This is a genomic window from Isobaculum melis, assembly GCF_900111355.1.
In the GTDB taxonomy this organism is placed as follows: domain Bacteria; phylum Bacillota; class Bacilli; order Lactobacillales; family Carnobacteriaceae; genus Isobaculum; species Isobaculum melis.
Window position 1 is genome coordinate 1 of sequence record NZ_FOHA01000002.1, and the last position, 230,686, is coordinate 230,686.

Consider the following 230,686-nt stretch of genomic DNA (forward strand, 5'->3'; position numbering starts at 1 on the left):
GCAATCCCTAGCATTGGCTCAAGCTCCGACTTCTCTTGCCAAGCCACCTTATAATCTACCGTATCCAACTCAGGTAAATACACACGCTCTGCAAGTGGTGGCAACCATGGTCTTGGTAATGGTGCAATCCCTGCTTCTTCAGTAATCGCATGAATGCCATCAATCACCGCATCCAATTCAGTTGGCACCGTTTTGACTTCTTTGCCATCGGATAAGCCACTTAAATCTTCACTTAAAATTTCATATTGACCTAAGTCATTAATCGCATAAATTGTATTATCCACTTCTTCTTGATCAGACTGATCTGGAAGGTAATCTGCCCCACTCCAAGCACTTTGGAACAGCTCATAAATTTCATTGTTCCCAACTTGTAAATAAGCACGTCCTGGTTGGGTAATTTCCGCCGCATCTGGGGTTTTGAGCATTTCCATTGAATCTGATTTATCCGCTACTTTTAAGGCCAATTTGAACTTTGAGTTACTCCAAATTTGGTCATCTACGACACCACTTGGTTTTTGAGTTGCTAAAATCAAGTGAATACCTAGTGAACGTCCAATACGAGCCGTTGAAACGAGCTCTTTCATAAATTCTGGTTGCTCAGATTTTAACTCCGCAAACTCATCACTAATCAAGAATAAATGTGGCATTGGTTCACTCACATCGCCATCTTTATAAAGCTTTTGATATTGGTTAATGTGATTCACATTGTTTTCTGAGAATAAGCGCTGGCGACGCTTTAATTCGGCATTAATCGAAATTAAGGCACGCATACTTTGAGCACCATCTAAGTTGGTAATACTACCTAATAAATGAGGCAGGTTTCTAAAGAGATTCGCCATTCCTCCACCTTTGTAGTCAATCAAGAGGAACGCGACTTCATATGGATGGAAATTGACTGCTAGGCTTAAGATATAGCTTTGGACAATCTCTGATTTCCCTGAACCTGTTGTTCCCGCTACTAAGCCATGTGGACCATGGGCTTTTTCATGGAGGTTTAAGTAAACAATATCCTCTTTTCCTCGTACTCCTAATGGAACAGCTAAGCTTTTATGTGGTGAATGGGCGGCCCATCTTTGTTGGACATTTAAGTCTTCAAACTTATCTACCTCATACATTTCTAAGAAGGTAATCGCTTCTGGTATGCTGTTTTTCAGGTTTTGTAAATGATTCAGTGGTGCTAAGATTCTTGGCAGCTTTTCTTTGTCGAAATCGGCTGGGAAATGGTCCAATTCAAAGCGAATGTTTTTTAATTCATTTTTTTCTAAGACCATCATGCCTGTTTTGCTATCTCTAACATCAATAATGGTTTGGATATTTTCTGGTAAGCTACTCATCACATCTTGTACAAAGATGATGCTACAGCCTAGGTTACTTGGATCTTCATTGAAAAATTCCATAATGGCATGGTCTAATATCAGTTTTTCATCTGTAATCATCACCACATAGTGTGGGGTAAAAATGGTATTTTCGCCACCTCGGCCTTTTTCATCTAAGGCGTTTTTACGATTTTTCAAGATTTGCGTTAAGCTGTTTAAGACTTGATCGCGGCTACGTTGATGGTAGACAAAGCCTCGCACATTCATTTCTTGTAATTTGGCATGTGGTAAAAAGCGCATCCAGTTCCATTGTGGTAATTCATCCTCTGGGAAAATGGAAATCATTTGTAAATCATGGTAGCTATGGAAAAATGAAAGCTGATTCACAAGTAAATGCAGCTGTTCAATCACTAATTTACGTGGGCCAATATAGCCAAGTGGTCCTGAAATTAAATCTGTGGTTACTGGGACATTGCTGACCTTTTGGGTATCACGCCATAAATTCATTCCTTCTTGTTCGATTTCATCTAATTTCTTTTGGCCTTCACTTCCTGAATAAGATACTTCAGAGGATAGTTTGACATCCCCTAAACCTAATCGATAGGTTAAAAAGTCATGATGTAAGGCTGTTTTTTCATAGATACGATGATTAAATTTTGCCCCTAATTCGGCTAGCTCTTCCATGCTTGGATAATGATAGAGTCTTCCTTGGCGCTGTTCTAAGGCTAGGCTATAGATTTCTTTTGATTTCTCTGTTAGATATTCTTCATAAATGCGTTTACGATCAATCACATCTTGTTTAAACTTTTTATTTTGCTTGAAATAATTGGTCACTGAAAAAACCAAGGTCATCACAGTTGTTGCGGCCGTTATTAAGACATATGGTCCTCTTGGTTGGATAAAGTTCATCGCAATGGTCATTCCCAACATTAATAATGGCGGTAAAATGGTTTTCAGTAATTGCTGATTGTTTTTACTTGGTGCGCTATCTGGTGGCGCTAATGTGATTTTTTCTTCTGGATCACGGTAAATTAAGCGTGGTGAACGATGGTAATCAGGATAGTCTTCATAAAAGGTATAGGCTGAAAGTGCCAACGCTGGTAATTGAACCGTCATCTTATCACTTATTGCCACATGAATCTCATCTTCATAGATGGTATAGGTCTGATGGGCAATGGTCAGCTGATCACCACTGGTTAAGTGAACGCTCCCTGTTGCTAATTGAAAGTTTACATAAATTGGGGCATTGGCAATCATTAATTGCCAGCCCATTTTTTGCTTTTCAAATAATAGTGCAGTATCCGCTTCATCTGCTAAAGTAATCATCGCTCCTGCATCTTGACCAATGCGCCATGTGGTTAAGCCAAGCAAACTATAAGCCTGCTTGGGTAAGTCTTCGCTTAAAAAGAATTCAAGCGCGCCTTCATTAAAAGGAATGGTCATTGCTTGTGTCATCAGTAAAGTTTGCTCATCTGCGCACCAAAGCTGCTTGTCCTCATCAAAATGAATGGTTATGACTTGTTCGCCACTTTCTGGTAAGACAATACTATTTTTCTCTGATTGACCAATGGTATAGCTTTTGTTTGAATCTAGCATCAATTGATGTTGTTGTGCTTCATGCGTAATCAATAAAATCAGTTGCTTCATTTATGTTTTCGCTCCTCTATTTGCTGTCACTTTCAGTTTTCTCTTGTGGTGCTTCTTCCTCTAAAAGCGAGCCTTCTTTTTCTTCTTCTTTGCTGTATTTTTCTTCAATGGCATCATATTTTTGTTGGTATTTTTCTTGCTCTTCTTGTTTTGTTTGACCAGAAAGGGCTGGGTCATTTTTAATTTGTTCCATTTTTTGCATATAGGCATAAAGAAGTAAATGTGGCTCCTCTAGTTTTTGGGCAATATCAATGGCTTCATCTAGGTTTCCACGGCCATTTTCAATCCAATAGGTTAAATAATCGTCTGCTGATTTTAAGCTAAGATTTTTCATAATGGTCGCTTTTTGGGCATCGGTTAAGTCTTTTCCTTGTAAGTAAGAATAGGCTAAAATATATTTTTGGGTTTTATCAATATTCTTAGTTTCAATTGGTTTTAATTGTGTAATAACCCCTTCATAATCCGCTTTTAGGAAGTCACTATCTGCTGCTAATAAACGGTTTTGATGTGGCATTGAGAAAATCGTTAAGTAGCCTAACGGAATCGCTAATAATAAGACCACAACGGTGAGCCAAATGGTCAGCTGTTTATAGAGCATAAATTTTCGTTTAGGAACAACCTTCATTTTTTGCTGCGCTTCTTTTTTGGCTTTCTCATACTGTGTTTCAATATAGCTGACAATCTCTGCAACACTTTTTTTGGCAATGACTTCTTTGACAAAGGCATTTTCTTTTGTGCGTTCTAGGTTGCCATTATATAAATCTGCAAAGGTTAATTTTTTAGAGAAAAGTGTCACTACGATTGATTGGTATTGACGTAGAAATTTCTCTTCGGTCACTTCTGCTGGTGGTAAGCCAGCTGTTAAGCCACGATACGCTAATTGTGGTAATAAGTTTTGATCAAATTGTAAGTTAGCTGGATCTAAGAAGAAGGTATAGCATTGGCCAACCAAGCTTTCATATTTAGCTAAATTCATTGCAACTCTTAAGCGTTCTAGTGAAGACAGCTGCTTCACTTCGTCAAAGCTTTGACCTTGGCGAATGGGGGTATAGACAAATTGCACGTCATCTTCCTGCCAAGTCATTGAAACGGGCATAAATAAATCCTTTTGATCCAGTAATAAATTTAATTCTGCTTCTTTTTTTAAACGGATATCAGATTTTTTAATTTGCACCGTCCAGCTTTCTGGTGTTTTTTCAATCGTATAGGTTTGTTGTTCAAATTGAATATTCTCTTTGGTTGACATGTTGTCCTCTCCCTTTATCTTCATTAATAGATTTCGATTTGATCCCCAGTTGTGATGGGGTAATCATTCATTTTTTGGTTATCGGTTAAAACCAAGCCTTTATTTAAAACTTTTAATTGGTAAATGCCCTTTGCTTGGCTTTTTCTGGTTACATGTAAGGTGTTATCCATTTCATCAATAAAGTATTTGACTGTTTGATGAATGGGCACACGTAGGTCATATTGCTGTGCTGGATTTTCTCGATAATATAAGGTGATATTGATATGATTTTCTGCGCTCACTGGGATTAATCTCCTTTTTTGTAATTTAAAACGGAAGCAATTGCACCACCAACGACTGTCACAAAGCTACCACCTGTTAATAACAAGGTATTGGTATGATTCACTGGTGCTTCAGTTGTTGTTTTAGTTGTTTGACTGATTGGCTGAGCATTTTCTGGTTCATTGAATAGTCCTGAGGGATCATAAAGTGTCGCATCCTTCATTTCTTGAATGAAAATTTTTTCTGCTTTAGCGGCTTTTTCTGCTGCTTCTTTTTCCATTTTTTCTGATAGTTCATTCATGATTGTTTCATCAAATAGGGTTTCGTTATTTCCCCCTTGAATTTCTTTTTCTCCGGTTTTTGCTTCAATTCGGTTGGTCTTCATATCTAGCTGGTTATCTTTTAGTTCGGTTGTAGCGAAAGCGGTTGTTTTAGGGTAGAGCAAAATGGCTAGTAGAACAATCATCGGAGTGATTCTCTTCATTAATTTCATTCCACTGCCTCCTCACGTTTTTTCGTTGTTATTTTTTTAGTGGGTGTCCACACAACGAGATTTAAAATCAATAAAGCCACTGACATAAATAGGAAGATAAAGATCAAATCCCATTGTTCATTGCCAATTGTGAGATAGTTATTGAGCAGCTGTTCTCCTTGATAAAGCGGTAAGGCTGTACGGAGTTTATCCAATGAAGAGGTGCTGTCTAAGACTTTGCCTACTGCATCTGTTAAGAAAATATACATCGTAAAGATGCTTAAATTAATAAATAATCCCACTACTTGAAGCTGTCTCATGAGATAGGTTGCAAGTAAGACAAATAGAATTTGTAAGAGGAGGATTCTGAGCATCCAGCCTAATTCCATTTGTGGGGTAATGCCTGGTAAATTGGTACTAAAGAAGCTGATAATCACGCCTTCGACTAAGCCAAATGAAAAGGCCATTGAAGTAGTGAATAGGTTTCTAATGACTAAGGGTTCTGCTCCTTTAAAGACGTTTTGTGCTTTTTCTTGGAAGGTTGCAGTGTTTAAGACAATTCCTGTAAAAATCGCAGTGATTGCTAAGACAATCACAATCAGATAAGGGTAATAGGTATCGCCACTCGCTATTCTTCCTTGATCATCGCCTTTAACTGGTGAGGAAAGGAATTTCACTAAATCATCATTAATGACACCATCTTTTTGGCTGTTGGCTAAGACTTGGTTAAAGACAGCGCTGAAATCCTCATTGTTTGTAACTTCATCTGCAAAGTGTGTCATCAGCTTATCTGTATTCTTGGTTAGTGTTTGACCACTCACTAAAATATCATCTGCCTTTTGGTTAAACTCTGAAAAGATTTTTAGGATACGATCCGCAGCTTCAATATTCATTTCAGCATTTTTTTTCAAGCTTTCTGATTGTAATAGTAAGCCTTTCATTGAGTCACTCATTGATAGCATCGTTTGATGCTCGCCTTCTGTTAGTGAGACGGTCTTTTGTTCATCTCTTTCAATTGTTGCAAGCTCTTTGCGCCAAGCGGCTAGGTTGTCAAATTGATTTTGGACTTCTTCATCTAGTAAAAGGGTGTTGTTTACCACTTCTTCCATGCGATTGGTCAAATCAATTGAGGCGATTTCCATTGCTAAGGCAGCTTCTGTATAGTTGTTATATTTCATTTGATAGTCTTCAAATGAGGCTTTTAACGGGGTCAGCATTAAATCTGACATGGATTCATAAATTTTTTGATCCTTTAGTGATTGATAAAACTGGCTACTCATCTTTGGTTTTAAGGAAACAAAATAGGTGCTGCCTGTTGTCTCATCTTCTTTTTCAATATAATAAGGTTCAGGTTCGTCAGCTGGATAGTCGCCAAATAATTCTTTCACTAGTTTGAGATTGTTCTGATAAGCTTCAATTAAACGAAGCTCTCGTTCTTGATAGGTTGTTTTGGCTTCTGCATATTGTTTTAAATGGTCAGGTATCGCTAATTTAATTGGATCTAAAGTCTCCACTTCAACTGGAACTCCTGTCTTCACAAGATGCCATTGGATGGTAATTTCAGAATTTTCATTTAAAGCCAGTTGATTTGCTATTTGATAACGAATAACGATTTTTGTTGAGGCTTGGAATGGACCAATTAATGCCGTCAATTCCTCAAGTGTTACCCCATTCATCTCAGACATTTTCTGAAGCCATACTGGATCGCTTATTTCCTGAGCATCATTAAAAATAATGTTGGTTATTTGAACTGGCTGATTAGCTGGCAGGATGATGCGTAGCCTTGATTCTGGCTCATAAAGGGTTAAGTTTTTCGGTAATATCCGAAATGGCAGTTCAAAAGTTAAGGCTTGGCCTGATGCCACAATTGCCTGATAGGTTTCATTAATGGCTGGATCAGGAATTTGAGAAACAATGGTCCCGCCACTTGTATTTTCTGGATAGCTTGGATAATAGTGTTGCAGGGTTTCCAGCATTTCCATTAGTTCTTGCTTAGTTGCTACACTCAGTGATTGTTCATTTTCTAATACTTCTAGTGATTGAAAAGGTAAATTCATAAGTGCTTGATAGCTTAAATCAAGATGGTTTGCTTCAATATTTTGTAAGGCTTGCAAGCGTTCACTTAAATTAATTTGCGCTCCTTGATTTCTTAAGAAGTCCTCAATCGTTAATTCACCGATTGGTTTCCCCGCATGATTGGTATATTTTTCTTCTAATAAGGTTTTAATTTGTTCCTTTAATGTTTCTGAATCATTTTCTAGTAAGGCTTCAATATTGATGCGTTCATTTTCAATGGTTGTTTGAACATTTTCAGTATAGGCTTGCATTTGTTCTATTTGATTTTTAAACATGAAATCTTCATCTGTAAATTCTTTGGAAAGCTGTTGATTAACAGCCAGTAATGAAGCATATAAAGCTTCAGTATCTTCTCCCTGAAATTGTGCATTAACTTCTTTAATATTTTCCATTACTAAATCATATTGCAGCTTATTTTCTTGTTGCTTTTCAGTAAATTTAGTCTGTCCATCTTGAAACTTCTGTTGGCTTTCTTGATAATTGCTATAAGAATCTAAGTAGCTATGTAAGGTGTCTTTCATGCTATTCATGCCATCTGTAGACGTATCTGCCGATTTTTTTGCAACATCAAATTGATTGGTATAACCTGAAACGGGTTGGTGAACTTTGTCTTTATAAGTGCTAATGCTTTCTTTATTATTACCAACTAAGATTTCAACATTTTTTTGTGCGGTATATAAGTTATCAACAATCGTTGCAAAGTAAACATCAATTAAATCTTTATCTAGCTCTGAAATAATTTGCTTCGCTAATTTGCTACTTTCTATCTCGACATCCTTATTTCCATTGGCATTAATTTTATAGCGAATCGTTGCTTTTTCAGGTGCTACTTCATTAATCGCAAAAACACGTTGTGAAAAATCACTAGGAATCACAATCATCAAGTTATAGCTATTATTATTTAAACCACTTTCTGCTACCCCTCGACTGACAACATACCAGTTTTGTGTTTTATCTTGCTCAATTTTTTTGATATAGCCAGCTCCGATATTATAGTCTTTCTCTCCAAAGGTAACACCCGCATCTTCATTCACAATCGCAATGGTCATTTTATCTACTTCTTGAGATTGCTGCTCACTTTGGTTGTTTTGTCCAAGCCCTAAATAGGTCAAACCTGAACCCAATGTCACAGCCAATACCAACAACATCGCAGCTACGATTAATTTCTTTTTCATTTTGTTACTCCTTTTCTATGATGTTCATCTATCTGAAAGCCAATGAATTGGCGGAATTCGTTTTAGAAAAAAAGCGAGAGGAAAGACCCTCTCGACTTCGTTTGTTCTATAAGCCACCGATTTTGCTTGCAATCTCAGCATCCGTATTTCTAACAATATCTGCAACAGAATCCATTTGTTGTTTGATTTGATCTAATAAATCAGCAAATTGCTCTACTTTTTTAGATAAATCATCAAATTGCTCTTCAAACTTAGTGAAGGCATTACCTTCCCAGTTATCATGAATAATCCCTTGTTCTGCTTTCAAATTTTGCAAGACGTTTCGGACTTCACCAGCTCCTTCAGCATATTTTTTTGCTGAATTTTCTAACTCATCTGGCGTTAATTTAATTCTTCCCATTCTCTTACACCTCCTCTTAGTTGTAATTGTTGACCTGTATTCGATGTAACAAGCCTGTATTCATTTTATAATAGTTCCAATTAAATGAGTATTCTGTACAGAATATATTTGTGACATTTTTGTGAATTATTCAATAGATATTGCTTTTTTTCATTTATTTTAGTTGCCTTTTAGTGAATAAAAAAATCTAGCAGAATATTTTTCTAAAACAGAAAAAACGTATGAAATCAATTTTCGATTCCATACGTTTTTTTACAGTTACTTTACCCAACTTTTATTTCGTTGATTTTAAGTAAAAAATCAATGAGATACTGTTTCAGCTTACTTGAAAGTCACACAACATGACCTATTTTTATTGTGGTAATGTAATGAGAATTTCTTGGTATTTTGTCAATGAAGCCATATCTTCACTCTTAGGTTTCATATCGATAATAAAGTCTTTCTCTTTCCAAATTTTTTCATATTGTTCTTTATCTAAAATGTAGACTTGTAACCAGTGTTCTTCTTTTTCTCCTGGTGCAAGTATGTCTTTTGTTAAGCGATTTAATAGTGTTCCTTGACTCATTAATTTTTGTGATTCATCGTTGACTAATAATAATGAACTTGATGAACTCAACTCGATACCGCTCGCTGAATTATTAGTTAAGCTTAAATCTACAGTTAATAGAACGATACCATTTTTAAAATCTTCAAAGGTTCTTGCTTCATCTGCACTTGGTGTAAATTCAGCGAATTGATAACCATTTAAAGTATAATCAACCTCTTTAAAAGTGACGGTTTCATTAATGTCTTTTTTCTCTTTAAGCAGTGTTTTTTCGCCCCAATTTTCAGTTGTGGGTTTGTCTTGGTAAAAGCTACCTTTTTTCTCTAATACCTCTACACCATTCTTAGTCACTGCTAGTTTTACTTTTTCATCTTCACCAATGCGTTCCTTCATATTTAAGCTATCATTAGGATACGCAGCTGGGATAGATAAATCAATAAAACCTTCCTCTTTCATTTTATCTAAAGCTTCTTTATTAATAGAGTAGACTGTGAATCCAGTGATTTTTTCTTTCCCTTTCACTAAATTTTTATTTTGTACAAAAATACTATTAATTGCATCTACATCATTAGGCATCATATTTTTTTTCCAACCATATGGTTTTTTATCGCTTCCAATTGTAAAGTCTAATGTTGGGGAATAATAAAGATCCTCTTCGCCTTCATTCTCAACACTAAATTTGGCAATCATGACACCACCTTCATCAGTATTATCTTTATACTGAATCGCATAGTCATTGCTAAAATCTTTTACTTCTAATAGTTCATAGCCTTCAAGAGTGACTTTTATATTTCCTTTTTGAAAGTCTTTTGATTCAAAATCGTTATAAATCGAAGTCATTTCTTTCGCTTTCATTTTCTTCTGTACATCATCTGCAAATTCTTTGAATTCCTTAGAATCCTCATTTTTGGACTCTTTTTTTGTTTCTTTTTTCTCTACTGAACTACTGGTTGCTTCCGAAGATGCCTCTTCTTTCTTTTTGTCATTCCCACCACAGGCAACTAATGCCACACTAAGTAAGGTTGTAGATGCTAGTAGTGCAATTTTCTTATAATTCATTTTTGTCCTCCAAGTATGTATGATTTTGTTAAAGCAATTAAACTATAGCATAAAATAGAATACAAATGATTTATTGAGTAAATTATTTTATTCTAAAACAGAAAATTATGAACGTTTTTTGAACATCAGATTAGAATGATTCTTTCTTTTCTCATAAAACTAAGTATTTAAGCAATAAAAGGGATTGGGACAAAACTAAAAAGTTTTATCCCAACCCCTTAATTACTTCTAAAAAAGCATAAATTGCCTCCGTAAACGGTGGCCAAAAGGCAGGTTCGGTCTGCAATTGTCAAGAACCACTGTAAACGCAGTGAACAGATGCTGATTGATACCTACTACGCTACGCTTCGATCACAACAACTTCTACGCATGAAACATGCTAGAGTTGCTAAGAATCACGGAGAACAAAGTGATTCGATGATGAATAGTACCTACTTGGTGAAGGACTTGGTTCACAAAACATTTGATAAGGAACAAAGTCGAACGCTGTTCGATTTGTATCATGTCTCTAAGGAAAGAAAATAAGGATCAGAGTCGAACAAGTTCGATCTGTATCATGTCTCTAAGGATTAAAAATCCTAAGAGGCATGACAAGAGGCATGACAATTGTTCATCTTTTGCTCCAATTGCTTTGATTCACAACGAAGTATGAGTTGATGTAGAAAAGTACCTACCCGGTGCTCGAACCTAAGCGCCTTTTGGCTCAGCCTCTTTACCTTAAATTAAATTCAGCTTCTTCAAAGCAAGAAAGATGCCATCCTCATCTACTGAAGTAGTAACATGTTTTGCATGTTTTTTCACTTCATCTGTTGCATTTCCCATTGCAACACTATGATGAACTTGTGACAACATTTCGACATCATTTAAGCCATCTCCAAAAGCATAGATATTTTCTGGCTGAATCCCTAATTTCTCAGTTAATTCCATAATTGTTTTGGCTTTTGAGCCACCATGTGGTAGCACATCTACTGAGCCTGGATGCCAACGAACAAATTTCAATAAAGGAAATTGTCCGTCATCTTCATAATGATGTTGATCAGCTTCTGGATAAAAATGTAAACATTGTACAACTTCATGATTTAAATGAAAGGCTTTATCGACTGGTGGTGGCGTTGCGCCGACTGTTGCTAAAGCTTCCTCAACAATTGGTGCATACTCTTCATCACGTCTTCTAAGGAGCGCATCAGATTCAACAATCATTTGATGTCCTAATTCATCTGCTGTTGCTAGTAGCTTCAATAAAGAAGCTTTATCTATTGGGTGATGGCAAACTCTTTCATGATGATAGTAACCAGCTGCCCCATTACAAATTACATAATTTTTAAAACCTAATAAATCAATTACAGGCTGTGCTAAACTTAAATTTCGACCTGTTGCAATCGCAATTTCATGACCATTCTTTTCTAGCTCAATCAATGCTTGCTTTGTACTTTCAGGTACTTCATTTTGCCCATTAACCAATGTCCCATCAATATCAAAAAAAATCATTTTCTTCTGCATATGTTCCATCCTTACTATGGTTTATTTCTTATCTCCATTCTACCTGTTCAAGGATGAAAGCGCAATGTCATGGCTCTTAGGATTTTCAATTCTTAGAGACATGATACAGATTGAACACAGTTCAACTCTGAACCTTAGCTCTTACCTTTAGCCGTCATTTATTAGCAGATATTTTATGAATGGATTTCCGTAAAATGTCTAATAGATCTTAACATATCTGATTTCATTTAGTTATTAAAGGATGAGATAAAAAATCAGACTAAACTTTAATTCATTCCTGTTAATTGATAATTCCAAGTATAAGGTCTAAAAGAAGTTGAGTTCGGTTGAATGTATAGTGTCAGCCAATATTCAGATTTTTCTAAGCTATTCATAACAGGTATTCCCAGCTGTTTCTGACTAACATCATGGATAGCCTCAACATCTGTCAACACATACCCCATATTTTGATAATATTCTGGCAGCATCAGTATTACTTGATAAAAGTTATTCGTCTTATTTTTAACAACTTGATAGTTCCCTGCTTCTTCTTGGTCAGCTAATCTAGATGGAAGAGATAAATTGATTTCTTCATAAATTGAGTGAACTTCCGTAGGATTTTCATTGTCTACATTTTTAAGTGTAGCATAACCTTTTGTTGGTATCACTAAATCAGGAGAAGTATTTAACACTACTTGCTTGATATGTAATGTTAAATATTTCCGCTTATAAGTATAAATTAAGGTTATCGGCTCATTTTTATAGTTCCCGTTTTCTGTTGGTATCCCAACAAGTTCATAATCAGTAATTTCTTTTCTAAAACTTGTAGTATCATATGCATCGCCAATACAAAAGTTTTTACTGATAATGACCTCCTCAGCTAACTTTTCTTTATCTTGTTGATCTTGATAAACAACTTTGACTAGCTGTGGTACATCTGCTGAGTAAGAATTTTCTTCTATTTCTTTTTGTCCTCCGTATTCACTAAATTCAACATAATATCCCCTATTATTTGGCGTATCTCCTAAATTTTCTAAATCATTCCAATCTTTCACGCCACCTTGCGCAAATTGTAAAAACGCTTCTGATCCGCCATGATTATTTGGTTCAGTTGGTGTCCAACCATTATATTTATCCTCAGGTTTCATACCGGGTTTCTTCTTTCCTATAAAGAATACCTCACCTGCTTCTGGTCCAGATGCCCAGTACCAGTCATCTTTACTAAGATTATAATTGCTGAGAACAGGGCTAATAGATGCTACATCGGAAATTTTTGTCCCATTCTTATTCACTGCCCTAGTTCCGCCAAGCATTCCTGTATCTTTTGCAACTGACTCATAAATATAAGTATGCTCCTCAGGACTTGTAATTGTAGCCAAATATCCAGTTAAGCCTTTATATCTTTCTTTTTTAGCCGCACTATAAGCCTCTAACCATGGTAAGCTATTCTTGACATATTTATAGTAGTGCGTCTTTCCATTAGGATCTGTCCATGCAGAGATGTCTTCTTCACTAATAGAAATTGAAATTTTCCCTTTGGTTAATTCTTCCTTCTCAATATTAAAAGCTAATTGCTGTAGCGTATTTTGCACAATTTGAGGAGAATTATTTTGTGTCAATAAATAGTTTATCACATCAGAACCAGGTTCGTTATATGTAGTCCAACCAGTTGGTAAAGAGAAAGAAGTAGCATCTAAATTAAGTCCTTTAGGCATTTTAATCGTAACAGAAGCAATCGTTCCAAAATTTTCTTGAATCAATAAATCTTCCAACTGATACTGTTCAGCTACTCTTTTCACTTTAAAATTTACAGCACTGCTTTTTTCAGCGCGACTTGCTGGATCTTCTTGTTCTTCAGCTTGATCCTCAAATTCAATTGTTTCAGCTTGTGTTTTTATTGCAGCAGCGGATAGCAACCAAATGGCACTAATCGTAATAAATGACAATAAACCTCTTTTGATCATACTCTTTTTCTCACTCATTTTAATTCTCCCTCTCAATTGATTCTAAAATCACGAAAAATGCTAAAAAATTTTGTAAATAACATCTGTTTTATGCATTTTTAAGCCTAAAATGCAAAAAGACTTCAAAATGCTGTTTATCCAACATTCTGAAGCCTTTAAATACACATTTTCAGTATAGAGATTTGTTGCTGCAATTAACAGATGTTACTTGCAATGCAATCATATCGAAGCATTGATTTATTGTCAATACGCATTTTTACTCACTTTTCTATCCATCTGCAAACATAATATTAACATATAACAAGAAATCTAATTGATATCATTTTAAATCAAAATTTAAAATAAACTAATAATAATATACAGGTAATTTATGTAAAAAAAAATCATCCAACAGTTAACTGTTGCATGCTTTTGGAACGGCCTATTTTTCTAATATTTTTGTGACAATTCCATAAATGCTATTCCTAGTCACCCAACCATTTACATGTCGATGATTATTAGAAATTTGATATTGTTTACCTCTCACTTTACTAATTTTATGTGTATAAAAGTTTCCTCTTACCTTACAAAAAACAATATCACCAACTTTTAACTCAACATCCTGAATTGGTTCAAGTGTCACTGGTTGCATTGAACGAATCAGTGGTAACATAGAGTTGCCCGCTTCACGATAGCGAAAAATAGTTTCCCCTGCTCGTAAACGATTCATTGCTTCAATACTGCGCATTCTTCCTTCACCTCCTTTTCAAAAGGTTCCTCTTTACTTTAACATCTATTCAGTCAAATTGGCAAGTAAAAAAAACAACCTATGCTAATACACACATAGGTTATTCCTTGTTATTCTACTTCTTCACTAAATTGACTCTTATAAAGTTTTTCATAAAAACCGCCATCAGCTAATAAGCTATCATGGGTTCCTTGCTCAATAATTTCTCCTTGGTTCATCACCAAAATCAAATCAGCATCACGAATGGTTGAGAGACGATGTGCAATCACAAAGCTAGTTCGTCCTTCCATCACACGTTTCATAGCTTTTTGAATCAATGCTTCTAGCCTTGTATCAACTGAACTGGTTGCTTCATCTAAAATCAAAATTTTAGGATCCGATATCACAGCTCTAGCAATGGTTAATAATTGTTTTTGACCAAGTGAAATATTGGAAGCTTCTTGATTGAGTTTCATTTCATAACCATCAGGTAACGTACGAATGAAATGATGCACATTTGCTGTTTTGGCAGCATCAACTACTTCATATTCTGTTGCATCTAGTTTACCAAAACGAATGTTTTCTGAAACCGTATCATGATAAAGCCAAGCATCCTGGAGCACCATTCCAAACAGTGAACGCACATCAGAGCGTTTCATATCTTTGGTACTAATCCCATCAATTTTAATGGCACCACCATCAATATCATAAAAGCGCATCAATAAATTGATTAAGGTTGTTTTACCCGCACCAGTTGGTCCAACAATCGCAACTGTTTGACCACTTTTCACTTCAAAGCTTAAATCTTTGATTAATGGTTTCTCTTCATTATAACCAAAGCGTACATGCTCAAAGCTCACATGTCCTTCAATGTTTTCTGGTAAAGGTAGCTCTACTAAATCAGGCACTTCTTCTGCTTCATCTAAGATTTCAAAAACACGAGTAGCTGAAGCCATTGCACTTTGTAGCATTCCTGAAATTTGTGTCATTTGAGAAACGGGTTGGTTAATTTGCCAAATATATTGACTAAAAGCTTGTAATTGACCAATTGTTAAAATTCCTTGAATGGCCAAATAACAGCCTAGTACTGCCACACCACCATAGGCTACATAGGTAACCAATCCAACTAATGGCATCATCAAGCCTGAAATGAAGGCCGCTCTGAAACCAAAACGAGATAAACGATGGTTAATTTTTTTGAAATCTCTTACTGTATCTGCTTCTTTTCCATAAAGTTTAATCACAGAAAAGCCAGAATAGCTTTCTTGAACATTCCCATTTAAATCACCTAAGGCATTTTGCATCCCTGCAAAGGAATCCTGAGATTTTTTAACAAGAAATTTTGACATTAAAATAGAGCCAGGAATAATAAAAATGGCAATCGCTGTTAACATCGGTGAAATGACCAACATCATCACAACCGCAAAGGTAATCCCTAAAACAGCAGTAACAATTTGAATCAGCCCTTGTTGCATCGCAACAGAAATCGCATCCACATCATTAGTTACACGTCCTAAAATATTTCCTTGTTGATTACGATCAAAATAAGAAACAGGTAAACGATTGATTTTTTCTTCTAAAGTTTTACGTAAATCAAACATGGTGTTTTGCACAACTTCTGTCATCACATACATAGATAAATATTGTGTCAATTGATAAACTGCGGCAACGATCAAGGTAATGACAATAATCTTACCAATATAAGGAAAGTCCATTTTTGCTCCTGGAACTTTCTTCATAATATCAATTGAATTTTCTGTAATTCTTGTAATGGCAAAGCCCATAATAAAAGGAGACAAGGCATTTGCTAAAACTGAGATAAACGTCAGTACCATCGATAGAATAAAGCCTGCTTGATAAGGCTTCACAAATCTAGCTAAACGTTTTATTTGTCCGAATCCTTTCATGCTAACTCCTCCTTCGATAACTGAGAAGCCGCAATATCATAGTAGACATCACTTGTTTTCAACAGTTCTTTATGTGTGCCCTCTGCAACAACGACACCTTCATTTAAAACCAAAATCTTATCTGCATCCATAATTGTTCCAACACGTTGTGCAACAATTAAAACAGTTGAATTGCCTGTTTCTCTCTTTAAGCGTGCACGTAATTTTGCATCAGTTTGATAATCTAGTGCAGAAAATGAGTCATCAAAGATATAAACATCTGGACGTTTCACTACTGCTCTGGCAATGGATAAGCGTTGCTTTTGGCCACCAGACATATTACTTCCGCCTTCAGATAAATGCTCCTCAAACTTTTCTGGCTTCAGCTGAATAAACTCACTTGCTTGTGCAATTTCTGAAGCAGTATCTAGTTCGTCTTTAGTTGCATCATGTTTTCCATAACGGATATTTTCTGCAATGGTACCCGTGAAAAGTAAAGCTTTTTGTGGAATAAAGCCAATTTTTTTACGTAAGGCACTTAAACGGTAATCTCGTACATCTACCCCATCGACTAAGACACGACCACGACTAACATCATAGAAACGTGGAATCAATTGAATCAGGGTTGATTTACCACTTCCTGTACTGCCGATAAAAGCCACTGTTTCTCCAGGTGCTGCTTTAAAACTCACATCACGAATAATTGGCTCTTCAGTATTTCCAGGATAAGCAAAGGTCACATTTTCAAATTCAACATAACCATGAGTTTCTGTTTCTGTTACCCCATCTTCTTCATGAATACTAGGCTCTTGTTCTAAGACCTCTTGGATACGACCAGCAGAAATAGCTGCTCTTGGGTACATCATAAATAGACCTGCAAACATCATAAATGAAAACAATGCATGGAACATATATTCAACAAATGCTACCAAATTCCCAACCTGTAAATCTCCTGCATTAATTTGAACGGCACCAAACCAAATAACCGCAACAAAAATCAAATTAAAGATAATTGAAAATCCTGGTTGTGCTAAAGCCATTAATTTAAATAATTTCTTAGAGATGTTAGTATAGGCTGTATTGACTTTATTAAAACGACTTTCTTGAAATTTTTCATTTACAAATGCACGAATCACACGTAAGCCTGTTAAATTTTCTCGTAAATTTAAATTGATACTATCTAAATTCTTTTGTTGTTCATCTGATAAAGGTTCAGATTTGCCCCCAACAACCACAACACCTAATAATAGGATAGGAACTGCAATTAAAACACTCCAAGCTAAAGATGGACTTGTTCTGACAATCATCACTAAACTTGAAATAAACATCAATGGGGTCATCATACCCATTCTTAAAAACATTTGTAGAAATTGCATCACTTGAAACGCATCATTCGTTGTTCTCGTTACTAATGAAGGAACGCCAAGTTTATCAAATTCTGCATGGGAATATTCTTGTACTTTCTCAACCATATCGTCACGCATATCGCGCACAATTCCAGTTGTAATTTTACTTCCAAAGTAAGAAAGTAGAATTAATCCTAGTAAGCCAATGGCAACGATTCCAATCATCCACAGGCCATATTTTTGGACAACACCAAAATCATTTTGTGCCACACCATCGTCTATCATCATTGCTAGTAAAGTCGGCAACCCTAGTTCAATAATAATAAAACCAAAGACACACAAAAAATTTAGGAAGACATATCCCTTATACCTTTTCAGGTAGGTCAACATTAATTTCACCCTTATTCCACTCCTTTTCTACTCATCATTTTGCTACTATAACCAAACTTTAATCATTCTATTTTGTCATTAAATGGTTTAAGGCTAATGCTTTCACTTTAACACAAATAAAAATGGATGTAAACAAGTCAAATCAATGTTTTCCGCTCTTTTTTCCCACTTCATTTTATTAGAAAAAAAGATTTTTTAAAGCTTCCTTTCTATACTTCATCGCCAAAATATGTTAAACTATGATTACATGTTGTGCTCTCACACAACCACAAGTTCGGGAAAGTGAATATTTACTTGTCTTACATTTATTTAAGATGCAAATGTAACAAGTTGCGTGTGGTTTCATTTAATAAAGGAGAAGTCTGTCCTTTATTTGTTAAATCGTGTGAAGAAATGTTGGTCAAGCTTAGGTACAAGATTTTGTTTTCAACGCCTTTTAAGAACGAATCATTCTAAAAGTCGAGATAAAATAAGCATAAAAATTAAGATTTGAATGGTATCAATTTGAGGCCTGTCCTTAGGGAAAATCAGCTTCAACGTTGAAAAATTCAATCTATCCCCTGTCTCATTAAGAAACAGGACACTATTAAAGGAGAGATAAAGATGATTTATAAAGTACAATATCAAGAAACAAAAGTAAGAAATCCAAAACGTGAGGATACAAGAGCTTTATTTATTGAAGCTGAAAATGATGTAGAAGCACGTTCAATATTAGAAAAAAATACCCCTTACAATATTGAATATGTTCAAGTTATCGAAGGTAAACACCTTGCCTATGAACAACAAAACCCAGAATTTACTTTGGTGGAGTTTTAATTCATGAAACTTTCGATTAAAAATAATGAAGCGGCTGTCTTCGGTATTGGTGGTTTAGGGGAAATCGGAAAAAACACTTATGGTGTACAATTCCAAGATGAAATTATCATTGTGGATGCTGGTGTTAAATTTCCAGAAGATGAGTTATTAGGAATCGACTATGTGATTCCTGATTACAGCTATATTATTCAAAACATTCATAAAGTCAAAGGGTTAATTATCACCCATGGTCATGAAGATCATATTGGTGGAATTCCTTTCTTATTAAAACAAGCAAATATTCCAATTTATGCTGGACCTCTTGCACTAGCATTGATTCGCAATAAATTAGATGAGCATGGTTTATTACGTGATGCAGTCTTACATCAAATTGGTGAAGAGGATGTCATTAAGTTCAGAAAAACAAGTATTAGCTTTTTTAGAACAACCCATAGTATTCCAGATGCTTTAGGTGTAGTTGTTAAAACACCACCTGGTAATATTGTCTTAACTGGTGACTTTAAATTTGATTTTACACCTGTTGGCGAACCAGCTAATTTACACAAAATGGCACGAATTGGTGAGGAAGGCGTTCTTGCTCTCTTATCTGATAGTACCAATGCACAGGTTCCTAACTTTACAAAATCAGAGCGTTTGGTTGGCGAAACGATTACAAGTATTCTCCAAAAAGTTGAAGGTCGTATTATTTTTGCTACCTTTGCTTCTAACATGTTCCGTTTAGAACAAGTGGCAAATGCTGCAGTGAAAACAGGTAGAAAAATTGCAGTCTTTGGTCGTAGTATGGAAACAGCTATGGTGACTGGTCGTGAATTAGGCTATATCACAGCACCTAAGGAAACCTTTGTAGAACCGCAGGAAATCAATCAATTTCCTGCAAATGAAGTGATTATTTTATGTACTGGCTCACAAGGCGAACCAATGGCTGCCCTTTCACGGATTGCCAATGGTACACATCGACAAATTTCAATTCAGCCAGATGATACTGTGATTTTCTCAAGTTCACCGATTCCTGGAAACACAACGAGTGTCAATAAAGTGATTAACCTCCTTTCTGAAGCTGGTGCTGAAGTGATTCATGGGAAGGTCAACAATATCCATACTTCTGGTCATGGTGGCCAACAAGAACAAAAATTGATGTTACGTTTAATGAAGCCTAAATATTTTATTCCCGTTCATGGGGAGTTTCGTATGCAAAAAGTTCATGCTGGTTTAGCAGAACAAGTTGGTGTACCAAAAGAAAATTGCTTTATTTTAGGCAATGGTGATGTAGTCGCTTTAACTGCTGATTCTGCTAGATTTGCTGGTCATTTTAATGCTGGTGATGTTTATGTAGATGGTAAAGGAATTGGGGATATCGGCAATGTGGTCTTAAGAGATCGTCGTACCCTTTCTGAAGAAGGTTTAGTTGTTGTGGTTGTAACAGTTGATATGAAACGCAAAGAAATATTAGCTGGTCCAGACCTCCTTTCTCGTGGCTTTATCTATATGCGTGAATCAGGTGATTTAATCAAAGAAGGACAACATGTACTATTCCATCACTTGAAAAAAGCTTTAGCAGCGGATGAAGTTTCTGAACAAACATTAAAAACTGCGATTATTGATGCTTTACAGCCTTTCCTATATGAGAAAACAGAACGTAAACCAATGATTTTACCAATTATTATGCCCGTTTAAAACAAAATAGGTTAAGATAAACTCTAATGGAGTGTTATCTTAACCTATTTTTTATTGTGTTTCAGCTAAAGCTGATAGCTTATTTAAAGATTGGAATCATTTAATATTTCTCGACCTTTACTGGTCAAGCCTTTAATAATTTGAAAATCAGTTTGCGAATGACTTGGAACTGTAATCACATAACCCGCTTCAACTAATGCCACAATCAGAGGCTGCGCATCCTCCCCAGTACTTAGCTTAAGCCCCGTTGTACTTTCATGTAATAATCTACCATGTTTAATATCATTAAGTATTTCAATATGCCCGTTATCCATCATCATTTTCTTCACCTCTTTCATACCCTACCTACTTAGTATAACAGATATTAGAAAAAAAGTTTTGAGGAAGAGAGAATACCTCTAGTTTCCCACTTTTATTTATGATAGAATAAGAACAATTTATCATACGAGGAGTGATAGGAGATGAAATTACTAGAAACAGAAAGATTATTTTTACGACCTTGGCAAAAAACGGATGTCGCTGATTTATACGATTATGCAAAATTGCCTAATGTTGGCCCTCAAGCTGGTTGGGCACCACATCAAAATCTAGCGGAAAGCCAAAAGATATTGGAGATGTTTATTGCTGAAGATGATACTTGGGCTGTCGTGTTAAAAGAAGAGAACAAGGTCATTGGTGCAGTTGGCCTACATGATAGAAAACCAAAAGAAGAGCTAGCTCATTTACCACAAAGAGAAATTGGTTATGTGCTTCATCCCGATTATTGGGGCAATGGTTATATGCCAGAAGCTGTCAAAAAAGTGATTGATTTTAGTTTTAATGAATTAAAGCTAGCCTTATTATGGTGTGGACATTATGACTTCAATGAAAAGTCTAGACGGGTTGTTCAAAAAGTTGGCTTTCAATTTGAATTTGAAAAAGAAACCATATTGACTAGATTAGACCATTCTAAAGTGATAGAGCTTTTCTATAGCCTATCTGCTTCTGATAACGAGATTAACGAGTAGATACTCAAAGCTAAAAAGAAGCCCTATAATTTATCATTCAAAAAAATGAGGCTGAGACAAAAGGCGTTTAGGTTCGAGCAATTGGAGCAAAAGACGAACAATTGTCATGCCTCTTGTCATGCCTCTTAGGATTTTTAATCCTTAGAGACATGATACAGATCGAACTTGTTCGACTCTGATCCTTATTTTCTTTCCTTAGAGACATGATACAAATCGAACAGCGTTCGACTTTGTTCCTTATTCAATGTTTTGTGAACCAAGTAGGTATCAATCAGCATCTGTTCACTGCGTTTACAGTGGTTCTTGACAATTGCCGAAGAACCTGCCTTTTGGCCACCGTTTATGGAGGCAACTTATGTCTTTTTAGAAGCAATTAAGGGGACGAGATAAAACTTTTGAGTTTTGTCTCGTCCCCAAATTCTATGCTGCGCTTATTTAGTATGTATCTCATCTAGGTTGTCTGAAAGTAAATAAGCATTCTTAGGTGTAACTCAACTATACCATAAAATGATTCTAACAAAGAAAAATGTATCATATATTCACACAATTAGTTTCTTGTGTTAAAAATACTATTTAACAGTTTTCTTGATTAATAAACGTGTGGTCAACCAAGCCGTAATTGGAATAATCAAAATCGCACCTAAGCCCACACATAAAACAGAAATTACCTCTGAGCTAAAAACTTTTGTATTCACAAGCGTACCTAATGAATAATTTAAATCCTTTACCCAAATAATCAAAGCTAAATAACCACCAACAAAAGCAAAAAATAAGGTATTGGTTGTTGTCCCTAAAATATCCCCACCAATTGACATTCCTGAACAAAATAACGCTTTACGACTGATTGCTGGATGATGGAAGAAGACTTCATTCATAGATGAAGCAATGGCAATGGAAGTATCTGTTACTGCACCAATCATCCCCATAATCATCATTGACATCGCAATTTTTTCAAAATTCACACCAATTTGTAACGAAAACATCCCCAGCTCTTCCACCTCTTCTTCACCAAATCCTTGAGTCATTGAAAAATGAACCACAACAAAAATAACGGCTAATAAGATGCCAAGAGTTAAGAGTGTTGCATAAAAAGCTGCTTTCGTTTTCTGGGTAATCTCATTGATATAAAACAGATTGATTAAACTAATTAATATGCAAGCTACTAATGTAATGCTAATAGCTGCATCACGATAAGTTAGTAAAATAATGGTCACAAACGTAATAGCAAAATTTAAAAACAAAGCAATAAAAGAACGGATGCCTTTCCCTCGACCAATCCAATACATTAAACCAAATAGGATGATTGCAAGCACAACTAAAACATTCATTTTTTCTCACTTCCTTTTTGAATAAACAAAATAGAAATCCATAAGCCGAGTGGAATCGTTAATACAATGCCAATACTTCCAGCTAAAGCCCTAGCCAATTCCAAAGAAAGATTCATTGCAGTTGTATAGCCGATAGCTGCACCATTTCTTAAATAAAGAATCATCATTGGAATAGCGCCACTCACATAAGCAAAAAATAAAACATTCGCCATCGTTCCCATGACATCTTTTCCTATTTCCATACCGGATTTCAATAACGCTTTAGATTCAATCGCTGGATTTTTAGCATATAACTCATAGACTGCTGCTGACATGGTGATTGCAATATCCATTACCGCTCCTAAAGAACCTACTAAAATACTAGCTAAAAAGACTTCTCTAGGCGAACGCGTTAGAAACTGCATTTCTTCAAATCTCAGCCCTCTTTCTCCTGTTAGCTTCATCACAGCATAAGCAATCCCAACCGCTATAAAAGTACCTGCCAATGTGGTTAAAATAGCTGCATACGCTTTACCATTACAACCACTCACAAGTAAAAGCGAGGTCACAGTGAAGAAAACAACTGTTAAGCTCATCACTAAAAATAAATTAGCACCTTGAGAATCTGTATATTGACTTAGAGCCACAGATAAAATCACAACATTCAGCCCCAAGCTAATCGCAGATAAAAGACCTTTCTTTTTGCCAATAATGACTAAAACAAAAAGAAATAACCAGCCTAGACAAACGAGGGTAGTGTCTCTTTTAACACCTTTAATTGAGGCAACAGATGTGCCATTACTTTGCTGATTAACCGTTACAAAAAGTTTATTGCCTATCCGATAATTTTGATCATATGCTTTAGAAACAGCATATTCATTTTTTAATACCACGGTCTCTCCTTGCTGGTCGCCATTTGTGAGCCTTGCTGTGATTTTTTGAGAGATTATTTGATCTTTATTCTGATTTAAATCAATGACCTCTTGTGGTGTACTCTCTTCCACCGCAGTAACTTGAGCGATTGTTGCTTGATAATATCGATCATTATTGAACACCAGTAAGATTGACACGACACAAGGAATAATGAATAGAAACCAAAGCCAATTTTTCTGGATTATTTTTTTCAATTTAAACACCTCATGATCCGATTTCTAACGATTTTCTTTATCCTACATTTTAACATTTTTTTATCAAAATAGGCAGGTCATGATGATAGAATAAAAAATTCTTAATGATTTTCAGTTATGCTGAATCTCACTAAGAATTTTATTCATTGACTATTAGACAAGATGTTTTTTCTTATTATATAAGTTAAACAAAGTTGGGCGAATCGGTAAATAAAAATCTCCAACCAATTCTTCTGCAACAGCATTGAATCCACGCTTAAAGGTGAATACACCATAATCTGAAGCATCCTGATTAAAGTTACCACTTGTACCATAAAAATTATAACGCGCATATTGATGCTCAATCCCATAATTCATCATATACCATTGAATCGCATATGGTCCATTGAATTTATTATATTCTGCATAGGAACCACCAGCTAAATAAAGCACTTCATCACCATATTGAATAAAGAAGGCAGTTGATAATGTCAATTGATCTCCATAACTAGCTTGCAGTGTCTTAGCTTCTTCAATTCTTTCTTGATTTAATGCAACTAATTCCTCTGCAGCTTTTATGTTTTTTTCAATTTTTTCATTTGGTTTCTTCTCAAGTTGAGTCGTTAATTTAGCTATTTTTTGTGCTTCTTTTTCTTTTATTTCTTCTAAAGATTTCAAGTACATTGGTAAATCAAGGTAAGCCAATGGTACTTTTACTCGATCACTACCAAAGCCTTCATATAAAGAAGTATAATAGGCTAATTCGCGATTATAAAACCCTTTGCGTTCGCTAGTTTGATTGACAATATTGGCAAATAATTCCAGCTCTTCAAGCGGTAGCTCGCGAACTTTTACATACCCTTTATCTATTTTTTTAATCATTCTTTTACGTAGCTGATCCATTCCTTGCATTAAATCATCAGGCGTTTTCTCTTTTAAATCCAGTACCATCATCCAACGAACCTGAGATAAATCATTGAAGCCAGTTGTAAAACCACCATGGAGACAGCCTGCTTGTGTTAGGTTTGTTACAACCTGTTTGTTTTCAAAGCCATCCACCACAATGTCACCATTTTTATCATGCTCTTGGTATCGCACATAAGGATCAAATTTTAAATAAAGCGCCTTTTTAGCCTTTAAAAATTGCTTTAACTCTTTCATAAAAAAAGTAACAAGCTCCTGATTTTCATAATCCATTAAAATGCCTCGTTGTGCATAAAAATAACGGAAAATTTTCAACACACTGGTGCCAACTAAAAAGCTAGCAGCAATCACTTCATTATTTTCTTTTGCTCCAACAATATAGCATTCATAGCCAGCCTTCTTTTTCATTTCATACTGCGGTAAGCTTTGCAGAAAATTTGCTTGTGGGTGATTCTTTGCAAAAAGATCATACTCTTCTGGCGTTAATTCTAAAAATTCCATAGTTCCTCCATCTTATCCTTTAATTAAACGATTTTATTGGTTAGCAGATCATTTTTCCTACACATCATCAATAAACAATATTTAAAAAATGTGTCTTATTTTTATCTGTCCATTCATTTAAACCTTGTTAACTCATTCGTATACGACTATTTTCCAATTACTATGATAGCATAACCACTCAAGAAATCAACTAAGTTTCTAGTAGCCATTCATAAGATACATAAAAAAATACACTATTTCTAAGCATTCCGGTTTAAAATAAAAAAGACAGTCAATTTCAAATTAAACTGCTTTGAAATTGACTGTCTATTCACTTAATCAATAGGATGATAATTTAATTTCCACTGCACACCAAATCGATCTGTTAATTGTGCATAAGTTGCACCCCATGGAGCTTTTCCAAGCGGTATATGGATTGTGCTATTTTCTGTCATTCGTTGATAAGCTACTTGAATTGTCTCTTCATCTTGAAATTGAAAAGATAAATTCACTAATGTTCCAGTGGTTGTTTGTTCTCCTAATGTATCTTCAAAATAGAGCAAATCCTCTCCATTTAAAGCTAATCGACCATGAGAAACCTTTCCTATAACTGCTGGATCATTTTGATATTGTGGCATCTCGCTATAAACCTCAAACCATGATTGCTCCATATTAAACACATACCCATAATAATCCATTGCTTCTTTTGCTTCGCCATTAAAAATCAAATATGGAATTGTAATTGCCACTTTGTTGTCCCCCTTTATTTCTTCTATCATAACAAGTGAGCACCATAGATTCAATCTTAATATTGCAGAGTAGGGAGCTGTTCATAAGGAACCGTCACTTCTATAATCCCACTACTATAAGGTCCCAGGGCATAAGGATAATGGAAGAATGTAATTCCTTCAGGGGTTAAATAAAAATTTTGACTCTCTTTTGTTTCCCTGCGAACCCACTCCTTTGCATCAGGAAAAAATCTTGTTTGATCTTCTTCAATCAATTGATCAAAAGCTTGGTAACAGCTTGTAATGACCGTATCCACTTCATCACCAAATAAATCACTTAATCGCAGTTCAACGCCGTTTTTCCGGTCAAAGACATGACTATTCCAGATAGGCATGCCATGGGCTCCCCCTTTATAGATATAACCATTATAGACAATATTTGTTAATTGATAATCAGAATAGGTAACATCATATCCCCGAACAAAACTACTTTTTAACGCAATTTGTTCTAGTGAACCTTTTTCTGAGAAGTAGGCATCCTGATAGAACTTCTCCTCAGATGTAAGATCACTTGATACCATTTGGTTAATGAGTCGATTCAGTCTGATTGCTGCAGGAGATGAGTCATTAAACTGTGGAATTTTAAAATCAATGCGCTGTACCTTCTCGCCAAGTTGATTGGTATTTTCTCTTTTATATTCATAGTAGCTTAAAAATGCATAGTCCTGATCTTGTTCTAAAAGCAAAGGAGCGATATTGGTAATCGCTAAGCCTGTACGACGCCAAGTCTGTAACCAAACATCTTCTATTTCTTTTTGTGCGGTTTTAGAAGTCCCTTCTGAGGCCAGGACTTGATGCGTTTTTTCTAATGAACAACCGATTAATATTGTGAATAGTATCATTATCATTACTAGTCTATGTAATGACTCTTTATGCTTCATTTCATCCTTCTCCACTCTGTTGACTATTTTTTTATTTGCTTATAATAGACAAGCTATTTTCTGGCATTATTTTTGTAATATTATAAAGTATAAACTGATTATTCCACTTATAAAATCATTTTACCCTAAAAGAATAATGAATACAAATGACCTATCTAATTGATTATTTAGCGCTCAAATAACGAGTAGTCTTTTGGTAATAAAATAGCAAGAAAGAAGCTAATGGATTCCTGTTTAATAGTAGGTCATTTTTTAAAAACAACAATAAAGATCTCAATTTTTCAATCATAGGGGCTTCATTTACAACATTAAATACCTGATTATTTTAACGTTAACAACTTAACTTCCATTAATTAAAGTCAGCATAACTTTGTCACAAATTTATCGCTGTCCTATAACAAATCAAAAAAAAGTGATAGCTGTTACGCAATCACTTTTCCTATAAAGTTGAACTACTAAGCGTCAAAGAGGCTAGTTGGTAGCCAATGATTGATACTTTTTGCTCGTCAGTTCCTACTCATTTTTCATAGAGCTATTTATGCAAAAAAGCTTAAAGGATTGGCTTCAATTGCTTTTAAATCTAGATAGGGATTTTCTTTTATACTTTCTTGACTAATATAGTCCTTTATCTGTTGTTCATTCTCTAATCTATCCCAAACATAATCTTGATCAAAATAAAATTGTGGTGAGACTAGTTGATCCATTTTTTCGTCATATATCACACTTTCACTATAAATAGTTGCTTGCGTTTGATAACAATAGGGTTTTGCTCGCTCTAATACATCTAATACCCATTTTTCAAAGATTATTTGATATTTCTTAGGCAGGCCTGCTCTTATAATCGCATAAACTTCTGTTGTACTTTGACCAATAAATCTTGCACTACTACGACTGATGTGAAAACGATACATATTATAGAGTTGGAAATCAATTTTTGATAAATAGTCTAATTTACTCGCTTCTTTTGCATCTTGACAAATTGTTGCGATTTTTTCTGAAAAACCTCCATACCAATCAAAATTATCACTTACATAATCAAATCTAAAACTGCCTACATAAAGAGATTGAATTCTTTGCTGAAAAGAATGGGTATTTAGATACGTTTCAGTCACATCTTTAATCCGATAAAATGCCCATTTAGTCATAGATGCAATCAGTCCTAATAGAAATCTATTTTCATAGTGTGACATCCTGTCCAGCATTTCTTTTTGATAGGTTTCTACATAATAGGTGTTTGTTGTATAGTTGTACATACTTGGAATTTTTCCAATCTTATTTTTCAATGAGAGCATACCACTTTCTTCAATAATTGATGGTATGGATTCTTCTATTGGATGAAGCGTTTGTTTTTTTGATAAAAGCGGATTGATGATTTCCGTAAGCTGTCCATCAATCGCTAGGTAGCCTAAATCCGTTTTAAAACTAAGTTTGTCTCTTTTTATCTCTAGCGCGTGAATATTTGAATAAGTACTTTCATGTAAGAATGTTCGATAGTCATTTGCGGAAATAGGGACATATCGTTCAGATAATACTGCATAAGTCCAAAATATACCTACCTCATTTTTACTGCCAATATAATCAAATATATTTTCTGAGATAGCTCCCTGTTTTGATAGAAGTGTGCATTTTGAATCTTTTCTACCAACACAATATCCTGGTGCTAAAAAACCAATATTATCATAGATAAAATCAGTAGCTTCTGTTCCATCCTCCGTTATAATACCCCAATACTTGCCTTTTCTTGCAAAGCCAATCCCACCCAATAAGGTAGATGAAATCTGATCATATACTGGGTTAACAATTGTCTTACCAACCTTATCTATCAATCCTTTCTTCTTATTAAAGGATACTTCTAAGCCCTCACCAAGAAATGGAAAAGCTTCATCTACCGTATGAAGAGGGGCTTTATTACCATTTTTATCATAGTAAAAAAATGTTTCCCCATCATCTTGGGTTATTAGCTGATAACGATTATTTTTGATATCTACCCAACCATCCTCATTTCCAAGTAGATAAATAAAACCACCATGATGATGATTGGACAATGCATCATATATGATTGGTAAAATTTCATGCCCTTGTGTATCAAAAGCACCCCATTTATTATTTTTCTTCACAATTCCATATCCTTCATGAAAATCATGAATGGCGTCATATGCTAAAGGAATAATGAGATTTCCTTTTGTATCAATTACACCATATTTATCATCTTGATACACAACCGCTAAGCCATCCTTTGAAAAGCTTTCTCCTCCATCATAGTATGCTTTGGTGATGATTTTACCTTCTGCATCTATATAGCCTAGATGTCTATTATCTTCCTCATCATATACATTAACCTGCAGATAGCCATTTGAATAGCGTGAACCAAAATTTACTGTAACCTCATTATTTATCATCTCAAATTTTTTATTAAATAATTGACTGAGATACTGGCCATCCTGTTTGATTAGCTTACAAAAATAGCCATCATTTAACTCATTAATAGTCTCTTTCATTTGCTTACCAGTATAGTAGTAATAATCCTGTGTATAACGATCAATAGATGCCTCATAAAAAAACTTACCAGTTGTTTCAATTTCTGAATATTTAGGCTTAACGATGACTTGACCACTAGTGGATATTCTACCAAATCCTTTTTCACTTTGAATATAATAGCCATCCTCTAATACATAGTCAATGTAATGACTCACAATAATATGTAAATATTTTGCTTCTGCAATGATATGACCTTGTGCATCAATAATGCCATAACGTGCATTCTTTTTTATGATAAATTGATGATATATTTTCACGTATAAGATATCTTCATAGATGCATGATACAATTTCTTTCCCCGCCTCATCTTTTATTCCCTGTAAGCCAGTTGAAGAATCATAAACAATCCTTAATGCTTCATTTACTTTTTTACTTTTCTCACTCATCTTGTATGAGGCCTCCTTTATGAATAGTTTCTACATTTTTATCATACAGTATAAGCCTACACCTTGTCTATATAAAGAATATATTTCTTACAGTTATTGTCATTTTCACGCACAAAAATAAGCATTCCATGATAGAATACTTATTTTTGTGCTATTTAAGTTTTCATATTTAACGTTTTTCCAACAATGTCACAGACTCCACATGATGTGTTTGTGGGAACATGTCGACTGGTTGAATTTCTTTCACATCATACCCGCCTTCAGCTAATAAAGCTAAATCTCTTGCTAAGGTTGCTGGGTTACAGCTGACATAAACCACTTTTTTAGGCGCAATGTCAATAATCGCTTCCACTAATTCTTTTTCTAAGCCTTTTCTTGGTGGATCTACTACTAAAACATCAGCTTTAATCCCATTTTCAGCTAATTGTGGCAACCATTCTTCAGCAGTTCCTAATTCAAATGTCACATTATCGATATTGTTTAATGTAGCATTTGCTTTTGCATTTTTCACAGCATCCTCAATGATTTCAACTGCATACACATGTTTGGCATGCTTCGCCATGGTTAATGAAATCGTACCAATACCAGCATAAAGGTCAATCACTGTTTCATTACCAGTTAAAGCTGCATAGTCTAATACTTTTTGATATAAGACTTCTGTTTGTTGTGGATTCACTTGGTAGAATGATTTTGATGAAATTTCAAATTGGTTATCAAAAATTGTATCAACAATTTTATCTTCGCCATGAAGCACAATATTCTCTTCACCTAAAATCACATTGGTGTGTTTTGGATTCACATTTTGCACAATACTTTTAACTTCTGGTAAAGCTTCTAAAATATCAGGAATAATCTTGCTCGTTGGAAATAATTTAGCTGTACGTGTGACTAAGACAATCATGATTTCCCCAGTATGATAGCCACGACGAACCATGATATGGCGCAAATTACCAGTATGTTGTTGCTCATTATAGGGTTTTACACTATAAGTGCGCATAATATTTCTAACGGTTAAAATCGCTTCATCAATTTTAGGATCTTGAATATAAAAGTTTTCCATTGGAATCACATCATGACTATTTTTACGGAAAAATCCTGTCACTAATTTTTCATTTTGTTTTCTAACAGGAACTTGGGCTTTATTGCGATAGCCCCAAGGATTTTTCATCCCTAAAGTTTGTTTTACAGGAACTTCTGGCATTTTGGCAATACGCTGCATGACATTTTTTACTTGATCTTGTTTAAAACTTAATTGTTTACTATAAGATAGATGTTGAAGCGGGCTAATCCCAACTTTTCCAAGATGTTCATCTTTGATTTCTACGCGATCTTTGCTTGAAGTTAAAAATTTCATCGCTTTACCATAACCAAAGCTCTTACCTGTTTTATGAATCTTTACTTCAATTTTTTCCCCTGGTAAAGCATTATCAATAAAGATTGGGTAGCCTTTTATTTTAGCTACACCCATTCCTTCATGTGTTAAATCTTCAATTGTAACAATATGTTTCTCATTTTTAGAAACAGGTACTGTGTGCTGTGTTTTCATTTTTTTCTCTCCCACTTCTTGTTTCCAAGATTGACTTCATAAAAATTTGCTGCTCTTTCAAGAAAAAACTTCTTTTAGAACAGCAAAATTCTATTGTTTATTATTTTTTGGATGAATAGACTTTGCCATCTCCATCAATATCTTCATCTGTTAATTCTTCTACTTCACGAATGAAGGCATTTTCAACCTCTAGCAATTCACCCGTTACTGCACTATCTGGAATCGAATCTACATCTGCATACATTTCAATATGTTGCTTCAAATTCCTGAATTCCATTGGTGCATCACCACCGTATTCGCCATCTAAGTTAATCATCATTTGTTTATCATCTAAGGGCTCTGCTTTTAGATATTTTGTTTTGGTATAAATTAATTTTGGATGGGTAATATGTCGCCCACCATTAAGCATTAATGCAACCATATGCAGCATTTCTGTTAAGCTAGCTTTTTTAACAATAATTAAAGAGAATTCTCCATCATCTAAATGCGCATCAGGTGCGATCTGCTCAAAGCCACCAATTGAATTGGTTAACCCAACTAAGAACATATTCGCTTCCCCTTCATAAACATCATCATCATAAGTTAAACGCATATTCATTGGTTTAATTCCTGGCAGCTTCTCTGCACCTTTCACAAGATAGGCAAGATAACCAAAAATGGTTTTTAGTTGTGATGGCACTTCATAAGTGAGCTCTGTTAAAGAACCACCACCTGCGATATTAATGAAATAGGTATCATTTGCTTGACCGACATCCATTTTAATCATTTGTTTTTTTAGCACAACTTTAGCAGCTGCAACCACATCATTTCGCGGAATATGAAGTGCTCGTGCATAGTCATTCGTTGTACCAGCAGGAATCACAGCCATTTTAGGGCGTTTTTCTAAGTCTGCAATCCCATTAACCACTTCATTAATGGTCCCATCTCCACCTGCTGCGACAATTAAATCAAAGTCTGCTAAAGCAACTCTTCTTGCTTCATTTTTAGCTGAATCAGGTTCTGGAGTCGTCGCATAGGCACTGGTTTCATAACCAGCTTCTTCAAATACTTGTAAAATATCTACAAGATTTTTTTTGATAATTTCTCTTCCAGAGGTAGGGTTATATATTATTCTAGCTTTCAACTTAAATCCTCCTACTACTTTGAATTCTAAAAAATGGATAGCTTAACGCTTGCTTAATTCTTGATTTAACAATTTATTCACAACACCTGGATTTGCTTGTCCTTTGGTTGCTTTCATTAATTGTCCAACTAGGAAGCCGACTGCGCGATCTTTTCCATTCTTAAAGTCTTCAATCGATTGAGGATTGTTATCCAATACTTCATTAATAATTGGTAAGAGTTGTGCTGGATCAGATAGTTGTACTAAGCCTTTAGCTTCTACTACTTTTCTTGCATCGCCGCCATTTTCAGCTAATTCACGGAAGACTTTTTTAGCCATCTTAGAACTAATAGTACCATCTTCAATCAGACCAATCATTCCTGCTAGATTTTCTGGTGTTAAGCCAATTTCATGCAAGTCTTTTTGTTCACTATTCAGGTAAGCTGAAACTTCGCCCATTAACCAGTTAGAAGCTTGTTTTGGTGTAGCTCCTGCAGCAAGGGTTGCTTCAAAGAAATCTGACATTTCTGGTGTTAAGGTTAAGACCATTGCATCATATTCTGGTAAGTCTAATGAAGAAACATAACGCAGGCGTCTTTCTTTAGGCATCTCAGGAATAGATTCTCTAACACGTTCAACCCAGCTATCATCAATGACTAGGTTTGGAATATCAGGCTCGGGGAAGTAACGATAGTCACTTGAACCTTCTTTGACACGCATTAAAATGGTTTCGCCAGTTGTTTCATCAAAACGGCGAGTTTCTTGTTGAATAATGCCACCAGAAAGTAAAACTTTTTCTTGACGAATTTCTTCATGAGCAAGTCCACGTTTAACAAAGTTAAATGAGTTTAAGTTTTTCAATTCTGCTTTTGTACCAAAAGCAACTTGCCCAATTGGACGTAAAGAAATGTTGGCATCACAGCGCATTGAACCTTCTTCCATTTTTACATCACTAACGCCTGTATATTGAATAATTTGTTTCAAGGCTTCAAGATAAGCATAGGCTTCTTCTGGTGAGCGCATATCCGCTTCAGAAACAATCTCAATTAATGGGGTACCTTGACGGTTTAAATCTACATAAGAATAGCCATCTGTCCCATGATTATTTTTCCCTGCATCTTCTTCTAAATGGACACGTTCAATTCGGATTTTTTTCTTTTCACCCTCTACTTCAATCTCAATCCAGCCATCATAACCAATCGGTTGATCAAATTGTGAAATTTGATAAGCTTTTGGATTATCTGGATAAAAGTAGTTTTTACGGTCAAATTTTGTATGCTGTGCAATCTTACAATTTAAAGCCATGGCAGCTCTCATACCAAATGAAACGGCTTCTTTATTGACAACGGGTAAAACACCTGGATAACCCCAGTCAATGACATTCGTATTTGTATTTGGTTCTGCACCAAAATGGGCTGGAGCTGGTGAGAACATTTTTGATGCTGTTTTTAATTCTACATGGACCTCAAGTCCTATTACTGTTTCAAAATTCATTCTGTTCGTCTCCTCCCCTTACAAATTTGGTCTTTCTTGATGGAATGTTGTTGCTTGTTCAAATGCATCTGCTGCTTGATAAATTGTTGCTTCATCAAAATGCTTCCCAATTAATTGTAACCCAATTGGTAATCCTTCTTGATCAAAGCCACAAGGAATCGAAATCCCTGGGTTACCAGCTAAGTTTACTGGAATTGTTAAAATATCATTTAAATACATGGTTAATGGATTGTCTAATTTTTCACCAATACCATAGGCTGTTGTTGGTGCTGCAGGTCCTAAGATTAAATCATAGCTTTCAAAAACTTTTTCAAAATCTTGTTTAATCAATGTGCGAACTTGACCAGCTTTTTTGAAATAAGCATCATAATAACCTGAGCTTAAGGCAAATGTCCCCAGCATAATGCGACGTTTTACTTCCATCCCAAAGCCTTCAGAACGAGAGTTAATATAAACATCTTCTAAGTTTGTAACATTTTCAGAACGATAACCATAACGAATCCCATCAAAGCGGGATAAGTTTGAGCTGGCTTCACTTGAAGCAATGATATAATAAACCGCTACACCATATTGTGAATGTGGTAAGCTGACTTCTTCCACAGTTGCGCCTAGTTCTTTATACGTTTCAATAGCTTTTAAAACGGCCTCTTTTACTTCTGGTTGAAGACCATCAGCCAAGTATTCTTTAGGAACACCAATTTTCAGGCCTTTAATATCGCCAGTTAATTTTGCTGTAAAGTCCGGTACAGAGACACCTGCACTGGTACCATCTTTGGCATCATAACCACTAATCGCATTTAATACATAAGCATTATCGCGAACGGTTCTTGTTAATGGACCAATTTGATCTAAGCTAGAGGCAAAGGCAATCAAACCATAGCGAGAAACACGACCATAAGTAGGCTTCAATCCAACAATCCCTGTAAATGAAGCAGGCTGACGAATACTCCCACCTGTATCACTACCTAAAGACATCAGTACTTGACCAGATGCCACTGCAGCTGCTGAACCACCTGATGAACCACCTGGTACTTTTTCTAAATTCCAAGGATTTTTTGTTTTCTTAAAATAAGAAGTTTCAGTACTACCACCCATAGCAAACTCATCCATATTTAGCTTACCAACAGGAATCATATCAGCTTGATAAATTTTTTCCATCACGGTTGCATCATAAATTGGTACAAAGTTTTCTAGCATTCGGCTTGCTGCTGTTGTTTTTAAACCATTTGTGACAATATTATCTTTGATCCCAATTGGTAAACCAGCTAAGACATTATCCGTTGTAATCCCTTTAGCATCAATATTTTTAGCTAATTCCATTGCATGCTCTTCATCTAATGTAATGAATGAACCAACCTGCTCTTCTGTTTCACGAATACGGTCAAAAGTAGCTTTTGTCACATCAACAGAAGTAATTTCTTTTGAGACAAGAAGGTTGTGTAATTCGCTTAAATCTTTCTCTAATAAACTCATGCTCCAGCCTCCCCATTGTCCATAATTGCAGGTACTTTGATAAATCCATCCTGAGAAGTGGGTACATTTTTCATCAGTTGGTCACGATCAGTTCCTTCTTCTGCTTGATCTTCTCTAAATGCATTGACTGTATCTAATACGTGAGTTGTGATTGGAACACCTGTTGTATCAACTTGTTCCAAGGTTTCAACCATCTGAATAATTTGATCCAATTTCTCTGTAAATTGTGAAATTTCTTCTTCTTTAAAAGAAAGTTTTGCAAGTTTTGCAACATGCTTGACTTGTTCTTCATTAATTGCCATTTGATTCCCTTCTTTCTGCTGCTATTTTAGCCTAAGCTTCTTCTCTATTTTAGCATAAAGAGCGTATGTCTACTAGCTTGTGTCTAAAAACGATGGCGACAGCTTTAAAATAGTTGCCACTGGCATTTTCAGACACCTGCTCAGCCTTTAGCTAATTAAATACATGATTGACCATTGTTTCCCCACCAGCATCTCGGCTCACAAACGATTCCATGCCATTGACTGAAATCATGCGAACTTCAATGGCAGCTGAATTAGGTAAAAATTTTCCAACTGAATCTGCCACATGTTGTGTAAAACTAATGATTTCTGCCTCTCCATAAAATTGAATGTTAACAGTAATGGTCAATTTTGATAACACATTATCAACATATTTTGCATTACCAACAACACCATTTAAATTAGGAAAATAATCTTGAATCGCTGTTTGAAAGTTTGCAAAAGAGGTTAAATCATCATTATGCTCTTCTTTCGCTTCATCAGAAGGCATAACCATATTTTTTTCATTCACATTTTTCCAATCAGTGACATTTGTTGCGCCATTTTGACTGACTGCATAAGCAAGATAATTTCCTGGTGATAAGCTATCTTGGCTAGATTGTTCATAAATGGCAATGGTAATTGGAATTTGGCTTAAGCCTTCCATTTCTCTTAAACGACTAATCACTTGATCGGCCATTTCTTTTCCTTTTGCCAATGTATCTTCAGAAGAAATCTCCGTTTTAAAGATATCGCCATAAGCAACTTTACGATAATAATCAATTGAATTCATCGCTAGTCCAATAGTGATGCCACCTAAGGAAATATCATCACCATTTTGAACCATATAATCTTGTTCAAGTACTTGTGCTAAATACATTGGATTACGTCCAGTTGGCTCAACATTCCCATTATCTTCTGGATTCAATCCATTTGGGTTTTCCTCTGATTTTCTTCCCAACCATTCAGTAACCATTTCACGATCTAAGTGTTGCCCTTCCTCAAAAATAAACTGATCTGTTGGGAATACTTTTTGTGAAATCCCTAATAAGCCAGTTTCAAATTCCTTCACATTATAGCTTGAGTTTAAATTTTCAACAGTCACACCTCTTGCTGTACTCACTTTATAGGGGACTAAGGTGCGATAATATTCATTTGAAAGCTGATGATTCGTGACTGTTTTTTTATCTCCATCACTTTCTTTTTTGTCACCTGTCATATTTTCTCCACCAATTCCAGCTGAACAGCCAGATAGCACAAGGATGATGGCACTTAAGGTCACTAATAGCTTCTGTTTCATTTCTCTTCCTCCTCTAGCGCTTCTAATAATTGGGTCTCATTCCAAACAGTTATACCTAAATTCTCCGCTTTGGTTAATTTGCTACCAGCTTCACTACCTGCCACCACAACATCTGTTTTTTTGGAAACACTCCCCGTGACTTTTCCACCAAGATTTTCAATTCTTTCCTTAGCTTCATCACGAGTAAAATGGGTTAATTTTCCTGTTAATACCCAAGTTTTCCCATTAAAGGCAGTTTCTTGCGTAGACTGCTCACTTTTTTTCTTCCCCAGATAAGTCATATTGACACCGACTTCTCTTAATTCTCTTAATAATTCATGCACTTCTTCATTATCAAAATAAGTGCGGACACTTTCACCAATAATTTCCCCAATTGAAGGAATGGCTGCAATCTCCTCTGGTGTTGCTTTAGCTAATGCTTCCATTGTTTCAAAATGCTCCGCTAGTAACTTACCTGCTTTGGCACCTACATGACGAATTCCTAAGCCAAATAATAAGCGCTCCAAAGAATTTCCTTTGCTACTCGCAATGGCTGTTAATAAATTATTTGCTGATTTGTCTTTGATTTTATCTAAGGTTAGCATCTCATAATAAGTTAATTGATATAGATCAGCTACATCATGAACCAAGTCTTTTTCAAACATTTGTGTTAACACTCGGATACCTAAACCATCTATATTCATGGCATTTCTAGAAACAAAGTGAGATAAGCCCTCAACAATTTGGGCTGGACACTTTGGATTAATACAGCGCAAAGCCACCTCTTCTTCTAAGTGTACCAATTCAGATTGACAAGCTGGACATTGCTCAGGAATTTGATAAGGCTCACTATCTGTCTCACGTTCACTTAATTTCACTCTTGTTACCTCTGGGATAATATCTCCTGCTTTATGCACAAAAACATGATCACCAATGCGAATATCTCGTTCTTGAATTAAATCTTGATTATGCAAACTAGCTCTTGCTACAGTTGTCCCAGCTAAATGAACAGGATCCATCATAGCGGTTGGTGTCACAACACCTGTTCTACCAACTGTCCATTCAATATCTCGCACAATGGTGACAGCTTCTTCTGCTGGAAATTTATAAGCAATCGCCCAACGAGGTGCTTTTACCGTATAGCCAATCTCTTCTTGTTGCTTAAATTGATTGACTTTAATCACAATCCCATCAATTTCATAAGGAAGCTCACTACGTCTTTCACCAAAATCACGAATATATTGGATGACTTCTTCAATATCTTGACAAACGGCACGCTCATGATTGGTTTTTAAGCCTAGACGATCTAATGCTTCTAAAGCTTCTTCTTGTCCTGAGGCTGTGATGCTCCCAAAATCTGCAACGGTATAAAGAAAAGAATCTAAATTTCTTTCTGCTGCAATTTTAGGATCTAATTGACGTAAGCTGCCTGCTGCTGCATTTCTTGGATTCGCAAAGAAATCTTCGCCTGCTGCTTCTCTTTTTTCATTTAGTGCCACAAAGGATTTTTTAGGCATAAAGCATTCGCCACGGACTTCAATTGAAACGGGCTGTTTTAATTTTAATGGTACCGATTTTACCGTTCTTAGATTTTGTGTAATATCTTCGCCAACCGTTCCATCTCCACGAGTTGCCCCTTGCACAAACTGTCCATCTACATATTTTAAGGAAATCGCCAAGCCATCAATTTTTAATTCACAAATATAGGCCACATCTGCTTCAATGATTTTTTTGATGCGTTGGTCAAAATCTCGTAAATCCTCTTCATTAAAGGCATTTCCTAAGCTTAACATTGGAATCTCATGTACAATTTTGGTAAAGCCTGGTAAAATCGTGCCACCCACTCTTTGTGTTGGAGAATCTGCTGTAATTAAGTCTGGATAAGCTTCTTCTATTCCAACTAATTCATGATAGATTTGGTCATATTCAGCATCTGTGACAGCTGGTGCATCCTTCACATAATAGGCATAACTCATTTCGTTTAATTGCTCTCTCAACACTTCAACATGTTTTTTTGCTTCTTCAAACGACATGTAAAAGCCTCCTTTTTAAACTTTAGTAATTGGTGCAAATGCTGCGAGTAAACGCTTGATGCCTTGCTCTGGAAATGCAATATCTAATTCTAAACTATTTTCGTCGCCACTGACTTTAACCACTGTTCCAACGCCCCATTTTTTATGCATGGCCTTATCTCCAACACTCCATGATAATTGGTCTGCACCACTTTCAGTCAGTGATTTTGTTGCTGGTTTTTGATAGGTTGTACTGGTTGCACGAGTGACTTGATTGTTTTGATAACGCTGCATACTCATGCTTGGGTTACTCATACTTGGTTTATTCCCAAATGGTGTACTCATTTGACTCGTACTATTCCCCATTTCTAATACCTCATCGCTTAATTCATTCATAAAGCGAGAGGCTGGGTTGGCTTGTGTTCGCCCATAAAGCATTCTTGAAAAGGCATTGGTTAAATAAAGCTTACGTTCTGCGCGCGTGATACCTACATAAGCTAAACGACGCTCCTCTTCTAGATCAGCTTCATCAATTGCTGCCCTAGAAAGTGGAAAGACGCCTTCCTCCATCCCAATTAAAAAGACAATGGGGAATTCTAGCCCTTTAGCAGCATGTAAGGTCATTAATGTAACCGTCGATTGCTGTTCTTCCATATCTAGGTTATCAATTTCAGCAACTAAAGCTAAATCATCTAAAAAGCTGCCTAGACTTTGCTCTTCCTCTTCCGCGGTTTCTTCAAATTGTTGTGTCACCGTTAGAAACTCCTGAATATTTTCAATTCTTGTTTGAGATTCTAAGGTATTCTCTGCTTTTAAGTTTTTTAAATAGCCTGTTTTTTCTAGCATTTCTTCCACAATTTCTGTGACAGATAAGGTTTCTAATTTACCTCTTAAATCTCTCATCATCATTGCAAATTTTTCAAGCTCAGTTGCTGCTTTACCAGAAATAGTAGAAATTTGAATATTTAATGCCGCTTCAAGTAATGACCAATCATATAAATCAGCAAAATCACGCAATTTATCAATTGTTCCTGGTCCAATTCCTCTTTTAGGTACATTGACCACACGCTGGAAGCTAATTGAGTCCACTGGATTGACTAATAAACGGAGATAAGCTAGTAGGTCTTTAATTTCTTTACGATCATAGAATTTATGTCCACCAATCATGGTATAAGGAATATTTGATTTTAATAAATTTTCCTCCATCACACGGGACTGGGCATTGGTACGATAAAGAACAGCAAAATCTCCATACTTCAAATCTTTTTCGCGCATCTCTTCTTGCATTTTCGCTACAACATAACGCGCTTCATCATGTTCACTTTGACCACGATAATAAGTAATCATATCTCCTGCTTGATTCTCAGTCCATAACGCTTTCGGTCTACGGTTTGTATTATTTTCAATGACCTCATTTGCAGCTTGTAAAATGGTTTTAGTTGAACGATAATTTTGTTCTAATAGCACCACTTTTGCATTAGGATAATCCTTTTCAAAATCTAAAATATTTTGCATATCTGCCCCACGCCAGCCATAAATACTTTGGTCACCATCCCCAACAACACAAAGATTCTTAAAGCGTTCAGCTAATAAGTTAACCAAAGTATATTGCGCATGGTTGGTATCTTGGTACTCATCTACATGAATATATTGGAACTTTCTTTGATAATATTGTAAGGTATCTGGGCTTTCTGTAAATAAGCGAATGGTTAACATAATCAAATCATCAAAGTCAACGGCTTCACTTCTTCTTAAAGTTCGTTCATATTGCTCATAAACCTCAGCCGTTTTTTGCTCTATATAATCACCAGCCTGTAAGCTATAAGCTTTTGCTGTTAATAAATCATTTTTGGCATTACTAATTCTAGAAAGAATTGCTCTTGGTTCATGCTTTTTAGGGTCCATATTTTTATCTTTTAAAATTTGCTTGATGACTGTTTGCTGATCACCTGGATCTAAAATCACAAAATTCTTATTGTATCCAATTTGGTCAATATCACGTCTTAGGATACGAACACACATTGAGTGAAAGGTAGATACCCAAACACCATCACCAGTTGGACCTAATAATTTTTCCACACGTTCCTTCATTTCTTTTGCGGCTTTATTTGTAAACGTAATGGCTAAAATATTCCATGGATTTACCTGTTTTTCTTCAATTAAATAAGCAATTCTATGAGTTAACACACGTGTTTTCCCACTACCTGCACCTGCCATAATTAAAAGCGGGCCATCAGTATGAATAACTGCTTCTTTTTGTCTAGGGTTCATCCCTTTTATAATATCTTCTTTTGAAACCATTTACGCCATCCTCTCTTTCAATCAATCGCTCTTTATTATACCAAAAAAAAGATAGAACTTCTTTAAAAATCCACTAAGAGTCTAAACAAAAAAGAAATTTCTCATTTTTGGTCGTTTTCTGACACAACCTAGAGAAATTTCCTTCTTTTTTAGCGAATAGCTGATAATAATAAATGATTAATGGTTGTTCGCACCTGTTTTCTAGCTTGCATAAAGTGCTGGTTATCCATTGAACGCATCACTTCCATTAATCTTGGAATCATTTGTGCAGTATTGCGTTCCATGACACCTTTAATATCCTCATTACATCGTGACACTAAATCAATATGTGTCTGACTCACAAGCTCTGTCATATAATCATTTTGTGCCAGTGCAACAAACTCAACAATAAACGTACGCTCAATGGCAAAAAAGTAATGATAATCTTTTTTTTCTAAATAGTCATTCATTAAGACTAGTTTATTAGAAAAATGCTGGATATCTAATGGAATTGATTTGGCTTCCACATGATTAATCACATGAATAAAAATAAGTTCGATGAATTCTACTCGTTGGATGTATTTTTCTCTATCAATAAAAGGTGGATTCACAACTGCTCCTTTGTTTGATTCAATTGTGACAAAATTGTTTTGCTCTAATTTTTGAATGGCTCTTCTAACTGGTGTACGGCTCATGTTTAATTCTTCCGCAATGGTTAATTCAATAATTCGCTCAAATGGTAAAATTTCTTTTAATTTGATTTTATTTTGTAAATACATATAAGCATGCTCTTCGAGGTTCTTATATTTTTTTTCACCTATATTCGCCAACATCCTTATTTCTCGCTCCTTTTTCAATCAACATCATTTATCATTTTACAATAGTTTTATAGGGTATGTCTAGTGGTTGAAATAAATCCGATTATTTTATTAAATCAAAAGATTTCTGCACTTAAAATAATGCCTCAAAGAATCTAAAGCTATCACAAACAACCTTATAGTGATTCTTTTAACGACGATTCTCTTTGCATTTTTTGACAGTCTTGATTTTCGTTTGAGAAAGTTTCAACTTGCTTGCATAAGGTTTCAAGTAAGTCCACTTGAATACTTTGAACTTCAAGTAATCGTTGCCATTGTGTTGTCATCATATGGTCCATTTTTTCATGTAATAACCGAATTTCTATTTCTGATTTTAAATTGACCTTATAATCATTTGTAGATTGCTCTCGATCTCTTGCTTCTTGTCTATTTTGACTCATCATAATCACAGGTGCTTGAATAGCTGCCAAACAGGATAAGACAAGATTTAGTAAAATAAAGGGATAAGGGTCAAAAGGTTTCACAAAAATAGCAATTGAATTAATGATAATCCAAGTTAATAACACAGCTATAAATGCAAAAATAAAAATCCAGCTACCACCAAATTTAGCTAATCTATCTGCTACTCTTTGCCCAAGTGTGCGTTGATTATCTACTGCTTTATTTGGTTCTTGCACAATCATTTCATCCTTAGCAATACTTTCAAGTACTTGTTGATGCAAAAGGCTCATTTCACTTTGATCAAGTCCAATTGTAGCTCGTACGTATGCAATACGCTCTTGAATCAAATCAGCTTCACAAATAAAATAATCCTCTGCTACGTCCCCATACTTAGCTTTCAGATAAAGCTTGAATGTTTCTGGTAGCTCTTTTACATAGGTGCCTTCATTTGTAGAATAGACTTGCTGACACATCAAACAGGTTGTTTTTTCAGTAGTCATCGCTTTTCCCCCTCAAACTCATGATATTTCAGTCATTATAGCATAACCAGAGAAAAAAGAGGGATTTAACCTACTGCAATAACCTTTCATTATCCTCCCCATTGAATAGGTTTCTGATTAGCTTCTGTTAAATAATGATTGATTTGACTAAAAGGCTTACTCCCAAAAAAGCCGCGATGTGCTGATAAAGGACTAGGATGAACACATTCAATTATTTTATGCTGTGAATTGGTTAATAGAGGGACTTTTTTTCGTGCATCTGCTCCCCAAAGGACAAAAATAATGGGTTCAGCACGAAGATTTAAGGCTTGAATGATACAATCTGTTAAAATTTCCCATCCTTGATTTCGATGAGAGGCGGCTTTTCCTGCTTCAACTGTTAACACAGTATTTAATAACAGTACTCCTTGTTCTGCCCAATCTGTCAAATTTTTATTGGTACGTTCAATGCCGACATCAGTCGCTAATTCTTTAAAAATATTTCTTAATGAAGGTGGAAATTTTGCTTCTTCAGAAGCAATTGAAAAGCTTAACCCATGTGCTTGATGTGGTCCATGATAAGGATCCTGTCCTAATATCACAACCTTAACTTGTTGATAAGGCGTTAGCTTTAATGCCTGATAAATGTTTTCTTCCGCTGGATAAACTATTGTTTCAGCATAAGCGGTGTCCACAAAGGTTTGTAAGCTTTCAAAATAAGGCTTTTTTTGTTCCTTAGCTAATAAATTTTCCCAGTAAATATCCATGTTTTACCTGCTTTCTCTTTCTTTTGATGCTTCACTTTTTAAAAAGCCCTCAACTTTTATTATAGTTGGGGGCTTTTGGGTTTCCTATAAGCCAACACGCTCAAAGATTGTATCGACATTTTTTAAGTGGTATTGATAATCAAAAGCATCATCAATTTCAGCTTGTGTTAAAACGGTTGTAATTCTTGCATCATTTTCTAATAAAGGTTTAAATTGGACTTGATTGTCCCAAGCTTCAGCTGTTTTAGGCTGTACCAAATCATAAGCTTCTTCACGGCTCATCCCTTTATCAATTAGCTTTAGAAGCACTCTTTGTGAATAAATCAAACCAAAAGTAGCATCCATATTACGTTTCATATTTTCAGGAAAGACGGTTAGATTTTTAACAATATTTCCAAAACGATTGAGCATATAATTTAATAGAATGGTGCTATCAGGTAAAATAATGCGTTCTGCTGATGAATGAGAAATATCTCTTTCATGCCATAAGGTCACATTTTCAAAGGCTGTCACAACATGTCCACGAATCACACGAGCTAGACCTGACATATTTTCTGAACCAATTGGATTACGTTTATGCGGCATTGCAGAGGAACCTTTTTGACCTTTTGCAAAGAATTCTTCCACTTCTCTTGTTTCTGATTTTTGTAAGCTACGAATTTCAGTTGCAAATTTTTCAATACTCGTTGCAATCAGCGCAATCGTACTCACATATTCCGCATGAAGGTCACGAGGTAAAACTTGGGTTGAAATTTCTTGCGCACGAATGCCTAATTTTTCACAGACAAAAGCTTCTACAAATGGTGAGATATTTGCGAAAGTCCCAACTGCACCACTAATTTTACCAGCTTCAACACCTTTGGCTGCATGTTCAAAGCGTTCAATATTACGTTTCATCTCAGAATACCATAGTGCTAATTTCAAACCAAATGTGGTTGGTTCTGCATGGACACCATGTGTTCGCCCCATCATCACAGTATATTTATATTCTTTGGCTTTCTCACTAATAATGGTTAAAAAGTTTTGTAAATCTTGACGTAAAATATCATTCACTTGCTTTAATTGATAACCATATGCCGTGTCGACTACATCTGTACTTGTTAAACCATAATGAACCCATTTACGCTCTTCCCCTAAAGTTTCTGAAACAGCTCTTGTAAAAGCGACTACATCGTGACGTGTTTCTTGCTCAATTTCCAAAATACGGGCAACATCAAAGCCTGCATTTTCGCGAATTTTGATCACATCTTCTTTTGGAATATCACCTAGCTCAGCCCAAGCTTCATCTGCTAAAATTTCTACTTCTAGCCAACATTTATAACGATTTTCATCTGTCCAAATGGCAGCCATTTCTGGTCTTGTATAGCGTTCTATCATGTTCTCATGCTCCTCATTGATTCTAAATTTAATCCCAAATTTCTGAATATTTGATAGCTTGCAAGGCCTGCTCTGTTTGATTTGCTAAAACAGTGACATGTCCCATTTGCTTAATGGCACCTATGCTATCTTCACCATAAAAATGAAAATGCCAATCTGGCTGTAGCGCGATTTGTGCATAAACATCCTCTAAATAACTACCTAAGATATTAACCGTTACAGCAGGCTGTAATAATTGAACTTCTGGTAATGGCCAGCCACAAATCCCACGAATATGCAGTTCAAATTGAGAAAAATCACACGCCTCAATTGAATAGTAGCCAGCATGATGGGGATGAGGAATCAGCTCATTCACATAAATTGTACCTGAGGATGTCATCAGCATCTCAATCCCTAATACACCAACTAATTGCATTCCCTCAGCAATTTGTTTTCCTAAGCGTTGCGCCTCTTCATAAACATCCCCATCAATTCTTGCTGGAACAATTGATTGATGTAAGATATTTAAGCGATGATTGTTTTCCGAAACTGGTAAAATACTAACTTGTCCCTGTTGATTTCTTGCAATTGTCACAGCTAGTTCACGCTCAAAAGGAATCCATGCTTCTAGTACGCCAACCCCTCTTTTCAGGATTTCTTGACATAAATGAATATCTTCCTCTTCATACATTACCACTTGATCTCTACCCTCATGGCTATTTCTAGCTGTTTTTAAGACACAAGGAAAACCAATGCTTTCAACCGCTTTTTCGATATCTAAGGTATCAATCACTACTGCATAGGGCGCAATATTGATTTTATTGGCCTCTAAAAAAGCTTTTTCCAAAGAACGATCCTGTGTGATGGTTAACACTTCTAGCCCTTGAGGAATACGTACTTTATTTTCAACAGAAGCTAATAAATCGATATCTACTTCTTTAAATTCATAGGTTAATACATCACATTTTTCCGCCATATGTCTGATTGCTTCTGGATTGTTACATGAAGCTTGAATTTGCCAATCTGCAACCTGCGCTGCTGATCCATTCAATTTTGCATCTAAGACACCTACTGAAAAGCCTAATTTTTTAGCAGCTAAAGCCAACATTCTACCATGCTGTCCGCCACCTATAATGCCAATTGTTTGTCCAGGTAAAACCATTTTAGTTGAGTTCATCGCTACTCCCCGTTACTTTATTTAGCTTCATCTTTTTCTTTAAATGAGCCATTTGAAATGACACGTTCTTATTCATTCTATCAAGCAACAGAATGCCTGTCAAACCTATCATTCTAGGAAATAACAGCTTTTTTATTCCACAAGTATCTTATAAAAAATAATAGACAAGTACAACAAGCACAAGTCCGACAATCCCATAAAGAATATCAATCCATTGAAAGGCTACTTGATGACTATATAAATAATAGCTTTCAGACAAAATTTGGCAAAAGCTTGTAAAAATCGCACAACTGCCAATCCATTTTAAGCTCGCTGCTTTTTTTTGGAGATAGGTAGACAAGAAAACGAGTGCCGGCGCCATCATCATGCTTGTTCCTAAATTAGGTGCACTGCCAAAATAGATTGGAAAGACAACTAATAGGTCTGGATAGGCCATTCGCACCCATAAGGTACTTCCCCAAATTGCAGATCCCAAAATCAGGAGGAAAATAGATGCATATCTTTGTTGCTTAATCATAGGCGATACCTGGTTTTTGATAACCTGTTTCCTCATAGAAAGCTTCTAAAAAGGATAACATCCTCTCATGTCTTTGCTGTGCCTCTGCTTGTGCTGCCTTTGTTTGCATCAGCTCTTTAATTTTTAATAATTTTTCATAAAAATGATTGATACAAGTTGAGGGCATGTTCCGATAAGCTTCATTTGTCATTGCCTCACGAATCAAGATTGTTTCATCATATAATGCTTGCCCAGTAGCACCAGAATAAAGCAATGTTCTAGCAATCCCAATTGCGCCAATTGCATCTAAGCGATCTGCATCTTGCACAATTTTTGCCTCAAGTGTTTTTGGTTTTCGACCATTGCCACCTTTAAAACCAACACTATCAATGATTTGTTGAATTTCCTTAATAGCGGTTTGTGAGACATTGATGCTTTGTAGCCATTCGTGTAAATCAAGGGTTACTTGAGCTGGATCTGCTACTAATTTTTCATCAGCCACATCATGTAAGAGTGCGGCCATCTCAATCAAAAAGGCATCTCCACCTTCTATTTTTTGCAACTTTTGTGCATTTAGCCACACTCTTTGTGTATGATCAAAGCCATGACCAGTCCCTTCATCTTTAAAAAAATGACGGACATATTGTTCTGTTTGTTGAATGATTTCCTCTTGATGAGACATTATTTCACACTCCTTATCAATTAGAACACTTAATGAAAGAAGCAAGCGTCATCCTAAGATACGTTTGCTTCATTGCTATTATTCTTCCACAAATACGACTTGGTTGTCCTTAAAGCTTGCAATACGTGCTAAAGATTCAATCTTAATCTGTTGTTCTTCAACCAGTGCTCTTCCTTTTTGGAAGGATTTTTCAATGACAATCCCAACACCAGAAATATGGGCACCTGCTTGTTTACAAATATCAATTAAACCAACTGCAGCTTGTCCATTTGCTAAAAAGTCATCAATCAGTAAAACATGATCGTCTTGTGATAAAAATTGTTTGGAGACAGCAATTTCATTGCTCACTTTTTTGGTAAATGAATAAACGGTTGAGCTATATAAATTATCTGTTAAAGTTAAGCTTTTATGTTTTCTGGCAAAAATAACTGGAATCCCCATTTCTAAGCCTGCAAAGACTGCAGGCGCAATCCCAGAAGATTCTATTGTAATGATTTTATTAATGCCTAACCCCTCAAATAGTCGGGCAAATTCTTTCCCTATTGCTTGCATTAAAACAGGATCAATTTGGTGATTTAAAAAATGATCGACTTTCAATACTTCATTTCCAATGACTGTACCTTCTTTTAAAATACGTTCTTCCAATAACTTCATGCCTTATTTCCCCCTATCAATGTTTCCAAAGCTCTATAATGTTACATATCATACCATATTTTCCTTTATTCAGATAGTTCTTTTTGTCTCTTCCTCTGTTTGATATTTCATGGCCTCTTCTTCACGATATTGTTCCATTTTCTTTTTAAATAGCATCCCATTTGTTGGCGGTGTATACGTAATCGCATTGGCACCTGCTGCAATGGTTTCTTGAATCGCAGCTTCTGTAGGTCCACCTGTTGCAATAATGGGTAGCTGAGGATATTGTGCTCTGATTTGTCTCACAATCTGAGCTGTTTTAGCACCACCACTTACATTAAAAATACTCACACCTGCTTTAATTTTCTCATCAATATCAGTAAATTCCGAAACAATCGTCCCAACAATTGGAATATCAACTGTTTCTGCAACTGCTTGAATGGTTTCTAATGGGGTTGGCGCATTTAAAACAACTGCTATTGCACCTTCCGCCTCAGCAAATAAACTAATATTTACAGAACGTTTGCCTTGGGTTAAGCCGCCTCCTACACCTGCAAAAACAGGGATATCTGCGACTGAGGTAATCCCTTGAATAATCGCTGGATGAGGGGTGAAAGGATACACAGCAATGACCGCATCTGCATTGGTATTTTTGATAATCGCAATATCTGTACTAAATAAAATAGACTGAATGGTTTTCCCAAAAATTCGAATCCCACTTGCTTGTTTAATGATTTCAGGCACTGTGACAATGTCCTTTTTTAAATAGGTGGTAATTTCTGGAATAAATTGTTTTTCGTCTGTCAAATGAAGCCCTCCTTGAAAATTACTTTTCTATAGTTTAGTTGATTTTCTAAAAAAATACTACTGATCTTATTTTAAAAAGGAAAACAATGATGGTCAAAGCCAGTCATTGTTTCCCTTTCCTTACGATTATCGATCATACTCATCTAGCTGATACTGCTGAATCAGCTCAATTAATTTTTGGGCATAAGCAGGATCTGTTGCATATCCTGCTTCTTGTAGTGCATTTGCGGCCTGCTGATAAGAAGTCGCATTTCTGACTGCCAAATATTGATCTGGATTCCAAGTTGTTCCTACTAAAAATAAGTTTGCATGATCATCTATGGATTCTTTCCATGAATCATATTTTCTAAAACGCGCCTCTACTTCAATCCATTCATCATTGACAAATTCTGCGGTTTTCATCAGTACGGTTTGCTGCTGTTCAGTCCCTTTAATTCCAAAAAAATTATTATTCTCTTTTGAGAGTTCACTTTCTCCCCAATCAGATTCCAAGATTGCTTGTGCAATGGTAATACTTGGCAAGATTTGATAGGCCACTTGCTGCTGCTTTGCATAAGGTCCAATTTTTTGAATAAATTTTTCTTCTTTTGATAATTCTTGAGGTCGTTCAACAGCAACTTCTTCCTGTGATAATAAAAATGAACAAAATAAAATCAAGATAAAAGCCACAACAAAGAATAAGCTAGCACGAATCGTACGGCCTTGCTTGGTTGGACTTTTTAATTTTCTGATCCATTGATTGATTTTTTTCTTCACTTATTCATCACCACACCTGTCTCTTTACTTCTTGTTGTTTTGAACCGTATCGTCAACTAATTTTAGATATTCTTCTAGGGTTAAACCTTCTTCATAAATTTGTGTCGCATGATCAATCCCTACATAACGATAATGCCAGCCTTCATGAGCATAGCCTGTAATGTCTTCTTTTCCTGTTGGATAACGCATCACAAAACCATATTTATGGGCATTTTCTTTTAACCAAACTGCGCCATCATAGGCATCAAAGCGATCATCCAGCTCCCCAACATCATGATTATATTGTGGTGTCACAATATCTAATGCTAGACCTGTTTGATGCTCACTGGTACCTGGGTAAGCAATATAATCTAAGGTTAGCTTTTTGGCTTCTTCTTCTGAATAACCTTGATTCAAGTAAGTTGCTATACTTTGATCATAAATCCCTTGTTGTGCTTCTACTGAGCGATATCCAGAAATAAGTAAAAACTCAATGCCATCAGCTTGTGCTGCCTGCTTCATACTTTCATAAGCCGGAAAAATACGTTGATCCATGCTTTGATTGTTATCTGCATTCTGAATTTCTAAACCTGCCACTTCATTTACTGGAAATTCTTTATTGGCTAAAATCAACTGCCAGTCAGTTTTATCAATCATGACACCTTTATAGTCAATACTATGTTCTGTGATTGGTTTCAGCACTTCATTTTCAGGTGCTACTGTTGATTCATCAGATACTTGGCTTTCACTTGTTGATTCTTTTGCTGATTGTGCTTCTTTTTTCTCTTGGCAACCACTTAATAAGAATAAGACGCCCATTGCCACTGCCATTGCTTTTACTTTTTTTTGTTTACTCACTTTAAAGCCCCCATTTTAACATATCATTACTTTATTTGGTTTATTTTGGATGATCAAAAATAAAAGCATATGTGACAGATAAGACTTCTCTCACTGTACTTTTAATGCGATATCCCTCATTGGTTTGCGCGGATAGTCCACTTGCATCAATTCCTACCCGTTTGGCTAACAGCAAGGAACGAAAGAGATGATAATCACTTGTCACAATGACTGCTTTTTGAACACCAAATTTTTCTTTTGCATACATCAAATTTTCAATTGTTCGTGTCGATTGATTTTCTACTTGAATTCGCTCACTTGCAATCCCCAATTCGATTAAATACTCTTTCATTGTATCCGCCTCAGTTGCCGTTTCATCTGCTCCCTGTCCCCCAGTGACAATCACCGAAACGATTGGATGTTCCTTTAAATAAGCAGCTGCAGTTGTGAGTCGACTTTTTAAAACCGTCCCCGGCTCAGCAGGATTTCCAACAACTTTTGCGCCTAAAATAATCATTGTATCAGCAGAAGTATCTGGCTGTGTTTGAGAACCATGATACATCAATGCCACAATGAAACAAAAATAGCCTACGATCAAAATAACGAGCATTTTCACAATCCTTCTGATTTTCCTCATGGCTTCCACCCCTCTAGCAACCACTTATTCTACTAGAAAAAATGTAAGCTTTCATTAAAAAAAATCCTATTAATAATAAAGATGATTGACTTTTTCAACTGTAAATTGCTGATTTTCATAATTTAAAATGGTTGCTGATGCATTTTCAACGATATCAATATTCATCTCAAATAAATGATTTAACAGCATGCGAATCACATTCCCATGAAGAACAATCAAAATATTTCCTTCTTCTCCTTGATGTGCTTCTACAACAGCCTTTAGACCCGCTTCCAATCTTGTAATCACCTCTAAATAGCTTTCAGCATGCCCAGCTGGATCTAATAATTTCACTGTATCTTGGATTTCTGCTGAGTTAGAGCCTGCAATTAAATCTTCAAAATTCTCATAGCCTAATTTTTCAATAATTAAATCCCAGACAACTTGATTGAATTCTCCTTCAAACGAGCCAAAAAAAGTTTCTCTAAACTCAGGCATTGGCTGAACCGTTGTCTCCTGTAATGAGTGATTGTGTTCAATAATCAGATTGGCGGTTACAACTGTTCTTCTTAAATCACTTGAATAGGCTTGCAGAAATGGAATCTCTTTTGTATTTTTGGCAAAAACCAAAAGATCCTGTTCCCCTTTTTCTGTTAAGGGTGTATCAGACCAGCCTTGCACACGGTCATAATGATTCATAAAAGTTTCTCCATGTCTCACTAGAAATAATGACAATTTTTTGCTCATATTCATTAACCTCATTTACCATTGTATTTAGAATGCTTCTATTATACCATTAATCTACTAAAAAAATATTTTATTTTTGACTACTTTTACTTTTTCTTGCTAAAAAAGCTTGCTTATTTGGACAAAAAAAGCGAGAATAGATACAATATTCTTAGAAAATAAAGGAAGTGACAGCAATGATGAAAGTAACCAAATTTGGTGGTAGCTCATTAGCTTCTGCCTCTCAACTAGAAAAAGTACTACATATTATGAGAGAAGATGCGACACGTAAGTTTATGATTGTTTCAGCACCTGGTAAACGGTTTGCCGAAGATGAAAAAGTAACGGATTTACTGATAGAACTGGGGGAAGCAGTATTAGCCGGAACAGATACAACTGGCTTTCAAACAAAAATTATGCAACGTTATCAACAAATTGCGGATGATTTAAAACTAACGGACGCTATCATGGAAGAGATTAAAGCACAGCTTGAAAAATTGCTCACACTTGATGTAACTTCTCCAGAAGCCTATCTTGATGCGGTAAAATCAAGCGGTGAAGATAACCACGCTCGACTGATTGCAGCTTATTTCAATCAAGCTGGTTTAAAAGCCCACTATGTCAATCCCTTACAAGCAGGGATGATTGTTACAAATGAACCAGGTAATGCTCAAATCTTACCTCAATCTTACACAAAAATTGCAACTTTAAGACAATTAAATGACATTATTGTCATTCCCGGCTTCTTTGGTTATACTGAAACAGGTAGGATTTGTACTTTTTCAAGAGGTGGATCTGATATTACAGGTTCGATTATTGCAAATGGTGTACAGGCGTCACTTTATGAGAATTTTACAGATGTTGATGCGATTTATGCCGCAAATCCTCATATTGTTTCACAGCCAAAAGAAATTGCTGCACTCACTTATCGAGAAATGCGAGAACTATCTTATGCTGGCTTTTCCGTTTTTCATGATGAAGCACTGATTCCAGCCTTTAAAGCAGGAATTCCTGTTCAAGTTAAAAATACAAATAATCCAACTGCACCAGGAACAACTATTACAACAAAGAGACAAGCTATTGATACCCCTGTCGTTGGCATCGCTAGTGATAGTGGCTTCTGTGGAATCTATATTCGTAAATATTTGATGAATAGAGAAATTGGATTTGGACGTCATGTTTTAGAAATCTTAGAAGATTGCCAGTTAAATTTTGAGCATATGCCCTCTGGGATTGATGAATTAACCATCATTCTCCGAGAAGACCAACTAACTGAAGCAGTAAAAGCAACTGTTTTAAATCGTTTAAAACAAGAATTAGCTGTCGATGAGGTTAAAATTCAGCATCATCTTGCCTTAATCATGGTGGTTGGAGAAGGGATGAATCACAATGTTGGGATCACAGCTAAAGCTGCTACTAGTTTAGCGAATGCGGCTATTAACATTGAAATGATTAATCAAGGCTCTTCTGAGGTTAGTATTATGTTTGGTGTTAAAGAAGCGGATGAAAAAAAAGCTTTACAAGTAATCTACCAAGCCTTTTTTGATTAGAAAGATATATGTTTAGGGGGATTTAAATGAAAAGAAGAGCACTATGGGTAACGTTGTTTATCGTTTTACTGATTGCAGGATTTGGGATCAGCTATTTATTAGGTGCACATAATCAATATCGCGATATTGCAGGGACTTGGGAAGTTCAGCTGAATAATCCACAGCAGCAATATATTGAAGCAGTAAACCTTCAAACAGAATTAGGGGAACCAACCACTTTAACCATTAAAGGAGATGGCTCTGCTGTTTTCAAAACAAACACTTTTGGTTTAACAACCTTCAAAGTGAGTTATGAGCTTCCTAGAGAACGTTTAAGAAGCTCAGATAGTTATGAAATGTCTGTCAAAAAAGCTGAAATCACACAATCTATTTATGCGAATGAAATGACTCAAAAATTAAGTACATTATACTCAGAAAATGCATCTCCCGCAGAAGCTAGTGAAGAATTGATTAGATTGCTTGATGAACTAAAAGCTGATACCAGCCATCAAGCAGATATCAGAGATGAAGCACAGGAACATATCTATGCTCAAAATTATTTTGATATCATCTCAGAAAATGAAACTTCATTTAAATTAACCTATCAATTTCCTAAAAAAGAAACGCTTTATATCAGAGTGGTTTCTAAGGATAAACTGGAAAGTGTGGATACCAAGACCAATCAAGTACTTGCCACATTTACTAGAAAAAAATAACCAGTAAAAGGCTAGAAAAATCAGTTTCTCTAGCCTTTTCTATTCCATTCTAAATAGTCAACAAAAAAGAACGTAAAGAATAGTCCCCACTATCCATTACGTTCTTTTTCATTGCTTATTTTTTAGGTCTTATATTCAATCACTCATAAGTATTTGTTACAATATTCAGCAATCCCCATTGCCTATCCCCAAAATATATTTACTGATTTCATGATGTTTTTTCGCTTCTCCCCAGAAGCCTATTTTTATTAAAATTATTATATCACTAAAAAAAATCCCCAGTGGTTACTCAGTAACATTCACGTTGACATGCTCATTATTATGTTAGATAATTATACTGAACAATCAAAATAAAAAGGAGTTTTAACCTTGGCCTTTAAAAATTTGGATGAATTCAAAAAAATGAACCAACAAAAAAATAAAGTTTTTTTTGAAACCATTCTTGCTAAAAAACTAAACCTAACAAAAACTTTTTATAAAAAAGGAACACTTCTACCCATGCAAGATGGCTTAGAGCCTTTTGTCATGATTTTAGATGGCTTTGTTATCCAAACAGCCCCCGATACTGTTAGTGGAAGTAAAGCCCTGACTTTTTTAACAAAATATGAGTTTACAGGTCTTGCTTCTTTGTATAATGATTTTTATTTTCCAAATGAATATGTTGCACTAACAGATATTACAGTTGTTCATTTGACACCGCAAATGATTACTCAAAATATTGCGGATTATCCTTTATTTTTATACACTAATTTACAATGTGAAATTCTCGTCTATTCTTTAAATTTAGTAGGCACTTCGTTATCAGGAAGTGAACGGATTATCTTCACTCTAGTTGAGCTTGCTAAACAAATCCCACAGGAAAATGATAGTAGTCAGATGCTGATTCCTTCCTTTATTACCCAAAAAACAATTGCTAGCTTCTCTTCCGTCTCAAGAGTGTATGTTACCCGTGTTTTAACGGATCTTGAGAAAAAGGGAATTATTCATCGGGTTGAAAAAAAAGGGATAGCCATTCCAAATTTAGAACAGTTGATTCTTTTATCACCTCCTCATCATGAGGCCATCTTCTAAAAAAGTCAAAAAAGATGCTTCCAATTTTTTAACTGGAAGCATCTTTTTTATTTTTGTGTTAAATCCCAAACACTATGTCTTTCAATCATGCTTGGCTGTAGCACTTTACTTTCTGGCTTTTCTTTAGGGTCAGTAATCATTGATTCTAATAAATAAACAGCTTCTTGTCCCATTTGATAAGTCGGCTGAGCAATGGTGGTTAATTGCGGGTCAATATAATTGGTTAAGGGAATATTATCATAGCCAACAATTGACATATCCTGAGGTACTTGCAGCCCTTTATCCAAGACACCACGAGCGATTCCAATTCCCATTAAATCATTACAGGTAAAAACAGCAGTAATCTCGCCTTTTGCGAGTAAATCATTTGTTAACTGATAGCCACCTTCAATTGTTAAATCGGCTTGAAATAACTCATAATTATGATCCAAACCCGCTTCTGCTAAGGCTTTTAAATACCCTTTAACCCGTTCATCCATAATATATAAATGCTCTTTTGAGGTTACACAAGCAATCCGCTGATGTCCTTTTTCAATTAAATATTTTGTTGCAAGATAGCCACCTGTTAAGCCATCAACATGCACATATGGATAATGATGATCTGGTGTATAGCGGTCCATTGCAACAATTGGAAAATGTGCTTGTTGAATGACCTCTTGATATTGTGCACTTTCAAGACTATTAACAGAAGTTAATAAGATTCCAGAAACTAAATGCTGATTAAGCGTCCGAATATGCTCGATTTCTCTAGACATATCATTATAGGAATTACATAAAAATAAATGATAGCCTAATTGATTGAGTGTATCTCCAACGCCTTGTGCAATTTCAGCAAAAAAAGGATTGGTAATATCTGGAATAATTAAGCCAACTGAATTGGTTTTGGATGTCACTAAACTTCTGGCTGCTTGATTAGGATGATACCCTAACTCATCAACAGCTTCTTGCACTTTACGTTTGGTTCGCTCACTAAACCTGGTGCCTTTATGATTCAGTATCTGGGAAACAGTTGTAATAGATACACCAGATTTTTTTGCAATATCTTTAATTGTTACAGCCATTCATCTTCCCTCATCTCTTTTTCTCTCTTTATCATACAAAATAAAACCTTTTTTTGCTACTGATAAATCAATTTTCATGAGTGGCACCCATAGAAAAAAAGCACTGACTCAGTCAGTGCTTTCTCCGGTAGTATTTATTTTCATAAACAGACTCCATGAATTCCACAATACAGAGGGAATCAAACAACTACATCTCGTAGTGTACACTCACCAAGGTGGCGTACCATGCCCTACCTAATTGTCCCAATCACTATGTTGCCGCAGCAAGATAACCGAAGTTACCTGATTGGTGTCAACTCATCGCATAGGAATACTCTATCATGAACTTGTCTTAAGCACAAGTAAAAGATTCATTTCATGCTTGATTATCATAATATTTTGCTTTTAGTTAGCAAGATGATAAAATGAATAGGAGATTTATTAAATTATATTGTAAGGGTGTCTACTCATATGTCATTAAAACAAATCAATCAGCTACATTTCTTTATTACTGGATTTGGGCTCATCTTTTTTGGTGTTTTTATTTTAGTTGCACAGCTTAAAGTACTTTCTATGATGGCGATTTTAATTATTTTAGCTTTTCTATTAGATGGCCTTTCTCAATGGTTTCAATTTTTCATTCAAAAGAAACAAGAAAAACGCTTATTATTAGATGGGCTCATTAAAATCATACTTGGTACCATTTCCTATTATAACTCGGATTTGCCAATTGATATTTTATTTATGGCCTTTGGTGGTTATACTTTTGTTAAAGGCTTTGCTAAGTTAATGAATTATACATCTTATCGTGATAATCAGATTCCCATGCGTTTGCCAATACTGATTACTAGTTTATTTTTGATGTTGGCTGGGATTAGTTTACTGTTTTCACCAATGTTGTCTAATCAACAAATGATGTTGATTTTCAGTTTATATTTTATTTTTTATGGGCTTGGAAATCTTGGTAGTGGCATTGCAAGCTTATTTACAAGTCCAACTGCAGATCGCTTCAAGCGGAAAATTAGGATTACACTCCCTGTTTTTATTGAAGCTTTTATTCCTAGAATGGTCTTACATGAGACCAATGAGCTCTTAAAACCTCAAGATAAACAAGAGGAAGAATTTCCTTTAATGCAACAAAAAATAGAAGAACAGCCTGATCTTGAGATTTTTATTCATGTCACAGAAAAAGGTTTTGGCTCTGTTGGGCATATGGACCTTTATTTTGAGGGTGAATTAATTTCTTATGGAAATTATGATGAATCCTCTTATCACTTTTTTGATAGCATGGGTGATGGTGTATTAGTAGCCGCTGATAAAGAACAATATATCCCATTTTGTATTGCCCATAATAAAAAAACATTATTTGGCTTTGGCCTTAAGCTAACAGAAGAACAAATTTTAGGGATTAGAGAGAAGGTTCAAGCACTAAAGCAAACCTGTTACCCTTGGAAATCTGCACTTCAACTTGCGGAGGAACAGCATTTACCTATTGATTTAGCCGAATATCCTGATTATGCCAGTTGCCTTTATCATGCCACAGGCTGTGACTTATTTAAATTTAAGCAAGGTCGCTTTAAATCTTACTTTGTTTTAACAACCAATTGTGTTTTGCTAGCAGATCATTTGATTGGTCCATCAGGGATTGATTTACTAACGATTAACGGAATTTTAACACCTGGCACCTATTTGAACTTCTTAAGACGTGAGTTTAAGCGTGAAGATAGCAATGTCATTAGTTATCATATTTACAATTAATAAAGACTGCCCCAGCGGGCAGTCTTTATTGGTTGGTTATTAATTTTTCAATTGGAGCAACAAGTGCTTCTGGTTTTACTTTTGACTCAAAGCGTTCTATGAGATTGCCTTGCTGATCAATTAAGAACTTGGTAAAATTCCAACCGATTTTTTTACCGCCCGTTTCAGCAACTAAATACTGATATAAAGGATGTTGTTGCTTACCTTTGACATCAATTTTAGCAAACATTGGAAAAGATACCCCATAGTTTAATTGGCAAAAGGACAGGATTTCTTCATTACTTCCTGGATCTTGTCTTAAAAATTGATTACATGGAAAGCCTAAAATAACCAAACCTTGCTTTTGATAGGTTTGATATAAAGCTTCTAAGCCTTCAAATTGAGGGGTAAAGCCACATTTGCTAGCAGTATTTACAATCAATACTACTTTTCCTTGATAATCTTTTAAGGATACTTCTTTACCTGCTATCGTCTCGACAGCAAAATCATAAATGGTTGTCATTGTAAATCCTCTCCTTTTTTCTCTTAAGCTTAGTTTATCAGAAAAGCAGGGAAATAAAGAATGATTGCACTCAAAAGGGACGAGACAAAACTCAAAAGTTTTATCTCGTCCCCTTAATTGCTTCTAAAAAGACATAAGTTGCCTCCATAATCGGTGGCCAAAAGGCAGATTCTTCGGCAATTGCCAAGAATCACTGTGAACGTAAGTGAATAGATGATAATTGGTACCTACTACGCTACGCTTCGATCACAACAAATTCTACGCATGAAACATGCTAGCTTTGAAGGATTTGGTTCACAAGACTTTTAATAAGGAGAGTAAAAAGGTTCAGAGTCGAACAAGTTCGATCTGTATCATGCCTCTAAGGATTAAAAATCCTAAGAGGCATGACAATTGTTCGTCTTTTGCTCCAATTGCTTTGATTCACAACGAAGTATGAGTTGATGTAGAAAAGTACCTACCCGGTGCTCGAACCTAAGCGCCTTTTGCCTCAGCCTCCTTCTTAACGTTCTCTTAAATCTCGATCCATTTGACGCTTCATATCTTTACGCTTCAAATCTTCTCGTTTATCATAATTTTTCTTCCCTTTAGCTAAACCAATTAAAACTTTAGCAAAACCATCTTTAATATAAACCTTTAAAGGAATCAATGTGTAACCAGATGTTTTCGTTTCAGCTAGTAATTTATTAATTTGTTTTTTACGCATTAATAATTTTCTGACTCTTAGTGGGTCATGATTAAATTGGTTCCCTTGTTCATAGGGACTAATATGCACATTATGCAAGAAAATCTCACCATTTTGAATTTTAGCATAGCCATCCTTTAAGTTAATTCTAGCATTTCTAATGGATTTAATTTCTGTTCCTTGGAGCACAATACCAGCTTCAATCGCCTCAACAATACTATAATCATGTCTTGCTTTTCTGTTTTGTGCAACTAATTTTCCTTCACCTTTTGGCACGGGTCACTTCGCCTCCCATTGCTTGGTCTATTGACCACTTCATTCATTTATTTTACTTCTTCTTTTTCTTTTTGGCTACCCCTTTATAAAAAGGTTTCTTGCCTTTTTTCTTTTTACCTTTTGCAAATTTATCATCATTTTTAAAGGAACGCTCTTGCTTACGTCCTGTTGATGGACTATTTTTTCCTCGTCCTTGCTCACGATTACCTGTATTCTTTTTCTGCTTGCTTGTTTTCTTTTTCAAAGCAACTTCATTTTTACTAGCAAATCTTTGTTTACTTTCATCTGGAACAATTGCAAAGTCAATTTCTTTGGTTTCAATATCCGCTTTAACAACTTCAATTTTGACAGGTTGACCAATTCGGTAAGAAATACCTGTTCGTTCACCAATTAACATCATATGATTTTCAATATAATCAAAATAATCTTCTTTCATATTTGAAATATGAATCAAGCCTTCAACTGTATTGGGTAATTCAACAAAAATCCCAAATTTTGTTACAGAGCTTACCACACCCTCATAGATTTCACCCACTTTATCTTGCATATAAGCGGCTTTTTTAAGGGCATCTGTTTCACGCTCTGCTTCAACTGCTCGACGTTCCATTTTTGAGCTTTGCTCACTAATATCTGGTAAGAGCCCTTCCCATTTGGCTTGCTCTTTTACGCCAGTTCCGTTGGTTGCATAAGCTCTAATCAAGCGATGCACAATCAAATCAGGATAACGACGAATTGGAGAAGTAAAATGCGTATAATATTCAGCAGCCAATCCAAAGTGTCCTAATGGCTCTACATCATATTTGGCTTGTTTCATACTACGTAATAGCATGGTCGCAATAATTGGCTCTTCTGGTTCACCTTGAATACTGGCTAATACATTTTGTAGCGCTTTAGGTTCAATCTTGTCATTTGTTCCTTTTAATAGCACCCCAAAATTGGTAATAAATTCAGCAAATCGTTGCATTTTTTCACTATCAGGCTGCTCATGAATCCGGTAAATAAAAGGCACATTTAATGTTGCAAAATGCTCTGCTACGGTTTCATTAGCGGCTAGCATAAAGGACTCAATTAAGCGTTCTCCTAAACCACGTTCACGCAATTCAATATCAATTGGTTGTCCTGTTTCATCTACAATAATTTGGGCTTCTGGTGCTTCAAAATCAATCGCACCTCTTTGTTTCCGTTTATTTTCAAGAATTTGGTGTAATTCTCCCATCAGCTCAAACATGGGTACCAGTTCCTGATAAGTTTCACGAACGGTTTCATCTTTTTCCATTAATATTTGGTTCACAGCAGTATAGGTCATTCGCGCAGTTGTTTGAATCACACTTGGGAAAATACGATGGCTTACCACATTACCAGCTTGATCAATTTCCATTTCACAGCTCATTGTTAATCTTGGAACAGCAGGATTTAAGGAACAAATCCCATTAGATAAACGATGCGGAATCATTGGAATCACACGGTCTGTTAAATAAACACTGGTGCCACGTTCAAAAGCTTCCTGATCAAGCGGGCTATCCTCTGTTACATAATAAGAAACATCGGCAATATGCACCCCTAAATGATAACGACCATTTTCGAGTTTTCTAACGGTTACCGCATCATCTAAATCTTTTGCGTCTTCCCCATCGATTGTCACAATTGTTTCTTGACGCAAGTCAATGCGGTCCTTTAAATCTGACTCTGCAATTGTATCTGAAACTGCTTCTGCTTGTTTTAATGTACTTTCTTCAAATTCTGTTGGAATCCCAAATTTGTAGACAATTGAAAGAATATCAATTCCAGGATCATTGATATGACCAATTGTTTTCTTCACAATCCCTTGCATACTTGTTGGAAATTCTGCATCAGGGTAGTAAGTAAGCTCAACGAGCACAATACTGCCTTCTACTGGTTGAATCCCTGTGGCTTCAATATAAACACGATAAGTCGCCATTTTTTTGTCTTTTGGCACCACATATCCATAAAGCTCTGTTTCTGCCACTTCAGCTTCTGGATAAGGAATAAATTCACCCACTAATTGTGTAAAGCGACGCTCTTCAATGCCTACAACACGTCCTTCAGCCCCCTTATCTTGCCAAGGTGCAGCTTCTCTTGTAATTTCCACAGCAACCTGATCGCCATCTAAAGCATAGCCTGTTGCGCCTTGTGGAATATAAATATCATCCTGATCATCTTCTGTAATGACAAAGCCAAAGCCTCGATCATTACCACGGAAAAGACCTTTAACCAAGGTTTGTTCCATTGAAAGCATAAACCGATTCTTTTTATTTAAATTTAGCTGCCCTTCTCGCTCTAATTGTGCTAAAGTTCCCACTAATTTTTTAAAATCATTCGCTGAAGTATAGCCTAAGCCTTCACTTAATTCATCTACTGAAAATGATTTTTTCTGACTTTGTTTCATAAAGAGGAGGATTTCCTCAATTAATTTCATATTTTTCATTTTGTTTCCTCATTCCATTGTAGTCCGTTTAAAAAGGCTAAGATATCCTCTTGTAAGACATGTCTATCTTCACCAATTGTTATCACATGACCACTATTTTTATACCAATGAAACGATGTTTGACTGTTTTCAAGTGCCTCTTCAAGTAAATAAGCATTATTTGCATCAATTAATTCATCTTTACCTGATTGGCAAATCAGTGTAGGAATGCGAATTTCCTTTAACTGCTCTTGGATAACCGGTAAAAAGTGGCTGATTGCTAGCAACTGTTGGGTTAATAATTGCTCAATCTGTGGCATTTCTGCTTCAATCACTTCTGGTGCAATACCTGCGTATGTTTTTACCTCTTTCACATACTGTAAAAAGCCTTTCTGAATCGCTGAGTTATCTGATAAAAACAACGGTGAGCACAATGTTCCTACCCCGACTAAAGGAAAGTGTTCTGCTGCTTTCATGGTAAACATACCACCTAGTGAAAAACCAATAATTGCAATCTTTTCATACCCTTTTTCTTTCAAAAAGTGAAGCGCTTCTTGTGTATCACGCCACCAATCTTCTGGTGTATGGGCTAAAATATCTTCTGGATGAGCTGTTGCATGTCCACTAAAATGTGGTGCATAAACCGTATAATCATGCCTTTCCAAAAAACGTCCTAGCATCCGAAAATCATTCGAGGTTCCAGTATAACTATGGAGCAATAAGATTGCGCGCTTTCCTTTTTCAAAGAAAAAAGGTTTTGGTAGTTGAAGTGTTTTCATTTGATTTCCCCCTAAGTCATCAAGCTTGATAGATTCATTTTAACCTAAATCATGTTTGATAAAAAGCTTATTCTCTTATGACCTGTCTAAAAACTACAGTAGTATCTGATTTTTTTGAGACAGGTCCTATATTTTAAAAGATTTAAGCCTTTCATTGCTTTAAATTTTTTGATTCAAACTAGCTTACAAAAGCTTTAAGAGCTTAAAAACACAAAATACTTTTCAGTTCAAAGTCAAGCTTGTGCTTGATTTGTTTCATGTTTCTAAGAGGCAAAGCCTAACAACTTTAAAAGCCTTTTCGGTTCAAAGTCAAGCTCGCGCTTGATTTGTTTCATGTTTCTAAGAGGCAAAGCCTCTAAGAACCATGAAAAAAAAAAAACCACCCGAATAAACAGGTGGCAAGTTATTTTTTGTTAGTTTGCTGACAAATATGCAAGCGCTAATGCTAAACCAAAGAAAATAATTCCTAAAACTGTTGTCACACGAATTAATACTGCTTCAAAACCGCGTGCTTTTTGTTTTCCAAATAGTTGCTCCGCTCCGCCAGTAAGGGCGCTGGTAGCGCTATTGGTTTTTGTTGGTTGCATTGTGATTACTATAATTAAAATAACAGATATTACTAACATAGCAATGAAAAGTGGTTTATACAAATCTATTGCCCTCCCGTCAAAAATCGTTTCATAACACTACCACTTTATCATATTTAGCAGGAGAATGCTAGAAATAATTTATTCCGCTATGTCCATGATTGTTTGTAGTCTTGGTTTTAGTTACTGCATTTTTAAGTATCGCAACTATTTTGTATCTAAAAGCTTTTAATTATCTGCTATTTCTTGGCTCGTTAAAAATGAAGCTGCTAGGCCTCTTCTCCCAGTACTTTGAAATAAGTAAAGGCTGTAATCAAATGAATGATGACAGCCTAACTTTGATTAATCTAATTCTATTTGACCTGTATATAATTTATAATACATGCCTTTTTTCTGAATCAACTCTTCATGATTGCCACGCTCTACAATTTCGCCATGGTCTAAGACCATTATCACATCTGCATTTCGAATCGTTGATAAGCGATGGGCAATGACAAAGGAAGTTCTCCCTGTCATCAGCTGATCCATTCCTGTTGTAATGAGTTGTTCTGTATGTGAGTCAATCGAACTTGTGGCTTCATCTAAGATTAAAACATTTGGATTGGCAACAGCTGCACGAGCTATCGCTAATAATTGTCGTTGTCCTTGACTTAAGTTTCCACCATCACCAGATAAAATCGTATCATAGCCTCTTGGCAAACGTTTAATAAAGTCATGGGCATTGGCAAGTTTTGCTGCTTCAATGACCTCTACATTGGATGCATCTAAACGGCCATAACGAATATTTTCCATCACACTTCCTGTAAATAAATGGGTATCTTGTAGCACAATTGACATAGTACTTCTTAAATCTGCTTTTTTAATCGTTGTAATCGGCAAGCCATCATAGAGAATCTCACCTGTATCGATTTCATAAAAACGATTAATTAAGTTGGTAATGGTTGTTTTACCTGCACCTGTTGCACCAACAAAAGCCACTTTTAAACCTGGCTTTGCCCAGACATTAATGTGTTTTAAGACGGGCTCTTCTGGCGTATAGCCAAATGAAACATCTTTTAGCTCAATATTTCCTACAACTGGAATGCGTTGATTTTCTGTAAGCCAAAAATTACCTGTCTCTGTTCTTTCCAAAGTCACAGTTCCATCATCTACTTCTGATGAAATCTCCATAATTGCAAAAATCCGTTCTGCTCCTGCTAAAGCTGCTAATAACGTATTGGTTTGTTGTGAAACTTGCGAAAGTGGCTGTGAAAAGGTTCTGGAATACTGTAAAAATGATCCCAGTGAACCAATATCAAGCATTCCTCTAACAACCATTAAACCACCTAAGCTAGCTGTTAAAGCATAGCTGACAAAACTGGTATTTCCAAGAATCGGCATCATCGCATTAGATAAGGTTTGTGCTTTTTGTGATGCACCTTGTAAGGCTTCATTACGCACATCAAAACCAGCCATTACCTCATCTTCATGATTAAATACCTTTACAACTTTTTGGCCTTCTACATATTCTTCAATATAACTATTTGTATTCCCTAAAAATTGTTGCTGTTGACCAAAATAATATGAACTTTTTCCACCAATCACTTTAATAATCAAAATCATCACTAAGACCATGACCACAATCACAATGGTTAAAATAGGACTGATAATCAGCATCATCACAAAGGTTCCTGTAATTGTTAGGAAAGCCGCTAAAATTTGCGTAACACTATTGTTTAAAGCTTCCTGAATATTATCAACATCATTGGTAAAACGACTCATAATATCTCCATTATTGGTACGATCAAAGAAACCAATCGGTAAATCTTGTAAATGATCAAATAAATCTTGTCTTAACTTCTGAATCGTATTTTGCGAAATTTGAATCATGATTCGGTTATAGCCATAGGTTGCAAGGACACCAAACAAATAAATAACCCCAACAACCATTAAAATACGAGCTAATCCACCTAAATCCCCAGGTAAAATATAATCATTAATAATCGGACGAATAAAGTAAGTCCCTGCAATCCCCGCACCTGTGCTTAAAATAATACAAATCACAACACTGAATAAAGCTAATTTATTCATCATCAGATAAGAGAGTAGCTGCTGCAAAGTTTTAGCCAAATGCTGCGGTTTACGCTTCATTGATTTCTGTTTTGCCATTAAACTTCAGCTCCTCTCTCTTGTGTTTCATAAATATCTGTATAAATCGCATTCGTACCCAGTAATTCCTCATGTGTACCTAGCCCATTTATTTCGCCTTCATTCAGTACCATAATTTGATCAGCACCTGCAATTGAAGAAATACGTTGCGCAATAATAATGACAGTAGTATCTGGTAAATGATGGAAGAACGCCTCTCTAATTTTCCCATCTGTCTCCGTATCCACAGCAGAGGTTGAATCATCTAGTATTAAAATCTTAGGTTGTTTTAAAATAGCCCTGGCAATACATAACCGTTGTTTTTGCCCCCCAGATAAATTGCCTCCACCTTGTTCTAATACGGTTTGATAACCATCTGGAAAGTCCATAATAAAATCATGTGCTTGTGCATATTGAGCGGCCTGCATGATTTCCTCATCCGTTGCATGCTCATTTCCCCACATTAAATTCTCACGAATTGTACCAGAAAATAAGGTGTTTTTTTGTAGCACCATCGCTACACTATCACGTAATGTTTTGATTTTATATTGACGAATGTTTTTTCCTCCAACATAAATTTCACCATCATCAATATCATATAATCTTGGAATCAGCTGAACTAAGGAAGATTTTCCTGAACCAGTTGGTCCAATAATCCCCAAAATATGCCCACTTTCAATGGAGAAATTAAGCTGCTTTAAGATCTCATCATCAGAGTTTCCACCATAAGAAAAGTCCACATCTTTAAAGGTAATTGCGCCATTTGCAACAGGAATATCAATAACTACATCATCGTCATTGATTTCAGATTTAGTCTCTAAGACCTCGACAACACGCTGAACACTTGCTTTCGTTCTAGTGATCATAATAAAAACAAAGGAAAGCATCATTAAGGACATTAAAATTTGCGAAATATACGCAATAAAGCTTAATAATTCACCAGCGCCAATCACATTGGTATTGACCAAATTCCCACCAAACCAAAGGACAGCAATCATACAGCTATAAACGGTCAACTGCATCGTTGGCATATTAAACATAATCACTTTCATTGCATGTAAGGCTGATTTTTTATAATTGGCGTTTTCAGCAGCAAATTTGGCTTTCTCTTCTTTGCCTCGAACAAAAGATTTAACCACACGAATTCCGATAAAGTTTTCTTGTAATACACGATTTAAACGGTCAATCGCTCGTTGTAATGAGAAAAATCTTGGAAATGCTGTGCGAACGATGAAGAATAAGGTGATGCCTAAAAAAGGCGTCGCAACAAGGAAGATTAGGGATAATTCCTGATTGATTTGAAAAGCTAAAATAATAGCAAATACGAGCATAAGTGGTGCTCTCACAAGTAAACGTAGCATCGCAATGAGGGTCATTTGAATATTATTGGTATCATTTGTCATTCTTGTAATCAAAGAAGAGGTAGAAAAACGATCCACATTACTAAATGAAAAATTTTGAATGGCTTTCATTTCTGCCTGTCTAATTTCAGCACCTACACCTGTTCCAGCAGTTGCCGCAAAATAAGCACCTAGTGCACCTGCAATCATGGCAATAATCGCTAAAACAACCATAATCATGCCATGGAAAAAAATATAATCTAGGTCTTTATTGGCAATCCCATTATCAATAATGAGGGCCATCATAATGGGTTGAACAACATCACAAATGACTTCAATTGCAATGAAAAACAAACAATATAATGGATATTTTTTAAATTTACTTGCATATGGGGTTAAACTTTTTATCATTCAAACAACTCCTATTTTGATTTTTTGATATTTTTAGAAATTTGATTTACAAATTGAAATAATAAATCTTTATCAGCTTGACTGAAGCCAACAAACAAACCATCTTCCATGGCATGCAACATATCAAAGGTATCTTCACGAAGCTGTTTACCAGTAGCTGTTAAATGAATCCGATTATAACGCATATCATTTTCTTGTGGCACTTTCTCTAATTGACCTGCTGTTACCATTTTTTTAATGGCCATGGCAATATGTGGGGGTGATACATTCAATCGATTGGAAATTTCTACTTGGCTTAAATAGGAATCCTCTCCAAAGCTATGCAAAATTCTTAGCTGTGAAAGATGAATGCCCTTCTTTTCTAGTTTTTCATCTGTAAAAGAACGATGACAACGCTCCATTTTCCGTAAAGCAAAAGCCAATTCTTTATTTGTCACTGCCATTTTTAAGTCTCCTTTCCACTTAGTTAACGACTTAATAGTTAAGTACTTAACTATTAGTCTAGCATGATACCAAATAAAAAACAATTGATTCTCATCATCAGAACCAATTGTTTTACTATTCATTATTCACTGAGTTGATGGTAGCATTAAATGAGTTATTTTATACCTTATTTAAAACCATTCTTCGCGCTCAATTAAAGGGGTTTGATATTCATGTCTAATCCCTAACACATGCTCTGCTATATGGGCGGCATGGTCACTGACACGCTCTAAATTTGAAGCAATATCTACAAATAGAATTCCATCAGATGGACGTCCTGTACCATCATTTAGCATTCTTGTATATTTTTTACGCAATAAACGTTCCATTGCATTAATTTGTTCTTCTCGTTTCATGATTTTCTGAGCTAACTCTGTATCCCCCGATTCATAAGCTTGAATCGCATCATGAATATTTTTGCCTACCTTATTAAACATATTCACCATATCATCATCAAATAAGACTTTGCCTTCACGTGATGATTTCTTGCCTTCTTTTTTGTCTTTAGCCAATTGTTTTTTCTCAACCCGAACAGCTTCTTGGATATTCTCCATAATGTTTTCACAATGGTCGCCCATTCGTTCAAAATCTTTGGTCATTTCCATCATTGAAGTTTGCTCTTCATTTTCATTATTGGTTAAATTCACAGTAGAGAGCTTCATTAAATATTCTGTTAACCTGCGATCAAAATTATCCACTGCCTCTTCTAATTGTAACGCATTGGTTTGATCCCCATCTTTTTGCTTTTCATAGTAATTAAAGGTTGCTTTAAATTCCTCTTCAACAAAATGGCCCATTTGAATCAGCTCTTGTTTCGCTTGATTTAATGCCATACTAGGGGCTGTTTGCATAATTCGCGTATCTAAATGTGAATTATATTGAATAATTGATTCTTTTCCTGGTACCAATTTTGTGACCAAGTAAGCAATTTGATTAATAAACCAAAATTGAATCAATAAATTAGAGAGATTAAAAATACCATGAGCAAAAGCAATCTGCATTTCTGGGTTTAAGCCTAAGTAGCCACTCAGGTTCGTAATTACATAAGTAAAGGGTTGTAATAGAACCGTGAAAATAACGGCGCCAACCAAATTAAAAATCACATGAGAGCCAGCTGTTCTTCTTGCTGCAACACTAGCACCTAAAGCTGCTAAAACGGCAGTAATGGTTGTCCCAATATTGTCTCCAAATAAAATAGGTAAGGCTGCTTGTAGTGTCACACTGCCCTGTGCATAGAGCTGTTGTAAAATCCCAACAGTTGCACTAGAGCTTTGTAGTACCATTGTTAAAAGCGTTCCAATTCCAACTCCTAAAATTGGCTGATCCGCTACCTTTAGCATTAAATCTGCAAAGACAGGTGACTCTTGTAAAGGTGCCATTCCCTTGCCCATTAATTCAAGTCCATAGAATAATGCACCAAAACCAAAAGCAATTTGCCCAAAATTATTAATGAACTGACGTTTTGAGAAAAATAAACAAAAAGCACCAACTGCAATAATTGGTAAAGCATATGCCCCTAAGTTAATCCCTATAATAAAGGCTGTGACAGTGGTTCCAACATTTGCACCCATAATGACACCAATGGCTTGCTTAAGCGTCATAAAGCCTGCGCTAACAAGTCCTACAGCGAGCACAGTCGTACCAGAACTACTTTGAATTAAAGCTGTGACTACAATTCCAGCAAGCACTGAACGCAGTGGTGTTGAAGTAAAACGATTCAGTATTTCCCTAAGATTATCTCCGGCTGATTGTTGCAAGCCATCTCCCATATACTTAATACCAAACAGGAAAATACCTAAGCCTCCAGCAAATTGAAATAGCATTTCTTGAATCTCCACAATGGTTCCTCCTAATGTTTTTATTACCAAAATGATTAATCTATTGTTGCAGAAAAAAATAAAAACAAACTCAATTCCATAGTACTAGACAAAACCCATCATTGTAAACCATAATTTGAAAAACCTTGCATCTTTTTTTAAATAAAAAAGAAGAGAATTGCTAGATTGCCAATCTCTTCCTTACTAAATCATTTTAATCTTCTAAACTAATATCAGCAAAATCTTCCACACCTAATAATGTCGCAATAAAAATCACACTAATTTCCTTCATTGCAGCGTCATCAACTGTCCATTTATTCTGTTCCTTTTCCAAGGTTAATGAAACAATTACAGGTTCATCTGTTGCTTCTGCATTTTCAATTGCAGTAGTGAAAGACTTTAACATCATTTCCAATGCTTCAGCTTGATCAAGATCTGGATGCTTCATTGCTTGTTTTTGGAGATCAGCGCCATATGCCTTTAAGACAGCCGTAAAATCAAGTCCTGTTACTGCAACTTCTAGTTCAACCGAATCTTTATCTTTGCTCACTTCTTTAATTTTATAACTGGCTTTTTCTTTGACACTTCCCATAAAGCTCTCAAAAAGTTGATCTGTATCCTCATCTGTTAGTCCCATGTTACCAGCTGCTGAAGTTAAAAAACCTTCTGTAAAGGCATCTTTAATATCATTTGCTTGTTTTTCAAGTTCTTTTGCATTTGAAAAAGTCGTTTTGAATGCTTTACTCTCTTTATCATAAACAAAGCGATCAATTAATAAACTTCCTGCTTTCTCTGCTGAAACACTTTTATTTCCACAGCCAGCAATCACTAATATGACTAATAATAAACTGGTCATTAAAGCCATCATTTTTTTCTTGGTCATTATGTAATCCTCCAATATTTTAATTCGCAACATGCTCATCGTAACATAGATAATTTGGAAAAAATAGGCATATTTTTTAGAAATATCTTTTTAAAAAGTAAGCTTTTGAATCGCTACTTTAAGTCTTTATCTGACAAAATTAATGCAGGATAACGTATAATAAAAGCAAAATTCATTTTGGAGGTTTATTGATGACAATCATTGAAGCGTATATTAGGAATGCTCCCCAAGAAAAACAGCAACTATTAACTGAACTCTATCAACTCATTAAAGCAACCGTTCCTGAAGCCAGTGAAAAGATTTCTTATGGCATGCCTACTTTTTATTTAAATGGAAATCTTGTTCATTTTGCAGCAGCTAAGCAGCATCTTGGTTTTTATCCTGCCCCCTCTGCTATTAGACAATTTAGTACTGAATTAACAGCATATAGAACCTCTAAAGGGGCTGTTCAATTTCCTTATGACCAAAAGCTACCAACTGATTTAATTCAACAAATGGTTTTGTTTAGGGTTCAGGAGAATTTAGCAAAATAAATTAATTCAGCTAAAAGCCAGTTCCATTATTTTATCTAATGGAACTGGCTTTTATTTGTCTCCCTTTCTCTTCTATCTCATTGATTTGTTCTTAACAAAACTTGCGTTGTGCAATAGAAAGAACAATCAAAAAATCTAGATATTTGATAATCCAAAGTTTCAACTTTTATATGATGACCTTCTAATTACTCAATAAGCTGCGTAAAAGAAGCATCTATTTACGTAAGATAAAATACATAATTGATTACAACCACATAGCAAAAAATTAAAAATTTATTTAAAAATAATAAACTTACTCAAATATTCTTCTCTGTAACGTAATTCTACTCTTAAATATTTCAAATTTTTCAGCATTTAATATTTTTCCAAGCACTTTATTTATTATTTTATCGTTGATAAATTTTACTGTCGTTATAATTTATTACGATAATATTTTTCTCTATTTCATCAATTATTAGAGCGCCTTTTTATTTGTTTTGTTGTAGAAATGCTTCTAAAATTATCCTTACAGGTAAACTTGCATTTTTTAGTAAGTTTTCTGCTTTATCCATTATTCTCTTATCAGATATAATCAATTTTTTATAAGGTTCTTTATTGAATGAACGCAATGAATCTATAGCATATTCGGCTACTTCGTCATTTTCATCAAGTAATTCTAATAATAAATTAAATCCATTCATACCTGTGTCTTCCTCAACAGAATAAGCTAATCTAATTTTGTATTTATCGTCTTTCATTTTTATAGTATTCATTATTTTTTTCCAATCACTATCAGTGAAGTTTTCTAATAATTCCTCAGCATAAATGCACCCATCATCATACCAAGAATCTTCTGAGCTATCTTCTGATAGCATTTGATCTAATTTATCAAACATAATTCAACACTCCTTATTTACTAAATCCTACTGGTGGAGGACCATTAACGGTTCCCGTAGGATAAGCACTAATTATTTCGTTTCCTCGCTTAATGACATCAATTTCTACACCATCGATAATACTTCTATGCCAAGTAGCTCCATCAATGCTTCTTACATTTATAGGGGTACTGTTGCCAATACTTTTTGAACTTTCAAGTATCTTACTCTCACTCCATCCCTCTGGAAATACTGTACTGGTTTTAATTTTAGATAACTTCCCATCAGGAAATTGAGTTGTATATTTCAATTTTTTTGTTCCATCAGTATTTAATATTATATCTTCTACAGCGTAATTTGGATGGTTATTACTAATCCCTGGAGAATGCCCACCAATAATTTTATTTTTGTTTGGATTTGTTCTCTGCCCCCAAAGAATTTTCTCTTCTATTTCTGGCGTTATTACCGAATCAGCCCACTGATTTTCTTAGTTTTAGAAGACTTATTCAATTTATTCATTGACCAAGCCAAATATGCTTGAATGCCCAACACACCTATTAAATATTCAGGACCTTTATGTTCATAAATATCTGATGTATCTTGTGCAATCCCTTCAATAATAATAAATGGATTATGATAAATCATTTTTAAGCCATTTACTGTACCATCCACTGTCTGAGTAGAAAAAGGATGTGGATGATAACCAAATCTTTTAGCAAGTATCACATCTGTTACAGAACCTGTTAGATTAACGGCCGATTCTGCTGTACTCGTTACAGTTTTGGTAACCCATTCCGAGGCACCGTCTAACGCTTTGATTGGTGCGCTTTTGACTTTTTTAGATACGTAAGCTTTTTTCTCATCGCGTGAACCATATTTATCTTGTAGCTTTCTTGCCTGACTTGCAAAATCATCATCTGTATCTTCATAAGGTATTACATGATTTTCATGAATGGCTTTCATACCGTCAACAATTTCATTTAATTTCTTCTGATAACTTGGCATACAACTCGTTTTAATCTCATCCATTTGCCTGGCATTATAACGTTCTTTTTCTGCCTCGTCTTTGTCTAGTGTAATCAATCCACCCCAGTCTATTTCAAATTTATCAATGGTCAATGATTTTATATTCAGATTATGCTTATCTTCCAGTGTGAACAAATTCCAATACATATCGTTTCGACTGACTCTCGTCATACCGTGTAGTTGAAGCGGCTGGATGTGACGATTCATTTCTTCTTTATATTGAGAAAACAAGTTGAATAAATCCGTGACTTCTTCTTGTTGCTTATTTATTTGTCTTACAAGAAGTGCTTTCTCTGCTTCAAGTGCAATAATCCCTTTTCCTGAATTATGCGTTGAAATATTATGTTGAATACTTTCTATACTATATTTGTCTAATTCTAAGCTATCTTTATATTGATACAACTTCGTACAGATATCATCAATGATACCATAGTTGATTTGTATATCTCGTTTCATAGTTGCTACCTCTCTGCCGACTTATTTAAAATAATAGGATCTTAAATCTTCTTGAAAATTACGACAAATGACTAAATAATCGTTCAAATAGATTTCCATTTGCTCACGTTGTACCACATTATCAAAATCCATATCTGATACTTCTTTCGAGACAGAAATCATTGCATCATCAATCATACCGCACCATTTACCTACCATGCTTGTACAGAAATCATAAGTATGTCCCATTTATGTCATCTCCTCTGCCATTGTCTCATCAGCGCTTATAAAAGTTTCTTTTAAATCGCTGATATGTTGTTCATATTGTTTCATCTTTTTAATCAGGTCTTCTGCTGTTGTATCTTCCATAAATGCTAGTAAAGTATCTGCTTGAGATGCAAAATCACTATTAAAAGAAGACATATCCGACCGAACTTCTTGAATAAATTTTTTTCCATATGTAGAAAAGTTATTGATCGTTCGTTCTAGTTGCTTTAAATCAGCATTCATTTCATCGATATTTACTTTGATTGGTTCCATGCTGTTCTTCCTCTAGGTTGTTTTTCGTTAAATAAATGACTCTATTCCTATATTTCTTATTTAGAAAACACTAAAATCAGTATTTACTTTTAAAGTATATAGGATAAATCACAGGTAATAAAGCACAATTTTAATAATAGGTTAACAAAAAAAGGCTCCATTCTGTTTGAATTAAACAGAATGGAGCCTTTCACCTATTACTTAAAATGATTTATTTTTTTAAGTTGTAGAAAGATTTCAAACCTTTGTAGACAGCTGTATCGCCTAGTTGGTCTTCAATTCTTAATAATTGGTTGTATTTAGCAATACGGTCTGTACGGCTTAATGAACCAGTTTTGATTTGGCCAGCGTTTGTTGCAACAGAGATATCAGAAATAGTTGAATCTTCTGTTTCACCTGAACGGTGAGAAACAACAGCAGTGTAGCCAGCTTCTTTAGCCATTTCGATAGCTTCAAATGTTTCAGTTAAAGTACCAATTTGGTTCACTTTGATTAGGATTGAGTTACTTACACCCATATCAATTCCTTTAGACAAAATCTCAGTGTTTGTTACGAATAAATCGTCACCAACTAATTGAACTTTAGAACCTAAACGGTCAGTTAATTCTTTCCAACCATCCCAGTCATTTTCATCCATACCATCTTCAATTGAGAGGATTGGGTATTTGTTTACTAATTCTTCTAAATAGTCAACTTGTTGAGATGAAGTACGTTTAGCGCCGCCTTCGCCTTCAAATTTAGCATAGTCGTAGATTCCGTCTTCAAAGAATTCAGAAGCAGCACAGTCAAAACCTAAGAATACATCTTTACCTGGCTCTAAACCAGCAGCTTTGATTGCTTCTAAAATTGTTTCAACGCCATCTTCAGTTCCTTCAAAACGAGGAGCGAAGCCACCTTCATCACCTACTGAAGTTTCAAGACCACGAGATTTTAAGATTTTAGCTAAGTTATGGAATACTTCAGTACCCCAACGTAAAGCTTCTTTGAAAGTTGGCGCGCCAACTGGTAAAATCATGAATTCTTGGAAAGCAATCGGTGCATCAGAGTGAGAGCCACCATTAACAATATTCATCATTGGTGTTGGTAATACTTTTGTATTAAATCCACCTAAATAGTGATATAAAGGAACTTCTAAGAAATCTGCTGCTGCACGAGCAACTGCGATAGAAACACCAAGAATAGCGTTTGCACCTAATTTACCTTTGTTAGGTGTTCCGTCTAATTCGATCATTGCTTTATCAATTGCCATTTGTTCAGTTACATCATAACCAATGATTTCTTGAGCAATAATGTTGTTTACATTGTCAACTGCTTTAAGAACGCCTTTACCCATGTAACGAGATTTGTCGCCGTCACGTAATTCTACTGCTTCGTGTTCACCAGTAGATGCTCCTGATGGAACCATTCCGCGACCAAAAGCACCGCTTTCTGTGTAAACTTCAACTTCAATTGTTGGGTTACCTCTTGAATCCAGTACTTCGCGTGCATAAATATCTGTAATAATTGACATTTGTTTTTCTCTCCTTTGAGTTCTTTTTATGATGAAGGATGTAATCCCTATCTACTATTTTAGTGAACTTTCACTGAAGTTGCAATGAAAGTCTGTTTTTTTTTGCTTATTTTTTTATTAAGCTTTCCCCAGTCATTTCTGCTGGTTTCGCAACGCCTAATAAATCAAGCATTGTTGGTGCTACATCAGCTAAGCGTCCGCCTTCGCGCAATGTGACACCTTGTTTTGTGACAATCACTGGGACTGGCACAGTTGTATGCGCAGTATGCGGATTGCCTTCTGGTGTTGTCATGGTTTCAGAGTTTCCGTGATCCGCAAAGATAATCGCTGAACCACCTTTTGCTAAAATGGCATCCACTACACGTCCTAAGTTTTCATCTACCGCTTCAATCGCCTTGATTGTTGGCTCAACCATACCTGAGTGTCCAACCATATCAGGGTTTGCAAAGTTTAAGATAATCGCATCATGTTTGTCTGCTTCAATATCTGCTACTAAAGCATCCGTCACTTCATAAGCGCTCATTTCAGGTTGTAAATCGTAGGTTTCAACTTTTGGTGAGTTGATTAAAATACGGCTTTCTCCTGGGAACTCTTCGTTACGACCACCATTCATAAAGAAGGTAACATGTGGATATTTCTCTGTTTCTGCAATACGTAATTGTGCAAGCCCTTCATTTGAAAGCACTTCTCCAATTACATTTTTCATTTCGATTGGTGCAAAAGCAACTTCTGCTTCAATGCTTGGATTGTAAAGTGTCATTGTGACAAATTTTACATTTTCAGCACGAGCACCGCGGTCAAAGAATGTCCATTCTTTATCTGTGAAAGCATTTGATAATTGAATGGCACGGTCCGGACGGAAGTTGAAGAAGATGACTGCATCATTGTCTTCAATTTTCCCAACAGGTTTGCCATCGTTACCAATGACTGCAGGTACAACGAATTCATCCATTTTGCTTGCTGCATATGAATCTTCAATCACTGCTTCTGCTGAATCGAACATTTTACCAGTTCCGTGTGCAATTGCGTTATAGGCTTGTTCTACACGTTCCCAACGTTTGTCGCGATCCATTGCATAGAAACGACCTGAAACAGTTGCAATTTCGCCATAGCTTAAGTCATTCATTGCTTTTTGTAATGTCTCGATATAACCTTTAGCTGAATCAGGTGCAACGTCACGGCCATCTAAGAAAGCATGAACATAAACATTCTTTACACCTTTTGCTTTTGCTGTTTCGATTAATGAAATCAAATGCTTGATATGACTATGCACACCACCATCAGATAATAAACCAAACAAATGCAAGCTTGAGTTATTTTCTTTTGTATGATGAAACGCATTGTTGATGGCTTCATTCTCTTGGAATTCACCGTCAGTAATGGCTTTATCAATACGCGTTAAACTTTGGTAAACGATACGGCCAGCACCAATGTTGGTATGACCTACTTCAGAATTACCCATTTGACCTTCTGGAAGACCTACATCTAAGCCAGCAGCTTTTAGCTGACCATGTGGGAATTCTGCCCAATAACGGTCAAAATTTGGTTTATTTGCTAATGCAACAGCATTCCCTACAGTTTCGTCACGTAAACCGAAACCATCAAGAATGATGATTGCTACTGGAGATTTACTCATTATTTCACACCTTCTAATAAGGCTAAGAATGAAGCAGGCTCTAAGCTTGCGCCTCCAACTAATGCACCATCAACATTTTCTTTAGCCATGTATTCTGCAATGTTTTCTGGTTTAACAGAACCACCATATTGAATACGTACACGATCAGAAACTTCTTTACCGTATAATTTTGCAACCGTATTACGAACAACACCACAGATTTCATCTGCAATTGTAGCATCTGCAGATTTACCAGTACCAATTGCCCAAATTGGTTCATATGCAATGACCATTGAAGCAACTTGTTCATTTGATAAACCAACAAGTCCTGCAGTAATTTGATTTTCAATCCATTCAGCAGTTTGTCCTGCTTCATAAGTTTCTAATGTTTCACCACAACAGAAAATTGGTGTCATACCATTTGCAAAAATAGCATGTGCTTTTTTATTAATGTCAGCATCTGATTCATGGAAATATTCACGACGCTCTGAGTGACCAATAATCACATATTGTACGCCTAAATCAGCTAAAGCTGCTGGTGAAGTTTCACCTGTGAAGGCACCTGCATTTTCTGAGTAGCAGTTTTGAGCTGCAATTTTTAATTCTGTTCCTTTTGAACTTGCCATTAATTCTTGTAAGAATAATGCTGGTGACCCAATAACTGAATCTACTTGAGTATTTGAAGGAATGTTATTTTTAACTGCTTCTGCAAAAGCTTTTGCTTCACTCGCAGTTTTATTCATTTTCCAGTTTCCTGCAATAATTGGTTTACGCATAATTAATTTGCTCCTCTAAATTCATATTTTAACTACATTGGCATTATGCTTGATCTGAAATCGAAGCCACACCAGGTAATACTTTGCCTTCTAGATATTCTAGTGAAGCACCGCCACCTGTTGAGATATGAGTGAATTTGTCAGCAAACCCTAATTGCATTGCTGCTGCTGCTGAATCGCCTCCACCAATAATTGTTGTTGCATCTTTTAAGTTCGCAATCGCTTCACATACACCAATTGTACCTTTAGCAAAGTTGCTCATTTCAAAGACACCCATTGGGCCATTCCAAATCACTGTTTTGGCACCTTGTAATTCTTTTGTAAATAATTCAACAGTTGCTGGACCTACATCAAGGCTCATCATATCTGCTGGAATTGTTGTATGGATTTCAGTTGGTAAGTCATTGCTGAATTCTTTCACACAAACTGAATCAACAGGTAAAATTAATTTGCCGTTTGCTTTTTCTAATAAAGATTTAGCTAAATCAATTTTGTCTGTTTCAACTAATGAACTACCAATTTCTCTTCCTTGTGCTGCGAAGAATGTATAAGTCATTCCACCACCAACAAGAACTTTATCTGCAACTTTTAATAAGTTTTCAATGACACCAATTTTATCAGATACTTTAGCGCCACCTAAGATAGCAACTAATGGGCGTTCTGGATTTTCTACAACGCCACCGATAAATTTGATTTCTTTTTCCATTAGGAAGCCTGCTGCTGATTCAATATTTGTTGCCACCCCAACGTTTGAAGCATGGGCACGGTGAGCTGTTCCAAATGCATCATTAACAAATACATCGCCAAGTGAAGCCCAGTATTTGCCTAATTCAGAATCATTACCACTTTCTTTTTTGCCATCAATATCTTCAAAACGAGTGTTTTCAAATACAACTACATCGCCATCTTTCATTGCTGCAATGGCATCTTCTAATTCTTTACCACGAGTTACTGGTACAAAAGTTACTGGTTTGCCAAGTAATTCACTTAAACGTTCAGCAACTGGACGTAAAGATTTGCCCGCTTTGTCTTCTTCTGTTTTCACTTTACCTAAGTGAGAGAAAAGAATCACTTTACCATTTTGTGAGGTAATATATTCAATAGTAGGTAATGCTGCAACAATACGATTGTCGTTTGTAATCACGCCGTCTTTCATTGGCACGTTAAAGTCAGCACGTACTAATACTTTTTTATGATTTAATACTAAATCTGTTACGCTTTTTTTAGCCATGTTATTTGTCTCCTCTTCGTTTGTGATTCCTAAATGGTTTGCTTTTAAAAACAAAGATAGGCAAGGAGGCGCGATGCCTCCCCGCCTATACTAAACTATCTAGACTCTTTTAGAAATTAAGAATTAACCTAATTTTGCAAAGTATTCTAAAGTACGGATTAATTGTGCAGTGTATGACATTTCGTTATCATACCAAGCAACAGTTTTCACTAATTGTTTGTCGCCAACTGTCATTACTTTAGTTTGAGTTTCGTCAAATAATGAACCGAAAGTCATACCAACGATATCTGAAGAAACGATTGCATCAGTATTGTAACCGAATGATTCGTTTGCAGCAGCTTTCATTGCAGCATTTACTTCTTCAACAGTAACTGTTTTATCTAAAATAGTTACTAATTCAGTTAATGAACCAGTTGCAACAGGAACACGTTGAGCAGCTCCGTCTAATTTACCTTGTAATGAAGGTAATACTAAACCGATTGCTTTAGCAGCACCAGTTGTGTTAGGAACGATGTTTTCTGCAGCAGCACGTGCACGACGGAAATCTCCACCTGGGTGAGGACCATCAAGAGTCATTTGGTCACCTGTGTAAGCATGGATTGTAGTCATAAGACCTTCAATAACACCAAATTTTTCTTCTAATACTTGTGCCATTGGAGCTAGACAGTTAGTTGTACATGAAGCACCTGAGATAACTGTTTCAGAACCATCTAAAATATCATGGTTTACATTGTAAACGACTGTTTTCATGTCACCTGATGCAGGAGCAGAGATAACAACACGTTTAGCGCCAGCTTTTAAGTGTAATTCAGCTTTTTCTTGAGTTGTAAAGAAACCAGTACATTCAAGAACGATATCTACACCTAGTTCGCCCCATGGTAATTCTTCTGGGTTACGGTTAGCTAAAACTTTAACTTCTTTACCGTTTACGTTGAAAGAACCTTCATGAACTTCAACAGTACCATCAAAACGTCCTTGTGTTGTATCATATTTTAACAAGTGTGCTAACATTTTAGCATCTGTTAAATCATTGATTGCTACTACTTCAATACCCTCTACTGCTTGAATACGACGGAAAGCTAAACGTCCAATACGTCCAAAACCGTTAATACCTACTTTAACTGTCATTACAAATTTCCTCCTTTAGGAATCTTGAAAAGTATATTTATTTCAAAAGGTTTCCCCTTTTAAAATCTCGTTTGCTGCTCCTTCATCCGTGATTAGCCACGTTTGTTTGGGAGCATTTTTCATATAGGACTCAATGGCTTTAGCTTTAGAATGTCCACCAGCAACTGCTAGCACACATGGAGTCTTTGCTAAATCCTTTAATTGCAAGCCAATGCGTGGTATTTTATAAACCACTTCGCCTTGTTCATTAAAGAAGTAACCAAATGCTTCGCCAACTGCTTCTTTCTCTTTTAGTAAAGAAAGAACCTCTGCAGACATATTTCTACGCTCTGCCATATGGGTTGCGACGCCTATACTGTGTAAAACTGCGTTTGACTGCTCTACCATTTCTAAAATATCTCGAACGGCAGGCTCCTGTAGTAAGCTTGCATAGGTTTCCATGCTCACATGCTCTGGCACATATAACACACGATGCTCGCCATGAGTATGCTGCGCCATTTTTGCACAAATGGCATTGGCTTGAATCTCAATGGATTCTCCTATTCCACCTCTTGCAGGGACAAATATGAGTTTTCTTTCTTCTGATAAAGTGGGTGTTAACATTTCTGCTAAATGAGCCATTGTAGTCCCACCCATTACAGCGATGATATTTTCCCCTTTAGGAAGTAAGAAACTTAATGTTTCTGTTGCACTTCGCCCAAAATCTTCTGAAACCTTTGCAGTGATATCACTATCACCTGATGCAATGGTACAATGCTCAATTTGAAAATGCGCAGCGAGTTGTTTTTCTTTTTCTCGCATACCAAGCAACTGTCCCATCACTTCATCTAGTTCACGATACAATGCTAAACCAGATTTCGTTAGTTCCATGCCAATTTTTGAGGTAGTAAGCAACCCTTGTGCTTTTAGAAAGTCCGCCTCTGTTCGCAAAGTTCGCTCGGTTAAACCAAGTTTCTCTGCCAGTAAGCGTCTTCCAACTGGTCCCATTAAATAGATATTGCGCATGATTCGATATCTACCATGTAATGTTTCAATGAAATCTGGCGCCACTTTTTCAATGATAGACAACATATCTTGCATCGCGCATCCTCATTTCTTTAGTGGGTCTATTTATGACCACGTTAGTCGTTTAACGACCCTTATTGCTTAAAAAAACACGAGACAACTGGCAACAAGCAGTATAAAATATACATTAATGTTGTGATGTCTCTGTGACTTCAACCAGCCACATTTATCTTACACAATCATTTTAACAGTTTCAAACTTATCTTTCAACCATAAAGAGTTATATTTTTTAAAGTCATTCATTCCATCTAATAAATAGCTTCATTATTTCATTCTTTGTGTATTTACGAACAAACGAATGCTTCTTTCATTAAAGAAAAAGATGCAAAACCAACGAATGATTTAGCATCTTTTTTCACAAACTTTTATTTTTATTAAAATCGTTTACGCTTGGTCGAAGAAGGAATATTTAGCGCATCACGGTATTTAGCAATCGTTCTTCTCGAAACTTCAATCCCTTCCTCTGCGAGCATCTCCACTATTTTTTGATCTGATAAAGGTTTCGCTTTATCTTCATTTTTAACAAAATCAGTCAACTTACGTTTCACATCTGCTCCTGAAGCATCTTCTCCAGACTCATTATTAGAGGACACCAAAGCACTAGTAAAGAAAGTTTTTAATTCAAAAATACCAAAGCTCGTTTCTAAATATTTGCCATTCACTGACCTACTGACGGTTGATTCATGAATCAATAATTCTTCAGCAATTTCTTTTAAGGTAAGTGGTTTGATTGGATGATTTGGTTTCAAAAAGAAATCTTTTTGGGCAGAGACAATTGCTGTTCCAACCTTAACAATGGTTTCTCCACGCTGTGCCACGCTGCGTTTTAACCACTCATATTCGCTAAATTTTTCTTTCATAAATTTCTGAACATCTTTTTCTTTGAATTGTTGCATCTCTTGATAGTAGTCATTTTGAAAATGGAGCACTGGCAAGCCTGTTTTAGCAGACAATACCTTTAACTTGTTCTCTTCAACTCTCACGACAATATCTGGTTTAATATATTGTTCTGGCATTCCTTCATAGATGGCTCCTGGGGCTGGTGTTAGGGTTTGAACGAAATCCCAGACCTCTTGTATTTCTGATAAGGTGATATCAAAGTCTTTTGCAATCTTTTTCCATTTTTTCTCAGCAAACTCTTCAAAACGCTCTTCTAGAATTAAATAGGCCATATTGGGTGCAAGGTCATCTCGTTCAACCTGTAGCATCAAACATTCTCTTAAATCTCGTGCACCCACCCCTGCTGGATCTAATTGTTGTAATAAAGTTAAGGCATCTAGCAACTGAATTTCTGTTGCATTCGTAATTGCTCCTGCTTCCTCTAAGGTAATATTTAAATAACCATTCTTATCAATATATTCTAATAAAAAAAGCATCAGTTCTCTTAAGTAAGTTTCACGCATCATATGAACTTGCTCTAATAAATATTCAAATAGTGAAATTTTATTATCTGGCACTTGATTCATATAATTATTTTCTTGATCATCATCCCTTGAAATCGAAGAGGGTTTACTTCTATACAAATCCAAATCAGCAGTATCATCTCGATCAACACTTACTTCAATTAAAGGATTTTCTAAGGCGCGCTGCTCTAGAAAGCTCGTCAATTCTTCAACATTGAATTGTAGCATTTGAATAGATTGCTGCAATTGTTGTGTCATCGCTAATTTTTGAACTTGCTTTTGTTGTTGTGTAAATCGTTGTTCAAAATTCATCTGATTTCCCCTTTTCAACCATGTTTTCCAACTATCTATCTTGTGAAATTTTTGTGCATTCTTCTTCTCTATCATATCATAATTTAGCTAGAATCATAACCATTATCTAGTAGATGAACAAACGATTTAAGGAATTTACTCTTGTCATCTGCTATGATTTCATATAAAATAGTGCGTGGTGCAACAACTGTCCCCCTAGTGTAATGGATATCACGTAAGATTCCGGTTCTTAAAATGGGGGTTCGATTCCCTCGGGGGGCATTAGAAATGAAATATGCCAATTATTTTCTCAATAAAACAGACCTTAGAATAAATTTTTCTAAGGTCTGTTTTTATTTACTAACACTAGTCCCAATACCCCTCATGTACTTTAGCAGCTTGGACTTCCAAATGAGGAAAAGGTCCAATGATTTCAATATTTTTTTGACCACGTGCAATAATTTCTTTACTTGGTAAATCAAATGTTGGGTTTTGATCATTGGAACCTGTTAACGCCAACAAACGTTTTTCAGTCATAGCAAAGACTATTTTTCCAATATTGCTCCAATAAATTGTTCCTGTGCACATCGCACATGGTTCTGCAGTTGTATAAAGTGTACATTTCGCTAAAAAATCTTTTTCATATAAATGTGAAGCTTTCGCTGCCAAAGAAGTCTCAGCATGACCGGTACAAATTTTCTCTGTTATTTCAATATTCTCTTGTTCTAAAAGAATGGTCCCTTTTTCATCAATTAAAAGTGCACCAAAAGGCGTATTCCCATGTTCCCTTGCCTCTTTAGAAATTTCAATACAACGCATTAAATAATCTTCATGTGTTTTCATTTTTTCCATCCCTTCACCTGCTATTATTTGGATTTTCCCGACCTTGAAGTAGCGCCTCTTGATTCATGATAAGCCAATTTTTCGCTTCATTTAACACCTTTACATAGCCTTGACCTAAGCTAGTTACTTCATAGCTCACTGGAAAACCTGTCGATGCTTCTCCATACTTAATAATCAATCCAGATGCTTGTAAATGGTTTAAGTTTTCTGTTAATACCTTCCTGGAAATCCCTTCAATTGCCCGCTCTAATTGGGCAAAGCTACTGGCATCTTTTGCTAAATGAAGCAAAATAAAAGGGACCCATTTTCCTAGTAAGGGTGTGGCTATTGCTCTTAAATGCTGATTTTGACTACAATCATTATTTGTCATACCTCAAGGTAACTCCTTTTTTCAAATGAATTCTTTCTTTATACTGATTATACCACGAAAGAAAGTAGGGAAAATATATGACATCACACTTTTTTAAAACTTTTGAATTTGAATTCGAAGCCACTCGTTTAATGTGGATTGCGCCAAGTGGCGGTTCTGATTTTGCAGAAGTCGCTGCTGTTACGGAAAAAATTAAGGATGGCCATTATCAGTCTTGGCATCTGGAATGGAAAAACTTTGCACAAAAGCTTGAAAATCGCGCACAGGGTTTTCTTTCAACAACCAATAAAGCCAATGCTTTGATGCGTGCTAGTCGCTATTATCAAGCAGCAGAATTCTTTCTTGACCCCTCTGATACTGCAAAATTAGAGATGTATCAAAAATCAGTTTCGTTATTTTATCAAGCTTTGGCACTCACTAATGTCCAATATTCAGCACATACTATTCAATACCAAGAAACACCACTGCGCACACTCTATTTTAAAACGCACAAACAAAGCAAAGGAACATTCTTTGTGTGTGGCGGCTTTGATGCCTTACTAGAAGAGCTTTATTTCACAAGTGCGATTCCTGCCTTAAACAATGGCTATGATGTCGTTCTTTATGAAGGTCCCGGTCAATCTGATATGATTCGTTATCATCAATTATCCTTTGAAAAAAATTGGCAGCTTGTAGTCAAAGAAGTGATTGATTTTTATCAGCATCATTACCAACTACGAATGCCCAAAATTGGTATTGGCATTTCTTTAGGTGGACTATTAACCGCTAGAGCGGCCAGCTTAGATGCTTCATTATTTGATCGCATTGTTTTATATAATTATTTCCCCTCAATGATTGCTTCCTTTAAAAAATCATTGCCGTTTTTTTTACATCGCTACTTAGACACACAATTTCCGACTTGGTTAGAAAAAATAGCTTCTACTTATATCGCTCATAAAAAGTTTTTAAATTGGCAAGTCGAACATGCTAAATGGACTTTTGCAGCTACCTCGTTAAATGATTTAATTCAGAAGTGTCGTGATTTTAATGAAGAAATTGCCTTATCACAGCTTCACACAGACTGTTTAACCTTCGTTGCAAAAAATGATAACTACTATGATTATCATTTAGGTCTTTATTTTCATCAAGCCATTCCAGCTAAAAATAAGAAGCTGATTCTTTTTGATAAAGAAAATTATTCAACAGACCTTCATTGTCAAAATGGCTCCTTCTATGATTGCAATGACCAATTGTATGAATGGTTACTAGCAAAATAAAAAAGAAAGACAAATGCAGATCATTGTGCTTTGTCTTTCTTCTATTCTATATTAAAGCTATTTTACTGAAACGCGTTTTCCCCTCATAAAGACAACACTAACAATAATCAGTAAACTTCCTAAAAAAAAGAAAGAGGGACTATCTTGACTTGATGTTTTAGGTAATACTTTTCCACGACTTTCTTGATTGGTTGTTTCAGCCAATCCTTTGTTATCATTTATTTGCGCCTCTGTTTTAGCTAATATTTCCTTATCATCTTTTTGTCCTACAAGATTGTTTGAGGCTGTATCTTGATTTGGTTGATTAGGTGTACTTGGTTTATCTAAATCAGGTAAAATTGGTTCTAGCTCCACATTTTCAGGACCAACAGTCACAGTTAATTGAAGCTTTTGCGATGCAACACCATCTTCATCTGTTGCATAAACTGTCACTATATAATCCCCCTCTTGATCTAGCTTTACTACCTGCTCAAAATCAGTTGTTATCGTTGCTTCTCTATCTGATACAATTTTAGCATCTTCTAAATAGTCTGCTTCTGTTTTTTGGACATTTCGCTCATAATAAACAGCTTTACCTTGAACAACTGGTGGTGGATTATTACTCTTAACGGTTACTTCAAATGATAGTTGGTTATTTGAAGGTAATTTATAAGTAATAACTGCTGTCCCTACACGATTATGACTGAGTAAAGATAATTGTTTAGCTGTACTTGTTGGATTAACAGAAACAACCTCTGGATTTGAACTAGTTATTTCAGCTTGAAATAACTCTGAATTTGTTAATAAATCCATCCCCATGTATGTCATAAACCCAATAAATAATGAGTTATCAGAAATCGTTAAAGGAACAGTCACTTCTAATGTTTCATTCTTTAGTATCTCTTTCGTTTCAATAGCGCCTAATTTATTTTGATCCTCTCCTTCATACCAATTGTTTCCACTTGGTACGCCACCAGACCCCCATTGCATCAAAGGTGTTAATTCTTCTGGATAAGAGCTAACAAATGTATCAAATAAAAATAGCTCGTTGAGTTGAGGCAGTCGAACAAAAGAATCAATATCAGTAAGTGGTAAAGAAGCTAATACTAATTGTTGGACGTTATTCATATGTGTTGAGAAAACTGAAGCATCTGACAAGTTTGTATGGATAATGCTAACTGTTTGAATATTTGGAAGAGTAAAAGAAATAGTTGGTGGTGTTAATCCAATCCTTTGATTTGAACCAGATATTTTCAATTCATTTAAATGAGACATATTAGCCAACATATTTAACTCTAAATTAGATTCCGTTTCAATTTCTAACATTTCTAATTGATTCAATTGACTAATAGCAGCTAATTCATTTCCTGATAAATTTGGCTTTGTTAAGCTCAATACAGTTAAATTTCCAACTTGTTCAAGCAGGCTAATATCTTCTATCTCGGTTCCACGAATGATGAGGTATACCCCTGTTTTTGGTTGTAAATATTGAAGACCTTCTAGAGTTTTTGTTGGCGTATCATCCAAGTTAATGAAAATACTAGCTGGTCCCTCATATTGATTGAGTAAATCAAATTTTTCTTGTGTGATGTCTATGTATGTTGGCCAAAAACTAACCTTTGATTTTCCCCATTGATTCAACTGCTTTGTTAATTCAACATCTGGAACTAAATTGACTCGACTACGGCTACTTACTTCTGGTATATCTCCTATATAATCTGCCAATACTTCTTGACTGTTAAATAAGCCACCTATTCCAATGAAAGCAATTAGTAAATATATCATCTTTTTGATTTTATCACCCATAAATTCCCTCCCCTTTTCTTTTACCTATTTTAATATAACAAAAAAGCAAAAAGAAATCTATACTTTTCAGCAATTGTCCTTCTATTAATCTAAATAATTGAAAGATAGAGTGAGTGGATTAAACTGATAAAATATTCATTAAAAAGAAATAGTCTAAATGAAACGGTTATATGATTTTCTCCCATCAGCTGAACGAAATAACTATTTCAAAATATTTAAATCACGCTAAAATCATAATAAATGGTTTATTTAAATCACAAAAAAACTTTTCCACTAGTCATAAAAGAGAGTGAAACATCTTTCCATCTAACAATTTTGTAAGCTGATTGTAAGCTACTTCCCTTTAAGATTTAACTCATTTGTTCTAAGCTTTCTTTATGGAGGTGATTTAACATGGATGCACATTTATTATTTACAAGCACCATTATTTTATTTATTATCGGAATTGCCTTTCTTGCGCTAGCTACCTTAAGCTTTCGCTTTAGAGCCATTTCAGGAAAAAATGCTTGGGGCGGAAAAACCAAAACATTCATTTGTATTGGACTACCAATTACCATCATTGCACTAGGCCTTATTTACTTATTTTATCCTTATAAATAATGTTTAAAAACCTTTTATTAGATGCTATAATCTAAGAAAAAGGAGGGATTTTTTTTGAAACAAGCAACTGAAGAAAAAGCGTATCAAGTACTAAGTGAATTGACTATTCCCTATCATCGTGTAGATCACGAACCCATCTTTTCAGTGAAAGAATATGAGGTAGAATTGCCTGGACCACAAGTAAAAAACTTATTACTCAAAGCAAAAAAAGGCAAGCAGTATTATCTTGTATTGATTCATGAAGAAAAACAAGTTGATTTAAAAAAATTAGCAGAAGAATTAGGGGTTAATCGACTTTCATTTGCCTCTTCCGATGAACTTCGAATGTTATTAGGTTTACAATCAGGGATGCTTAATCCGCTGGCACTGACTTATGATGAAGAGCACCTCATTAAAGTTGTGATTGACCGTGCAATTGATCATTCAGATACAATTGGTGTTCATCCTAATATCAATACAACCACTTTAATGATTCAGTTTTCTGACTTTAAACGGTTCTTACAAGCTTATGAGTATGAACCCATTTATCTTACATTATCTTAAAACCATGTCTGAAGGATATGGTTTTTTCTAATCTCAAAGCACAAATATTTCAGTCTAGCCTAAGCAACATCAGCTTTACCATTACTTACCACTTCTTTTCACTAAATAATGATTGACAAAAAAGAACAAACGTTCTATAGTGTAATCAAATGATATATGAGGTGAGCAAATATGAGTAAAGACCTTTACAACTATGACCGCACAGCCTTAGAGGATTATAAAAAAAGAGATAGGAGGATGATGAAATATCAAGGCTTCTTTTTATCTGAACACAATGAAGAGCTACAACAATTTTTAACTAATGAACAACAATTAGCGCATCAGGTAAAAAAGGAACAGCAATCTGAAATAGACATTGCAAAGCACCTTGAACTACTTTGGAAAACACAAGAATCAGCTATTTTCCAGGTCAATGAAGCCAATCTAGACAAGAATCTTTCTATCATAACAGGTAAACTACTTGGATTTTCTGATGACATCATTTTTATTCAAACACAGCATTCAGTTGAATCTCTTGCAATAGATTTACTTCGTCATATTGAACCTCTCAAGCATTTGAAGTGGTTTCAATGATTTATTTTGACTATAGGCAATTACCTAAAAGAGATATTTTATGTATTGATGTAAAAAGTTTCTTTGCATCTGTTGAATCTGTTAAGAGAGGCATTCATCCTTTAGATTCCTATATTGTTGTGATGAGTAATCAAGAAAGTAGCGGTGGACTTGTTCTGGCAGCCGCTCCCCGTGTCAAACAAGAATATGGCATCAAAACCGGTTCTAGACGCTTTGAGATTCCTAAAAATAGCCCCATTCAGATTGTTGCGCCTCGCATGAGCTTATACCTTAAAGTCAATGCGCTTATTCAAGAGATTTTTAGAAAGTATGTTGCAGATGAGGATTGGTATCCTTATTCAATTGATGAGGGTTTTCTTGATGTAACGGCTTCTCATCAATTATTTGGTACCACTGAAGAGATTGCTAGAAAAATTCAGTTAGAGATTTGGCAAAAGCTCAAATTAGTGGTTACGATTGGGATTGGGGATAATCCTCTTTTATCAAAGCTAGCTTTGGATAATGCAGCAAAAGATGCAGTAAATGGCATGGCTAGTTGGCGTTATGAAACCATTCCTGAAACGATTTGGAAAATTCCCAAGCTTACTGATTTTTGGGGTATTGGTTATCGGACAGCAAATTCTTTAGAAAAAATTGGGATTCATACCATTTATCAGCTTGCACAAACAGATATCAGCAAATTAAAAAAAACATTCGGGATTATTGGAGAGCAGCTTTTTTATCATGCCCATGGAATTGATTTTACAAGGCTATCAGAACGTCATATTCCCCAAGAAAGAAATTTCTGTAAAAGCCAAATACTAAAGCAGGACTATACTAAACAATATGAAATAGAGATTGTCATCAGAGAAATGGCAGATCAATTAGCTGCAAGGCTACGCACCCATCACTTAGAAGCAGGTGTGCTCTCACTATCTATTGGTTTAAGTAAATATGCAACAACGAAAGGTTTTCAAATACAACGAAAAATCAATCCTACAGACCACTCAAAAGAAATTGTTGCTACTTTCATTGACCTTTTTAGAGCAAAATATCAAGGAGAAGCTGTGAGAAGTATTTTTGTTTCTTGTGCCCACTTAAAAGAAAAAGAAACCTTTCAGTTAAATCTTTTTGAGGATATTGAAAGTGTCAAAACAACAGAAGCCATTGATCAAACAATCGATTTAATTAGACATCGGTTTGGTTATCCTTCTATTGTGAAAGCAAACAGCTTAATGCATGGTGCCACTGCCATTGAACGAACCAAATTAGTTGGTGGACATCAAGGTTAACATGCTGAAAAGACAGCTATTGCTTTTTTCAAAATGGCGACTGAGTTCTTAGCAAAAAACATGTGGTAAGTCAGAATTCCTTCTGCTCTTACCACATGTTTCCTTACATTGTTTTCACAACTAAATTTACAGCTTCACTCACTGCTTGATCTCTTTCTTCATCTGTTCCAGTTGCATATTCAGCTGTTTGTAATAGATTTTCTGCAACCATCAAGCCCATCACTTTATCAATACTAGAACGAACAGCAGATAACTGTATAATAATATCCTGACAGTCTTTGCCTTCCTCCATCATTTTTAAAATACCACGCATTTGACCTTCTGAACGTTTTAAACGATTGCGTATTTTTTGATTACATTCCATAAACGGTTTCTCCTCTCCAAGAGGACATGCCTCCCATGACATTGGTTACTTGATAGCCTTGCTCTGCAAGAAAATTACAGGCAGAAGCTGAACGCATCCCTGAGTGGCAAACGACATAATAGGCTTGCTCCTTATTTAATGCGGCTAAATTAGTAGGTATGGTATTTAAAGGGATGAATTGTACCCCTTCGATATGTCCCATTTCATATTCATTTTGCTCTCTCACATCTAAAATTGCAAGCTTTTCATTTTTAACTAATTGTTCAAATTCTGGCATTGAGATTGTTTGATACATTCTTTACATTACCTCCTCGGGTCTCACTGTTTCATATAAGCTAAAAGCACCATCTAAATTTTTTACTTGATAGCCATTTTGCTTTAACATCCGCTCTGCTAAATAGCTTCTTAAGCCACTTTGACAGCTCACAATAATGGTTTGATTTTTTGGTACCTCTGCCATCCGCTCACGTAAGCTATCTAAGGGAATATTCATGGCTTTTTCAAAGCGACCATTTGCTACCTCGCCAGGATTGCGCACATCTAATAAAAATGCACCATTCACTAAATATTGATTCAGTTCATGCCATTGAATACTTTCAGAAATGCCTTCCATCAGATTTAAGGCTGCATACCCTGCCATATTCACTGGATCTTTAGCTGAACCAAAAGGAGGTGCATAAGTAAATTCTAATTCAGGCAAATCTTGCACGGTTAATCTTCCTTTGATTGCTGTTGCAATGCTATCGATTCTTTTATCAACGCCTTCTTCACCTACTGCTTGAGCACCATAAATTTCTCCTGTTTTAGGATTAAAAATTAATTTTAACACAATCATTGTAGCATTTGGATAGTATCCTGCATGATTTTTCCCTTGAACATGTACGACTTGATAGTTTGTGCCTTCTAATTGTAATTGGCGTTCATTTAAGCCGGTTGAAGCGATGGTTTTATTAAAAACTCTGACAATAGCCGTTCCTAAGCTGCCTAGATTTTTTCTTGCTAAGCCTGATAAAACATCCGCTACTTGACGTCCTTGGCGGTTTGCAGGAGAAGCGAGAGAGATTAAAGTATCTTGTTGTGTGCTAAACTGCTTCACTAAGATTGCATCTCCAACAGCATAGATATCCTTTACACTTGTTTCATAGCGCTCATCAACCATGATTCCACCTCTTAAACCGGTTTGAATCCCTGCATCTATCGCAAGACTATTTTCTGGTTGGACACCTACTGATAATAAAATAAAATCTGTATCAATATGTTGTCCGTTTTCTAAGACAACCGTTTTCCCTGCATCTTCAATTGCTGTTGCTGAAACCCCTGTAATAACTTCTACTTGATTTCTTTTGAGTTCTTTTGTAATATAAGCAGCCATCTCTTCATCTAAAGTTGGCAAGACATGGGGGGCCTTTTCCACAACAGTCACTGCAATACCTCTATGCGCTAAGCTTTCAGCCATTTCTAAGCCAATAAAGCCTGCACCGATTACCATTGCCTTTTTAGGCGCTTCTTTTGTCACAAATTGCATGATTTGATCAACATCTGGAACATTTCTCAAGGTAAAGACATTTTTTGCAGCTGCTAGCCCATCAATTGGTGGAATGAATGGTTTCGCTCCTGGAGAGAGCAACAACTGATCATACGCTACTGTGTAGGTTTCACCATTTGACAGCACCTCAACGGTTTTAGCAACTGGATCAATTTTAGTGGCTTCACTATTTGGACGCACATCTAGTTTAAATCTTGCTTTTAATTGTTCTGGTGTTTGTACCAATAAATCTGAGCGTTCTTCAATCTCACCAGCTACATAATATGGCAAGCCACAATTAGCAAATGAAACATAGGGACCTTTCTCTAAAACAATGATTTCTGCCTCTTCATTTAATCTTCTTAAACGAGTAGCTGCTGACATGCCACCAGCAACTCCACCAATAATCACAATTTTCATTAGTATTTTCCTCCTCTAGTTGCCCCACTATAGCGCAGCATACCGCCTTTGATGTTAACTGCATCAAAGCCATTTTGAATCAATTCTTTTGTGGCACGTTTACTACGCATTCCTGACTGGCAAATGACATAGATTTTTCCTTTTGGCTGATAATTTCTCACTTTATTTAAAGGGACATTTTTTGCTCCTGGAATGTGACCATTCACAAATTCATGTGGTTCTCTCACATCAATAATGGTGACCTTTTCTGCTAATTTACGTTCTATTTCATTGGTAGAAATAGACGGAATTTTTTTAAATAAAAACATTTTATTCCCTCTTTCTTGACTTTTTTAGGCTAGCTGAGCTGCTTTATTTTTTAGATATTCTGACAAAACTTCTTTTGGATGATAACCCGCTATTTTTTCAACTGGTTTGCCATCTTTAAATAAAATCATTGTTGGAATACTCATCACATTAAAGTAATGCGTCATTTGTGGATTTTCTTCGATATTTAATTTCGCAAGTTGAATAGCTGTTGTTTTTTCTGTATCCAGTTCCTGCAAAACTGCTCCTAACATTTGACAAGGTGCACACCATTCTGCCCAAAAATCAACTAATACTAAGCCTTCATTAACTGACGCTTTAAAATTTTGATCTGTTACTTTTATCATCTAAATCCCCTTCCTTTGCTTTTTTTAATGTAAAATAATCTGGTACAGCATCATTTCCTCCCTTAACAAAAGGATTACATCTGATAATTCTAGAAATCCCCATGATACTCCCTTTGACTACCCCATGTTTTTCAATGGCTTTGACTGCATAATGAGAACAAGATGGCGCATAACGACAGCTTGGTGGAAATAATGGTGAGATAAATTTTTGATAACCTCTAATTGGTAGAATAAATAACCTTTTCATTTATACCCCCCTCGGTAAAAGCAATTATACCTATAGGGGTATAAAAAGTAAAGTATTTAAATCAAAAATAACGCAAATCGTTCTAGCACATAAAGTTTTAGCTACAAATAGAATCATTGAATAAACTGAGAATATTATGTTATGATAGGTATGAGCCAATCGATGTAATAAGAAGGCTACATAATTTTTTTATAGATGGATTTACTTAGGAGGATTCAATCATGAACCAAAAGAAACATTTGATTACTATTGCTGGCTTACTTATTCTTTCTAGTGCTATTTTAAGCGGATGTAATGCTAATCCCAAAGTAGCAGACTTAGAAAATAAAATTGAAGAATTAGAGAAAAAAAATGATAAGTTAAATGAGCAAGTTGTAGACTTAACAGAAGATGATATCGATATTGATTTTGAAACAGACTATGAAGAAGTAGATGGTGTTACATCAGCTACTACTGGTGCTTCAGAACATTATTCTGAAGAGAAGAAAAAAATTGTTGATCAGATTATCGCCCTAAAGAAACAGTTAAAAGGTTCTTTAACAAAAACTGAACGTTTAGAAATTATCAATCAAATCAAAGCGTTATCAAAACAAATCGGTGAAGTCTATCAAGACTAAGAAAACCAGCCATGATGATATGGCTGGTTTTCTTCTTATTCTAATTCTTTTAAGGCTTTTTCAGGTACTTCATTTTTTGGGACCTCTTCCCATGAGACCACACCTTTACCACCATTAACTTTTAGCTTTAAGTAGGCCTCTTCCCTTAAAGGGACTTCTTTATTCCCATAAAAAGATAGTTTTTTTTCTTTCCCATCTTTATTAAATCCTGGCAACTCATATAAATAATCAACAATTTTTTCCCCTCTATCAGTTGTCTTTATTTCTTTTTCACCCACAATGGTAATTTTTGTATAATAGTCATCCTCAGTCAGCATTTTATAAGTGAAGTAACCACCAACCACAATCACAACAATTGCTATTAGCCATCCTATTTTTTTCATTTTTAATTTCCCCCTTTAATGAAGCTATCCTAATGATAACCTAAATCCTTTTTCATTGTCTCAGTCTAGCGCTCGATTTTTTTCTCCATCTTCAAAAGTATCACTAGTCAATTGGACTTTTTTTCTAGTATAATAGACTTTGTCAATAAATTTAAGCTTTTGAAGATAAAAAAATTGACCTATTTTGACCTTTGGAGTATGATAGTTTCATAAGACATGATAAGCAACTCATGTTACAATAGTAAAGAGCAGTTTAAGGAGGAAATTAAAAATGAATTTAGTACCTACAGTTATTGAACAATCATCTCGCGGTGAACGTGCCTATGATATTTATTCAAGATTATTAAAAGACCGTATTATTATGCTAAGTGGCCCAATTGATGATAATGTGGCAAACACAGTCATTGCACAATTATTATTTCTAGATGCACAAGATTCTGAAAAAGATATTTATATCTATATTAATTCACCAGGAGGCAGTGTTTCGGCTGGATTGGCTATATTTGATACCATGAACTTCATTAAGGCTGATGTGCAAACTATTGCTATGGGAATGGCGGCTTCAATGGGAAGCTTCTTATTAACAGCTGGCGCAAAGGGAAAACGTTTTGCTTTGCCTAACTCAGAAATCATGATTCATCAACCACTTGGTGGTGCGCAAGGACAAGCAACTGAAATTGAAATTGCTGCAAAACATATTTTAAACACTCGTGAGCGTTTAAATAGAATTCTTGCTGAAAGAACTGGGCAACCAATTGAAGTGATTGAAAAAGATACAGATCGTGATAATTTCATGAGCGCTGAAGATGCAAAAGCATATGGGCTAATCGATGAAATTATGGTGAATAACAATTTGAAATAAGTTTGATAAAACCTTATCTACCTTAAAGTAGGCAGATAAGGTTTTTTATTTATTTTTTAACCTGTTAAGCAATTTTGATTCTTTTATTGTCAGAATAGCGTATAATAATAGCGAAGAGCGAATGATTCACAGTCGAATAGCGTTCGATTTGTCTTATGTTTCTAAAATGAAGGAGGATATAAAAGATGGATATTAGTGTAATTGATGGAACTAAAGTAACAACAAATGGTGGACTTCATATTGGCGAAGCAACTGCACCTGTTAAAATCATTGAATTTGTAAATGTCAGATGCCCTTTTTGCCGCAAATGGTTTGAGCAATCAAAGGATTTATTAGATACTTATGTAAAGGCTGGAAAAGTGGAGCGTATTATTAAGTTTTTTGATAAAGAAAAGCCTTCTTTACAAAGAGGAAATGTCTTTCATCACTATCTTGATTATCATGATGCTACAGGCGCTTATACAGCCCTTCAAAAAATTTATGAAACACAAGATACTTGGGGCAATTTAGAGCTGGATCAAGTGGCTGATTTCGCTGAAAATGAATTACACTTAACTAAACAAGATAACCAAGCTGAAGCTGAGCAAGTGATTCAAGAAGCTCTTGCTGCAAATATTACCCTTGTTCCAACAGTGATTTTAAATGAACATATCTTTGATGAGCATATGACAAATGAAGAACTAAAAAATATCATTGAAAATGCATAAGAAATCCCCCTACAAATTGAATCATTTGTAGGGGGATTTTTTCTGTTATCTAGTTGTTTTCTTTTTTCTTTCATATAAGAAGAAACCAATTCCTGCCACAATTAAGGTCATCCCAATCACTAGACTATTTTGTTGATTTTTACTTCCTGTCATAGGTAAGGCTTGATCGTCCGTTTTTTTAGTTTCTGCTGCATCATCAGCTGTTGGATTTACTGTTGCATCCTCAACTGCTGTGGTTTCTTCTGTTTGAGTCAATGTCAATTGAATCTCAGTAACTAATTGACTCACTTGCTCTTCTGTCTCCTCTGCTCTTGTTCGTTTGCTAGGTAATGAATAAGAAATGGTTACAGGATACGAGCCTTTAACTGCTTGATTTTCGAAATTCCCGATATTAACCGCTAACGGTGTTAAGACTTCATTTGTTTCATCATCCCAAGCTTTTGCATGACTGCGGGTTAAAATTTCTTGATTTAAGTCCCCATCTTCTTGTAATGCTAAGAATTCATCCACTGTCATTTCAATATTTTCAGCTTCAATTTTCCAAACACCTGTAGCGATTAAATCAATCCACTCTGCTTTAAGAGCTAAACCATCAGCTGGCATAGCAAAGGAATCACTCATTTTATTTCCTTGCTCATCAAACCAGCCAGCAAATTTAAAGCCAAATCTAGTTGGATCTTCTACTTCAGAGAGTTGAATCATTGTATCTGTTGGTGCAATCATATCTGCTGGTTTTGTAGCAGTATCCCCACCATTGATATCAAAGGTAATGGTTTGGTCATCTGCATGCCACTTAGCTGTTAATGTCATACCACCAGCTGGGACAAGATAATTTCCTGTTACCAAGGTGTCATCTGCATCATACCAGCCTTTAAAAGTATAGCCTGCTCTAGTTGTCATTTGTGCAGCTAAATCAATTGTACTATCTGTTGGTGCCACAATTGATGAAACGCCTGTCCCACCATTTGTATCAAAATGCACGACTTGATTTTCTGCAGTCCAATGAGCAGTTAAAGCTAAGCCTCCTACTGGCATCGTGGTGGTTCCACTGACTTGCGTATCACTATCAAACCAACCTATAAATTGATAACCTGGTTTTGTTGCGATAAGACCATTTAAGTCAATCTTACTATCTGTTGGTGCGACAATATCAGCTGGTTTTGATGCTTCATCGCCACCATTTACATTGAATGTAATGGTTTGGTTGTCTGCTTCAAATTGTGAAATAAGGGTAATATCAGAAGCTGGAACCTTATCAACTGCAAAATTCCAAAGCTTACCACTTACCATTTCTTTCCAACCTGTAAAATGATAACCAGGTTTTGTTGGCTCAGTCGGTGCAGTTAATAACTGATCAAATGCTCCACTTTCTGTTGTCATGGTTCCTTGGTTGTTAAAGGTAATTGTATAATGATTAACTGTATATTGGGCATATAAAGTGACATCTTTAGCAGGCATTTTATTGCTTGAAAAGTCCCATTTATTACCAGCTGTTGCTGCATCATACCAACCTATAAAGGTATAGCCCTCTTTAGTTGGTGCTGTTGGTTCTGTTGCTAGTGTATCAAAGGTGACTGTTTGTACTGTTGTAACACCCTCATTATCTAAGGTTAACGTATAATCATTAACTGTATATTGGGCATATAAAGTGACATCCTTAGCAGGCATTTTATTGTTTGCAAAATCCCACTTATTGCCGGCTGTTGCTGCATCATACCAACCTGTAAAAGTATAGCCTTCTTTAGTTGGTGCTGTTGGTTCTGTTGCTAGTGTATCAAAGGTGACTGTTTGTGCTGTTGTAACACCCTCATTGTCTAAGGTTAACGTATAATCATTAACTGTATATTGGGCATATAAAGTGACATCTTTAGCAGGCATTTTATTGCTTGCAAAGTCCCATTTATTGCCGGCTGTTACTGCATCATACCAACCTGTAAAGGTATAGCCTTCTTTAGTTGGTGCTGTTGGTTCTGTTGCTAACGTATCAAAGGTAACTGTTTCTGTTGTTGTAGCCCCTTCATTATCTAAGGTTAACGTATAATCATTGACTGTATATTGTGCATATAACGTCATATCTTTTGTACCAACGGCATAAGGGAAAGTTACTTTTGTACCATTTGTTGCTTGATCATACCATCCTTTTAAGGTATGTCCAGTCAAAACAGCATCTGGTTCATCTGTAAGGGTTTCACCAGGATATTTCTTCACTGTTTGTTGTGCTGTACTTCCTTTTCCAGCATTAAATGTCATGGTAATTGGTGTAATGATACCAACATGAACTTGATCAAACTGCGTTGCACTTGGTGTTAAATCACTAGTTGTTGCTTTACTATAATCTGCTGTAGCAGTTGCTGTACTTCCACCAGTTGTCACAGGTGAAAAACGTGTTGAACCATTTGTATTTGGATTCATAAAGACAATATCGACTTTTTGATTTTTATCTAAACCTAAGAATTCATAACTACCATCAATTCCATTGATTTTTTGTGTCGTTGTTGTTTCAATGAGGTTTGTAGTTCCTGCCTCATAGGCTAAAACTGAAACACCATTTCGTCCTTTTTCAGTTGCTTCTTTTAAGCCATTACGGTTGCTATCATCAAAAGCTTGTCCTTTAATGACGCCTGTGCGTAAACGAATTGCGATTGGTTCACTTGGCTTATAGCCTGCTGTTCCCATAATTGAGCGATAGACACGAGCAGAATAAATATTTATTTTTCCTGCATTTGTATCTGCATTCGGATCTGTTAAGGAAAGCTTAAAGTCAATTGCTTCACTAAAACCATCTGTAATGTCATCATTTGTGACAATTTTGACCATTCGAATGTCCTCTTTATTTGTAATGGCATTCCATGGTTTAAAATTAGCAGAATCTTTATCGGTTTCATAAGTTGTTGCATAAAGTACTTGATAGCTTAAGCTACCTGTTGGTGTCACTGGGTTTAACAAGGAAGCTGTCCAATTAAAGGCTTCTTTTTGAATATGCACACTTGCATCAAAATCACTAGGACTTGCTGGCGTTAAATCTGTTTTTTCACCAGCTTTTGGGATAGGAACAAGTGCTGTATAGCCATTAATGGTTGTCCCTGAATTATTCGCAACTGTTAATTGGTATTTCGCATCACCACTTGGGTTTAAGTCAATAATTGAGCTATTACTATCATAATCATAGCTGACCCAAGGGCCATTATTTAAATTAGCTGCTGTTGTTACTGAAAAATCCTTTTGTGCTTGGATATTGAATGCTTGAGTGCTTGGTAAAACACCTAATGGTTGATTTGTGTTACCACTCCCTGTTACATCAAAAGTATTTTTCCCTTGATAAGCAAATGCTGAGCCACTACCGTATGCTAAAATATTGGTATCTGACGCTTCAATTTGAGCTAAGTCGCTAGTATTAATTGAAATCGTTGGTGCACTATTTTTAATTTTTATTTCATAATTAACTACAAAACCTGGAAATAGTATAGCTTTATCATTCCCATAGCCTAAAGTAACATCTGGCAACGATAATTTATAAACTTTGCTACCCGTATTATCTACTGTCGTTGTTACCAATAAAGTACCATCTGATACACTATAGGTCTTACCCTTCCATGTAGTGCTAATTTTAGCTTCATTAATACTAAGATATTCTGTTTCACGCAAATAGACATTAAATCCTTTTACACGAAGAGGAGAATAATCTGAGTATTTATAATTATAAAAATTAAAGCTTGCTCTTGCTTCAAATGTTGTACCACTTACTTTTGTCGTATTTAAATTACTTGAACTAGCATAAGTAAATTTATCTGGTTCTGTAATTCTAATGACTTCAGTTGTTTTTTCAGCACTTGGATCAGTTAAGCCTTTTTCAGTTTGGACAACTGAAATAGTAGCTTTATATTCTTTTGATGCAGGAACTTGGAGCAATTTACCAAAATATTTAACAGGAATATTATTTACACTATTAAACGGTAAAGTAAGAGAAGTAGAATTCCAATTAGGTGGAATAGTTCCTACATAATCCCAAGACATATTTTCGATGTATTCATCTTCATCAAGAATACCTAGATCTTTGGCTGAAATACTTGTAGCTCCCGTACTTTGTAACTGATATTTATTGCCTTTTGTTGACAACACTTCAATATTTTGAACTTGGACATCTGTGATTTGTGGAATAACAACTAATGTCACGCCAACTGTTGAAGCAGCTTGACTGAAGTCAAGTTGTACAGTTTGATTACTAATAGCATCTGGACTTTTACTAAACAGTCTAAAACCACCTAATAAGTTTGTTTCCATCTTTTGTGACTCAGTAAAACTTAATGTAGGTGGTCCACCATATTTATCTGTGCTTAACACATCATGTGCAGTAGCAACTATTGTTATCTTAGCTGATGGTGCCCCAAGAATCTGCTCTTTTGTTTCAAAAATTTTATCGTCCACTGTTGTAATTTCAGCTGGAAATGCACTTGTTATTTGCATAGGAATAAATGCTGCTGCATCTTGTGCATCATCTGGAATTTTATAGTCAAATGTGATTTGTGAAGCACCGCCATTTGTATATTCTTTCAACTCAACTGTAACAAAATTATAGTCAGAATCGCTAGTTGAATCAATCGCGGTAATCTCAGCTGAACCTATTCCCACCGTTTCTTTAATGCCTAAAAGCTCAATTCTTTTATCTATTTTTAGTACATATGTACTTGCTTTGATCAGTGCAAGTTCATTACCATTTGCCGCAGTATTAAGATATCCGGAACCTACTAATTTTAATGTACCCATTTCACCTGGCTTTTGAAATCTTGAAAAATTCCCTATTAACCAACGAGAATGTATACCAGTACGTGCTTGTAATTTAATTTCCTCAATCGTTTCAGTATCACTGATAATCTCAGTACCAGCTTGATAATAAGTTGCTGTTACAATAATTGGGTTTAAAGATGAACTTGTAGCCGATTCAGTTAATCCATAGGTTGGATTGAGATAAACACTAAAGTCAAGAATGGCACTTTCTGTTCCTGGTGAAAATTCATAAATGATTTTTCCTGCACCTGTGTTTTTACCTGCGATTTTTTCTGCTGGAATAAAGGTGGCATTAATCACCACACCTTGTAGTTGAGTTGTTAACTGACTCGCATCAAATTTCCAGAGATTGTCAGTATCAGCTACCATTCCTGGCGCATTTTTAATTTGTAAAAGGTTATTCAATTGAATTTCTACTTTACGATTTGTAGTTGCTGTATCTGTTGGAAAGTGAGCATTCACACTTAGTGTTCTAGCTGTTGAATATAAATCGTCTCCTCTATATTCAAACACTTTATTTGTTGTGATATCTTTCCCATCAAAAATTAAAAATCCAGCCTTATAAGGAGCTATTCTTGCTGTATTTTCATCAGCATTAGGGAGGGCTATTTTTTCTTGTTCCTCTTCTTCTACTTTAGTCGGTAATTGAGGTTGTTGAGGTAACTCTAAAGTCTCTGCCTGAGGTAATTCTTCAATTACTTCTGGCTCAGTTACTTCCTCTTCCTCCACTACAGCTTCTTCTTCTGTATTTTCTGTTACAGTTTCTGTTTCATTCTCTGTTGTAGCATTCGTTTGTGTCATCATTGCATAACCAACTAAGTTTGTTTGACTCATTATCATCAACAGGACTAAGCTGATAAACATTAATTTTCTCGTTATTTTCTTCATTTCAATTCTCCTTCGCCCAAATAAAATACTATCCATAAAAAACAAAAACACTATCAACAACTTCATTTTAGGTAGAATCAACTTTTAATACAAAGTTCTATTGCGTAACTTTTGTGTTTTTTGTGAACAAGCAAGATAAATCATTTAAGCATGTAACATCAAGACAATAAAAATGGATTAGAATAGGTCTAATCCATTTTTTTATCTGTTGCAACAAATATTGATTGAATGGTTTTCTTGACCAGCTTATTCGTAGCCAAATATTGTAGGATGAAAAGAAGACAAGGTAAAACGAGCATCAGAAATAAAACTATTTGTAGAAATAGACCATACCATTTTTCAAATAATTGCCAGCCCACTTTATTTTGCTGTAAATAATTTTCATAGCCCGGTTGCTCTTTATTTTTTTGATAAGCATTTGGTACTGCTTTTTTTTGAACCGTTACAACCGCCTTGGTTTGGACATTCTCTTCTGTATAAAAAAGTAAGGTATATTGACCAGCTTGGCTTTTGACATTTTGGCTATCTACTCTAATTGGGAATGTCGTTTGTGGATTTACTGTTGACCAAGCCTTGGCATGTGTTCGAGCAATCCACTCAGCCTCGCTTAATTGTGCAACCTCTGCTTCAGTGACAGAAATATCTTGCACATCAATCGCAATGTTTCCCTGAATGATGGTATTTTTTTCTTTTAAGGTTAAATAAATGAGCTTCTCCATGACTTGCTGAGAATGTTGAAATCGAATATAAATCGGATAAGTACCCACAGCGACACCTTTGTCTACTAATTCTTTAAATTTTTCTTCCTTTGCTTCCTGCTCAGATGAATAAATCACCTCTTCTGCGTTTACCTGCTGGGGCAAGATCAAAACAGATAGCATCAAAAGGAGACAGCTAACAATCAACTTCTTTTTCATGAGGCATCATCATCCTTTGTGATGAGTGGCATTGTCAGATTTAATAGGACACCTTTTTCTGTTGGATAAAAATGACAGCTACCGTTTAAATGCTCCACTGTATTTTTAATCGTATACATCCCAATCCCACTACCAAATTTTGAATCAACACTATCCACATGATAAAACAAGTCAAATACATGTTCAAAATCAATTGAATCAACTTCTATTTTGTCATTATAGGCCTCAATATGGAGCGCCTGATTTTCCTCATAAATGGTTAAGATAAATTCTCCATTTTTATCTGCATACTGGCAAACATTAGAAATCATATTATGCAGTAGTTGTTTTAATTCAATAGGGGTAATCGTACTTTCAATTGTTTGGACCACATCAATGGTATAACGAATATTTTTTTCTTTAAATACTGGTAAAAATAAACGGATTGTATCTCTTACTGTTTTAATCAGGTCAATTGTCCGCACTTTTTGCTGCTGTTCAGCTGCTGATTCTGTATACATGAGCTTTAACATATCATTGATTTCTAACATTAATTTTGTTTGATTTTCTTCCAATCCAGTTAAATATTGCGCCATGTCAGCTTGACTCGACTTATTTTCTTTTAATTTTTCTATGTTTAGCAAGGAGATATTAAGAGGTGTCTTTAAGTCATGAACAAGTGAGGTTAATAATTGTTTCTCATAGATAGCCTTTTCTTGTCCAGCCTGTAATTGTCTTTCTAACATTGTATACTTTTGATCAATCGTATTTATTTTCCCTTTTAAATCATCTGTAAACTCACTTAATTCCTCAGAAAGTACATCATACTCTGTTTTGGTTTCCACTGTTTCAACTTCTGAAAGATGATAGGTTTTAAGCTTAGCAATATTTTCTTTTAAACGATTGATTGGTCGAATTAAATTTTTGAAAACAAGTACAATCATCACAATTAAGATGCCGCTTAAAATAAAGATGCCTATAAATAAAATACGCATCATGACTTCAAAAAATTGTTGATCGGGTAAATGGTAAATCGCTAAAAAGATGAGCATTTCACCTAAAGGTGTCTTTTTCTCATAAACACTTTGATAGCTTAAGGCTTCTGGCTTTATTGCTTCTGCTAACACTTCAAAGTCTGTTGTTTTTCTAGTAGAAAAAACCGTTTCTTCTGGTAGTAAAACAACTAAATCTAGTTGTTCATCCTGATTTAATTTGGTCAATGAAGCTTCTATATTTTCAATACTTGTCTCTTCTAAAATCGTATCAATTTCTTTTTTGACTTTCACAATATGCTCTTGCTCAAGCTCTTGATAAATCTTAGGCAAGTAGTGAATCAGTGTCATCATACCTAAAAAGACAAAAAAATAAATAACCGCAATAAAATATAAACTTTTCCGCCATTTTTTTCTTTTATCTAATTTTAGATCTACCTCATTCAATCCATTCATAGCCAACACCTCGAATAGAATAAATATTAGATAGATTCAATTTTGCCCTAATTTTTTTGATATGTGTATCAACCGTCCGTAAATCAACAAAGTTCTCACTCATATGCCAAACTTCTCGAATAATTTTTTCTCTTGTTAAGACAACATTTTTATTTTCTAATAAGAAGACTAATAACTCGTATTCTTTTAGTGTTACTTCAATAAAAGTCCCTTCTTGATAGACTTTTCTTTGTTTTAAATCAACTAAAATAGCTGAAGATTCACTCGTCAATTCCTGTTTAATTATCTGACGGTTTTCTCTGATTGCTTTCTCAATTCTTTTTAAGAGAACCTCCATTGAAACGGGTTTTTTTATGTAGTCATTCACATCTAAATTTAAACCATTAATTTCATCTTGATCTTCATTAGAACCTGTTAATAAGATGACTTTGACCATTGGATCTATTTTTCTGAGTAAAGTTAGAAATTGTAAACCATCAATAGAGGCCATTTTTAAATCACTAATCACCAAATCATAATAATTTTCTTTGAATAATACCAAACCTTGTGCAGCATGACTGGCCACTGTTACTTGATACCCTTCGAGTTCTAATAAATCTTTAATGACTAATTGATAGTTAGGATCATCGTCCACAAAAAGCAATTGTCCCACAGTTACCCCTCCTATATCAAAATACTATTCTGTTTTCTTCATTCTAACATATTCGTTTTACTAAATAAAGTTGTTCTTATTTCACTGCATGCGTTTTACTATTAAAAGAAAAAATAAATAAATAAAAAAGCATATAATAAAAGGAATAAAAGAGATTAAAACCAAAATATTTTGCAACTAAATAGTGATTTAATTTTCTTGAAAAAAATAAAAAAAGTAAACATTTTAAAAAAAAATTTAACCAATCAAAATAAACTCTCCAGATATAATATAAACCTTTACATAACTATTATTTTTATTTTTCTAGACAATCAAAATCACTCATGTGAACGGATAGTTGACAAATCAATCTAACTTTAGCATTTTGTGAGGTTTCTTCAAACTATGAGACTTCGTTTGAAACTCTAATGAAGTATGGCAGATACAAAAAGGTGGAACATCAGCTAGACTTTTCATCTAGTTACGTCCCACCAATATATATATCTTCTATCAAACGATAGCCAAAAGTCAGCCACTTCAACTATATTTCGTTACAATCACATGAATAACTAATCATGAAATGCGGTAGATTTGCGAAGAATTATGAAGAATACAGTGATTCATTGTTGCATAGTACTTACTTGTTCACAAAGTCATTTTAAAAGGTAAGGTTCAGAGTCGAACAAAGTTCGATCTGTATCATGTCTCTAAGGATTAAAACTCCTAAGAGGCATGACAATTCTAAAAGGCACGACGATTATTCAGTATGCTGTTTATTTTTGATGACTTGTTTTCCTGTTAGCATCACAAGTAGCATTCCTAAAAGAATGAAGCCATGATTTGTTTTTTCACTAGTTTGAGGTAATTGAGCTTTTTCCTTTTCAACTTTCTGTGGTGAATTTTGACCTGCTTCTTTATCCATTTTATCGTTTGGTAGTATAGGTTTTTCTGGTACTTCTTCCATTTTCCATTGTGCATAAAGCGTCATTGAACGGTCTGCATTAAATTCCGCTAACCATTCATTCACAGCAAAGCTAGCATTAGGTGCGAAAAATTTTCCAGTACCATCTGCTTTTGTATTCCAACCAGTAAATTGGTGGTTGCTATAGCTTAAGTTTCCCAAGTCCTGTATAGCAACTGTATCTTCGAGAAGATACTCTTTAGCATCAACTGGGTTGTCTCCTGTATTCGCACCATTTCCATCATAATAGACATGGTAAGTATCTACTTTTACATCTTCCCATTGACCATATAAAGTCAAATTTTCACTTGCTATTAAGCCATTAGCTGTATCTGCTGAATAGCTAGTTCCTGATCCATCAGCTTCTGTATTCCAGCCAACAAAAACTTTTTGCTCAGGCTCATTTGGCTTAACAAAGGTGGTTACTGCTTCATCTGTATTGTAGACCTGATATAACTCCATTGGATTTTCTGTTTCATAATAAGTTCTACCATCATAGTTAGATGGACGCGCTAAGCTCCAATCACTTCCTGTTAAATTTGTAACATATTTTACCCATTTGATTTCAATTGCACCAACATCTTGATTTGTAGTGCTACGTTTATGACCATTTTGATCGACACTTAAATCTGTCACACCAACATCATCAGCTAAGCCTTCTGGACGAATTGGTATCGTTTGAACAGGTACTGATCCAGCTTTTCCTGCTGTTTCTTGACCAAGTTGGAGCAAACCAAACGGTAAGACACCATAAACTGCTGTTGCTTCTTGATCAATAACATTAGCAGCTACTGAAACATTATTTTTTGAGCGTGTGTCTAAATAGAAATTCATCTCCTCAGTTACCGTAGCATCTGCGCGGTTCCCACTCATTAAATTATTTTCAACTCTACCAGCTCCATAAATATAAGAGACTGCTGCACCTTTGTTCCCTCTAGCACTCTTACCTTTTTCAGCAGTATTGTCATAGAAGGTGTTGCTGACAATGGTTGCATAACTTGTAATCGAGCTATTACCAGAAATTTCAATTGCACCTGCACCGTCAATACCATCTGCAGGCTGTAAGCCTTGTGATGTATTCCCAACAAAAGTTGAATTCTCAATTAAATTTTCTGGATTGTCAGACAATACAAATGAAACAGCACCACCTTCATCATATGCTGTATTTTGTTCAAATGTAGAATGAGTAATTTTTAAGGGACCTGCACCTCTATTTGCATAAAATGCCCCGCCATCAGATACTAATCCTGGGAAAAATCCTGTATCTTCTGGATTAGGCTCATGTACGCTATTTTCTTTAAAGACCGAATAATCAATTGTAATCGGACGACTACCTTGAGCAATGCCAATGGCCCCGCCACCAGCCATTATTTTCCCACCAGCTTTGTTTTGATTCTTAGCAAAATAACTATGCTGAATCGTTGCTGGATTGGTTCCACCTTTTAGGTAAATCGCACCCCCAGCAATATTGGATCCGCTAGATGCATTATTAATAAAAGAAGTATTGTTAATTTCTAAAATGGTATTCTCATTATTTCCTGAATCTAACCGAATAGCTGCACCACCCTCACCAGAAAAATTAGTTAAAAATAGACATTGTTCAAAGGTTGCTTTTTTTGCATTCACTTCAAAAGCACTTGCATTTCCTGTGTAACGAGCACTCTTATTTTGAGTAAAAGTAACATGGTCAAAATGAACTTCACCATTTATGTAGGTACCAACAACGCCACCACCATTTGTTGCATTAGTAATCGTTGCTAAATCTAATTGTTCAGTTGCTGCATAGCTATCTTCCATTGCACCCTTTAATGTCAAGTTTTTAAAAGTAAGGCTTGCTGCACCTGTACCATTTACTGTGAAATGTTTTTGTCCAGCTGCGGCTTGTAATACGACTGTTTCACTTGTTCCTTGAATGACCACATTTTTTTGATGATTCAATGTAATTGGAATAGCAGCATTTAATTGCATATTTGATGTAATTGTAATGACTTTTGTTTCTCCTGGAATATTATCTATATCTGCTAATTCCGCACGTAGCTCAGCTTCAGTTTGAACTGATACAATATCAGTGACACTTAGCTGTGACACTTCGTTTTTTTGCTGAACTGTAACTGGTATTTCCTCTACTGTAGGTTCAATTTTATGCTGTTGTACTACTTCTTTTTCCTGATATGTATTTTGCTCTTCTTCTTTTAAGCTTTCTGTTTCTTTTATTTTTTCATCATCCAGAGATGGTAAATTGACTTCTAGATTGTCAATTTCGTTTATTTCATTATCCTCAAGTATGACTCCTGATGATATCTCATCTTCACTCAATTGATCTGATATTTCCTCTGCTGCAATTGTTGGATAATTAAAAAAACAGGCTTGTGTTATTAATAGTGTTAATAGTAATAGACTACTTTTTCTTTTCATTTTCATTTTCGTATCCTCCATAGTCAGATTATGAAATTTTGACTTATGCCAATATAATATTATATCACAATAAAGAAATCCTATTATCAAAAAACATAAAACTTAAGGATTGTGTTTTTTTCAATAAAAAATCGTTCAAATCAATTTCTCTGAAAACTAAAAAGTCTCTTAAAATCAAAATAGGCATATCGAAACTAGATAAAAAATCTAGCTTATATTGCTACCACTTTAAAAAAATAAAACAAAAAAGACAATAGAGAAATCATCTCTATTGTCTTACAAATTTAACGCCAACCTCTTTGATAAGGAGTTGGGACTTCTAATTGATCTTCTGCATTTAACAATTTTGCTGATGTTTTAACCCAGTAAGGATCTCTTAAAAGTTCACGTCCAATAAACACCAAATCTGCTCGCTCATTTCTTAAAATTTCCTCTGCTTGGTTACCAGTTGTAATCATCCCAACTGCACCAGTCGCAATCCCAACTTTTTTACGAATCCTATCCGCATACTGTACTTGATAGCCAGGGTATACATCATAAGCTTCTAATGGAATCACACCACCTGTAGATACATCAATCAAGTCAACGCCTTGATCCCGCAGCCATCTGCTCATCATTAGATAATCCTCCAGATGAACCCCTTCTTGTGCATAGTCTTCAGCTGAAATTCTTACAAATAAAGGCTTAGTCCATTCGCTTCGAACTGCTTCAATAATTTCATTTAAAAACTGATAACGATTGCCAATTGGTCCACCATATTGATCTTCTCTCCTATTCACTAAAGGAGATAAGAATTGATTGACTAAATAACCATGAGCAGCATGAATTTCAATCACATCAAAACCAGCAGCTTCTGCTCGTTTGACAGCTTTTTGAAACGCACTTACAACTGTTTCAATTTGTGGAATTGTTAATGCTTCTGGTGTTTGATATTTCTCACTAAAAGCCAGTTTTGTTGCACTATAAATTGGACCAGGAACCTGCGCTTTTCTCCCTGCATGGGCTAATTGAATCCCAACTTTTGCACCACTTTTATGTAGATGCGCTACTAATTTTTTTAAGCCTGCAATCTGATCATCAGACCAAATACCTAAATCTTGCTCGGAAATACGACCTTCAGGTAAAACTGCAGTGGCTTCTAGCATGATTAAACCAACTTGTCCAACCGCTCGACTCCCATAATGTGTGAAATGAAAATCAGTGACGATTCCATCTTTTTTCTCAACAGCATACATACACATTGGCGACATTACCACACGATTCTTAAAGGTCATCTCTCTGATTTCATATGGTGCTAATAATTTTGATTGCATATTGAACACTCCTTTTCGTTTATCCCTGCTTCATTCGTAACTTATCGGCAAATTCATTGAGCTTTCGTAAACGATGATTAATGCCAGATTTGCTAATTGCACCACTAGGAATGATTTCTCCTAATTCTTTCAAACTAATATCAGGATGCTGCAAACGCATTAAAGCAATTTCTTGGAGCTTTTCAGGTAACTCAGCTAAGCCAACTGTTGCCTCAATATACTCAATATTTTCAATTTGCTTTCCAGCAGCATCAATGGTTTTATTCAAATTGGCTGTTTCACAATTTACCAGACGATTGACTGAATTTCTCATATCTCGAACAATTCGGACATCTTCAAATTTCAACATGCCATTGGTAGCACCAATCAATGCTAGGAAATCCGCAATTTTCTCTGCTTCTTTTAAATAAGTAATATAGCCATTTCTTCTTTCTAAAGTGCGGGCATTCAAGCCAAATTCATTCATCATCGTACAAATATCTTGATTATGAGTCTCATAAATCGAGTAGATTTCTAAATGATAACGGCTTGTTTCAGGATTATTCACTGAGCCACCTGCTAAAAAAGCACCTCTTAAATAAGAACGCATTTTTTGCTCATTTGTCATAATCTCTTCTGCGACATGACTATTAAAGGTTAAGCCATTCATAATGTCTAAATCAGCAAGTACCTTCTGTGTTCCCTGTTTTAAACGCACAATATAGACATTGTTTTTCTTTAATTTCATTTTTCTACGAACCAACAATTCACTTTCAACTGCATAATGATCTTTTAATAAGACATAAATCCTTCTCGCAATGGCTGCATTTTCAGTTTGAACACTTAAAATAAATTGCTTATTTGAGAGACTTACTGCACCATTCATTCTAATTAATGCTGCTAATTCAGCTTTTGCATGTTCAAAATGAACTTCTAATGTTGTTAATTCTTTTTTGACATCAGATGCATAAGACATCTTAGCCCCTCCTCTCCTTTAAGCGCCAAATACTAAGTGAAACAGCTCTGCAACCACTTGATCACCATCATGAAAAACACCTTGATCTCGTAATTTTAAAAAGTTAGCAGAAATCACACGACATTGCTCTTCTCTTAAGCCATTAAAATTATGACGCACTTGTAATAAATATTCATTGTATTTTTCTTTATCCATATAATTTTCTGGTACTGGTTCGGTATTCACAAGGACAGTATTGACAAAAGGCTGACCTAAGTGTTGATGTAGCACACGAATATGATCTGCATCTGAAAAATTCTCTGTTTCACCTAACTGGGTCATAATATTGCAAATATAAACCACTTCTGCTTTCGTTTCACAGACTGCTTTTCCAATATCCTCAACCATCAGATTAGGTAAAATACTTGTAAATAAGCTACCTGGTCCTAAGACAACCATATCAGCTTCCATAATAGCCTCAATCACTTTAGGAGATGCTTTTGGTTTTTCCTCATTTAAGGTTTCAACATGAACTTTTTTAATTGCTTTACGATCTAAAGCAATTTTAGATTCCCCTTTAACTGTTGTCCCATCCTCAAATTCAGCATGTAAAATTAAGGCTTCTTCCGCTGCTGGTAAAACCTGTCCATCTACATGCATTAACTCTGATAATACTTCAATTGCTTCAAAAATGCTTCCTTTCATCTCTGTTAATGCCGAAATAATTAAATTACCAATGGCATGACCAGATAGAAATTCATCATCACTATTAAAACGATATTGAAAAATACTCTCTAATGTTGGGCTTAAATCAGCTAAAGAAACAAGGACATTACGAATATCTCCTGGTGGAATAATATTAATCGTTTCTCTTAAGGTACCGCTACTGCCACCATCATCAGCAACTGTGACAATGGCTGTTAAATTTGCCTTTTGAGCACGTAATCCTCTTAAAATGACAGGTAATCCTGTGCCACCGCCAATCACCACAATGTTTGGTCTTCTACTTTTTTTGATCATGATCGATTTACCGTTTCTTTCCTTTTTTGAATATCTCGATGAGAAATATTAACTTTATAATCAGCTGATAATTTATGGCCAATTCGCTCGGTTAAAGCCACAGAACGATGTTGTCCACCTGTACAACCAATGGCAATTGTTACATTATTTTTACCTTCTTTTTTATAACCTGGCATCACATATTCCAGTAAGTCCATGAATTTAGTATAGAAAGCTTCTGTTTCAGGCTGTTGCATCACATATTCATAAACCGCTTCATCTTTCCCCGTTAAAGGGCGTAAAGAGTCAATATAGTGTGGATTAGGTAAAAAGCGCACATCCATCACGATATCTGCATCAATTGGTATTCCGTATTTAAAGCCGAAAGATAAAACTTCAATTCTAAATAAAGTCGTATCAGTTGTTTTAAAATCATCAATAATTTTCTCTCTTAACACACGAGGTGACAAACTAGTCGTATCAATAACAGATTGCGCACGGCCTTTAATTTCATTTAATAAAACACGTTCATTACGAATACCATCCATGACACGGCCATCTCTTGCAAGTGGATGGGCTCTTCTTGTTTCTTTATAACGAGAGACCAATTCCTCATCGCTGGCATCTAAAAATAGTATTTTAGTTGTGATAAAAGAAGTATTATCCATATCTCCAATGGCTGATAAAATTTCATCAAAAAAGGCACGTGATCGTAAATCGATAACTAATGCAATTTTTGTCACTTTACCTGATTCTTTCACCAGCTCCCAAAATTTCGGTAATAAGCTAGGAGGCATATTATCTACACAAAAGTACCCCATATCTTCAAAACTCTGCATGGCTACTGTTTTACCAGCACCACTCATTCCTGTAATAATTACTAACTGAAGACTTTCTGCCATTTGCACGTCTCCTCCTTTATTCAAGCTTTGATTCATCAGTTTAAATTATAACATACCGGGCGTATCATAGATAGTCATTCCTCTTTTTCCAAGAATAAATTTAAAACATGCAGCAAAAAACACTTTCCAAAAAAATTGAAAAGTGTTTCAATGTTTGTACAAGCATTCCTAATGGCTTAACCACGATTACCCATGTGCCTTAAAATAATGAATATCTGAAAATACAAACATTTTATGCTCATATTCAATTTTTTTCTCTTGTTTCAGCTTCTTAATCGTATGTCCTACTGTTTCTCTTGTTGTTCCACTCATTGTGGCAAGCTCCTTTAAAGTAATTGGATAAGGAATCTCAACAATATGAGGGGCAATGGCTTCTCCTAAATCTTTCATTAGGATGGCTAAAGCTTGTTCAATGCGTTCAGTAGCACTTGATGTTAAGCAACGCTGTAATCTTACTTCATGATTTTCTAAAATTTTAGATAGCTTATGAAAAACATAAATCAGCTGTTCTTGATTATTTTTCACCGTTTCCTCAAACAATTGCATTGGAATATAATATACTTCAATGTCTGTTACCGCATAAGCTGAATAATGGTAGTCCTCATCATGGAACATCCCACCATAAGGAAATAGTGTATGCTTTTTTACATAATCAAAATAACTAAATGTTGCACTTTCATCATAGCGTTCTAATCTAACTAAACCTTTTCGTAAGAAATAAACACGATCCCTTCGATCCCCTTCATCAAATAAAATTTGCCCTTTTTTATAATGCCTCATAAAGAGATTGCTTTGAATGATATCAAACTCTTCATCAGTAAAACCTACAAATAACTCTTCCCGCCGCAGCTTTTGAAGATAAGTTGGATCTCTTCTGACTTTTTCCATTGCTCATATCCCCCTATTGTGATTTACTTTTAAAGGTATTGAATTGGTTCGTTACTACATATAAATCATTTTTTATACATGATTTATTACTGAAGTTTCGCTATCATCTATTCTTTTTTGTAATAATATCAATGAATCAAGTATTTTTATACAATATACGCATCCCTCTGTATATATTATACTAGAATTTACTAAAAAAGAAAAACTAACACCCTCATTTTCATAAGTTTGCTAGTTTTTCTCCTTTTGGTTTATTTTGTTACAATTGTTCCTGCATCTTCATCTAGGATGTGTTCAATATTCTCTAATGATGTGATGATCGCTTTTCCAGCTGGATGATTCTCTACAAAAGCAATTGCTGCTTCAACTTTTGGTAACATACTTCCTGGTGCAAACTGATTTTGACTGATATATTCTTTTAATTCTGCTACTGTAACAGTTTCTAATTTCTTTTGATCTGGTTGGTTATAGTTCACAAAAACATTATCCACACCAGTTAAGACAATTAGTAAATCTGCTTCAACTAATTCAGCTAATTTTTGAGAAGCAAAATCTTTGTCAATGACAGCTTCAACACCATGTAATTCACCATTTTCTTCAATCACAGGGATACCACCGCCACCAACTGAAATAGTAACAACACCACTTTCAACCAGTTGATTTACAACACGATATTCTTTGATGCTAACAGGTTTTGGCGAAGCAACGACTTTACGCCAGCCACGTCCTGCATCTTCTTTAAAGGTAACTTGTGTTTGTTGCATTTCAAGCTCTGCTTCTTGCTCAGTTAAAAATGGACCAATTGGTTTGGTTGGATTTGCAAAAGCTGGATCTTCTTTATCAACAATAACTTGTGTCACTAATGAAACAACATCTTTATCAATGCCACGTTTTAACATTGATTTACCCATTGCATTTTGCATCCAGTAACCAATACTACCTTCTGTCATTGCAACACAAGTATCTAATGGCATTGCTGGATTTTTTTCAGAATGTGCAGCCGCTTGTTGTAATAAAAGGTTACCAACTTGAGGACCATTCCCATGAGAAATGATTAAATCATCGCCTCTTTCAATAAATTGAACAAGATACTCTGCTGTTTTTTCTAATGCTTCTTGCTGTGCTTTTGCACTCGCATCTGTTGATAAAATGGCATTTCCTCCAAGTGCTACAACAATTTTACGTTTTTTCATCTGACAACACCCTTCCTTTTTATAATGTGCTTAAATCAATTGCGCCTGTTGCAATTTGATAGATACAGAATAGGAACAAGCCAACAATAACAGCGGCACAAATAATTTCATTTTTTGTAAATAATTTTTCTTTATTTTCCTTTTGAACCCAAGCATAGATAAAGATACCTGGTGCAAAGAGTAGCATGGTTAATAAGAAGAAATCAATGCCTCCCGCATAGACTAACCAAACCCCATAAATACTAGCTAAAATACCAACAATAATATTTCTTGTCCGATTTGGTGTACCAGCTTTTTCTTGAATTGAATATTTCAATTGATAGAAGCCAGTAAACACATATGGAATTAAAATTGCTGATGAAGCGAGTGAAAAGGCAAATTTATAAGCTGCTGAGCTAATTAAGAAAGTAAATAAGAAAATTTGGATTAAAATATTTGTGAAAATTAAAGAGTTAACTGGTGCTCCATTTTTATTTTCTTTTGCAAATAATTTAGGGAAGCTACCTTGTTTTGCTGCTTGGAATGGTAATTCTGCAGCGAACATTGTCCATGCTAGCCAAGCACCTAAAACAGATACAATTACACCTGCATTAATTAAAATAGCGCCCCATTCGCCAACAACACTTTCTAATAAGTAAGCCATTGCTGGTTGTTTTAGTTCAGCTAATTCTGGACGAGTCATAACAGCCATTGATAAGACAGTTGTTAACATATAGATTGAAATAACAGTAATAAGACCTAAAATAGTGGCTTTACCAATATCGGATTTTTTCTTCGCACGACCTGAGAAAACAACCGCGCCTTCAATCCCTGTAAATACCCAAACCGTTACAAGCATGGTTCCCTTAACTTGGCCCATGATATCGCCTAATTCAAAATGACCAGATAAAGTACCCCAGAAATCAGCAGTAAAGACATCTAATTTAAAAGCAACAATCATTGTTACAAAGAAAATTGCAAGTGGAATCATTTTGGCAATTGTTACAATTGTATTAATAACAGAAGCCGTTTCTACCCCTTTTAGAATCAACGCATGCACTAACCAAAGCATAACAGATGCGCCAATCACAGATGCTAGGTTTTGACCATCTCCAAAAATAGAGAAGAAATAACCAACCGCACTAAATAATAACGTACCATAAGCAACGTTACCTAACCAAGCTGCTAACCAATAACCCCAAGCAGCATTAAAGCCCATATACTTACCAAAACCTTCACGTGCATAACTATAAATCCCAGCGTCTAAGTCTGGCCGCTTTGCAGTTAAATTTTGGAAAGAGAAAGCTAACATTGCCATCCCAAATCCAGCAACAAGCCAACCTATAATAATGCCCCCAAGAGAAGCCTCCTTAGACATATCGGCCATTAAGTTAAATACACCACCACCGACAATTGAGCCTACAACTAAGGCTACTAAAGGAACAAGACCTAATTTTTTTTCTTCCTCCATGATGATATCCTCCTATATGATTACTTATTTCCATAAAGAAAGCATAGAGGTACTAACCGTTCCCTCTATGCTCTAATGTCCAAACTTAAAGGTGCTACTTATACACGAGGAATAAATAAGTTACCAAGAGTAGCAGCCATAATCGCTTTAATTGAATGCATTCTATTTTCAGCTTGATCAAATTGACGACCATATTTGCTGCGGAATACTTCATCTGTAATTTCCATTGCAGTAATACCGAATTTTTCTTTTACATCTTGACCATATTCAGTTTCAGCATCATGGAAAGCTGGTAAACAGTGTAAAACGATTAAATCTTCATTACCAGTTTGTTTTACCATATCCATATTGATTTGATAAGGTGTTAATAATTCAATACGTTCAGCGAATTTATCTTCCTCACCCATTGATACCCAAACGTCAGTATAAAGCACATCAGCGCCTTTAACCGTTTCAGCCACATTATCAGAGATGACTAATTTGCTACCTGATTCTTTTGCAAAGCCTTCAGCCATATCCACTACTTCTTTTTCTGGGAATAAAGATTTAGGTGAGCAAATACGGATATTTACGCCTAAAATAGCACCAGTTACAAGTAAGCTATTCGCCATGTTATTACGGCCATCTCCCACATAAACTAATGTTACGCCTTCTAAACGTCCCAAGTTTTCTTTGACAGTTAAGAAGTCAGCAATCATTTGTGTTGGATGCCATTCATCTGTTAAACCATTCCAAACAGGAACGCCTGAGAATTCAGCTAATCCTTCGACAACTTTTTGGCTAAAGCCGCGGAATTCAATCCCATCAAACATACTACCTAAAACTTTAGCAGTATCTTCAACAGATTCTTTTTTACCTAATTGAATATCATTTTTACCTAAATATTCAGGATGTGCACCTAAATCAATTGCAGCTGTTGTAAAAGCAGCACGTGTACGAGTTGAAGTTTTTTCAAATAATAACGCAATATTTTTGCCTTCTAAATAGTGATGTGGAATGCCACGTTTTTTCAAATCTTTTAAATGTGCTGAGAAATCTACTAAATACTCTAATTCAGCACGTGTAAAATCTTTTTCTGCTAATAAGCTACGTCCTTGAAATACTTGTTTTGTCATAATGGTTCATCCTCTCGATTTGGGTTTTATTTTGGTAAATCTTCACGGACTAAAGGCATACTCATACAACGAGGGCCCCCACGACCACGAACTAATTCACTACCTGGCATCACGTGTAATTTCACGCCTGCTTCTTCTAATTTTTTATTTGTAATGGTATTACGGTCATAAACCACTACTTCACCTGGAGCAATTGTTAATGTATTTGAACCATCATTCCATTGTTCCCGGGCTGCAGCTGTTAAGTTTCCACCGCCACAACGGATTAAAGTAACTTGCTCAACACCTAAGTTTTTCGCTAAAATGTGTTCTAATGTGTCAGTCTCTGCAACGATATCTAAACCATTTTCACCTTCAGTGATTGAATAAACAGTCAAGCCGCCTTCAATTTCTGGATGAATTGAGAATTTATCGTAGTCAACCATCGTAAAGACCGTATCTAAGTGCATAAATTTACGATTGTTTGCAATTCCAAAAGCCAAGACTTTTTTAAAGCCTAATTTTTTATCAAAGATATTTTTTGCTAATTTTTCAATAGAAGCTGCATCGGTTCTTTGAGAAATACCAACTGCAACAATATCTTTAGAAAGAACTAACTCATCTCCACCTTCAATTCTAGTTGACTCTGTCCGGTCATAAACCATCGGGATATCAGCATCTTTAAATCTTGGGTGATAAGAGAAAATATATTTGCCATAAATTGTTTCACGATTTCTTGTTACTGAGTACATATGGTTTAATGAAACACCATTTCCCATTGTTGCAAATGGATCCCGTGTGAAGTATAAGTTTGGCATTGGATCAATTGCAAATGGATAATCAGATTCCACCATGTCAGACAAGTTTTTTGATTTTAATTCAGGTAATTCAGCTTTTTGAACACCAGCCATTGTTTTTTCAATCAGTTCTTTATTATCTTTAATTGAAAGTAATAGTTCACGTAATTGTGCTTTACGTTTTGAACCTTTAATAGAAGCTTCATTTAAATATTCATCTACAAATTGTTCACGAAGTTCATTGCTAGTTAACGCCTCAGCAGCTAAATCTTCTAAATAAACAACTTCAACATCATTTTCACGTAAGATATTTGCAAAATTATCATGCTCTTTTTGCGCTTGTTCTAAAAACGGAATATCATCGAACAATAATCTTTCTAAATAATCAGGTACTAAATTTTCTAGCTCTTTTCCTGGTCGATGTAACATTACTGTTTTTAATCGGCCAATTTCTGAAAAGACGTGAATTGGTTGTGTCATTTTGACGACCTCCTAATATTTTTTATCTCACTTACATCTCTTATGATAAGCCTTTATTTCCCCTAAGATTCGATTAAACCGACAAGCAAAATGTGATGAATTTCTCATTTATTTCTCCTTTTTTATAATTATTCATAAACCTGCAAAAACATGTTGAAAACGTTTTCTAAACCCATTGAACAACTTTCCTTTTTTTGATTTTATGCATAAATTTTTTTCAACTTTTTTTAATTTTTTCCGATTTTATGGCATTTCTATTAAAATTTCATACATTTTAGACATTTTATGCATTAAAAAATCTAGTTTAGCATCTGATTTCAGCTAAACTAGATTTTTTTATTTGACGTTATTTTGACGAAGTCTTTTACTTTCTTGAAGCACTGCGATGATTTTTTTAAAAGCAGCTCGATCAACTGGTTGCATTCGTTCATTTTGAGCTTGTCCAAACTCAATTGCTTCATATCTATTTAATAAGAATAAAAGAGGTTCGCTCAATTGTGGCTCCAATTCAATAAAATGTTTCCCATAATCACGAATTGTTTTGCCTGCTGCTTTCTTTTGATACGCTTCAAAAATAAGCAGGAGTTGAGCAAAGCTTCTACCAAATTCAGCCTGTTCTTTCTTTAAATACCTATTTAGCTTGTTGATTCTTAGTTTTAAACGGAAGCCATAACACAATCCACCTATTAATACGAAAAAGGCAATGACGAGTAGGATCAATTGATTTTTACTAAACAGACTCGTTGCATTTTGGTCTTGATAAAGATTGTTTTCCAGATTTCCAGAAGTTGAGTCTTTTGCTGTCTCTCCCTCTTCATTGGATTCTTGATTTTCTATTTGTGAATCCGTTTGTGCTAAACCAAAACCTGTTGTTGGATCAAAAGGAACCCAGCCAATCTCTGGAAAATAAATTTCTACCCATGAATGTGCCTCAGCATTTGTCACTTGATAAGAAACACTGGCTTCATTTGATTCCACTAAATTCCCTAAAGTAAATCCTTTCACCCAACGCGCTGGAATACCTAGGGTTCGACTTAAGACCACCATTGATGAAGCAAAATTATCACAATAGCCAATTTTTTCATCAAAAAGGAAATAGTCTACATAATCTTGATTTTTTGGTGTCTGCTTGGCTTTTTGTTGACTATACGAATAGGTACCACTATTCTTTAAATACTCTTCAATTGCAGCTACTTGATCATATGTTGTTGTTCTCCCCATCGTTAGTGTTTGGGCAAGCTCATAGACCCTTTGTGGCACAGACTCTGGTAATTGTGTATAGATCCTGTTGATGCCAGATGCTCTCTGGCTAAAGTCAGCATGCTGTAATTGTTCAATTGTATAAGCTGGTTCTTTATTGATGAGTGTATATTCTTGTACATTCCAGCTAGCATGAGGCATTACTTTCCCAGTACTTTTCTGTTCAACTATCGTCTCATTTCCCTGATGATTTGACAGAGAAAAATGATTTTCACCATAAGGTAACACAAAATAAGAGCTACTCTTTTGTGTTTGAATCGTGATTTTATGTGCTTCAGGAGACAAATAAGGGGTAGTTTGATTGAACCAGCTTCCAAGGTTTTCCTTATTTCCTTGATCACTAGAAGCTTGCCAGCCTTTACCTGTATAAACATCTTTTGCTTCAATCCGCCAATAAAAAGCTGTTTCTGGCTTGCCTTGATGAAAAGTTGCTTTAAAAACAGGTGTGTCATCTTGCTCCAATGGCCCTCCTAGTTCACTATCATTATCATCATATCCTGTTTTATTTTGAGGTTTTCCTTGATTAAATAATTGATAAAAATTTGTTTGACCCAATTCCTGCTGCACATAAGCTGTTGCTTGTGAGAGTGGCTGAGAAAGCTGTTGAGGGAATGCAAGACCACTTACTAAGCTAATGGCTAATAGGAAGAAAACCAAACCGGTTAGCTTCACTCGTTCTTGATGTTTCAATAGATTCCTTTGTTCTAAAAGAAAGGCTAAGACTAAACTAGCAAGTAAAAAGACGATTAATTCTTTAAAAATCACTGTTTGCTTCATAACCTGTGACAGGATCAGAAAAAAGAAAATAATGATAAATGATATTTTCCAATGGGCATAATCAAAAGCGAGATTTACCATACAAATAAAAATTGCAGTCGCAATGATTAATAGTTGTCCCTCTTGCTGGCTCAATAAAAAGCGAATACTTTGTAAAGGTTGCAGTCCTTGCTGAAAAACAGGAATAAAGAGGATATAATTCAAAACAATAAACGCCATTAGCTGACCGAAATAGCGCACAAACTTATCTTTGACCCATAATCCTAATAAAATGATGATGCCACTATAAACAGCTAAAGGGACAATAGAAGTTAAAGTGGTTAACTGTACTAAAATTTGCACAGGTGCCATCAAAAAGAGAAACAAGGTGCTTGCTATTAAATATTTTCGTAAATGTTCCACTATGTCCCTCCTCTTAGGTATTATTTTGCAGATTATTGGCCAAATCAAGCGTTATGATAGAACAGTTTAAATCTGAAACATCAAAGGTTGGCTGCTCTGGAAGAATGATAAAAATAGCTTCTTTTCCTGAATATTGTGTCACAAATTCTTTTAATGCTTGTGTAAATGAAGGCGTAAAAATCAATAAATGTTGCTGTTTAAAAGAACCCTCTTTTAAAGAAGGTATAAGTTGCTCCACATGCTTAGAAGGTTTAATTTTAGCAAATCCTGCTACTTCATAACTAATGGTTTCTTGACTATCAAATTGACCAAGCAAATATAAGGCTACTTTTTGCTTGGCTTGTAGCTGATCATAAACTGAATAACAAGCGGATAATAATCCTTCATAAGAACCATGAGACAGCCCATAAAAGATCACCGCATAGGAGGACTCATTTTTTTCTTGTTCATATTCTTTTGTATATAAATCCTGCTGTTTTGCACTAATCTTCCAATCAATTTGCTGAATGGGATCGCCTAGCTGATAAGGACGTATATTTTTCAGTTGAAAATCAGATAAATCATTTCTTTGAAATAAAGCCGGCTTTAAAACAATCATTTTTTTGATGATCTCTTCTTTAATAGTTGCTAAATAAGCTGGATAGACTAAAATCGCTTGTGTTAATTGCAATTTTTTATGCTTTACAATTAAACCAAAAGGATCTCCTGCTTCTATTAATAAAGCATTGTGTTGATAACAGCCTCGCTTTAAAACAACCTGCTGAAAATAAATTGCTTCTGTTTTTTTTAAAACAGGATAAATCATTTCTTCATAGCCTTCATCCGTTCCTTCAAAATCAATGCCGACTTTTAAGAAAGGATAACACCAATAATTTGCCTCATCTTTTGTTAGTAAAAAGGTTAAATCAAAAGGCTGTCCTTCCATAAAACGTTCCTCATCAGCTTGCATCAATTGGATTTCCCAAGGCTTTAAGCTAGGAAAAATGAACACTAAACTGATAAAAAGCAGCATACTCAAAAAGCAGACAAGAAACCAGCCTTCTGGTTGATTAAAAGCCAACGCATAAAACCAGCTCAGCAGATAGAAGAAGATAAATAACAAATTTTTTAAATGCAGCATAACCTTAGTAAACAGCATCTATTTCTCAAACCCTTTCACAGGAGCAGGTACTTTTTTCAAAAGGGTCTCAAGAATCTCTGCTACTGTTTCACTACGCTGAAAATCATTATTTTTTAAAACCAAGCGATGAGCAAAGACAGCTGGCATGATTGTTTGAATATCATTTGGGGTACAGAAATGACGTCCTTCAGTTAGTGCAAAAGCTTTAACTGCACTTAAAAAAGCTAGTGCGCCACGTGGGCTAATCCCTAATTGAATAGCGGAATGCTGACGTGTTTCTCGCACTAATGCCAATAAATAGGTTTGTAAAGATGGACTCATATAAACCTCCTGCACAGCATCTTTTAACAAATGGAAATCTTCTGGGAATAAAATCTGTTGCATGCTGGCTAAACTTTTTGCTTTATCACCATCTATTAATAATTGTAATTCTTCAGCTTGAGTTGGGTAACCAATATGTAACTGAAACAGAAAACGATCCAATTGTGCTTCTGGTAATGGATAAGTTCCTTCATGATCAATTGGGTTTTGGGTAGCAAGTACAAAAAAATCTGCTGGCAATAAATGACTGATGCCATCTATTGTGACTTGCTTTTCTGACATGGCTTCTAATAAGGCAGATTGCGTTCGTGGTGTGGCACGATTAATTTCATCTGCTAAAATAATGGATGAAAAAATCGGTCCTTTTTTAAACTCAAAGGTTTGAGTTTGATAATTAAAAATAGAAGTCCCTGTAATATCATTAGGTAATAAATCTGGGGTAAATTGAATCCTTTTAAAATCATGCTGAGTGGCTTTAGCAATCGCTTTAATCAGTAATGTTTTTCCTACACCTGGTGTATCTTCAAATAAAACGTGACCATCAACAAGCATGGCAACAAGTGTTAACTGAATCACTTTTCTTTTGCCAATGATGACTTTTTCTACTTCATTGATTAATTTCACGATTTTCCCATGTGATGCTTCTAGCCTATTTTCTATTATCATAAAACATTAACACTCCTTTCGAGTTTTAAAACCAGCGTTTTTATTATTAGCTAATATCTATTCCTTTTTGAAGTAAAGATTCATTACACTACTATCTTAACATTTGCCTATGTATCAAGCAATATCCGTTTTTTTAATGTATAAATATATAGAAAAAAGAAGTGTTCTCGGCCGAGAACACTTCTTTTTTAACCGGATGAAAGCATTAATTGTAGCTGTATTTGATCCATACACTGTCTACCCGCTTCAAAAATTGGCGCTGGATAATGGGTCATAAAATAATTCCTTACCACTGCCACTTGTTGAAATCCCAACTTCTGATAGAGATGTAAAGCAGGTAAACTTGTATCTGCTGTTGCAATCGTTAAAACTTTTGCTTTTTGCTTGCGAACAATCTGAATCACAGCTGACAATAACTTTTCCCCATATCCTTGATTTTGCTGATTTTTTGCAATTGCAAGATTCATGACCTCATAAGTGGTTGGCGATTGCTGTTTCACAACACAAGAACCAATGATTTGCTGATTTTCTTCTAAAACAAAAACTTCACTGACTGATAGATAAGTTAAAATTTTGGCCTCATCATCTGCCAGCTTCATTAAAGCCAGAGGTACCACTTCATTCTCTTGAAGCGTTCGAATCATTGATTTCACACCCCTAAGCACTTAATGCTTGAATTTTCTTCTCAAATGCTGTAATTTTTTCATCAACCTCAACAGCTGTTTGAGCAACAGCCCCAATATAAAATTTAATTTTAGGCTCAGTTCCAGATGGACGAATCGCAATCCAGCTACCATCAGCTAACGAATATTTCAAAACATCAGAGGCTGGCATCTCAATCTCCTCGACTTTGCCATCCATAAAACGACGTTGACTCACTGAAAAATCTTCAACAGCTTGAACTGCAACACCTCCAAATTCAGTTGGTGCTTCTGCTCTAAACTGCGCCATCAGTGCTTTAATTTTTTCAGTGCCTTCAATCCCTGCCATTGTGACAGAAATCGTTTTTTCTTTAAAATGACCATATGTTGCTAAAATATCTTGCAAGCCATCATAAAGTGTTTTTCCTTGTTTTTTATAATAAGCAGCCACTTCAGAAATTAAGACTAAAGCTTGAATCGCATCCTTATCACGAACAAACGGCTTAATTAAATAGCCATAGCTTTCTTCAAAACCAAACATAAAGGTTTGAGAATCATCCTCTTCATATTGTTTAATCTTTTCAGCAATAAATTTAAACCCAGTTAAAACATCAATCATTTTCACATCATAAGCTGCAGCAATGGCTGTCGCTAATTCACTTGAAACAATCGATTTAAGCGCTACTGCATTTGCTGGAAGTGTTCCTTGTTCTTTATGCGCCTCTAATAAATAGGAGAGCATTAAAGCAGCAATTTGATTTCCTGATAAGACTTCATATTGCCCATTAGGTAGTCTCACTGCTACCCCTAGTCTATCTGCATCGGGATCCGTTGCAATTAACACATCTGCCCCTTCTTTTTCGCCAAGGGCAATCGCCAGTTCAAAGGCACTATGCTCTTCTGGATTAGGTGATTTAACAGTTGGAAAGTCACCATCTGCAATCGCTTGTTCAGGAACAATCGAAACACTGTTAAAGCCAGCATTTTTTAAAGCACGCTCCCCTAACATTTGGCCAGTTCCATGAAGCGGTGTAAAAACTAGCTTCATTTGGCTGTCCATTTCTTTAATTAAATCAGGATTAACTGTTACTGATCTTAATTCCTCTAAATAAGGGGTGTCAATCTCTTCTCCAATGATTTTCAACAATCCTGAAGCTTTTAAATCTGCTTCATTTGCAACTTTAATCGCTAAATTATTTTCAATACTACGAACATAGGTTGTTAACGCATCTGCATCATGAGGTGGCATTTGTCCTCCATCTGCACCATAAACTTTATAGCCATTATAAGCAGCTGGATTGTGACTTGCTGTAATCATAATCCCAGCAAAAGCATTTAAATGACGTACAGCAAATGATAGCTCTGGGGTAGGACGTAAACTTTCAAAAACATAAGATTGAATCCCATGAGCACCTAGTGTTTTAGCCGCCTCGATTGCAAATTCAGGAGATTTATGACGCGAATCATAAGCAATTGCCACACCACGTTTTTTAACCGCTTCACCTAGACTATCCATGAACAATGCTAACCCTTCAGTTGCTTGTCTCACTGTATAGCTATTCATCCGATTAATTCCTGCGCCAATAACCCCTCTCATTCCTGCTGTTCCAAATTCTAAAGGTGTGTAAAAAGCATCTTTTAAAGCAGCTATGTCTTGTTCTTTTTCGATTAATTCTTCCATTAATTCAGGCTCTAACGAAGCATCATTTTTCCAGTTCTCATAAATTGTTTGCCAATTCATATTGATTTACCCCTCACTTTTTTTAACATATTTATTTCAGCTCAATTTAATTGATTGCATAGATTACAATGCTCATTATAGCATTTTATAAAATCCCTTTCATCCTTTGAATGAAAATATAATAAATTCTTATTGACTAACCAGAACGTACGTTTTATAATATCACCAACAGGAACATTCGTTCTAAAAAGGAGGAGTTCTGATGAACTACGCAAGTATCACAGGTACCATTACATCTGATATTAAAATTATCCATACTAAAAATAATCGTCCCTTTGCGAGATTTACACTAGAAAATGAGCATCAAACCTTTAATTGCTTGATAGCCAATCAAAAAGCCTACCCTTTTACTTTCTATGTGATAAAAGGAGCTGTTATCACAATTGATGCAAGTATCAATGAACGGATGCAGCTCGTTGTAATGGACTATTTTGTTCATCAGCAACCCAATACCATCATTCTTGGCCGTGTTTTTAACTATCAGAAAAAAATTTATGCAAAGCTGCCCACATTCTAATAAAAAAACTCAAAATCAGTTTTCCCAATTTTGAGTCATTCTTGCTTTATTTATAATCTGCTAGTTTATCCTGTTCATAGTGATGTGTTCGCTCTAAACCAGTAAACTGTTGTTGTCTTAGCGCTTCATAAATCACAATAGCTGCTGTATTGGATAAATTAAGGGAGCGGACATGTGTATCATCCATTGGAATTCTTAAACAGCGGGCTTCATTCTCCTTCATAAATGCTTCTGGTAGCCCAGTTGTTTCTTTTCCAAAAATAAAATAATGATTTTTTTGTGGATCTGAATAATCAACTTCACTATAAGTATGATTTGCAAACTTCGTAATTAAATGAATTTCATCTTCCCCTACATACGCTAAGAAAGCTGCTAAGTCTTGATGGTAATGAATATCAACATCATGCCAATAATCTAACCCCGCTCTTTTTAAATGCTTATCATCTGTTGAGAAACCTAAAGGTTCAATCAGATGTAAAGAGGTATTTGTACCTGCACAAGTACGCGCAATATTTCCAGTATTGGCAGGAATTTGAGGCTCAAATAATACAATATGATTTGTCACAACTTTACCTTCTTTCTTTACTACATCATCTCGAAAAAAAAAACGTAACACTCCGGTGTCTAGCACTGCGGAAAGTTACGTTAATGAATAAAGCAGTCTATTCATTAACTTTTATCAACATCTGATGGATTTCTGATAAAAACGAACGAACAATTGCTTTTATTTAATATAACACCACGATGGGATAGATGCAATACTTTCTGAACATTCTCTCTAATTATATGCTTTTTTTCGGTATTTTCTCATCCTATCCTCATAAATCATTTTTTGCCAATTAAAAGGACAACATCGACTGTAATGCTTTTTAGTGGTTGTTTTTTAGCCTGCTCCACAGCTTCTTTTGTTGCACCCCATTGCAAGGGTGTCATTTCTAGCAAGTCAAAAAAATCATTTTCTTTTAAATCAAAAGAATAAGTGACTTGTTTTACAGTCATTTTGGGAAAGTGTTCTTTAAACTTATCAACCACTTCTTGATTAGAATAAGACTGCTTATTTGACTGATCTTGATACAATAATTGACGTAGCTCTCCTAAATAATTTTCAGCAGGAACAACCTTGATCAGTTGTCCACCATCTGCGAGTAAACGTTTGAATTCTTGGTAATTCGATGGCGAAAAAATATTTAAAATGGTTTGATATTTTGCGGATGCAAAAGGAGATTTAGCTAAATCTGCGACACACCAAAAAGCTTGTTCAAAATGTGTAGCAGCTAACTGAACAGCATCCTTTGAAATATCAAAGCCAATCTTTGGCCCTTTTATCCCCTGATCTGCAAAAAAAGCCAACTGAGACCCTTCACCACATCCAACATCTAACAGCGCATCCTTCTTTTGATGCGCTGTTAGCTCTGGCATTATTGCCTTTAAGATGCCATTAAACAAACCAGCTTGTGCAATGCGATAACGGGATTGCAGCATTTCCTTGTCATACTCATTTTTAGAGGCTCCTATCAAAAAGTATAAATTCCCCTTTTTAGCCAAATCAAAACGATGCCCCTTCTGGCAACACAAGCTATGCTCTTCAACCCCAATAAAATCGCTTTGACAAACTGGACATTGAAATAATGAATAATTTTCTTCTAAAAATAATTTTCCTCGTGTAATTTTTTTCATTGATTGCTTCCTTCTCTTCATCTTAAACTATCTTTTATTTTATCATATTTTACAAATAATTGTTTTCATTCATTCACTTAACCTTCATTCAAATGCAAATCACTTGACGAAATAGGTCCCATTAATGGTAATATACTTTTTAAATAAGGAGGAAAAATAAAGATTAAAGCCATTTTATAAACCAATACACAGGAACGAAAACTTCTAAGAAGATAAAAATAAATAAAGGAGTTTCCAAATGAAATGTATCAATAATGAAACCACTTATCAACTCACAACTCTTCCAGGAATTTTTCCTGTAAATGTTTTTATCATTGAAGAAGCAAATAGCTTAACTTTAATTGACACGGGAATCGAAGAAAGTGCAGCTGATATTATCCATAGAATTGAACAATTTGAAAAAAAGTTAGAAACTATTATCATTACCCATTCACATAGTGATCATATTGGCTCTTTAGCCCAGCTTAAAAATAGCTATCCAGATGCCAAAGTAATGATGAGCAAAAAAGAATACCAAATGAGCTTAGCACCAATTGATGAACAGCAAGCAAAATATCAAACCACAGGAGCTCCTGTCTTACCACTTCCTGTTCAACTAGATCAACTAGTAGAAGATGGAGACCAAATAGGCTCTTTAACAGTGATTGAAACACCTGGTCATACGCCTGGTTCTATTTCATTATTAGATCATCGAACCAACCATCTTTTTGTTGGAGATTTATTTCAAACACATGGTGGCCACGGAATTGCAGGAGATATTCAACCACTCTTTCCTCTTCCTGGAAAATCTACTTGGGATTTTGAAGAAGCGATTAATTCAACTGAAAAAATTTGCACCTATCAAGCAACGATTGTTGCAACAGCCCATGGAGAATGGTTAACTGTTCCTAATGAGGAGCTAACTGCGATGATTGAAGTCGCTCAGCATAAATTAGCTAAAAAAAGAAAAGCCATTTAAGGCTTTTCTTTTTTTAACTGACTTAAAGGAAAACGAATACTAAATGTTGTTTTTTCATAAGGAATACTACTTAAAGTAATCGTCCCTTCCATCGCTTCGACTAACCGTTTGGTAATCGTCAGGCCTAGCCCACTCCCTTGATATTTTTTATTTCTAGAATCCTCTAGGGTATATAGCCGTTCAAATACTTTGTCCTGATGCGCCTCAACAATACCTTTTCCTTTATCCATAATATTTAACCAAACATAACTTCGATCAGAAAAAATTTGAATGCCCAAATATTTTCCATCAGTTGCATAAGCCAACACATTTTGTAACAAATTTTCAATGATTCTTTTTACAGCCAATGAGTCTCCATCAACTAAAATAGATGTCTCTGGAATGATAATTTCCACTGAAAACTGATTTTCATGAAATAATTGATAGAAGTTAAGCAATGTTTCTTTGGCCAAATTACCAATATCAAATGTTTCAGCCTTTAAATGAACATCACCTGACTCTAATTTCGCTAAGTCAAAAAAGGTATGCATCAATTCCAAGACTTCATAAATTTTTTGTTGGATTTTTATTAATTTATGTTTTCTTTCTTCATCAGTTATTTGCACTTCTTCATTCAAAGTCTCTATATAGCCTAAAATAACAGTTAAAGGTGTCTTTAAATCATGAGAAATATTAGCCAACATTTTTCTCATACTATCATCTGAAGCCATCGTTAGAGCTTTATTTTTTTGATTTAATGCAATCAATTGATTTAAACTGACTAACAACTTTTGAATTTCCTCATCAGAAGTAAATAACAATAGCTTCTCATCTGTTTCACTTGCTTGAATGCGCATTAACTCTTGGCGAATAACTAGAATATTTTTTGATTGCTCACGATACTTCAATAAGTAAATCACAAAAAAACTAAAAGAAATTACTGCTAAAGCACTTACTAATAACATCATAAATTGTCACCTAATTTATAACCGATTCCCCAAATAGTTTGAATATATACAGGTTTTGAGGGCTCATCTTCAATTTTTTCTCTCAAACGCCTCATATGGACATTAATGACATTTTCATCTCCATAATAAGACTCTGCCCAAACATGTTCATAGATTTGTGCTTTAGTGAAGACTTGCTTAGGTGAAGAAACGAGTAAATCTAATATATTAAATTCTTTACTGGTTAATTTTAAAGCCTCTCCATTTTTTTTCACAGAAAAACTTAATTTCTCAATTTCTAACGCACCAATCTTTATAACTTCTGCTTCTTTTTGAACCTGTTTGACTTCCCCAACTTGATATTGAGAAACTCTACGTAAAGTTGCTTGCACACGAGCCACCAACTCTAGCATTGAAAAGGGCTTGGTTAAATAATCATCTGCACCAAAACCCAAACCTAAGGCCTTATCAATCTCACTATCTTTAGCCGAAATAATCATCACAGGTGTCGTATGCTCCTTACGAATTTCTTGTAGAAATTGCATTCCATCAAGCTTTGGCATCATTAAGTCTAATAAAATAAAATGAATCGTCTGCTGATGAAACAATGTTAAAGCTTCTTCTCCATCATAGGCACAAAAAACTTGATAGCCTTCTTTTAATAGTCTTTCTTCAATCATTTGACTAATATCTACATCATCTTCTATAATTAAAATCGTTTCTTTTATCATATGTACCTACCTTTAGCTTATTCTTTCTTTTATTATACACTAATCTTTCTGTTTATAAAAAAAAGCTAACAAATTTTGTTAGCTAGTAAATTCTTTTTTATTTATTTAATTTTGATGCTATCCCAGCAAAAACTTGCTCATAATAAGCAATTTGGTGTGGCAGCATATCATCAATTGAAAAAGGCCATTGCTTTTCAATTCGTTGACCCGTTTCATCATAAATAAAACCAGAGCCTAAGATCACATTCTTTTGCTCAGACAATAAATCAGATAATTGTGAAAAGGGAACTTCTATCATCCCCTGACAATCTTGCTTTTGAATTTGATAGACATCCATTAATGACTGGTCTGTTACATATAAGTAGACATGGGCAAACTCTCGATTCAGGGTTGTTTCACTCATAATGTTATCTTGAATAATCCCTATAAATTGTAATTCCTTAAAGAAAAGATCTAAACCAAGCTGTGCTTCAATTTTCTTTACACCATCTTGCATTCTTTCAGTGGCTAACAGCTCTCCTGTTACCGCAACATCTAAAAAATTAGGGAAATCCTGTTTGCTCTGACTTCTGATTTGTAACTGAACAAACCACTCTTCCTCTCGTTTAGACACCATCCAACAATGAAAAGTCTCATGCCAAAGACCTTTTTTATGGATGTTTTCAAGCGTTTCATCTCCTAAATGATGATAATTTTCATCAAAATACTTTACTACTTCCATCGTTATCCCTCACTACCTTCATGTTTAATAGCCTTATTACTATCATAACAGAATAAAAGAAATAACGCATTTTTGTTATAACTCAATAACAACTTCTTCGAATTTACTGATTAGCTCCAAACACTTTTTATTTAACCAAGCGCTATCCACATCAATCTTCTCCTTATGAATAGTTGGGATAACTTCATTATCAAAATAAGATAATGGTAATAATTGATTATCAATTAGTTCGACCTTCATTTTAGGATGATAAGAAAAATCACCACAATATCCTGGAACCAAGCAGGCTATTTCATAGTGTGTTTGATCCAGCTTTTTGATTCGATAATAATGACCTGCATACTCTTTTTTCTCTTCATCAAAATGTTGTAGTAATTGACAAAATCTTGTACCTAATGTCATCTTTTTAACTGCTCCTCTCTTCTAAGTTTCGCTACTTTTATTATAGCTTACAACAAACACAATCGGTCAAGCAAATTTATCGTATTTTTCTTATTTCTTGTTATACTCAAAGTAATAAAAAGGGAGGTCTTTCTATGTATCAAAGGAAAACATCTATTTCAACTTTTCTAACATTTGGTGGAACTGCAGACGAAGCTGTCACATTTTATCTTTCCTTATTTCCAAATGAAAGTCACCTGTTATCCAAAACCACTTTTAAGGAAGGTCAGCCTGGAATTGCCGGATCAATCTTAAACCTGACCTTTGACATTCGTGGGCAATCCTTTATGGCAATGGATATGGAAGAAAAGTATCTTACCAATTTTTCTTGGGCAACCTCAATTCTTGTCCAGTGTACAGATGAAACAGAATTTGATCGTCTCTTTCAAGCTTTTTCAAAGCAAGGGCATGTGATGATGGGACCAGAGGCTATCATGGATTTAAATAAAGCTTGCTGGGTTACTGATCGCTTTGGTGTAACTTGGCAACTCATTTGGTCTGAATCATAAAAAAAGAAGGGAGTGGGACAAAACTAAAAAGTTTTATCCCACCCCCTTAATTACTTCTAAAAAAGCATAAATTGCCTCCGTAAACGGTGGCCAAAAGGCAGGTTCGGTCTACAATTGCCAAGAATCACTACAAACGTAAGTGAGTAGATGTTGATTGGTACCTACTACGCTACGCTTCGATCACAACAAATTCTACGCATGAAACATGCTAGATTTGCTAAGAATCACGGAGAACAAAGTGATTCGATGATGAATAGTACCTACTTGGTGAAGGATTTGGTTCACAAAACATTTGATAAGGAACAAAGTCGAACGCTGTTCGATTTGTATCATGTCTCTAAGGAAAGTATAAAGGTTCAGAGTCAAACGGTGTTTGATCTGTATCATGTCTCTAAGGATTAAAAATCCTAAGAGGCATGACAAGAGGCATGACAAGAGGCATGACAATTGTTCGTCTTTTGTTCCAATTGCTTTGATTCACAACGAAGTATGAGTTGATGTAGAAAAGTACCTACTTGGTGCTCGAACCTAAACGCCTTTTGGCTCAGCCTCTTCTTCAAAGTCTAATATAAAAGTGCAACCAACTCTTCTTCGGTTACATTTCCAAAATATTTTTTCACATCAATTTGATCAAAAGCTTGTTTAATCGCTTCTGGTGTATATTGAATCCCTGTTAATTTTTCCTCAACATCAGAAATTTCACCTAAACCAAAGAAATCACCATGTACTTTAATGTCTTTAATATAGCCTTTTTCTACGTTTAATTTGAATTCAATTGAACCAATTGGGAAACGCTCACGACGAACTGTTTCAAACTTCGGAGATTTTCCATAATTCCAGTCCCAATTGCCATAATATTCATCTGAAATTTCATGAATTTTTTTCCAATCTTCATCTGTTAAATGATATTCTTTCACTTCAGAACGATCCTTCACATCAAAAATACGTAATAACAATAAATCTCTAAATTCTTCAGTTGTTAAATCTTGATAATTTGCTGCTAAATAAGGTCTAATATTAGTAACACGACTTCTGACAGATTTAATCCCTTTAGAAGCAATCTTATCAGCACGCACTTTTAAAGCATCTACAACAGCATCAATATCATTATCAAGCATAATGGTACCATGAGCAAACATACGCCCACTAGTTGCATACATCGCATTTCCAGAGAATTTTTTATCATTAATGACTAAATCATTACGTCCTTTTAACTCCGCACCTTCAACACCTAATTGTTTTAATGAAGCAATTACAGGCTCAGTAAATTTGCCAAAGTCACGGAAAGAGTTGCCATCATCAGGCATAATAAAACTAAAATTCAAGTTGCCTAAATCATGATACACTGCCCCACCACCAGAAAGTCTGCGGACAACATGGATGTTATGATCTTCTACATATTGTGTATTAATTTCTTCAATTGTATTTTGATTACGTCCAATAATAATAGAAGGCTCATTGATATAAAATAATAAAATTGGTTCATCTAATGTTAAATTTTTCAATAAGTAGTGTTCAATTGCTAAATTAATCTTTGGATTTCTTGAATCTTTACTATCAACAAAATACATATACATAATCCCCTTTTTTTAAATCGTAATAATTTTATTTTTTTCCGCTCGTTCTACCACACAGTCACCAGCTTGTTCTTTTGCTTGTTCTAAGAGTGTATTTAATGAACCAGTTTGAGGTAAATGTGTTAAAATTAATTTTTTTACGGCTGCTTGGTGCGCAATTCTACCAACTTCCCCTGAAGTCATATGTACAGGGTGATTTTCCATACCATTAAAAAAGTTTGTATCAGCAAGTAGCACATCTGCATCTTTTGCAAATGGAATAAATTCTGCTAAATAACCAGAATCTGCAGTATAAACCAATACTTTTTGTGTACTCTTTTCAAGAATTCTCATTGCAAAGCAAGGGACCGGATGCTTGGTTCTCATAAAAGTAATTTCAAATGGACCAACATTACAAACACTGGATGCATCATATGAAATAGCCTCACTCACACCCTCCATCTGTAGACTTTCAAAGTTAACGAAGGATTCTTGATGTCCATAAATAGGGAGTATTTTCCGTGTTCCTTCTTCCGCAGAAACTTTTTTTAATAATCTGGAAAATTGCAAGACGCCAACATCTGCAATATGATCATGATGATAATGTGAAAGAATAACAGCATCTAATTCAACAGAATCAAGCTTTTCCTCCAAACTAATGAGTGAGGCACTTCCACAATCAATGAGTAAATGAAACCCAGCTGATTCAAGCAAATAAGCACTTGTTCCTTCACCTTGAAAAGGGTATCCGCCCCAATAACCTAAAATCGTTAATTTCATCCTCTAACCTCCATTCCCCTTAACAATACATGAAAAAATAAAAGAATGGAAAGAAAAAGCTCTAGAATATGTCTGAATTTTTTAGTCACATCCTAAATGTAAAACAATTAAAGCTGTTGGATGTATTCAATTAATGACTGTGCTAAGACCTCACCCTGTTCCACTGATGCACCAATTGAAGCACCAAACTCATTAATAAAAATACCAGGATATTTTTCTCTCAGCACTTGATGAACATGCATCCGTTCTTTTAAATACTTTGTAGGTGATAACGGAATAGAATGCTGCCACCTTGCAACAACAGAAAAATTAGGTTTGCCTTCAATCACAAGTAATTTTTTCAAATCCTCTAGTACAAGATACTCTAATTGACTATCGCTTAAAGATAAGATATCAATTTCACCATATCGACCAATAAAAGCACGAATCAATACTTCATCTTTACTCGTCACATGAGACCAAATATTGGTTAACCACATACTTGATGTAATATGGCTATCACTTTTGCTAGGCGTGACAAATCCACTCCCAACCAATTCAGATTTGATGGCTTCTTTTGGAAAACTTAAGGTAACTGTTCCCTGAGGGACACTTAGATGCTGACTAAAAAGTGATAATAATTCTTCATCAGGCAGTAAATATTTAAACTCTGTATTTGGAATGGCAATACAAACTTCTGCAGCCATTATTTCTTCATTTTCATTCACATTTAATACATATTGATGATCTAAACCTTTTTTAATGGCATAAACCTTTTTCCCATATTGAATATGTGGCTTCAAATAAGCTTTTAATTCCTCGATAATTGCCTCTAAGCCTGTCTCAAAAGTCAAATATTGAATGGTTTCACTTCTAGGTACATAATTCATTTGAGCTAAACCTTTGATTAGGCTGCCATATTGTTTTTCTAATTCTAATAGAAAACTAAATTCTCCTGTCACACCTACTTCTGAAATGTCTACAGATAGCAAGCTAGAGAGATAGGGTTCAATAATATGGTCCATCATCTCTGACCCAAAATGATTTTCTAAAAAATCATAAATCGTTGTTTCTGTTCTTTGCTGATTTTTTCTAAAGAATAAATCCTTATAAACACATAGCTTTCCTTTAAAGCTTAACATATCCGTTTTCCAAATATCATGAATTTTAAAAGGAATCCCCATAAAATTAGGGTATGGAAGATGATGTAATTTCCCAAATAATAAAACAGCTTGTTGTTTACTTTCGGCAGTCATGACTTGATGTTCCATCCCTAAAGCCTCAATAAGCTTCATCACATGAGGAATCTTCCCATTAATAAAAGACGCACCACGCTCAATATATTTGCCATCAATCTTAACGGTATTTATCTTTCCGCCTACCCTGGCGCTTGATTCTAAAATTTGTAAATCATAAGGTAATTCGTGTGTATCGATATATTGTTTGATATAATAGCCAGCAGTTAAGGCAGTAATTCCACCGCCAATAATCACAATTTTCCGAGCTTTTTTGACCACATGAAAACCTCCTTACTGATCACGTCTAGTCACTTACTTTTTGTCCATTATCAATATAACATTTTTTAAATGTCATTCGTAGAGGAACTCATTAATTGATATTCTCTTTTTTTATGAAAGTACACATTTCTGTCACAGTTCACTTTACCGCCTTAAAGCGCAAAAGAAGTTTTTATTTTTATTTCCTGACTATCTATATTATAATGAATTGACTGAATAAGGAGGCGATCCAATGGGGCTCTATTTATATTTAACAAGTGGGATAAAAGAAAATTTACTAACTTATATTGAAAACTATCCTCATCATGATTTTTTATTATTAGAAAACAATCAACAGCATATATTAATCAATGAATCAAATGAGTTACCTATTTTTGAACAGGTAACGCCTTATATCAACATCTTCCAATTTGGCACTAAAAAGAAATATGGACATGCTGTTTATCAAAAATTTTCATTACAGCAAGGGGATGAAAAAATCTTTTTACTCCAATTTGAAGCCTTAAAGAATCAGTTTGCTAAGCAATTAGGTCTTCATGGTTTTTATTTACTCAAAGAAGAAACCAACCTGCATTTTGCTTTTTTAAGTTTCTGGGACACCGAAACAGACTTTGATTCATGGAAAAAAACGCAGCTTTATCATCAAATCTTATCGCCTTTTTTAAATGAACAGACAGCAACTAGCTCTTATCTTATTCGTAAGTAAATAAAAATAGCGTATCATTGCTGATACGCTATTTTTTCATTCTATTTGGTACATAAAACAAGGCAAATAATAAGGCTACACATAAATTAACACCTAACAATAAGCCAGCCTGAACAAAGGTTAACGTAAAGAGACTTGCAACTGCAATGAATAACGCCTCAACTACTAATAAAATGAGCATTAAACGTTGTAATGCTTGACCTTTAAACTGCTCTGCTGTGGGATACAAATGAGTAAAAATCATATCTTCATGATGCTGACGCAAAGGTAATAATTGAAAGCCTGTTAAATAAATCAATAAAGCACTAATAAATAGTGTTAAATAAAACTGCTCATTAAAGTAGCTTACCAGCATGGCAATACCAGTCAATCTCACATAAAGACCACTATACTCATTCCCTCTAATAAAGGTACGTGCATAAAGATAGAGATAGGTTTGAGCATTTTTCACTTGAATCCATCCAAGTAATGGATCTAAGTATTTTCTGCGTTTTACTTTGCCTTTTAAAGCCGGAATATCTGTAAATAAGTTAATAAACTGATAAATACGATGCATCCGATGCTGCTCAGTAGTCACCATTTTTTCCCAGTTCAATAGCTCAAATTGCTTCGTTGTAGCAGTCATAAACCAGCTGACAAAAGCGAACAAAGCAAGTATCATTGGTAAACTAATCATGATAGGTGTGACAATTAATAAAATCACACTGCTTAAAAACAAACCCACACGCAATGCTTTTAATTGAATGTGACGCTCACTGGACAATTGTCTCAACTGTACAACTTGCAACATTAAATCCAAGACTTTAACTAGCAATAAGACCCCATAAAAATAAAAGAAGAAAACAAAAGGAATCCCTGCTGTTACAGCCAATAAAGGCATTATTAAAGCTGTTACAAAAGCCAATATCGCACCTGGTAACATCAAACTATGAAGGATTACCTTTTTCAGATAAGGGCTTATTTGCTTTTCTAAGGGCAATAAGAACACTGCATCAGGCGGTTCAATCAGAGTAGCCACTTTACCGATAAATAAACTCATAAAAAGCACCACCACAGCAAGCCATTTGCCTAACGAAAAGCTTTCCGAAAGACTTTTCACCCAATCAGCATAACCAAGTATCGCTGCGCCTAGTAAAATCACAACCACAAGCATAAAATGATCATTAAATACATACTTCAAATACCGCGCCATTTTCTTTTGATGAAGCGCTGCTCTTTCTTTCCAAATGCTACTCATATCCATTGCTTTGGTCCTCTTCCTTCGTTAATTGAATATATAATTCATCTAACGTTGCCTCTTCCATTCCAAAAGATGCGCGTAAGTTTTGTAACGTTCCTTCAGCACGAACCTCCCCATTATGAAGTAAAACAAAGCCATCACAATATCTTTCAGCCGTCGCTAAAATATGGGTAGACATTAAAATAGAAGCGCCTTGCTTTTTCATTTCCTCCATTAAATCTAATAATGCTTGAATCCCTAATGGGTCTAAGCCTAAGAATGGTTCATCAATAATATATAAGCTAGGTTCCACTAAGAATGCACAAACAATCATGACCTTTTGCTTCATGCCTTTTGAAAAATTCGCTGGAAACCAATCTAATTTATTTTGTAATCTAAATAGTGTTAATAAGCGTTCTACTCGCTGATGCGCCACCTCAATCGGAACATCATATGCCATTGCAGTTAACTCAATATGCTCTTTTAAGGTTAATTCTTCATATAAAACAGGCGTTTCTGGAATAAAGGCAAACTTTTTACGATAAGCCTCTGCATCCTCTTTAATTGTTAAACCATCTATTGTAATTTTCCCTTTTTGTAGTGGAAGCAACCCAATGATTTCTTTGATACTGGTACTCTTTCCTGCACCATTCAAACCAATTAAACCAATAAGCTCTCCTTTTTTTACAGAAAAAGAAATATCCTTTAAAACAGGTGTGACACCATAACCACCTGTCACATGAGAAACTTCTAAACTCAAGTCATTCACTCCTTTGTTGTGCTGTCTTTGAAATATTATAGCATAATTTTTAATTCCTCACCTAGAAAACTTTATTTCACTTTCTGAACCATTTATGATACATTTAAGGAGAAATATCATCTTTGAAAAGAGGCTTATGACAATGACAGATTGTATTTTTTGTAAAATTATTAACAAAGAAATCCCAAGCAGTGTTGTTTATGAAGATGAAAAAGTCTTAGCTTTCCTTGATATCACACAAACTACTAAAGGACATACCTTAGTCATCCCTAAAATTCATGTACAGGATATTTTTGAATTAAGTGAAGAAACAGCTGCCGATTTATTTAGCCGTATTCCCAAAATTGCGCGTGCAATTGAAAAATCAGACCCAGCAATTAAAGGCATGAACATTCTAAATAATAATCGTGAAGCTGCCTATCAGACTGTTTTTCATTCTCATGTCCATCTTATCCCAAGATATGATGACCAAGATGATTTTAGCGTGCATTTTGGCAACCATATGGCAGACTATACTGCTGAAGATTTACAGCAGATTGCCAATCAAATTAACAAACAAATGGAGGAATAAACAATGAGTAATTCATTTTTTAAAGGCTTTTTACTTGGTTCAGTAGTTGCTGGTGCAGTGACATTATTAACCACCCCACGTAGCGGAAAAGAAAATCGCGAACGATTATCAGATTATGTAGATGATACTGCGGGACTAGTTGGCGATGTAAAAGGGAATGTTTCAGCATTACAAGACGCTGTTTCCACTTTAAGCACAGAAGGTATTTCATTAGTTAAAGAAGTTTCAGAAGAAATTAGTACAACTTTAAAAGAATTCTCTCATGATATTGCGCCACATTTACGTCGTATCAAAGAAGATAGTGAACAGCTAACTGAAGACCTTGCACAATTTGAATCAGAAACAACCACAGAAGAAGGGTAACCCCCTTCTTTTTTTTACAGTTAAATATGATTTTTTTGTGAAGTTATTATGAAACTAATGGATAATCCTTTTTTTTCATAGGTAAAGTATGATATATTAATTGATGTGGAATCAAGTAATCATAACATGACAACATAACTATTAGAAATGGACGTGTAAAAAAAATGAAAAAGAAAAAATTAGTACTTTCACTTGTTACACTAATGACTGCAACAACATTAGCAGCTTGTTCAGGTGGTTCCAATGAAACCCTTGCAACAGTAAACGGTGAAAAAATTACAAAAGAAGAATTCTACGATGAAATGCGTACTACTTCAGGAAATGACACCATGCAACAATTAGTTGTCACAAAAATCCTAGAAGAAAAATATGGCAAAGATGTATCAGAGAAAGTCGTTGATGAGGAATTTGATACAATTGCTAAACAATATGGCGATGGATTTGATGATGCGCTTAGCCAAAGAGGTTTCACTAAAGATTCATATAAAAAAGGCATTCGCTCAAACTTATTATTAAAAGAAGCTGTCAAAGCTGATATTTCTGATGAAGATTATGAAAAAGCTTTTGATACTTACGTGACTGCTAGTCATATTTTAGTTGATGATGAAGATAAAGCCAAAGAAGTGATTACTAAATTAAATGATGGTGGAGACTTTGCTGAATTAGCAAAAGAATACAGTACAGATACTTCTTCAAAAAATGATGGTGGAACCTTAAGCTTTACTTCAGGTTCTATGGTACCAGAATTTGAAGATGCCACTTATAAATTAGAAGTTGGAAAATATACTACTGAACCTGTTAAAAGTAGCTATGGTTACCATGTCATCAAATTAGATGCATTCCCATCAAAAGAAGGCAAAAAATTAGCTGATGTGAAAGATGAATTAGCTGAAATGCTTGTTAAAACTAAAGTAACTGATCAAACAAATACTTCAGCAGTTTTAGCAAAATTAATTCAAGATAGTAAAGTAGAATTTAAAGATACAAGCTTTGATGGTTTACTAGATGCTTACCAAAAAACTAGCAGTGTTGGTGAAGATGCTAGCAAAGATAAAGACTCTAGCAAAGATAAAGACTCTAGCAAAGACAAAGACTCTAGCAAAGATAAAGATTCTAGCAAAGATAAAGACTCTAGTGAAGACAAAGATTCTAGCAAAAACTAATCTAAAGCAAAAGACAACTTTTACAATTTGTAAAAGTTGTCTTTTTTTACTACTCAGACATGGTTGGCTTATAAAATGAGCGATTATCTAAACCAAAAACACGTTCAGAAAAGCTTCCTGACTCCGTTCGACTTAAAACATCATTCATCATATTAATTGAAGCATCTAAATTATCAATTTGGTGTAATACCTCAGCTTCTCTAATACGTGGTCTAACTGGCGAACCATAGTCTAGTTGACCATGATGTGAAAGAACCAAATGTTTCAAAGTCAAAATGTCCTCTGTTTTATCATCAATTTTTAAAGCTAAACAAGCTTTTGTTATTTCTTCATCTACAATTACAATATGGCCAACTAAGTTACCCACTAATGTATACTCTGTTGCCAATGCTCCTGATAGCTCAAAAACTTTACCTAAGTCATGTAAAATCACACCTGCATATAATAACGCCTTGTCTAATTCTGGGTGCAACTCGCAGATGGCTTTTGCTAAACGTAGCATTGAAATTGTATGATGAGATAGCCCTCCTGCATAAGCATGATGATTTTTTTTAGCAGCCGGATGTTGAAAAAACTCTTGATGATATTGCGTGAGTAAATAACGTACAACACGTTGAATATTCGCATTATCAATATCAAATAAAGTTTGATTAATCTCTTCAACCATTTCTTCCTTTGATAAAGGAGCTCTCTCTAAATAGAGTTCAGGATTACTTGGCTCATTTTCTTTAGCTAGACGAATATGGAAAATTTTAACTTGTGGGTTTCCTTGATATAATTCTCTTTTCCCACCAATTCGTACAACTTTACCAGCTAAAAATTGCTGCGTATCTTCTTCTGAAGCATCCCAATACTTCCCATCAATTTGACCAGACGTATCTTGAAAAGTAAAAGCAATAAATTTTTTACCATTTTTAGCTATTCTAATATCTGCATTTTTTATCAACAAATAGAGATCAAAATTTTCATCTTTATTGTATTCAAAAATTTTCTTTTCCATTCTCTTATCACCTCTGATTTTTCATGTCGCTTTTCTTTCATTGTACCTAATCTTTTGATGTGTTGCCACAATAAACCATTTTTAGTCTGAAATAGATAAATGGATTTGATGCTCTTCCTTAAAGAATTGCTCATTTTCATTTTGACAACTAAAGTAAAAGATTTGATGTTTCTGACTCAGTTCAATCAATAACTCAAAAGCTGCTGCTTTTCGTTGCTGATCAAAATGAACAAAGGCATCATCAATCATGATTGGCAATTGAAGGGTATCACTTAAATTAATAATAAAAGCTAACCGTAAAGCCAAATACAATTGTTCTGAAGTGCCTTGTGATAGATCAACAGCTCGCCAATGATTACCTAAATTGTCTTGGATGACAAAGCGTTCTTCTTGAAATGACAGCTTTTGATACTTGCCATTGGTCAATTGGTGCAATATTTTTTCTGTTGTTCGCAAGGTCTTAGGCAATTGCTCTTCTTTACCAAATGCCAATGTCTGCTCAATCATATAGGTTGCTACTTGATAGCTAAGCCAAGTTTTAGCTTTCTCTCGGAATTGCTCTTTTTGATTCCCATACTGCTGCAACAAGTGTGTATAATGCTTTCCTTCCTCTAATTGCTCCAAAGCAACTTCAAGTTGGGCCTTTTCTGTTAAGTGATTATTTAGTTGTTGATTCGCTACTTTTATTTTTTGTTGAATCACTGTCATTTCTTCTTTCAAACTGGCTAAGCTTTGATAACTTACTAGTAAAGGCAATCTTGCTTCTAATTGTTGTGCTAATACCTGATAGTGAGTTGTTTGTTCTAATGTGATTGCCAAACGTTTTTGTTCATTAAAAAAGGCGGCTTCATTTTGAAGTTGGTGACTAACAAAGAAATCAGCTAACCATTGAGTCAATTGCTGTTGTTGCTCTTCTAACTCAGCTTTTTGTTTGCTGATTTGTTCCCGCTGTCTATTTTTTCCTACGCTAGCGAATTGTGTTTCTTTTTGTCGCTCTATTAAATAACGTAGCTTTTCAATACTAGCAGCTGGCTGAGACCAATCAAGTGTAAATGATGCAGTCATTATTTCACATTGATGTAACCACTGATTTACAACCTTTTCATTTTTTTGAAGCTGTGCTTTCAAGGTTACTTGTTCTAATATGAGTTGCTGTAAATGTAAAAGAATCGTCACTTTTTCCTCTAGCTCATCATTCGTTACAGCCTCAGGTAAAGCCAAGCTTACTTTCAATTGTGTAAGCTCCTTAGCAAGGACATCTTTTTTTTCATTCAATTCCATTAACTGAACATTAGTCACTTCAAGCGCTGCTTGTAACTCATCTAATTGACTGTTTAACTGCTGATAATGGGTGCGATCAGCAAGTTGTCGCTGATAAATTTCATGACTGGGTACACCATCGACGATAGTCTCTGATCTCGTTGCCTGCTTGCTTTTCAACAAAGATATGACACTGAGAGTTCCTGTTACCACAAAAATAAACAAACTGCCATATTTCATAGATCCTTTTAGCAATACAAAAGCCAACAATAAGAAAACAATTGATAGACCTATTCCTACATAACCAAGCTTTTGCTGATTTAATAATGGTTTGGCTTGTTGATGCCTCTTATTTTCTATCATACGCGATTTGGCTCGTTTATCATCTTTTTCAAATAACTCTTTTGCAATAGCCAATTGTTTTTTACTGACAAGCTGCGGTTCTAATCGTGTGATTTGTTCCTGAATGGTTGTGCTCTTTTCAAGATGTTGTTGTTGTTTTAAGAGAGAGAGCTCATATTCCTGCTGATACGCTTTTAATTGATTGTTGGTCAATCGAATATGTTTTAATAATTCAGGTGTTAAAGCCACCTCTAATCCTTCCCAATTAGGATTAAGATTGGCTTGATAAGCTTCTTTTGTCTTAACATTTTCTAACTGTCCTAATTTCTCACGAGCAAGCTTCATTTCTTCTTCTTTTTGGTGAATCATTGGCCATTCTTCTATTTTTCTTTGTAACAACTCCAATTGCGCTTGCTCCATGACTGGCTTACCATCAAATTTTTCACTCACCGCAATTTCTTGTTCCTTTAAGTGAGCTAGCTGTAGTGTGAGATTTTGTAATTGCTGCTGATAATGCTGATAATGAGCTACATCCTCTTCATCAACTAGCAAAGCCGCATGCTTATCCAATTCAGCCTTTAAATCAAGATATTCTTCATAAGTCGTCCAATACTCAGCTAAATCAGTCAATGTAACGAGCTGTTGATTCAGCTGCTGAAGCCCTTGCTGTTCCTTTAAAAGGCCTTCATTACTTGCTAATTTTTGTTTAAATAAAACCATATATTGCGCATTTTTTTCTTTTGCAATTTGAAGCTGTTGTTTCATCTTTTTCAATTGAAGTGCCTGCTGATTTAACTCAGGATTTCTACCTTTAGGTTTATATAGTTGCTCACCTTTTTTCAAAAAAGCATCTGCAACCTGCATTTCATTATCAGAACCTGTCATCCCAATGGATAAAAAATACCGATTCAAATCTTTTTCTAGCACCTGATGAACCTTTTGAATACCAAACAAATCAAATGAAAAAATACGAAGATACTGCTGCTGATCAATACCATTTAACAACTGATTTAACGCTTTTTCGCCAGCTTTTCGGCCATCATCAAAAAAGACCGTTAATTGCTGTCCACTACCTTGCTTGAAGCGTTCAATTTTAACCTTTCCTGCAACAGGATGTTCTATGATGAGAGAGCCTCCATAAACCTGTCCATTCATTGGTTCAAAAGATTTCCCATGCCCTTTATTAGATGGAAAACCAAATAAGATACTATGAATAAAAGCGATAATTGTTGATTTCCCAGCTTCATTCTCTCCATAAATAAACTGTAAATTGGATAAGTCTGTAAAATCTTTATTTTGCCATTTTCCAAATCCAGCAATATGAAGGCTACAAATCTTCACGTAGATCACCTCTTTTTTTCTTTGACAATTGCTGTAAGATAAGTTGCTTGCTATGGGCAATCACTTCATTTTTTTCCTCAATTGATAAAGCCTCTAAAAATGGCAGATGATTGGGATGATCAAATAGTGGCGCAGCTAACTGCTCAAATGTGGCTTCAGTGGTTAATTCCTTCAACATTTTTTCCCACTCCACTTGATAATAGGCTGTTCCAAACTCACTCAGCGCTTCTTGCTCCTCTATTTCTAATTGATACATCCAAATAAAAGGTTGCTTTAATTGCTGCCCATCTTGAAAGGCTGCCAATAGCTCCCCATTTTTAAGTGCCTTTAGCTCTTGGGGATCTGATAATTCAACATGTTTCAAAATCACTTTTAAAAGCTTATTTTTCCCCTCTTGCTCAAGCTTTTCTAGCGCTTCAGAAAGCATCAAATAAATTCCTTTTATCCCACTGATTTCTGCACAATCGATGGAAAGCTCCTGCCAAATGATGGGGGCTGTTGGATGAAACACAAGGCGACAATCATGAGGGCTTAATTCAACTAAATAACAGCCCTTTTCCCCAACTTCTTTTTTATTTCTTCCTTGAATATTTCCTGAATAAACAATAGCAGGTAATTCATGCAATACCTTTCGCTGATGAATATGCCCTAAAGCCCAGTAATCATATTTCTTTTCAAGTAGTTCAGCAATTGTAAAAGGTGCATAAGGACTATGACCAGACTGGCTGCCTTCAAGATTGCCATGTAACAAACCGATTTGATAATCTACCTGAGCATTTTTGACTGGATATTGTGTAATCATTCTTTCATGAACAGCTCGCTGGGCATAGCTAAAGCCTGTAAAGCAAGCTGTTTCGCCATTTTCAAAAGATAACTGGATGGTTTCAACTTCTGGACCTAATAAATAAACATTTTCTGGAAATGGCAAATTCAACCATTCACCAGCTAAATGATCATGATTGCCATGAATCATCACAACAGGGATTTGAGCATTCCCTAGCTGCTCTAGCTCTCTAATCAACCTTGCTTGTGCCTTCACACTACGGTCAGCACCATCATAAATATCTCCTGTTAAAATGACAACATCTACTTGCTGAGTGATGGCCAGCTGAACAATTTGATGGAAAGAATCAAAAGTCGATTCATAAACTTGTGTCCATAGATTTTCTGGAAAATATTTTAAACTTGTAAATGGACTATCTAAATGTAAATCTCCTGCGTGAAGCATACGAATCATGTCATTCACCTCTATTCCTCTTGATGATTCGTAAAAAAAGAGCTCACCTTTTAATGACAGATGAACTCTCTTTTTATATACCTATTATTCAGCCGCACCTTGATATAATTCTTGGATTGGTTTCATAATAATTTTATTTAAATCATTCACAATCACGCTCATTTGTTGTTCACAATTCATTAATGCATTAATTTTTTCATTAGCACTAACCACTGTTGTTAATTCCTGTGCTTCTTGAATTTCTTCATCAGAAATTTCTTGGCCAGTCATTTGTTTTTCTTGAAATGACATTTGGATACCTTGGAATTTTTTGAATAGCTCTCCTGCTTCACTATCTGCACTCACAACTTTATAGGCTTCTTTTAATGCGATATAAGCATCTGTTGCTCTTAAATCTTTTTCTACTTGATTGGCACTATCATAAACGTTTGTCATGTTTAGGCACGTCCTTTATTATTTATTATTTTGCTATTACTACTATAACATTTTTCGACTTATTTTTAAATCGCTATCACAGATTATTTAATTGTTAAAGAAATCAACAATGCCATCCCATAGATTTCCTGCTTTTTCTCCAGCACCATCTAGACCTTCTTTAAATTTGCCACCCCAATAGTCTAAGCCATTTTTCACATCATCCCATAGTCCACTATTTTTTTCTGATTCTTTTTTCTCCTCTGACAAGGTTGTTGCATCTAGTTCAGAAAATGGTGTTTGAGGTGAATAAGGCAGTGCCATTGCCATAACTGCTCTAAAGGTCACAGACACACCATCAATACTAATACCAGGAACAAAGTGGTTGGCATCAGTCTGATCAAATCCAAGCCATGTTGCAGTTACAACATCTGGTGTATAACCAACAACCCATTGATCTTTTGTCCCATATTGACTATCAAAAGTTAACTCAGTACTTCCTGTTTTTCCTGCTACCGTAAATTGTGAAGGTTTTGCACTATTGGCAATGCCATCATTAAATGAGCCAATTAAGATGCTAGTCATTTGATTAGCAGCTTTTTCTGAAATCGCACGATTTTGTTTTGGCTCATTATCAACAATAACAGCTCCCGTTGCATCCACAATTTTTGTAATTAAGAAGCCCTCTGAACGAATCCCACCATTAGCAAAAGCTGTATAAGCACTGGCCATATCCATTGGAGAGACACCTGTTGTCAAGCCTCCCAAAGCAAGTCCTAAATAATCATCCTCTTTTTCTAAAGGAATGCCGAATTTCTCAGCAGATTTGACCCCTTTATCTAAACCAATCTTATCTAATAACCAAACAGCTGGCGCATTCAAGCTTTGATAAACAGCTTCATATAGAGGCACCTCTCCTTGATATTCTTTGGTTGAATTTTCTGGTGTATAATGGTCAGATCCATAAGAAACGGCTTTATCTTGTAGCATTGAATCAATTTCATAATTATTTTCTAAGGCTGGTCCATAAACCGTAATCGGTTTTAAGGTCGAACCTGGTTGTACCTTCGTCTGAGTAGCGCGATTAAATCCTCTAAAAACATGCTCACCACGACCACCAACTAAAGCAGAAACACCACCTGTTTTAGGATCCATCATGACTGTTCCACTCTGAACGAGCACCCCATCTGCTGCATTTTCAGGGAAATTACCAGGGTTTTCATAAACAGCTTCCAACTGTTGTTGATAATCCTGATTTAAATTTGTATAAATCTTATACCCTTTATTTAAGATATCCTCTTCCTTAATGCCATATTTTTGAATCGCTTCATCAATGACTGCATCAAAGTAATAAGGATAGCGATAGCCATTTGTTTCTTGATAAGAATCTGCTAATAAAACAGGTGTATTCTTCCCTTCATTGGCTTGTTCTGCTGTGATTTTCCCATTGGTTTGCATGAGATCAAGCACAACACTTCTTCTCTCAATGGCATGCTCCAAATTATCAATTGGATTATAATAGCTTGGTGATTTCAACATGGAAGTAATCATTGCTGCTTCAGACAGATTGACCTCACTGGCTGATTTACCAAAATATTTTTTTGAGGCATCTTCCACACCCCAAACCCCATTACCAAAATAAGCATTATTGAGATACATTTCAAGAATCTCATCCTTTGTATACTTCTTCTCTATTTCAATCGCTAAAAATAACTCTTCAGCTTTACGAGAAATGGTTTGTTTTTGAGTTAAAAAGGCATTTTTTGCTAGTTGCTGGGTTAAGGTACTTCCGCCACCTGTAATGCCACCCTTTGTCAGATACCCAACCGCTGCACGACCAATTCCCATCACATCAAATCCGCTATGTTCATAAAAACGCTTATCTTCTGTAGAAACAACCGCATCTTTAATCAGTGGTGAGATTTGCTCTAACTTTACAAATTCACCCTTTTGGGCATAAAGTGTACCTGCTTCTTCACCCTTTTCATCATAAACCGTGGTACTTGTTTCTAAGGCCGCTTTAAGCGCAGAAACATTGGCTGTTTTTGCCAAAACTAATAAATAGATACTTAAAGCTAAAATTGCTGTTAAAACAGCTAAAGTAAATATTTTATGAATATGGTATTTTTTCCATGTTCTTTTTCGCCAGTGATGCAATTTTTTTAATTTTGGAAAAAGCCAATGACCAAATGTTTTGATCAATTGTTTTAAGCTTTCTAAAAAAGTTTTATCTTTCATTGGATATCATCCTTTAATTTATAATCTGTTGTCTGGTTACGCTTATTTTAAACTATCTCTATTCTATCAAAAAAATACCAAATAAGGAAATCGGTCTCTAGACTGGTATCAAGAAAAAACCTAGTGTTCTCTCTCTTTTTCTGCTAAAATAATGAGTAACCACCTTTAGCAGGTGAAGGAATAAATTTTATTAGAAACAAGTGAGGTGAAATCCTTTGGGGCAGAGCAAAGAACCTGGAAGTTAGCGGACCAAGAGAACCTTTTCAAAGAGTATCTTTTGGTCAACGAAACCATTCATAAAACATCGCTCCTAATAGGATGTAAATATAATTGATCAAACGCAGCTCTTTGATAGCATGTTCATTTTCTCTTAAGAAAATGCAGCGCCTTCCATTTAAGTTGGCTATGCAAATGTACAGTTAAAATCAAGGAGGTGAAGCTTGCGTTATTCGCAAGCACACATTTGTCATTAAATACAAGTTTAATCGTCTTTTTCGTTGTCTTGGCCATTGCAGCTATTTTTGTAATGTCTGAGTTCGTTTTAGTGCGAATCCGTATCTCTCGTTTAGATACATTAATCGAGAATGGTAATAAAAATGCCATTCTATTAAAAAATATGACCCAACATTTAGATTCCTATCTATCTGCTACTCAATTAGGTGTCAGTATTACCTCTCTTGTTTTAGGGTCACTAGGTGATACAACATTTAGAATGTTGTTTGATCCCCTATTTGTTAGATTTCCCTTATCACAATCTGTTACAACGGTGATTTCAGTAGCTGTTTCATTTACTGTTTTAACATTTGTACAGGTGATTATTGGCGAATTGGTTCCTAAAAACTTCGCGATTAACAAAACGGAGAAGATTGGTTTATCCATTGCTAGACCTTTGCAAATTTGGTACAAATTAATGTACCCAATTGTATTCGTCCTTAATGGTACAGCCAATATTATCACACGAATGTTTGGAATGAAAAGTGTCAATGAAGATGAAAGTGTTTCTGAAGAAGAAATTCGTATCATCATGAGTGAAAGCTTAAAAAGTGGTGAAATCAACCATGAAGAATATCAATTTGTTGAAAATGTCTTTGAATTTGATGATCGTATGAGTCGTGAAATTATGATTCCTAGAACTGAAATAGCGGTCGTTTCAATTGATATGACTTTACAAGAAATTGGTCAATTAGTAAAAGAACAGCGTTATACCCGCTACCCTGTGATTGATGGTGACAAAGATAATATTATTGGGGTCTTAAATACAAAAGAAATCTTTGCTGCTTATGTTGAATATGTGGATTCTGGTTTAGTTTCTCATTTTGATATGCAGGAATTTATTCGCCCAATTACATCCGTCATTGAAACCATTCCTATTAAGGAAATTCTGTTAAAAATGCAGAAAGAGCGTAACCAAATTTCTATTTTAGTGGATGAATATGGTGGTACAAGCGGATTAATTTCTATGGAAGATATTGTCGAAGAAATTGTTGGAGATATCTATGATGACTATGAAGTCAATGAACTTCCAGAAATCAATCAACTTGCTCCACATCATTATATGGTCAGCGCACGTGTTCTCATTGATGAAATTAATGATTTATTGGGATTAAAAATCGATGAAGAAAATGTTGATACAATTGGCGGCTGGATGATGAATGAGCAATATGATATTAGTGAAGGCGAACAGATTGAATATGAAGGTTATATCTTCACGGTTCAAAAAGCTGGAAAAAGCTCTTTAGATTATATTGATATCAAACAGGCACCGAAGAAAAAGGTGGCGCTATCAGAACCATCTGAAGAAGTAACTGAATAGAAAAAATTCCATTACAGTACACAATACTGTAATGGAATTTTTTTATTTAAGCTTCAGGTCTTACTGATGTCTTTGCTAAAAACTCTTGATCATCTGGACTTGTTGCATAACGTGTATTTGTATCTAATGTTGAAATACGTGCCATGTCTTCTGTTGTTAAAGCAAAATCAAAGATTGCTGCATTTTCAGCAATTCTACTTGGTGTTACAGATTTAGGAATCACAACGACGCCACGCTCAATATGCCATCTTAAAACAACTTGTGCAGGTGTTTTCCCGTATTTTTCACCAATTTCTTTTAAAACAGGCTGATTCAACAAATCATTTTTCCCTTGACCTAATGGTCCCCATGCCTCATGAATAATACCATGTTCTTGCATAAATTCATGTAACTCATTTTGTGGAAATTCAGGATGTGTTTCAATTTGATTAATCATTGGTTTAATTGTTGTATGTGCCATTAAATCTTCTAGATGATGAATTTGGAAGTTTGATACCCCAATGGCTTTAATTTTCCCAGCCTCATATAATTCTTCCATGGCTTTCCAGGTTTCAATATAATGAGGAGCAGCCCAGTGAATCAAGTATAAATCCAAATAATCTGTTCCTAAACGATCTAAAGTTGCTTGAAAGGCTGCTTTTGTTTCTTCATAGCCATGATCATAGTTCCAAACCTTAGAAGTAATAAATAAATCCTCACGAGGAATGCTACTATTCTTAACCACTTCACCAACAAAAGCTTCATTTTGATAAATCATCGCTGTATCAATATGACGATAGCCTACTTCTAAGGCTTTATTCAACGCTTTATCTAATTCTTCTCTTTCCTTCACTAAAAAAACACCAAATCCCAATTGAGGAATTTTTACACCATTACGAAACGTTTTACTTGGTTCTGAAATAACTGTCATGTTGTTTCCTCCTTAAAAGCTAGTCGTTTACGCTATTAGTGTAAACTTAATGGCTGCAGACTACAAGCATCTTGCCTCTTAATAGCTACGCTTCAGGAATCACAAGCTTCTCATGTGCTGCAAAAAATGGTTGTAACAAGTTCATCACTTGTGTAAAACCACCTGCTGTATCGACTTCAATATTCATTGGCATCACTGGCTCATGTAAACTCATTCTCAATAAGATAAAGCCACCACCTATCTCATCTGAAAGATTGACACGAACCCCTTCATGATTAACTGGTTCTAAAGCAAAATCAGCTGTATTTTTGACAAATGCACGAAAATCTTCTAAAGCATTTTGACCATATAATTTAAAGTCTGATGCATTAATTTGAATACGAATTTCTTCACTTTCAACTGGCTCTTTTAAAGAAGCAATTAAATCAGTTAATGACTGCCCTTTTTTCAATAAATGGGCATATTGAATCAATAATTTTGCCACTAAATAAGCCCCATCATCTAAGAAATAATTTTCTTTTAGGGCTGCATGGCCACTCACTTCAATCGCTATTTCAGACGAAATCCCTTTTTCATTTAACGCAATGGCTTCATTAATTACATTTCGATAACCACGTTTAAAACGATGCTGTTTGCCACCTAAATCATTGATAAAGGTTTCCAAATGATTAGAGGTTGTTGAGTCCGTCACAATTGTACTTCCAGGATACTCATCTAAAACAATTGCTGCGATCATTCCTATTAAGGCATTGCGATTAATGCTCTCTCCTTCTTTATCCATAATCGCTGAACGATCCACATCCGTATCAAAAATAATCCCAAGATCAGCTTGATTTTCTAACACAGCCTGTTTTAAACTTTCCATAGCCGCTTTGTTATCTGGATTTGGAATATGATTTGGAAAATGACCATCTGGATCTAAAAATTGGCTACCAGAAATATCTGCACCTAGTGGCTCCAATACTTCTGTCGCAAAGAAACCGCCTGCACCGTTTCCTGCATCAACCACAATATGTGCACCTTTAAGTGGCTGCTCATAATTAGTTTCATCCTGAATTCCCTCACGAATTTTACGCACTAAATCTTGACTATAATCTTTTAATAAATGACGTTTCGTCACAAAACCTTTCATATTTCCCCAATAAACATAGCCCCAATCAGCATGTTCTAGCATGTACTGAATATCTTCTTTTTCAGCGCCACCATCTTTTGTGAAAAACTTCAAACCATTATATTCAGATGGTAAATGACTGGCTGTAATCATAATTGCTGCATCACAATCATAAGCAGGAAACTGAGTAGCCATAAACATAGATGGGGTTGTGGCAAGTCCCACATCAATCACTTCAAAATTCGCATTGGTTAACCCTTCAATCAATACTTCTTTGATGCGATTTGCGGATAATCTACTATCATGTCCAACTGCTACACGAATTGGATAATGCGCATCATCAACTGCGAGCTTTTTAATATCCTTCAACCAAGCTGCAAAACCATAAGCAATTCTTTCAATCCGATCATTGGTTAAATTCATGACCTTTGTTTCTGTTTCAATGGCAATGCCTCTAATGTCAGATTCATTTTGTAACTCTGTTAGTACTGGAATGTTAGAAATATTCATTAATTTTGTGCCCTCCTAAGATTAAAAATTCTACTATCTTTATTATAGCAAAAAAAGGAAATAGAACATAGCTTAGGTAAGGAAATAGCTGGATTTAAAAAGAATTATCAAGAAAGGCTTGCATTATGAAATTTGAATTTGCTATAATGGGGACAAGTTCATAAAATTTCGTTGAAGAAGAGAGTACTTTTTAATGAGGTCTTAGCGAGTCTGGGAGGGTGAAAGCCAGATGACAATCGTAAAAAGGAAGCGCACTTTTGAAGAAAGTGATTTGAAGCAAATAGAATCACTCGGATACAGTCAATCCGTTATCATTGATTTAAGAGGTTTACATTTTTTGTAAACAATAAGAGTGGTACCGCGGGCATATTCTCGTCTCTTTCAATTTGTTTCTATTCAGAAGCTGATTGAAAGGGGCTTTTTTTACGTCAACAAACAATATATTAGGAGGAATGTAAAATGGATTACAAAACACTTGTTGCACAAACACTAGCAGAACAAATTGGTGATGTCTTATCTGAGGAGCAAATTTATCAATTGCTTGAAAAGCCAAAATCATCTGATCATGGTGATATTGCTTTCCCAGTCTTTTCACTGGCAAAAACTTACCGTAAAGCACCACAACAAATCGCAGCAGATTTAGGAGAAAAAATCAGCAACCCTGCATTTGAAAAGGTAGTCGTAGTTGGACCCTATTTAAACTTCTTTTTAAACAAAGAAATGGTCAGTGATGAAGTCTTAAAAGCCATCCTTAAAGAAGGCGCAGCATATGGTAATCAAACAGTGGGTCAAGGACGTAACATTCCAATTGATCTATCTTCACCAAATATTGCCAAACCAATTTCAATGGGACATTTACGTTCAACAGTCATTGGTAATGCGATTGCCAATATTGTCCAAAAAATTGGATACAATCCAATTAAAATTAATCATCTAGGTGACTGGGGCACACAATTTGGTAAATTAATCGTTGCCTATAAACTTTGGGGTGATGAAGAAAAAGTAAAAGCAGAGCCGATTCAAGAATTATTACGTTTATATGTTCAATTCCATGAAGTTGCAGAAGAAAAAACAGAGCTTGAAGATGAAGCACGTGCTTGGTTTAAAAAATTAGAAGATGGTGACACAGAAGCCACTGAATTATGGTCATGGTTCCGTGAAGAATCATTAAGTGAGTTTAACCATATTTATCAATTATTAGGAATTGAATTTGATTCTTACAATGGTGAAGCTTTCTATAATGATAAAATGGATGAAATCATTGAGATTATGGAAGAGAAACATTTACTTCAAGAAAATCGAGGCGCAGAAATTGTTGATTTAGAAAAATATAACTTAAACCCTGCTTTAATCCGTAAATCAGATGGTGCAACCCTTTATATTACTCGTGACTTAGCGGCTGCCCTTTACCGTAAACGTAACTATGACTTTGCACAATCTATTTATGTGGTTGGAAATGAACAAAGTAATCACTTCAAACAATTAAAAGCTGTTTTATTAGAAATGGGCTTTGATTGGTCGAATGATATGGTTCATACCCCATTTGGTTTAATTACCCAAGGTGGTAAAAAATTATCTACCCGTAAAGGAAAAATTGTCTTACTTGAAGAAGTATTAAATGAAGCAACTAAATTAGCTAAGGAACAAATCAGTGCGAAAAATCCTGATTTAGCAGATAAAGATGCGGTTGCAAAAGATGTTGGTGTGGGTGCGGTTGTCTTCCATGACTTGAAAAATGATCGTATGAATAACTTTGACTTTGTCCTTGAAGAAGTGGTTCGTTTTGAAGGTGAAACAGGTCCTTATGTTCAATATACACATGCACGTTCTAAGAGTATTTTACGTAAAGCTGGACAAACACCAAACCATGCAGCTTCACTTGCTTTAACAGATCCTTATAGCTGGGAAGTCATCAAGGTCTTAAAAGAATTCCCTGAAACGGTGATGAAATCTTATGAAAAATTAGAGCCTTCAGTGATTGCAAAACACAGTATTCAATTAGCACAATACTTTAACCGTTTCTATGCCAATGTTAAAGTCTTAGAAGACCATCCAGAAAAAGAAGGTCGTATTGCTTTAGTTGAAGCAGTATCTACTGTTCTAAAAGAAGATTTACGTTTACTTGGGCTAAATGCTCCTAATGAAATGTAAGCTATCAAAAAAAGGAATTGACAACATCGTCAATTCCTTTTTACTTTATTCAGCTATTTTTTCCTTTAAAGCTTCAACATAATTATAAACACCTTGTCCAGCAATACTACCGTCACCAACTGCTGTTGTAATTTGACGTAAACCCTTTTGTCTTACATCGCCAATAGCAAAGATTCCTGGCACTGCTGTTTCCATATTTTCATTTGTTAAAATCCAACCTTCTTCATCTGTAATCCCTAAATCTCTAAAAGCCTCAGACAGCGGTAAAATGCCAACATAAACAAAGACACCATCCGCAGCAATAGAACGCTCTTCACCTGTTTGAGTATCAACAATTTGAACATCTGTTACTTTTTGCTGATCTCCTAAAACCTCTTCTACAGTTGCATTCCAAATAAAATCTACCTTTTCATTTTTAAAAGCACGTTGTTGTAAAATAGGCTGTGCACGTAAAGCATCACGACGATGAACAATAGTCACCTTACTAGCAAATTGTGTCAGATAAGTTCCTTCTTCAACTGCTGAATCTCCACCACCAACAACAATTAATTCTTTATCTCTAAAGAAAGCACCATCACAAACGGCACAATAAGAAACACCGCGTCCTGTATAATCAGCTTCGCCATTAACACCAAGTTTACGATGATCTGCACCTGTTGCAATAATCACAGCACGTGCAAGGTATTCTTTATTATCTACAACCACTGTTTTATAGGTTTCATGATCAATAATTTGCTTCACATTTCCATAGGTATACTCTGCACCAAATTGTTTTGACCCCTCAAACATTTTTTGTGACAATTCAGGTCCCATAATACTATCAAAACCTGGATAGTTTTCTACATCAGCTGTATTCATCATTTGGCCACCTGGAACACCTCGATCAATCATTAAAGTTGAAAGATTAGCTCTTGATGCATAAAGTGCTGCAGTCATTCCTCCTGGCCCTGTTCCAATAATGATGACATCATATATTTTTTCTTGATTTTCCATTTCATTCCGTCTCCTTACTATTACAATCATTCAATCTATTTTAAACCTTTTAGGATAAGAGGTCTAATTTTCTGCTTTTTACTCATTTAATCCTCATTTAATTCATATAAAACCATATCTAGTAATTCTTCTGCTTCATTGATAAAATCTCCGTTAGGATCTTCTCTTAAATAGCGTTGAACAGCCTCTAAGGCTTTTTCAAAATCATTTAAAAAAGCATAATTATTCGCCAAAAAGTAATAGGCTTCTGGAAATTCCTTATCAATACTTTCAAGTAATGCTTCTAAAATTTGAATGGATTCTGCATATTCCCCTGTATGTTGATGACAAATGGCTAACTGGCAAAGTGTGTACGCTCTTTCATCATCAGTTTGACAAAAATCTGCTGCACGCAACAAATATTTTTTGGCTAATTGAATTTTATTTTTTTGAAAAGCAATAATCCCACGATTAAAATAAAACTCTGTATTTGGTATGAATTCAATAATTCGTGCAGTTTTATGCTCATCTTTTACCATACCAATCACCCCTTTTATAAATCTGACTCTCTTATATCATATCATACCATTTTCATTTGGAATATACCTTTTAAATTGTCTGATAAATTATTTTCAGAAAAAAAAGTGGTTGTGACAAAACTCAAAAGTTTTATCACAACCATGTATATTGCTTCCATAAACGCTAGCAAAATATCAGACTCTTCAAGTCACTCTATTCTGAATCTGATTCAAGCTCTTTCGCTAAATCAATAATATATTCTTTGACATGATCTTTTATTTCTGGATGCTTTAATCCATATTCAATACTCGTTGTAAGGAAGCCAAATTTATCACCAACATCATGACGTTCACCTTTAAACTGATGTGCAAATACGCGTTGCGTCTTATTTAAGGCATCAATGGCATCTGTTAATTGAATTTCACCACCAGCACCTGGCTCTTGCTTATCTAACATGCCAAAAATTTCAGGTGTTAATAAATAGCGTCCAATAATTGCTAAGTTACTAGGTGCATCTTCTGGTGATGGCTTTTCAACAAAGTTACGCACATTATATAATCCTTCACTGACTTCTCTTTCAGGATCAATAATCCCATATTTATAAGTTTCTTCATGTGGCACTTCCATTACAGCAATATTTGATGCATGTGTTTCTTCATAACGATCAATTAATTGCTTGGTTAAAGGCACTTCATCCTCCATGATATCATCCCCAAGTAAAACAACAAAAGGCTCATCTCCAACAAATGCTTTTGCTAAAGAAACTGCATGACCTAAGCCTTTAGGGTGTGATTGTCTAATAAAATGAATATTTAAGCCAGTTGTTTCTTCAACTGTTTTTAACATATCTACTTTATTTTTTTCTTTTAAATTAAATTCCAATTCTGGGTTTGAATCAAAATGATCTTCAATTGGACGCTTTCCTTTACCAGTTACAATTAAAATATCTTCAATTCCAGAATTTAATGCTTCCTCAACAATAAATTGAATCGTTGGCTTATCCACAATAGGCAACATTTCTTTTGCCATAGCTTTTGTTGCTGGTAAAAATCTGGTACCAAACCCTGCTGCTGGAATAATTGCTTTTCTTACTTTTTTCGCTGTCATCTTATCTCTTCCTCTCATTCTGATTTTCCATCTCTTGTCATTAAATGAAGAATGGCCTCTCTTGCTGTTACATCTTGATATAAAACATCATATATTGCATTTGTGATTGGCATATCAACACCTTTTTCAGCAGCTAGTTCATAGGCAGCCTTGGTGGTTGCAACACCTTCCACAATCATTCCCATACTTTCAAGTATTTCAGGTAATGCTTTTCCTTGACCAATCATATCTCCTGCACGCCAGTTTCTAGAATGGACACTCGTACAGGTCACAATTAAATCACCAACACCACTTAACCCAATAAAAGTTAAAGGATTTGCACCAAAAGAGACACCTAATCGACTGATTTCTGCAAGTCCTCGTGTCATAAGTGCTGCTTTTGCATTATCACCATAACCAAGTCCATGTAAAACCCCTGCACCAACCGCAATAATATTTTTTAAAGCAGCGCCCATCTCTACACCAATCACATCAGAATTCGTATAGATTCGGAAATAATCATTCATAAAAATATCTTGTACAAATTTAGCAGCCGCTTCATTCTCACTGGCTGAGGTAATGGTTGTAATATCTTTATTGGCTACTTCTTCTGCATGACTAGGTCCTGAAAGAACAACAATGGCTTCTCTTAATGCAACAGGAATCTCCTCTGCTAAGATTTCAGAAACTCTTTTATGCGTATCTTGCTCCAAGCCTTTACTTGCATGAACAATAATAGCAGGTTTTGTTAATAAGCTGCTGACTTGTTTTGCAACAGAACGAATAGCCTTTGTTGGCACAACAAATAAAATGACATCCACATCTTTAATGGCTTCAGCCAAATCAGTATAGCCTTTAATTCCTGCAGCTAATGTTACATCGGGTAAATAACGTTTATTGGTATGCGCTTCATTGATTTCTCGCATTTGTTCAACATGATTCCCCCATAAGCGTACATCATGTCCATTCTCTTCTAAAACAAGTGCTAAACTTGTTCCCCAAGAACCTGCACCTAATACTGCAATTGAGTGTTTCATTTTTTTCTTCCTCTCTCATAACCGTTCATTTTTTTGCGACAAAATCAATTAAATCATTCATTGAATCAATCACTAAATCGGGTTGATATTGCTTCATTACTGATACATCTTTTTCACACCAACCAACTAAAACTGCAGGTATTTCAGCATTTTTCCCTGCCATTATATCTTGTGGGCTGTCTCCAACCATGATGCAATTTTCAAGCTGGCTCCCAACTAATTCTGCAGCCAAACGTAATGGCTCTGGATGGGGTTTATGCTTGGTTGTCATTTCTTTACCAACAACCCCATCAAATAAATGCGTCATATTTAGCTGTTCCATGCCCTTTTTAACGATTTGACTTAATTTCATAGAGACAATCACTAATTTAAATCCTGCCAGCTTCAATTGCTCTAAGCCCTCTAAAACACCTGGAAAATGATCAATTAATTGATCATGATTTTCTAAATTATATTCTCTAAAAGTGGCAATCATTTCCTCTTTTTGAGCAGGATTAAGGGTACCATAGGTTTCTTCTAAAGAGGGTCCATTGAATGGAATCACATCTTTTTCAGTATATTGACCAGGATAATATTGATTTAAAACAGCTAAATGAGACTGTGTAATCAACTGATTAGTATTGGCAACAGTCCCATCAAAATCAAATAAAATGGTATCTATTTTCAAAATGATCGCCTCGCTTCACCTTTATTTTGTAATGGGTGCACCTTCCAAATAGTAACGATTCGTTGGATATTTTTTACGACGGTAGAACCATAAACCAATTGCCCCTACAAAAAGTACAATGGATAGAAGCTGTGAAACACGCATTGTATCAAACAGCATTAAGCTATCTGTTCTCATTCCTTCAATAAAGAAGCGACCAAATGCATACCAAATGATATAACTAAAAATAACTTCCCCCTGTTTTAAAAGCTGCTTTCTTTGTCTTAAAACAAGAATCAAAACAAAACCTAAAAGATTCCATAAAGATTCATATAAAAAGGTTGGTTGATAGTACACACCATTAATTTGCATATTATCAATAATAAAAGTAGGCAAGTGTAAGCCTTCTAAAAAGCTACGTGTTGTTTCAGCACCATGAGCTTCTTGATTCATAAAGTTACCCCAACGACCAATTGCTTGCGCAATAATCACACTTGGTGCAGCAATATCTAACATCAGCCAAAATGGTAAGCCTTTTTTCTTTGTAAACACATAAATGGTTGCACAACCTGCAATTAAACCACCATAAATAGCTAATCCACCATTCCAAATGGCAATGATCTCACTTGGGTGATCAACATAATATTGCCATTCAAAAGCAACATAATATAACCTTGCACCAATAATCGAAATTGGCAGTGCCCAAAGCATCATGTCAACAATATAATCGCCATTAATATGACGCTTTTCTGATTCTCTAATGGCTAAAATAATCGCTAGTAAAACACCTGTTGCGATAATAATACCATACCAAAATACTTCAATTTTTCCAATTGAAAAAGCAACTGGATTTAATGCCGCTAAAACTGCATTCATCATAACAAAACTCCATTCCACATGTTCATCTTTTTATTCATTATCTTCTGCTGTATTTAATTCAATTAAATTTTCTAAATTTTTCTCAAAGGTTGCGGTTGCATCATATCCCATACTTTTAGCACGGAAATTCATGGCAGCTACCTCAATAATAATCGCTAAGTTACGTCCTGTTTTAACAGGAATCGTTATTTTCGGTACATCAACATTTAAAACTCTGGTAAACTCCTCAGCACTACCTAAACGATCAAAGGCTTTGTCTTTTGACCAAAGAGATAGATGAACAATCACTTGAATTGGCATATTGCTTCTTACTGCACCAGCACCAAATAAATTCATCACATCAATAATCCCGATTCCTCGAATTTCAATTAAATGCTTCAAAATTTCTGGTGGTTCGCCAACAACTGTTGTTTCATCCTGTTGATAAATTTCAACACGATCATCTGCTATTAAACGATGGCCTCGTTTAATCAACTCTAATGCGGTTTCACTTTTCCCTACACCGCTATCTCCCATAATTAAGACACCTAGTCCATAAACATCTACCAACACGCCATGCATGGATATCCGCTTTGATAGCTTTCCTTCAAGAAAATTCGTCACATTACTTGATAGTCTTGTCGTTGTAAATCTTGATTGTAATAAAGGAATTCCAGACTCCTCTGTTGCTTGAATCATTTCTTTAGGAGGTACCATATCTCTAGAGATAATAAATGCAGGTGTATCAGGCTGACACATTCTACGCATCACAAGTAAACGCTCATCACTTGTCATTCTTTCTGTAAAAGAAATTTCGGTACGACCAAATAATTGCACGCGTTCACGTGGATAATAATTAAAGTATCCTGTCAATTCTAGCCCTGGTCTGGATACATCGCTTGTGATAATTGTCCGATTAATCCCTTCTTCACCTGAAAGTACTTTTAAATGTACGGCATCAATCAGGTCTTTTACTGTTACATGATTGCTCATTGGAACGCTCCTCTTTTAATTAAAATACAGAATCTTTCTTCATTTTAACATGTTATAGCATTGGTTAAAAGCCACTTCATAAAAGTCATGTAAATTTATGTACGCCCTTTTCTACTACATAAAAAAGCACAGGAGACGAAACCTGTGCCAAGATAAAAATTTGGAAGCTATTTAATATGTTTTTTTACGATCTCCTAATATTAAATTCGCAATAGACATCAAGATTGAAATCCAAAGCGCTGTGCCAAAACCAGCAAATTGAAAGCTAGGTCCAACAAAGAAGGAGGTTAACTGTAGCATCAAAGCATTGATTATAACACTAAATAATCCTAAGGTAATAATTGTAATAGGAAGTGATAAGATAATTAAGATTGGTTTAATCGACATATTTAGAATGGCTAGTACCAAACTAGCTGCTAACGCAATCCAAATACTTCCCACATAAAAGGTTTGTTGAAATAAGCCTGAAAGTGCTAAGAATAGCAAAGCATTAATCAAAATCCCTTGCCAAAATTTCATTAGAAATCACTCCAGTCATCTTCATCTATTTTTTCTGCTTCTTTACGTGTTGTTTGATTTTTACGATAATCTTGATAAGAGTGGTTGTCAGCGTAAGGATGCTCTCCTTTGTAAGCTGATGATTCTCTTGAAGTATATCTAGGTCCAGAATAATATCTTCGCTCTCTTCTTCTATTTTCTCTTCTGTCTCTTCGTCCATCTCTAGAAGCACTTGGCATCACAATGGCCAGTACAATATAAACAAAGATACCTGGAAAAGCTACTGTAAAGAATGATAAAAGAACAAATATAACACGGACAAGCGTAGGGTCAATCCCAATATATTCAGCAATACCACCTAAAACACCATCTAATACTCTATCATTTGATTTTGTTAGTCTCCTCATTATACTCACTTCCTATCTCATGAATGTTGTCTTTCAATTACGTACTATTTCTATTTCAAAATAGTACGCATCTGTTTATTTATCTGTTTGATCTTTTAATAAAATATTACCAGTTGTTGTGCTTAAAACTAAGTGTAAAGCTTCTGTTTCACCAGCACGTCTAAATAATAATTTTTTATTGGTACGATCTGTTTTTTCTTTTAAGACTTCCATTTCAGACAATCTACTTTGAATGTTGCCAAGATTAGTCTTTGCATCTCCTTCTAAACTTAAATGCTTAGGAACTGAGATTTTTACACTACCATTCACAGAGTTTGCATCAATTTTTTTTGCATCCTCAGCCTTTAAAGTGACCTTAACAGTCCCATTAACGGTTGAAAGATTGCCACTTTTTAGTTTGCTACTGACAGTTAACGTACCATTGATACTTTTCGCTAATAAATCACGAATGTCACTATCTGTTACTGTAATATTGCCATTCACACCTTCTGCTTCAATCATCGTTGCAGTGGTTGTGTTAAATAGCATATTCCCGTTGGTACTTTTCGCATAAATATCTTTACCTTCAAAACTATCAAATTGAATATTTCCATTTAATAATTTAATCGCAGTATGATCATAAGAGCGTTTTGGTAAATAGAAAACAAGATCTGCTCTAAGTCGTTTATTTGGTACATGGAAAGTTAACGTATCATCATTTTCATCAATTGTACTTCTTTCAAGAAAAGCTTCAAATGGATTGGTGATATCTGATTTACCATAAATTTTGATTTTAGCTTCAATTTTGATATCTGAAGAATCCCAATTTTTGAACACAACATCCCCATTTGCTACTTTAATGTCTAAAATAGAAGCTTCACTATTTGGATAGGTAAAGACATGATCAAATTTAGTTGAAGCCAGACCTGGAACACGAATATTGACTTCTTTCCAATCTACATTTTCCATAACAGAATGGAAGGTTTCTTTCATAAACTTACCGAACTGACTACCTGCTTCAGTCACTTTTTCGCCCACTTGGTTTAACGTATCAGAAGCTGTCTCTTTCCAATCTTCTGGTAAGTCAAAAATATCAGAAAAGCCTTTTTTATCCTCTTTACTCTCTTCTTGTTGCTCTTTAATCTCTTGTAGTTTTTCGATAATCTCTTCACGTTCTTCTTCTAAGACATCAATTTGATCTTCTAAATCCTCAATGATATCTTCAACCGTTTCAATTTGTGCTTCTTTATCTTCTGATAAAGTTTCAAGTTCTTCCATTGTTTCTAACATTGACAATTTTTCTTTCTGCACAGCTAATTGCCCACGTAAATCTGCAATTTCTTCATTTGTGACATCTAATTGTGCTGAGTATTTAGACGCTTCATTTGCTAATTCTTCTAATAAGGCTTCTAAGCGTTTCTTATCCGCTGCTTCTGCTTCTTTATAGGCTTGATTAAAATCTTGATCACGATCAACCTCTGGTGTAACTGGCTCTACAACCTGTTCACTTTCAGGAGTTACAACTGGACGTTTGATATTTTCTTGCTCAACTTGTGTTGCTTTTACCCCTTGATTGGCTGCAGCACTTTCTAATAATACAAGTGCTTCCTCAGTAGAAATCACACCTTGTCTGACTAATTCTAAAATTCTTTCTCTTTCTTTCATGATTTAAGCCCTCCTTAAAGGTTTATTCTCATTTTATCTTCTGACTAGTTTGTAACCAACAATTTGTTTTCTTTGTTTTCCATACTCTTATTATGCCTGTTGGCTCTCTTTTTGTCATAGGACTTAAGAATGATTTCTTTATGGTCATTGGGCTGAATCCTTACTAAAGCTTATTCTCTTTCCTATTAATAATAAAAAGTGGACAGGATAAAACACAATGGTTTTATCTCGTCCACATCATCTTGCTGCTAAGAACTGACTTCTACAGCTCACCAGTTATTTTCTAATCCTTTTCAAATCCATTTTTACGATATAAATAAGTAAAGATTACAATGGATAGTAAAATTTGTGATGCCATGACTGCAATTCCTTGTAAATCTAAATGATAGACTTCTCCATTTGAATAAGTAATCATCATTTCAGAAACAACACCTGTATAAAGAAAGCCAGAAATAGTAGCTAGCGTATCATTCATCACTGCCACACTTGGAAGCATTGAAAAAATCATAATAATTGGCATTGAAAGTGTATTACAAGAGACTTGATCCTTCGCCACAATACCAATTACCATTCCTAACACACAACTTGTAATGGTAGCAAGTGTTGTAATAAACAAGTACATTGGAATATTAACTAACTCAATAGGTAAGCCACTAGCTAATAAAATCGCAATATTTAAAACAACTGAATATAATAATGGTGGCAGGATACTTCCAAGGAAGAATTCAAAGCTATTAACAGATGAAGTTAATAAGGTTTGTAAGGTATTCTTTTCCTTTTCTTCAGCCAAACTACTACTAATTAAAATCATGCCACTTTGGGTCAGATTCATCATCAGACCAATATTTAATGCAAGAGCAAGCATCATTGGTGGTACTGGTTTTCCATCCATCATTGAGCTATAAAGAAATCTTAGCATGACAGTAATACCAATTGTACTAATTAGTGAGGTTGAAAGATTTTTTGTAGATAATAGTGTGCGCATTTTCATTTCAAAAATAACTGACATTTTTCGCATTGAAATATTCATTTAACGCAACTCCTTTCCAGTAACTTTTACAAAGACATGTTCAAGTGTTGGTTCACAAGTATGAATCGTTTCAAAGGTGTCATTCACAATCCATTCTTTGATTTGTTCTGCTGTAGCAGCATTAGCAGGTAAAGTTATTTCTTCCTGATTATTAAGTACCAATCGAAATTGCTTATCTTCGTTATAACGTAAACAAATTTCTTTAGGTGTACCAAATTCAACAATATTTCCCTCATTTAACAGTGCAACATGATCACATAGCTTGGTCGCTTCTTCCATATTATGGGTTGTTAAAAAGATAGCCATTCCATTTTCTTTTAATGAAATCAACAATTGATGAATAGCCATTGCAGTTGTTGGATCTAGTCCACTTGTTGGTTCATCTAAGAAAAGTACCTTTGGATTATGTAAAACAGCCCGTGCTAAAACTAAACGTTGTCCTTGCCCTTTTGATAATTTTTCAGCTGGCTTATCTTTATGCTCATAAAGACCCACAATTTTAAGCAGCTCATCAATTCGTTCTTTTTTAACTGCTAGGATCTTTGCAAAATAGCGCAAATTATCATAAACTGTTAATTTTTCATAAATCCCACTATTATCTGAAACAATCCCAATTTGTTCATAAACCAATTCATTAATCTCAGTTGATTTTTTACCAAGTACAAATGCCTCACCAGAAGTTGGCTTAAGCTGACCAGTAATAATTTTAATGGTTGTTGTTTTTCCTGAACCAGATGGTCCAAGAAAGCCTAATATTTCACCCTCATGAACTGAAATATTAATATCTTTTAATGCTTGATACGAGCCAAATGACTTCGCAATATGATCCAAACGGATTAAAACTTTTTTTTCTGTCATATTCCCATTCCTCCATTTAACTGTTTAGATGCTTGTTCTCTCACATCTTTTAACACCTACTACTATAGCAAACTTCTAAAAATGTGTCGGAAAAATTTCCTAAATGGTATTTTTTTAGTCCTGAATGGAGTTTTTCCTTTTTTTTCATGCTAAAATTAGGTAGACTGATAGTATAGAAAGGAGCAATCACAATGATTTTTTATTTTTGGGAGACTTTTATTCTTAACTGCGTCATTGCCATTCCAGTAACACTCATTTCATTTTTCTTCTTCTCCTGGATTTATGGAGCAAAGCCGCATTTATTGCAGTATATCTCTTATGTTGTGCTATCAATTTTAGCAAATGCCATTCTTGGTGCATTATTGCTAAACAATAAATCTGGTTTAAGTTTAATTGATATATTGATTTTAACTTCTATTTCTATTCTATTAGAGCTCTTTTTACTAAGAATAATGTTCCATTCTACTTGGACATTTACAATTGGTGTATCTAGTCTTTCCACCATTATTTCTACCACTGCAACAAGTCTTGGTGTTTTAATCAGTGACTTTTTGGAATATCTGCTACATTTAGATCGTTTTTTGAACAAATCAAATATGATTATCAGTCATCTATTCGCTTATCTACTCGTCATACCACTTGCTTTTCTACTGACTATCTATCTGTTGAAAAAAATTCATTTAAAACAAATTATACATACCATTCTCCATTCAAAAAAAAATGCTGTCTATTTGGCTATTTTCCTGTTGCTTTTTTCAATTGTTATTCAAGTCTCTGGAGAATTATTAGAGTCTTTTGGTATCCAGCGTAATAATACGAATTTGCTCAACTTATTATTCTTATTTATCTCTCTTTCATTTATCACACTATCTGGTCTCTATCAAACCAGTAAGGAGCAGAATAACATCCAAAAAACGTTTATTTTACAGCAGCAGTCCTATTTAGATTCTTTAGAAGAAATTCAACAAGATATTCGTAGCTTACATCATGATTATAAAAATATTCTTTCAGGATTATATATTCATGCTGATGAAGGGAATACCGAAGCTATTACTAAATATATGCAGGAAACCATGCAACTATTTGATGGTAACCTCAATGAAAAAATCAAACATACTTCACAGTTAAGTAATATTCATATTTTAGAGATGAAAGGTCTCATTTTAAGTAAAACTGCTGAAATGGAACAAAAAAATATTACCTTTAATTTAGAAGTGACCCAACCGATTGATAAAATCGAAATGTCTATTCACGATGTGATTCGTTGCTTAGGTATTCTGCTAGATAATGCAATTGAAGCTATTCAGCATTATGAATGCGATAAAAGAAAGATTACGCTTGCACTCAATCAAGAAGCAGATAGTTTATTATTATTGGTAAAAAATCCACTTGAAGAAAAAATTGATATGCAGCATATTTGGCAAGCTGGTTTCTCAACCAAAGGAAAGAATCGTGGCTTAGGCTTGCATAATTATAAAAATATTACAGATTCCTATGCAAATATTATGAGGCACACCATTTGTAATAAAGATGAATTTTTACAAATTTTAGAAATTGCAAATAGATAGGAGTATATCATGATTCCAATATATATATGTGATGATGAACAAAAGCATCGTGATTTTATTTCAAATGAAATTAGTAACTATTGTTCCATTAAAGGTTATGATATGAAAATCGTAGCCATTCATTCAGATCCAACCCTTCTTTTAGAAGAAATCGATGATTATTCTCAAGCAGGTATTTATTTTTTAGATGTAAACTTAAATCATGAAGAATTAAATGGTTTCCAATTAGGAAGAGAGATCAGAAAAAAAGATACAAGAGGATTTATTATTTATATTACAACACATAGTGAATTATCATTTGAAACATTTAAGTATCGCATTGAAGCAATGGATTATATTTTAAAAGATGAATTTGTGGCGATTCCAACCAGAATTAGACAATGCATAGATAGTGTCCAAGAGCGGATTCAGAATAATCAATCTGATAATCAAGAATACTTTGTTGCAAAAACCTTAGGTGAGTTGCACCATATTCCAATTGATGATATTTTATTTTTTGAAACTTCAGGGAATAAACATCGTATTATTCTCCATACTGAAAATCAAGAGCTAGAGTTTTTTGGTAAGCTTGATGAGACTTCAGAAAAATTAGGCAATCTTTTTGTGCGCTCCCATCGGTCTTACCTTGTTAACAAAAAAAATATTCAAACTGTGGATTTAAAAAATAACGTGATTATTTTATTAAATGGGCAACAATGTTTATTATCTAGAAAAATGAAAAAATATTTTAAAGAATAATTACTGAATTGAGGGAATAGTCATATGATAATCAATATTTATGGCATGTGCTTAATGCTCATCATAATGATTCCTAATATCATTTATGCTATTAGAAAAAAACATATTGATGGCGATTATCACAACAAAGGATTGGAAATTGTCGAGCAAATTGGGCGATTTGGTTCAATGTTTTTTATGATTTTTTATGTGAGGATATTAGATTTTGGTAATTGGCTTGTTGATGGAAAATATATTTATATGAGCATGGTAGCTATCCTAGCCCTCTTATATTGCTTTGTTTGGGTGCTATACTTTAGAAAAGTAACTTTTTCTAGTGCGATGTTACTCGCTATCCTGCCAACACTTATTTTTCTGATAAGTAGTGTCTTTCGACAAAATGTTTTATTCATTCTGATGTCACTACTTTTTGGAATCGGACATCTGACCATTACCTATCAGAATAATAAAAGAACAAATAAAGAGGACTGACACTGTCAGTCCTCTTTATTGTCGCTATTTCATAGCTTTTGTTCGCTCAGTATCACGCGCTAAAATTGGTGCTAAATACTTTCCTGTATAGCTTTCTTTTACTTCTACAACCTGTTCAGGTGTACCAGTAGCAACAATCATTCCGCCACCTTCGCCACCCTCTGGGCCTAAATCAATCAAGTAATCAGCTGTTTTAATGACATCAAGATTATGCTCAATTACTAAAACAGTGTTACCAGCTTCAACCAATCTATTTAACACGACTAACAAGCGGGCAATATCATCTGTGTGCAATCCAGTAGTTGGCTCATCCAAGATATAGAAGCTCTTACCACTTGATTTCTTATGAAGCTCACTAGCTAGCTTCATTCTTTGGGCTTCCCCACCAGATAAGGTTGTTGCAGGTTGGCCTAAAGTCACATAACCTAATCCAACATCTAAAATCGTTTGAAGCTTACGATGAATTTTGGGAATGTGTTCAAAGAATTGAACTGCTTCTTCAACGGTTAAATCTAAAATATCTGCAATGGTTTTGCCTTTATAATAGACTTCTAAGGTTTCGGAATTATAACGTTTGCCATGACAAACTTCACAAGGAACATAGACATCAGGTAAAAAGTGCATTTCAATTTTAATAATCCCATCACCTTTACAAGCCTCACAACGTCCACCTTTGACATTAAAGCTAAAGCGGCCTTTTTTATAGCCTCTGATTTTTGCTTCATTGGTTTTAGCAAATAAATCACGCACATCATCAAAGACACTGGTATAGGTAGCTGGATTACTTCTTGGTGTACGACCAATTGGACTTTGATCAATATCAATGACTTTTTCCAAGCCTTTATAACCAGTTAATTTTTTAAATTTTCCAGGCTTCGCTTGTGTACGAGTTAATTCCTTTGATAAGGCTTTTTTCAAGATTTCATTAATTAAGGTACTCTTACCTGAACCAGATACACCTGTCACAGCAGTGAAGGTTCCTAATGGGAAAGAGACATCTATATTTTTTAAGTTATGCTCTGAAGCACCTGTTAGTTTAATCTTTTTGCCTGTTACTTTACGGCGTTTTAAAGGAACTGGGATAAATTTTCTGCCAGATAAATAGGCACCTGTTAAAGAATCCTTATTTTTTTCAACTTCCTTTGGTGTACCAGCAGCAATGATTTCGCCACCTTTTTCACCAGCTCCTGGACCAATATCAATTAAATAATCCGCAGCTTTCATGGTATCTTCATCATGCTCAACCACAATCAGGGTATTCCCTAAATCGCGCATTTTTCTTAAAGAACCAATTAAACGATCATTATCTCGTTGATGCAAACCAATAGATGGCTCATCTAAAATATAGAGGACACCAGATAAATTAGAACCAATTTGTGTCGCTAAACGAATCCGTTGTGCTTCTCCACCAGATAAAGTACCAGCAGTTCGACTCAAAGTTAAATATTCTAATCCGACATTTTGTAAAAAGTTTAATCTTGAATGGACTTCTTTCAAGATAGGCTGTGCAATCATTGTTTCTTGTTCAGATAAGGTTAAGTGATCAAAGAAGTGGAGTGCATTGCCAATTGCATATTCACTGACTTCTCCAATACTTTTACCATTTACCTTAACAGACATAGCTTGTGGATTTAGACGGAATCCATGACAAGCTTTACAAGGTAAGGCTGTCATATAGCTTCTCATTTGATCTCTGGTAAAATCACTATTGGTTTCTTTATAGCGACGAGAAATATTTTGTAGGATACCTTCAAATGGAATGGTCACATCTCTGATACCACCAAAATCATTTTCATAATGGAAGTCAAAGGTTTGATCCCCAGAACCATTTAAAATGATTTCTTGTTGGGCTTCAGAAAGCTTCTCAAAAGGTTTATTCATATCAATCTTAAAGGCCTTACAGGCTTGTTCTAACATTTGTGGGTAGTAATTAGAGCTGATTGGATTCCAAGGCATAATCGCCCCTTCAGCTAATGTTTTACTACTGTCTGGAATCACTAAGTCCATATCGACTTCTAGCTTCACACCTAAACCATCACATTCTGGACAAGCGCCAAATGGTGCATTAAATGAAAATAATCTAGGCTCAAGCTCACCAACTGTAAAACCACAATAAGGGCAAGAATGATGCTCACTAAATAAAATTTCTTCTTTATCAATCACATCAACAACAGCGTAACCATCAGATAATCTTACAGCTGCTTCAACGGAATCAAATAATCTTGAACGGATGCCTTCTTTTACCACAATTCGGTCAATCACGATTTCAATAGAATGCTTTTTATTTTTGTCTAACTCAATATCTTCTGATAAATCTAACATTTCTTTATCAACACGAACGCGAACATAGCCATCTTTTTTGATTTTTTCAAAGACTTTTTTATGCTGGCCTTTCTTTTCAACAACAACAGGTGCTAAGATTTGAATCTTCGTTTTTTCAGGAAGCTCCAAAATCTTGTCCACCATTTGCTCAACAGATTGACGCGTAATTTCTGTCCCATCATTTGGGCAAATGGGGTGTCCTACTCTAGCAAAAAGTAAGCGTAAATAATCATTGATTTCAGTTACTGTACCAACTGTTGATCGAGGATTACGGCTGGTTGTTTTTTGATCAATCGAAATTGCCGGGCTAAGACCATCAATACTATCAACATCCGGCTTATCCATTTGACCTAAAAATTGTCTCGCATAAGCAGAAAGACTTTCTACATACCGACGTTGCCCTTCTGCATAAAGGGTATCAAAAGCAAGTGAGCTCTTACCTGAACCAGAAAGTCCCGTTACAACGACTAATTGGTCTCTAGGGATGGTTACATCAATATTTTTTAAATTATGGGCGCGGGCGCCGTGGATTACTATTTTATCATTTGCCATGTACTTTGCTCCTTTAATCTTCAGCTTGTAATTCCAATATGGTGTCTCGTAAATTTGCAGCTGTTTCAAAGTCTAACTCTTTAGCGGCTGCTTGCATTTCCATTTCCATTTTAATGATTAATTCTTTACGTTCGGCTTTGGTTAATTTTGTGACCATTCCAGCAGCAGTATCGTAATCTTCTGTATCTTCTGCTACTTTTGTAATCGAAATTAAATCACGAATCTTCTTAATAATGGTTGTTGGCACAATGCCATGCTTTTCATTATACGCTTCTTGAATACTGCGTCGACGTGTTGTTTCGCTCATCGCAGCGCGCATTGAATCGGTCTCTTTGTCAGCATACATAATGACTTTACCATTTGAATTTCTGGCAGCACGACCGATTGTTTGAACAAGAGAACGTTCACTACGTAGGAAACCTTCCTTATCTGCATCTAAAATCGCTACTAAAGAAACCTCAGGTACATCAATTCCTTCTCTTAAAAGGTTGATTCCCACCAGCACATCAAATTTCCCTAAACGGAGATCGCGAATAATTTCTGTTCGTTCAAGTGTTTTAATATCGCTATGCAAATATTTGACTTTAATGCCAACTTCTTTCAAGTAATCGGTTAAGTCTTCTGACATTTTTTTAGTTAAGGTTGTGACAAAGACACGTTCATTTTTCTCAGTACGTGCATTAATCTCTCCAATTAAATCATCAATTTGTCCATGAATTGGACGAACTTCAATGACTGGATCTAATAAACCAGTTGGTCGGATAATTTGTTCAACAACTTCTGGGGTTTGCTCCATCTCATAGGGACCAGGTGTTGCAGAAACATACACAATTTGATTCACATGTTCTTCAAACTCTTCTAATTTTAATGGTCGGTTATCTAAAGCACTTGGTAAACGGAAGCCATAATCGACTAACATTTTTTTCCTTGCTTGGTCTCCATTGTACATGCCTCGAATTTGCGGCAAGGTAACATGTGATTCATCTGCTACAATCATAAAATCTTCTGGAAAGAAGTCCATTAAGGTATAAGGTGCTTCACCAGGCTGACGGCCATCCATATGTCTTGAATAGTTTTCAATTCCTGAGCAATAGCCCATTTCACGCATCATTTCAATATCGTAATTGGTTCGTTGCTCTAAACGCTGTGCCTCTAATAACTGTTCATTATCTCTTAATTCTTTTAAACGAATGGCTAATTCTTCTTGAATTTGTGTAATGGCTTTTTCTAAGCTTTCTTCATTGGTCACAAAGTGGGTTGCTGGGAAAATCGCTACATGATCTCGATCAGCGACAATTTCTCCCGTTAATGCATCTACTTCACGAATGCGTTCAATTTCATCACCAAAAAATTCTACTCTTAACGCATGCTGATCTCTTGAGGCTGGGAAAATTTCCACAACATCTCCTCTTACACGAAAACGGCCACGTTGGAAATCAATATCATTTCTTTCAAATTGAATCGTCACTAATTTTCTTAATAATTCATTTCGATCCATTTCAGTCCCAATCCGTAAAGAAAGCACTTGGTCTTTATATTCTTTTGGATCCCCTAAACCATAAATACAAGAAACTGAAGCCACCACAATGGTATCTCTTCTTTCTAATAGAGAGCTTGTTGCAGAGTGGCGTAATTTATCTATTTCATCATTGACACTTGAATCTTTTTCAATATAGGTGTCACTAGATGGTACATAAGCTTCTGGCTGATAATAGTCATAGTAACTGACAAAATACTCTACGGCATTGTTAGGAAAAAATTCTTTAAATTCTCCATAAAGCTGTCCAGCTAACGTTTTATTGTGAGCAATCACAAGAGTGGGCTTATTTACTTTTTGAATTAAGTTTGAAATCGTAAAAGTTTTCCCTGTTCCTGTTGCACCTAATAATGTTTGTGCTTTTTTACCAGCTAAGATTCCTTCTGTTAACTGCTCAATTGCTGCTGGTTGGTCTCCATTAGGTTCATATTGGGAAACTAAATCAAATAATTTTTCTTCCATTTAATTCACTCCTTTTAACTGCCTGCTGCTGTCCTTTTTCTCTTTTATTTCTTCAAAAAACAGAAAATCAAGAGCTCTCCCAAATATTCTATCATACCGAACATATTTTCGCCACCATTTATATCTGAGAAATAAATATTATTCGAACAAGTGCTCGTTTTAAATTGATAACTATACAAATAAATTGATTTTAGCTTGATGTTTCATACTAAACCAACCACCTTTTGATACGAAAGTGCGTTCGTATCAAAAAAATGACGCTCTTTTTTTCAAAAGAATCGTCATTCATCTCTATTCTCTAATTTGTCCTTCACCAAAAATAATATATTTCGTTGAGGTTAACTCATTTAAACCAATTGGGCCACGTACATGGAGCTTTTGTGTGCTAATACCAATCTCTGCACCAAAGCCAAATTCAAAACCATCAGTAAAGCGTGTCGAAGCATTCACATAAACAGCTGCTGCATCCACTTGGCGATGAAATTTTCTGCTTTCTCCATAATCTTTTGTCACAATGGCTTCAGAGTGTTTGGTCCCATATTGATGAATATGGGCTATGGCTTCATCAGAATCTGCAACTACTTTAATCGCAATAATCGGCCCCAAATATTCTGTCTGCCAATCTTCTTCTGTTGCTAATTTTCCTTGTTGAAGGTAGGTTAATGCTCGCTCATCCCCACGAATTTCAACCTGCTCTTGTTGTAAACTTTTTTCTAACAAAGGCAGAAAATCTTTGGCAATTTTTTCATGAACCAACACTTTTTCTGTCGCATTGCAAACGGAAGGTCTAGAGCATTTTCCATTGATAATGATTTTTTCTGCCATTTCTAAATCTGCATGCTGATCAACATAAACATGACAGTTTCCTGTTCCTGTTTCAATCACTGGAACGGTTGCATGGTTTAAAACCGATTGAATTAATTGTGCACCTCCACGTGGAATCAAAACATCTAAATAGCGATTGAGCTTCATTAAAGCAAGGACTGTCTCACGAGAGGTATCTTCAATTAGCTGAACACAGCCAATAGGAAATTGATAGGCTTTTAAGGTTGCTTGAACTAATTTTGTCAGCGCAAGATTAGAATAAAAGGCATCGCTACCACCTCTTAAAATCACCGCATTGCCTGATTTTAAACAAAGTGCTGCTGCATCTATGGTGACATTAGGACGTGCTTCATAAATCATACCGATCACACCTAAGGGCACACGTTGTTTCCCAATTTGTAAGCCCACTTCATTTTTCCACATCTGTAATACTTCACCGATTGGATCAGGTAACTGACTGGTTTGTCTCACACCTTCAGCAATGGCTTCAATTCTTGCAGGTGTAAGGCGCAGGCGATCTAATAAGTTTGCATTCATTCCTTTGGCTTTTGCAATTTGGATATCTTTTTCATTTTCAGTTAAAATTTCAGGAATTTTTTCTAAGAGTGCAGCACTTAAACCAAGTAAAAAACGATTTTTTTCGGTCGTTTCCACAAAAGACAAAAAGTGAGCAGCTTCTTTAGCTAATTTTCCTTTTTGAATCAATTCTTCTGTCATACTTTACTCTCCTTTTTGGCAGTAGAAAATAAGGTCCCTACTTTTTTCCCCTCTAAGATATCAAAAATAATTTTAGGATTTTTACCATTTGCTAAAATCATTTTTTGCTGACAGTGGAGCAAATAATCTGCTGCTGATAATTTTGTTAACATGCCTCCAGTGCCAAACGCGGAGCCTTTGCCACCTGCTAAAGCTTCTAATTCAGGTGTCACTTGAGCAATTTCATCAAACATTTGAGCTGCTTCATTTTGATTTGGGTCACTATCATAGAAACCATCAATATCAGATAGGACGACTAATAAGTCAGCCTGGGTTACCTCAGCAACAATTGCTGATAAACGGTCATTATCACCAAATTTAGTAGAATGCTCTAATTCTTCAACTGCAACGGTATCATTTTCATTTACAATTGGGATAATCCCTTTCTTCAGTAAGGTTTCAAAAGTATTCACAACATTTTCTTTACTTACAGGGAAGTCAACAACATCTCTTGTTAGGAGCATTTGTGCAACGGTATGACCATAATGAATAAATGAACGACTATAGATACTCATTAATTCACTTTGCCCCACCGCTGCTACTGCTTGTTGTTCTGGGATGGTCGTAGGACGATCCGTCATTTTTAATTTATGACAGCCGACACCAACTGCACCAGAGGAAACTAAAATGACTTCTTTGCCTTCGCTACGTAAAGAGGATAGTACATAAGCAAGCTGTTCAATTCTCGGGAAATGAATAAAGCCACTCTCATTAATCAGTGTACTGGTTCCCACTTTTATGACAATTCTTTGACAATTTGCTAGCTCTGTTCTCATATACCATCCATCCTTCTTTTTTAAATCTTGACACCTATTGTACACCATATTGCTATTTTTATCAGCCTTTTGGACTATTTTTTTCTTTTATCATGAAGTAGATTATTCACTTGATAGCCCCTAAGCTTTTGCGATTAAATCTGCTGTAATTTTTTGTAGTGCTCCTTGGTTTGTAAAGGTCTCATTTAATAATTCTGGCAAGACTTTTTCTAGAAAATATTGCACACTAGCTAGATGCTTAAAGGCCAGAATGGTTGTTAAGGACTCTTCATAAATCTCAGTAAAAACACTTTCTGGGTTTCCTTTTTGAATTTCACCAAATGATTCGTATAGTAAATCGACTTTATCAGAAACAGATAAGATTTGACCTTCAAGGGTTTCATCTTTTCCTTCTTTTAACCGTTCTAAATAAATTGCTTGAAAAGGTGCCGGAATTTCTTTATGCACAAAGTTTTCTGTCATAGACTCCTCAACATCTGCTAGCATTGCTCTTAAAGTTGGTGTCGCATATTTAACAGGTGTTTTAATGTCACCGATAAATAGCTCTGTATAATCATGGTTTAAAGCTTTCTCGTAAAGTGAACGCCAATCAATTTTTTCTCCAGCTTGTTCTTCTACTGTGCCTAAAAATTGGGCAATTTGAGTGACTTTAAATGAATGTGAAGCCACTGAATGTTCTTGGTATTTAAACTTTCCAGGACAACGATAAATATTTTCTAAATCAGATAAACTTTTAATATATTGATGCATTCCCATGTTTACCAGCTCCTTTTATTTTAACGCATAATTTTTACTATCCTAACATAAATAAACCAAAAAGCAAAGAACTGTTTGTTCTTTGCTTTATGGCTGACAATTTTGATGTAATGTATGTTCAATTGCTTGTTCTAGTAAGCCCCATACATGGGAGTCATCTTGGCTATAATAGACGGTTTTTCCTGCTCTTCTTGACTTTACCAATTGCATATTTTTTAAGGTTTTTAATTGATGTGAGACAGCGGACTGCTCCATCTCTAATTCCTTTGCAATATTTCCAACACTTAATTCTCTTTCCTTTAATAAGTATAGTATCGAAATTCTAGTTGGATCACCTAGTACTTTAAACATTTGACTAATATGTTGCAGGGTTTCTTGACCTAGTTGCTCCATCATTTCATTCCTCCCCCGAAAATGTATGTTTATCTGCTCATATGTCCATTTATCATACCGCAGATTGATTTGTTAGGCAATCACAAATGGAAGGGACAAAACTAAAAGCCGTTTTGTCCCTTCCATTCTATCCAAATAAATGTTCAGTCAAGAGTCAGACACTTGCTCGTCTACTCATCTAAATTGCTATTTAATTCAGAAATTTTACCTGTATCAAGATAAACAATCCACTCACAAATATTTGTTACATAGTCTCCAACACGTTCTAGATAACTCGCTACCATCATATAATCTGTAGCCCCTTCAACGATATCTGTATCATTTTTCATTTCTTCAACACATTGGCTATAGATTTTTTTAAAATGTTGATCTACTTCATCATCCGTAAAAGCAATTTTTTTAGCTTTAGCAGAATCATTTTTAAGATAGGCATCTAAAACATCATCGGACATTGTCTTCACAATGTTCGCCATTTCTGCAATTTGTTCTTCAATTTCTGGTACACGCTTATTGCCTTTAACACGAATGGTTGATTTCGCAATACTAACAGCATGGTCCCCCATTCTTTCTAAATCAGAGCTGGCTTTTAAGACTGTCACAATGATTCTTAAATCTGTTGAAACAGGTTGCTGTAAGGCAATTAATTCAAAACTTTTTTTCTCAAGCTTTAGCTCATATTCATTAATCAAGTGGTCATGATCGATGACTTCTTGTGCAAGTACTTTATCATGATTCACAAAAGCTTTAACAGATTTTAAAATGGCTTCATTAACCATCATGCCCATTTCAGAAAAGCGTGCATGTAATTCTTGTAATTCTTCTTCAAACATTTTTCTCATCTATTTTATAACTCCCTTCCTAATTTTAACCAAAACGCCCAGAAATATAATCTTCTGTAGCTTGCTCTTTTGGATTTGTAAAAATTTTTCTCGTCTGTCCCATTTCAATTAAATCCCCTTGTAAGAAAAAGGCGGTTTTATCTGAAATACGAGAAGCTTGTTGCATATTATGTGTCACAATAACAATGGTATAACGCTCTTTTAATTCAACTAGCATGCTCTCAATTTTAGCACTCGAAATTGGATCTAAGGCACTTGTTGGCTCATCAAGTAAAATCACTTCTGGTTCAACAGCCAATACTCTAGCGATACAAACACGCTGTTGCTGACCACCTGATAAAGAGAGCGCACTTTTGTTTAGCTTGTCTTTGACATCATCCCAAACAGCTGCACGACGTAAGCTTTTTTCGACAATCTCATCCATTTTTTGCTTATCTTTCATTCCTGAAATATTTAAACCATAAGCCACATTATCATAAATTGAAAAAGGAAAAGGATTCGGTTGTTGGAAAACCATGCCAACTTCTTTTCTTAAAGCTACAGTATCCATTTTGGGACTATAAATATCTTTCCCGTTTAATTTAATCGTCCCAGTAACTGTGACATCTGGAATTAAGTCATTCATACGGTTAAGTGTTCTGAGATAAGTTGACTTGCCACAACCACTTGGGCCGATTAAAGCGGTAATTTCTTTTGGCATAAAATCTAGAGAGACGCCTTTTAAAGCTTCTTTCTTACCATAATACAGGTGAACGTCTTTTGATTCAATAATAAAGTTTTGTTCTGTCATGAATTTCTCTCCTAACCAAAGTGACCTGATACATAGTCTTCTGTTTGCTGGATTTTTGGACGTGTGAAAATTTTTCGCGTTTGATCATACTCAATCACATTGCCCATATAAAAGAAAGCAGTGTAATCGCTAATTCTAGCTGCTTGTTGCATATTATGTGTCACGATGATAATCGTATACTTTTCTTTCAAATTAATCAAGGTTTCTTCTACTTTACTAGTAGAAATTGGGTCTAAGGCACTTGCTGGTTCATCTAATAATAAAATATCTGGCTCCATCGCAATCGCTCTAGCAATACATAAGCGTTGTTGCTGACCACCTGATAAGGCCAAAGCACTTTTATGCAAATCATCCTTAACTTGGTCCCATAAAGCGGCTTGTTTTAAGCTTGTTTCAACAATTTCATCTAATTTTGCTTTATCTTTTAGGCCATGTCTTTTTAATGGAAAAGCAATATTTTCATAAATGGATTTACTAAATGGATTTGGTCTTTGGAAAACCATTCCGATATTTTTTCTCATTTCATAAACATCTATTTCTGGTGCATTAATATCAATGTCACGATAGAAAATTTTTCCTGTGATTTTGGTATTGGCAATTTCATCATTCATTCGGTTTAATGAACGAAGATAAGTTGATTTACCACAACCACTTGGACCAATTAATGAGGTAATTTTATTTTTTTCAAAAGCCAAGGAAACACCTTTAATGGCTTCATTTTGACCATAATAAACATGAATATCTTCTGTATATAAGGCTAATTTCTTTTCTTTTTTATCTAATTGAATAATATGGCTATCTTGCACTTGATTCTCTACCATTTGGTTCACTCCTTTATTTGCTTCTTTTTCTTACGCTGAGGTTGATTTTTTGTAAATCACTCGACCAAGGTAGCGTGCAAGAAGATTAAATAATAATACGGTAATAATCAAAACAGCGGATGCACCTGCTGAAACGGCTGCTGCATCTGGCATAATGCCTTCTCCATTAATTTTCCAAATATGAACGGCTAATGTTTCTGCTGGTCTAAATGGATTTAAGGGACTGGCAATATGCATCGGATTCCAATCTGCAAAGTTTAAGGCTGGCGCACTTTGGCCTGCTGTGTAAATTAAGGCTGCGGCTTCACCAAAGACACGTCCAGCAGCTAAAATCACTCCGGTTAAAATACCTGGAAGAGCTGCAGGAACGACTATTTTAGTGACTGTTTCCCATCTTGATAAGCCTAATGCTAAGCCAGCTTCTCTTTGAGTGGCTGGAATCGCTCTTAAGGAATCTTCAACGGTTCTGGTTAAGAGAGGAAGATTAAAGAGCGTTAAAGCTAACGCACCGGAAATAATAGAAAATCCCCAGCCCATTTGAATCACAAAGATTAGGAAGCCAAAAAGACCGACAACGATTGAAGGTAATGAACTTAAGACTTCAATGGCTGTTCTCACAAGATCTGTGACCCAGTTTTTCTTGGCATATTCTGATAAGTAAATACCAGCTCCTAATGAGATTGGTACACTAAATAACATTGTTAAAATTAATAGATAAAAGGAATTAAATAATTGAGGACCAATGCCACCACCTGTTTTAAAGGTTTGGGAACGATTGGTTAAGAAATTCCAAGAAATATGAGGAACTCCGCGCACAAGAATGAAGGCTAATAAACTGAATAGAATCAGTACAATCACTCCTGCAATCGCATATAAGGTGCCTGTTGCAATTTTATCTGCTTTTTTTGCATTCATCTTATTTCATCGCTCCTTTCTTCCCGATTAATCTTGTCATAATATTGAAAACAAGTGACATCACAAGCAGAATTAAAGCGAGTGACCAGAGCACATTATTTTGTAATGATCCCATGACTGTATTTCCCATTCCCATGGTTAAAATACTGGTTAAGGTAGAGGCTGGCGAAACTAAGTTACCAGGCATCAAGGCTGCATTTCCAATCACCATTTGTACAGCTAGCGCTTCACCAAAAGCACGAGCCATCCCAAAGACAACAGCAGTTAAAATCCCAGGAATCGCTGAACGCAAGACTACCTTATAAACTGTTTGCCATCTTGTTGCACCTAAAGCTAAAGAAGCTTCACGGTAATGTCTAGGAACTGTATTTAGCGCATCAATCGTCATACTGGTAACAGTTGGTAAAATCATCACAAATAAGACAAATGTCCCTGCTAAAATCCCAAAACCACTCCCACCAAAAACGTTTCTGACAGCTGGTACAACCACTGTTAAACCAATAAAGCCATAAACAACAGAAGGAATACCAACTAATAATTCAATAACTGGCTGTAAGATTTTCTTCCCCATTTTTGGCGAAATTTCCGTCATAAAGACTGCAGCACCAATGGCAAAAGGTGTTGCCACAATGGCTGATAAAAAAGTCACTAGGAATGAACCTGTAATCATTGGCAGTGCCCCAACTAGTGGCTGACCATCTGCCCCTTTTCCAGAAGGATTCCAATCTGTTCCACCTAAAAAAGAACCAATCGAAACGCCATTTTGAGTGAATGTTGCAATGCCTTTACTTGCAACAAAATATAAAATTGAAATAACTACCAAAACAATAAATGCAATACAAATGAAACTCAAACTCTTTCCAAATGTTTCTAATTTAGCCTTTTTAGATTTTTTTGTTAATCTTTCTTCAATACTACTTTGCAAGAAAATTCCTCCTCTTATTTCAGTTAAAAAGCGACTGCCTTTGATAAACAGTCGCTTCAAAAGTTTCTAGGAATTTTTCTTATTTGATGGTGCCATCAACATCACGTTCTACCTTCATTGCTGTAATTGGTAGGTAACCCATTTTGCTGACAAGCTCATCTTGTACCGCTGCACTCATCATGTAAGCTAAAAATGATTGGGTTAACCCTGTGGCTTCCCCTTTTGTATACATGTGTTCATAAGACCAAATTTTCCAATCATTGGTTGCCACATTTGCTTCTGTGGGTTTCACTTGGTCAATTGAGAGTGTCTTGGTTTGATCATCAATATAAGAAAAAGCTAAATAACTAATAGCACCAGGTGTTTCATTAATGATTTTACGCACTGCACCAGATGAGTCTTGTTCTTGGCTTTGAATGGATTTTGCACCACCCAGCCCCCATTTCTCAAATGAAGCACGTGTGCCACTGCCTGCTGCACGATTGACTACGACGATTTCTTGATTATTGCCACCGACTTCTTTCCAATTGGTTATTTTACCAGTAAAAATGTCGATTAATTGTTCTTTTGTAAGATTGGTTACACCTGTATCTTTATGAATAACGGGTGTAATCCCAACAACTGCCACACGGTGATCCACTAATGCTTTCGCATCCACACCTTCTTTTTCTTCTGCAAAGACATCTGAGTTACCTATTTCAACTGCTTCAGTTGCAACTTGGCTAAGACCTGTGCCACTTCCGCCACCTTGAACATTGATGGTACTACCAGCATGGTTTTCTTGATATTTTTCTGCTGCTGCTTCCACTAATGGTTGTAAGGCTGTTGACCCTACCGCGGTTATGCTGCCAGTTGTTATTTCTTCATTTTTTTCAGTTGCTTCTTTACTTGCTGATGTGCTTCCATCTTTATTGCCACAAGCTGCTAATGAAAAAGCAACACCTGCGATTAAACCTGCTTGAATCAATCTTTTTACACCCATGTGATTCCCACCTTTGTTTGATTTTTTGGATTGCTTTGTGCTACTCCTTTATCCTAATCAAACAATATAAAGTGGTGATTGAATTTGTGTAAAGTTTCTGTATATGTTTGTAAATCATTGATTAATTTTGTGAAGATACTTTTGTAAGGTTACCGAATGCATCCTTTTCAACTTTCATTTGTGTCACTGAAATATACCCTAATTGTGGTACAATCGTTGACTGCACTTCATCTGAAAGCACATAGTCAATAAAGTCCTTCGTTAAACCTGTTGGCTTACCTTTTGTATACATATGTTCATAGGACCAGATTGTCCATTCATTAGTTGTCACATGCTCATCTGTTGGTTTAACACCATCAATTGATAAGGTTTGTAAATCATCAGTAACATAAGAAAAAGCTACATAACTAATGGCGCCTGGGGTATCAGCAACAATTTGTCGCACCATCCCTGTAGAATCTTGCTCTTGTGAACGCACACTTTCTGCACCATCTAAAGCGGTTGCTTCAAAGGTTGAGCGTGTCCCACTTCCAGTTGCACGATTTAAGACAATAATTGGAAGATCTTTGCCACCAACTTCTTTCCAGTTTGTTACTTTTCCGGTAAAAATTAGTTTAAGATCTTCTTTTGAGATATCTGTCACACCAACCCCTTTATGAACAATCGGTGTAATCCCAACAACAGCTACTTTATGATCAACTAAAGCAGATGCATCAATGCCTTCTTTTTCTTCTGCAAAAACATCTGAATTGCCAATCTCAACAGCACCCTCAGAAATCTGACTTAAACCTGTGCCGCTTCCACCACCTTGAACATTGACAAACTTTCCAAGATTGGTTGCGCCATATTCTTCACCTGCTGCCTCTACTAAAGGCTGTAAAGCGGATGATCCAACTGCAGTAATTGATTCACCGTTATCTCCACCTGAACAGGCTGTTAAGGTTAAAAGAACGGTCATACCAATAAATGCTGATGTCCATTTTCTCTTCATTTGACTTGCCTCCTACGACTATTCATTATGGAACATTTCCATTAACTCATCTCTATCATAGCTTAACATTGTAAATCTATGACGTCAGTTTTGTAAATTTTATGTAAATTTGTACACTTCATATGTATGCCTATAATATATTTTGTTTTATTAGTCAACTGATAGTTCTTATTTTTTTTAGCAATTATGACACTTTCTCATTAAATCTTCACATTTTATTAACAATTTAGATGACTTTTCTCAGAATTTCCTTTATTTTTAAAAATGTACTTGTTATACTAAGTATGAGATCAACGACAAATTCATTTTGATTCTTACCGAGATACTTCTTTACCTGAATAATATCAGTTCCCCGATTGAGTTATGAAGCTATTGAAGTGTTAAAACATTAGCAACTCTTCATTTGCCCCCCAGCAAATGAAACGTTCGTTTTAACTAAGTATGAAATCAATGACATTTTCCTGATTTCATGATGTTGTTCAATCAGTTTATATTCCCCAATATCCCGCTGATTGGATATACTATTTTTATCATCCCTTATAAAGAAGTCTAATGTATGACGAAGAGCCACCCCCAGTGCTCCATACATTAGACTTCGCTTTTTTTATTTAATTTAAAGGTAACTTCACTCTAAAGGTTGTCCCAATTCCCAACTGACTTTCTACATCAATTTCTCCTTGGAAGCTCTCTACCAAATACTTCACAATTGATAACCCTAAACCTGTTCCACCTGAATTTCTGCTTCTTGCTTTATCTACACGATAAAATCTTTCAAAAATACGTGGTAGTTCATCTGCAGGAATACCAATCCCATCATCTGTTACTTCAATCACAACTTGCTCATTTTGCTCTAGATAAATCGCGACTTCCACAATCCCTGATTTTTTGCTATAGGCTAATGCATTAGTGATTAAATTAATCAAAATTTGTTGAACACGGCTTTTATTACTGTTCATGATTAATTGATTCGCTGGCGCTTTAAGGCGCATTTGAATCTTTTTTTTGTTTGCAAGAGGCTTCATGGTTTTAAAAATACTTGTAATGGTTTGACCTAAATCAAACGGTTCTAAAGTAATTAATTCCTGATTTTGCTCTAATTTTGACAATTGTAAAATATCTCTTATGAGAATATCTAAGCGACTACTTTCTGTATACATAATTTCTAAAAACTGTTGCAGCAAATCTGGATCATCTTTCGCACCTTCTAATAGTGTTTCTGAAAAGCCTTTTAAAGCTGTCACAGGTGTTTTTAATTCATGAGAAGCATTGGCTACAAAATCACTTTTGATTTTTTCTAGCCTTTTAATTTCAGTAATATCATAAAGTAACACAATGACATCTGTACCATCACTATTTTTATTTGGAATCGGCACCACGTTTGCATCTAAAATTCGTTCAATCGGCGCATAAACATAAATTTCTTCATTTTGAGATTTATTTTTACGATACGCTTTTTCAATCATTCTTGTTAAGCCATAGCTTTTTGAAGCTTCTGCATATTGATGACCAATTAAAGCTTCTGCTCGTTCAGCAAAAATTTCCTCCATTGCGGGATTGATTAATTGAATGGAACGATTTTGATCTAATTGCATCACACCAATGACTAAATGATCGATTAAACCTTTCATTTGACTTTCATTTTGGCTAATTTGTTGCATCTGTGTTTCTAAATTCTCCGCAAGATGGTTCATTGTGTCCCCAAGCCTTGCGACTTCACCTACTGCTTGGCCATGATAACGACTGGTATATTTTTTTTCAGATAAATCCTGTGCAACATCAATGACCTCTTCAACTGGCTTCGCAACACGTTTCGCAATAATAATAGAAAAGATTCCCGCAATGATTAAGGTTAGAAAACTAATCACTGCTAGCATCAACCAGATATTGTGAATCTCTTGCTCTATCTTCACAATATTCATTGATAACCTGATGACACCAATTAACTGCTGCTCACTATTCTTAATAGGAAGCGATACATATAACATTTTTTCATCTGATGAATCACTTTTTCGCGTATCTACATAAGTTGTTTCACCAGCTAAAATATGTTTAAATTCTAAACGATTTTTGTGATTTTCTAAGGTCGCTTCATCAAACATCGAATCCGCAACAACCGTGCCATCGGTTAAAATAATGGTCATTCTTTCCTGACTATTTTGATTGGTTTCTTTGATTTTAGTTGAAAGTAAGGCTGTTTCGCCTTTTTCCAAATGGGTTGGAATATCCAAAACTGTGGTGACTAATTTAGCATCCTCTGTCAGACGATTTTCTTGTGTCGTTAAATATTGCTTGCGAATCATGGTCCCTGAAAAGAAGCCGATAAAGAGCACAACCATTGTAATTAAAATAAAAAAAGCAGTGGCAATTTTTACACTAAAACGTTTCATGATTTAGGCACCTCAAATTTATACCCAAAGCCTCGTACAGTTCTAATATATTGAGGATTTTTTGTATCTTCTTCGATTTTTTCTCGTAAATGACTCACATGAACATCAACAATTCTGGTTTCTCCAGCATAATCAAATTTCCAAATGGCTTCCAGTAATTGTTCTCTACTTAGTACCCTACCTGCTCTTTTTGTAAAATATAACAGGAGTTCAAATTCTTTAGGTGTGAGTTCTAGCAATGCTTCATGACGATAGACTTCAAACTTTTCTGGATAAATGGTTAAGCTCCCAATTGCAATTTTAGCTGCATCTTGTTCTTCTTCATCTGCTTGTTTTTTTGTTGAATGACTTGGTTGAACCCTACGCATAATGGCTTTTATTCTTGCTAGCACTTCTCTTGGGCTAAATGGCTTGGTCATATAGTCATCTGCACCTAATTCAAGACCAATAATTTTATCTAATTCATCATCTTTTGCAGTTAAAATTAAGATTGGCGTTTCTATTTTTTCTTGGCGTAATTTTTTACAAATTTCAATTCCATCCATTTTAGGCAACATCAAATCCAAAATCATAAAATCAAATAGATGGGCTTTAGCTAATTCATAGCCTGCCATTCCATCTGTTGCTGTTACCACTTCATAACCTGCTTTTTCTAAATTAAAAGCAAGTAAGGTTAAAATAGAAGGTTCATCATCTACAATTAATACTTTTGTCATGAGTTTCGTCCTTTCATCACATGTTATTTTCACTATACACGAAACACTGTTGCTTGAAAAGAAAAAGAAATCTCAGTAGCTGAGATTTCTTTTTTAGTTTTGATCTTCTATTGAAATAATCCCCAATCCATGGGGTGATTCTGCAAATATTGCGGTTTGAACCATTTTAAACTCACCATCAGCTGTTTGGACACGCAACTTACAGAAGGTACTATTGGTTAAATAAGCTTCATATAACTCATTAACCGTTTTAATAGAAATCCCATTACAGGAAATAATCGTATCACCTAATTGTAGCCCCATTTTTTCTGCTGGTGTATTGGGTTTAGCACCTAAAACACGTAAGCCTAGAGGTGAAATTCCAAATAAGAAAGATTGTTTCTGCTCTCTTAAACGATGACGATACATCACAATGAAACCGGCAATAATAAATAGGCCAAAGTTAATCAGATATAAATAGGGGACATAATAGGACAGTAGGACAAGACATAAACCAATGACGCCAACGAATTGATATTCTTTTACCAAATTTGCAATGGCTTTTTTAGGCCACTGTGCTTGTACCTGAATACGCATCCCTAATAAAATAGGGACAATTAAAAAAGTAAATTTTGTTTGACCAATTGAAAAGACAGGCCACCAAGAAAAAAGAGAAGGGATGAGATCTCCTGGAATTAAAATAAATAATGGCATACACCACAAATGTTTGATCTTAAAGAAGCCAGCAATTTTCCCTCTACCTGTATCTCGAATGCTAGGTGCTAAGTATTTTCCACCATATTGATTCATTAAATAAGCATGTATAAATAAGGCAAGTAGCATTAAAATACTAATCGTTAAGCTCATTTCACTAAAATAGCTTGTATCAGGCATCAGCCATTCTTTTAGAACAGAAGGACTATGTGCTAATAGCCATTCATTTGGATAAAACCCCAGCACAAAAACCAAAAGTGAGGTCAATGAAAAAGTAAACAATGGATGAATAAATCTTAAACCAAATAATACCAATAATAAAATGGTGACCACTTGTAATAAAACAAGCCAATGTATGGTTAAAGGCATCCCAATCCCAAATGATAGGATTGAGAGAAGAATACCTGGGATAATAGCCGCTAAAAAGTACTCCTTTAATTCAAATAATTGTTGAAATATTGTTGTTCTAAATGTTTTACGTTCTGTTTTTATTCGTTTTGAACCAATCAGATATACAGTGAATAATCCGATTAAAAAGACTGGTTGAATGAAAAATTTTAAGATATTTACTAAAAAAGTGATGGCTATTTCTCCAACCATATCATCACAAACCTTTCTGTTTTAAACTAATTGCTATAATATTGGGGCAACTAATCGAGCGAGTGCTTCTTTAATTTTTATAATTTTCCCACGCTTTTGATATCTTTCAGGTGTTAACTGTAATGATTTTTGGCTATCTAAAAAGAAAGCTGTTCTTAATTGACTGGCCAACTCTTTATCATAAACAATTACATTTCCTTCAAAATTCAATCTAAATGATCGAATATCAATATTCGCAGATCCTACAGATGCTACTTCTCCATCAATGACCATTGTTTTGGCATGCATGAAACCATTCTCATAAGTCTCTACAATAGCGCCTAAAGCAACTAACTCAGCTGCATAAGAATAGGTTGCCCAATAAACTAACATATGATCAGGTTTATTAGGAATTTGTAGATGCACTTTAATGCCTGATAATAAGGCTAGTTTTAATGCATCATGCAAAGAAGTATCTGGGATATAATAGGGTGTTTGAATTAATATTTCTTTTTTGGCAATATTGATCATTTTTAAATAGACATGTTTAATTTGCTCATGGGTTGAATCTGGTCCTGAACTAATCATTTGCATGGGTACATTTCCACGAGCTGGAATCGTTGGGAAATACTCTTTTTTATAGACGACTTTATTGGTTGCGTGAGAGTTCCAATCCATCAAGAAACGGTTCTGCAATCCATAAGTGCCATCGCCTGTGATTCTAAAATGTGTATCACGCCAATAACCATATTTTTTATCTAATCCTAAATATTCATCGCCAATATTAAAGCCACCAATATAACTAATTTCACCATCAATAATGGCTAGCTTTCTGTGATTTCGATAGTTAGCACGTAAATTAATAAAGGGAATAATCGCAGGAAAAAAGGCAATCACTTCCCCACCAGCTTCTCTTAATTTGTTAAAGAATTTTTTAGGTAAGGTAGAAGAACCCATACAATCATAAATCAGTCTTACTTGAACCCCTTCTTCTGCTTTCTCAATTAGTAAATCCCTTACTGTTTTCCCTAAATGGTCTGGTCGATAAATATAATATTGTAAATGAACATGTTTTTTAGCTTGTCTAATATCAGCTAATAGTTGATCAAATTTTTCATGACCATCTGTAAAAATTTCTACTTCATTATTTTCTAGATATAAGCTTTGATCATAGACTGTATTCATGTAAATCAGCTGTTCCACGTCTACTGAGCTCATATTTGGAAGCGGAAATGTTTCATCTTCTAGCATTTGAATTTGGTCTTCTAACTCCATTTTTAATGCTAATTTTTCTTGAATTTTTAAATCAAATATTTTTTCTTTTGATAGGCCTCTTCCTAATAACATGTATAGCATGAATCCTACTACTGGTAAAAAATTCAAGACAAATATCCATGCCCAACTTGAGGCGGTATCTTTTCTTTCTAAAAACACAATGGCAAACGAAAGCGCCATATTACCAAGTAAAATAATGACTACGATTATTCCAAATACATTCATTCGATTTTGTCCTCCTGATTCGCTATATTAAAGATAGCATATGTTGCACAGAATCAAAAGGAATTCCTGTTTTTTTCTGCATGAAATAAAAAAATCCAAAAGGTTTCCCTTTTGGATTTTAGTTGATATTAGTAAATATAAGTGTAGCTACCTACTTGACCAGCAGGAATCACACGGTTATTCACGACACCAATTCCACCATTGAAATTCATTTCACTGATTAGAATGTCGCCGTTTCCTCTTACTTCTTCAACATATGCTACGTGACCAAAACCACCAGCACCTGTTTGTAAAACTGCGCCAACAGCTGGTGTGCCACCAACTGGTACGCCTGCTGCGCTTGCCGCTGCTGCCCATTGATTTGCATTTCCCCAGAAGCTTCCAACAGGATTTCCAGATTGTGCACGTCTTTCATATACATACCATGTGCAGTATCCCCAAGCATAACGGTTACCAACATTACCAACATTGGCACCACCGCCACCTACTACAGGAGGTGCAGCTACGCCGCCACCATTATCAGCAGGTGCTCCTGCTTCTTCGTTTGTTGAAATTGGTGCTACTACTGGTGTATTTGCTGCTGCTTCTCTTGCTTTAGCTTCTTGTGCTACTGCTGCTGCTTTATCTTTAGCTGCTTGTTTTTGTGCTAAGAATTTATCTTTATCACTTTGAACAGTTGCTTCATCAGCTGCAATTTGTGCTACTACGGCTTCTTTTTCTAATTTTTGTTTGTCTAGCTCTGCTTTATTTGCTTGATAGTCAGCAAATAATTTTTCTTGAGCAGCTGATTTTTCAGCTACTTGTTCTTTTTTAACTTCTACAGCTTCTTTATCTTCTTTTTGTTTAGCTACCATATCTTGGTTAGCTGATACAAGTTTTGAAACTGCATCCATTCTACCCAAAGCTTCACCAATTGAATCAGATGAAAGAACGAAATCTAAATAGCTTTGTGTATTACCATTTACTTGAATGGCACGTGCTTGTTTTTGTAATTGTTCTTCGCGTTTTGCAATATTATCATTTAATACTTCAACTTCACGACTTAATTTTTCAAGATCTTTTTGAGTCGTTTCCATCTCAGTTAATAAGTCATTTACTTTTGTTTCAGCTTCAGTGATGCTATCTACAACTTTAGCTAATTCACCTTTAGCACCTTCTTTTTGATTGTTTAATTCATTTAACTTCTCATCTTGTTGTTGAATTTTCGTGTCGATTTCATCTGCAAATGCAGTAACTGGTCCTACTAATGCGCTTAATCCCATTGTTCCAATAACTGCTAGTGTAAGAAATTTTTTATTCACGTGTTCATCCTCCAAATTTTTATTTATCTTGTTTTTACGTCTTTTTTAATTTTTCAAGAATCTTCTCATTGATAGTATAGATCCTAGTGCACCGATAATCATTCCAATGGCTAACATGACACCACCAATTTGATATAAGAACGGTGAAGGAGATAACAGACTAAATGAAGCGGTTGTTAATGCTGAATTAAATTTACTATAAATCGGCAAGTAAACGCCCGTTAAAATCGCAATGGGTATTAATGCTCCAAACATACCTATCCAAGCACCTTCTAATAAGAAAGGCCATCTGATAAATCCGTTTGTTGCCCCCACCAACTTCATAATCTCAATTTCTGTACTTCTTGAAAGAATGGTAATTCTAATCGTATTAGAGATTAGGAACATTGCTAGTAATAATAACGCAATGGTAATCACAAGTCCAATATTTCGAACTGTATTTAATGTTTTAAATAGCTTATCAACAGTCAATTTACCATAACTGACATCTGTTACATTTTCAAGATCTTCAGCTTCTTTTGCAATTTTAGCTGTATCAGTAGGTTCTTTGGCACTGACAACGTATTTATCATATAAAGGATTGTCATCCCCTTGGAACATTGAGAAGTTTGATCCATAGCTTCCAACTAAATCATCTAACTCTTCATCTCTTGTTTTAAGTTCCACATGGTCTACTTCATCCATTTGCTCTAACACTTTTTTTAATGCTTTCTTCTGATCTTCTGTTGCTACCTTTTCAATATAAACATTTACTCGAACATCTTTTTCAACATCTGTTGCAAGTTTATTCATATTAAGTAATAAGGTTAGGAAAATCCCTACTAAAAGTAAGGTTACTGTTACTGCACTGACTGCAGCTAATGTCATCCAACCATTACGCTTCATGCTTTTAAAACTATCAAGTAGATGGCGTTTCATTGTTCTAGCCTTCATAACCGTAATCCCCCCCTAATTCATCTCGGACGATCCGGCCGTTTTCTACAGCTAGTACACGATGCTTCATCACATTCACAATTTGACTATTATGTGTTGCCATTACAATAGTTGTACCTTGTCGATTGATTTCATCTAAGATATTCATAATTTCCCAAGAAGTATCTGGGTCTAAGTTTCCTGTAGGCTCATCAGCAATTAGAACACGTGGCATATTAACAATTGCACGTGCAATTGAAATACGTTGTTGCTCTCCTCCTGATAGCTCAGTTGGAAACATTCTAACTTTATGTTTCAATCCAACTAAATCAAGAACTTCTAAGACACGTTTTTTAATCATTCTTGGATTTTTTTCGACTACTTCCATTGCATAAGCAATATTTTCATAGACGGTTAAACGTGGAAGTAATTTATAGTCTTGGAAAACGACACCAACATGTCGTCTTAAGTAAGGGACTTGCTTATCACGCATTGTGATTAAATCAAAATCGCCAACTTTAATGGTACCTTTTGAGGCACGTTCTTCTCTATATATCATTTTTATAAAAGTTGATTTACCAGCTCCACTGGGACCAACAACATATACAAATTCACCTTGTTCGATGCGTACAGACAACCCATTTGCGGCAGTAATGCCATTTGGGTATTTCTTATAAACATTCAGCATTTCTATCATTTCAGTTAATCACCTTACTTTTCTAGTTTTTTGCTATTATCCTCAGGTGTTTTTATTAAAATTCTTTATTAGTGTGTTAAAAAAACTTTATTCAATTGAGGCACTCACTCATTATAGCATTTTATTCTATTAATAATTGTATCTTTTCATTACAAATATGTTTCAATATTCGTCTTCTTTGTAACTTTAGATTTTATTATCTGCTTTTTTTGATATTATGGATAATTTATCCTTAAAAAACAAAATAAACCACAAATCATCCCCACTTGGGTTTGATATTGTGGTTTATTTTGGGATTTAGTGGCTCTACATTGTTACAGTCCAGTCATATTAAGACAAACGACTCTTTAAATAAGCATCAATAAACGGACTTAAATCACCATCCATCACACCTTGAACGTTACCTGTTTCATAATTTGTACGATGATCCTTTACCATTGAATACGGATGGAAAACATAAGAACGAATTTGCGAGCCCCAACCAATTTCCTTTTGCTCGCCTCTTATTTCGGCTAATTCTTTTTCTTTTTCTTCTACTTCTAATTGATGCAGCTTAGATTTCAACATCCCCATCGCTTGATCTTTATTTTTAAATTGTGACCGTTGTTCTTGACTCGCGACAACTATCCCCGTTGGAATATGTGTAATACGAATCGCTGAATCTGTTTTATTAATATGCTGTCCACCGGCTCCACTGGCACGATAAGTATCAATTTTCAAATCATCAGGATTGATATCAATAGAAATGGTATCATCAATTTCTGGAATCACATCAACAGATACAAAAGAAGTGTGTCTTCTCCCAGCAGAATCAAATGGTGAAATTCTCACAAGACGATGCACGCCTTTTTCCGATTTCAAATAACCATAAGCATTATGCCCCTTAATCCGTAAGGTTACGCTTTTAATACCAGCTTCATCACCACTTTGGTAATCTAAGGTTTCAACCTTAAAGCCATTTTGCTCTGCCCAACGCATATACATGCGTAATAACATACTCCCCCAGTCCTGTGATTCAGTACCGCCTGCTCCTGGATGTAATTCAATGATTGCATTGTTTTTATCATAAGGATCATCTAACAGCATATCTAATTCAAATAACGCCAAAGTATCGCTATGTGCCTGAGTTGCATCAGCTAATTCTGCTTGTAATTCAGCATCTGGCTCCTCACGAATCATCTCCAACATCATTTCTAATTCTTCTTGCTGATTGGCTAAAGCCATAAATTGATTGTATTTTTCTTTGACAATATTGGCTTGATTAATCAAGCCTTGCGCTTTTTCACTATCATCCCAAAAACCTGGTTCGCTCATGATTTCATCAAATTCAGCAATATTACTTTCCATTTGTTCTAAGTCAAAGAGACCCCCTGAAAGTCTGAATTTTTTCTGCTGCTTGTGTTAACTGATTTTTAATTTCGCTTAGTTCCATCTATTTTCTCCTTTGAAAAGGACACGTATTGGTTGATTTCACCAATCCGTGTCCACTATTTGTTTATGCTTCTTTGCCGTGACAGTTTTTATATTTCTTTCCACTACCACATGGACATGGATCATTTCTGCCAATTTTTGGTTCATGTTTCTTAGGCTTTTTAGCAGCAGCTACCGGCTCATCCCCTTCAATTGGGTTCACTGGATTTCCTTTTGCTACTTGTTCACGTTCTAAGTTTTGTCTGATTTCAGCTTTCATTAATGTTCTTGTAACATCATAATCAATCGCTGCAATCATTTCATCAAATAGTTTAAAGCCTTCTGCTTGATACTCAACTAATGGGTTGTTTTGTGCATAAGCGCGTAGACCAATTCCTTGTCTTAAATGATCCATTGTATCAATATGATCTGTCCACTTGCTATCAACCACTCGTAGAATAACAACTTTTTCAAATTCTAATACTTGTTCAGAGCCATTCAATGCTTCTTCTTTATTTTGGTAAACTTCTTCTGCTCTTGTCATCAAGTAAGCAACCATTTCTTCAGCTGTCTTACCTTCTAAATCTAAGGCAGAAATAGTATCTTCATGGACTAATGCTGCTTTCGCAAAGTCAACAATACCTGCTAGATTCCATTCTGAGGTTGTTGGTTGTTGTGTATTTTCTTCTACAACACGTGTAATCGTACGTTCAATCATTGGTAATGTCACATTTTTTAAGCTACCTTCAGCCATAATGATTTCTAAGCGTTGGCCATACATAATTTCACGTTGTTCACGCATGACATCATCATATTCTAAAATATTTTTACGTGTATCATAGTTATTTCCTTCTACACGTTTTTGCGCAGATTCAACCTGTTTTGAAATCATTTTACTTTGAATAATCGCATCTTCTTCAGCTAATTTAAAGCGTTCTAGCATTGCTTGGATTCTTTCTGAACCAAAACGACGCATTAATTCATCTTCTAATGATAGATAGAATTGTGTGACACCTGGATCTCCTTGACGACCTGAACGTCCACGTAATTGGTTATCAATACGTCTTGATTCATGTCTTTCTGTCCCGATAACAGCTAAACCACCTGCTTCAATCACACCTTCGCCAAGCTTAATATCTGTCCCACGACCAGCCATATTCGTCGCAATAGTAACTGCGCCGCTTTCACCAGCATGCTTAATAATTTCTGCTTCTTTAAAGTGATTTTTAGCATTTAATACTTGATGTGGAATCCCTTTTTGAGTTAATAAGGAAGCCATTAATTCTGATGTTTCAACTGCAACTGTCCCCACTAAAACAGGCTGTCCATTATGATGTCTTTCAGCGACATCCTCAGCAACTGCTCTAAATTTACTTTCAATTGTAGGATATAATAAATCAGCTTTATCATCACGAATAATTGGTTTATTGGTAGGAATTTCCACAACTTGAATATTATAGATTTCTCTAAATTCTTCTTGTTCTGTTTTCGCAGTACCTGTCATCCCTGATAATTTTTTATACATACGGAAGAAGTTTTGGAAAGTAATAGTTGCCATTGTTTTTGATTCATTTTCAATGTCTACCATTTCTTTCGCTTCAATCGCTTGATGCAAGCCATCTGAATAACGACGTCCTGACATAATACGACCAGTAAATTGGTCAACAATTAAGACTTCGCCTTCTTGTACAACATAGTCAACATCACGAATCATAATATAGTTGGCACGTAATGATTGATCAATATGATGCGTTAATGCAACATGTGATAAATCATATAAGTTTTCAATTTTAAAGACTTTTTCAGCTTTAGAAATTCCTTCTTCTGTTAAAGCAATTGTTTTAGAAGGAACATCAATTAAATAGTCCTCTTCTGCTTTTAAGCTTTTCACAAAGAAATCTGCTCTTGTATATAGCTCAGCTGATTTTTCTGCTTGCCCAGAAATAATTAATGGTGTTCTTGCTTCATCAATCAAAATAGAATCGACTTCATCGACGATTGCATAGTTTAATGGGCGTTGTACCATCTGCTCTTTATAAACCACCATGTTATCTCTTAAATAATCAAATCCAAGCTCATTATTTGTGCTATAAGTAATATCTGAAGCATAGGCTTCACGTTTTTCTTCTGGTCCCATTGAGTTTAAGTTTAAACCAACAGATAGCCCTAAGAAGTTGTATAGTACACCCATCTCAGTGGCATCACGACTAGCTAAATATTCATTAACGGTTACGACATGTACGCCTTCACCAGCGATTGCATTTAAGTATACAGGCATGGTTGCTGTTAAGGTTTTCCCTTCACCTGTCTTCATTTCTGGAATATTCCCGTCATGCAGAACAACCCCACCCATTAATTGGACATGATATGGATATAGACCCAACACACGTTTTGAAGCTTCTCTAACAACTGCAAAAGCTTCTGGTAAAAGTTGATCTAATGTTTCACCATTTTGATAGCGTGTTTTAAATTCCTCTGTTTTTGCTTGAAGTGCTTCATCAGTCAAAGCTTCCATTTCACTTGCAAAGCTTTCAACTTGATTTGCAATCTTATCAAGTCTCTTTAATTCTTTACGATCATTTTCAACTAATTTTCTTAAAAAATTTGCCATTTATTTTTCTCCTCTTTAAAGTAATCTCTTTTACGAATATTTTTTTCAATTCATTATTGCTTAGTAGTTAGAATAAACCTAGCTTAAGCCTATCTACACAATTTTATCATTACTTACTGCTAAAAGAAACATTTTTTAGCATAAAAAACTTGGAATTTTACAAAATGTTCAATCTTTAGACATTTTATCACATTTTTTCTTCAGAAGGTTGTTCAAACATTTTCAGAAAAAAAAGAAGCTGCTCTAGGAGCAGCCTCTTTTTTTATTTTATTAATCAGTCTCAATCAAGCCATATTTGCCATCTTTACGACGGTAAACAATACTTGTTCCATTTGTTTCAGCATCTTCAAAAATAAAGAAGTTATGGCCTAGCATATCCATTTGAAGTACAGCTTCTTCGCTATCCATTGGTTTTAAAGACAAGCGTTTTGTACGTACAATATCTAAATCAACGCCATTATCTTCTGTAACACCTTGTGTTTCAGAAACGAAAAACTCTAAACCTTTAGCTGTTTTTTCGCGAGATTTACGATTGATTTTTGTTTTATACTTGCGGATTTGTCTTTCTAATTTATCTACAATCAAATCAATACTTGCATACATGTCTGGACTTGTTTCCTCCGCACGTAAAACCAAGTATGGAAGTGGAATTGTCACTTCAACTTTAGCGGTTTTATCTGAATAAACTTTTAAATTTACATGAGCTGTAGCTTCTGGTGTATTTGTAAAGTAACGTTCTAATTTTGAAACTTTCTTCTCCACATAATTACGAATGGCATCTGTTACCTCAATGTTTTCACCACGGATGTTAAACTTAAGCATAAAAACCTCTCCCTTCATCCTAATCAATATGATTAGGGTCAAATAATAAGAGGACCACTCTCTTACTATTATCCTTAACTCAATTATATAGGATAGCGCTTTAATTGACAAATGTTATTACTGCATTTAAATAATTCTTTACATTCCCTTTACCTTGCAAGGGTCAATGTTTTAATAACTTTCACACCTAATTCATCCAAGCATTGATAAGCATGACGTAGTGTACTGCCTGTTGTATAAATATCATCCACAATTAAAATGGCTTGCCCTTCAATCTGTTGAACTAATTCTTGTCTGACACAAAAAGGTTGTTGTGTCTCTAAGCGTTGCTTTTTACTTTTACTAGATTGCCTTTCACTATGCACTTCTTTTTTTAAAAGGGGTGTGTAAGGCATTTTTGCGGCATCAAGTAAGGCACTCACTTGATTATAGCCTCGCTCTTGTAATCTTTCTTCTGAAATTGGAATGGGTACAATGGTATAATGATGGTATTTTTTTAACTGTTTTCTTAAGTCCTCAGCGAACATCATCCTTAAATGAAAGATTCCTTGAAATTTATATTGTTTCATCCATTCTTTAAAAAAATCATTATATTGATACAATGCTTGATGACTTAAAAAATGATGTGGATACTTTTCTTGCCAAACTTGGCACTCTTTACATAACGCAGTACTGCTTGCTGCTTGACCACAACCACTACAGCAGGTTACTTCCGAAAGCTTGCTGACTTGCTTTTGACAAGTTGCACAAACTAAATAAGGAGCAATTGGTTTTAAAGAAAAAAACCATTTAAGATCAAGGACATGAATCATTGGCTGCTGACACCAAAGACAGGTTGTCATAATAGTAACCCTTGTTTTAAAGCCAAAGTATTCATTTTTTGAATTTCTTTGATTGACTGCTTGATGGCTTTCGTTTTTCCATTATGTAAAAAAATAACCGCTCCTGTTGGAAAATCCGCTTTTCGTCCAACTCTTCCAGCAATTTGGATTAACGAGGCTGAGGTAAAAGTTGTATCTTCTGCACCAAAAACAATAACTTGAACATTTGTAAAAGTAACCCCTCTTTCAAGAATTGTGGTTGAAAAAAGAAGCTGTAGCTTTCCTTTACGCATGGCTAGAACTTTTTCTTTGCGCTCTGGATCTGCAGCATAAACCGTTGCCATACTGAGTGTTCGAAAGTGTCTTTTCACAATTTTGGCTAGCTTTTTCATATAGTTAATATGAGGAAGAAAAATAAGTAATGGTTGATTTTGATTGATGATTGTTTGAATGAGCTTTTGTAAACGCAGATTTAATTTGCCCTTTTCTAATTCTTGCTGCCAATTTCCAATCCATCTAGCAATAGGGACAGGTAAGGGATGACCGTGGTAACGGCTAGGTAAAATGCTACATTTCATTTCTTGACGATGAACTTGACGCTGTAGCGTCTTATCAGGTGTAGCTGTCAAATAAATCAAACAGCTCTCTTTTTTGCTCGCTTGAGTAGCACCATAATGTAAGCATTCATCTACGGTGTAGGGAAAAGCATCTATTTCATCAATAATTAAGACATCAAACGCTTCATAAAATCTGAGCAATTGATGGGTTGTCGCTACTACTAGCTGTGTATACTGATAAGCTTCTTCCATTCCACCATAGAGTAAGCATTGCGATGTATTTGTAAAGGCTTCAGCCAATCTAGGAGCTATTTCTAAACAAACATCTACTCTTGGAGAGGCAAAACATATTCTCTTGCCCTGTTGAATGGCTGCACGAATCCCCTCAAAAACAATTTCAGTTTTTCCTGCTCCAGCAACTGCCCAGACTAAGCGCTTTTCATTTTGCTTGATGGCTTGCAAGATTTCTTTTGAGGCAGTAGCTTGTTGCTTAGATAATTCTCCCTGCCAGGTTAGTGGGTTTAAAACCGCTGTTGGAAATTCGTTTTTTTCAGGTAAATGGTACAGCATGCTACAGGCTGTTATTTTCCCCATTTGAATACAGAACGGACAATAGTAGCATTGCTTTTTGCAGTGTTGACAGGGCTGGCTAAAGTAGTCATTTTTCTTTAGCTTGCCACAGCGTGTACAGTAAACACCTATTGTGGTTTTTGTAAATCCTGGATAAATATTATATTCTTTGCAGTGAATCAGCTGATCCATTTCTGATTGTAAGAGTCTTCTTCCATACATTTGTTGCATCAACATCCCTCCTATTAAAAAGATACGCAAAGGAATATTTTAAGCAACAAAAAAAACTAGAAAATGCTTCTAGTTTTGGTCTTCTTTTGGAAAAGTATCTTGAATCCAAGCCATTCCTAATGAGCCCTCTCCTAAGTGAGTCCCAATTACTGGTCCAAAATAGCTTAATTCAAATCTTATTTTTGGGAAGGCTTTTTCTAAGTGCTTCTTCCACTTTAGCGCATCCTCTTCTACATTAGCATGGATGATTGTTGCCACAATTGGATAGCCTTTTGCAACATCTTCATTTAGTAATGCTTCAATTCGTTTCAACGCTTTTTTTAATGAACGAATTTTTTCAAACACCACAATTTCTTTATCGTCAAAATGCAGAATGGGTTTTATTTTTAACATAGAACCAATAATTGCTGCACCATTGGATAAACGGCCACCTCTAACTAAATGCTGTAAGTCATCTACCACAAAATAAGCTTTTAGTGTTTTTTGCAATTGCTCAAACTGAGCGATGATTTCTCCAGGTTTTTTTCCTGCTTTACTGAGTCTAAGTGCTTCAAGCGCAAAGTAGCCCTGAGCTGAACAACTAATACCTGAATCATATGGAAAGACTTCAATACCTTCAACCATCGTTGCTGCAGTCATCACATTCTGATAAGTGCCACTAATTTTACTAGATAAATGAATACTAATCACTGCATCATAGTCTTTTGCTAAGGTTTCAAATAAGGTGACAATTTCACCAGTTGCCGGTTGAGTTGTTGTTGGTAATTTTTTTAAATCTCGAATACGTTCAAAATATTCTTGGCTTGTAATATCCACTTCTTCCCTGTAAGACTCATTATCTAAAATAACAGATAAAGGGATCATATAAAGATCTTCATCTTGATATTGTTCTTCAGAAAGATAAGCGGTACTATCTGTTAATACTGCTATTTTCACATTGGTCCCTCCATAAAGGATTATTTTCATTTTAAAGGTATGAATGATTATATCATATCTATCTAAAGATGTTACTCTTTTAAATGAAGAAAGTCTTTTTTCATTTTTTTCTGTTTATTGTCACTGTTTCATTATATAATATTTTTTAACTGAACAAAATAGTTTATTTCATATATATATAATGAGAGAGGGAGAATATGTTACCAATCTATTTCACCATTCAAAAAGACGGACAAGCTGAAACCATCATTAAAAAGTCAACATTTATTGCTACTTTAGCACGTGTTGAAACAGCTGAACAAGCGCAAGAAAAGATTCAACAAATAAAAAAAGAGCATTGGAAAGCAACTCACAACTGTAGTGCTTTTATCATTGGCGAAAATAATCAGATTCAACGCGCAAGCGATGATGGCGAGCCAACTGGAACAGCTGGTGTTCCAATGTTAGAGATTCTTAAAAAAAAGCAACTCAAAAATACATTAGTAGTGGTCACACGCTATTTTGGTGGTATTAAACTTGGCGCTGGTGGACTTGTTAGAGCTTATAGTCAAGCTGTTGTTCATGGAATTGAAACGGTTGGTATTGTTAAATGTACCAAAAAAGTGAAAATCGCAGCAACTATGGATTATCCCCATTTAGGAAAAGTTGAAAATGCAATGGCTCAATCTCCTTTTTCAATTGCAGCTATTGACTATACTGACCAAGTAACCGTTCATTTCTTTGTAGAGGAAAGTCAAAAAGCCGTTTTTAAAGAACAACTCATTAATTTACTCAGTAGCCAGGTTACCTTCTTAGATGAAGGCACTTTTTATCATGAAGTGCTGGTTGAATGAGAAAATTGTCTAATTTATTAAATTTTATCAAATATTTCAGATAATTCTTCATTTAGATTTTCATTCATGATAGAATGATTCGAATACTACTTACTCTAATAAAAAAATAAACAATTAAAACATTGCCTAATATTTAGTTAAAAGGAGCGCATGATATTGTCAAATAAAATCACAAGAAGTCGAACGACTGAACAAAAAAAGAAAAGGGAAAAAATTATTTTAGCAATTATTATCCCTTTATTATTAATTGCCACAACTGTCTATGCCTATGGCTGGAAGGTTTGGAATGAAGCTGAAAAATTAGTGGATGATTCCTATGTTGAGACAACCAGAAAAAATGAAAGAAGCGATGATAAAAAAATTGATCCACAAAAAGATCCTATTTCTATTTTGATTATGGGAATTGATGATGATTCTGAGAGAGATTTAGGGAGTGCCAGAACAGATGCTTTAATCTTACTCACAATTAATCCACAAAAGAACACCATTGATATGGTCAGTATTCCTAGAGATACTTATACTGAAATTGTTTCAAAAAATTATAATCAAAATGATAAAATTAATGCTGCCTATGCCTATGGCGAAGAAGGTGCAGCAATGGATACTGTTGAGAATTTATTAAATGTTCCGATTCATTATTCTATCACTTTTAATTTTGATTCTTTCTTAGAGATTGTTGATGCATTAGACGGAATTGAAGTAGATGTTCCAGTTACTTTTACTGATACAAATACTTATGGTACAGGCGAAGTCCACTTAGAAAAAGGAAAACAAACATTAAATGGTGAACAAGCTTTAGCGCTTGCAAGAACAAGAAAAATTGATAATGATATTAAGCGTGGCGAACGCCAGCAGCTAGTATTACAAGCCATTGCTCAAAAAGCTTTACAACTTGGTTCTATTTCAAAATACACAGATGTTATTCAAGCAGTAAGTGGTAATATGAGAACCAATTTAACCTTCCCACAAATGTTAGGAATTGCCCAATCTGGTCTAGATGGCGGTTATACATTCAATTCTTATATTTTTGAGTGGACTAGCTTTGATTTAAATGGTGCAAGTATGGTTGAATTGTATAGTGATAGTATTGATTTTGTGAGTCATCGCTTAAATGTCGCACTTGGTTTAGAAAGTCCTGATGAACGCGATGAGCCTGGTTATGAATTTGTCTCAAATAAAATCAGTCAATATGGTTCTAGTAATTATGGTGGCTATTCAACTTATCAAGAACCTGAAACAAATAATTACTATCAACCACCTGTTAATGACTACAATAATGCTAATGAACAACCTAGTACTAACGAAACTGCACCACCTGAAGCACAAGAATCTGTGGCAATACCAGAACAACCTGTCACACCACCACCAGCAACAAATGAAAACAATTCACAGCAGGATGCGTTAAATGAAAATCAAACATCTAATCAATCAGGACCAGAGTCATCAGCAGAATAATAGAGGTTTAGAAATGAGGGTTAAATCATGATGCGTTCAAATAGAACTCGAAAAAAATACAAACGAAGACGAATTATTTTTACGGTCTTATTACTTGTTGTTGTTGCTCTTGGCATTTATGTTGCCAAAGTGGCTTTATCAGCTAAACAGATGCTAGATGATATTAAAGGTGAAGATATTACTTCTACCTTAAGAGATGGCAAACCAGATTTAGGAAAAAAACAACCATTTTCAGTCTTACTTTTAGGGGTAGATGAAAGAGAAGATGATGTTGGACGTAGTGATACAATCATTGTTGTAACGGTTAACCCTGAAACAAGATCAACTAAAATGGTTTCTATTCCTAGAGATACCTTAATTTATCTTCCTGAAAGACAGATGGATGATAAAGCCAATGCAGCTTATGCATTTGGTGGTATTCAAATGGCGCATGAAGCGATTGAGAACTTTTTAGGTATTCCAATTGATTATTATGCAAAAATTAATATGGAAGGCATGGAGGATCTTGTTGATGCTGTAGGTGGCGTAACAGTAAATAGTCCTTTTGAATTTGATTTAGATGGCTATGTTTTCCCTGCTGGGGAGCAAAAACTAGATGGTAAGGAAGCTCTTGCTTATGTCCGTATGCGTAAAGAGGATCCAGAAGGTGACTTTGGCCGTCAAAAAAGACAGCGTGAAGTAATCCAAGCGGTTATTAATAAAACCTTAAGTGCATCAAGCTTAACAAACTTTGATAAAATTTTTAAAGCTGTTGGGGATAATGTTGAAACCAACTTCACAGCTAGTGAGCTTACAACAGTTGCAGATAAATATCGAAGTGCAGCTGATACAATTGAAGATTTAAGTTTTGATGGTATAGATGATTTACAATATATTTCAACTTATGACCAAGAAGTATATGTTTGGGTACCAGATGAAGATTCTGTTGCTCAATTACAACAACAATTAAAAGAACATTTAAATATGAACTAAGAAAAGGTAAGTAAGATGTTTTTCCCATCTTACTTACCTTTTCTTTAATTATTTTTTTCTAAATAAAATTGAAATCGCTCAGCAACATATTGTGTACTCACATATTCAAAAGGTTCCCCTGAATCCAAGTAAGTAATTTGTCTTAACCTTAGCAAAGGACTCCCTTTTTTGATGGCTAAATTTTCAGAAATTTGTTCTGTAGCAAGCATTGCAGTAATTGTCTGCTCAGCTTTTCCAATACTTCTGCCAACTTCTTTTTCAACCGCTTTATAAAGTGATGTTGTAATTTCTTTTTTAGTTAAATTTTGAATGAATTTATATGGAATAATCGCCACCTCAAAGCAAATTGGGATACGATCGCCATATCTAATCCGTTCCATCCTTAAAACCAACTCTTCATTTGCTAGCTTTAAGCGTTCTGCTTCACTAACGCTTGCTGGTTTAATAAAATAAGAAACTGTTTTGCTAGAAGGAACTCTGCCCTGGGATAACATAATATCTGTAAAGCTTTCAATTCCTGTCATTTGTTCCGTTACTTTTTTAGGGGATACATAGGTTCCAGAGCCTACTCGTCGTTCAAGAATGCCATCATCCACAAGGGTTTGAATGGCTTGTCTTAAGGTCATACGGCTCACATTAAACTGAATTGAAAGCTCACGTTCTGAAGGTATTCTATCCCCTACATGCCATTTACCCGCTTCTATTTCTTGTCTAATCGTATTATGGATTTGGATATAAACTGGTGTAGTTGTGGACACAATATCACTTCCTTTTATTTGTTTAGTAATTTTGCTGCTGCTTCATCTGCAATAATAATGACATCATCATGATTTTGTAAAATACTTGCTGGTGCCTCTTCCGTAACTGGTCCATCAATCGTATTTTTAATCGCTTCTGCTTTTGCTTCTCCAAAAGCTAGTAAAATGATTTTTTTCGCTTTCATAATTGAAGCAATTCCCATTGAATAGGCTTTAGTTGGCACATCTTCTTTTTTATCAAAGAAACGAGTATTGGCTTCAATTGTTGATTCTGTTAGTCCAACTTCATGAGTGGTTGAATCAAATGGTGTCCCTGGTTCGTTAAAACCAATATGAGCATTGCTACCAATTCCCAAAATTTGAATATCAATTGGGTTCGCTTCAATAATGGCATCATAATTTGCACATTCTGCTGCACCATCTACAGCTTTACCATTTGGTACATAAGTTGCTTTAAATGGTTTTTGACTAAATAGATGCTCATTCATGAAATAGCGATAACTTTGTGTATCTGTTTCACCTAATCCAACATATTCATCTAAGTTTACTGAAGTTAGTTGTGTAAAGTCAAGATCACTTGCGACCATTTTATCATATAATGGAATCGGTGTGCTTCCTGTTGCTAATCCTAAAGTTGAAACATGTCCTTTTTCCATTTCTGCTTGAATCAATTCAAAGGCTTTTTGTGTGCCTTCATTGTTATTTTTTACAATAATTGTTTTCATTTGTTGTCCTACTTTCTGCTCTTATTTTTTTACTGTACGATTTCCGTAGCTAACGGTTTCGATTAATTGCAATGCTTGGTCAAAGACAACCATATCAGCATCTTTTCCTTTTGCAATTGCTCCTTTTCTATCTAAGCCAAATTCTTTTGCTTGGTTAACAGAACTCATTAACACAGCTTCTTCTATCCCACAGCCTGTAAATTTCATGATGTTGCGGAATGCATCTGGATATTCTAGGACGCTTCCTGCTAATGTACCATCTGCTAAACGAGCTTGTTTGTCTTTTACAAAGACTTTTTGTCCCCCAAGTTCGCTTTCGCCTTCTGGCATCCCTTTGGCACGCATTGAATCTGTAATTAAAATAATGCGATTTGGCCCTTTCATTTTATAAGCTAATTTCACCATATCAGGATGGATATGGAAGCCATCTGCAATCACTTCTGTATAAATATTGTCTTCTAAGAACGCATGCCCCGTAACTCCTGGTTCTCTGTGATGTAAGCCTCTTTGAGCGTTATATAAATGCGTAATATGACTCGCTTTACTATTTAATAAATCGGCTCTTGTTGCATTACTATGTCCAATAGATAGGACCACATTATTTTCTACACAATATTCTTCAAAAGCTGCTGCATCCTCATTTTCTGGTGCATAAGTAACCAATTTAATACGGCCACCACTTAACTGATTCCATTCATCAAAAGTTTTGACTTCTGGATGACGAATATATTCTTCTGGCTGTGCCCCTTTAAAGACTTTTGATACAAATGGGCCTTCTAAATGAATCCCTTGGATTAAAGGATTTTTTTCTGCTGCTACTTTAATCGCTTTCATTGCTGTAGCAATATTTTCATAAGATTGGGTCATGGTTGTTGCAAAATAAGATGTGATGCCTTCTTGTAACAAATCGGTTGCTAGAGTATCCACACCTTCTGCTGAACCATCCATTGCATCAATGCCATAACCGCCATGAGTATGCACATCAATAAATCCTGGAACCAAAATTTTACCCTGCATATCGATTGTTTCTTCATGGGAAACTTCTTTAAAATCTTTCATTTGTCCTACTTCAAGGATTTCTTGATCAAAACGGACGAAGCCATCTTCGATTTTTTCTTCACCTGTATAGATAGTGACATGTTTATAAGCTTTTATTGTCATGTATTTCCCCTCCAACTCATTGGTATAGTCCAATTATAAGTGGTATAGACCAAAATTGCAACTGATTTTATCTAAAAAAACCATGTGATTTGCTAGTAGCTTCTCACATGGTTTGACTGACGTATTATTTTTTATCTAAGTTTTTATTGGCTGTAGAAAGCATTAAACGAATACGATTTAGCTGATTAACTACGGATACACCTGGATCATAATCAATCGCGGCAATATTTGCATTGTGATATTGGCGGCGCAATTCTTTAATGGCTCCTTTACCAACAACATGGTTGGGTAAACAGCCAAAAGGCTGCATACAAATAATATTATTCACACCGGATTTGAGGAGTGCAATCATTTCTCCTGTTAAGAACCAACCTTCTCCTGTATGGTTTCCAATCGATAGAATTTTTTCTGCTCCTGCTGCTAAATCATAAATGGAGTGGATACCATCAAAACGCTTAGAACGTCTTAAGGCTTTATCCATTGGTTTTTCACAAATTTCAATCACTTTAATGGCAAATTGGGCAATAAGCTTGGATTTGTATGAAGCACCTAAGTTTTCATATTTCCAAATTTGATTGTATAAACAGTAATTTAGGAAGCCTGCAATGTCTGGAACAATGGCTTCTGCGCCTTCTGCTTCTAATAATCTCACAATATCATTATTGGCTGTGGGTGAATATTTAACGAGGATTTCTCCAACAATCCCTACTCGCGGCTTCACTTCATCTGTTAATAGAATTTGGTCAAACTCTTTGATAATTTGCTTCATATTGCGATTAAATTTGGTTAAAGAACCGCTTCTGACATTATCCTGCACCATTTCAAGCCATTTGGCATGTAGTTTGTCTACACTGCCTTTTTCTACTTCATAAGGTCTTGTACGGTAAACAACACGTTCAAATAAATCACCATATAGGAATGCTACAACCATGCGTTTTAGCATTGGAATATCAAAAGTAAAGCCTGGATTGCTTTCAACACCTTCATTCCCCATTGAAATCGATACAACTGGAATATCTGGGAAGCCAGCTTCACTTAACGCTTTTCTCAGTAAGGCAATATAGTTGGTTGCACGACAACCACCACCTGTTTGGGTCATCATCACACTTGTATTTTCAAGATCATATTGGCCACTTTGAAGTGCTTCAATTAATTGGCCAATGGTAATAATCGCTGGGTAACAAGCATCATTATTAACAAATTTCAAACCTTCATCAATTGCACCTTTGTCTAAGGCGGGTAAGGTTGCCACATTGTAGCCAGAAGCACGTAAAGCGATATCAACTAAGCCTTCTTGGTGAACTGGACTCATCATTGGCACGAGCAAAGTATGTTTTTCTTTCATTTCTTTTGTAAAGGATTTGCGCTTTGGTGCCTCATAAAGTTTTTCAGGAACAAAGTTGCGTTTCCTTCGTTCTTTAACTGCAGCATTCAGTGAACGTACACGAATACGGATGGCGCCTAAGTTAGAGCCTTCATCGATTTTTAGTACAGTATAAATTTTACCATATTGATCCATAATTTCTTCAACTTGATCTGTTGTAACAGCATCAATTCCACAACCAAATGAATTCAGCTGAACGAGCTCCAAATTACTTGATTTGGCCACCACTTTTGCTGCAGCATATAATCTTGAATGATAAACCCATTGATTGACAACACGTAAGCCTGAAACGTCTCCAAGATGGGAAATACTATCTTCTGTTAAGACATGGAAGCCTTCTTGGGTAATCACATCAGCCACGCCATGGTTGATTTCTGGATCTAAATGATACGGGCGCCCTGAAAGCACAATGCCTTTTTCATGTTTCATATTCAGTAACATCATGGTTTCTTCACCTTTATTACGAATATCTTGCTTAAAGTTTTCAAGCTCTTCATAGCCTGCTCTTAATGCTTCTGCTACTTCTTTTTCTGTTAGATCAAAATCTTTAAAGGTTCGATAAAGGACTTTAGCAACGGATTTTTCATCGCCCAAATTGATATATGGATTACGATAGTCCACCTCACCTGCACGAATTTCATCTACATTATTACGAATCACATCTGGATAAGATTGCACAATCGGACAATTAAAATGATTTTGTGCTTCACTAAATTCTTTTTGTTCAAAAATGACACCTGGATAAAAAATTAGTGGAATCTGCTTATCAATTAAAGCTTGGATATGTCCATGAGTTATTTTCGCAGGGTAACAGACTGTATCACTTGGAATGGTTTCAATTCCTTGCTCATAGATTTTTTTACTTGAACGTGGTGATAACTCTAATCTAAAGCCTAATTTAGTAAAGAAGGTATGCCATAATGGATAGTTTTCATATAAATTTAAGACGCGTGGCATACCAATTGTTCCTCTAGTCGCTTCTTTTTTACGCAAAGGTTTATATTGGAATAAGCGTTTATATTTATATTCCACCAAATTGGTTTTCTTATCTTCTTTTTTAATCTTGATTTTAGCACCACGTTCACAGCGATTTCCTGTGACAAATTGGCGGCCATCTGAAAAGATGGTAACGGTTAGCATACAGTTATTTTCGCACAGTCCACAATGGGTAAAATCTTTTTCAGCTGAAAAGGCTGCAATTTCCTCTAGTGAAAGAATAGTTGAACGTTCACCTTCTTCATAGTCTTCTAGCGCTAAAATAGCGGCACCATAAGCACCCATTAAGCCAGCAATACTCGGACGAACTACTTCTCTCCCACTAATTAATTCAAAGGCACGCAGAACTGCTTCATTATAGAACGTTCCACCTTGGCAAATGATTTTTGCGCCTAAATCTTCTGGCTTCCTAATTTTTACTACTTTATAAATCGCATTTTTAATGACGGAATAAGACAGTCCTGCTGAAATGTCACCAACAGTTGCCCCTTCTTTTTGGACTTGCTTGACTTTCGAATTCATAAAAACCGTACAACGAGAGCCTAAGTCAACAGGTGCATGGGAAGCAGTTGCTGCCATCGCAAAATCTTTTACTTCATAATTTAAGGACTTTGCAAAGGTTTCAATAAAAGACCCACAGCCTGATGAACAGGCTTCATTTAATTGGATAGAAGATAGTACGCCATTTTTAATGGTCATGGCTTTCATATCTTGTCCACCAATATCTAAAATAAAGTCAACACCTGGTTGGAAACGGTCTGCTGCTTTATAATGAGCTACAGTTTCAACTTCTCCAATGTCAATTTTTAGTGCATTTTTAATTAAATGTTCTCCATAACCAGTGATTGCAGCTTTTCCAATAAAGACATCCTCTGGTAATTTTTTATATAAATCCTTTAAAACTTCCATCGTCATTTCAAGGGGTTGTCCTTCATTGTTTCCATAGAAAGTAAACAATAATTCACCTTTTTGGTTGGTTAAGACCACTTTAGTCGTGGTTGAGCCTGCATCAATGCCTAAGAATGCCACACCTGAGTGTGAGGCTAGATCATGCTGTGGAATCGTCGCTTTACCATGTCTTTTTCTAAACTCTGCTAGTTCCTCTTCTGTTTCAAATAATGCCGGTAAAGTATCTGTTGGTGAAAGAGCTTCTCCTTCTGTATCTTCCATTTTGTTAATTAATGTTGCTAAGGTTGTGACTTCTGTTTTTTCTGAATAAAAAGCTGCTCCTTGTGCAACAAATAGCTGTGGGTTTTCAGGGAAGATAATCGTCTCTTCAGTTAAATGAAGTGTATCAATAAATCGTTTGCGTAATTCACTCATAAAGAAAAGTGGACCTCCCAAGAAAGCAACTTTTCCTTTTATTTTTCGCCCAGAGGCTAATCCTGCAATGGTTTGATTCACTACTGCTTGAAAAATACTTGCTGCAATATCTGCTGGTTGTGCCCCCTCATTGATTAAAGGCTGGACATCAGTCTTCGCAAATACACCACAGCGTGAAGCAATTGGATAAATGATTTCATATTCTTTAGCTAATTCATTTAAACCACTTGCATCTGTTTTTAATAAGGTTGCCATTTGGTCAATAAAAGCACCTGTTCCTCCTGCACAGCTCCCATTCATTCGTTGCTCTAGCGCACCATCAAAGAAGGTGATTTTAGCGTCTTCTCCACCAAGCTCAATCGCCACATCTGTTTCTGGGATGATTTCTTCAACGGTTCTTGTACAAGCAATCACTTCTTGTACAAACTCAATGCCCAACATCTCAGCTAGTCCCATTCCTCCTGATCCTGTAATCATAATTGTGAGGGCAGCATCGCCAAATAACCTTTGACCTTCTTTTAAGACGCGTAGTGTTGCTGCTTGAATATCAGAATAATGGCGCTCGTATTTTGTAAAGATGGATTCATTTTTTTCATTCATTAATACTAATTTTACTGTTGTCGAACCTACATCTATTCCTGCTCGTAAAATCTCTGTCATTGTGTATGATTCTCCTTTTTTAAGTTGCCTCTTAGTCATTTTCATTAAATCGAGTTTAAGTTATACAACACTTTGTTGAATAACATACAAACTGTTTGATATGTTATAATTGTTAATATCCTTCATTTTATTCATTTAAAGGAATAATTGCAATGGGCAATTCGGCTGATTTTGTGAAATAAACAACAATCACTCGACATCTGTCGTTTATCTTTCAATTTTTTTGAAAAAAGGAAAAGGACGTGACCAATCATGCTGAAAAAGAAAAAAGTAGACCTGCGTGTATTACGAACTAAAAAAATGATTTCTGAGGCTTTTGTAGAACTTTTTGGGGAGAAAGGTTATGATCAGATTACGATTCAAGATATTGCTGATCGTGCGATGATTAACCGAGCCACTTTTTATTTACATTTTAAAGATAAAAATGATTTACTAGATCAAATTTTTGAATTTGCATTGGCTTCTTTCTCAAAGATTCTTGATCCTTCAATTATTCAAAAAGGCAATCAATTGCAAATTAAAAAATTAGAGGCTGTTATTGCAGAGGTTTTTATTGAAATCAAAAAGAACAAAACTTTTTATCAAGTATTAACCGAATCTAATTATATCAACAAAATGAAAGAACAAGTTGCCAAGCATATTCAAGTGCAATATCAACATATTTTCTCACAATTAAAAGTAACAGAAAATGATTTTGAAGTACCTATTGACTTTATTATTGAATATATGACAGCGATTTTTGTGAGTACGGTTCATTGGTGGTTAATGAGTGATTCGAATTATCCCCCAGAGCAAATGGCACATTTATTAATTAAGTTAGTTGGCAATGGCCATTTAACAGTCCTGGGACTTGAGGTCATTTATTAAAATAAAACCAATGCTTTTAGGCATTGGTTTTATTTTAATTTAAAGGATGATTTTCCCTGATATAATTTGTTCAATAAAATCAGAAAAGGAAGCAGCGACAACTTCATAATCTTCAAATATTGGTTCATATCCATAAATCATTTCACCATTTTGGGTATCAATCGCATAGTATTCATAGCCGTTATGTAAGCTATAAAAAATGGGAAAGTGACGCTGCCAAAATTGTTTGATTTTAGCAATCGCTTCTGGGGTTATGGCGCCCTCTAATGACATCTCTTCAAAAGAATTTGCTGAAAAAGCTGTATCTGCCGCATGGTCTTCAAAATCCTCTAAGCACATGAACCAGGCTGTTTCAGCATCATTGCTACAAGACTCAAACAAATCAAAAAATGGGAGATATTCATTTGGAATCACTCCATACTTTGCTTGAATACTGTCAATAATTGTTACGGTTTGATTTTTTCTTAATTGATAACGCCATTGACTTTCATCCAACCAACTTAACCATTCTTTCATTTTTCTCCTCTTCTCTTCATGTGATTTTTTAACGTGAAACCTGCCAAAAATCAGCTTGTTTTCCTTGCTCCATTCCTTTAACAAATTTGTTTCGGATATCTGGATATTGTAGAGAAAGCTGTGTGACTAATTTTTTCATTTCTTCCCGTTTTGTCTTTTTATCCACTGGACATGGATTATGAATTACCGGAATCGCTTCTCTTTCAACAAAATGAATAATGTCCGTTTCTTCTAAATAAAGCATCGGTCTGATGATTGAAACCTTTGTTTTGTCTAAATAGCTCATTGGCTCAAAACTGGCTAATTTCCCATGCAATAAAAAGTTCATCAAATAGGTCTCAATTGCATCATCCACATGATGTCCTAAAGCCACTTTATTGCAGCCAAGTTTAGCTGCATGGGTATATAAAATGCCTCTTCTTAAATTTGCACATAATGAACAAGGATTTTTTTCTTCTCGAATATCAAATACGACTTTAGCAATTTGTGTCGGGACAACCTCAAGCTGATAGCCAAGGCTTGCTACAAATGCTTCCATTGGCGTAAGATCCATGCCCATTGCCATGTCTAAGGAAATAGGTACAATCTCAAATTCAAAGCCTAATCGTTTTTGTTTAGAAATGGTGTCCAGAAAATAAAGTAAGGTACTGCTATCTTTTCCTCCAGACATACCGATTGCCACCTTATCTCCAGGTTCAATCATCTGATGATTTAAAATAGCGTTTCTAACCGGATTGTAATAGTGCTTATTATCTGTTTTTTTGAAACTCATTCTGGCATGCATTCCTCTCTTTATTACTTATCATTAATCGGATCAAAAAAAGGTATCTGCTGACTATAGCCTTTTCCTGTTGTGACATCATATTGAATCATTTGATAGTCCTGTAATAATTCCTTCGCTGCATCGCTTAGTTCAGCTTCTGTGATGGTTTGGTTCTCTTGATCAATCAGTAACAACTTTTCCATCCCTGTTATCTCTGTTTCTAAAGTTGTCATGAGACCATAAAAAGGACTGACTTTTGTTTCTGTTTGCGTCAATAATTCATTCATAAAATAAATAGGGCTAATCGTTCCTACATCTCGTGCTTTAGTTGGATAATTTGTATAGAGCAAAAAGGGTGTTTCATACATGGTTCTAAGCTCATTTGCTTGAAACACATCATCCCCATAAACGCTTGGCAAATGATCTCCCCAAAATACAACCACTGTTGGTTCGTTAAAATCATTGAGTGATAATAAAAATTGATTGAGTGCCTGATCACTATAAGCGATACCTTGTAAATAGTTGCTGATTGCTGCTTTATTTGGGAGCGTTAACTCACTATTAATCGCAATTGTATCCGAATAATTGCCCTCATAGGGAAGATGATTTTGCATAGTGACTAAATGAACAAATGATGGATCTTCTTGTGTTTCTAATTGAGCCATAATTTCTTTAAATGCTGCTTCATCTGATATATATTGGTTCTGTTCAATTGTTTGTTGGTTAGTCATCGTCTCTTCATTTAGAAAGTTTGAAAATTGTAAGGTATCATAAACTTCTCTTCGTTTATACATACTTGTATTAAAAGGATGGATTGCGGTTGTCTCATACCCTTCTTTTGCTAAATAAGAAACGATTGATGGGAATGCTTTAAATTGTGGTAGCAACATCGTATAGGGTGTCGTCATCTGCTCGTTAAAAGGATACATTGAAAAACCTGTTAATGCTTCAAATTCAATATTAGCTGTACCACCACCATAGCCTTGGGAGAGTATTTTTCCAGATGTACTTTGTTTCATCCATTTTCTGGTCTCTGGCATTGGGTCTTTTTCTGCTTGAATGCCTTTTAGTGTTTCAATATCTGAAAAGCTCTCACTCATGATAAAAACAATATTTGGCTTTACTTGATTTTCTGTTCTAGTTTGGTTGATTGTTTTTGCAGTTTTTGTATATTTTGTCACAATCCGCTCTATTTCTTCTTTTGAATAATTGGTTGGTTCATTCATCGCATCTATTGGAAAATTATAAAAGAAGCCACCTAAAAATCCATTATTATAGTAATTCATTTCCTGGCTATAGGGAATCCAGTAGGCATGCTGATCATACATTTTTTTTAGGAGATTTCCTTCTTGATTAAATTGATACGTGTACATTAAAATCAGACTTGTCAAAAGAAAGGTGATGCCTCTGATGATTAAATTTTTTCGATCTAAGTAAGGATAGACTGGTTGCTGCCATTTTTTTAGCAAATATTGGATTAATTTTGTTACACCATAACTATAAGCAGCTACACCTAAAATAGTTAAAATAAGCAGGATAATCCATTTTCCTTCTAGCATTTTTAATAGAAATGGCCATTCACTGATCATACTCAATTCATTAGGATATAAGGGTTCTCCTCGATTCACTAGCTTTTGTTGATTCGCTAGACCAATCCCAATTGTTAGTAAAAACATGAAGCTAGTACTATATCCGATTTTTCCAATAAGGGCAGTTAGCCATAAGGTCACAATAAATAAGACAAATACGCTTAAGAAAAAAATAACGGTATGCCATTCAAAGACAAATTTATAGGCTAGGTTTAAATCATATTGATTTTGAAAAATTTGCAATAAATAATTATTGATAAAAGCTGATAGAAAGCAAAGTATGCCTGTTACTAGCGCTTGTCTCCAACGATTTAGTGGTAATAATAGCTTATGCACAAAACATCCTCCTCTCCCATGAACGAAATAAAACATGCTCTTATGTTGACTAAGAGCATGTTTTGTTATCATTATTCTACTTTTTTTCAGTTTCTTTTACAATATAAATTGTTTTTTTCTGTCTCGCTATTTGAAACAACATTAGACAATCTGAACGAATTTAAACATTGCTAGCCTATCAATACCAAGAATAACAGGTCATTTTTAATCGTAACCTAGTGGGATAGCAAATCATTAGGTTCATGCATTATTGTTGCCAAAAATCATCAAAAATAGTAATTGGTAAATGTCGTTTATGCTGTGTTTTTAAATACCAATTTTCAATTTTTTCAGCGATTTCTTCGGCTACTTCTTTACCTTCTAAATAATCATCAATATTGTCATAAGTGACACCTAGTGCTACTTCATCTGCTAATCCAGGTTTCTCTTCTTCTAAATCAGCAGTTGGTACTTTTAAATACAAATGTTTAGGTGCATTTAGCGCTTTTAAAAGTGCTCTACCTTGTCTTTTATTTAATCTGAAAATAGGATTAACATCTGTCCCACCATCGCCAAATTTTGTATAGAATCCAGTCACAGCTTCTGCTGCATGATCCGTTCCTAAGACAACACCCTGAAGTGCTCCAGCAATGGTGTATTGTGCAATCATTCGTTCTCTTGCTTTGATATTTCCTTTCACAAAATCAGATACTTCAAGTCCTAGCTTTGTGACACTTTCATAAGATGCATCTACTGCTGCTTTAATATTTACTGGTAATAGTTGATCTGATTGAATAAATTCAATAGCATCCATGGCATCTTGTTCATCTGCTTGTTCCCCATAAGGTAAACGAACAGCAACAAATTGATAACTTTGGTCCCCAGTTTCATTTCTTAACTCCGTAATCGCCATCTGTGCTAATCTACCAACTAAAGTTGAATCCTGTCCACCACTAATACCTAAAACATAGGTTTTAAGAAATGGATAATGTAACAAATAAGATTTCAAAAAATCAATACTTTTACGAATTTCTTCCTGTGGATGAATCTCAGGTAAGACGCATAGTTCTTGGATAATTTGTTTTTGTAGTTTACGCATTGCTCATCCCTCTTTTTTTAATTTTCCGTACAGTTTCTTACTTTATTTGCTTTCTAATATCTTCAATATTTTTCATTTTATGCTTCCAACACTCTTCAGATAAATCTACTGGGTATGGTTCTGGGTTCAAGTTACGCTTATATTCTTCCCATAAATCATGCAATCGTTGCCCAGAATAGGACTTGATTGCTTTTAAGGTTGGTAAGTCATAAACTAATTTGCCATTTTCATAAATTGTTGTTAACAATGGTTCTGCCAGATAGTTTTTAACCGTTTTATTAATATACGTATGGACTGGATGAAACATATAAAGTTCGTCCTGTAAATCTGGTCGCTCACCCCAAAGTGTAATATAATCCCCTTCAGATTTACCATCATCAGCACTTGTAATACGCCATACTTGTTTTTTGCCTGGTGTCGATACTTTTTCTGCATTTCCAGAAAGCTTAATGCTATCCATCATTTCACCTTGTTCATTTTCAATAGAAACAAGTTTATAAACCGCACCTAATGCAGGTTGATCATAGGCTGTAATAAGTTTCGTTCCGACTCCCCAAACATCAATTTTGGCACCTTGCATTTTTAAGTTTAAAATGGTTTTTTCATCTAGGTCATTAGAAGCATAGATTTTCACATCTGGATAACCAGCTTCATCTAATTGCTGTCTCGCTCGTTTAGAAATGTAGGCCATATCCCCACTATCAATGCGAATACCAAGAAAATTAATTTGATCTTTCATTTCATTCGCAACTCGAATGGCACTAGGAATTCCAGATTTTAAGGTATCATAGGTATCCACTAAAAAGACACAATCTTGATGTGTTTGGGCATAAGCTTTAAAGGCTTCATAATCATTGCGGTAAACCTGAACAAGTGAATGCGCATGGGTCCCACTGACAGGAATACCAAATTTTTTACTAGCGCGTACATTACTTGTTGCATCAAATCCACCAATATAAGCTGCTCTAGTTCCCCAAATGGCTGCATCCATCTCTTGTGCTCTACGTGTACCAAACTCTAAAATGGGATCATCCTGTACAACAAATTTCACTCTTGCTGCTTTAGTGGCAATTAGGGTTTGGTAATTGACTATATTTAATAATGCTGTTTCAATCAATTGCGCTTGAGCAAGAGGTGCTTCAACTTGGATTAATGGCTCATTATTAAAAACCACTTCTCCTTCCTTCATGGAACGAATCGTCCCAGTAAATTTAAAGTCTTTCAAATACTTTAAAAAGGGTTCCGGATATTGTTGAACTTCTCTTAAATAAGCAATATCTGATTCTGTAAAATGAAGTTGTTCCATATAACGCACAATCCGTTCTAATCCAGCAAAAATAGCATAACCATTTTCAAATGGATTTTTACGAAAGTAAACTTCAAAAACACTATTTAAATCTGCTTTCCCCAATTCCCAGTAAGTTTGCATCATATTTATTTGGTAAAGATCTGTGTGTAATGCCCAGCTATCATCCTGATAAATTGTATCGATCATGCTACATTTCCTCCGCTTCTTAACTTACAGCTTTCCTGTATATTTATTGGCTCCAGTTATTCCATCTTTAAAATACCCCATAAAGCGCCAACCATTTTTCTTTGTAAAGCCACTTTTAATGGCAAATAGTAAAATATATGGATAAAAAATAAGACGATTTTTCAAGGTCCCATTACGCTTCATAAAAACAATCAAATTGCGGTACATAAAGTATTCAGACAAACCAGATACTTTATTAATAGAAGCAGAGCCTTTATGAATAACTTTTGCATCAGCTACACAAAAAATATCATACCCGGCCTTTTTAATGGTGACACACCATTCATTTTCTTCATAAAATAGAAAATAATTTTCAGGAATCATGCCTACTTCACGAATCACATCCGTTTTTAAGAGCATACAGGCACCACCAACATAATCACAAGGAATGACTTTGCCAGCAACTGCTTCTTCCTTTGCCTGATGATAAAGGCGTGTTACTTGTCCTTTATTAAAATTAACAACTGAACCAGCTGACTCTAATACTTGTGCATCCTCATAGGTACAAATTCTTGGCCCTAAAACCCCGACTTTTCCATGCGTTTCTGCATAATCAACGAGAATATCTAAAAAATCTGGTGCGACTAAGACATCATTATTTAAAATACAGATATATGCTGCCCCTTGATTCATTGCATAGTCAATACCTACATTATTTCCAGCGGCATAGCCTTGATTTTCTCCTGTTTGAATAAATGGATACTGTGGAAAATGCTCCTGTAGCACTTTTGCTGAATCATCCTTTGATAGATTGTCTACCAAAACAATCTGATAGTTTGTATAATTTAAAGCTTCTATACTACGAACACAGTCGATTGTGTCTGATGCATTATTATAATTTAAAACGATAAAATAAACAGCTGGTTGGGTCATGATTTTACTTCTCCTTCAGTGTAAACATTTTTTTGATGAAGCGCAGCAATTCTCTGTTTTAGTTTGCCTTTGATAATTGGCAGATGACATAGACATTGTACAGCTAGATAAGTCCATCTTGAATGTTTCTTGATGGCTTCAATTGTTTGTGGTTCTTTCGCAGGATTAAAGTAATGGATAATGAGAAGTGTCACTTCGTTTTTCAATAAAGCTAAACTTCGCTCCGAGTGCTTTTCCTTCAAACACTGCTGCACATACAATTCATATTCACTCATTAAAGTAGTTTGTGACATGGTATTGTTGCCATGAACAAATACAGTTCCTGCAATTTCAGTCGTGTTAAAGTAGATTTTTTTCTTTAATAAAGCATCCACCCAAAATAACCAATCCTCACAATATTCCATTCCTAAGGTAAAAGTAGCCGCGACCTTTGCTCTAAACACCAAAGAGTGAATGGGGAAAATATTATGTGCCAACAGTTCATTTTCAAAACAATACTTAGGAAAAATCTCCTTTAAGGTTTCTCCGCTTTCATCTGATAAATATAAAATACCATGACAATACGCATCATAGTCTAAATGTTGTTCTAAAAAAGTGACACTATCTAAAATTTTATGTGAAAATAAAGTATCATCCGCATCTAAAAACTGTAAATATTCACCTGTTGCAGCCGCTAATCCTGTATTCCTCGCCAAAGAACGACCCTTCTCTTCAAGTCGAATATATCTGACACGCTTATCTTGGATTCCAGTTACCACTTTTTGGGTTTCATCCGTTGATTGATTATCTATGACAATGACTTCGATTGCTGCATAAGTTTGTTGTAAGCAAGATTCAATTGCACGTTCAATCGTATCTGCACCATTATAAACAGGAATAATAATCGAAACAGTTTTCTCCATTCTGTACACCTCGTCTTCAAAAAATACTCCCGCCTATTATACCATGGAACATGATTATCTTTCTAAAAAAAACTTAAAAATAATATTTTAAACAGAATCGCCGTTTAAACTTAGCATATATCTAAAAAAATCAGACTTTATCATTATTTCTAGACACATCTTGCTTAATATTAAATCTTCATTTTAATCTCATAACATAAATCCTACTGTAACAGGATTTGTTTTTCCTGAACCAACGAACAGGAGACATGAAAGATTAGTATAGATTATTTGCTCAAAAAACGGTATAATGCTAATTAGTTGAATAATTCATTCTACTCGATAGAAACACATGCTATATATAATGTTATGGGGTCTTATTTCATGAAAATATTAGTTGTTAGTCAAAATTTCTATCCTGATAATTTTAAGATAAATGATGTTGTGAAAGAATTTACCTTAAGAGGACACGAGGTTACCGTGTTAACAGGATTAGGAGGCTATACTACAGGGAAGTTAAGTTCTCGGTATAAGCTGTTTAAAAATAGAAAAGAAGTTTGGAATCATGTAAATATTCGTAGGGTTCGAACTATTACACGTCGAAAAGGTCCTATTTTCCGCTCATTAAATTATTTTTCATTTACATTTTTTGGAAGTATTTGGGCACTCCTAAATAGGGAACATTTCGATGTTATTTATGTTTATCAACTTTCACCAGTCACAATGGCTTATCCAGCTTTAATTGCTGCTAAGAAAAGAAAGATTCCTATTTTACTCTACTGTCTTGATATTTGGCCTGAATCGGTTAAAGCAATGAGGTTAAAAGAAGGAACCTTTATTTATTCACTGATTCATAAAATCAGTCGCTATCTTTATCGCAAATCACATCGAATTGCGGTCAGTTCACAATCATTTATGGAATACTTGCATACTGTGAACCAGGTTCCTTATGAAAAAATGGATTATATCCCACAATATGCCAATGATTCTAGCCTTGCTATCCAGGAACAGGAGCGGGCAGAAACTAGGTTTGTTTTTACTGGGAATATTGGGTATGTCCAAGATGTTGAAACCATTCTGTTAGCAGTATCTAAGGTTGATCCAGCCTTCTCTTTAAAAGTGGATATTGTTGGTAATGGTTCGGCTTTGGCAGACTGCGAAAAGCTGGCTGATCAATTATCTTTAAATGATAGAGTGATCTTTCACGGCAGACAGCCTGCTGAAAAAATGCATGAGTACTATCAAGATGCTGATGCTTGTCTATTAACACTTAAGAATCAAAATAAAATTGGGTTAACCATTCCAGCTAAGCTTCAAGGCTATATGGTTGCGGGTAAACCCATTATTGCTGCAATTGATGGTGATGCTAAAGTGATTATTCATGATGCGAATTGTGGTATTTGCGTTCCAGCGAGTCAAGCTGAAGCTTTAGCACAAGCCATGGTTGATTTTATGAATCTAACACATCAAGAGCAACTGGCTTTTGGTAAAAATGCTAGAGCTTACTATGAGTCACATTTTACAGAAGCACAATTTATTGATAAAACTTTGCAAGAATTAGAATCATTAGATGTATTAAAAAAGGAGCGTTCAAACAATGAACAATAGTATTTTCACTGGCAAGACTTTATTAATTACGGGAGGAACTGGATCATTTGGTAATGCCGTTTTAAATCGCTTTTTAGAGAGTGATATTGCAGAAATTCGTATTTTTTCACGTGATGAAAAGAAACAAGATGATATGCGTAAAAAATATATGAATAGTAAATTAAAATTTTTCATTGGGGACGTTCGTGATATTAATAGTATTCGTCCAGCGATGGCCGGCGTAGACTTTGTCTTCCATTCAGCAGCACTTAAGCAAGTACCATCTTGTGAGTTTTTCCCAATGGAAGCTGTGAAAACCAATGTTTTAGGAACAGACAATGTCTTAACTGCAGCTATTGAATGTGGTGTCAAAAAAGTCATTTGTCTTTCAACAGATAAAGCGGCTTACCCGATTAATGCAATGGGCACTTCAAAAGCAATGATGGAGAAAGTCTTTGTTGCGAAATCAAGAAATATTGATCCTGAAAAAACATTAATTTGTGGGACACGTTATGGGAATGTAATGGCTTCTCGTGGTAGTGTCATTCCATTGTTTATTCATCAGTTAAAAACAGGAAACCCAATTACTGTTACAGAGGGTTCAATGACGCGCTTTATGATGAGCTTAGAAGAAGCAGTTGATCTTGTTTTGTTTGCATTTAATCATGCGGAACAAGGCGATATCATGGTTCAAAAAGCACCAGCTGCAACCATTGATACTTTGGTAGCTGCTTTACAAGAAATTTTTAAAACCAATATTCCTGTTGAAGTGATTGGCATTAGACATGGTGAAAAACTCTATGAAACCTTATTAACAACCGAAGAAGCAGCACAAGCTGTGGATATGGGCGATTTTTATCGTGTCCCTTCTGATAAACGTGATTTAAATTATGGTAAATTCTATGAAGAAGGCAATACTGAAGCGGCTTTAATTGATGAATATAACTCTAATAATACTGCTCGCTTAAGCAAGGATGAATTAATTGAAGTCTTATTAAAACTTGACTATATTCAAAAAGAACTTGTTGCTTGGGGGCTAGCCTAATGAATATTCTTGTGACTGGTTCAAATGGTTTTTTAGGAAGAAATTTAGTTGCTCAATTGCAGAATGAAGGCTTTCAAAATATTCAAACTTATAATAAAGAAAATACAATCGATGAATTAGAACAAATGACTAAAACCTGTGATTTTGTTTTTCATTTAGCGGGTGTGAATCGTCCAAAAAATGAACAAGAATTTTTTGATGGCAATGCAGATTTAACAGCACAATTGATTCAATTATTAGAAAAAAATCAGCGCTGTGTTCCAATCGTGCTCTCTTCTTCTATTCAAGCAGCTTTAGAGAATCCTTATGGTCAAAGTAAACGTCAAGCTGAGGATGCTGTTTTTGCTTATGCTGAACGCAATCAAGTAAAGAGCTATGTATTTAGATTGAAAAATTTATTTGGTAAATGGAGTCGTCCTAATTACAATAGTGTTGTTGCGACCTTCTGTTATAACATTTCAAGAGATTTGCCAATTACAATTAACAATCCTGATGCTGAAATTCCCCTCTCTTATGTTGATGATGTGGTTGCAACTTTTGTGGAAACGATGAAAAATACGCCTGAGTTAGAAGATAAATTTGCAGTTGTATCAGTTGATTACACCATTACAGTTGGAGAGCTAGCTAAAAAGATTACAGCCTTTAACGATAATCGCCAAACATTGGTGATGCCATCTTTGAAATCAACATTTGATCGCGCTTTATATGCAACTTATCTTTCTTATTTAGCAGATGATAACTTCTCTTATTTCCTAAAGCAAAATGTAGATGATCGTGGTTGGTTAGCAGAATTTATCAAATCTGAGGACAACGGCCAAATCTTTATTTCAACGACTAAACCAGGAATTACTCGAGGAAATCATTGGCATCATACAAAGGTAGAAAAATTCTTAGTGATTAAAGGAACGGGTGAAATTAAATTCAGACGTATTTTTGATAATGACATTCTTGTCTACCCTGTTTCTGGTGATCAGCTTGAGGTTGTTGATATTCCAGCAGGCTACACTCATAGCATTACAAATACTGGTGATGAAGATATGATTACACTATTCTGGGCGTGCGAGATGTTTGATCCTAATCATCCAGATACTTACTATGTGGAGGTATAAACTTTGAAAAAATTAAAATTAATGACGATTATTGGTACAAGACCTGAAATTATTCGTTTATCATCAACCATTAAAGCTTGTGATAAATATTTTGACCATGTTCTTGTACACACTGGACAAAACTGGGACTACACCTTAAATCAAGTTTTCTTTGATGATTTAGGTTTACGTCAACCAGATTATTTCTTAGAAAGTGTTGGCACAACATTAGGCGATACAATGGGCAATATTATTGCGAAGTCTTTTGAGGTCATGACGAAAGAAGCACCTGATGCTTTATTAGTTTTAGGTGATACAAACTCTGCGCTCTCAGCAATTAGTGCAAAACGCTTAAAAATTCCAATTTTCCATATGGAAGCTGGAAATAGATGTTTTGATCAGAATGTTCCTGAAGAAATTAATCGTAAGATTGTGGATCATATTAGTGATATTAACTTACCTTATACCGAGCATTCAAGAAGATATCTTTTATCTGAAGGCTTTAAAAAAGAGCATATCTATGTAACAGGCTCTCCTATTCAAGAAGTCTTAAGAGATCATATGGATGGTATTAATCAAAGCAAGATTTTAGATGAGTTATCATTAGAATCTGGAAAATATATGATTGTTTCAGCTCATCGTGAAGAAAATATTGATCATGAAGAAAACTTTATTTCATTAATGGAATCATTGAATAAAATTGCTGAAACCTACCAAGTTCCTTTAATTTATTCAACACATCCAAGAAGTATGAAATATATTGAAAGTCGTAATTTTGAGTTTCATCCATTAGTCAAAGTATTGAAACCATTTGGCTTCCTTGACTATAATCAATTACAAAAAAATGCATTATGTGTGCTTTCTGATAGTGGTACGCTTTCTGAAGAAAGTGCCATGCTAGGATTTACTGGTGTGCTACTTAGAACTTCTACTGAGCGTCCAGAAGTCTTAGATAAGGGCAGTGTCGTGGTAGCTGGTATCAAAGCTGAAGATGTTGAGCAAGCGATTGAATTAGCGATTGAAATGGCTAAAAACAAAGAAGAAGTTGTTCTTGCACCAGATTATCAAGATACAAATGTATCGGTTAAAATTGTTAAGATTATTCAAAGTTATACAAAAATTATCAATCAATTTACTTGGCGTAAATAAATTTAAAAGGTTCAGCTTAATCGTTAGGATTAAGCTGAACCTTTTTTAGCCCAAAAATAATTTTATTTAGCTCGATAGATATAATGCAATTCATTTGATATTTTATAATAATCCTTAAACAGATCTGGGTTATTATTAGGGTTAAAGTCCTTATAATAATAGACAAAAGGTAAGGCGTCCATTTGGACAACTCCCCCTCCTGATTGATCCACTGCTTGGATATGGCTCAAGTTACGAGAATAGATGTAGCGATTTGCGCTCATTGACACCAAAGCAGTAACTGTAATCAAAGTAAAGAGTAGGGTCCCTATCCTTGCCCACACTGTTACATCCTGTTGTAATTCTTGATGATTTCTTAGTACTTCTTGTAATAATTCTAAAATAATTAAGACAAAAAAGATATAGCTTGTAAAGAAGCTTCTAGCTGGGTAAGGTGTAATTAATAAGAATGGACCAGCAATCACAAAGGCTGAAATCAAATAAAATGATAAGCGCCCGCTGGTTTTACGATTGTCAACATATCTCATAATAATGACGAGCAATAGTAAAATCCAGGTTGTTGAAACAAAAAAGTTTAATAAAGGTAATTTTACTGATCCTAAAAAAACAACCTGAGCAAAATATTTATTTAAAATAAAATAACCAATAGAAAAAGCATAAAATACAATGATTCCTTTGCCAAACTTATCATGTTTTTTAGCTTTTAAAATCAATAGAATACAGAGACCACTTAAAATAATATTCAACCAAATATTGTCCATCAATAATAAATCATTGATTGCATCAATATAAGTCTGTAGCATTCTAACAATAATATTTGAGTCCGTTCCTGCTGGAACACTTCGATAAGTATCATTATTACTAAAAATATACTGATACGAAGGATGTGTAAACATCACAACTAAGCCTGAAATTGCACCTAGCAAATGAATCAATCCATAATTTAAAAACTTTCTACTTTTCTTAAATGAAACAATGAATAAAAAGAAACCAAGTAAAACATTATAAACCGTTAAGTTTTCTAAAAAAAGCTGTGCAGCAAAACTAAGTACAAACATACCAATCAAAAGAGGCGCCGTTAATTTTTTTTGCTCAAATAAATGGTATTGTTTAAACAAATAAAATATTAACAGAACCAAAACGATTGATGGTACATAATTTGAGAAACCAGCATTCCAAAAAAATACCTGTTGGATTTTATCCTTTGGTAGTAAAATAAGTAAAAAGAAAATAGCTAAATAGAGCTTCTCACTTCCACCAACTAGCTTTTTAAGTAAGACCACTAAAGATGTGCCAAACACCGCATACATCAGTACTCTAAAAATAAGTCGCTTCGTTGTGAATACCTCAATAATATTCCCAAAATACCGTCCATTTGCAATGGCATTGGCTGAATCTAAGCTTGAGTCAAAGAAGTTATGTCGTAATAAGTACGAGCCTCCAGTTCCTCCCCAAAACCAGTCATCAGTAGACATAATGACTAAACAGCCCATTGCAGCAAATAGCGCAATCATTATCAGTACCGCTTTTTTTTCTTTTAATTTTGTCACTAATGACATCCTATCCACCTACCTATATTTCTTTTGTTCAATTCACACTTTTTTCTTCATGCTGACTAAAAATAAAGAATTTGCTAAAGACATAGTTTAAAACCAAGACAATCACATTGGTAAAAACTTTAGCCCATAATTCATTGACTGATAGCATATCTACTAATAAAATTAATACACCTAAATCAATTAAGAAAGATAAAATTCTAAAGGATACAAAGGATACAACCTCTTTAAAAATTAGTTTTAGTCCTTTATTCTGACTTTCAAAGACATAAATTCTATTGGATATATAAGCAAATACAACAGAAAGGAACCAAGCAAAAAAGTTAGAGATGCGGTAATCAATATTGAGATAACTTGCGAAAAACCAAAAAGAAGCAATATTAATCACGGTTGTAATGCCTCCCATGAAAATATACATCATCAGACTGTAAATTTTTTCAGTCATAAAAGGCAATTTAAAGCATAACTTTTTAAGTTTCATCTGGATCACCTGTTTTTTCAAAATCTTTCTCTCCACTATATTTTTGGATTAAATAAATGGGTCTCCTTTTTACCTCAATAAAAATCTTCCCAATATATTCTCCAATAATACCAAGGAAAAGCAACTGTAAGCCACCTAAGAAAAGAATGGTAATAATTAAGGTTGGAAAACCACTTCCACTAATTCCAAAGAATAAGGTAGAACAAAAAATATAAATCATATAGAAAAAGGAGATAATTGAAATTACAGCGCCAACAAATGAAGTAATTCTTAAGGGCATAATTGTATTAGAGGTAATCCCATCAATTGCCAAATTAATTAGACTTGACCATTTCCATTTGGTTTCGCCAGCAAAACGCTCCTCAGCATCAAATAATACTTCTTTTTTTCGATAGCCTACCCACATATACATGCCTTTAGTATATCTTTGGCTCTCTCTAAGCTTCTTGATTCCCTCAATGCAAACCCTATCTAATAGTCTAAAATCACCAACACCTGGAAGGACAGGGACATTAGAAAATTTTTGCAGTATTTTATAGTAATAGCTAGACGTTTTTCTCTTTAACCAGGACTCACCTGGGCGTTCTCTTCTTTTACCATAAACATCTTGGTACCCATTTTCCCATTCTTTAATCATCTCTAATATAATCGCTGGTGGATGTTGTAAATCAGTATCCATAATGATCATAGCATCTCCTGTGGCATAGTCAAAACCAGCTGCCATCGCAATTTCTTTGCCATAGTTTCTTGATAAATCAACAAAATTTACGCGGGCATCCTTTTCACGTAATGCTTCAACGATATTCAATGATTCATCTAAACTACCATCATTTATAAATAAAAATTCATAGTCATACTTATCAGAAATTTTTGCTAAAATCTTTGAAACTTCATCATAAAATTGCACAATATTTTCTGCTTCATTGTACATTGGTGAACAAATTGTAATCTTCTTCATGAATATTTCCTTTCATTATCTGAATGATTTTCTTCAAAATAGTTTTTCTTGGTTCTTTCAATCATCCTACTTAGTCTTATGTACTAAAAACATATCTAAAAAATCCAGCTATCACCATCATTTTCAAACAGCTTTTATTTTAACATTATGATAAATTTGTATCTCTCCTAGTATATCATTCTTTCCTCAAAATTAGTATATCGAATCCAATAAATCTTCATTTATATCTGACCATAAATAGAGAATCATTTTAGCAAGCCTTGTTACCTAAAATAAGAAAGTACGATTCAGTTAAAATAAAAGAACACTATCTGAACCCAATTCCTCTTATAAAAGAATATCTTCAGATAATGTTCTATTGGAATGGTATCATTTTTTCACCTATTCTGCTGCTTAATCATTTTTTTGCTTACGCTTTCTCATTCCTCCAACTAAGGAGAGCATTTCACCAAGCACTTTACTTTTAAGTAAAATCATTAGGAGGGCATAAATCAGTGCCCCAACAGCAATCTCAAAAGCCAATAATTTGATTGAAGGCGTTGCAAAAAGAGAAATCATATAGACAACAGCACACATCACAAACCCTGCAATAAAAGATTTCAGCACTTCTTTTGTTAAAAATAAATGCATCTTATCTTTAATAAAAAAGGCAAAGGCAGTAACTAAGGTTATTTCAGCCAAGACAGAGGAAATCGCTGAACCTAAAGACTCTAAATTTAAGAATACAACAAAGAATACATTGGCACTAATACTGACAATAGCAGCTAAAATAACACTAATTGTATATTCTCTATTCTTCCCCATAGGAATCATATATTGTGTTCCCATCACATTATTCGCTGAAATTGTAAAAATAATAATGGACATAATTGGGAGCAGAATGACAACTTTCATAAACTCTTGTCCAAAAAAGATTGGCACAAATGTCCGGCTAATACCTGCAATCCCAAACATTAAAGGAATGGAAACAAAGGTCATAAAGCTCATGGACTTAGCTAAATACCAATCTACCTTTTCGGTATTTCCTAATGCAATTTCTTTAGACATTCGTGGAAGCATAACCAAACCAAGAGAAGTGGCAATGGTCATTAACATCCGTGCAATTTTATTGGCATTACTATAAAACCCAACTTCAGCATTGGTTGAAACTTGACCAAGAATAATTTTATCTACAGATGTAAAAATTTGAATCGCCAATTGTGGGATAAATAAAACAAGCAAACCTGAAATATGTCTTAAAAACCTTTTCTCTTTGATTGTCTTTGCAACAATAGATTTCATATTTTGCCAATCTAATTCTTGAGCAACTTGTGTCCACATAACCAGCTGTCCAAGTAACATTGAAGCCGCTAAAATAAATGCATATAAGCCCAAATCTGATTTTTCTTTAACAAAAACAAAAATACAAATCGTCCCAATAATTTTTGTCATCATATTTCTTGAAACCGTCTTTTTAAACAGCTCTAATCCCATAAAGAACCAAGAAATATCAACCATATTGGCCACAATATTAAGAGATAAAATGTAGAAAAGCATCTGGTTTTCTTTGACAAAGAATGTGACAAATAATAAATAAACAATCAAAGAAGTTAGTGCTGTCAAAAATTGAAAAATATAAATTTCAGTAAAGCGTTCTGTTCGATCTTTCAATTTGGTACTTCTAGCAATTTCTCGGTTGCCATATAATAAGACACCTAATAAGGCAAATAAACTAAAATATTGGTTAATCGAAACTGAATACTCATATTGTCCAGACCCAGCAGCACCTAACACGCGAACAACATAGGGTGTTGTAACCAAAGGTAGCAACATTGCCATCAATTGATAGGACACATTATAGAGATAGTTCTTAATAATTTTCATCTTACTTAAACATCCTTTTTATTCATTTTAAAATGTTGAAATACCCGTTCACAGTTATTGGTGTCAAAGTAGGTAAAGTAGCTTTCCTTAAGCGGTAAATATTTTTTAATAATATGCTCTTTATTGAAAATAATAGAACGTAACTGCTCAGTTAGTTCTAATTGAGAATAAGCACTTGGACCAAATAAGTCATGCTTTAAATCAAGATAAGCACCGCGCTCGGTTAAATAAGTGTCTAAATCTGGTTGATAAAATAAGACAGGTTTATCCATATAAAAGAAATCCCAAGCAACACTAGAGTAATCAGTCATCATAATCGCACTATTAATCAGATAATCTTGCACATTGGTTTCAACTGGTAAAAATTGAATAAGCTCACTTTTAAAGGTAAAATTCTGCAAAAATTTATGGAAATAAAAATGAATATATATCTTCAATTGATAACCTGTTTCTTCAAGCAGTGTCAGCAACTCACTATTCTCCGTTAATTGCTTTAAATCTTGATAAAAATCACTTTGTTGGAAAGCAGCATCATCCAAATCTGCTAACCACTCACGCCAGGTTGGCATATAAACAATTTCTTTACGATAATTTTTTTGCGGAACGAGCGCATCATATCTTGGTAAGCCAGTTACTGCAACTTTATCAGCTGGTAAGCCCCATTCATTGACCTTAATCTGTTTATCGAATTCACAAGCAGATACCCATAAATCAGCTTTTGGCGCTGTTGCAATTGAAGTATTCCCTAGCTTAGATTTTTTTAAGCCAGTAATCCCATGCTCAATGAAAATTTTACTGGTTTTTTGATTTTTATAGTAACGGTGCCAAATTGGCGCCACATCCGAACATGAATGGCTGTAAAACACGCCTTCAGCACATAAAAAATATAAATAATTACGGATGCTCCCTCTTGTAATGACATGCGGTACTTTACCATAATCTTTACTTTGCTGATTCAACACAAAATAGGTTGTATATTCAGGATGTTCTTTTGTTAGGTAGCGGTAAAAAGCTTGACCATTATCTAAAAATAATTGTCCTTCATGCCCACCAACCAATAGGATCTTTTTTTTCTTTAAGCTTCGACTAAATGGCCATAGGATAAATGCAATTATGCCATTGATCATTTGTTTTAATTTCAATTTCATTCCATCTGTCTCCTGACTTCATTACGATTCATGCGTTAAGGTTGCAATAACCTCTTGCCAAGAATCCTCTTCTGATACTTCTACTGTTGTGCCTACCTCTTTTTTAACAATCTCTCCATTGATGCATTTTATCATCAAATCGGCTAATTGCTGATGATTGAATGTATCAAAGAAATAAGCATTTTCATAGTCCTTTAAGACTTCTCTTGCAAAAGGTGTGTCAGCTGCTAAAACAATACTTTCAAAAAGCTTCGCTTCAGCTAAAGGGAGCCCAAAAGTTTCAATATAAGAAGGAAAAACTAAAATAGAATGCTGATAATATTCAAATACTTGCTCTCTTGAAATCAGCCCTAGATATTTCAACTGTGGAATCTTATTTTGATCTAATTGTTGTGACACTTCAAGCGTTGTCACAACTGTGAAATTTTCTTCCCCTTGCTCAACAATAGAACGACTCGCTTCAAATAAAGTCTCATGATTTTTATAAATATATTGGGCTGCTGGGAAAAAGAACTGATTGTTTTGTTTCCCGTCATTTTTAGTAACGCCCAACTCCATTTTAATATTAGGTGGAACAACATGTATCTTCATTTTAGGATTGACTTTTTTTCCAAGTAAGCCTTTAAAGTAATTAGTTTGAACAAAAATCTCAGACACATATTTTAAAGAGTAGCGTGTGAGTCTACCAATAACTTTTTGATAAATCGCCAGCTTTCTTTCATCCTTTTTAAAAAATGAAAAATTCTTTTCTTGTTGAAAAGGTAATAACTGTTGCAGATAAACAATCTGCTTCATATTAAGTTTGCGCAAGCCCATATTTTGTAAGGAAAAATAAAGATCTCCCTGATATGCTTCTACTACTTTATGTCCATAAAAAAAGTCAAAGAAAAATCTTTTCATCCAACTACTCTTAATTTCTGGAAAAGACTCAATTTTAATATTTTCAGTTTCTTCAAAATAGGAATCGGCTAGCATAAAGACCCATTCATGATCAGCACCATATAATCTTACTGCTTCATAAAATTCCTGTAAGATAGAAAATGCGCCACCAGAATCTTTTGATGCTGCAATATCATTTACAATAATTTTTACCACTTATTTATCATCCTATCCCTCATATATTTACCCTGTTTATTATACACCAAAAAGCCTTAAGAATCTTTTAAATCTCAAAGATATCTCGAAAAAAATTGATAATTTAGCTATTTCGCGGTAAAATGAGAACTGTTGCTATAGCTATTTTTTTATTGGTAATGAACCTAAAATTTAAACGCTCTCATTTTGACAGTGCTTAGAAAAAGGACTAAATAGCTAGAAGTACAACTTTTTACTCTAGCATCAATTATAATAGAAATTTCAAGGGAGCTTATGTATATTTATGGAAAAAAATTTAAGAAAAATTGATTTGATCATTTGTTTAATGATTCCTGCTCTAGTCTTATTTTCTCAGGAAACGGTTAATTTTTTAGCAACTTCTTTTGCAACTTCAGGAACTGCTACACTACAAATTATTGAAATCGTTATTGTTGGGATTGCTTTTTATCCAGTCTTTATTCAGCTACTATTTCGTAGAAAGATTATGAATGCTTCATTACTTTCAAAAATTTTCTTTACTTGTATGATGATTTTTGGTCTCTTATTTGTTGGAATGACAGCTTATCGAATTGTCACAGGTAATATGAATACTGGCAGCTTTTACTTAGCACGTGTGGTAATAGAAACAGCTTTAATCATGCTTACACTAGATTACTTCAAAGTAAACCCTTTAAGTATCATCATTGGATTTATTTTAGCCTTACTGACTACTACAGTTGGCCAATATTTCATTATTTTATTTGGAAAAGGCTTTATTCGTGGAAGAGGGCCTATCCTGTCAAATAGTGTTGTATATGTAACCTTTACGCTCATGATTATTCCATTATTGTGGTATTTTATTTTAAATAGCAATATCAAAATAAAAATTGCTTTGATTGGTTTATATCTACTAACTATCCCACCGCTATTACTAGCAGGGTCAAGGTCTGGATTTGTATTGGCCTTATTAATCAGTTTTCTATCCATTCTTTTATTTATTCAAAAAAGAAATGTTAAAGCATTTTTCAGTTATTTCGGTATCTTATTCTTTAGTAGTTTAGTACCTTTTATCATCCTATTATGTCTTGGAAGCTCTCTTCAATTAAATGAAGTCGAGCGATCTGTCTCTATTCC

Annotated in this window: 202 protein-coding genes, 1 tRNA gene and 1 other annotated feature (1 of these 204 cut by a window edge); of the genes, 38 read left to right on the forward strand and 165 right to left on the reverse strand. The window is 35.1% G+C overall.

The window, feature by feature from the left end; all coding sequences use genetic code 11:
• The 12 genes from essC to BMW29_RS01870 all read right to left on the reverse strand — a co-directional run.
• Positions 1-2,963 (reverse strand): type VII secretion protein EssC (gene essC / locus BMW29_RS01815; protein ID WP_092649701.1); only part of this gene is annotated, 2,963 nt, incomplete at its 3' end.
• A gap of 16 nt (positions 2,964-2,979) precedes the next feature.
• On the reverse strand, positions 2,980-4,209 hold the full coding sequence (gene essB / locus BMW29_RS01820) for a type VII secretion protein EssB (RefSeq protein ID WP_177165642.1): 1,230 nt from the start codon (positions 4,207-4,209) through the stop codon (positions 2,980-2,982).
• Positions 4,210-4,232: 23 nt separating this feature from the next.
• Positions 4,233-4,490, reverse strand: coding sequence for an EsaB/YukD family protein (locus BMW29_RS01825; protein ID WP_092649705.1), 258 nt, complete (start codon positions 4,488-4,490; stop codon positions 4,233-4,235).
• Between the two features lie 5 nt (positions 4,491-4,495).
• Positions 4,496-4,963 (reverse strand): hypothetical protein, encoded by a 468-nt coding sequence (locus BMW29_RS01830; RefSeq protein ID WP_092649707.1) that lies wholly within the window; start codon positions 4,961-4,963, stop codon positions 4,496-4,498.
• Positions 4,960-8,193, reverse strand: a complete 3,234-nt coding sequence (esaA, locus tag BMW29_RS01835; protein WP_092649709.1) for a type VII secretion protein EsaA — start codon at positions 8,191-8,193, stop codon at positions 4,960-4,962. The genes BMW29_RS01830 and esaA overlap by 4 nt, the downstream gene beginning before the upstream one ends.
• A 106-nt stretch (positions 8,194-8,299) precedes the next feature.
• Positions 8,300-8,593, reverse strand: coding sequence for a WXG100 family type VII secretion target (locus BMW29_RS01840; RefSeq protein ID WP_092649711.1), 294 nt, complete (start codon positions 8,591-8,593; stop codon positions 8,300-8,302).
• A gap of 352 nt (positions 8,594-8,945) precedes the next feature.
• A complete protein-coding gene (locus tag BMW29_RS01845; RefSeq protein WP_092649713.1) occupies positions 8,946-10,196 on the reverse strand; it encodes a hypothetical protein in 1,251 nt (416 codons plus the stop codon).
• Positions 10,197-10,913: 717 nt separating this feature from the next.
• Positions 10,914-11,696: a Cof-type HAD-IIB family hydrolase gene (locus BMW29_RS01850; RefSeq protein WP_092649715.1), complete on the reverse strand. Its 783-nt coding sequence runs from the start codon at positions 11,694-11,696 to the stop codon at positions 10,914-10,916.
• Between the two features lie 266 nt (positions 11,697-11,962).
• Positions 11,963-13,657, reverse strand: coding sequence for a MucBP domain-containing protein (locus BMW29_RS01855; RefSeq protein ID WP_092649717.1), 1,695 nt, complete (start codon positions 13,655-13,657; stop codon positions 11,963-11,965).
• Positions 13,658-14,060: 403 nt separating this feature from the next.
• A complete protein-coding gene (locus tag BMW29_RS01860) occupies positions 14,061-14,366 on the reverse strand; it encodes a S24 family peptidase (RefSeq protein WP_092649719.1) in 306 nt (101 codons plus the stop codon).
• Positions 14,367-14,476: 110 nt separating this feature from the next.
• Positions 14,477-16,252 (reverse strand): ABC transporter ATP-binding protein, encoded by a 1,776-nt coding sequence (locus BMW29_RS01865; RefSeq protein WP_092649721.1) that lies wholly within the window; start codon positions 16,250-16,252, stop codon positions 14,477-14,479.
• On the reverse strand, positions 16,249-17,976 hold the full coding sequence (locus BMW29_RS01870; protein ID WP_092649723.1) for an ABC transporter ATP-binding protein: 1,728 nt from the start codon (positions 17,974-17,976) through the stop codon (positions 16,249-16,251). The genes BMW29_RS01865 and BMW29_RS01870 overlap by 4 nt, the downstream gene beginning before the upstream one ends.
• A gap of 594 nt (positions 17,977-18,570) precedes the next feature.
• On the opposite strand from BMW29_RS01870, the gene BMW29_RS01875 reads away from it, so the two are divergent.
• Positions 18,571-18,783, forward strand: a complete 213-nt coding sequence (locus tag BMW29_RS01875) for a DNA-directed RNA polymerase subunit epsilon (RefSeq protein WP_092649725.1) — start codon at positions 18,571-18,573, stop codon at positions 18,781-18,783.
• 3 nt (positions 18,784-18,786) lie between these two features.
• Positions 18,787-20,457 (forward strand): ribonuclease J1, encoded by a 1,671-nt coding sequence (gene rnjA / locus BMW29_RS01880; protein ID WP_092649727.1) that lies wholly within the window; start codon positions 18,787-18,789, stop codon positions 20,455-20,457.
• Between the two features lie 83 nt (positions 20,458-20,540).
• Here the strand turns inward: rnjA and BMW29_RS01885 are convergent, their stop codons facing one another.
• Positions 20,541-20,777 carry a hypothetical protein gene (locus BMW29_RS01885; protein WP_092649729.1) on the reverse strand — a complete coding sequence of 79 codons (237 nt, stop codon included), beginning with the start codon at positions 20,775-20,777 and terminating at the stop codon, positions 20,541-20,543.
• 141 nt (positions 20,778-20,918) lie between these two features.
• Between BMW29_RS01885 and BMW29_RS01890 the strand changes: the two genes are divergently transcribed.
• The gene (locus BMW29_RS01890) at positions 20,919-21,464 is read left to right on the forward strand and encodes a GNAT family N-acetyltransferase (protein ID WP_092649731.1); all 546 of its coding nucleotides are present in this window, start codon (positions 20,919-20,921) and stop codon (positions 21,462-21,464) included.
• Positions 21,465-22,033: 569 nt separating this feature from the next.
• On the opposite strand, the gene BMW29_RS01895 is transcribed toward BMW29_RS01890, so the two are convergent.
• From BMW29_RS01895 to BMW29_RS02025, 27 genes are all read right to left on the reverse strand, one after another.
• Positions 22,034-22,792, reverse strand: a complete 759-nt coding sequence (locus tag BMW29_RS01895; protein ID WP_092649733.1) for a YibE/F family protein — start codon at positions 22,790-22,792, stop codon at positions 22,034-22,036.
• Complete coding sequence (locus BMW29_RS01900; protein WP_245706209.1) at positions 22,789-23,898, reverse strand: YibE/F family protein; 1,110 nt, start codon at positions 23,896-23,898, stop codon at positions 22,789-22,791. The genes BMW29_RS01895 and BMW29_RS01900 overlap by 4 nt, the downstream gene beginning before the upstream one ends.
• 153 nt (positions 23,899-24,051) lie before the next feature.
• The gene (locus BMW29_RS01905; protein ID WP_092649738.1) at positions 24,052-25,302 is read right to left on the reverse strand and encodes an aminoacyltransferase; all 1,251 of its coding nucleotides are present in this window, start codon (positions 25,300-25,302) and stop codon (positions 24,052-24,054) included.
• Positions 25,303-25,616: 314 nt separating this feature from the next.
• Positions 25,617-26,030 (reverse strand): VOC family protein, encoded by a 414-nt coding sequence (locus BMW29_RS01910; RefSeq protein ID WP_177165643.1) that lies wholly within the window; start codon positions 26,028-26,030, stop codon positions 25,617-25,619.
• Positions 26,031-26,086: 56 nt separating this feature from the next.
• A complete protein-coding gene (locus tag BMW29_RS01915) occupies positions 26,087-26,950 on the reverse strand; it encodes a DUF3298 and DUF4163 domain-containing protein (protein ID WP_092649743.1) in 864 nt (287 codons plus the stop codon).
• A gap of 536 nt (positions 26,951-27,486) precedes the next feature.
• Entirely contained in the window at positions 27,487-29,874 is a 2,388-nt protein-coding gene (locus BMW29_RS01920) for a WG repeat-containing protein (protein ID WP_092649746.1), read from the reverse strand.
• Positions 29,875-30,043: 169 nt separating this feature from the next.
• Positions 30,044-31,420, reverse strand: coding sequence for a 23S rRNA (uracil(1939)-C(5))-methyltransferase RlmD (rlmD, locus tag BMW29_RS01925; RefSeq protein WP_092649748.1), 1,377 nt, complete (start codon positions 31,418-31,420; stop codon positions 30,044-30,046).
• A 100-nt stretch (positions 31,421-31,520) separates the two neighbouring features.
• On the reverse strand, positions 31,521-32,543 hold the full coding sequence (locus BMW29_RS01930) for a diacylglycerol kinase (protein WP_092649750.1): 1,023 nt from the start codon (positions 32,541-32,543) through the stop codon (positions 31,521-31,523).
• 42 nt (positions 32,544-32,585) lie between these two features.
• Entirely contained in the window at positions 32,586-34,016 is a 1,431-nt protein-coding gene (gene gatB / locus BMW29_RS01935; protein WP_092649752.1) for an Asp-tRNA(Asn)/Glu-tRNA(Gln) amidotransferase subunit GatB, read from the reverse strand.
• 18 nt (positions 34,017-34,034) lie between these two features.
• Positions 34,035-35,489, reverse strand: coding sequence for an Asp-tRNA(Asn)/Glu-tRNA(Gln) amidotransferase subunit GatA (gene gatA, locus BMW29_RS01940; RefSeq protein ID WP_092649754.1), 1,455 nt, complete (start codon positions 35,487-35,489; stop codon positions 34,035-34,037).
• Positions 35,486-35,791, reverse strand: a complete 306-nt coding sequence (gatC, locus tag BMW29_RS01945) for an Asp-tRNA(Asn)/Glu-tRNA(Gln) amidotransferase subunit GatC (RefSeq protein WP_092649756.1) — start codon at positions 35,789-35,791, stop codon at positions 35,486-35,488. The genes gatA and gatC overlap by 4 nt, the downstream gene beginning before the upstream one ends.
• 151 nt (positions 35,792-35,942) lie before the next feature.
• Positions 35,943-37,070 carry a CamS family sex pheromone protein gene (locus BMW29_RS01950; protein WP_092649758.1) on the reverse strand — a complete coding sequence of 376 codons (1,128 nt, stop codon included), beginning with the start codon at positions 37,068-37,070 and terminating at the stop codon, positions 35,943-35,945.
• Positions 37,067-39,082 (reverse strand): NAD-dependent DNA ligase LigA, encoded by a 2,016-nt coding sequence (ligA, locus tag BMW29_RS01955; protein WP_092649760.1) that lies wholly within the window; start codon positions 39,080-39,082, stop codon positions 37,067-37,069. Before ligA ends, BMW29_RS01950 begins: the two co-directional genes overlap by 4 nt.
• 15 nt (positions 39,083-39,097) lie before the next feature.
• Complete coding sequence (gene pcrA / locus BMW29_RS01960) at positions 39,098-41,362, reverse strand: DNA helicase PcrA (protein WP_092649762.1); 2,265 nt, start codon at positions 41,360-41,362, stop codon at positions 39,098-39,100.
• A 149-nt stretch (positions 41,363-41,511) separates the two neighbouring features.
• On the reverse strand, positions 41,512-42,174 hold the full coding sequence (locus BMW29_RS01965) for a GntR family transcriptional regulator (RefSeq protein ID WP_092649765.1): 663 nt from the start codon (positions 42,172-42,174) through the stop codon (positions 41,512-41,514).
• A 161-nt stretch (positions 42,175-42,335) separates the two neighbouring features.
• Positions 42,336-43,100 (reverse strand): DUF1003 domain-containing protein, encoded by a 765-nt coding sequence (locus BMW29_RS01970; RefSeq protein WP_245706210.1) that lies wholly within the window; start codon positions 43,098-43,100, stop codon positions 42,336-42,338.
• An 89-nt stretch (positions 43,101-43,189) separates the two neighbouring features.
• The gene (locus BMW29_RS01975; protein ID WP_092649767.1) at positions 43,190-43,846 is read right to left on the reverse strand and encodes a uracil-DNA glycosylase; all 657 of its coding nucleotides are present in this window, start codon (positions 43,844-43,846) and stop codon (positions 43,190-43,192) included.
• Positions 43,847-43,930: 84 nt separating this feature from the next.
• Complete coding sequence (gene purB / locus BMW29_RS01980; protein ID WP_092649769.1) at positions 43,931-45,223, reverse strand: adenylosuccinate lyase; 1,293 nt, start codon at positions 45,221-45,223, stop codon at positions 43,931-43,933.
• Between the two features lie 28 nt (positions 45,224-45,251).
• On the reverse strand, positions 45,252-46,379 hold the full coding sequence (gene purK / locus BMW29_RS01985; protein WP_092649771.1) for a 5-(carboxyamino)imidazole ribonucleotide synthase: 1,128 nt from the start codon (positions 46,377-46,379) through the stop codon (positions 45,252-45,254).
• A 148-nt stretch (positions 46,380-46,527) separates the two neighbouring features.
• On the reverse strand, positions 46,528-46,896 hold the full coding sequence (locus BMW29_RS01990; RefSeq protein WP_092649773.1) for a hypothetical protein: 369 nt from the start codon (positions 46,894-46,896) through the stop codon (positions 46,528-46,530).
• The gene (locus tag BMW29_RS01995; RefSeq protein WP_092649775.1) at positions 46,889-47,557 is read right to left on the reverse strand and encodes an HD domain-containing protein; all 669 of its coding nucleotides are present in this window, start codon (positions 47,555-47,557) and stop codon (positions 46,889-46,891) included. Before BMW29_RS01995 ends, BMW29_RS01990 begins: the two co-directional genes overlap by 8 nt.
• Positions 47,558-47,635: 78 nt before the next feature.
• The gene (locus BMW29_RS02000; protein WP_092649777.1) at positions 47,636-48,211 is read right to left on the reverse strand and encodes a xanthine phosphoribosyltransferase; all 576 of its coding nucleotides are present in this window, start codon (positions 48,209-48,211) and stop codon (positions 47,636-47,638) included.
• A 69-nt stretch (positions 48,212-48,280) separates the two neighbouring features.
• Complete coding sequence (locus tag BMW29_RS02005) at positions 48,281-48,997, reverse strand: beta/alpha barrel domain-containing protein (protein ID WP_092649779.1); 717 nt, start codon at positions 48,995-48,997, stop codon at positions 48,281-48,283.
• A 126-nt stretch (positions 48,998-49,123) separates the two neighbouring features.
• Positions 49,124-49,753: a glycoside hydrolase family 73 protein gene (locus BMW29_RS02010; RefSeq protein WP_092649781.1), complete on the reverse strand. Its 630-nt coding sequence runs from the start codon at positions 49,751-49,753 to the stop codon at positions 49,124-49,126.
• Positions 49,754-49,777: 24 nt separating this feature from the next.
• Entirely contained in the window at positions 49,778-50,590 is an 813-nt protein-coding gene (locus BMW29_RS02015; RefSeq protein WP_092649783.1) for a M15 family metallopeptidase, read from the reverse strand.
• Between the two features lie 40 nt (positions 50,591-50,630).
• Complete coding sequence (locus BMW29_RS02020) at positions 50,631-51,206, reverse strand: YdcF family protein (protein WP_092649785.1); 576 nt, start codon at positions 51,204-51,206, stop codon at positions 50,631-50,633.
• A 69-nt stretch (positions 51,207-51,275) separates the two neighbouring features.
• Positions 51,276-51,947, reverse strand: a complete 672-nt coding sequence (locus BMW29_RS02025; protein ID WP_092649787.1) for a histidine phosphatase family protein — start codon at positions 51,945-51,947, stop codon at positions 51,276-51,278.
• A 164-nt stretch (positions 51,948-52,111) separates the two neighbouring features.
• Here BMW29_RS02025 and BMW29_RS02030 point away from each other — a divergent pair, with 164 nt between their 5' ends.
• From BMW29_RS02030 to BMW29_RS02040, 3 genes are all read left to right on the forward strand, one after another.
• Positions 52,112-53,461 carry an aspartate kinase gene (locus tag BMW29_RS02030; protein ID WP_092650333.1) on the forward strand — a complete coding sequence of 450 codons (1,350 nt, stop codon included), beginning with the start codon at positions 52,112-52,114 and terminating at the stop codon, positions 53,459-53,461.
• A 26-nt stretch (positions 53,462-53,487) separates the two neighbouring features.
• Complete coding sequence (locus BMW29_RS02035; RefSeq protein WP_092649789.1) at positions 53,488-54,156, forward strand: hypothetical protein; 669 nt, start codon at positions 53,488-53,490, stop codon at positions 54,154-54,156.
• Between the two features lie 402 nt (positions 54,157-54,558).
• Complete coding sequence (locus tag BMW29_RS02040; protein WP_143047325.1) at positions 54,559-55,227, forward strand: Crp/Fnr family transcriptional regulator; 669 nt, start codon at positions 54,559-54,561, stop codon at positions 55,225-55,227.
• Positions 55,228-55,274: 47 nt separating this feature from the next.
• On the opposite strand, the gene BMW29_RS02045 is transcribed toward BMW29_RS02040, so the two are convergent.
• Positions 55,275-56,288, reverse strand: coding sequence for a LacI family DNA-binding transcriptional regulator (locus tag BMW29_RS02045; RefSeq protein ID WP_092649793.1), 1,014 nt, complete (start codon positions 56,286-56,288; stop codon positions 55,275-55,277).
• Positions 56,289-56,738: 450 nt separating this feature from the next.
• Between BMW29_RS02045 and BMW29_RS02050 the strand changes: the two genes are divergently transcribed.
• Positions 56,739-58,025 (forward strand): HdeD family acid-resistance protein, encoded by a 1,287-nt coding sequence (locus BMW29_RS02050; protein WP_092649795.1) that lies wholly within the window; start codon positions 56,739-56,741, stop codon positions 58,023-58,025.
• A 25-nt stretch (positions 58,026-58,050) separates the two neighbouring features.
• Here the strand turns inward: BMW29_RS02050 and BMW29_RS02055 are convergent, their stop codons facing one another.
• The 10 genes from BMW29_RS02055 to BMW29_RS02100 form a co-directional block, all read right to left on the reverse strand.
• Positions 58,051-58,527 carry a glutathione peroxidase gene (locus BMW29_RS02055; protein WP_092649797.1) on the reverse strand — a complete coding sequence of 159 codons (477 nt, stop codon included), beginning with the start codon at positions 58,525-58,527 and terminating at the stop codon, positions 58,051-58,053.
• A gap of 502 nt (positions 58,528-59,029) precedes the next feature.
• The gene (smpB, locus tag BMW29_RS02060; protein ID WP_092649799.1) at positions 59,030-59,488 is read right to left on the reverse strand and encodes an SsrA-binding protein SmpB; all 459 of its coding nucleotides are present in this window, start codon (positions 59,486-59,488) and stop codon (positions 59,030-59,032) included.
• 52 nt (positions 59,489-59,540) lie between these two features.
• Positions 59,541-61,934: a ribonuclease R gene (gene rnr, locus BMW29_RS02065; RefSeq protein ID WP_092649800.1), complete on the reverse strand. Its 2,394-nt coding sequence runs from the start codon at positions 61,932-61,934 to the stop codon at positions 59,541-59,543.
• On the reverse strand, positions 61,931-62,692 hold the full coding sequence (locus BMW29_RS02070) for an alpha/beta hydrolase (protein ID WP_092649802.1): 762 nt from the start codon (positions 62,690-62,692) through the stop codon (positions 61,931-61,933). Before BMW29_RS02070 ends, rnr begins: the two co-directional genes overlap by 4 nt.
• A gap of 413 nt (positions 62,693-63,105) precedes the next feature.
• A complete protein-coding gene (gene secG / locus BMW29_RS02075; RefSeq protein ID WP_218139633.1) occupies positions 63,106-63,318 on the reverse strand; it encodes a preprotein translocase subunit SecG in 213 nt (70 codons plus the stop codon).
• Positions 63,319-63,621: 303 nt separating this feature from the next.
• Entirely contained in the window at positions 63,622-65,427 is a 1,806-nt protein-coding gene (locus BMW29_RS02080) for an ABC transporter ATP-binding protein (protein WP_092649806.1), read from the reverse strand.
• On the reverse strand, positions 65,427-67,157 hold the full coding sequence (locus BMW29_RS02085; protein WP_092649808.1) for an ABC transporter ATP-binding protein: 1,731 nt from the start codon (positions 67,155-67,157) through the stop codon (positions 65,427-65,429). Before BMW29_RS02085 ends, BMW29_RS02080 begins: the two co-directional genes overlap by 1 nt.
• Before the next feature lie 11 nt (positions 67,158-67,168).
• Positions 67,169-67,600, reverse strand: a complete 432-nt coding sequence (locus BMW29_RS02090; protein ID WP_177165645.1) for a MarR family winged helix-turn-helix transcriptional regulator — start codon at positions 67,598-67,600, stop codon at positions 67,169-67,171.
• Between the two features lie 171 nt (positions 67,601-67,771).
• The gene (locus tag BMW29_RS02095; protein ID WP_092649812.1) at positions 67,772-69,478 is read right to left on the reverse strand and encodes a Na/Pi cotransporter family protein; all 1,707 of its coding nucleotides are present in this window, start codon (positions 69,476-69,478) and stop codon (positions 67,772-67,774) included.
• Between the two features lie 193 nt (positions 69,479-69,671).
• Positions 69,672-70,340 (reverse strand): DUF5105 domain-containing protein, encoded by a 669-nt coding sequence (locus BMW29_RS02100; RefSeq protein ID WP_177165646.1) that lies wholly within the window; start codon positions 70,338-70,340, stop codon positions 69,672-69,674.
• A gap of 191 nt (positions 70,341-70,531) precedes the next feature.
• On the opposite strand from BMW29_RS02100, the gene BMW29_RS02105 reads away from it, so the two are divergent.
• The gene (locus tag BMW29_RS02105) at positions 70,532-70,873 is read left to right on the forward strand and encodes an iron chaperone (protein ID WP_092649816.1); all 342 of its coding nucleotides are present in this window, start codon (positions 70,532-70,534) and stop codon (positions 70,871-70,873) included.
• A 467-nt stretch (positions 70,874-71,340) separates the two neighbouring features.
• Here the strand turns inward: BMW29_RS02105 and BMW29_RS02110 are convergent, their stop codons facing one another.
• The 12 genes from BMW29_RS02110 to rpoN all read right to left on the reverse strand — a co-directional run bounded on the left by BMW29_RS02110 (position 71,341) and on the right by rpoN (position 82,768).
• Positions 71,341-71,748 carry a hypothetical protein gene (locus tag BMW29_RS02110; RefSeq protein WP_092649819.1) on the reverse strand — a complete coding sequence of 136 codons (408 nt, stop codon included), beginning with the start codon at positions 71,746-71,748 and terminating at the stop codon, positions 71,341-71,343.
• A 13-nt stretch (positions 71,749-71,761) separates the two neighbouring features.
• A complete protein-coding gene (locus BMW29_RS02115; RefSeq protein WP_342706537.1) occupies positions 71,762-72,190 on the reverse strand; it encodes an EndoU domain-containing protein in 429 nt (142 codons plus the stop codon).
• On the reverse strand, positions 72,190-73,209 hold the full coding sequence (locus tag BMW29_RS02120) for a hypothetical protein (protein ID WP_092649824.1): 1,020 nt from the start codon (positions 73,207-73,209) through the stop codon (positions 72,190-72,192). Before BMW29_RS02120 ends, BMW29_RS02115 begins: the two co-directional genes overlap by 1 nt.
• A gap of 21 nt (positions 73,210-73,230) precedes the next feature.
• Positions 73,231-73,437, reverse strand: coding sequence for a hypothetical protein (locus tag BMW29_RS02125; protein WP_092649826.1), 207 nt, complete (start codon positions 73,435-73,437; stop codon positions 73,231-73,233).
• A complete protein-coding gene (locus tag BMW29_RS02130; RefSeq protein WP_092649828.1) occupies positions 73,438-73,728 on the reverse strand; it encodes a hypothetical protein in 291 nt (96 codons plus the stop codon).
• 211 nt (positions 73,729-73,939) lie between these two features.
• Positions 73,940-75,238 (reverse strand): phosphopyruvate hydratase, encoded by a 1,299-nt coding sequence (gene eno / locus BMW29_RS02135; protein WP_092649830.1) that lies wholly within the window; start codon positions 75,236-75,238, stop codon positions 73,940-73,942.
• Between the two features lie 106 nt (positions 75,239-75,344).
• On the reverse strand, positions 75,345-76,874 hold the full coding sequence (gpmI, locus tag BMW29_RS02140; RefSeq protein ID WP_092649832.1) for a 2,3-bisphosphoglycerate-independent phosphoglycerate mutase: 1,530 nt from the start codon (positions 76,872-76,874) through the stop codon (positions 75,345-75,347).
• Positions 76,874-77,629, reverse strand: coding sequence for a triose-phosphate isomerase (gene tpiA / locus BMW29_RS02145; RefSeq protein ID WP_092649834.1), 756 nt, complete (start codon positions 77,627-77,629; stop codon positions 76,874-76,876). Before tpiA ends, gpmI begins: the two co-directional genes overlap by 1 nt.
• A gap of 43 nt (positions 77,630-77,672) precedes the next feature.
• Complete coding sequence (locus BMW29_RS02150; RefSeq protein ID WP_092649836.1) at positions 77,673-78,860, reverse strand: phosphoglycerate kinase; 1,188 nt, start codon at positions 78,858-78,860, stop codon at positions 77,673-77,675.
• A 123-nt stretch (positions 78,861-78,983) separates the two neighbouring features.
• The gene (gap, locus tag BMW29_RS02155) at positions 78,984-79,988 is read right to left on the reverse strand and encodes a type I glyceraldehyde-3-phosphate dehydrogenase (protein WP_092649838.1); all 1,005 of its coding nucleotides are present in this window, start codon (positions 79,986-79,988) and stop codon (positions 78,984-78,986) included.
• A 42-nt stretch (positions 79,989-80,030) separates the two neighbouring features.
• Positions 80,031-81,068, reverse strand: a complete 1,038-nt coding sequence (locus tag BMW29_RS02160; RefSeq protein WP_092649840.1) for a sugar-binding transcriptional regulator — start codon at positions 81,066-81,068, stop codon at positions 80,031-80,033.
• Between the two features lie 359 nt (positions 81,069-81,427).
• A complete protein-coding gene (gene rpoN / locus BMW29_RS02165; protein WP_092649842.1) occupies positions 81,428-82,768 on the reverse strand; it encodes an RNA polymerase factor sigma-54 in 1,341 nt (446 codons plus the stop codon).
• 189 nt (positions 82,769-82,957) lie between these two features.
• Here rpoN and BMW29_RS02170 point away from each other — a divergent pair.
• Positions 82,958-83,029: transfer RNA gene (locus tag BMW29_RS02170), tRNA-Arg, on the forward strand.
• A gap of 84 nt (positions 83,030-83,113) precedes the next feature.
• Here the strand turns inward: BMW29_RS02170 and BMW29_RS02175 are convergent.
• Positions 83,114-83,590, reverse strand: coding sequence for a nucleoside deaminase (locus BMW29_RS02175; RefSeq protein WP_425431583.1), 477 nt, complete (start codon positions 83,588-83,590; stop codon positions 83,114-83,116).
• 13 nt (positions 83,591-83,603) lie between these two features.
• The gene (locus BMW29_RS02180) at positions 83,604-83,960 is read right to left on the reverse strand and encodes a winged helix-turn-helix transcriptional regulator (RefSeq protein WP_092649846.1); all 357 of its coding nucleotides are present in this window, start codon (positions 83,958-83,960) and stop codon (positions 83,604-83,606) included.
• 77 nt (positions 83,961-84,037) lie between these two features.
• Between BMW29_RS02180 and BMW29_RS02185 the strand changes: the two genes are divergently transcribed.
• Positions 84,038-85,216, forward strand: coding sequence for an alpha/beta fold hydrolase domain-containing protein (locus BMW29_RS02185; protein ID WP_092649848.1), 1,179 nt, complete (start codon positions 84,038-84,040; stop codon positions 85,214-85,216).
• Positions 85,217-85,273: 57 nt separating this feature from the next.
• Here the strand turns inward: BMW29_RS02185 and BMW29_RS02190 are convergent, their stop codons facing one another.
• The gene (locus BMW29_RS02190) at positions 85,274-87,001 is read right to left on the reverse strand and encodes a hypothetical protein (RefSeq protein WP_092649850.1); all 1,728 of its coding nucleotides are present in this window, start codon (positions 86,999-87,001) and stop codon (positions 85,274-85,276) included.
• Positions 87,002-87,394: 393 nt separating this feature from the next.
• On the opposite strand from BMW29_RS02190, the gene BMW29_RS02195 reads away from it, so the two are divergent.
• The 4 genes from BMW29_RS02195 to BMW29_RS02210 all read left to right on the forward strand — a co-directional run bounded on the left by BMW29_RS02195 (position 87,395) and on the right by BMW29_RS02210 (position 89,988).
• Entirely contained in the window at positions 87,395-87,601 is a 207-nt protein-coding gene (locus tag BMW29_RS02195; protein WP_092649852.1) for a hypothetical protein, read from the forward strand.
• A 54-nt stretch (positions 87,602-87,655) separates the two neighbouring features.
• Positions 87,656-88,144: a prolyl-tRNA synthetase associated domain-containing protein gene (locus BMW29_RS02200; RefSeq protein WP_092649854.1), complete on the forward strand. Its 489-nt coding sequence runs from the start codon at positions 87,656-87,658 to the stop codon at positions 88,142-88,144.
• 171 nt (positions 88,145-88,315) lie between these two features.
• Complete coding sequence (locus tag BMW29_RS02205; RefSeq protein WP_092649856.1) at positions 88,316-88,717, forward strand: hypothetical protein; 402 nt, start codon at positions 88,316-88,318, stop codon at positions 88,715-88,717.
• Positions 88,714-89,988: a Y-family DNA polymerase gene (locus tag BMW29_RS02210; protein WP_092649858.1), complete on the forward strand. Its 1,275-nt coding sequence runs from the start codon at positions 88,714-88,716 to the stop codon at positions 89,986-89,988. Before BMW29_RS02205 ends, BMW29_RS02210 begins: the two co-directional genes overlap by 4 nt.
• Positions 89,989-90,091: 103 nt before the next feature.
• Here the strand turns inward: BMW29_RS02210 and BMW29_RS02215 are convergent, their stop codons facing one another.
• From BMW29_RS02215 to yidD, 6 genes are read right to left on the reverse strand one after another with little or no spacing between them, the layout of a single operon-like run.
• Complete coding sequence (locus BMW29_RS02215; RefSeq protein WP_092649860.1) at positions 90,092-90,352, reverse strand: metal-sensitive transcriptional regulator; 261 nt, start codon at positions 90,350-90,352, stop codon at positions 90,092-90,094.
• Positions 90,342-90,647 carry a rhodanese-like domain-containing protein gene (locus BMW29_RS02220; protein WP_092649862.1) on the reverse strand — a complete coding sequence of 102 codons (306 nt, stop codon included), beginning with the start codon at positions 90,645-90,647 and terminating at the stop codon, positions 90,342-90,344. Before BMW29_RS02220 ends, BMW29_RS02215 begins: the two co-directional genes overlap by 11 nt.
• Positions 90,648-90,650: 3 nt before the next feature.
• Positions 90,651-92,297, reverse strand: a complete 1,647-nt coding sequence (locus BMW29_RS02225; protein WP_092649864.1) for an FAD-dependent oxidoreductase — start codon at positions 92,295-92,297, stop codon at positions 90,651-90,653.
• Entirely contained in the window at positions 92,297-92,605 is a 309-nt protein-coding gene (locus tag BMW29_RS02230) for a rhodanese-like domain-containing protein (RefSeq protein WP_092649866.1), read from the reverse strand. Before BMW29_RS02230 ends, BMW29_RS02225 begins: the two co-directional genes overlap by 1 nt.
• A 24-nt stretch (positions 92,606-92,629) precedes the next feature.
• Positions 92,630-92,950 carry a thioredoxin gene (trxA, locus tag BMW29_RS02235; protein WP_092649868.1) on the reverse strand — a complete coding sequence of 107 codons (321 nt, stop codon included), beginning with the start codon at positions 92,948-92,950 and terminating at the stop codon, positions 92,630-92,632.
• The gene (yidD, locus tag BMW29_RS02240) at positions 92,922-93,197 is read right to left on the reverse strand and encodes a membrane protein insertion efficiency factor YidD (protein ID WP_092649870.1); all 276 of its coding nucleotides are present in this window, start codon (positions 93,195-93,197) and stop codon (positions 92,922-92,924) included. The genes trxA and yidD overlap by 29 nt, the downstream gene beginning before the upstream one ends.
• Positions 93,198-93,418: 221 nt before the next feature.
• Here yidD and BMW29_RS02245 point away from each other — a divergent pair, with 221 nt between their 5' ends.
• Entirely contained in the window at positions 93,419-93,814 is a 396-nt protein-coding gene (locus BMW29_RS02245; protein ID WP_092649872.1) for a hypothetical protein, read from the forward strand.
• A 35-nt stretch (positions 93,815-93,849) separates the two neighbouring features.
• Here the strand turns inward: BMW29_RS02245 and BMW29_RS02250 are convergent, their stop codons facing one another.
• Positions 93,850-94,197, reverse strand: a complete 348-nt coding sequence (locus tag BMW29_RS02250; RefSeq protein ID WP_092649874.1) for a YxeA family protein — start codon at positions 94,195-94,197, stop codon at positions 93,850-93,852.
• A 271-nt stretch (positions 94,198-94,468) separates the two neighbouring features.
• Here BMW29_RS02250 and clpP point away from each other — a divergent pair, with 271 nt between their 5' ends.
• Together clpP and BMW29_RS02260 are read left to right on the forward strand one after the other, a co-directional pair.
• Positions 94,469-95,059: an ATP-dependent Clp endopeptidase proteolytic subunit ClpP gene (gene clpP / locus BMW29_RS02255; protein ID WP_092649876.1), complete on the forward strand. Its 591-nt coding sequence runs from the start codon at positions 94,469-94,471 to the stop codon at positions 95,057-95,059.
• A 185-nt stretch (positions 95,060-95,244) separates the two neighbouring features.
• Entirely contained in the window at positions 95,245-95,766 is a 522-nt protein-coding gene (locus BMW29_RS02260) for a DsbA family protein (RefSeq protein ID WP_092649878.1), read from the forward strand.
• Positions 95,767-95,811: 45 nt separating this feature from the next.
• On the opposite strand, the gene BMW29_RS02265 is transcribed toward BMW29_RS02260, so the two are convergent.
• From BMW29_RS02265 to BMW29_RS02355, 19 genes are all read right to left on the reverse strand, one after another.
• Complete coding sequence (locus tag BMW29_RS02265) at positions 95,812-101,439, reverse strand: InlB B-repeat-containing protein (protein ID WP_177165647.1); 5,628 nt, start codon at positions 101,437-101,439, stop codon at positions 95,812-95,814.
• A 188-nt stretch (positions 101,440-101,627) separates the two neighbouring features.
• Complete coding sequence (locus tag BMW29_RS02270) at positions 101,628-102,356, reverse strand: hypothetical protein (RefSeq protein WP_092649882.1); 729 nt, start codon at positions 102,354-102,356, stop codon at positions 101,628-101,630.
• A complete protein-coding gene (locus BMW29_RS02275; protein ID WP_092649884.1) occupies positions 102,353-103,783 on the reverse strand; it encodes a sensor histidine kinase in 1,431 nt (476 codons plus the stop codon). The genes BMW29_RS02270 and BMW29_RS02275 overlap by 4 nt, the downstream gene beginning before the upstream one ends.
• Positions 103,767-104,435 carry a response regulator transcription factor gene (locus tag BMW29_RS02280; protein ID WP_092649886.1) on the reverse strand — a complete coding sequence of 223 codons (669 nt, stop codon included), beginning with the start codon at positions 104,433-104,435 and terminating at the stop codon, positions 103,767-103,769. Before BMW29_RS02280 ends, BMW29_RS02275 begins: the two co-directional genes overlap by 17 nt.
• Positions 104,436-105,171: 736 nt before the next feature.
• Positions 105,172-107,796, reverse strand: coding sequence for an InlB B-repeat-containing protein (locus tag BMW29_RS02285; RefSeq protein ID WP_177165648.1), 2,625 nt, complete (start codon positions 107,794-107,796; stop codon positions 105,172-105,174).
• 278 nt (positions 107,797-108,074) lie between these two features.
• Positions 108,075-109,103 carry an NADPH dehydrogenase NamA gene (namA, locus tag BMW29_RS02290; protein ID WP_092649890.1) on the reverse strand — a complete coding sequence of 343 codons (1,029 nt, stop codon included), beginning with the start codon at positions 109,101-109,103 and terminating at the stop codon, positions 108,075-108,077.
• A gap of 19 nt (positions 109,104-109,122) precedes the next feature.
• Positions 109,123-110,058: a DNA-binding protein WhiA gene (gene whiA, locus BMW29_RS02295; RefSeq protein ID WP_092649892.1), complete on the reverse strand. Its 936-nt coding sequence runs from the start codon at positions 110,056-110,058 to the stop codon at positions 109,123-109,125.
• Between the two features lie 18 nt (positions 110,059-110,076).
• Positions 110,077-111,057 carry a gluconeogenesis factor YvcK family protein gene (locus BMW29_RS02300; RefSeq protein WP_092649894.1) on the reverse strand — a complete coding sequence of 327 codons (981 nt, stop codon included), beginning with the start codon at positions 111,055-111,057 and terminating at the stop codon, positions 110,077-110,079.
• Positions 111,054-111,938 (reverse strand): RNase adapter RapZ, encoded by an 885-nt coding sequence (rapZ, locus tag BMW29_RS02305; protein ID WP_092649896.1) that lies wholly within the window; start codon positions 111,936-111,938, stop codon positions 111,054-111,056. The genes BMW29_RS02300 and rapZ overlap by 4 nt, the downstream gene beginning before the upstream one ends.
• A gap of 186 nt (positions 111,939-112,124) precedes the next feature.
• Positions 112,125-112,826 (reverse strand): Crp/Fnr family transcriptional regulator, encoded by a 702-nt coding sequence (locus BMW29_RS02310; protein ID WP_092649898.1) that lies wholly within the window; start codon positions 112,824-112,826, stop codon positions 112,125-112,127.
• Between the two features lie 251 nt (positions 112,827-113,077).
• The gene (arcC, locus tag BMW29_RS02315) at positions 113,078-114,019 is read right to left on the reverse strand and encodes a carbamate kinase (RefSeq protein ID WP_092649900.1); all 942 of its coding nucleotides are present in this window, start codon (positions 114,017-114,019) and stop codon (positions 113,078-113,080) included.
• A 19-nt stretch (positions 114,020-114,038) separates the two neighbouring features.
• A complete protein-coding gene (arcD, locus tag BMW29_RS02320; protein ID WP_092649902.1) occupies positions 114,039-115,469 on the reverse strand; it encodes an arginine-ornithine antiporter in 1,431 nt (476 codons plus the stop codon).
• A gap of 98 nt (positions 115,470-115,567) precedes the next feature.
• Positions 115,568-116,584: an ornithine carbamoyltransferase gene (gene argF / locus BMW29_RS02325; protein ID WP_092649904.1), complete on the reverse strand. Its 1,017-nt coding sequence runs from the start codon at positions 116,582-116,584 to the stop codon at positions 115,568-115,570.
• A 26-nt stretch (positions 116,585-116,610) separates the two neighbouring features.
• The gene (gene arcA, locus BMW29_RS02330; protein ID WP_092649906.1) at positions 116,611-117,840 is read right to left on the reverse strand and encodes an arginine deiminase; all 1,230 of its coding nucleotides are present in this window, start codon (positions 117,838-117,840) and stop codon (positions 116,611-116,613) included.
• Positions 117,841-118,176: 336 nt separating this feature from the next.
• Positions 118,177-120,279 (reverse strand): transglutaminase TgpA family protein, encoded by a 2,103-nt coding sequence (locus tag BMW29_RS02335; protein WP_092649908.1) that lies wholly within the window; start codon positions 120,277-120,279, stop codon positions 118,177-118,179.
• A 13-nt stretch (positions 120,280-120,292) separates the two neighbouring features.
• Entirely contained in the window at positions 120,293-121,417 is a 1,125-nt protein-coding gene (locus BMW29_RS02340) for a DUF58 domain-containing protein (RefSeq protein ID WP_092649910.1), read from the reverse strand.
• The gene (locus BMW29_RS02345; RefSeq protein ID WP_092649912.1) at positions 121,418-122,386 is read right to left on the reverse strand and encodes an AAA family ATPase; all 969 of its coding nucleotides are present in this window, start codon (positions 122,384-122,386) and stop codon (positions 121,418-121,420) included.
• Positions 122,387-122,574: 188 nt separating this feature from the next.
• Positions 122,575-123,030 (reverse strand): GNAT family N-acetyltransferase, encoded by a 456-nt coding sequence (locus tag BMW29_RS02350; protein WP_092649914.1) that lies wholly within the window; start codon positions 123,028-123,030, stop codon positions 122,575-122,577.
• A gap of 13 nt (positions 123,031-123,043) precedes the next feature.
• Entirely contained in the window at positions 123,044-124,768 is a 1,725-nt protein-coding gene (locus BMW29_RS02355) for a phospho-sugar mutase (RefSeq protein ID WP_092649916.1), read from the reverse strand.
• A 202-nt stretch (positions 124,769-124,970) separates the two neighbouring features.
• Here BMW29_RS02355 and BMW29_RS02360 point away from each other — a divergent pair, with 202 nt between their 5' ends.
• Positions 124,971-125,285, forward strand: a complete 315-nt coding sequence (locus BMW29_RS02360) for a single stranded DNA-binding domain-containing protein (protein WP_092649918.1) — start codon at positions 124,971-124,973, stop codon at positions 125,283-125,285.
• 46 nt (positions 125,286-125,331) lie between these two features.
• Here the strand turns inward: BMW29_RS02360 and trmL are convergent, their stop codons facing one another.
• Together trmL and BMW29_RS02370 are read right to left on the reverse strand one after the other, a co-directional pair.
• A complete protein-coding gene (gene trmL, locus BMW29_RS02365) occupies positions 125,332-125,850 on the reverse strand; it encodes a tRNA (uridine(34)/cytosine(34)/5-carboxymethylaminomethyluridine(34)-2'-O)-methyltransferase TrmL (RefSeq protein WP_092649920.1) in 519 nt (172 codons plus the stop codon).
• 260 nt (positions 125,851-126,110) lie between these two features.
• Positions 126,111-126,962 carry a methyltransferase domain-containing protein gene (locus BMW29_RS02370; RefSeq protein ID WP_092649922.1) on the reverse strand — a complete coding sequence of 284 codons (852 nt, stop codon included), beginning with the start codon at positions 126,960-126,962 and terminating at the stop codon, positions 126,111-126,113.
• A 238-nt stretch (positions 126,963-127,200) separates the two neighbouring features.
• On the opposite strand from BMW29_RS02370, the gene BMW29_RS02375 reads away from it, so the two are divergent.
• Positions 127,201-127,920 (forward strand): MBL fold metallo-hydrolase, encoded by a 720-nt coding sequence (locus tag BMW29_RS02375; protein ID WP_092649924.1) that lies wholly within the window; start codon positions 127,201-127,203, stop codon positions 127,918-127,920.
• On the opposite strand, the gene BMW29_RS02380 is transcribed toward BMW29_RS02375, so the two are convergent.
• The 4 genes from BMW29_RS02380 to BMW29_RS02395 form a co-directional block, all read right to left on the reverse strand.
• Complete coding sequence (locus BMW29_RS02380; protein ID WP_092649926.1) at positions 127,917-128,867, reverse strand: sensor histidine kinase; 951 nt, start codon at positions 128,865-128,867, stop codon at positions 127,917-127,919. The two genes, BMW29_RS02375 and BMW29_RS02380, sit on opposite strands and share 4 nt — an antisense overlap.
• Positions 128,864-129,577 (reverse strand): response regulator transcription factor, encoded by a 714-nt coding sequence (locus tag BMW29_RS02385; protein ID WP_092649928.1) that lies wholly within the window; start codon positions 129,575-129,577, stop codon positions 128,864-128,866. The genes BMW29_RS02380 and BMW29_RS02385 overlap by 4 nt, the downstream gene beginning before the upstream one ends.
• A 97-nt stretch (positions 129,578-129,674) precedes the next feature.
• Entirely contained in the window at positions 129,675-130,298 is a 624-nt protein-coding gene (locus BMW29_RS02390) for an NUDIX hydrolase (protein ID WP_092649930.1), read from the reverse strand.
• Between the two features lie 75 nt (positions 130,299-130,373).
• Entirely contained in the window at positions 130,374-130,700 is a 327-nt protein-coding gene (locus BMW29_RS02395) for a hypothetical protein (RefSeq protein WP_092649932.1), read from the reverse strand.
• A gap of 134 nt (positions 130,701-130,834) precedes the next feature.
• On the opposite strand from BMW29_RS02395, the gene BMW29_RS02400 reads away from it, so the two are divergent.
• Positions 130,835-131,248: a VOC family protein gene (locus BMW29_RS02400; RefSeq protein WP_092649934.1), complete on the forward strand. Its 414-nt coding sequence runs from the start codon at positions 130,835-130,837 to the stop codon at positions 131,246-131,248.
• A 563-nt stretch (positions 131,249-131,811) separates the two neighbouring features.
• Here BMW29_RS02400 and lplA read toward each other — a convergent pair.
• The 3 genes from lplA to hemG form a co-directional block, all read right to left on the reverse strand.
• The gene (gene lplA / locus BMW29_RS02410; RefSeq protein ID WP_092649938.1) at positions 131,812-132,819 is read right to left on the reverse strand and encodes a lipoate--protein ligase; all 1,008 of its coding nucleotides are present in this window, start codon (positions 132,817-132,819) and stop codon (positions 131,812-131,814) included.
• Between the two features lie 18 nt (positions 132,820-132,837).
• Positions 132,838-133,584 (reverse strand): MBL fold metallo-hydrolase, encoded by a 747-nt coding sequence (locus BMW29_RS02415; protein ID WP_092649940.1) that lies wholly within the window; start codon positions 133,582-133,584, stop codon positions 132,838-132,840.
• Positions 133,585-133,691: 107 nt separating this feature from the next.
• Positions 133,692-135,080: a protoporphyrinogen oxidase gene (gene hemG, locus BMW29_RS02420; protein WP_092649942.1), complete on the reverse strand. Its 1,389-nt coding sequence runs from the start codon at positions 135,078-135,080 to the stop codon at positions 133,692-133,694.
• A gap of 232 nt (positions 135,081-135,312) precedes the next feature.
• On the opposite strand from hemG, the gene BMW29_RS02425 reads away from it, so the two are divergent.
• Positions 135,313-135,786, forward strand: coding sequence for an antibiotic biosynthesis monooxygenase (locus BMW29_RS02425; RefSeq protein WP_092649944.1), 474 nt, complete (start codon positions 135,313-135,315; stop codon positions 135,784-135,786).
• Between the two features lie 28 nt (positions 135,787-135,814).
• On the opposite strand, the gene BMW29_RS02430 is transcribed toward BMW29_RS02425, so the two are convergent.
• Together BMW29_RS02430 and BMW29_RS02435 are read right to left on the reverse strand one after the other, a co-directional pair.
• The gene (locus tag BMW29_RS02430) at positions 135,815-137,029 is read right to left on the reverse strand and encodes an ABC transporter permease (RefSeq protein WP_092649946.1); all 1,215 of its coding nucleotides are present in this window, start codon (positions 137,027-137,029) and stop codon (positions 135,815-135,817) included.
• The gene (locus BMW29_RS02435) at positions 137,016-137,765 is read right to left on the reverse strand and encodes an ABC transporter ATP-binding protein (RefSeq protein WP_092649948.1); all 750 of its coding nucleotides are present in this window, start codon (positions 137,763-137,765) and stop codon (positions 137,016-137,018) included. Before BMW29_RS02435 ends, BMW29_RS02430 begins: the two co-directional genes overlap by 14 nt.
• Before the next feature lie 142 nt (positions 137,766-137,907).
• On the opposite strand from BMW29_RS02435, the gene BMW29_RS02440 reads away from it, so the two are divergent.
• The 3 genes from BMW29_RS02440 (at position 137,908) to BMW29_RS02450 (ending at position 139,862) form a co-directional block, all read left to right on the forward strand.
• The gene (locus BMW29_RS02440) at positions 137,908-138,336 is read left to right on the forward strand and encodes an HIT family protein (protein WP_092649950.1); all 429 of its coding nucleotides are present in this window, start codon (positions 137,908-137,910) and stop codon (positions 138,334-138,336) included.
• Between the two features lie 3 nt (positions 138,337-138,339).
• Entirely contained in the window at positions 138,340-138,699 is a 360-nt protein-coding gene (locus tag BMW29_RS02445) for a YtxH domain-containing protein (protein WP_092649952.1), read from the forward strand.
• A 164-nt stretch (positions 138,700-138,863) separates the two neighbouring features.
• Positions 138,864-139,862, forward strand: coding sequence for a peptidylprolyl isomerase (locus BMW29_RS02450; protein WP_092649954.1), 999 nt, complete (start codon positions 138,864-138,866; stop codon positions 139,860-139,862).
• A 49-nt stretch (positions 139,863-139,911) separates the two neighbouring features.
• Here the strand turns inward: BMW29_RS02450 and BMW29_RS02455 are convergent, their stop codons facing one another.
• The 5 genes from BMW29_RS02455 to BMW29_RS02475 form a co-directional block, all read right to left on the reverse strand.
• Entirely contained in the window at positions 139,912-140,862 is a 951-nt protein-coding gene (locus BMW29_RS02455; protein WP_092649956.1) for a 3'-5' exoribonuclease YhaM family protein, read from the reverse strand.
• 81 nt (positions 140,863-140,943) lie between these two features.
• Positions 140,944-143,805 (reverse strand): ATP-binding protein, encoded by a 2,862-nt coding sequence (locus BMW29_RS02460; RefSeq protein ID WP_177165650.1) that lies wholly within the window; start codon positions 143,803-143,805, stop codon positions 140,944-140,946.
• Entirely contained in the window at positions 143,792-145,042 is a 1,251-nt protein-coding gene (locus BMW29_RS02465; RefSeq protein WP_245706220.1) for a metallophosphoesterase family protein, read from the reverse strand. The genes BMW29_RS02460 and BMW29_RS02465 overlap by 14 nt, the downstream gene beginning before the upstream one ends.
• 84 nt (positions 145,043-145,126) lie before the next feature.
• Positions 145,127-145,477 carry a YlbF/YmcA family competence regulator gene (locus tag BMW29_RS02470; RefSeq protein WP_092649962.1) on the reverse strand — a complete coding sequence of 117 codons (351 nt, stop codon included), beginning with the start codon at positions 145,475-145,477 and terminating at the stop codon, positions 145,127-145,129.
• A gap of 87 nt (positions 145,478-145,564) precedes the next feature.
• A complete protein-coding gene (locus BMW29_RS02475) occupies positions 145,565-147,694 on the reverse strand; it encodes a PBP1A family penicillin-binding protein (RefSeq protein ID WP_092649964.1) in 2,130 nt (709 codons plus the stop codon).
• Between the two features lie 463 nt (positions 147,695-148,157).
• Here BMW29_RS02475 and BMW29_RS02480 point away from each other — a divergent pair, with 463 nt between their 5' ends.
• Positions 148,158-149,507 (forward strand): hemolysin family protein, encoded by a 1,350-nt coding sequence (locus BMW29_RS02480; RefSeq protein WP_092649966.1) that lies wholly within the window; start codon positions 148,158-148,160, stop codon positions 149,505-149,507.
• 46 nt (positions 149,508-149,553) lie between these two features.
• On the opposite strand, the gene BMW29_RS02485 is transcribed toward BMW29_RS02480, so the two are convergent.
• Positions 149,554-150,417 (reverse strand): aldo/keto reductase, encoded by an 864-nt coding sequence (locus BMW29_RS02485; protein WP_092649968.1) that lies wholly within the window; start codon positions 150,415-150,417, stop codon positions 149,554-149,556.
• A gap of 85 nt (positions 150,418-150,502) precedes the next feature.
• Positions 150,503-152,038: a phosphohexomutase domain-containing protein gene (locus BMW29_RS02490; protein ID WP_092649970.1), complete on the reverse strand. Its 1,536-nt coding sequence runs from the start codon at positions 152,036-152,038 to the stop codon at positions 150,503-150,505.
• A gap of 162 nt (positions 152,039-152,200) precedes the next feature.
• Positions 152,201-152,421, forward strand: a binding site (T-box leader).
• A 76-nt stretch (positions 152,422-152,497) separates the two neighbouring features.
• On the opposite strand from BMW29_RS02490, the gene argS reads away from it, so the two are divergent.
• A complete protein-coding gene (gene argS / locus BMW29_RS02495; RefSeq protein WP_092649972.1) occupies positions 152,498-154,189 on the forward strand; it encodes an arginine--tRNA ligase in 1,692 nt (563 codons plus the stop codon).
• Positions 154,190-154,234: 45 nt separating this feature from the next.
• Here the strand turns inward: argS and trxB are convergent, their stop codons facing one another.
• The 12 genes from trxB to BMW29_RS02555 all read right to left on the reverse strand — a co-directional run bounded on the left by trxB (position 154,235) and on the right by BMW29_RS02555 (position 164,737).
• Positions 154,235-155,182, reverse strand: a complete 948-nt coding sequence (gene trxB / locus BMW29_RS02500; protein ID WP_092649974.1) for a thioredoxin-disulfide reductase — start codon at positions 155,180-155,182, stop codon at positions 154,235-154,237.
• Positions 155,183-155,268: 86 nt separating this feature from the next.
• Positions 155,269-155,700, reverse strand: a complete 432-nt coding sequence (locus tag BMW29_RS02505) for a tetratricopeptide repeat protein (protein WP_092649976.1) — start codon at positions 155,698-155,700, stop codon at positions 155,269-155,271.
• Between the two features lie 193 nt (positions 155,701-155,893).
• Positions 155,894-156,787 carry a UTP--glucose-1-phosphate uridylyltransferase GalU gene (gene galU, locus BMW29_RS02510; RefSeq protein WP_092649978.1) on the reverse strand — a complete coding sequence of 298 codons (894 nt, stop codon included), beginning with the start codon at positions 156,785-156,787 and terminating at the stop codon, positions 155,894-155,896.
• A 14-nt stretch (positions 156,788-156,801) separates the two neighbouring features.
• A complete protein-coding gene (locus tag BMW29_RS02515; RefSeq protein WP_092649981.1) occupies positions 156,802-157,803 on the reverse strand; it encodes an NAD(P)H-dependent glycerol-3-phosphate dehydrogenase in 1,002 nt (333 codons plus the stop codon).
• A gap of 25 nt (positions 157,804-157,828) precedes the next feature.
• Entirely contained in the window at positions 157,829-158,470 is a 642-nt protein-coding gene (gene ppaX, locus BMW29_RS02520) for a pyrophosphatase PpaX (RefSeq protein ID WP_177165651.1), read from the reverse strand.
• Positions 158,471-158,491: 21 nt separating this feature from the next.
• Positions 158,492-159,325, reverse strand: coding sequence for a prolipoprotein diacylglyceryl transferase (gene lgt, locus BMW29_RS02525; RefSeq protein ID WP_092650336.1), 834 nt, complete (start codon positions 159,323-159,325; stop codon positions 158,492-158,494).
• A 33-nt stretch (positions 159,326-159,358) separates the two neighbouring features.
• A complete protein-coding gene (gene hprK, locus BMW29_RS02530) occupies positions 159,359-160,300 on the reverse strand; it encodes an HPr(Ser) kinase/phosphatase (protein WP_092649985.1) in 942 nt (313 codons plus the stop codon).
• A 171-nt stretch (positions 160,301-160,471) separates the two neighbouring features.
• Positions 160,472-160,819, reverse strand: a complete 348-nt coding sequence (locus BMW29_RS02535) for a phage holin family protein (protein WP_092649987.1) — start codon at positions 160,817-160,819, stop codon at positions 160,472-160,474.
• Positions 160,819-161,205 carry a PspC domain-containing protein gene (locus BMW29_RS02540; protein WP_425431582.1) on the reverse strand — a complete coding sequence of 129 codons (387 nt, stop codon included), beginning with the start codon at positions 161,203-161,205 and terminating at the stop codon, positions 160,819-160,821. Before BMW29_RS02540 ends, BMW29_RS02535 begins: the two co-directional genes overlap by 1 nt.
• A 75-nt stretch (positions 161,206-161,280) precedes the next feature.
• On the reverse strand, positions 161,281-162,849 hold the full coding sequence (gene liaX, locus BMW29_RS02545; protein ID WP_092649989.1) for a daptomycin-sensing surface protein LiaX: 1,569 nt from the start codon (positions 162,847-162,849) through the stop codon (positions 161,281-161,283).
• 283 nt (positions 162,850-163,132) lie between these two features.
• Positions 163,133-163,879 (reverse strand): ABC transporter permease, encoded by a 747-nt coding sequence (locus BMW29_RS02550; protein ID WP_092649991.1) that lies wholly within the window; start codon positions 163,877-163,879, stop codon positions 163,133-163,135.
• The gene (locus tag BMW29_RS02555) at positions 163,880-164,737 is read right to left on the reverse strand and encodes an ABC transporter ATP-binding protein (RefSeq protein ID WP_092649993.1); all 858 of its coding nucleotides are present in this window, start codon (positions 164,735-164,737) and stop codon (positions 163,880-163,882) included. It lies immediately after the preceding gene.
• Between the two features lie 191 nt (positions 164,738-164,928).
• Between BMW29_RS02555 and BMW29_RS02560 the strand changes: the two genes are divergently transcribed.
• Genes BMW29_RS02560 through BMW29_RS02570 form a run of 3 tightly spaced genes read left to right on the forward strand, consistent with a single transcriptional unit; the run spans position 164,929 to position 167,514 of the window.
• The gene (locus BMW29_RS02560; RefSeq protein ID WP_092649995.1) at positions 164,929-166,305 is read left to right on the forward strand and encodes a sensor histidine kinase; all 1,377 of its coding nucleotides are present in this window, start codon (positions 164,929-164,931) and stop codon (positions 166,303-166,305) included.
• A 9-nt stretch (positions 166,306-166,314) separates the two neighbouring features.
• Positions 166,315-167,043, forward strand: coding sequence for a LytR/AlgR family response regulator transcription factor (locus BMW29_RS02565; protein WP_092649997.1), 729 nt, complete (start codon positions 166,315-166,317; stop codon positions 167,041-167,043).
• A 24-nt stretch (positions 167,044-167,067) separates the two neighbouring features.
• Positions 167,068-167,514: a hypothetical protein gene (locus BMW29_RS02570; RefSeq protein ID WP_218139628.1), complete on the forward strand. Its 447-nt coding sequence runs from the start codon at positions 167,068-167,070 to the stop codon at positions 167,512-167,514.
• A gap of 24 nt (positions 167,515-167,538) precedes the next feature.
• On the opposite strand, the gene uvrA is transcribed toward BMW29_RS02570, so the two are convergent.
• The 26 genes from uvrA to BMW29_RS02705 all read right to left on the reverse strand — a co-directional run bounded on the left by uvrA (position 167,539) and on the right by BMW29_RS02705 (position 198,899).
• Positions 167,539-170,388, reverse strand: a complete 2,850-nt coding sequence (gene uvrA / locus BMW29_RS02575; protein ID WP_092649999.1) for an excinuclease ABC subunit UvrA — start codon at positions 170,386-170,388, stop codon at positions 167,539-167,541.
• Positions 170,389-170,401: 13 nt separating this feature from the next.
• A complete protein-coding gene (gene uvrB / locus BMW29_RS02580; RefSeq protein WP_092650001.1) occupies positions 170,402-172,387 on the reverse strand; it encodes an excinuclease ABC subunit UvrB in 1,986 nt (661 codons plus the stop codon).
• Positions 172,388-172,678: 291 nt separating this feature from the next.
• Complete coding sequence (locus tag BMW29_RS02585; RefSeq protein WP_092650003.1) at positions 172,679-173,929, reverse strand: glutamate-5-semialdehyde dehydrogenase; 1,251 nt, start codon at positions 173,927-173,929, stop codon at positions 172,679-172,681.
• Positions 173,926-174,744: a glutamate 5-kinase gene (gene proB / locus BMW29_RS02590; protein ID WP_092650005.1), complete on the reverse strand. Its 819-nt coding sequence runs from the start codon at positions 174,742-174,744 to the stop codon at positions 173,926-173,928. The genes BMW29_RS02585 and proB overlap by 4 nt, the downstream gene beginning before the upstream one ends.
• A 120-nt stretch (positions 174,745-174,864) precedes the next feature.
• Complete coding sequence (locus tag BMW29_RS02595; RefSeq protein ID WP_092650007.1) at positions 174,865-175,500, reverse strand: HD domain-containing protein; 636 nt, start codon at positions 175,498-175,500, stop codon at positions 174,865-174,867.
• 87 nt (positions 175,501-175,587) lie between these two features.
• On the reverse strand, positions 175,588-175,896 hold the full coding sequence (locus tag BMW29_RS02600) for an ArsR/SmtB family transcription factor (protein WP_092650009.1): 309 nt from the start codon (positions 175,894-175,896) through the stop codon (positions 175,588-175,590).
• A 167-nt stretch (positions 175,897-176,063) separates the two neighbouring features.
• A complete protein-coding gene (phoU, locus tag BMW29_RS02605) occupies positions 176,064-176,732 on the reverse strand; it encodes a phosphate signaling complex protein PhoU (protein ID WP_092650011.1) in 669 nt (222 codons plus the stop codon).
• Between the two features lie 25 nt (positions 176,733-176,757).
• Positions 176,758-177,522: a phosphate ABC transporter ATP-binding protein PstB gene (gene pstB, locus BMW29_RS02610; protein ID WP_092650013.1), complete on the reverse strand. Its 765-nt coding sequence runs from the start codon at positions 177,520-177,522 to the stop codon at positions 176,758-176,760.
• Between the two features lie 11 nt (positions 177,523-177,533).
• The gene (pstB, locus tag BMW29_RS02615; protein ID WP_092650015.1) at positions 177,534-178,343 is read right to left on the reverse strand and encodes a phosphate ABC transporter ATP-binding protein PstB; all 810 of its coding nucleotides are present in this window, start codon (positions 178,341-178,343) and stop codon (positions 177,534-177,536) included.
• A gap of 30 nt (positions 178,344-178,373) precedes the next feature.
• Positions 178,374-179,258 carry a phosphate ABC transporter permease PstA gene (gene pstA / locus BMW29_RS02620; RefSeq protein ID WP_092650017.1) on the reverse strand — a complete coding sequence of 295 codons (885 nt, stop codon included), beginning with the start codon at positions 179,256-179,258 and terminating at the stop codon, positions 178,374-178,376.
• A 1-nt stretch (position 179,259) separates the two neighbouring features.
• Positions 179,260-180,183 (reverse strand): phosphate ABC transporter permease subunit PstC, encoded by a 924-nt coding sequence (gene pstC, locus BMW29_RS02625; protein ID WP_092650019.1) that lies wholly within the window; start codon positions 180,181-180,183, stop codon positions 179,260-179,262.
• Positions 180,184-180,262: 79 nt separating this feature from the next.
• Positions 180,263-181,165, reverse strand: a complete 903-nt coding sequence (locus BMW29_RS02630) for a phosphate ABC transporter substrate-binding protein PstS family protein (RefSeq protein WP_092650022.1) — start codon at positions 181,163-181,165, stop codon at positions 180,263-180,265.
• Between the two features lie 121 nt (positions 181,166-181,286).
• A complete protein-coding gene (locus BMW29_RS02635) occupies positions 181,287-182,156 on the reverse strand; it encodes a phosphate ABC transporter substrate-binding protein PstS family protein (protein ID WP_092650024.1) in 870 nt (289 codons plus the stop codon).
• 608 nt (positions 182,157-182,764) lie between these two features.
• Entirely contained in the window at positions 182,765-184,543 is a 1,779-nt protein-coding gene (gene pnpS / locus BMW29_RS02645; RefSeq protein WP_092650028.1) for a two-component system histidine kinase PnpS, read from the reverse strand.
• Positions 184,540-185,259, reverse strand: coding sequence for a response regulator transcription factor (locus BMW29_RS02650; protein ID WP_092650030.1), 720 nt, complete (start codon positions 185,257-185,259; stop codon positions 184,540-184,542). Before BMW29_RS02650 ends, pnpS begins: the two co-directional genes overlap by 4 nt.
• A 93-nt stretch (positions 185,260-185,352) precedes the next feature.
• Entirely contained in the window at positions 185,353-186,552 is a 1,200-nt protein-coding gene (locus BMW29_RS02655; protein ID WP_092650032.1) for a PDZ domain-containing protein, read from the reverse strand.
• Positions 186,553-186,585: 33 nt separating this feature from the next.
• On the reverse strand, positions 186,586-188,031 hold the full coding sequence (gene cls / locus BMW29_RS02660) for a cardiolipin synthase (protein WP_092650034.1): 1,446 nt from the start codon (positions 188,029-188,031) through the stop codon (positions 186,586-186,588).
• Between the two features lie 128 nt (positions 188,032-188,159).
• A complete protein-coding gene (locus tag BMW29_RS02665; protein ID WP_092650036.1) occupies positions 188,160-189,332 on the reverse strand; it encodes a CHAP domain-containing protein in 1,173 nt (390 codons plus the stop codon).
• Between the two features lie 45 nt (positions 189,333-189,377).
• A complete protein-coding gene (ftsX, locus tag BMW29_RS02670) occupies positions 189,378-190,265 on the reverse strand; it encodes a permease-like cell division protein FtsX (RefSeq protein ID WP_092650038.1) in 888 nt (295 codons plus the stop codon).
• A complete protein-coding gene (gene ftsE / locus BMW29_RS02675; protein WP_092650040.1) occupies positions 190,255-190,941 on the reverse strand; it encodes a cell division ATP-binding protein FtsE in 687 nt (228 codons plus the stop codon). The genes ftsX and ftsE overlap by 11 nt, the downstream gene beginning before the upstream one ends.
• A 330-nt stretch (positions 190,942-191,271) precedes the next feature.
• Positions 191,272-192,373, reverse strand: a protein-coding gene (prfB, locus tag BMW29_RS02680; protein ID WP_143047326.1) for a peptide chain release factor 2 whose coding sequence is annotated in 2 segments (ribosomal slippage) — positions 191,272-192,300 and positions 192,302-192,373 — 1,101 coding nt in all. Because the reading frame shifts where the segments join, the coding sequence is not laid out codon by codon here.
• 63 nt (positions 192,374-192,436) lie between these two features.
• Complete coding sequence (gene secA, locus BMW29_RS02685; protein WP_092650044.1) at positions 192,437-194,962, reverse strand: preprotein translocase subunit SecA; 2,526 nt, start codon at positions 194,960-194,962, stop codon at positions 192,437-192,439.
• A gap of 270 nt (positions 194,963-195,232) precedes the next feature.
• Positions 195,233-195,784 carry a ribosome hibernation-promoting factor, HPF/YfiA family gene (gene hpf / locus BMW29_RS02690; protein WP_092650046.1) on the reverse strand — a complete coding sequence of 184 codons (552 nt, stop codon included), beginning with the start codon at positions 195,782-195,784 and terminating at the stop codon, positions 195,233-195,235.
• A gap of 149 nt (positions 195,785-195,933) precedes the next feature.
• On the reverse strand, positions 195,934-196,626 hold the full coding sequence (locus BMW29_RS02695; RefSeq protein ID WP_092650048.1) for a ComF family protein: 693 nt from the start codon (positions 196,624-196,626) through the stop codon (positions 195,934-195,936).
• Positions 196,623-197,963, reverse strand: coding sequence for an ATP-dependent helicase ComFA (locus BMW29_RS02700; protein ID WP_092650050.1), 1,341 nt, complete (start codon positions 197,961-197,963; stop codon positions 196,623-196,625). Before BMW29_RS02700 ends, BMW29_RS02695 begins: the two co-directional genes overlap by 4 nt.
• A 69-nt stretch (positions 197,964-198,032) precedes the next feature.
• On the reverse strand, positions 198,033-198,899 hold the full coding sequence (locus BMW29_RS02705) for a DegV family protein (protein ID WP_092650052.1): 867 nt from the start codon (positions 198,897-198,899) through the stop codon (positions 198,033-198,035).
• A 197-nt stretch (positions 198,900-199,096) separates the two neighbouring features.
• Here BMW29_RS02705 and BMW29_RS02710 point away from each other — a divergent pair, with 197 nt between their 5' ends.
• The 3 genes from BMW29_RS02710 to BMW29_RS02720 all read left to right on the forward strand — a co-directional run bounded on the left by BMW29_RS02710 (position 199,097) and on the right by BMW29_RS02720 (position 202,159).
• Positions 199,097-199,732: a YigZ family protein gene (locus tag BMW29_RS02710; RefSeq protein ID WP_092650054.1), complete on the forward strand. Its 636-nt coding sequence runs from the start codon at positions 199,097-199,099 to the stop codon at positions 199,730-199,732.
• A gap of 156 nt (positions 199,733-199,888) precedes the next feature.
• Positions 199,889-201,187 carry an LCP family protein gene (locus tag BMW29_RS02715; protein WP_245706211.1) on the forward strand — a complete coding sequence of 433 codons (1,299 nt, stop codon included), beginning with the start codon at positions 199,889-199,891 and terminating at the stop codon, positions 201,185-201,187.
• Between the two features lie 27 nt (positions 201,188-201,214).
• The gene (locus tag BMW29_RS02720) at positions 201,215-202,159 is read left to right on the forward strand and encodes an LCP family glycopolymer transferase (protein ID WP_218139629.1); all 945 of its coding nucleotides are present in this window, start codon (positions 201,215-201,217) and stop codon (positions 202,157-202,159) included.
• A gap of 44 nt (positions 202,160-202,203) precedes the next feature.
• On the opposite strand, the gene BMW29_RS02725 is transcribed toward BMW29_RS02720, so the two are convergent.
• The 4 genes from BMW29_RS02725 to BMW29_RS02740 form a co-directional block, all read right to left on the reverse strand.
• Entirely contained in the window at positions 202,204-202,917 is a 714-nt protein-coding gene (locus tag BMW29_RS02725; RefSeq protein ID WP_092650058.1) for a GntR family transcriptional regulator, read from the reverse strand.
• Between the two features lie 14 nt (positions 202,918-202,931).
• Positions 202,932-203,642: a glucosamine-6-phosphate deaminase gene (locus tag BMW29_RS02730; RefSeq protein WP_092650060.1), complete on the reverse strand. Its 711-nt coding sequence runs from the start codon at positions 203,640-203,642 to the stop codon at positions 202,932-202,934.
• A 21-nt stretch (positions 203,643-203,663) separates the two neighbouring features.
• Positions 203,664-204,803: an N-acetylglucosamine-6-phosphate deacetylase gene (nagA, locus tag BMW29_RS02735; RefSeq protein WP_092650062.1), complete on the reverse strand. Its 1,140-nt coding sequence runs from the start codon at positions 204,801-204,803 to the stop codon at positions 203,664-203,666.
• Positions 204,804-204,927: 124 nt separating this feature from the next.
• Positions 204,928-209,166 carry a 2-hydroxyacyl-CoA dehydratase gene (locus BMW29_RS02740; protein ID WP_092650064.1) on the reverse strand — a complete coding sequence of 1,413 codons (4,239 nt, stop codon included), beginning with the start codon at positions 209,164-209,166 and terminating at the stop codon, positions 204,928-204,930.
• 252 nt (positions 209,167-209,418) lie between these two features.
• Between BMW29_RS02740 and BMW29_RS02745 the strand changes: the two genes are divergently transcribed.
• The gene (locus tag BMW29_RS02745) at positions 209,419-210,033 is read left to right on the forward strand and encodes a TetR/AcrR family transcriptional regulator (protein WP_092650066.1); all 615 of its coding nucleotides are present in this window, start codon (positions 209,419-209,421) and stop codon (positions 210,031-210,033) included.
• Between the two features lie 39 nt (positions 210,034-210,072).
• On the opposite strand, the gene BMW29_RS02750 is transcribed toward BMW29_RS02745, so the two are convergent.
• From BMW29_RS02750 to BMW29_RS02780, 7 genes are all read right to left on the reverse strand, one after another.
• Positions 210,073-210,549, reverse strand: a complete 477-nt coding sequence (locus tag BMW29_RS02750) for an SMI1/KNR4 family protein (RefSeq protein WP_092650068.1) — start codon at positions 210,547-210,549, stop codon at positions 210,073-210,075.
• A 28-nt stretch (positions 210,550-210,577) separates the two neighbouring features.
• Positions 210,578-211,321: a tRNA 2-thiocytidine biosynthesis TtcA family protein gene (locus BMW29_RS02755; RefSeq protein WP_092650070.1), complete on the reverse strand. Its 744-nt coding sequence runs from the start codon at positions 211,319-211,321 to the stop codon at positions 210,578-210,580.
• A gap of 23 nt (positions 211,322-211,344) precedes the next feature.
• On the reverse strand, positions 211,345-213,237 hold the full coding sequence (locus BMW29_RS02760) for an LTA synthase family protein (RefSeq protein ID WP_177165653.1): 1,893 nt from the start codon (positions 213,235-213,237) through the stop codon (positions 211,345-211,347).
• Between the two features lie 247 nt (positions 213,238-213,484).
• Positions 213,485-214,315: an ammonia-dependent NAD(+) synthetase gene (gene nadE, locus BMW29_RS02765; RefSeq protein WP_092650074.1), complete on the reverse strand. Its 831-nt coding sequence runs from the start codon at positions 214,313-214,315 to the stop codon at positions 213,485-213,487.
• 37 nt (positions 214,316-214,352) lie between these two features.
• A complete protein-coding gene (locus tag BMW29_RS02770) occupies positions 214,353-215,807 on the reverse strand; it encodes a nicotinate phosphoribosyltransferase (RefSeq protein ID WP_092650344.1) in 1,455 nt (484 codons plus the stop codon).
• Positions 215,808-215,834: 27 nt separating this feature from the next.
• Positions 215,835-216,722 carry a glycosyltransferase family 2 protein gene (locus BMW29_RS02775; protein ID WP_092650076.1) on the reverse strand — a complete coding sequence of 296 codons (888 nt, stop codon included), beginning with the start codon at positions 216,720-216,722 and terminating at the stop codon, positions 215,835-215,837.
• Positions 216,719-217,624 (reverse strand): glycosyltransferase family 2 protein, encoded by a 906-nt coding sequence (locus tag BMW29_RS02780; RefSeq protein ID WP_092650078.1) that lies wholly within the window; start codon positions 217,622-217,624, stop codon positions 216,719-216,721. The genes BMW29_RS02775 and BMW29_RS02780 overlap by 4 nt, the downstream gene beginning before the upstream one ends.
• 363 nt (positions 217,625-217,987) lie before the next feature.
• On the opposite strand from BMW29_RS02780, the gene BMW29_RS02785 reads away from it, so the two are divergent.
• From BMW29_RS02785 to wecB, 4 genes are read left to right on the forward strand one after another with little or no spacing between them, the layout of a single operon-like run.
• On the forward strand, positions 217,988-219,211 hold the full coding sequence (locus BMW29_RS02785) for a glycosyltransferase family 4 protein (RefSeq protein ID WP_177165654.1): 1,224 nt from the start codon (positions 217,988-217,990) through the stop codon (positions 219,209-219,211).
• 1 nt (position 219,212) lies between these two features.
• Positions 219,213-220,235, forward strand: a complete 1,023-nt coding sequence (locus BMW29_RS02790; protein ID WP_092650346.1) for a polysaccharide biosynthesis protein — start codon at positions 219,213-219,215, stop codon at positions 220,233-220,235.
• Positions 220,235-221,344, forward strand: a complete 1,110-nt coding sequence (locus BMW29_RS02795; protein WP_092650082.1) for a polysaccharide biosynthesis C-terminal domain-containing protein — start codon at positions 220,235-220,237, stop codon at positions 221,342-221,344. Before BMW29_RS02790 ends, BMW29_RS02795 begins: the two co-directional genes overlap by 1 nt.
• A 3-nt stretch (positions 221,345-221,347) precedes the next feature.
• Complete coding sequence (wecB, locus tag BMW29_RS02800) at positions 221,348-222,472, forward strand: non-hydrolyzing UDP-N-acetylglucosamine 2-epimerase (protein WP_092650084.1); 1,125 nt, start codon at positions 221,348-221,350, stop codon at positions 222,470-222,472.
• Between the two features lie 62 nt (positions 222,473-222,534).
• Here the strand turns inward: wecB and BMW29_RS02805 are convergent, their stop codons facing one another.
• From BMW29_RS02805 to BMW29_RS02830, 6 genes are all read right to left on the reverse strand, one after another.
• Positions 222,535-224,031 carry a DUF6056 family protein gene (locus tag BMW29_RS02805; RefSeq protein ID WP_092650086.1) on the reverse strand — a complete coding sequence of 499 codons (1,497 nt, stop codon included), beginning with the start codon at positions 224,029-224,031 and terminating at the stop codon, positions 222,535-222,537.
• A gap of 28 nt (positions 224,032-224,059) precedes the next feature.
• Entirely contained in the window at positions 224,060-224,509 is a 450-nt protein-coding gene (locus tag BMW29_RS02810; protein WP_092650088.1) for a GtrA family protein, read from the reverse strand.
• The gene (locus BMW29_RS02815) at positions 224,499-225,467 is read right to left on the reverse strand and encodes a glycosyltransferase family 2 protein (RefSeq protein ID WP_092650090.1); all 969 of its coding nucleotides are present in this window, start codon (positions 225,465-225,467) and stop codon (positions 224,499-224,501) included. Before BMW29_RS02815 ends, BMW29_RS02810 begins: the two co-directional genes overlap by 11 nt.
• 393 nt (positions 225,468-225,860) lie before the next feature.
• On the reverse strand, positions 225,861-227,330 hold the full coding sequence (locus BMW29_RS02820) for an oligosaccharide flippase family protein (RefSeq protein WP_092650092.1): 1,470 nt from the start codon (positions 227,328-227,330) through the stop codon (positions 225,861-225,863).
• 5 nt (positions 227,331-227,335) lie between these two features.
• A complete protein-coding gene (locus tag BMW29_RS02825) occupies positions 227,336-228,478 on the reverse strand; it encodes a CDP-glycerol glycerophosphotransferase family protein (RefSeq protein ID WP_092650094.1) in 1,143 nt (380 codons plus the stop codon).
• 21 nt (positions 228,479-228,499) lie between these two features.
• Entirely contained in the window at positions 228,500-229,573 is a 1,074-nt protein-coding gene (locus BMW29_RS02830) for a glycosyltransferase (protein ID WP_092650096.1), read from the reverse strand.
• Between the two features lie 283 nt (positions 229,574-229,856).
• Here BMW29_RS02830 and BMW29_RS02835 point away from each other — a divergent pair, with 283 nt between their 5' ends.
• On the forward strand, positions 229,857-230,686 hold the 5' portion of the coding sequence (locus BMW29_RS02835) for an O-antigen ligase family protein (RefSeq protein ID WP_092650098.1). Its footprint extends 562 nt past the window's final position; the window shows 830 of its 1,392 coding nt (coding positions 1-830); it begins with the start codon at positions 229,857-229,859; the stop codon falls past the right edge of the window.

Bases quoted from the DNA above. Each gene is read 5' to 3' on its own strand.
- BMW29_RS02245 (WP_092649872.1), top strand. From the start codon at position 93,419: ATGAACCAAAAGAAACATTTGATTACTATTGCTGGCTTACTTATTCTT.
- BMW29_RS02230 (WP_092649866.1), bottom strand. From the start codon at position 92,605: ATGTTTTTATTTAAAAAAATTCCGTCTATTTCTACCAATGAAATAGAA.
- BMW29_RS01965 (WP_092649765.1), bottom strand. From the start codon at position 42,174: ATGTTGGCGAATATAGGTGAAAAAAAATATAAGAACCTCGAAGAGCAT.
- BMW29_RS02275 (WP_092649884.1), bottom strand. From the start codon at position 103,783: ATGAATGGATTGAATGAGGTAGATCTAAAATTAGATAAAAGAAAAAAA.
- purB (WP_092649769.1), bottom strand. From the start codon at position 45,223: ATGATAGAACGCTATACAAGACCAGAAATGGCTGCCATTTGGACAGAT.
- uvrB (WP_092650001.1), bottom strand. From the start codon at position 172,387: ATGGAAGAAAAATTATTTGATTTAGTTTCCCAATATGAACCTAATGGA.
- BMW29_RS02745 (WP_092650066.1), top strand. From the start codon at position 209,419: ATGCTGAAAAAGAAAAAAGTAGACCTGCGTGTATTACGAACTAAAAAA.
- rlmD (WP_092649748.1), bottom strand. From the start codon at position 31,420: ATGAAAACACAGCACACAGTACCTGTTTCTAAAAATGAGAAACATATT.
- nagA (WP_092650062.1), bottom strand. From the start codon at position 204,803: ATGACAATAAAAGCTTATAAACATGTCACTATCTATACAGGTGAAGAA.
- BMW29_RS02550 (WP_092649991.1), bottom strand. From the start codon at position 163,879: ATGAATATTTCAATGCGAAAAATGTCAGTTATTTTTGAAATGAAAATG.
- rapZ (WP_092649896.1), bottom strand. From the start codon at position 111,938: ATGGCAGAAAGTCTTCAGTTAGTAATTATTACAGGAATGAGTGGTGCT.
- BMW29_RS02210 (WP_092649858.1), top strand. From the start codon at position 88,714: ATGATTTATTTTGACTATAGGCAATTACCTAAAAGAGATATTTTATGT.
- BMW29_RS02490 (WP_092649970.1), bottom strand. From the start codon at position 152,038: ATGAATATTTCTAACATTCCAGTACTAACAGAGTTACAAAATGAATCT.
- BMW29_RS02730 (WP_092650060.1), bottom strand. From the start codon at position 203,642: ATGAAAACAATTATTGTAAAAAATAACAATGAAGGCACACAAAAAGCC.
- argF (WP_092649904.1), bottom strand. From the start codon at position 116,584: ATGACAAAACAAGTATTTCAAGGACGTAGCTTATTAGCAGAAAAAGAT.
- BMW29_RS02450 (WP_092649954.1), top strand. From the start codon at position 138,864: ATGAAAAAGAAAAAATTAGTACTTTCACTTGTTACACTAATGACTGCA.
- lplA (WP_092649938.1), bottom strand. From the start codon at position 132,819: ATGTATTTTGTTGATAGTAAAGATTCAAGAAATCCAAAGATTAATTTA.
- rnjA (WP_092649727.1), top strand. From the start codon at position 18,787: ATGAAACTTTCGATTAAAAATAATGAAGCGGCTGTCTTCGGTATTGGT.
- BMW29_RS02220 (WP_092649862.1), bottom strand. From the start codon at position 90,647: ATGTATCAAACAATCTCAATGCCAGAATTTGAACAATTAGTTAAAAAT.
- gap (WP_092649838.1), bottom strand. From the start codon at position 79,988: ATGACAGTTAAAGTAGGTATTAACGGTTTTGGACGTATTGGACGTTTA.
- secA (WP_092650044.1), bottom strand. From the start codon at position 194,962: ATGGCAAATTTTTTAAGAAAATTAGTTGAAAATGATCGTAAAGAATTA.
- ftsX (WP_092650038.1), bottom strand. From the start codon at position 190,265: ATGAAGGCTAGAACAATGAAACGCCATCTACTTGATAGTTTTAAAAGC.
- BMW29_RS02040 (WP_143047325.1), top strand. From the start codon at position 54,559: ATGAACCAACAAAAAAATAAAGTTTTTTTTGAAACCATTCTTGCTAAA.
- BMW29_RS02485 (WP_092649968.1), bottom strand. From the start codon at position 150,417: ATGACAGTTATTTCAGAACCAAGTAAAACGTTTCGTAATGGTGTAAAA.
- BMW29_RS02025 (WP_092649787.1), bottom strand. From the start codon at position 51,947: ATGAGGTTAATGAATATGAGCAAAAAATTGTCATTATTTCTAGTGAGA.
- BMW29_RS01975 (WP_092649767.1), bottom strand. From the start codon at position 43,846: ATGGATATTTACTGGGAAAATTTATTAGCTAAGGAACAAAAAAAGCCT.
- BMW29_RS02085 (WP_092649808.1), bottom strand. From the start codon at position 67,157: ATGATAAAAAGTTTAACCCCATATGCAAGTAAATTTAAAAAATATCCA.
- BMW29_RS02595 (WP_092650007.1), bottom strand. From the start codon at position 175,500: ATGGGAATGCATCAATATATTAAAAGTTTATCTGATTTAGAAAATATT.
- BMW29_RS02020 (WP_092649785.1), bottom strand. From the start codon at position 51,206: ATGAGGAAAATCAGAAGGATTGTGAAAATGCTCGTTATTTTGATCGTA.
- BMW29_RS02650 (WP_092650030.1), bottom strand. From the start codon at position 185,259: ATGACAAAAGTATTAATTGTAGATGATGAACCTTCTATTTTAACCTTA.
- BMW29_RS01845 (WP_092649713.1), bottom strand. From the start codon at position 10,196: ATGAATTATAAGAAAATTGCACTACTAGCATCTACAACCTTACTTAGT.
- BMW29_RS02340 (WP_092649910.1), bottom strand. From the start codon at position 121,417: ATGCTGTTTACTAAGGTTATGCTGCATTTAAAAAATTTGTTATTTATC.
- phoU (WP_092650011.1), bottom strand. From the start codon at position 176,732: ATGAGAAAAATGTTTGAAGAAGAATTACAAGAATTACATGCACGCTTT.
- BMW29_RS02825 (WP_092650094.1), bottom strand. From the start codon at position 228,478: ATGAAATTGAAATTAAAACAAATGATCAATGGCATAATTGCATTTATC.
- clpP (WP_092649876.1), top strand. From the start codon at position 94,469: ATGAATTTAGTACCTACAGTTATTGAACAATCATCTCGCGGTGAACGT.
- BMW29_RS02400 (WP_092649934.1), top strand. From the start codon at position 130,835: ATGTATCAAAGGAAAACATCTATTTCAACTTTTCTAACATTTGGTGGA.
- uvrA (WP_092649999.1), bottom strand. From the start codon at position 170,388: ATGGCAAATGATAAAATAGTAATCCACGGCGCCCGCGCCCATAATTTA.
- secG (WP_218139633.1), bottom strand. From the start codon at position 63,318: ATGTTAGTAATATCTGTTATTTTAATTATAGTAATCACAATGCAACCA.
- BMW29_RS02345 (WP_092649912.1), bottom strand. From the start codon at position 122,386: ATGATAATAGAAAATAGGCTAGAAGCATCACATGGGAAAATCGTGAAA.
- BMW29_RS02355 (WP_092649916.1), bottom strand. From the start codon at position 124,768: ATGAATTGGCAAACAATTTATGAGAACTGGAAAAATGATGCTTCGTTA.
- BMW29_RS02215 (WP_092649860.1), bottom strand. From the start codon at position 90,352: ATGGAATGTAATCAAAAAATACGCAATCGTTTAAAACGTTCAGAAGGT.
- BMW29_RS02035 (WP_092649789.1), top strand. From the start codon at position 53,488: ATGAAAAGAAGAGCACTATGGGTAACGTTGTTTATCGTTTTACTGATT.
- arcA (WP_092649906.1), bottom strand. From the start codon at position 117,840: ATGACACAACCAATTCACGTCTTTTCAGAAATTGGCCGATTAAAAACA.
- BMW29_RS02430 (WP_092649946.1), bottom strand. From the start codon at position 137,029: ATGGATATGAGTAGCATTTGGAAAGAAAGAGCAGCGCTTCATCAAAAG.
- rnr (WP_092649800.1), bottom strand. From the start codon at position 61,934: ATGAAAAATATGAAATTAATTGAGGAAATCCTCCTCTTTATGAAACAA.
- arcD (WP_092649902.1), bottom strand. From the start codon at position 115,469: ATGGAGGAAGAAAAAAAATTAGGTCTTGTTCCTTTAGTAGCCTTAGTT.
- BMW29_RS02250 (WP_092649874.1), bottom strand. From the start codon at position 94,197: ATGAAAAAAATAGGATGGCTAATAGCAATTGTTGTGATTGTGGTTGGT.
- BMW29_RS01890 (WP_092649731.1), top strand. From the start codon at position 20,919: ATGAAATTACTAGAAACAGAAAGATTATTTTTACGACCTTGGCAAAAA.
- BMW29_RS02750 (WP_092650068.1), bottom strand. From the start codon at position 210,549: ATGAAAGAATGGTTAAGTTGGTTGGATGAAAGTCAATGGCGTTATCAA.
- BMW29_RS02195 (WP_092649852.1), top strand. From the start codon at position 87,395: ATGGATGCACATTTATTATTTACAAGCACCATTATTTTATTTATTATC.
- BMW29_RS01850 (WP_092649715.1), bottom strand. From the start codon at position 11,696: ATGCAGAAGAAAATGATTTTTTTTGATATTGATGGGACATTGGTTAAT.
- BMW29_RS02655 (WP_092650032.1), bottom strand. From the start codon at position 186,552: ATGGTTGGAGAAATAGCCATCACTTTTTTAGTAAATATCTTAAAATTT.
- purK (WP_092649771.1), bottom strand. From the start codon at position 46,379: ATGAACTCAACTAAAATGGTTTTACCTGGACAAACAATTGGCATTATA.
- BMW29_RS02300 (WP_092649894.1), bottom strand. From the start codon at position 111,057: ATGATCAAAAAAAGTAGAAGACCAAACATTGTGGTGATTGGCGGTGGC.
- BMW29_RS02805 (WP_092650086.1), bottom strand. From the start codon at position 224,031: ATGTCATTAGTGACAAAATTAAAAGAAAAAAAAGCGGTACTGATAATG.
- BMW29_RS02105 (WP_092649816.1), top strand. From the start codon at position 70,532: ATGACAATCATTGAAGCGTATATTAGGAATGCTCCCCAAGAAAAACAG.
- BMW29_RS02780 (WP_092650078.1), bottom strand. From the start codon at position 217,624: ATGGAGAAAACTGTTTCGATTATTATTCCTGTTTATAATGGTGCAGAT.
- BMW29_RS02050 (WP_092649795.1), top strand. From the start codon at position 56,739: ATGTCATTAAAACAAATCAATCAGCTACATTTCTTTATTACTGGATTT.
- BMW29_RS02395 (WP_092649932.1), bottom strand. From the start codon at position 130,700: ATGACATTAGGTACAAGATTTTGTCAATTACTACAACATTTTGATGAA.
- BMW29_RS02160 (WP_092649840.1), bottom strand. From the start codon at position 81,068: ATGCAAGATATGTTGTCTATCATTGAAAAAGTGGCGCCAGATTTCATT.
- hprK (WP_092649985.1), bottom strand. From the start codon at position 160,300: ATGAGCAATCATGTAACAGTAAAAGACCTGATTGATGCCGTACATTTA.
- BMW29_RS02795 (WP_092650082.1), top strand. From the start codon at position 220,235: ATGAATATTCTTGTGACTGGTTCAAATGGTTTTTTAGGAAGAAATTTA.
- BMW29_RS02070 (WP_092649802.1), bottom strand. From the start codon at position 62,692: ATGAAAACACTTCAACTACCAAAACCTTTTTTCTTTGAAAAAGGAAAG.
- BMW29_RS01885 (WP_092649729.1), bottom strand. From the start codon at position 20,777: ATGATGATGGATAACGGGCATATTGAAATACTTAATGATATTAAACAT.
- BMW29_RS02125 (WP_092649826.1), bottom strand. From the start codon at position 73,437: ATGGGACATACTTATGATTTCTGTACAAGCATGGTAGGTAAATGGTGC.
- BMW29_RS02425 (WP_092649944.1), top strand. From the start codon at position 135,313: ATGGGGCTCTATTTATATTTAACAAGTGGGATAAAAGAAAATTTACTA.
- pstA (WP_092650017.1), bottom strand. From the start codon at position 179,258: ATGAATGCAAAAAAAGCAGATAAAATTGCAACAGGCACCTTATATGCG.
- BMW29_RS02475 (WP_092649964.1), bottom strand. From the start codon at position 147,694: ATGAAAGATAAAACTTTTTTAGAAAGCTTAAAACAATTGATCAAAACA.
- tpiA (WP_092649834.1), bottom strand. From the start codon at position 77,629: ATGCGTAAACCAATTATTGCAGGAAACTGGAAAATGAATAAAACTGCG.
- BMW29_RS01920 (WP_092649746.1), bottom strand. From the start codon at position 29,874: ATGAGTGAGAAAAGTAAAAAAGTAAATGAAGCATTAAGGATTGTTTAT.
- BMW29_RS02385 (WP_092649928.1), bottom strand. From the start codon at position 129,577: ATGATAAAAGAAACGATTTTAATTATAGAAGATGATGTAGATATTAGT.
- BMW29_RS02375 (WP_092649924.1), top strand. From the start codon at position 127,201: ATGAAATGTATCAATAATGAAACCACTTATCAACTCACAACTCTTCCA.
- BMW29_RS02630 (WP_092650022.1), bottom strand. From the start codon at position 181,165: ATGGGTGTAAAAAGATTGATTCAAGCAGGTTTAATCGCAGGTGTTGCT.
- BMW29_RS01855 (WP_092649717.1), bottom strand. From the start codon at position 13,657: ATGAGTGAGAAAAAGAGTATGATCAAAAGAGGTTTATTGTCATTTATT.
- BMW29_RS01840 (WP_092649711.1), bottom strand. From the start codon at position 8,593: ATGGGAAGAATTAAATTAACGCCAGATGAGTTAGAAAATTCAGCAAAA.
- BMW29_RS02130 (WP_092649828.1), bottom strand. From the start codon at position 73,728: ATGGAACCAATCAAAGTAAATATCGATGAAATGAATGCTGATTTAAAG.
- BMW29_RS02120 (WP_092649824.1), bottom strand. From the start codon at position 73,209: ATGAAACGAGATATACAAATCAACTATGGTATCATTGATGATATCTGT.
- BMW29_RS02380 (WP_092649926.1), bottom strand. From the start codon at position 128,867: ATGATGTTATTAGTAAGTGCTTTAGCAGTAATTTCTTTTAGTTTTTTT.
- BMW29_RS02600 (WP_092650009.1), bottom strand. From the start codon at position 175,896: ATGATGGAGCAACTAGGTCAAGAAACCCTGCAACATATTAGTCAAATG.
- BMW29_RS02000 (WP_092649777.1), bottom strand. From the start codon at position 48,211: ATGAAGTTATTGGAAGAACGTATTTTAAAAGAAGGTACAGTCATTGGA.
- BMW29_RS01970 (WP_245706210.1), bottom strand. From the start codon at position 43,100: ATGACTACTGAAAAAACAACCTGTTTGATGTGTCAGCAAGTCTATTCT.
- gatB (WP_092649752.1), bottom strand. From the start codon at position 34,016: ATGAATTTTGAAACAGTAATAGGACTTGAGGTCCATGTAGAATTAAAA.
- BMW29_RS01905 (WP_092649738.1), bottom strand. From the start codon at position 25,302: ATGGAATTTTTAGAATTAACGCCAGAAGAGTATGATCTTTTTGCAAAG.
- BMW29_RS01875 (WP_092649725.1), top strand. From the start codon at position 18,571: ATGATTTATAAAGTACAATATCAAGAAACAAAAGTAAGAAATCCAAAA.
- BMW29_RS02415 (WP_092649940.1), bottom strand. From the start codon at position 133,584: ATGAAATTAACGATTTTAGGTTATTGGGGCGGATACCCTTTTCAAGGT.
- pstB (WP_092650013.1), bottom strand. From the start codon at position 177,522: ATGACAGAACAAAACTTTATTATTGAATCAAAAGACGTTCACCTGTAT.
- arcC (WP_092649900.1), bottom strand. From the start codon at position 114,019: ATGAAAAAACGTAAAATTGTTGTAGCACTTGGAGGAAATGCCATTTTA.
- rpoN (WP_092649842.1), bottom strand. From the start codon at position 82,768: ATGAATTTTGAACAACGATTTACACAACAACAAAAGCAAGTTCAAAAA.
- lgt (WP_092650336.1), bottom strand. From the start codon at position 159,325: ATGAATGCAGTTTTAGCGGCATTAAATCCAGTTGCTTTTTCAATTGGA.
- BMW29_RS02080 (WP_092649806.1), bottom strand. From the start codon at position 65,427: ATGGCAAAACAGAAATCAATGAAGCGTAAACCGCAGCATTTGGCTAAA.
- BMW29_RS02110 (WP_092649819.1), bottom strand. From the start codon at position 71,748: ATGTTTGATAAATTAGATCAAATGCTATCAGAAGATAGCTCAGAAGAT.
- BMW29_RS02820 (WP_092650092.1), bottom strand. From the start codon at position 227,330: ATGAAAATTATTAAGAACTATCTCTATAATGTGTCCTATCAATTGATG.
- liaX (WP_092649989.1), bottom strand. From the start codon at position 162,849: ATGAAAGAAAGAGAAAGAATTTTAGAATTAGTCAGACAAGGTGTGATT.
- namA (WP_092649890.1), bottom strand. From the start codon at position 109,103: ATGCAATCAAAATTATTAGCACCATATGAAATCAGAGAGATGACCTTT.
- BMW29_RS02285 (WP_177165648.1), bottom strand. From the start codon at position 107,796: ATGAAAATGAAAAGAAAAAGTAGTCTATTACTATTAACACTATTAATA.
- BMW29_RS02455 (WP_092649956.1), bottom strand. From the start codon at position 140,862: ATGGAAAAGAAAATTTTTGAATACAATAAAGATGAAAATTTTGATCTC.
- BMW29_RS02270 (WP_092649882.1), bottom strand. From the start codon at position 102,356: ATGAAAAAGAAGTTGATTGTTAGCTGTCTCCTTTTGATGCTATCTGTT.
- pstB (WP_092650015.1), bottom strand. From the start codon at position 178,343: ATGGTAGAGAATCAAGTGCAAGATAGCCATATTATTCAATTAGATAAA.
- BMW29_RS02585 (WP_092650003.1), bottom strand. From the start codon at position 173,929: ATGACAGAAGAATTGATTCAAAAAGGAAAATTAGCTAAAGAAGCTGCT.
- BMW29_RS02225 (WP_092649864.1), bottom strand. From the start codon at position 92,297: ATGAAAATTGTGATTATTGGTGGAGTTGCTGGTGGCATGTCAGCAGCT.
- esaA (WP_092649709.1), bottom strand. From the start codon at position 8,193: ATGAAAAAGAAATTAATCGTAGCTGCGATGTTGTTGGTATTGGCTGTG.
- BMW29_RS02720 (WP_218139629.1), top strand. From the start codon at position 201,215: ATGATGCGTTCAAATAGAACTCGAAAAAAATACAAACGAAGACGAATT.
- BMW29_RS02350 (WP_092649914.1), bottom strand. From the start codon at position 123,030: ATGATTCGAACGCTTCAAGAGAATGAAGTGGTACCTCTGGCTTTAATG.
- BMW29_RS02445 (WP_092649952.1), top strand. From the start codon at position 138,340: ATGAGTAATTCATTTTTTAAAGGCTTTTTACTTGGTTCAGTAGTTGCT.
- BMW29_RS01915 (WP_092649743.1), bottom strand. From the start codon at position 26,950: ATGAAGCATAAAGAGTCATTACATAGACTAGTAATGATAATGATACTA.
- BMW29_RS02710 (WP_092650054.1), top strand. From the start codon at position 199,097: ATGTTACCAATCTATTTCACCATTCAAAAAGACGGACAAGCTGAAACC.
- whiA (WP_092649892.1), bottom strand. From the start codon at position 110,058: ATGTCTTATGCATCTGATGTCAAAAAAGAATTAACAACATTAGAAGTT.
- gatC (WP_092649756.1), bottom strand. From the start codon at position 35,791: ATGGCAATTAATGAAGAACAAGTCAAGCATGTTGCAAAACTTGCAAAA.
- yidD (WP_092649870.1), bottom strand. From the start codon at position 93,197: ATGAAAAGGTTATTTATTCTACCAATTAGAGGTTATCAAAAATTTATC.
- BMW29_RS02740 (WP_092650064.1), bottom strand. From the start codon at position 209,166: ATGACAGAGATTTTACGAGCAGGAATAGATGTAGGTTCGACAACAGTA.
- gpmI (WP_092649832.1), bottom strand. From the start codon at position 76,874: ATGAGTAAATCTCCAGTAGCAATCATCATTCTTGATGGTTTCGGTTTA.
- BMW29_RS02540 (WP_425431582.1), bottom strand. From the start codon at position 161,205: ATGAGGAGACTAACAAAATCAAATGATAGAGTATTAGATGGTGTTTTA.
- galU (WP_092649978.1), bottom strand. From the start codon at position 156,787: ATGACAGCGAAAAAAGTAAGAAAAGCAATTATTCCAGCAGCAGGGTTT.
- BMW29_RS02695 (WP_092650048.1), bottom strand. From the start codon at position 196,626: ATGACAACCTGTCTTTGGTGTCAGCAGCCAATGATTCATGTCCTTGAT.
- trxA (WP_092649868.1), bottom strand. From the start codon at position 92,950: ATGATAAAAGTAACAGATCAAAATTTTAAAGCGTCAGTTAATGAAGGC.
- BMW29_RS02505 (WP_092649976.1), bottom strand. From the start codon at position 155,700: ATGGTAAAAGATGAGCATAAAACTGCACGAATTATTGAATTCATACCA.
- BMW29_RS02560 (WP_092649995.1), top strand. From the start codon at position 164,929: ATGATTTTTTATTTTTGGGAGACTTTTATTCTTAACTGCGTCATTGCC.
- trxB (WP_092649974.1), bottom strand. From the start codon at position 155,182: ATGGAAAATCAAGAAAAAATATATGATGTCATCATTATTGGAACAGGG.
- BMW29_RS02390 (WP_092649930.1), bottom strand. From the start codon at position 130,298: ATGGAAGTAGTAAAGTATTTTGATGAAAATTATCATCATTTAGGAGAT.
- BMW29_RS02045 (WP_092649793.1), bottom strand. From the start codon at position 56,288: ATGGCTGTAACAATTAAAGATATTGCAAAAAAATCTGGTGTATCTATT.
- BMW29_RS02180 (WP_092649846.1), bottom strand. From the start codon at position 83,960: ATGACAAATAATGATTGTAGTCAAAATCAGCATTTAAGAGCAATAGCC.
- BMW29_RS02535 (WP_092649987.1), bottom strand. From the start codon at position 160,819: ATGAAATTTTGGCAAGGGATTTTGATTAATGCTTTGCTATTCTTAGCA.
- BMW29_RS02635 (WP_092650024.1), bottom strand. From the start codon at position 182,156: ATGAAGAGAAAATGGACATCAGCATTTATTGGTATGACCGTTCTTTTA.
- BMW29_RS02100 (WP_177165646.1), bottom strand. From the start codon at position 70,340: ATGACCAAGAAAAAAATGATGGCTTTAATGACCAGTTTATTATTAGTC.
- BMW29_RS02265 (WP_177165647.1), bottom strand. From the start codon at position 101,439: ATGAAGAAAATAACGAGAAAATTAATGTTTATCAGCTTAGTCCTGTTG.
- BMW29_RS02810 (WP_092650088.1), bottom strand. From the start codon at position 224,509: ATGAAACTTAAAAAGTTATGCTTTAAATTGCCTTTTATGACTGAAAAA.
- hpf (WP_092650046.1), bottom strand. From the start codon at position 195,784: ATGCTTAAGTTTAACATCCGTGGTGAAAACATTGAGGTAACAGATGCC.
- BMW29_RS02565 (WP_092649997.1), top strand. From the start codon at position 166,315: ATGATTCCAATATATATATGTGATGATGAACAAAAGCATCGTGATTTT.
- BMW29_RS02785 (WP_177165654.1), top strand. From the start codon at position 217,988: ATGAAAATATTAGTTGTTAGTCAAAATTTCTATCCTGATAATTTTAAG.
- BMW29_RS02465 (WP_245706220.1), bottom strand. From the start codon at position 145,042: ATGATTCGTATGCTTCACGCAGGAGATTTACATTTAGATAGTCCATTT.
- ligA (WP_092649760.1), bottom strand. From the start codon at position 39,082: ATGTCGTTTGAAGAAGCAAAAAAACATGTTGAAGTGTTGAGAGAGCAA.
- proB (WP_092650005.1), bottom strand. From the start codon at position 174,744: ATGAGAACAGAGCTAGCAAATTGTCAAAGAATTGTCATAAAAGTGGGA.
- BMW29_RS01990 (WP_092649773.1), bottom strand. From the start codon at position 46,896: ATGATTAAGCAACAAAGATATGCATCTATTTTCCTCCTGATTTTGGGA.
- BMW29_RS02775 (WP_092650076.1), bottom strand. From the start codon at position 216,722: ATGACCCAACCAGCTGTTTATTTTATCGTTTTAAATTATAATAATGCA.
- BMW29_RS01830 (WP_092649707.1), bottom strand. From the start codon at position 4,963: ATGAAATTAATGAAGAGAATCACTCCGATGATTGTTCTACTAGCCATT.
- nadE (WP_092650074.1), bottom strand. From the start codon at position 214,315: ATGCGTAAACTACAAAAACAAATTATCCAAGAACTATGCGTCTTACCT.
- BMW29_RS02260 (WP_092649878.1), top strand. From the start codon at position 95,245: ATGGATATTAGTGTAATTGATGGAACTAAAGTAACAACAAATGGTGGA.
- eno (WP_092649830.1), bottom strand. From the start codon at position 75,238: ATGTCAATTATTACAGATATTTATGCACGCGAAGTACTGGATTCAAGA.
- BMW29_RS01860 (WP_092649719.1), bottom strand. From the start codon at position 14,366: ATGCGCAGTATTGAAGCAATGAATCGTTTACGAGCAGGGGAAACTATT.
- BMW29_RS02360 (WP_092649918.1), top strand. From the start codon at position 124,971: ATGAACTACGCAAGTATCACAGGTACCATTACATCTGATATTAAAATT.
- BMW29_RS02700 (WP_092650050.1), bottom strand. From the start codon at position 197,963: ATGCAACAAATGTATGGAAGAAGACTCTTACAATCAGAAATGGATCAG.
- BMW29_RS02470 (WP_092649962.1), bottom strand. From the start codon at position 145,477: ATGACAAACGTTTATGATAGTGCCAATCAAGTAGAAAAAGATTTAAGA.
- pnpS (WP_092650028.1), bottom strand. From the start codon at position 184,543: ATGAAACGTTTTAGTGTAAAAATTGCCACTGCTTTTTTTATTTTAATT.
- BMW29_RS02310 (WP_092649898.1), bottom strand. From the start codon at position 112,826: ATGGAAAAAGTCAGAAGAGATCCAACTTATCTTCAAAAGCTGCGGCGG.
- gatA (WP_092649754.1), bottom strand. From the start codon at position 35,489: ATGAGTTTATTAGAGAAAGATTTAAGCGAATTACACAACCTTCTTGTC.
- essB (WP_177165642.1), bottom strand. From the start codon at position 4,209: ATGTCAACCAAAGAGAATATTCAATTTGAACAACAAACCTATACGATT.
- BMW29_RS02190 (WP_092649850.1), bottom strand. From the start codon at position 87,001: ATGGGTGATAAAATCAAAAAGATGATATATTTACTAATTGCTTTCATT.
- BMW29_RS02515 (WP_092649981.1), bottom strand. From the start codon at position 157,803: ATGAAACACTCAATTGCAGTATTAGGTGCAGGTTCTTGGGGAACAAGT.
- BMW29_RS02055 (WP_092649797.1), bottom strand. From the start codon at position 58,527: ATGACAACCATTTATGATTTTGCTGTCGAGACGATAGCAGGTAAAGAA.
- BMW29_RS02570 (WP_218139628.1), top strand. From the start codon at position 167,068: ATGATAATCAATATTTATGGCATGTGCTTAATGCTCATCATAATGATT.
- BMW29_RS02150 (WP_092649836.1), bottom strand. From the start codon at position 78,860: ATGGCTAAAAAAAGCGTAACAGATTTAGTATTAAATCATAAAAAAGTA.
- pcrA (WP_092649762.1), bottom strand. From the start codon at position 41,362: ATGGTTTCAAAAGAAGATATTATAAAAGGGATGAACCCTAGACAAAAA.
- BMW29_RS02815 (WP_092650090.1), bottom strand. From the start codon at position 225,467: ATGAAGAAGATTACAATTTGTTCACCAATGTACAATGAAGCAGAAAAT.
- BMW29_RS02185 (WP_092649848.1), top strand. From the start codon at position 84,038: ATGACATCACACTTTTTTAAAACTTTTGAATTTGAATTCGAAGCCACT.
- argS (WP_092649972.1), top strand. From the start codon at position 152,498: ATGGATTACAAAACACTTGTTGCACAAACACTAGCAGAACAAATTGGT.
- BMW29_RS02090 (WP_177165645.1), bottom strand. From the start codon at position 67,600: ATGGCAGTGACAAATAAAGAATTGGCTTTTGCTTTACGGAAAATGGAG.
- BMW29_RS01895 (WP_092649733.1), bottom strand. From the start codon at position 22,792: ATGAATGTTTTAGTTGTGCTTGCAATCATCCTATTTGGTTTAATGTAT.
- BMW29_RS02555 (WP_092649993.1), bottom strand. From the start codon at position 164,737: ATGACAGAAAAAAAAGTTTTAATCCGTTTGGATCATATTGCGAAGTCA.
- BMW29_RS02205 (WP_092649856.1), top strand. From the start codon at position 88,316: ATGAGTAAAGACCTTTACAACTATGACCGCACAGCCTTAGAGGATTAT.
- BMW29_RS02030 (WP_092650333.1), top strand. From the start codon at position 52,112: ATGAAAGTAACCAAATTTGGTGGTAGCTCATTAGCTTCTGCCTCTCAA.
- BMW29_RS02755 (WP_092650070.1), bottom strand. From the start codon at position 211,321: ATGAGTTTCAAAAAAACAGATAATAAGCACTATTACAATCCGGTTAGA.
- BMW29_RS01950 (WP_092649758.1), bottom strand. From the start codon at position 37,070: ATGAAACAGAAGCTATTAGTGACCTTAAGTGCCATCATCCTTGTGCTA.
- cls (WP_092650034.1), bottom strand. From the start codon at position 188,031: ATGAATGTATTTGGAATAATCGTAGTCATTATTTTACTTGGTAATATG.
- BMW29_RS02370 (WP_092649922.1), bottom strand. From the start codon at position 126,962: ATGAAAAAAATTACACGAGGAAAATTATTTTTAGAAGAAAATTATTCA.
- BMW29_RS01995 (WP_092649775.1), bottom strand. From the start codon at position 47,557: ATGTCTCATCAAGAGGAAATCATTCAACAAACAGAACAATATGTCCGT.
- BMW29_RS01865 (WP_092649721.1), bottom strand. From the start codon at position 16,252: ATGAAAGGATTCGGACAAATAAAACGTTTAGCTAGATTTGTGAAGCCT.
- BMW29_RS02440 (WP_092649950.1), top strand. From the start codon at position 137,908: ATGACAGATTGTATTTTTTGTAAAATTATTAACAAAGAAATCCCAAGC.
- ftsE (WP_092650040.1), bottom strand. From the start codon at position 190,941: ATGATAGAAATGCTGAATGTTTATAAGAAATACCCAAATGGCATTACT.
- BMW29_RS02175 (WP_425431583.1), bottom strand. From the start codon at position 83,590: ATGAAAACACATGAAGATTATTTAATGCGTTGTATTGAAATTTCTAAA.